General features: G+C 43.5%; 203 protein-coding genes and 2 pseudogenes (1 of these 205 cut by a window edge). 77 read left to right on the top strand and 128 right to left on the bottom strand.

What is annotated here, in order from left to right:
- A protein-coding gene (locus D6V41_RS10100; RefSeq protein ID WP_136251382.1) for an ATP-binding protein crosses the window boundary here: on the bottom strand, positions 1-2,181 show its 5' portion. It extends 111 nt beyond the left edge of the window; only the first 2,181 of its 2,292 coding nucleotides appear in the window; the start codon lies at positions 2,179-2,181; the stop codon falls past the left edge of the window.
- A 233-nt stretch (positions 2,182-2,414) separates the two neighbouring features.
- Here D6V41_RS10100 and D6V41_RS10095 point away from each other — a divergent pair, with 233 nt between their 5' ends.
- Positions 2,415-5,411 (top strand): sigma 54-interacting transcriptional regulator, encoded by a 2,997-nt coding sequence (locus D6V41_RS10095; protein WP_136251381.1) that lies wholly within the window; start codon positions 2,415-2,417, stop codon positions 5,409-5,411.
- Between the two features lie 17 nt (positions 5,412-5,428).
- Here the strand turns inward: D6V41_RS10095 and D6V41_RS10090 are convergent, their stop codons facing one another.
- Both D6V41_RS10090 and D6V41_RS10085 read right to left on the bottom strand, forming a co-directional pair.
- The gene (locus D6V41_RS10090; RefSeq protein ID WP_136251380.1) at positions 5,429-8,689 is read right to left on the bottom strand and encodes a ligand-binding sensor domain-containing protein; all 3,261 of its coding nucleotides are present in this window, start codon (positions 8,687-8,689) and stop codon (positions 5,429-5,431) included.
- 142 nt (positions 8,690-8,831) lie between these two features.
- On the bottom strand, positions 8,832-10,589 hold the full coding sequence (locus D6V41_RS10085; protein ID WP_136251379.1) for a S8 family peptidase: 1,758 nt from the start codon (positions 10,587-10,589) through the stop codon (positions 8,832-8,834).
- Between the two features lie 321 nt (positions 10,590-10,910).
- Between D6V41_RS10085 and D6V41_RS10080 the strand changes: the two genes are divergently transcribed.
- The gene (locus D6V41_RS10080) at positions 10,911-11,729 is read left to right on the top strand and encodes a PDZ domain-containing protein (RefSeq protein WP_136251378.1); all 819 of its coding nucleotides are present in this window, start codon (positions 10,911-10,913) and stop codon (positions 11,727-11,729) included.
- A gap of 77 nt (positions 11,730-11,806) precedes the next feature.
- Here the strand turns inward: D6V41_RS10080 and rpsQ are convergent, their stop codons facing one another.
- Genes rpsQ through rpsJ form a run of 11 tightly spaced genes read right to left on the bottom strand, consistent with a single transcriptional unit; the run spans position 11,807 to position 16,773 of the window.
- A complete protein-coding gene (gene rpsQ / locus D6V41_RS10075; protein WP_136251377.1) occupies positions 11,807-12,064 on the bottom strand; it encodes a 30S ribosomal protein S17 in 258 nt (85 codons plus the stop codon).
- Positions 12,064-12,270: a 50S ribosomal protein L29 gene (gene rpmC, locus D6V41_RS10070; protein WP_136251376.1), complete on the bottom strand. Its 207-nt coding sequence runs from the start codon at positions 12,268-12,270 to the stop codon at positions 12,064-12,066. The genes rpsQ and rpmC overlap by 1 nt, the downstream gene beginning before the upstream one ends.
- Complete coding sequence (rplP, locus tag D6V41_RS10065) at positions 12,270-12,683, bottom strand: 50S ribosomal protein L16 (RefSeq protein WP_136251375.1); 414 nt, start codon at positions 12,681-12,683, stop codon at positions 12,270-12,272. Before rplP ends, rpmC begins: the two co-directional genes overlap by 1 nt.
- A gap of 2 nt (positions 12,684-12,685) precedes the next feature.
- The gene (gene rpsC, locus D6V41_RS10060; protein WP_136251374.1) at positions 12,686-13,390 is read right to left on the bottom strand and encodes a 30S ribosomal protein S3; all 705 of its coding nucleotides are present in this window, start codon (positions 13,388-13,390) and stop codon (positions 12,686-12,688) included.
- A 9-nt stretch (positions 13,391-13,399) separates the two neighbouring features.
- A complete protein-coding gene (gene rplV, locus D6V41_RS10055) occupies positions 13,400-13,732 on the bottom strand; it encodes a 50S ribosomal protein L22 (protein WP_136251373.1) in 333 nt (110 codons plus the stop codon).
- Between the two features lie 10 nt (positions 13,733-13,742).
- Positions 13,743-14,018 (bottom strand): 30S ribosomal protein S19, encoded by a 276-nt coding sequence (gene rpsS, locus D6V41_RS10050; RefSeq protein ID WP_136251372.1) that lies wholly within the window; start codon positions 14,016-14,018, stop codon positions 13,743-13,745.
- Positions 14,019-14,033: 15 nt separating this feature from the next.
- Entirely contained in the window at positions 14,034-14,858 is an 825-nt protein-coding gene (gene rplB, locus D6V41_RS10045) for a 50S ribosomal protein L2 (RefSeq protein WP_136251371.1), read from the bottom strand.
- A gap of 11 nt (positions 14,859-14,869) precedes the next feature.
- Positions 14,870-15,169, bottom strand: a complete 300-nt coding sequence (rplW, locus tag D6V41_RS10040; RefSeq protein WP_136251370.1) for a 50S ribosomal protein L23 — start codon at positions 15,167-15,169, stop codon at positions 14,870-14,872.
- Positions 15,166-15,771, bottom strand: coding sequence for a 50S ribosomal protein L4 (gene rplD, locus D6V41_RS10035; protein WP_136251369.1), 606 nt, complete (start codon positions 15,769-15,771; stop codon positions 15,166-15,168). The genes rplW and rplD overlap by 4 nt, the downstream gene beginning before the upstream one ends.
- A gap of 17 nt (positions 15,772-15,788) precedes the next feature.
- Complete coding sequence (gene rplC, locus D6V41_RS10030; RefSeq protein ID WP_136251571.1) at positions 15,789-16,427, bottom strand: 50S ribosomal protein L3; 639 nt, start codon at positions 16,425-16,427, stop codon at positions 15,789-15,791.
- A 34-nt stretch (positions 16,428-16,461) separates the two neighbouring features.
- Positions 16,462-16,773, bottom strand: a complete 312-nt coding sequence (gene rpsJ / locus D6V41_RS10025; protein WP_010179497.1) for a 30S ribosomal protein S10 — start codon at positions 16,771-16,773, stop codon at positions 16,462-16,464.
- Between the two features lie 530 nt (positions 16,774-17,303).
- Between rpsJ and D6V41_RS10020 the strand changes: the two genes are divergently transcribed.
- On the top strand, positions 17,304-19,451 hold the full coding sequence (locus D6V41_RS10020) for an ATPase, T2SS/T4P/T4SS family (protein WP_421907805.1): 2,148 nt from the start codon (positions 17,304-17,306) through the stop codon (positions 19,449-19,451).
- Here the strand turns inward: D6V41_RS10020 and D6V41_RS10015 are convergent.
- Complete coding sequence (locus D6V41_RS10015) at positions 19,448-21,274, bottom strand: helix-turn-helix domain-containing protein (RefSeq protein ID WP_136251367.1); 1,827 nt, start codon at positions 21,272-21,274, stop codon at positions 19,448-19,450. The two genes, D6V41_RS10020 and D6V41_RS10015, sit on opposite strands and share 4 nt — an antisense overlap.
- A 151-nt stretch (positions 21,275-21,425) precedes the next feature.
- Positions 21,426-21,992: an HAD family hydrolase gene (locus D6V41_RS10010; protein WP_136251366.1), complete on the bottom strand. Its 567-nt coding sequence runs from the start codon at positions 21,990-21,992 to the stop codon at positions 21,426-21,428.
- 172 nt (positions 21,993-22,164) lie between these two features.
- Here D6V41_RS10010 and D6V41_RS10005 point away from each other — a divergent pair, with 172 nt between their 5' ends.
- Both D6V41_RS10005 and D6V41_RS10000 read left to right on the top strand, forming a co-directional pair.
- Entirely contained in the window at positions 22,165-22,449 is a 285-nt protein-coding gene (locus tag D6V41_RS10005; protein ID WP_136251365.1) for a YebG family protein, read from the top strand.
- Between the two features lie 39 nt (positions 22,450-22,488).
- Positions 22,489-23,346, top strand: coding sequence for an MBL fold metallo-hydrolase (locus tag D6V41_RS10000; RefSeq protein ID WP_136251364.1), 858 nt, complete (start codon positions 22,489-22,491; stop codon positions 23,344-23,346).
- An 18-nt stretch (positions 23,347-23,364) separates the two neighbouring features.
- Here D6V41_RS10000 and tldD read toward each other — a convergent pair whose 3' ends face one another.
- The 24 genes from tldD to D6V41_RS09880 all read right to left on the bottom strand — a co-directional run bounded on the left by tldD (position 23,365) and on the right by D6V41_RS09880 (position 52,491).
- A complete protein-coding gene (tldD, locus tag D6V41_RS09995; protein WP_136251363.1) occupies positions 23,365-24,843 on the bottom strand; it encodes a metalloprotease TldD in 1,479 nt (492 codons plus the stop codon).
- Positions 24,836-25,738: a carbon-nitrogen hydrolase family protein gene (locus D6V41_RS09990; RefSeq protein WP_241664510.1), complete on the bottom strand. Its 903-nt coding sequence runs from the start codon at positions 25,736-25,738 to the stop codon at positions 24,836-24,838. The genes tldD and D6V41_RS09990 overlap by 8 nt, the downstream gene beginning before the upstream one ends.
- Positions 25,680-29,555 (bottom strand): YhdP family protein, encoded by a 3,876-nt coding sequence (locus D6V41_RS09985; RefSeq protein ID WP_136251362.1) that lies wholly within the window; start codon positions 29,553-29,555, stop codon positions 25,680-25,682. Before D6V41_RS09985 ends, D6V41_RS09990 begins: the two co-directional genes overlap by 59 nt.
- Positions 29,552-31,018 carry a ribonuclease G gene (gene rng, locus D6V41_RS09980; protein ID WP_136251569.1) on the bottom strand — a complete coding sequence of 489 codons (1,467 nt, stop codon included), beginning with the start codon at positions 31,016-31,018 and terminating at the stop codon, positions 29,552-29,554. Before rng ends, D6V41_RS09985 begins: the two co-directional genes overlap by 4 nt.
- A gap of 5 nt (positions 31,019-31,023) precedes the next feature.
- Positions 31,024-31,584 (bottom strand): Maf family protein, encoded by a 561-nt coding sequence (locus D6V41_RS09975; RefSeq protein WP_136251361.1) that lies wholly within the window; start codon positions 31,582-31,584, stop codon positions 31,024-31,026.
- Positions 31,584-32,060, bottom strand: a complete 477-nt coding sequence (mreD, locus tag D6V41_RS09970; protein WP_136251360.1) for a rod shape-determining protein MreD — start codon at positions 32,058-32,060, stop codon at positions 31,584-31,586. Before mreD ends, D6V41_RS09975 begins: the two co-directional genes overlap by 1 nt.
- The gene (mreC, locus tag D6V41_RS09965; RefSeq protein WP_136251359.1) at positions 32,050-32,964 is read right to left on the bottom strand and encodes a rod shape-determining protein MreC; all 915 of its coding nucleotides are present in this window, start codon (positions 32,962-32,964) and stop codon (positions 32,050-32,052) included. Before mreC ends, mreD begins: the two co-directional genes overlap by 11 nt.
- A 27-nt stretch (positions 32,965-32,991) precedes the next feature.
- A complete protein-coding gene (locus D6V41_RS09960) occupies positions 32,992-34,035 on the bottom strand; it encodes a rod shape-determining protein (RefSeq protein ID WP_136251358.1) in 1,044 nt (347 codons plus the stop codon).
- 224 nt (positions 34,036-34,259) lie between these two features.
- Positions 34,260-39,320, bottom strand: coding sequence for a laminin G domain-containing protein (locus tag D6V41_RS09955; protein WP_136251357.1), 5,061 nt, complete (start codon positions 39,318-39,320; stop codon positions 34,260-34,262).
- A gap of 3 nt (positions 39,321-39,323) precedes the next feature.
- Entirely contained in the window at positions 39,324-39,806 is a 483-nt protein-coding gene (locus tag D6V41_RS09950; RefSeq protein WP_168711009.1) for a type II secretory pathway component, read from the bottom strand.
- Positions 39,796-40,659, bottom strand: a complete 864-nt coding sequence (locus D6V41_RS09945; protein ID WP_241664509.1) for a PulJ/GspJ family protein — start codon at positions 40,657-40,659, stop codon at positions 39,796-39,798. Before D6V41_RS09945 ends, D6V41_RS09950 begins: the two co-directional genes overlap by 11 nt.
- Before the next feature lie 17 nt (positions 40,660-40,676).
- Positions 40,677-41,297, bottom strand: a complete 621-nt coding sequence (locus tag D6V41_RS09940; protein WP_136251354.1) for a type IV pilus modification PilV family protein — start codon at positions 41,295-41,297, stop codon at positions 40,677-40,679.
- A complete protein-coding gene (locus D6V41_RS18460; RefSeq protein ID WP_136251353.1) occupies positions 41,287-41,844 on the bottom strand; it encodes a type II secretion system protein in 558 nt (185 codons plus the stop codon). The genes D6V41_RS09940 and D6V41_RS18460 overlap by 11 nt, the downstream gene beginning before the upstream one ends.
- A 36-nt stretch (positions 41,845-41,880) precedes the next feature.
- On the bottom strand, positions 41,881-42,408 hold the full coding sequence (locus tag D6V41_RS18455; RefSeq protein WP_136251352.1) for a type II secretion system protein: 528 nt from the start codon (positions 42,406-42,408) through the stop codon (positions 41,881-41,883).
- A gap of 208 nt (positions 42,409-42,616) precedes the next feature.
- Positions 42,617-43,081, bottom strand: coding sequence for a hypothetical protein (locus D6V41_RS09925; RefSeq protein WP_136251351.1), 465 nt, complete (start codon positions 43,079-43,081; stop codon positions 42,617-42,619).
- Positions 43,081-44,313 (bottom strand): type II secretion system F family protein, encoded by a 1,233-nt coding sequence (locus D6V41_RS09920; RefSeq protein WP_277750971.1) that lies wholly within the window; start codon positions 44,311-44,313, stop codon positions 43,081-43,083. The genes D6V41_RS09925 and D6V41_RS09920 overlap by 1 nt, the downstream gene beginning before the upstream one ends.
- Complete coding sequence (locus D6V41_RS09915) at positions 44,313-46,094, bottom strand: GspE/PulE family protein (protein WP_136251350.1); 1,782 nt, start codon at positions 46,092-46,094, stop codon at positions 44,313-44,315. Before D6V41_RS09915 ends, D6V41_RS09920 begins: the two co-directional genes overlap by 1 nt.
- Positions 46,091-47,263: a tetratricopeptide repeat protein gene (locus D6V41_RS09910; RefSeq protein ID WP_136251349.1), complete on the bottom strand. Its 1,173-nt coding sequence runs from the start codon at positions 47,261-47,263 to the stop codon at positions 46,091-46,093. The genes D6V41_RS09915 and D6V41_RS09910 overlap by 4 nt, the downstream gene beginning before the upstream one ends.
- On the bottom strand, positions 47,260-48,138 hold the full coding sequence (locus tag D6V41_RS09905; RefSeq protein WP_136251348.1) for an ExeA family protein: 879 nt from the start codon (positions 48,136-48,138) through the stop codon (positions 47,260-47,262). The genes D6V41_RS09910 and D6V41_RS09905 overlap by 4 nt, the downstream gene beginning before the upstream one ends.
- Before the next feature lie 4 nt (positions 48,139-48,142).
- Complete coding sequence (gene mshL / locus D6V41_RS09900; RefSeq protein ID WP_136251347.1) at positions 48,143-49,840, bottom strand: pilus (MSHA type) biogenesis protein MshL; 1,698 nt, start codon at positions 49,838-49,840, stop codon at positions 48,143-48,145.
- Complete coding sequence (locus D6V41_RS09895; RefSeq protein WP_136251346.1) at positions 49,837-50,196, bottom strand: hypothetical protein; 360 nt, start codon at positions 50,194-50,196, stop codon at positions 49,837-49,839. Before D6V41_RS09895 ends, mshL begins: the two co-directional genes overlap by 4 nt.
- On the bottom strand, positions 50,186-50,863 hold the full coding sequence (locus D6V41_RS09890; protein WP_136251345.1) for a hypothetical protein: 678 nt from the start codon (positions 50,861-50,863) through the stop codon (positions 50,186-50,188). Before D6V41_RS09890 ends, D6V41_RS09895 begins: the two co-directional genes overlap by 11 nt.
- 16 nt (positions 50,864-50,879) lie before the next feature.
- Positions 50,880-51,539 (bottom strand): PilN domain-containing protein, encoded by a 660-nt coding sequence (locus D6V41_RS09885; protein WP_136251344.1) that lies wholly within the window; start codon positions 51,537-51,539, stop codon positions 50,880-50,882.
- On the bottom strand, positions 51,523-52,491 hold the full coding sequence (locus D6V41_RS09880) for a biogenesis protein MshI (RefSeq protein WP_136251343.1): 969 nt from the start codon (positions 52,489-52,491) through the stop codon (positions 51,523-51,525). The genes D6V41_RS09885 and D6V41_RS09880 overlap by 17 nt, the downstream gene beginning before the upstream one ends.
- A gap of 500 nt (positions 52,492-52,991) precedes the next feature.
- Here D6V41_RS09880 and D6V41_RS09875 point away from each other — a divergent pair, with 500 nt between their 5' ends.
- Together D6V41_RS09875 and D6V41_RS09870 are read left to right on the top strand one after the other, a co-directional pair.
- Positions 52,992-54,176, top strand: a complete 1,185-nt coding sequence (locus tag D6V41_RS09875; protein WP_136251342.1) for an energy transducer TonB — start codon at positions 52,992-52,994, stop codon at positions 54,174-54,176.
- 11 nt (positions 54,177-54,187) lie between these two features.
- Positions 54,188-54,484 carry a hypothetical protein gene (locus D6V41_RS09870; RefSeq protein WP_136251341.1) on the top strand — a complete coding sequence of 99 codons (297 nt, stop codon included), beginning with the start codon at positions 54,188-54,190 and terminating at the stop codon, positions 54,482-54,484.
- A 128-nt stretch (positions 54,485-54,612) separates the two neighbouring features.
- Here the strand turns inward: D6V41_RS09870 and D6V41_RS09865 are convergent.
- The 4 genes and pseudogenes from D6V41_RS09865 to D6V41_RS09850 all read right to left on the bottom strand — a co-directional run bounded on the left by D6V41_RS09865 (position 54,613) and on the right by D6V41_RS09850 (position 57,432).
- Positions 54,613-54,930, bottom strand: a pseudogene (locus D6V41_RS09865) (CcdB family protein).
- On the bottom strand, positions 54,930-55,175 hold the full coding sequence (locus tag D6V41_RS09860) for a type II toxin-antitoxin system CcdA family antitoxin (RefSeq protein WP_136251340.1): 246 nt from the start codon (positions 55,173-55,175) through the stop codon (positions 54,930-54,932). The pseudogene D6V41_RS09865 and the gene D6V41_RS09860 overlap by 1 nt, the downstream one beginning before the upstream one ends.
- A gap of 244 nt (positions 55,176-55,419) precedes the next feature.
- Positions 55,420-55,944 carry a single-stranded DNA-binding protein gene (locus tag D6V41_RS09855; RefSeq protein WP_136251339.1) on the bottom strand — a complete coding sequence of 175 codons (525 nt, stop codon included), beginning with the start codon at positions 55,942-55,944 and terminating at the stop codon, positions 55,420-55,422.
- Between the two features lie 84 nt (positions 55,945-56,028).
- The gene (locus D6V41_RS09850; RefSeq protein ID WP_136251338.1) at positions 56,029-57,432 is read right to left on the bottom strand and encodes an MFS transporter; all 1,404 of its coding nucleotides are present in this window, start codon (positions 57,430-57,432) and stop codon (positions 56,029-56,031) included.
- 267 nt (positions 57,433-57,699) lie between these two features.
- Between D6V41_RS09850 and uvrA the strand changes: the two genes are divergently transcribed.
- From uvrA to D6V41_RS09835, 3 genes are all read left to right on the top strand, one after another.
- Positions 57,700-60,540 (top strand): excinuclease ABC subunit UvrA, encoded by a 2,841-nt coding sequence (gene uvrA, locus D6V41_RS09845; RefSeq protein WP_136251337.1) that lies wholly within the window; start codon positions 57,700-57,702, stop codon positions 60,538-60,540.
- A 74-nt stretch (positions 60,541-60,614) separates the two neighbouring features.
- Positions 60,615-61,019, top strand: coding sequence for an acyl-CoA thioesterase (locus D6V41_RS09840; RefSeq protein WP_136251567.1), 405 nt, complete (start codon positions 60,615-60,617; stop codon positions 61,017-61,019).
- A 91-nt stretch (positions 61,020-61,110) separates the two neighbouring features.
- The gene (locus D6V41_RS09835; RefSeq protein ID WP_136251336.1) at positions 61,111-61,821 is read left to right on the top strand and encodes a 2OG-Fe(II) oxygenase; all 711 of its coding nucleotides are present in this window, start codon (positions 61,111-61,113) and stop codon (positions 61,819-61,821) included.
- Between the two features lie 2 nt (positions 61,822-61,823).
- On the opposite strand, the gene D6V41_RS09830 is transcribed toward D6V41_RS09835, so the two are convergent.
- Positions 61,824-63,980 (bottom strand): carbohydrate binding domain-containing protein, encoded by a 2,157-nt coding sequence (locus tag D6V41_RS09830; protein ID WP_136251335.1) that lies wholly within the window; start codon positions 63,978-63,980, stop codon positions 61,824-61,826.
- Between the two features lie 427 nt (positions 63,981-64,407).
- On the opposite strand from D6V41_RS09830, the gene D6V41_RS09825 reads away from it, so the two are divergent.
- The 3 genes from D6V41_RS09825 (at position 64,408) to D6V41_RS09815 (ending at position 68,204) form a co-directional block, all read left to right on the top strand.
- Positions 64,408-64,674 (top strand): hypothetical protein, encoded by a 267-nt coding sequence (locus tag D6V41_RS09825; RefSeq protein WP_136251334.1) that lies wholly within the window; start codon positions 64,408-64,410, stop codon positions 64,672-64,674.
- 94 nt (positions 64,675-64,768) lie between these two features.
- Positions 64,769-65,239 (top strand): hypothetical protein, encoded by a 471-nt coding sequence (locus D6V41_RS09820; protein WP_136251333.1) that lies wholly within the window; start codon positions 64,769-64,771, stop codon positions 65,237-65,239.
- A 142-nt stretch (positions 65,240-65,381) separates the two neighbouring features.
- Positions 65,382-68,204, top strand: a complete 2,823-nt coding sequence (locus D6V41_RS09815; protein WP_136251332.1) for a Kelch repeat-containing protein — start codon at positions 65,382-65,384, stop codon at positions 68,202-68,204.
- Positions 68,205-68,291: 87 nt separating this feature from the next.
- On the opposite strand, the gene D6V41_RS09810 is transcribed toward D6V41_RS09815, so the two are convergent.
- The 5 genes from D6V41_RS09810 to D6V41_RS09790 form a co-directional block, all read right to left on the bottom strand.
- Entirely contained in the window at positions 68,292-69,923 is a 1,632-nt protein-coding gene (locus tag D6V41_RS09810) for a methyl-accepting chemotaxis protein (RefSeq protein ID WP_136251331.1), read from the bottom strand.
- 70 nt (positions 69,924-69,993) lie between these two features.
- The gene (locus D6V41_RS09805; protein WP_136251566.1) at positions 69,994-70,422 is read right to left on the bottom strand and encodes a DUF3299 domain-containing protein; all 429 of its coding nucleotides are present in this window, start codon (positions 70,420-70,422) and stop codon (positions 69,994-69,996) included.
- Positions 70,423-70,601: 179 nt separating this feature from the next.
- Complete coding sequence (gene ppa, locus D6V41_RS09800) at positions 70,602-71,138, bottom strand: inorganic diphosphatase (RefSeq protein WP_136251330.1); 537 nt, start codon at positions 71,136-71,138, stop codon at positions 70,602-70,604.
- Positions 71,139-71,329: 191 nt separating this feature from the next.
- On the bottom strand, positions 71,330-71,983 hold the full coding sequence (locus D6V41_RS09795; RefSeq protein ID WP_136251329.1) for an HAD family hydrolase: 654 nt from the start codon (positions 71,981-71,983) through the stop codon (positions 71,330-71,332).
- Positions 71,984-72,019: 36 nt separating this feature from the next.
- Positions 72,020-73,018: a class 1 fructose-bisphosphatase gene (locus tag D6V41_RS09790; RefSeq protein WP_136251328.1), complete on the bottom strand. Its 999-nt coding sequence runs from the start codon at positions 73,016-73,018 to the stop codon at positions 72,020-72,022.
- Between the two features lie 372 nt (positions 73,019-73,390).
- On the opposite strand from D6V41_RS09790, the gene mpl reads away from it, so the two are divergent.
- Genes mpl through D6V41_RS09775 form a run of 3 tightly spaced genes read left to right on the top strand, consistent with a single transcriptional unit; the run spans position 73,391 to position 76,248 of the window.
- Complete coding sequence (mpl, locus tag D6V41_RS09785; protein ID WP_136251327.1) at positions 73,391-74,776, top strand: UDP-N-acetylmuramate:L-alanyl-gamma-D-glutamyl-meso-diaminopimelate ligase; 1,386 nt, start codon at positions 73,391-73,393, stop codon at positions 74,774-74,776.
- On the top strand, positions 74,763-75,410 hold the full coding sequence (locus D6V41_RS09780) for a flavin prenyltransferase UbiX (protein WP_136251326.1): 648 nt from the start codon (positions 74,763-74,765) through the stop codon (positions 75,408-75,410). Before mpl ends, D6V41_RS09780 begins: the two co-directional genes overlap by 14 nt.
- A gap of 40 nt (positions 75,411-75,450) precedes the next feature.
- Positions 75,451-76,248: a S1/P1 nuclease gene (locus tag D6V41_RS09775; protein ID WP_136251325.1), complete on the top strand. Its 798-nt coding sequence runs from the start codon at positions 75,451-75,453 to the stop codon at positions 76,246-76,248.
- A gap of 63 nt (positions 76,249-76,311) precedes the next feature.
- On the opposite strand, the gene rraA is transcribed toward D6V41_RS09775, so the two are convergent.
- Positions 76,312-76,806: a ribonuclease E activity regulator RraA gene (gene rraA, locus D6V41_RS09770; protein WP_136251565.1), complete on the bottom strand. Its 495-nt coding sequence runs from the start codon at positions 76,804-76,806 to the stop codon at positions 76,312-76,314.
- Between the two features lie 218 nt (positions 76,807-77,024).
- On the opposite strand from rraA, the gene D6V41_RS09765 reads away from it, so the two are divergent.
- The 13 genes from D6V41_RS09765 (at position 77,025) to D6V41_RS09705 (ending at position 87,992) form a co-directional block, all read left to right on the top strand.
- Entirely contained in the window at positions 77,025-77,546 is a 522-nt protein-coding gene (locus tag D6V41_RS09765) for a phosphatase PAP2 family protein (protein WP_136251324.1), read from the top strand.
- 6 nt (positions 77,547-77,552) lie between these two features.
- Positions 77,553-78,653, top strand: coding sequence for an MJ1255/VC2487 family glycosyltransferase (locus D6V41_RS09760; protein ID WP_136251323.1), 1,101 nt, complete (start codon positions 77,553-77,555; stop codon positions 78,651-78,653).
- A gap of 168 nt (positions 78,654-78,821) precedes the next feature.
- Positions 78,822-79,328 (top strand): hypothetical protein, encoded by a 507-nt coding sequence (locus tag D6V41_RS09755; RefSeq protein ID WP_136251322.1) that lies wholly within the window; start codon positions 78,822-78,824, stop codon positions 79,326-79,328.
- 100 nt (positions 79,329-79,428) lie between these two features.
- Entirely contained in the window at positions 79,429-80,514 is a 1,086-nt protein-coding gene (locus D6V41_RS09750; RefSeq protein WP_136251321.1) for a tetratricopeptide repeat protein, read from the top strand.
- Positions 80,515-80,602: 88 nt separating this feature from the next.
- Complete coding sequence (lptM, locus tag D6V41_RS09745) at positions 80,603-80,767, top strand: LPS translocon maturation chaperone LptM (protein WP_136251320.1); 165 nt, start codon at positions 80,603-80,605, stop codon at positions 80,765-80,767.
- On the top strand, positions 80,767-82,014 hold the full coding sequence (gene lysA / locus D6V41_RS09740) for a diaminopimelate decarboxylase (RefSeq protein WP_136251319.1): 1,248 nt from the start codon (positions 80,767-80,769) through the stop codon (positions 82,012-82,014). Before lptM ends, lysA begins: the two co-directional genes overlap by 1 nt.
- A 39-nt stretch (positions 82,015-82,053) precedes the next feature.
- Positions 82,054-82,881, top strand: coding sequence for a diaminopimelate epimerase (dapF, locus tag D6V41_RS09735; protein WP_136251564.1), 828 nt, complete (start codon positions 82,054-82,056; stop codon positions 82,879-82,881).
- Positions 82,878-83,636, top strand: coding sequence for a DUF484 family protein (locus D6V41_RS09730; protein ID WP_136251318.1), 759 nt, complete (start codon positions 82,878-82,880; stop codon positions 83,634-83,636). Before dapF ends, D6V41_RS09730 begins: the two co-directional genes overlap by 4 nt.
- 21 nt (positions 83,637-83,657) lie before the next feature.
- Positions 83,658-84,593, top strand: coding sequence for a tyrosine recombinase XerC (locus D6V41_RS09725; RefSeq protein ID WP_136251317.1), 936 nt, complete (start codon positions 83,658-83,660; stop codon positions 84,591-84,593).
- Positions 84,590-85,318 carry an HAD-IA family hydrolase gene (locus tag D6V41_RS09720; protein ID WP_136251316.1) on the top strand — a complete coding sequence of 243 codons (729 nt, stop codon included), beginning with the start codon at positions 84,590-84,592 and terminating at the stop codon, positions 85,316-85,318. The genes D6V41_RS09725 and D6V41_RS09720 overlap by 4 nt, the downstream gene beginning before the upstream one ends.
- Positions 85,319-85,334: 16 nt before the next feature.
- On the top strand, positions 85,335-86,336 hold the full coding sequence (locus D6V41_RS09715; protein WP_136251315.1) for an endonuclease/exonuclease/phosphatase family protein: 1,002 nt from the start codon (positions 85,335-85,337) through the stop codon (positions 86,334-86,336).
- A 71-nt stretch (positions 86,337-86,407) separates the two neighbouring features.
- Positions 86,408-87,256 carry a glutathione-dependent disulfide-bond oxidoreductase gene (gene yghU, locus D6V41_RS09710; RefSeq protein ID WP_136251314.1) on the top strand — a complete coding sequence of 283 codons (849 nt, stop codon included), beginning with the start codon at positions 86,408-86,410 and terminating at the stop codon, positions 87,254-87,256.
- Between the two features lie 187 nt (positions 87,257-87,443).
- Complete coding sequence (locus D6V41_RS09705) at positions 87,444-87,992, top strand: hypothetical protein (protein ID WP_136251313.1); 549 nt, start codon at positions 87,444-87,446, stop codon at positions 87,990-87,992.
- Between the two features lie 72 nt (positions 87,993-88,064).
- Here the strand turns inward: D6V41_RS09705 and cysE are convergent, their stop codons facing one another.
- Entirely contained in the window at positions 88,065-88,883 is an 819-nt protein-coding gene (gene cysE / locus D6V41_RS09700) for a serine O-acetyltransferase (RefSeq protein ID WP_136251312.1), read from the bottom strand.
- Positions 88,880-89,212, bottom strand: coding sequence for a hypothetical protein (locus D6V41_RS09695; RefSeq protein WP_136251311.1), 333 nt, complete (start codon positions 89,210-89,212; stop codon positions 88,880-88,882). Before D6V41_RS09695 ends, cysE begins: the two co-directional genes overlap by 4 nt.
- Positions 89,213-89,481: 269 nt before the next feature.
- Between D6V41_RS09695 and uvrD the strand changes: the two genes are divergently transcribed.
- The 4 genes from uvrD (at position 89,482) to D6V41_RS09675 (ending at position 97,098) form a co-directional block, all read left to right on the top strand.
- A complete protein-coding gene (gene uvrD / locus D6V41_RS09690; RefSeq protein WP_136251310.1) occupies positions 89,482-91,656 on the top strand; it encodes a DNA helicase II in 2,175 nt (724 codons plus the stop codon).
- A 199-nt stretch (positions 91,657-91,855) separates the two neighbouring features.
- Positions 91,856-92,956: an efflux RND transporter periplasmic adaptor subunit gene (locus tag D6V41_RS09685; RefSeq protein ID WP_136251309.1), complete on the top strand. Its 1,101-nt coding sequence runs from the start codon at positions 91,856-91,858 to the stop codon at positions 92,954-92,956.
- A gap of 131 nt (positions 92,957-93,087) precedes the next feature.
- Positions 93,088-96,159, top strand: a complete 3,072-nt coding sequence (locus D6V41_RS09680) for an efflux RND transporter permease subunit (RefSeq protein ID WP_136251563.1) — start codon at positions 93,088-93,090, stop codon at positions 96,157-96,159.
- A gap of 87 nt (positions 96,160-96,246) precedes the next feature.
- Entirely contained in the window at positions 96,247-97,098 is an 852-nt protein-coding gene (locus tag D6V41_RS09675) for a substrate-binding periplasmic protein (RefSeq protein WP_136251308.1), read from the top strand.
- A gap of 10 nt (positions 97,099-97,108) precedes the next feature.
- On the opposite strand, the gene rarD is transcribed toward D6V41_RS09675, so the two are convergent.
- Complete coding sequence (gene rarD / locus D6V41_RS09670) at positions 97,109-98,026, bottom strand: EamA family transporter RarD (protein ID WP_277750970.1); 918 nt, start codon at positions 98,024-98,026, stop codon at positions 97,109-97,111.
- A 307-nt stretch (positions 98,027-98,333) separates the two neighbouring features.
- On the opposite strand from rarD, the gene recQ reads away from it, so the two are divergent.
- A complete protein-coding gene (gene recQ / locus D6V41_RS09665) occupies positions 98,334-100,169 on the top strand; it encodes a DNA helicase RecQ (RefSeq protein WP_179952551.1) in 1,836 nt (611 codons plus the stop codon).
- Between the two features lie 30 nt (positions 100,170-100,199).
- On the opposite strand, the gene D6V41_RS09660 is transcribed toward recQ, so the two are convergent.
- Together D6V41_RS09660 and D6V41_RS09655 are read right to left on the bottom strand one after the other, a co-directional pair.
- Positions 100,200-100,892 carry a glutathione S-transferase gene (locus D6V41_RS09660; RefSeq protein WP_136251307.1) on the bottom strand — a complete coding sequence of 231 codons (693 nt, stop codon included), beginning with the start codon at positions 100,890-100,892 and terminating at the stop codon, positions 100,200-100,202.
- A gap of 175 nt (positions 100,893-101,067) precedes the next feature.
- Positions 101,068-101,457: a c-type cytochrome gene (locus D6V41_RS09655; protein WP_136251306.1), complete on the bottom strand. Its 390-nt coding sequence runs from the start codon at positions 101,455-101,457 to the stop codon at positions 101,068-101,070.
- A gap of 289 nt (positions 101,458-101,746) precedes the next feature.
- Between D6V41_RS09655 and D6V41_RS09650 the strand changes: the two genes are divergently transcribed.
- Positions 101,747-104,680: an EAL domain-containing protein gene (locus tag D6V41_RS09650; protein WP_241664507.1), complete on the top strand. Its 2,934-nt coding sequence runs from the start codon at positions 101,747-101,749 to the stop codon at positions 104,678-104,680.
- A 59-nt stretch (positions 104,681-104,739) separates the two neighbouring features.
- Positions 104,740-105,357 (top strand): GTP cyclohydrolase II, encoded by a 618-nt coding sequence (ribA, locus tag D6V41_RS09645; RefSeq protein ID WP_136251305.1) that lies wholly within the window; start codon positions 104,740-104,742, stop codon positions 105,355-105,357.
- 11 nt (positions 105,358-105,368) lie between these two features.
- On the opposite strand, the gene D6V41_RS09640 is transcribed toward ribA, so the two are convergent.
- From D6V41_RS09640 to D6V41_RS09625, 4 genes are all read right to left on the bottom strand, one after another.
- Positions 105,369-105,584, bottom strand: coding sequence for a hypothetical protein (locus tag D6V41_RS09640; protein WP_136251304.1), 216 nt, complete (start codon positions 105,582-105,584; stop codon positions 105,369-105,371).
- Between the two features lie 115 nt (positions 105,585-105,699).
- Complete coding sequence (locus tag D6V41_RS09635; protein WP_136251303.1) at positions 105,700-106,560, bottom strand: ATP-grasp domain-containing protein; 861 nt, start codon at positions 106,558-106,560, stop codon at positions 105,700-105,702.
- 163 nt (positions 106,561-106,723) lie between these two features.
- Complete coding sequence (feoB, locus tag D6V41_RS09630; protein ID WP_136251302.1) at positions 106,724-108,541, bottom strand: ferrous iron transporter B; 1,818 nt, start codon at positions 108,539-108,541, stop codon at positions 106,724-106,726.
- A gap of 41 nt (positions 108,542-108,582) precedes the next feature.
- Positions 108,583-108,813 (bottom strand): FeoA family protein, encoded by a 231-nt coding sequence (locus tag D6V41_RS09625; RefSeq protein ID WP_136251301.1) that lies wholly within the window; start codon positions 108,811-108,813, stop codon positions 108,583-108,585.
- A 259-nt stretch (positions 108,814-109,072) separates the two neighbouring features.
- On the opposite strand from D6V41_RS09625, the gene D6V41_RS09620 reads away from it, so the two are divergent.
- Positions 109,073-110,299 (top strand): carbohydrate porin, encoded by a 1,227-nt coding sequence (locus D6V41_RS09620; RefSeq protein WP_206663255.1) that lies wholly within the window; start codon positions 109,073-109,075, stop codon positions 110,297-110,299.
- An 87-nt stretch (positions 110,300-110,386) separates the two neighbouring features.
- On the opposite strand, the gene D6V41_RS09615 is transcribed toward D6V41_RS09620, so the two are convergent.
- The 11 genes from D6V41_RS09615 to D6V41_RS09565 all read right to left on the bottom strand — a co-directional run bounded on the left by D6V41_RS09615 (position 110,387) and on the right by D6V41_RS09565 (position 123,020).
- Positions 110,387-111,337: a vWA domain-containing protein gene (locus D6V41_RS09615; RefSeq protein WP_136251299.1), complete on the bottom strand. Its 951-nt coding sequence runs from the start codon at positions 111,335-111,337 to the stop codon at positions 110,387-110,389.
- A complete protein-coding gene (locus D6V41_RS09610) occupies positions 111,334-112,401 on the bottom strand; it encodes a vWA domain-containing protein (protein ID WP_136251298.1) in 1,068 nt (355 codons plus the stop codon). The genes D6V41_RS09615 and D6V41_RS09610 overlap by 4 nt, the downstream gene beginning before the upstream one ends.
- Positions 112,402-112,462: 61 nt before the next feature.
- Positions 112,463-113,386 (bottom strand): MotA/TolQ/ExbB proton channel family protein, encoded by a 924-nt coding sequence (locus D6V41_RS18340; protein WP_241664506.1) that lies wholly within the window; start codon positions 113,384-113,386, stop codon positions 112,463-112,465.
- Between the two features lie 15 nt (positions 113,387-113,401).
- Positions 113,402-113,557 (bottom strand): hypothetical protein, encoded by a 156-nt coding sequence (locus D6V41_RS18170; RefSeq protein WP_168711007.1) that lies wholly within the window; start codon positions 113,555-113,557, stop codon positions 113,402-113,404.
- Positions 113,558-113,606: 49 nt separating this feature from the next.
- A complete protein-coding gene (locus tag D6V41_RS09595; protein ID WP_136251297.1) occupies positions 113,607-115,625 on the bottom strand; it encodes a formylglycine-generating enzyme family protein in 2,019 nt (672 codons plus the stop codon).
- A gap of 45 nt (positions 115,626-115,670) precedes the next feature.
- The gene (locus D6V41_RS09590) at positions 115,671-117,119 is read right to left on the bottom strand and encodes a coiled-coil domain-containing protein (RefSeq protein ID WP_136251296.1); all 1,449 of its coding nucleotides are present in this window, start codon (positions 117,117-117,119) and stop codon (positions 115,671-115,673) included.
- Positions 117,120-117,134: 15 nt separating this feature from the next.
- Positions 117,135-118,487: a hypothetical protein gene (locus D6V41_RS09585; protein WP_241664505.1), complete on the bottom strand. Its 1,353-nt coding sequence runs from the start codon at positions 118,485-118,487 to the stop codon at positions 117,135-117,137.
- 34 nt (positions 118,488-118,521) lie between these two features.
- Positions 118,522-119,187, bottom strand: a complete 666-nt coding sequence (locus tag D6V41_RS09580; protein ID WP_136251295.1) for a hypothetical protein — start codon at positions 119,185-119,187, stop codon at positions 118,522-118,524.
- Positions 119,188-119,439: 252 nt separating this feature from the next.
- Positions 119,440-119,898, bottom strand: coding sequence for a pyridoxamine 5'-phosphate oxidase family protein (locus D6V41_RS09575; protein WP_168711006.1), 459 nt, complete (start codon positions 119,896-119,898; stop codon positions 119,440-119,442).
- A gap of 158 nt (positions 119,899-120,056) precedes the next feature.
- Positions 120,057-120,839 (bottom strand): PRC-barrel domain-containing protein, encoded by a 783-nt coding sequence (locus tag D6V41_RS09570; RefSeq protein ID WP_136251293.1) that lies wholly within the window; start codon positions 120,837-120,839, stop codon positions 120,057-120,059.
- 195 nt (positions 120,840-121,034) lie between these two features.
- Positions 121,035-123,020 carry a PQQ-dependent sugar dehydrogenase gene (locus D6V41_RS09565; RefSeq protein ID WP_136251292.1) on the bottom strand — a complete coding sequence of 662 codons (1,986 nt, stop codon included), beginning with the start codon at positions 123,018-123,020 and terminating at the stop codon, positions 121,035-121,037.
- Positions 123,021-123,254: 234 nt separating this feature from the next.
- On the opposite strand from D6V41_RS09565, the gene D6V41_RS18165 reads away from it, so the two are divergent.
- From D6V41_RS18165 to D6V41_RS09555, 3 genes are all read left to right on the top strand, one after another.
- On the top strand, positions 123,255-123,413 hold the full coding sequence (locus D6V41_RS18165; protein WP_168711005.1) for a hypothetical protein: 159 nt from the start codon (positions 123,255-123,257) through the stop codon (positions 123,411-123,413).
- Complete coding sequence (locus tag D6V41_RS09560) at positions 123,385-123,789, top strand: hypothetical protein (protein ID WP_136251291.1); 405 nt, start codon at positions 123,385-123,387, stop codon at positions 123,787-123,789. The genes D6V41_RS18165 and D6V41_RS09560 overlap by 29 nt, the downstream gene beginning before the upstream one ends.
- A 61-nt stretch (positions 123,790-123,850) precedes the next feature.
- Positions 123,851-124,237, top strand: coding sequence for a hypothetical protein (locus D6V41_RS09555; protein ID WP_136251290.1), 387 nt, complete (start codon positions 123,851-123,853; stop codon positions 124,235-124,237).
- 10 nt (positions 124,238-124,247) lie between these two features.
- Here D6V41_RS09555 and D6V41_RS09550 read toward each other — a convergent pair whose 3' ends face one another.
- Complete coding sequence (locus D6V41_RS09550; protein WP_136251289.1) at positions 124,248-124,847, bottom strand: PH domain-containing protein; 600 nt, start codon at positions 124,845-124,847, stop codon at positions 124,248-124,250.
- A 99-nt stretch (positions 124,848-124,946) separates the two neighbouring features.
- Complete coding sequence (locus tag D6V41_RS09545; RefSeq protein WP_136251288.1) at positions 124,947-125,390, bottom strand: tellurite resistance TerB family protein; 444 nt, start codon at positions 125,388-125,390, stop codon at positions 124,947-124,949.
- A gap of 289 nt (positions 125,391-125,679) precedes the next feature.
- Between D6V41_RS09545 and D6V41_RS09540 the strand changes: the two genes are divergently transcribed.
- Entirely contained in the window at positions 125,680-126,126 is a 447-nt protein-coding gene (locus tag D6V41_RS09540) for a hypothetical protein (RefSeq protein WP_136251287.1), read from the top strand.
- A 1,143-nt stretch (positions 126,127-127,269) separates the two neighbouring features.
- Here the strand turns inward: D6V41_RS09540 and D6V41_RS09535 are convergent.
- From D6V41_RS09535 to paaG, 11 genes are all read right to left on the bottom strand, one after another.
- Positions 127,270-129,357, bottom strand: coding sequence for a 3-hydroxyacyl-CoA dehydrogenase NAD-binding domain-containing protein (locus D6V41_RS09535; RefSeq protein ID WP_136251286.1), 2,088 nt, complete (start codon positions 129,355-129,357; stop codon positions 127,270-127,272).
- 21 nt (positions 129,358-129,378) lie between these two features.
- Positions 129,379-129,693: an EthD family reductase gene (locus tag D6V41_RS09530; RefSeq protein WP_168711004.1), complete on the bottom strand. Its 315-nt coding sequence runs from the start codon at positions 129,691-129,693 to the stop codon at positions 129,379-129,381.
- Between the two features lie 41 nt (positions 129,694-129,734).
- Positions 129,735-130,655: a phenylacetic acid degradation operon negative regulatory protein PaaX gene (gene paaX, locus D6V41_RS09525; RefSeq protein ID WP_168711003.1), complete on the bottom strand. Its 921-nt coding sequence runs from the start codon at positions 130,653-130,655 to the stop codon at positions 129,735-129,737.
- A 72-nt stretch (positions 130,656-130,727) separates the two neighbouring features.
- Positions 130,728-131,825 carry a 2Fe-2S iron-sulfur cluster-binding protein gene (locus D6V41_RS09520; RefSeq protein WP_136251283.1) on the bottom strand — a complete coding sequence of 366 codons (1,098 nt, stop codon included), beginning with the start codon at positions 131,823-131,825 and terminating at the stop codon, positions 130,728-130,730.
- A 22-nt stretch (positions 131,826-131,847) separates the two neighbouring features.
- Positions 131,848-132,390 carry a 1,2-phenylacetyl-CoA epoxidase subunit PaaD gene (gene paaD / locus D6V41_RS09515; protein ID WP_136251282.1) on the bottom strand — a complete coding sequence of 181 codons (543 nt, stop codon included), beginning with the start codon at positions 132,388-132,390 and terminating at the stop codon, positions 131,848-131,850.
- 4 nt (positions 132,391-132,394) lie between these two features.
- Complete coding sequence (paaC, locus tag D6V41_RS09510) at positions 132,395-133,171, bottom strand: 1,2-phenylacetyl-CoA epoxidase subunit PaaC (RefSeq protein WP_136251281.1); 777 nt, start codon at positions 133,169-133,171, stop codon at positions 132,395-132,397.
- Between the two features lie 10 nt (positions 133,172-133,181).
- Entirely contained in the window at positions 133,182-133,469 is a 288-nt protein-coding gene (gene paaB, locus D6V41_RS09505; RefSeq protein ID WP_136251280.1) for a 1,2-phenylacetyl-CoA epoxidase subunit PaaB, read from the bottom strand.
- Positions 133,470-133,481: 12 nt separating this feature from the next.
- Positions 133,482-134,435, bottom strand: a complete 954-nt coding sequence (paaA, locus tag D6V41_RS09500) for a 1,2-phenylacetyl-CoA epoxidase subunit PaaA (RefSeq protein ID WP_136251279.1) — start codon at positions 134,433-134,435, stop codon at positions 133,482-133,484.
- Between the two features lie 135 nt (positions 134,436-134,570).
- Positions 134,571-135,773, bottom strand: coding sequence for a 3-oxoadipyl-CoA thiolase (gene pcaF, locus D6V41_RS09495; protein ID WP_136251278.1), 1,203 nt, complete (start codon positions 135,771-135,773; stop codon positions 134,571-134,573).
- Positions 135,774-135,786: 13 nt separating this feature from the next.
- On the bottom strand, positions 135,787-136,221 hold the full coding sequence (gene paaI, locus D6V41_RS09490; protein ID WP_136251277.1) for a hydroxyphenylacetyl-CoA thioesterase PaaI: 435 nt from the start codon (positions 136,219-136,221) through the stop codon (positions 135,787-135,789).
- A gap of 1 nt (position 136,222) precedes the next feature.
- On the bottom strand, positions 136,223-137,014 hold the full coding sequence (paaG, locus tag D6V41_RS09485) for a 2-(1,2-epoxy-1,2-dihydrophenyl)acetyl-CoA isomerase PaaG (RefSeq protein WP_136251276.1): 792 nt from the start codon (positions 137,012-137,014) through the stop codon (positions 136,223-136,225).
- Positions 137,015-137,105: 91 nt separating this feature from the next.
- Here paaG and D6V41_RS09480 point away from each other — a divergent pair, with 91 nt between their 5' ends.
- On the top strand, positions 137,106-137,699 hold the full coding sequence (locus D6V41_RS09480) for a transferase hexapeptide repeat family protein (RefSeq protein WP_136251275.1): 594 nt from the start codon (positions 137,106-137,108) through the stop codon (positions 137,697-137,699).
- 6 nt (positions 137,700-137,705) lie between these two features.
- Here D6V41_RS09480 and paaZ read toward each other — a convergent pair whose 3' ends face one another.
- Positions 137,706-139,754 (bottom strand): phenylacetic acid degradation bifunctional protein PaaZ, encoded by a 2,049-nt coding sequence (gene paaZ / locus D6V41_RS09475; RefSeq protein WP_136251274.1) that lies wholly within the window; start codon positions 139,752-139,754, stop codon positions 137,706-137,708.
- A 187-nt stretch (positions 139,755-139,941) separates the two neighbouring features.
- On the opposite strand from paaZ, the gene paaK reads away from it, so the two are divergent.
- The 5 genes from paaK (at position 139,942) to D6V41_RS09450 (ending at position 146,909) form a co-directional block, all read left to right on the top strand.
- Positions 139,942-141,237, top strand: coding sequence for a phenylacetate--CoA ligase PaaK (paaK, locus tag D6V41_RS09470; RefSeq protein ID WP_136251273.1), 1,296 nt, complete (start codon positions 139,942-139,944; stop codon positions 141,235-141,237).
- 173 nt (positions 141,238-141,410) lie between these two features.
- Positions 141,411-143,861, top strand: coding sequence for a TonB-dependent receptor (locus D6V41_RS09465; protein ID WP_136251272.1), 2,451 nt, complete (start codon positions 141,411-141,413; stop codon positions 143,859-143,861).
- A gap of 20 nt (positions 143,862-143,881) precedes the next feature.
- Positions 143,882-144,910, top strand: a complete 1,029-nt coding sequence (locus D6V41_RS09460) for a carbon-nitrogen hydrolase family protein (protein WP_136251271.1) — start codon at positions 143,882-143,884, stop codon at positions 144,908-144,910.
- Positions 144,903-145,904: a phenylacetaldoxime dehydratase family protein gene (locus D6V41_RS09455; RefSeq protein ID WP_168711002.1), complete on the top strand. Its 1,002-nt coding sequence runs from the start codon at positions 144,903-144,905 to the stop codon at positions 145,902-145,904. Before D6V41_RS09460 ends, D6V41_RS09455 begins: the two co-directional genes overlap by 8 nt.
- A gap of 24 nt (positions 145,905-145,928) precedes the next feature.
- Positions 145,929-146,909 carry an AraC-like ligand-binding domain-containing protein gene (locus D6V41_RS09450; protein WP_168711001.1) on the top strand — a complete coding sequence of 327 codons (981 nt, stop codon included), beginning with the start codon at positions 145,929-145,931 and terminating at the stop codon, positions 146,907-146,909.
- 75 nt (positions 146,910-146,984) lie between these two features.
- Here the strand turns inward: D6V41_RS09450 and D6V41_RS09445 are convergent, their stop codons facing one another.
- Entirely contained in the window at positions 146,985-147,323 is a 339-nt protein-coding gene (locus tag D6V41_RS09445; protein WP_179952550.1) for a hypothetical protein, read from the bottom strand.
- On the opposite strand from D6V41_RS09445, the gene D6V41_RS09440 reads away from it, so the two are divergent.
- Both D6V41_RS09440 and D6V41_RS09435 read left to right on the top strand, forming a co-directional pair.
- The gene (locus D6V41_RS09440; protein ID WP_136251268.1) at positions 147,318-147,527 is read left to right on the top strand and encodes a hypothetical protein; all 210 of its coding nucleotides are present in this window, start codon (positions 147,318-147,320) and stop codon (positions 147,525-147,527) included. The genes D6V41_RS09445 and D6V41_RS09440 overlap by 6 nt on opposite strands.
- A gap of 256 nt (positions 147,528-147,783) precedes the next feature.
- Positions 147,784-149,214: pseudogene (locus D6V41_RS09435) on the top strand (IS1182 family transposase).
- Between the two features lie 429 nt (positions 149,215-149,643).
- Here D6V41_RS09435 and D6V41_RS09430 read toward each other — a convergent pair.
- From D6V41_RS09430 to D6V41_RS09420, 3 genes are all read right to left on the bottom strand, one after another.
- Positions 149,644-150,354, bottom strand: coding sequence for a hypothetical protein (locus D6V41_RS09430; RefSeq protein WP_136251267.1), 711 nt, complete (start codon positions 150,352-150,354; stop codon positions 149,644-149,646).
- Between the two features lie 178 nt (positions 150,355-150,532).
- Positions 150,533-151,750 (bottom strand): BaiN/RdsA family NAD(P)/FAD-dependent oxidoreductase, encoded by a 1,218-nt coding sequence (locus tag D6V41_RS09425; protein ID WP_136251558.1) that lies wholly within the window; start codon positions 151,748-151,750, stop codon positions 150,533-150,535.
- Positions 151,751-151,870: 120 nt separating this feature from the next.
- Positions 151,871-154,603 (bottom strand): DUF2339 domain-containing protein, encoded by a 2,733-nt coding sequence (locus D6V41_RS09420; protein WP_136251266.1) that lies wholly within the window; start codon positions 154,601-154,603, stop codon positions 151,871-151,873.
- Between the two features lie 161 nt (positions 154,604-154,764).
- Here D6V41_RS09420 and D6V41_RS09415 point away from each other — a divergent pair, with 161 nt between their 5' ends.
- Complete coding sequence (locus tag D6V41_RS09415) at positions 154,765-155,934, top strand: M14 family metallopeptidase (protein WP_136251265.1); 1,170 nt, start codon at positions 154,765-154,767, stop codon at positions 155,932-155,934.
- 26 nt (positions 155,935-155,960) lie between these two features.
- Here the strand turns inward: D6V41_RS09415 and nei are convergent, their stop codons facing one another.
- From nei to recG, 5 genes are all read right to left on the bottom strand, one after another.
- On the bottom strand, positions 155,961-156,803 hold the full coding sequence (gene nei / locus D6V41_RS09410) for an endonuclease VIII (RefSeq protein WP_136251264.1): 843 nt from the start codon (positions 156,801-156,803) through the stop codon (positions 155,961-155,963).
- Between the two features lie 5 nt (positions 156,804-156,808).
- Complete coding sequence (locus D6V41_RS09405) at positions 156,809-157,282, bottom strand: peroxiredoxin (protein ID WP_136251263.1); 474 nt, start codon at positions 157,280-157,282, stop codon at positions 156,809-156,811.
- 56 nt (positions 157,283-157,338) lie between these two features.
- Complete coding sequence (locus D6V41_RS09400; protein ID WP_241664504.1) at positions 157,339-158,181, bottom strand: class I SAM-dependent methyltransferase; 843 nt, start codon at positions 158,179-158,181, stop codon at positions 157,339-157,341.
- Positions 158,175-159,173 (bottom strand): 2-hydroxyacid dehydrogenase, encoded by a 999-nt coding sequence (locus tag D6V41_RS09395; protein ID WP_136251261.1) that lies wholly within the window; start codon positions 159,171-159,173, stop codon positions 158,175-158,177. The genes D6V41_RS09400 and D6V41_RS09395 overlap by 7 nt, the downstream gene beginning before the upstream one ends.
- Positions 159,174-159,275: 102 nt before the next feature.
- Entirely contained in the window at positions 159,276-161,351 is a 2,076-nt protein-coding gene (gene recG / locus D6V41_RS09390; protein WP_136251260.1) for an ATP-dependent DNA helicase RecG, read from the bottom strand.
- Between the two features lie 224 nt (positions 161,352-161,575).
- On the opposite strand from recG, the gene D6V41_RS09385 reads away from it, so the two are divergent.
- Positions 161,576-161,875, top strand: a complete 300-nt coding sequence (locus tag D6V41_RS09385; protein WP_136251259.1) for a hypothetical protein — start codon at positions 161,576-161,578, stop codon at positions 161,873-161,875.
- A 51-nt stretch (positions 161,876-161,926) separates the two neighbouring features.
- On the opposite strand, the gene D6V41_RS09380 is transcribed toward D6V41_RS09385, so the two are convergent.
- Positions 161,927-162,838 carry a LysR family transcriptional regulator gene (locus tag D6V41_RS09380; protein WP_136251258.1) on the bottom strand — a complete coding sequence of 304 codons (912 nt, stop codon included), beginning with the start codon at positions 162,836-162,838 and terminating at the stop codon, positions 161,927-161,929.
- Between the two features lie 248 nt (positions 162,839-163,086).
- On the opposite strand from D6V41_RS09380, the gene D6V41_RS09375 reads away from it, so the two are divergent.
- A complete protein-coding gene (locus D6V41_RS09375) occupies positions 163,087-164,529 on the top strand; it encodes an NADP-dependent isocitrate dehydrogenase (RefSeq protein ID WP_136251257.1) in 1,443 nt (480 codons plus the stop codon).
- A 483-nt stretch (positions 164,530-165,012) separates the two neighbouring features.
- On the opposite strand, the gene D6V41_RS09370 is transcribed toward D6V41_RS09375, so the two are convergent.
- Positions 165,013-165,651 carry a peroxiredoxin-like family protein gene (locus tag D6V41_RS09370; RefSeq protein WP_136251256.1) on the bottom strand — a complete coding sequence of 213 codons (639 nt, stop codon included), beginning with the start codon at positions 165,649-165,651 and terminating at the stop codon, positions 165,013-165,015.
- A gap of 576 nt (positions 165,652-166,227) precedes the next feature.
- On the opposite strand from D6V41_RS09370, the gene D6V41_RS09365 reads away from it, so the two are divergent.
- The gene (locus tag D6V41_RS09365; protein ID WP_136251255.1) at positions 166,228-167,331 is read left to right on the top strand and encodes an SIR2 family protein; all 1,104 of its coding nucleotides are present in this window, start codon (positions 166,228-166,230) and stop codon (positions 167,329-167,331) included.
- A 46-nt stretch (positions 167,332-167,377) separates the two neighbouring features.
- Here the strand turns inward: D6V41_RS09365 and ltrA are convergent, their stop codons facing one another.
- On the bottom strand, positions 167,378-168,727 hold the full coding sequence (ltrA, locus tag D6V41_RS09360; RefSeq protein ID WP_136251254.1) for a group II intron reverse transcriptase/maturase: 1,350 nt from the start codon (positions 168,725-168,727) through the stop codon (positions 167,378-167,380).
- A gap of 10 nt (positions 168,728-168,737) precedes the next feature.
- The gene (locus D6V41_RS09355; RefSeq protein WP_136251253.1) at positions 168,738-168,938 is read right to left on the bottom strand and encodes a hypothetical protein; all 201 of its coding nucleotides are present in this window, start codon (positions 168,936-168,938) and stop codon (positions 168,738-168,740) included.
- A gap of 381 nt (positions 168,939-169,319) precedes the next feature.
- Here D6V41_RS09355 and D6V41_RS09350 point away from each other — a divergent pair, with 381 nt between their 5' ends.
- Positions 169,320-170,492: a hypothetical protein gene (locus tag D6V41_RS09350; protein WP_136251252.1), complete on the top strand. Its 1,173-nt coding sequence runs from the start codon at positions 169,320-169,322 to the stop codon at positions 170,490-170,492.
- A 298-nt stretch (positions 170,493-170,790) separates the two neighbouring features.
- Positions 170,791-171,765, top strand: coding sequence for a virulence RhuM family protein/type II toxin-antitoxin system death-on-curing family toxin (locus tag D6V41_RS09345; RefSeq protein ID WP_136251251.1), 975 nt, complete (start codon positions 170,791-170,793; stop codon positions 171,763-171,765).
- Positions 171,766-171,992: 227 nt separating this feature from the next.
- Here D6V41_RS09345 and trmH read toward each other — a convergent pair whose 3' ends face one another.
- From trmH to gmk, 5 genes are all read right to left on the bottom strand, one after another.
- On the bottom strand, positions 171,993-172,673 hold the full coding sequence (trmH, locus tag D6V41_RS09340) for a tRNA (guanosine(18)-2'-O)-methyltransferase TrmH (RefSeq protein ID WP_136251250.1): 681 nt from the start codon (positions 172,671-172,673) through the stop codon (positions 171,993-171,995).
- Positions 172,674-172,699: 26 nt separating this feature from the next.
- Complete coding sequence (locus D6V41_RS09335) at positions 172,700-173,086, bottom strand: RidA family protein (RefSeq protein ID WP_136251249.1); 387 nt, start codon at positions 173,084-173,086, stop codon at positions 172,700-172,702.
- Positions 173,087-173,121: 35 nt separating this feature from the next.
- On the bottom strand, positions 173,122-175,233 hold the full coding sequence (gene spoT, locus D6V41_RS09330; protein WP_136251248.1) for a bifunctional GTP diphosphokinase/guanosine-3',5'-bis pyrophosphate 3'-pyrophosphohydrolase: 2,112 nt from the start codon (positions 175,231-175,233) through the stop codon (positions 173,122-173,124).
- A 173-nt stretch (positions 175,234-175,406) separates the two neighbouring features.
- The gene (gene rpoZ / locus D6V41_RS09325; protein WP_136251247.1) at positions 175,407-175,679 is read right to left on the bottom strand and encodes a DNA-directed RNA polymerase subunit omega; all 273 of its coding nucleotides are present in this window, start codon (positions 175,677-175,679) and stop codon (positions 175,407-175,409) included.
- A gap of 246 nt (positions 175,680-175,925) precedes the next feature.
- On the bottom strand, positions 175,926-176,564 hold the full coding sequence (gene gmk / locus D6V41_RS09320; RefSeq protein ID WP_136251246.1) for a guanylate kinase: 639 nt from the start codon (positions 176,562-176,564) through the stop codon (positions 175,926-175,928).
- 106 nt (positions 176,565-176,670) lie between these two features.
- On the opposite strand from gmk, the gene cyaY reads away from it, so the two are divergent.
- From cyaY to D6V41_RS09300, 4 genes are all read left to right on the top strand, one after another.
- The gene (cyaY, locus tag D6V41_RS09315; RefSeq protein WP_136251245.1) at positions 176,671-176,997 is read left to right on the top strand and encodes an iron donor protein CyaY; all 327 of its coding nucleotides are present in this window, start codon (positions 176,671-176,673) and stop codon (positions 176,995-176,997) included.
- A 36-nt stretch (positions 176,998-177,033) separates the two neighbouring features.
- A complete protein-coding gene (locus D6V41_RS09310) occupies positions 177,034-177,705 on the top strand; it encodes an alpha/beta hydrolase (protein WP_136251244.1) in 672 nt (223 codons plus the stop codon).
- Positions 177,706-177,787: 82 nt separating this feature from the next.
- The gene (hemC, locus tag D6V41_RS09305; RefSeq protein WP_136251243.1) at positions 177,788-178,723 is read left to right on the top strand and encodes a hydroxymethylbilane synthase; all 936 of its coding nucleotides are present in this window, start codon (positions 177,788-177,790) and stop codon (positions 178,721-178,723) included.
- A gap of 11 nt (positions 178,724-178,734) precedes the next feature.
- A complete protein-coding gene (locus tag D6V41_RS09300) occupies positions 178,735-179,517 on the top strand; it encodes a uroporphyrinogen-III synthase (RefSeq protein WP_136251242.1) in 783 nt (260 codons plus the stop codon).
- A 40-nt stretch (positions 179,518-179,557) separates the two neighbouring features.
- Here the strand turns inward: D6V41_RS09300 and D6V41_RS09295 are convergent, their stop codons facing one another.
- Positions 179,558-180,604 carry a hypothetical protein gene (locus D6V41_RS09295; RefSeq protein WP_136251241.1) on the bottom strand — a complete coding sequence of 349 codons (1,047 nt, stop codon included), beginning with the start codon at positions 180,602-180,604 and terminating at the stop codon, positions 179,558-179,560.
- Between the two features lie 129 nt (positions 180,605-180,733).
- Positions 180,734-181,048, bottom strand: coding sequence for a hypothetical protein (locus D6V41_RS09290; protein WP_136251240.1), 315 nt, complete (start codon positions 181,046-181,048; stop codon positions 180,734-180,736).
- Between the two features lie 585 nt (positions 181,049-181,633).
- Here D6V41_RS09290 and D6V41_RS09280 point away from each other — a divergent pair.
- The 4 genes from D6V41_RS09280 (at position 181,634) to D6V41_RS09265 (ending at position 187,740) form a co-directional block, all read left to right on the top strand.
- Positions 181,634-183,661 carry a TonB-dependent receptor plug domain-containing protein gene (locus D6V41_RS09280; protein ID WP_168711000.1) on the top strand — a complete coding sequence of 676 codons (2,028 nt, stop codon included), beginning with the start codon at positions 181,634-181,636 and terminating at the stop codon, positions 183,659-183,661.
- Between the two features lie 227 nt (positions 183,662-183,888).
- The gene (locus D6V41_RS09275) at positions 183,889-185,001 is read left to right on the top strand and encodes a mechanosensitive ion channel family protein (RefSeq protein ID WP_241664503.1); all 1,113 of its coding nucleotides are present in this window, start codon (positions 183,889-183,891) and stop codon (positions 184,999-185,001) included.
- Positions 185,002-185,326: 325 nt separating this feature from the next.
- Complete coding sequence (locus D6V41_RS09270; protein ID WP_136251237.1) at positions 185,327-186,520, top strand: uroporphyrinogen-III C-methyltransferase; 1,194 nt, start codon at positions 185,327-185,329, stop codon at positions 186,518-186,520.
- Positions 186,517-187,740: a heme biosynthesis HemY N-terminal domain-containing protein gene (locus tag D6V41_RS09265; RefSeq protein ID WP_136251236.1), complete on the top strand. Its 1,224-nt coding sequence runs from the start codon at positions 186,517-186,519 to the stop codon at positions 187,738-187,740. Before D6V41_RS09270 ends, D6V41_RS09265 begins: the two co-directional genes overlap by 4 nt.
- A 59-nt stretch (positions 187,741-187,799) precedes the next feature.
- On the opposite strand, the gene nosR is transcribed toward D6V41_RS09265, so the two are convergent.
- The 4 genes from nosR to D6V41_RS09245 are packed head-to-tail and all read right to left on the bottom strand — an operon-like array spanning position 187,800 to position 192,134.
- Complete coding sequence (nosR, locus tag D6V41_RS09260; RefSeq protein ID WP_136251235.1) at positions 187,800-189,059, bottom strand: response regulator c-di-GMP phosphodiesterase, NosR family; 1,260 nt, start codon at positions 189,057-189,059, stop codon at positions 187,800-187,802.
- A complete protein-coding gene (locus D6V41_RS09255) occupies positions 189,060-190,721 on the bottom strand; it encodes a sensor histidine kinase (protein ID WP_136251234.1) in 1,662 nt (553 codons plus the stop codon). It abuts the gene before it with no gap.
- Positions 190,702-191,580 (bottom strand): phosphate/phosphite/phosphonate ABC transporter substrate-binding protein, encoded by an 879-nt coding sequence (locus D6V41_RS09250; RefSeq protein WP_241664502.1) that lies wholly within the window; start codon positions 191,578-191,580, stop codon positions 190,702-190,704. The genes D6V41_RS09255 and D6V41_RS09250 overlap by 20 nt, the downstream gene beginning before the upstream one ends.
- Positions 191,577-192,134, bottom strand: coding sequence for a helix-turn-helix domain-containing protein (locus tag D6V41_RS09245; protein ID WP_136251233.1), 558 nt, complete (start codon positions 192,132-192,134; stop codon positions 191,577-191,579). The genes D6V41_RS09250 and D6V41_RS09245 overlap by 4 nt, the downstream gene beginning before the upstream one ends.
- Positions 192,135-192,427: 293 nt before the next feature.
- Between D6V41_RS09245 and D6V41_RS09240 the strand changes: the two genes are divergently transcribed.
- Positions 192,428-195,358 (top strand): EAL domain-containing protein, encoded by a 2,931-nt coding sequence (locus D6V41_RS09240; RefSeq protein ID WP_168710999.1) that lies wholly within the window; start codon positions 192,428-192,430, stop codon positions 195,356-195,358.
- Between the two features lie 57 nt (positions 195,359-195,415).
- Here D6V41_RS09240 and prpF read toward each other — a convergent pair whose 3' ends face one another.
- The 6 genes from prpF to arfB all read right to left on the bottom strand — a co-directional run bounded on the left by prpF (position 195,416) and on the right by arfB (position 202,646).
- The gene (gene prpF / locus D6V41_RS09235) at positions 195,416-196,594 is read right to left on the bottom strand and encodes a 2-methylaconitate cis-trans isomerase PrpF (protein WP_136251231.1); all 1,179 of its coding nucleotides are present in this window, start codon (positions 196,592-196,594) and stop codon (positions 195,416-195,418) included.
- A gap of 4 nt (positions 196,595-196,598) precedes the next feature.
- On the bottom strand, positions 196,599-199,184 hold the full coding sequence (acnD, locus tag D6V41_RS09230; protein WP_136251230.1) for a Fe/S-dependent 2-methylisocitrate dehydratase AcnD: 2,586 nt from the start codon (positions 199,182-199,184) through the stop codon (positions 196,599-196,601).
- A gap of 85 nt (positions 199,185-199,269) precedes the next feature.
- Positions 199,270-200,391, bottom strand: coding sequence for a bifunctional 2-methylcitrate synthase/citrate synthase (prpC, locus tag D6V41_RS09225; protein ID WP_136251229.1), 1,122 nt, complete (start codon positions 200,389-200,391; stop codon positions 199,270-199,272).
- Positions 200,392-200,490: 99 nt separating this feature from the next.
- Positions 200,491-201,378: a methylisocitrate lyase gene (gene prpB / locus D6V41_RS09220; RefSeq protein WP_136251228.1), complete on the bottom strand. Its 888-nt coding sequence runs from the start codon at positions 201,376-201,378 to the stop codon at positions 200,491-200,493.
- Positions 201,375-202,064 (bottom strand): GntR family transcriptional regulator, encoded by a 690-nt coding sequence (locus D6V41_RS09215; RefSeq protein ID WP_136251227.1) that lies wholly within the window; start codon positions 202,062-202,064, stop codon positions 201,375-201,377. Before D6V41_RS09215 ends, prpB begins: the two co-directional genes overlap by 4 nt.
- Before the next feature lie 168 nt (positions 202,065-202,232).
- Positions 202,233-202,646 carry an alternative ribosome rescue aminoacyl-tRNA hydrolase ArfB gene (gene arfB, locus D6V41_RS09210; protein WP_136251226.1) on the bottom strand — a complete coding sequence of 138 codons (414 nt, stop codon included), beginning with the start codon at positions 202,644-202,646 and terminating at the stop codon, positions 202,233-202,235.
- A 158-nt stretch (positions 202,647-202,804) separates the two neighbouring features.
- Between arfB and D6V41_RS09205 the strand changes: the two genes are divergently transcribed.
- The 4 genes from D6V41_RS09205 to fghA all read left to right on the top strand — a co-directional run bounded on the left by D6V41_RS09205 (position 202,805) and on the right by fghA (position 206,440).
- On the top strand, positions 202,805-203,488 hold the full coding sequence (locus D6V41_RS09205; protein WP_136251225.1) for a DUF4097 family beta strand repeat-containing protein: 684 nt from the start codon (positions 202,805-202,807) through the stop codon (positions 203,486-203,488).
- A 361-nt stretch (positions 203,489-203,849) separates the two neighbouring features.
- Positions 203,850-204,356 carry a hypothetical protein gene (locus tag D6V41_RS09200; RefSeq protein ID WP_136251224.1) on the top strand — a complete coding sequence of 169 codons (507 nt, stop codon included), beginning with the start codon at positions 203,850-203,852 and terminating at the stop codon, positions 204,354-204,356.
- Positions 204,357-204,426: 70 nt separating this feature from the next.
- Positions 204,427-205,551 (top strand): S-(hydroxymethyl)glutathione dehydrogenase/class III alcohol dehydrogenase, encoded by a 1,125-nt coding sequence (locus tag D6V41_RS09195; RefSeq protein WP_136251223.1) that lies wholly within the window; start codon positions 204,427-204,429, stop codon positions 205,549-205,551.
- A gap of 34 nt (positions 205,552-205,585) precedes the next feature.
- Positions 205,586-206,440: an S-formylglutathione hydrolase gene (gene fghA, locus D6V41_RS09190; RefSeq protein ID WP_136251222.1), complete on the top strand. Its 855-nt coding sequence runs from the start codon at positions 205,586-205,588 to the stop codon at positions 206,438-206,440.
- A gap of 17 nt (positions 206,441-206,457) precedes the next feature.
- Here the strand turns inward: fghA and D6V41_RS09185 are convergent, their stop codons facing one another.
- The 5 genes from D6V41_RS09185 to D6V41_RS09165 all read right to left on the bottom strand — a co-directional run bounded on the left by D6V41_RS09185 (position 206,458) and on the right by D6V41_RS09165 (position 211,091).
- Positions 206,458-207,267: an alpha/beta hydrolase gene (locus tag D6V41_RS09185; RefSeq protein WP_136251221.1), complete on the bottom strand. Its 810-nt coding sequence runs from the start codon at positions 207,265-207,267 to the stop codon at positions 206,458-206,460.
- Between the two features lie 20 nt (positions 207,268-207,287).
- Positions 207,288-208,253: a cache domain-containing protein gene (locus tag D6V41_RS09180; protein WP_136251220.1), complete on the bottom strand. Its 966-nt coding sequence runs from the start codon at positions 208,251-208,253 to the stop codon at positions 207,288-207,290.
- Between the two features lie 167 nt (positions 208,254-208,420).
- Positions 208,421-208,630: a cold-shock protein gene (locus tag D6V41_RS09175; RefSeq protein ID WP_136251219.1), complete on the bottom strand. Its 210-nt coding sequence runs from the start codon at positions 208,628-208,630 to the stop codon at positions 208,421-208,423.
- A gap of 275 nt (positions 208,631-208,905) precedes the next feature.
- Positions 208,906-210,768: a lipoprotein N-acyltransferase Lnb domain-containing protein gene (locus tag D6V41_RS09170; RefSeq protein ID WP_136251218.1), complete on the bottom strand. Its 1,863-nt coding sequence runs from the start codon at positions 210,766-210,768 to the stop codon at positions 208,906-208,908.
- Positions 210,729-211,091, bottom strand: coding sequence for an adenosine deaminase (locus D6V41_RS09165; RefSeq protein ID WP_136251217.1), 363 nt, complete (start codon positions 211,089-211,091; stop codon positions 210,729-210,731). Before D6V41_RS09165 ends, D6V41_RS09170 begins: the two co-directional genes overlap by 40 nt.
- A 175-nt stretch (positions 211,092-211,266) precedes the next feature.
- On the opposite strand from D6V41_RS09165, the gene D6V41_RS09160 reads away from it, so the two are divergent.
- From D6V41_RS09160 to htpX, 5 genes are all read left to right on the top strand, one after another.
- Complete coding sequence (locus tag D6V41_RS09160) at positions 211,267-211,503, top strand: MbcA/ParS/Xre antitoxin family protein (protein WP_136251216.1); 237 nt, start codon at positions 211,267-211,269, stop codon at positions 211,501-211,503.
- A complete protein-coding gene (locus tag D6V41_RS09155; RefSeq protein WP_136251215.1) occupies positions 211,500-212,660 on the top strand; it encodes an iron-containing alcohol dehydrogenase in 1,161 nt (386 codons plus the stop codon). The genes D6V41_RS09160 and D6V41_RS09155 overlap by 4 nt, the downstream gene beginning before the upstream one ends.
- A gap of 49 nt (positions 212,661-212,709) precedes the next feature.
- Positions 212,710-213,159 carry an acyl-CoA thioesterase gene (locus D6V41_RS09150; RefSeq protein ID WP_136251214.1) on the top strand — a complete coding sequence of 150 codons (450 nt, stop codon included), beginning with the start codon at positions 212,710-212,712 and terminating at the stop codon, positions 213,157-213,159.
- 170 nt (positions 213,160-213,329) lie between these two features.
- Positions 213,330-214,607 carry an O-acetylhomoserine aminocarboxypropyltransferase/cysteine synthase family protein gene (locus D6V41_RS09145; RefSeq protein ID WP_136251213.1) on the top strand — a complete coding sequence of 426 codons (1,278 nt, stop codon included), beginning with the start codon at positions 213,330-213,332 and terminating at the stop codon, positions 214,605-214,607.
- Between the two features lie 62 nt (positions 214,608-214,669).
- Positions 214,670-215,542 (top strand): protease HtpX, encoded by an 873-nt coding sequence (gene htpX, locus D6V41_RS09140; protein ID WP_136251212.1) that lies wholly within the window; start codon positions 214,670-214,672, stop codon positions 215,540-215,542.
- Positions 215,543-215,575: 33 nt separating this feature from the next.
- Here htpX and D6V41_RS09135 read toward each other — a convergent pair whose 3' ends face one another.
- From D6V41_RS09135 to D6V41_RS09125, 3 genes are all read right to left on the bottom strand, one after another.
- Positions 215,576-216,406, bottom strand: a complete 831-nt coding sequence (locus D6V41_RS09135) for an AraC family transcriptional regulator (RefSeq protein ID WP_136251211.1) — start codon at positions 216,404-216,406, stop codon at positions 215,576-215,578.
- Positions 216,407-216,522: 116 nt separating this feature from the next.
- Positions 216,523-217,617, bottom strand: a complete 1,095-nt coding sequence (locus tag D6V41_RS09130; RefSeq protein ID WP_136251210.1) for a Gfo/Idh/MocA family protein — start codon at positions 217,615-217,617, stop codon at positions 216,523-216,525.
- Between the two features lie 15 nt (positions 217,618-217,632).
- Positions 217,633-219,930, bottom strand: a complete 2,298-nt coding sequence (locus D6V41_RS09125; protein ID WP_136251209.1) for an ammonia-forming cytochrome c nitrite reductase subunit c552 — start codon at positions 219,928-219,930, stop codon at positions 217,633-217,635.
- A gap of 138 nt (positions 219,931-220,068) precedes the next feature.
- On the opposite strand from D6V41_RS09125, the gene D6V41_RS09120 reads away from it, so the two are divergent.
- The gene (locus D6V41_RS09120; protein ID WP_136251208.1) at positions 220,069-221,262 is read left to right on the top strand and encodes a hypothetical protein; all 1,194 of its coding nucleotides are present in this window, start codon (positions 220,069-220,071) and stop codon (positions 221,260-221,262) included.
- A 47-nt stretch (positions 221,263-221,309) separates the two neighbouring features.
- Here D6V41_RS09120 and D6V41_RS09115 read toward each other — a convergent pair whose 3' ends face one another.
- Positions 221,310-222,485, bottom strand: coding sequence for a cupin domain-containing protein (locus D6V41_RS09115; protein ID WP_241664501.1), 1,176 nt, complete (start codon positions 222,483-222,485; stop codon positions 221,310-221,312).
- 8 nt (positions 222,486-222,493) lie between these two features.
- On the bottom strand, positions 222,494-223,291 hold the full coding sequence (locus D6V41_RS09110) for a ThuA domain-containing protein (RefSeq protein WP_136251207.1): 798 nt from the start codon (positions 223,289-223,291) through the stop codon (positions 222,494-222,496).
- 433 nt (positions 223,292-223,724) lie between these two features.
- Here D6V41_RS09110 and D6V41_RS09105 point away from each other — a divergent pair, with 433 nt between their 5' ends.
- From D6V41_RS09105 to D6V41_RS09095, 3 genes are all read left to right on the top strand, one after another.
- Entirely contained in the window at positions 223,725-225,803 is a 2,079-nt protein-coding gene (locus D6V41_RS09105) for a S9 family peptidase (RefSeq protein WP_179952549.1), read from the top strand.
- A gap of 144 nt (positions 225,804-225,947) precedes the next feature.
- The gene (locus tag D6V41_RS09100) at positions 225,948-226,511 is read left to right on the top strand and encodes a lipid-binding SYLF domain-containing protein (protein WP_136251554.1); all 564 of its coding nucleotides are present in this window, start codon (positions 225,948-225,950) and stop codon (positions 226,509-226,511) included.
- Between the two features lie 131 nt (positions 226,512-226,642).
- Complete coding sequence (locus D6V41_RS09095) at positions 226,643-226,867, top strand: addiction module antidote protein (RefSeq protein WP_136251205.1); 225 nt, start codon at positions 226,643-226,645, stop codon at positions 226,865-226,867.
- 371 nt (positions 226,868-227,238) lie between these two features.
- On the opposite strand, the gene D6V41_RS09090 is transcribed toward D6V41_RS09095, so the two are convergent.
- The 3 genes from D6V41_RS09090 to D6V41_RS09080 form a co-directional block, all read right to left on the bottom strand.
- On the bottom strand, positions 227,239-227,979 hold the full coding sequence (locus D6V41_RS09090; RefSeq protein WP_136251204.1) for a hypothetical protein: 741 nt from the start codon (positions 227,977-227,979) through the stop codon (positions 227,239-227,241).
- Between the two features lie 425 nt (positions 227,980-228,404).
- Positions 228,405-228,860 (bottom strand): GNAT family N-acetyltransferase, encoded by a 456-nt coding sequence (locus D6V41_RS09085; protein ID WP_136251203.1) that lies wholly within the window; start codon positions 228,858-228,860, stop codon positions 228,405-228,407.
- A 688-nt stretch (positions 228,861-229,548) separates the two neighbouring features.
- On the bottom strand, positions 229,549-230,259 hold the full coding sequence (locus D6V41_RS09080; protein ID WP_136251202.1) for a hypothetical protein: 711 nt from the start codon (positions 230,257-230,259) through the stop codon (positions 229,549-229,551).
- Between the last annotated feature and the right edge of the window lie 427 nt (positions 230,260-230,686).

Raw genomic sequence — 230,686 nt, 5'->3', positions numbered from 1 at the left:
CGCAGTTGCCGCAATAACAGTTAGATTGCGCAGTTTTTCATCTTGATGATGCTTAATAAGACGCGTCGCCTCATAGCCATCCATAACAGGCATTTGACAATCCATAATTACGGCATCAAAGTCTGGCCCTTCTTCCAATATTTCAATCGCTTGTTTTCCATTTTCAGCAAGACTGACTTTTGCGTTAGCCGCTTTAAGCATTTCTGTACAAATAATCTGATTAATATGGTTATCTTCTACAATCAAAAAGTGCCTACCCGCCAGCACTTGCGTTTTATCCAGTTTGTTGGGCGTTTGCTGATGTAAAAGCGCTTGATAAAATGCTTGAGGCTCAAAGTCATTTTCAGCAAACTTGTCAAAGCACAGTGCCAATTCATGATCTATTTCACTCACTTCATCAAGTTTTGTAAATCCTTCCGTATGCAAGGTGTTCAGGCAGGACTGTGTGGCAAACAACTTTTGATTACTGGTAGTCACACGCAGCACCGAATGCAACAACAAACTGGCTTTGCTTGGCGCAAGCGGAAAGTCCAAGATAAAAATTGATATAAGTGCTCGGTCGTTTTTTATCGTTTGAATTAAGGCATGAGGAGTGTTTTCAACGACAATTTTACCCGGCGCCTGTTGTGCAAGCGTTGTCATTATCTCATACATTTTTTCATTTGGAGTGAAAAAAATTGCTGGCTGAAAGCTCACGCCAACGGGTGGCTGAGCATCATGATGGAACTCGCCTAAAGGCAGTGAAAACCAAAACTCGCTTCCGATCCCTGCCTGACTGTTAACGCCTAACTCCCCCCCCATCATCTCAACTAATTGTTTGCTGATACTGAGACCTAATCCAGTACCGCCAAATTCGCGTGAAAAGGTATTATCAACTTGCTGGAACTCAATAAAAAGCAGCGAAAGGTCTTTTTCGCTTATGCCAATGCCGCTGTCTTTAACCAAAAATAGCACATGGTGCTTATCTTTAAGGCTGATGTTAACCTCAATCCTTCCCGAGCTTGTGAATTTTACGGCGTTGCTACAAAGATTGTTTAGAATTTGCTCAAGGCGAAAAGGGTCAAAGGTAAAGTAATTTGGAACATCGTCAGCAATGTGCAATTCAAACGCAATGCCTTTCTTTTGTGCGGCCACTTTATGGATGTAAAGCGCTTCTTCTACCTTATTCCTTATAGACTCAAGCGTGCTGTTTACGACAAGCTTGTTAGCTTCCAGTTTGCTGTAGTCCAAAATCTGATTGACCAAATAATGCAAGCTCTGCGCACTTTGCAAAATCATGCGCGTATATTCCTGTTGCTTCTCGCTGAGTTGAGAAGCACTTAACAATTCTGTCAGCCCAATGACACCGTTAATGGGTGTTCGAAGTTCATGACTCATAGTAGCTAAAAATGCGCTTTTAGCCCGCATCGCCTGATTCGCCTGGATGGCAGCTTGTCTCATATGCGTGATGTCTTGAAACGCGCCTTTAAGTTCAACCGGATTGCCATCAATTAATTGCGCATATCCTACGGCTCTTACCCAAATTTCACGCTTTTTTGCCGTAATAAATGGCAATTCCAGGTCGAAAGGTTCACCAGATAGTAAACATTGCTCAACAGTTTTATTGATTACTGCCCTTGCACTTGGAGCGTAATAGGTAACGGCCTCTTCAACGCTGATTGGATAGCCAATAGGTAAATCGTGAATGTTGTAGACTTCATCAGACCAGGTTAATGAATTAGATTCGATGTCCAGGGAGTAGAAGCCTAAATTTGCAATTTTTGCGATCGTTTCAAGTATCTCACTGTTTTCTCTTAACTGAGACTCAAGACGATATTGGTGCGTGATATCTTCTACATAGACAGCGAATCCATGTATGTCTTTGCCATTAAATTGCGGATGAATTGTAAAATGAAAGCTGTACACCAAGTCGGTCTTTACTTTTATTTTTAAGTCTTCACTTGCCGCTTGACCATGCTCAAGCGCTTGTTGGATCCGCGACCAGTTTTTACGATTGACTATTTTTGAAGCGATATCAAAAAATGACTGTGATACGTTTACATGAAGACGCTCACAAAACATATGTTTGGCTTGCTCGTTTACCCAAGCAATATTGGCATGTTTATCTAACAAAACAATAGCGTTGGTAGCATATCGCGTGGCTTGAATAAACTGTTGATTTTCAACTTTATTTAATTGCAAGAGCGTTTGCCACCTCGCCTTTTATATCTATACAAAACAGTAAAACAAAGCTTTTTTACTGTAAAGGTAAATTCTTAACAATTTTTATTAAACGAAGCCCGCTTAACGTAATCGCGCGGTATTAGCGAGAAAGATGGTGACTATTTATTCATTTTTTCAGGTAGTTAGCCGATACAAAGGCATCAATGAAATTATTGTGAACTACCAATATACGTTTTTTCGCCTAAATAATCATGAAATTATCCGACAGTGCACGTGCCCAATTGCTTACTAGTTTGCGACTAATGACGCAGAGCGTGTATGTACAAATTGTGGATAAGATAAAAGGTAATCAAACCCGATTTCAAAGCGGAGAGCTAAACAGTCAACTACAATTGCATCTGCAAGCGCCGTCGCAAGAGTTTATTTCTGCTATTGAAATGCGCTATGGCAATTTTGAGTTTACCTTTTCAGCTTTCTCATCATCGCATTTCAGTATTCACCTAAAAGACACGGGTGATTTAGACGCTGGTCGCTCAGACGACGATCAGCGAAAGCGCGTTATCATTCATGATGAGAAGCAACGTATCTTGGCGTTTGACTTGTTAAGTGATAGTGCTTTTCCAGATTGGCTTACATCCCTGATTCAAACTGAATATTCCGAATCTCACTCTCGCCCGCAACGACTATTTTTAAATCATTGCATTAGCATATTCAACAGCTTCAAAATATTTGACCAACTCCGACTGTTAACGGTTGATAGTTTAACGAAACTGCAAAGTCGAAGTGCTTTACAAAGCGCAATTGATGAAAACGTGAGTATTTCAGGCGTCATCTTATGTATGTTTCACTGTAGAGACTTCCAAATTGTCAATCGTAAATTTGGCCAGGCTAAAGGTGATCAAGTCCTAAATGAAATTGCAGGTATTATCAATCAATACACACGAGCAGGCGATCTGGCTTGCCGTTTCGGTGGTGCCCTCTTTGGTATTGCAAGCCAGGCAAACAGCGTTGACGATGGTTTAAAACTCGCACAAAAGCTTCAAAACGAGTTACACAATCGCCCCTATCTTAAAAACGCTATTCGCCTGTCGTTCAATGTTGGCGTTGCGTTTGTCGAGAAAGACGAAAATCTTGACGAAGACAGCACCGCATCGAGCATTTTGATCAACCGTGCAGAACAAGCGCTAAAAGCAGCGCAAACCTCAGATAAACCCAGCATCGTTCATTGGGAAGCGGATAAATTCAAATATGATGAACAAGAGTTCAATTATATTGGTGGTATCTTTACCCCTGATAATGTGACGAATTATCGTAATATGCTCTTGCTTTGGGATATTTCCTCTATCATCGCAGATGAATATGAGTTTTCGAGGCTGCTTCGAAATGTGGTAGAGCGACTGGCATACACCTTTGAATTTCAACAAGCAGGCATAGTATCTTTAGATACTGATATAAACGTAGAACATGCTTACACTGTGACAGACTTGGCAGACGTTAGTGAAATAAAATTTAACGATTTGGATAAAAAACATGCCATAAAAGAAGCTGCCGAGCAAGCAATAGACATTGGTCAACACGCAGAAATTCAAATCGATAATCAGCAACTCCTTGTGGTTCCCTTAGGTTCAGAAATTAATGCCTGCCTTTTTATCATGGGTCAAAAAACAGCTTTCGATTTAACCCACGATTCTGTCATGTTGTTTGCCGGGTTTGCGAGACAAATTGGTAAAGCCTTAAAAAGAAGTCAACTTGAAGATGAGCTAAATAGAAATTTAGAAGCCCAAAATGCTCAACTGGAGCGAGAGCTACAGGTATTAAAAACGGGCCTGCAATCCAGTGCCTTGGTTTATCGCTCTAAAACGATGCAAGCTATTGTGGATAAGACCCAGCGGGCCGCTCAAACCGATACAACTATTTTGGTTACAGGTGAAAGCGGAACCGGAAAAGAAAAACTGATCCACGCTATCCACAATTTAAGTCCGCGCAGCAAAAAACCGCTTATCATCGTCGATTGTGGCTCTATTCCTGAAACACTTATCGAGTCTGAGTTATTCGGTTACGTAAAAGGTGCATTCACTGGCGCTCAAAGCCAGAGTATCGGAAAAATTCAGGCGGCTGATGGCGGAATTCTGGTATTGGATGAAATTGGCGAATTACCGCTTTCGATGCAACCCAAGTTGCTGCGGTTTGTACAGGAAAAACACTTTACCCCGGTAGGTGGCAACAAGTCGATTGACGTAGATGTTAAAATTGTTGCGGTTACTAATCGTGATTTGGCACTTGAGGTGCAAAAAGGAAAATTCAGACAGGATTTATACTATCGCTTAAACGTTGTTACGATACACAATCCACCTTTACGCGAGCGCTTGGATGACATTGCGTTGCTCAGCCAGCATTTTCTGACCAAGTTTGCAAACCAGTTCAGCACCACGCGCAAGCTTATTAGCAATGACACAATTTTGCAGATGCAGGCGTACTCATGGCCTGGCAATATTCGCGAGTTAGAAAATAAGCTGATGCAGGCTAGCCTGATGTGCCAAGGCGAGGAAATAGTATTCAGCGATTTGAATATAGTAAAAACTAATGATCCCTCGTTGCCAAAGGTAAGCCAAACTGCTCAAAGTCATGCAACTACGATTTATCTCAATGGGCAACAAACTGGCACTGAAGATGCGATTGACATCTCTTTTGATGATAGTGGCGCTGTAAGTCAGTCACCCGAAATGGCTGACCACTTCGAGCAGGGTGAGGTTTACGAATCGTTGGCAACTGAATCAGCCAATGCTGCATCAACGGTTTTGAACGGCACCATAAGTGAAGATGACTGGCACATTGATATTCATCGCGTACTCGGGCGTTTGATTGATGAAGTCATGCGTTCTTCAACGTTTTACGAAGCAGATATTGGCAATTGGATTGAGCACCAACTTTTTAATCAAACTGCAAAACACTGCTCAACGAACAAGGCCATTGCCAATCGACTCCAAATCCCTGTGAGCACGGCCAGAAGGCGAGCGATTAAAGCGCAAACCTTTACTCCTGAAGCTGTGCCCACCACTTTTCAGGAGCTCAGCTCACTTTTAGAGTTTGTTGCTTCGGGAAAAGTGAAGATAGGGAATCCGCTTGATACGCTAAAGCGCAGTCTTCTTCGCACCATTCTTGAAAAACAACCTGCGAGCATGACGTATGCTGCAAATCTTTTAGGGGTAAGTGAGCCAACCTTATATAAATTAAAGCGCGACTTGTAAATAAAAGCCGCGCTCCTTTATTTTTTTGGTTGATGCTGGATTAAGTTGACGTGCTTGTCCTCAATCGCTTTATCAATATTCTGACTCAGTGAATTCATAATCGTGAACGGTACAAATTCTTTTGCCTGAACAATACCTGTCCACGTATTTCTGCCTGCGTCTTTTGATTTATAAAGGGCGTTATCAGCAATTAAATGCACTTGCTCCCAACTCAGAGAATCTGGACAGTAATAGCTGAAAGGATACGTTGAGAATCCGAGTGAACTGGACAGATGCATGCGTTGGGTAAGCCCGATATCAAAACCTTGCTTGGCGATGTTAGTGCGAATACGCTCGGCCAGTGATGCAACTTCTTCCAACTTGTTTATTTCCCCGATCACCAGAAATTCATCGCCGCCCCATCGAATAACAATATCATCGATGCGGCATACTTCTTGTAAAAGCGCAGCAACCTGACGAATCATTTTGTCACCCGCATCGTGTCCGTAAGTATCGTTGATGGGTTTAAATCCATCCAGATCGAACATCAAAAAGAATAATCGTGGTCCATTTTCGTGGTCAACTTGATTACGCTCCTGGGCTGCTATAAATCGCTCATAAACCTTACGTGATTTTTCTTGAATGATATCCGACAGGTAGCGTCGATTGTAAAGACCCGTTAATTGGTCGGTAATACTCGCTTTAAGTAGTTTTTCATTTGCTGCACTTAATTCTTGTGTGCGTTTATCTACTTCAACTTCAAGTGCTTGTCGATACCGTGTTTCTGTTTGCAGTTTGCTGTTGTACCAGCGGTAAATAAAATACAGAAGCAGGACGAGCAGCAATGTGTAAGCTGCATACGCATAACTGGACTCCCAAGGGGCTGGCAGCACAGAAAGCTTCACACTGGCTGGGCGCATGTTCCAAACGCCATCACTGTTTGAAGAAATAACTTCAAAGGTGTAGTCACCTGCAGGAAGATTTGTGTAAGTAGCGCGCGGAATGTCACGTACTTTTACCCAATCCTCATCAAAGCCGGTTAAACGATACTTGTATTGATTCTTTTCAGGTGCAGTAAAGTGGAGTGATACAAAATTAAATTCAATCAGGTAATCCGTATAATCCACGACCAAGGTCTGCTCTTCATTCAGCTCTTTTTGAATATTGCTTTCTTGGTCGAGGCGACGGAAGGTGGTAATGACTGTTGTAGGAACAAGATTATTCAGCCTAACATCTTCCGGTCTAAATCCGGTCACACCGTTGGGACCGCCAAACATCAGCTTTCCGTTTGTTAATCGTGCATAAGATCCAGAGTTAAATTCTTTACTACGAAGCCCTTGAGCATGAGTAAAAGTTATGGTCTCCAAGGTACTGCGATTAAGTTTGGTCAAACCTCTGTTACTGCTTAACCACAAATTACCGCTATTATCTGGCAAAATCCCGAAAATAACATTGCTGGGCAAGCCATCTTCCATACCGATGCTGGTAAATTTCAATTGAGCGTTGTCTCTATCTGTAGCGCTTAAAAAGTTGATCCCGCTACCATGTGTTCCGACCCAAATATTTCGTTGCTCATCTTCGTAAATCACCCAAACCTGTTTTGCTCCCAAGCCTTCTTTTCCATTTGAGCTGGAAAGTACGCGATAGGCCGATTCGGTCTTGGGGTTAAAAATAGTGATGCCATTGTCCCAGGTCCCTAGCCAGAGATTGCCATCGTGTGCTTGCATAATGGACATCAGTTTATCACTTGAAAGAGAGTAAATATCGTCTATTTGACTGCGATAGGTTGTAAAATCATTGGTTTGCCTGTTGTATTTACTTAGTCCCCCGCCATAGGTGCTCAACCAAACCGTATCATCCTTGTCTACAAAAATAGACGTAACGCCATTTGCTTGAAGGCTTTTATCTTTATCTCCCAAACCAGACCTATAGCTCTCAAATTCTCCCGAACTTAAATTGATTCGTATTGCGCCAGATGCATTGGTACCCAGCCATAGCTCATTGTTTTTTACAATAGCTGACGACATCACTCGATATTGCGAAGCAGATTCTTTAGTCACGCCAGGCACATAGAATTTTTCAATTTGTTTGGTATCCAAATGTAGGATGTCTGCGCCGTCTCTGCTGGAGATAAACACACGTTTGTCATCAATTTGTGTTATTGAAGTAATATTGTTGCCTGATAGACTCTTCTTCTCTCGACCAGTCACCTCGTAGTGATCAAATTGAGTGGTTACTGTGTTCCATTTATTCAATCCTTTGAACGTTCCTACCCATAAAACTCCGCCATCGTCTTGAATGACACTTGTCACCATGTCGTCAGACAGGGAGGTATTATCGTCAGAATGGTGATTAAGACGGCCGAATACTCCTTCTTTATCAATATACGCCAAGCCATTTTCTGTACCGAACCAAAGGTTCCCGTGACTGTCCTGATGGATATCGATAGCGGAAACTTTATCCATTTGAGGGTATACAACCACATTATCTAAAGCGCTTTCAGTTTTAGGTTGAGTAAGATCTAGGGTAAAGGTCCCTAGATTAGAAGTGCCAATCCAGAGTCGTTGGGATGTGTCAATAAGAAGCGCTCGAATGTTGCCATTCTGTTTTTCGCCTCCAACAATAAAATCGTCAATAATACGCGTAAACTGTTCATTGACCGGATCGAAACGATATAGACCATCTTTATCGCTCCCTAGCCATAAGCCTCCTGCCATATCCTCTTCAACCTTGAAAAAATCGACCCCAATTCCGTCGAGGTTAGTTAAGTTATAAGGTTTAAAACGATCTTCTACTGGCAGATATTTATTTAGCCCCTTCCTCGTTGCAACCCACACATCTCCTGATTTACTGACGAAGACGTCGCGCACAACAAGGTCGTTTATACTTTTATCGCTTCCATCAGCTCGATAGTTTACGAAGGTATCCGTTGCCGTATTGAAACGACTTACACCCTCTCTTGTAGCTACCCATATTTGTCCACTATGATCTTCTGCGATAGCGTTTACAAATGGAGCAATTAGTGAATTGTCATTTTCAATATCCGTTGATTTTGTGTACTGAACAAATTTCCGGCCGTCATAGCGATTAAGACCTTCTTGAGTTCCAAGCCAGATAAATCCTTTAGAATCCTGATAAAGCGCCATAATTGACTGTTGGCTCAAGCCCTGCTCAACGTAAAAGTGTTCGAAGCGAACATTGTCAATTGCAGCAAATGAAGTTGACGGTAAAAACGTCAATATCAAGAGTGCTTTTATAAAATTCACAATTGGCTGAAAAATGTTCTTTAGTCTGTACACAGCATTTTATCCATTGAAATTCTGACGAGTTAAGTGACTTTCTCGTGACTGTAACGGCATTCTTTTGAAATTCTTTACTTTGAGAACATCCTTTCAAGCTTAAACAAAAAAGCCATCCGAAGATGGCTTAGTCAGCTTTTATTTATTGCCATTGAGACTCGTCCAGGTCAACCCCCATGGCCGGTGATGTTTCCGTTGTCCAATGCGCGCCTTTTAGTTCTACTGACTCTGTGGTCCAGTGTGCGCCTTTAAGTTCAACACTTTCCGTCGTCCAATGTGCTCCTTTAAGCTCGATACTTTCAGTTGTCCAATGAGCACCTTTAAGTTCAATACTTTCAGTTGTCCAGTGAGCGCCTTTAAGCTCAATACTTTCAGTTGTCCAATGTGCCCCCTCAATAACTACCGTCTCTGTAGTCCAATGGGCTCCCTCAAGTAACACAGTACCGTCAGCTAAGCTAATTTCGTATAGACCATCTTTTTTCTCAACTGGACCAAAGAAATGCTGTGTACCCGTTAAGTCTGCAACTACATCTAGGCCGTTATTTGCGCATCCTGTTGCGTTAGAGGTTACCGCTTCATAAGCGTTTACCATGCCATGACCTTGTACCAGTGGCGAGTAAATGCTATTGCTGCTGTTTTTAGCCAAACGAGTTGAAGAGATAATCTTACATTTTACGTCATCAGGGCGTATACCTGGGTGCGCTTGAATAATGAGTGCTGCAATACCTGCAACCACAGCCGATGATTGAGATGTACCTGAAATTTCGAAGTAATCAGCACCTTTGTCATTCTTTTTATGCGCTTTCTTGAAGAACTTGCTGTTCATTTTCACAGCGACTTCTGCACCTGGAGCGACAACTTCTGGCTTTACAAAGCCTTCGAAAGTTGGACCTTCCGCAGAGAATGAAGCGATGCGGTCGTCAGAAATATCGTAAGGCGTATCATTATGCGCGCTAGTACCCACTGTTATCACGTAGGGGTTGTTGCCTGGAACGGTAATCCCCATTTCGCGACCATTGTTACCTGCAGAGGTGACAACCGTAATCCCTTGATGCCAAAGCGCCATAACGGCTTGGTTTAATGGGTCATTGTAATAGCGTGCATTGACCTCAGCACCTAATGAAAGATTTACCACTTTGATACCGTAGGTGTAACGGTTCATTGAAATCCAGTTAAGTGCATCTAAAACGTGGGAGTAACTGCTGTTACCTTTATCATCAAAGGCTTTGATTGAGAGTAAAAATACATCTGGAGCAACGCCGTTAAAATCACCCGAACCGTCTCTCAAGCTACTCGCAATAATACCACTGATGTGTGACCCGTGACCGTTGTTATCATCATTATAATAATAGGTAGGCTGACCCTTGAATGTGTCATATTTAACAAGAGCACGTTTATTACCGTTACTATCGCGAAATAAATATTGTCCGATATCACCGCCCATATTAGCGCCACTATCGACAACAGCTACTGTCACGCCTTGGCCAGTAAAGCCTAAGTCATGTACATCGTTAGCGTTTATTTGCTTATTTATGTAAGTATCAATAGCATGTTTTTTAGTCTGCCCCTTATTCATAGTCGTAACCGTGCGGTCGTCTAAGATGCGCACGCCGCTCACTTTCTTTAACTCTTCGGCTTGTGAGGGCGTTAAGACTGCGCTGATTGCATTGATGATTGGGAACTGTTTGTTAACATCTCCACCAACAGTTTCAACCACGTCGACTAAACGCTCTGCATTTGATCCCTGAATAATGTATGACTGTTGGACTTGCTCTTGCGCGCCACCAGCGCCAAACATGTGGTCAGTAATAGTAGACATATCACCATTAACTGAACCTAAAGAAATAGTGCCTACTGTGATTGCTGCAACTAAGTAACTTAAACGACCTAAAGACTTCATAACTTTTACTCCATTTATCCAACAAGCATTATGCGGATTCGTAATTACTCGGTCGTTTGCACTTAGCGTGCCAAATTTTATTTTATTTTATCCCACTGTTTTTATTAGGCTTTTTTTATCATCTTATTTTGATTAATCATTGAATTAAATATTGAATCAATAGTTGAACCTTTATGTTCATTTTTTCGAAAAAGCATTCATTTTTTAACTCTTAGTGTTCATTTTTTAATTCATCTGTATATGAAATACCCAGAAAAATAGCCGCTTTTTACTTAGCTTTTATTTTGTGAGGTCGATAATACTGGTGATGAGGGAGAAAACATGAAAGAAAACGTAAGTACAGTCATTCTATTATTGTGTCTAATGGCTGCAGTAATATATTCTGTGATGTCACTTAATGAGGATGAGACAACTTATCTATCAAGTGCTGAAGACGATGTCGGTGCTCGTAATTTGTCACAAGCACGACAAGCACCGGCGAACTATGCCACAACAAATTCAACGTTTAGTGCCGGCAAACAATCAGCTCAATACAATAATGTGCCTGCAACAGAGGGGGTTTCAAGTCATATCTCGCTACCAATCTTTGTAAAAATGATCGGATCTCAACTACGCCCTCAAACCATTGCCTTGTTAGAACATAAAGGGATGGCAGATCAATTTGAGCCTGGTGACCTAATTTTTGGTTATGATATTCAAGTATTGGACATTCAAGAACGGTCTGTTTTGCTGGGCTTCGATAATAACACCTTCGAAATTTCGCTCACGGGCCCTAATTTGCTCGCTCAACCTGAACTTGAAACCTATGAGGATTTTCTTGCAATGACACCCGATGAAATTGGCACGCGACCACGGATTTTAGAGCACATTGTTCATCTTACTCACACCAATTTCATTGCGAACGGCATGATTGCTTCTCCGGGCATGAACCCGGAACTATTTGAACAGGCCGGTTTACAAGAGGATGATGTTATTACCAGCATAAACGGTAAGCGAGTGACGGTACCCGGTGAGCTTGAGGAATTATCTAAAACTATTCGTCATGCCAACACGCTTGTATTTCAGGTGATGCGAAAAGGACGATTAATTACGCTCTATCTAGATATACCAGGCGAGTCGCTTAATGTCACAAGAGACTAGATTCTGTTGATCTTAGGTAAGAAAAAAGGCGCTGTGCATTGCTGCAAGCGCCTTTTTTAATACAAGTGAAAAACGAATTACTTCGCTTTTTCAACCACGTCTACTAATTTCCAGGTTTTATTCTTGGAAAGAGGACGACATTCAGTGATAGTCACGATATCGCCTTCATTACACACGTTAGCTTCGTCATGAGCGTGCATTTTAGTTGAGCGTCTGATGAACTTTCCATAAATAGGATGTTTTACATAACGGTCAACCACAACAGTAATGGTTTTATCCATTTTGTTGCTAGACACACGTCCTTGAAGGGTACGGATTTTTTGCTCAGTCGCCATTAATTCGCTCCCGCTTCGGCTTTAGCCTTTTCAGTTAAAAGGGTTTTAACACGTGCGATGTTACGACGTACTGTCTTAAGTTGGTCAGTTTTTTCAAGTTGACCAGTAGAATGTTGCATGCGCAAATTAAATTGCTCTTTAAGCAAGTTTAATAGCTCTTCATTCAACTCTTCTACGCTTTTTTCTCTTAGTTCAGTCGCTTTCATTACATCACCGTCCGAGTTACAAAGGTTGTTTTAAACGGCAATTTAGCTGCAGCCAATTCAAAGGCTTCGCGCGCTAGAGACTCAGGAACACCTTCCATCTCATACAACACACGACCAGGCTGAATTTGGCAAACCCAATATTCAACGTTACCTTTACCTTTACCTTGACGAACCTCTAGAGGTTTCTCGGTAATTGGCTTGTCAGGGAAAACTCGTATCCAGATTTTACCTTGACGTTTAACATGACGAGTCATGGCTCGACGTGCCGCTTCGATTTGGCGAGCAGTCATGCGACCGCGGCCAATAGCTTTTAGGCCATAGGTGCCGAAGCTTACTTTGCTACCCGCAACAGCAAGACCACGGTTACGACCTTTATGCTGTTTACGAAATTTCGTACGCTTTGGTTGTAACATGATTAGCCCTCTCGCTTAGCGCTTCGGCCTTTCTTCTTCGGTGCTGGAGCATTATTTTGCTCTTGCTCAAGTGGTAAACCACCTAATACTTCACCTTTGAAGATCCAGACTTTTACGCCAATGATCCCGTAAGTAGTTAGCGCTTCAGAGGTTGCGTAATCGATATCAGCACGGAAAGTGTGCAAAGGTACACGACCTTCACGATACCACTCGCTACGTGCGATTTCAGCGCCACCTAAACGGCCACTTACTTCAACTTTAATTCCTAATGCACCCAAGCGCATTGCGTTTTGTACCGCACGCTTCATCGCGCGACGGAACATAACACGACGCTCTAACTGGCTAGAGATAGAATCTCCAACAAGCTGTGCATCAAGTTCAGGCTTACGTACTTCCGCAATGTTCACTTGCGCTGGTACACCAGCAAGCTTAGTGATGTGATTGCGAAGCTTTTCTACGTCTTCACCTTTTTTACCAATAACCACACCAGGACGAGCTGTGTGAATAGTCACACGAATGCTTTTCGCTGGGCGTTCGATAACAATCTTAGACAATGAAGCGTTTTTCAGCTCTTTAGTAAGATATTGACGAACTTTATGGTCGTTATATAAATTGTCGGCATATTCTGCAGTATTTGCGTACCAAGTTGATGTCCATGGCTTGCTGATACCCAGGCGTATACCGGTAGGATGAACCTTCTGTCCCATTATCTACTCCTAGTTATCCGCCACAACCACAGTGATGTGACTGCTACGCTTAAAAATACGATCAGCACGGCCTTTAGCACGTGGCTTAATACGCTTCATAGTTGGGCCTTCATCAACAAAGATTTTAGATACTGATAGTTCATCAATATCCGCACCTTCATTGTTTTCAGCATTGGCAATCGCTGACTCAAGAACTTTCTTGATAAGCGCTGCGCTTTTCTTAGGGCTGTACGTGAGTAGTTCTAATGCTTTCTCAACGTGCATTCCACGAATTTGATCTGCAACTAAGCGTGCTTTTTGAGCCGACGTGCGAGCAAAACGGTGTTTAGCTAATGCTTCCATTTCTATCTCCTTAACGTTTGGCTTTCTTATCCGCGACATGGCCGCGGTAAGTACGCGTAGGCGCAAATTCGCCCAACTTATGGCCTACCATTTCGTCACTGACATATACAGGAACGTGTTGGCGACCGTTATGGACCGCAATGGTCAACCCAATCATATCTGGGATGATCATCGAACGACGTGACCAGGTTTTAATTGGTTTTTTGTCGTTCGCTTCCACTGCAGCCTCTACCTTCTTCAGCAAGTGCAGGTCAATAAAAGGACCTTTCTTGAGAGAACGTGGCATGGTGAATCCTCGCTATTACTTGTTTCGACGACGTACGATAAGTTTATCAGTACGCTTGTTGCTTCGGGTTTTCTTACCTTTAGTAGGAATACCCCAAGGTGTTACTGGGTGGCGACCACCTGAAGTACGACCTTCACCACCACCGTGCGGGTGATCAACCGGGTTCATGGCAACACCACGAACAGTCGGACGAACGCCACGCCAGCGAGTAGCACCAGCCTTACCAAGTGAACGAAGCATATGCTCAGCATTACCCACTTCACCGATAGTTGCACGGCAATCAGCTAATACTTTACGTACCTCACCTGAACGTAAACGAAGTGTCACATAAGTGCCTTCACGTGCAAGGATTTGCGCATAGTTTCCGGCAGAACGTGCAATTTGCGCACCTTTGCCAGGCTTCATTTCAATCGCGTGTACTGTTGACCCTACCGGGATGTTACGCATAGGCATAGCATTTCCCGCTTTGATAGGTGCATCAGAACCAGATTGGATAGCATCGCCCGCTTGAACTCCTTTAGGAGCCAGGATGTAGCGACGCTCACCGTCTGCGTAAAGCACAAGTGCAATGTTTGCAGAGCGGTTTGGATCATATTCTAAACGCTCAATTTTGGCTGGAATGCCGTCTTTATTACGTTTAAAGTCAATAACACGGTAGTGTTGCTTGTGACCACCACCGATATGACGAACTGTGATACGACCGTTGTTGTTACGACCACCGCTTTTGTTGCTTTTTTCAAGCAACGGCGCGTATGGAGCACCTTTGTGTAGGTCAGGATTAACTACCTGAACAACGTGACGACGACCAGCAGAGGTAGGTTTAGCTTTCAATAATGGCATGTCTACTCTCCTTATTCACCGGCACCGACAAAGTCGATGTCTTGGCCTTCTTTAAGTGACACGTAAGCTTTTTTCCAGTCGCTACGCTTGCCAAAATGCTGGCCGTAACGCTTTTTCTTACCTGTGCAATTAACAGTGCGAACGTTGTCTACTTCAACTTCAAACAACAATTCAACTGCCGCTTTAATTTCAGCTTTGTTTGCATCTTTAACCACTTTAAAAACAAAAGTGTTTGATGTTTCAGCTGCAATGGTCGCTTTCTCGGAAACGTGAGGTGCAACTAGCACTTTCAATAAACGCTCTTGGTTCATGCTAAGGCCTCCTCAAGTGCTTTCACTGCATCGGCTGTCATTAACACTTTTTCAAAAGCGATTAAGCTGACAGGATCAATGCCTTGAACGTCACGTACGTCTACTTTATAAAGATTGCGTGAAGACAAGAACAAGTTCTCATCAACTTCATTCGTTACAATTAACACGTCGTTTAATTCTAATTCGTTTAGTTTACCAAGAAGTTCTTTCGTCTTTGGCGCATCTACACCAAACTTCTCAACAACCACTAAACGGTCTTGACGTACCAGTTCTGAAAGGATGCTTTTGATCGCACCACGGTACATCTTTTTATTTACTTTTTGCTCGAAGCTACGAGGCTTAGCGGCAAACGCGCGACCACCACCAACCCAAATTGGGCTGCGAATAGTGCCCGCACGAGCACGGCCTGTACCTTTTTGACGCCATGGCTTCTTACCACCACCGCGTACTTCTGAACGAGTCTTTTGCGCTTTAGTACCTTGACGAGCACCTGCACCATAAGCCACTACAACTTGGTGAACTAGAGCTTCGTTAAACTCACGTCCAAAAGTGGCGTCTGATACTTCAAGAGCGCTTTTCGCGTCTTTCAATGTTAATTCCATCAGTTCACTCCCAAACGTTAAGCTTTAACAGCTGGCTTGACGATAACGTCACTGCCAGTTGCGCCTGGTACGGCACCTTTGATTAATAAAAGGTTGTTTTCAGCATCAACACGAACGACTTCCAAAGACTGGGTAGTCACGCGCTTGTTACCAAGCTGACCGGCCATTTTCTTGCCTTTGAAGACTTTACCTGGTGATTGGTTTTGACCAATTGAACCAGGCGCTCTGTGCGATAGTGAGTTACCGTGCGTCATGCGCTGTGAACTGAAGTTCCAACGTTTGATCGCGCCAGCAAAACCTTTACCTTTTGATGTGCCCACTACGTCCACTTTCTTGGTATCGGCGAAGACTTCAACAGTGATTTCACTGCCCACTTCGATATCGCTACCTTCTCCGTCTTCTAAACGGAACTCCCATAAACCGCGGCCAGCTTCAACGCCTGCTTTTGCAAAGTGACCAGCGGCCGCTTTGTTGACGCGATTTGCTTTCTTGGTGCCAGCGGTAACTTGAAGTGCACGGTAACCGTCTACTTCTGAAGTACGTAACTGAGTCACACGGTTTGGGGTCGCTTCAATAACAGTCACAGGGATTGAAACGCCATCTTCAGTGAAGATGCGAGTCATGCCCACTTTACGACCGATAAGACCAATCGACATTGTCATTACCCTCTTTTATCTAGCTCTAGCAGCGTTAGCCCAGACTAATCTGAACATCAACGCCGGCGGCCAAGTCCAATCTCATTAACGCGTCAACTGTTTTATCAGTTGGTTCAATGATGTCTACTAAACGCTTGTGTGTGCGGATTTCGTACTGGTCACGCGCGTCTTTGTTTACGTGCGGAGAAATCAACACAGTGTAACGCTCTTTGCGGGTAGGAAGTGGAATTGGACCACTTACCTGAGCACCAGTGCGCTTAGCTGTTTCAACGATTTCCGCTGTAGACTGATCGATCAACTTGTGATCAAACGCTTTTAAACGAATACGAATTCTTTGATTTGGCATCGATTAAGCTCCAATCGAAAGAACAAAAAAATTCATCTTTTCACGCCTGTTTCTTTCTTATAAAAGAGTGGCTGAAAAGATGTGCGTAAACCGATGACCCCCAATCGGGGTCCTGTTCATATATTAGCGTGCGCTAAGCGCATGGTATTATCTAAAGGAGTGACACTTTATATAAAGGCACTGATTGACCTAGAAAAACACCCACTAATCTTTTGCCAAGGCAACCAGAAATACCTATTGGAATTACTCGTTGCGTTAGACAGTGGGCGCGAATTATACACAGATGCCTACACTTAGCAAGTCCTTTTCGCGAATTTAAAATGCTACGGGGAATGCTGGTCATAGATATTGGAAGTGTATACAGAGATTTATTGCCAAGACACTTAAGGTATCGATACTATTCGCCGATACCCCTTTTAGAAACCTTGAAAATCATTTGAACGGAACCGCGACTTTTTATGTTTGACAGCGCCCCCAATTCGCCTAATTTACAAGCATTGCAGGCACAGCTTAAAGAGCATCCTAATCTTATGGCCGCTTACGAAAAGCTGGAACCCATCATCCTGCAAGTGTTTGATGCGACGCGTATGTCCCTGTTTCAAAAGCGCGCGCAACAGCAAGATTTGGTAGCGCGCTTTAAAACCGGAGCAGAAACCAAAGAAATAAAAGTACCGATTAGTCCTGCGTCAATCGCAGGTTACGTTGCAATGTCTCAACAGCCGCTGATAATCAACGATCCCTACGATGATATGCAGTTGCTGAATATTCACCAGCGATTGCGCTTTGATAAAAAGTTCGATAAAGCGAGTCAATTCAAAACTGAAAACATTTTATGTATCCCGGTAATGAATGCGGGCGTGATGATGGGCGTAATGCAGATCATCAATAAAAAGGGCGGAGATTTTGGACATGGCGATTTAGAAACAGCCATGGAAATTGCCGACATGCTTGGCGATAAGTTCAGGTATGAATTAGGGGGCACTAAAAGTCCTTTTGACTATTTGGTTTTACGCGGTCAAATAAGTGAAACTGAAATTGAAGAAGTTACCAAACTTGGTGATGTCAAACAGATAGTAAACCGGCTTACCTCAGAGCATCGGATAAGTGAAGCTGAAATTGGTAGTGCCTTGTCAGTGCACTATCAAGTGCCATTCATAGACTACTTGCCTGATAACTACCATATGTATCAGGGCAACAGTAAATTAAATCTGTCTTACTTAAAGCGTAACTTTGTTGCCGTCATCGCTGATGCACACGAAAATGCGATTGTATTGATGGCCGAGCCAAATAATGCGGCGCTTTTAATGGAAATCGAAAGTGCTTTAGGCATAGACAGCTACGAAATTGCTGTAGGCTTGCCTAATCACATTCTGAAATACCTGGGAGAGAATGTTGGCGGCTCCGGTCCAGGGGATATGGACGAAATCCTGGACGAAATCGGCACAAGCGGCGAGGAAGACGAAGACGTTGGCGATGACTTAGCAGAAGATGCACCTGCGGTTGTTCGCTTGGTCAGTCGTATACTGCATGATGCTAAGCGTTTAAATGCCTCTGACATTCATATCGACCCTGAAAAGGGCGCTCCCACGAGGGTGCGCATGCGAGTAGATGGTGTTGTAAGAGATATTAATCAGGTACCTGCCTCTCACCACAATGCGGTTATTGCTCGCATAAAAATTATGTCGAGCCTTAATATCGCCGAAAAACGGATCCCTCAAGACGGGAAGCTTGCATTTAAAATGTCGGGGCAACCGGTAGAAGTCCGCGTAGCGACCATTCCAACTGTGGCAGGTGAAGGCGTAGTAATGCGTATTTTGGCGACTGGCGGCGCAATGCCTATTGAAAAAATGAACCTGTCGCCTCGCAACATGAACATGATTGAAAGCATGATCAAAAAACCGCACGGGATAATGTTAGTCGTAGGCCCTACTGGTTCTGGTAAAACTACCACCTTGCACGCAATTCTTGGCTACTTGAACACGCCGGAAAAGAAGATATGGACAGCAGAAGATCCGGTAGAAATTACTCAAGCTGGGCTTCAGCAGGTACAAGTGAGTCCTAAGATTGGTTTTACCTTTGCAAACGCACTGAGAGCTTTCTTGCGAGCTGATCCCGATATTATTCTCATCGGTGAGATGCGGGATAAAGAAACGGCACACGCTGGTATTGAAGCGTCGCTCACTGGTCACTTGGTGTTATCAACGCTGCACACAAACTCAGCGCCAGAGACGATTACCCGCTTGCTGGATTTGGGACTCGACCCAGTTAACTTTTCTGATGCCTGTGTCGGTATTCTTGCACAACGTCTGATCAGAACGCTTTGCCCCAGTTGCAAGGAGAGCTATGAAGCGAGTGAAGATGATGTCGCATTTTTAAAACGCCAGTACGGTGAAGAATATTTTGATGAACTTGGCTTGGGCAGCAGTATTATGCTCCAACGGGCAAAGGGCTGTGACAATTGCGGCGATACTGGATACAAAGGAAGAACCGGCGTTCACGAATTGCTGGGTATGACCCACGAATTGCGAGCTTTGGTGTATAAGGAAGCGGCTGTATCAGAAATGAAAGCGCAAGCGATGAAAGACGGTATGCGTACATTAACGCAAGATGCGATATTGAAGGTCATAAAAGGCGATACAGACATTGCGCAGGTACAAATTTTAGGTGGTCATGACTAGGATGCCTTATTAAGCTCTGACGGCGGATAACCGAACTCTTGTTTGAAGCACTGGCTAAAATAGGAAACGGACGAAAACCCAACACTGTAGGTGACTTCTGTGACAGAGGCGCCGTTATGCAAGAGGTTTTGAGCACGATCCAAGCGATAGCGCCTTAGATAGGTATTAAAGTTATCGCCAATATACTTGATCATTCGTCGTTGTAAGGTTTTGCTACTGATAAATAAGCGGTCTGCCGCTATCTGCTGAGTAAACGACTCATCCTCAAAACACGATTCAACCAGCGATTGGATCTGCGCTTTAAACTTGTCTTGTTCGCTAAGATTGGCTTGATGTTGATGAGTAAGTACTGTGTACTCTTTATTTCCTTCCGCTACCGATTCATCATTGGTTAAATCCTGAGACGCTTGTCCATTATGACTGTTAATTTGCTTGACGTGACTGAAGTTTCGCAGCAGGTTTTCAATCACTTTTGATAACTCATGCAAGTCGAGCGGCTTTTCAACCACCGCATTTACTCCTTTTGCATAAGCTTTCGCTCGTATCGTGCTGTTTGAAAACGCCGTAATCATAATTATTGGTGTTTTAGCTAAGGCGCGATGTTCCCGCATAAATTGAGCAAGCTGTAAACTCAGTGCATCTTGCCAACTAAAATCCGCTATGACCATATCCAGCTTGTTCTCAAAAAGCTGTTTAAGGGCAATATCAAAAGAACGGCATGTTATCAGCGCATAACGTTCTTGAAGATATTGCGATAGCGAGCTTGACACGTGATCAAAGCGACTCACAAATAAAACCTTTTTTCGCTGCGTTCTTCGCTCCTTAGTTAAGCCTGTTACTGGTCTGCGCTTGATGAAAAGCGGATAAGGATTAGCTTTTATCAACTGAGCGGGAAATTTCAGGCTGATTTTCGTTCCCTTATTTAACCGAGAATAAATGCTAAGGCATCCCCCATGAGCATCGGCAAGTTGAGACACCGCGTGCAAATTTATTTGTGTTTGAGCATCAGAAATACGTCGTGACATTAAGCTTAGACGGTTTTCCATTAAACGATTGCTTTGAGGGACATGCTGCATTGGTATGCCTACGCCCGTGTCACTTACTTCAAAATGTACGTGGGTATTTTCGACACTGCATTTTACTTCAATGACCGTCTCTTCAGGATTGTGCTTTATAGCATTTAAAATCAACTCTCTGAGTAGCTTATCTAACAGACCAAGAGGCAAAGACATCTGACCATGAGATAGTTCGTACAAGTGAATGATTTTATTCTGCTGTCTGGCAAAATCCATAAGCACAGGCAATGTATCGCTAATTACCTGTGATGAATTGATACAACGCTTTCGACTAACTTGAACAACAGAATTTTGAACAGTACGATTCTGCACCGCATGAAATAATGAGCCACTGGAATCAGCATTTTTCTGAGTCGGCGCTTGAGAAATAGTCGCAAGTGATTCAAGGGATAAGGAAAGCGCATCCAGTTCACGCAGGCTATCTCTTAGAGGGCTTTGGAACACGTTTGAGTAAGCTTTCTTGTCTTTTAAAACATATTGGGTGTTAATTAATCGCTCTTTAATATTAGAAACGTGTGAAGCCAATAGTTCAATTTGTTGCGGGGAGCACTTAATGTGTAAATTATCTGCATCCTCATCTCTGGCGGCATTACTGTTATATAATTCGCCGTCTTTCAAAGGCTCTTTTGCAATATGCTTTTTTAAATAAAGCACAAAATTAGCTACTATAGAAAAGATAACTACTATCGCAGATATCGTAAGCTCAAGAGCGTTTAGCTCAACTGCAAAGCGATGTATATCGTCCACTGAATGATGTCCTTACCACTACTTCCATCCAAAACCTGATCAAATTTTATACGTGGTATGACCTCTTAAACATTCGAAAATAATTTATGTTTCTTAAACTGAACTTAACTATCTGCTTATCAAGGCATCTCTACTTATGAGACATCATAATTTACAAAGGTTTATCAACCTTGGTTAAACAATCTTTGTATGAGCCTGCCTGCTCATTGTAAGTAAATAACCAAGCTTGCATATCCGCGTTATGAGCAGCTTGTATGTCGTATTTATAATCACCAATGTACGCAATATCTTGTGTGGGCACTTGCCATTGATAAGCGATTTTTAAAAGCGCTTGAGGGTGCGGTTTGGGAAGCGCATCTTCTCTGGTTAATACCAAATCAATTGGAATAAGATTGTTTCGTAGCTTAATTCGCGTCGCATCAAGGCAATTACGCGTTACAATCGCCAAAGGTAGTTCGTGCTGAATGGCTTGCTGAATAAACTCATTTGCGCCATTGATTAAGCGTGAAGTTTGCGCATCTTCAAGTTCATGACGAAGCACTACTTCGTTTGCCCAACGTTTTTCATTTTGGCAACTCAAGTCATTAATATGCAATAGAATATCGTCCTGTTCTGGACAGGCTAATTCAGCCTTGATGGCTTTAAAATCCAGATTGGCATGCACCAATGTATCATCTAAATCGAAAATAATGCCTTTTACCTGGCTGAAATCAAACAAAGTAAATGCGCTCCTGTAGAAATATTCATAAAGCAATTACGTTAATATTGACCCTACAGATTTCGACATGCATTGTTGTGTGCAGTCAGGTTTATTCACTTATATGTTTATTTATACAGTATATTGATTTATAGTAAATACTTGCCTAATAGCGAAATCCAAGGAGAACTGCATGGCAGTTATTACTCAGTACGTCGTCCAGCATAAAGGAGTCGATAAATTGGTTACTACAGACAAGAAAGAAGCCGACCAATACGACAAAATGCTAGGTATTGCGGACAATCTAAGCGCATATATCCAGCAAAAAGGTATTGAACTGGACGAAGCGCTGGCTGAAGAACTCAGTATTTTACTAGCTAAAAACAAAGATGCGGTGGCGAAATTACTGAAAGGAACCGATGCTGATACGCTGCTGGAAGCTGAGAAAGCAGAAGTGCTTGAAATGAAAAAGGCATAAAAACTGGTAGGATGAGAGCCTCCGCTTTATACTGCGTATATGAACAATGTCTCATCACAGCTTAAAGCAAGCGAAGGCGCTGGCGTGCTTTCGCCAGTTAATACTTCTAAAAAATCCTCATCACTTCATGACGATGGGCAAAGCTACCGTTTGCATCAAATCCAGGGTTATATTCAAAACATATTCTTAGTCGAATACAAGCATGGATGTATGTTGCTGGATGGCGCCTGCAAAGCAGATTTGAGCGTCGTCTCGAAGTATTTTGAGCAACGACTAAAGCGCCCGTTGAGCGACTTGAAAGTTGTGATGGTGACACACATGCACCCTGATCATGCCGGGTGTGCTCATCTTCTTCGAAAGCTTAGTGGCTGCAAAGTGATATGCGGATATTTTGATGAGCACTGGTATAAAGGAATAAAAGGCGCATTATCTCATCTAACTGATATTGCTTTATCACACTGGGTTGCTGGCAGATTAGGTATTAAACGTCGCCTGATTTGGTACCCACGCAAACTTAAGCCTGATCTCATGCTTCAAAATAAAGAAAACATACCCGGGTTTGAGGATTGGCATGTGATCAGTACTCCAGGTCACACTGCAATGGATATTTCAATTGTGCATAATAAAACCAAGCGAATGTACGTAGCGGATTTGATTGTAAAAGTAAAAGGAAAGCTATGCCCTCCCTTTCCCGTTTACTTTCCTCATCACTATAAGCAGTCTTTGCAAAAGCTATACGACTACCAGGGCTACGAGTTAATGATGGCGCATGTAAAAAACCGTGAATTGAAAGCAGGCGACATAAGAACCTTAATAAATAAGGCGCCTGATCGCCCACAACATAACAGCCAGGTAATTCTCGACAGAGCCAAACGTCTTGCCAGATTGCATAAATAATGCAGGAATTGCCTTCACTTATGCTGTACCGCCTACCGTCAGTTCATCAATTTTTAGCGTAGGTTGCCCAACGCCAACTGGAACTGACTGACCATCCTTACCACATACACCCACCCCGGCATCTAGGGCCAAATCATCACCAATCATTGAAATTTTTTGCATGGCTTCAGGTCCATTTCCAATCAAGGTAGCTCCCTTGATTGCCTGAGTAATTTTGCCTTTTTCGATGAGATAAGCCTCTGATGTGGAAAACACGAATTTACCCGATGTGATATCGACCTGCCCGCCGCCGAAGTTTGGCGCGTATATCCCTTTTTCAACCGACTCAATAATTTCCTGTGGATTGTACTGACCACCTAACATATAGGTATTGGTCATCCTGGGCATTGGCAAATGCGCATAAGATTCTCTGCGACCATTTCCAGTTGGTTTTACACCCATTAATTTTGCGTTCATTTTATCCTGCATGTAGCCAGATAAGATACCATCTTCGATAAGCACGTTATACTGACTAGGCGTACCTTCATCATCGATTGACAGCGAACCTCTTCGATCGGCTAAGGTTCCGTCATCAACCACAGTTACGCCTTTTGATGCGACCTGCTGACCAATACGCCCGCTAAATGTGGATGCACCCTTACGGTTAAAATCCCCTTCCAAGCCATGACCCACGGCTTCATGCAGCAAAACACCCGGCCATCCACTTCCTAACACTACCGGCATTGTACCTGCTGGCGCTGGCACGGCTTCAAGGTTAACTCGCGCCATATGTAATGCATCGTCGGCAAGCTTTTGATAACGCAAGCTTCCGTCCTCAAGTTCAGCTCCAAAGAAATCATAACTTCTGCGTCCACCGCATCCTGCCGCTCCTCGCTCACGCTTTCCATCTTTTTCCAAAAGAACGCTGCAATTGAGGCGGATTAATGGCCTTATATCCGTTGCGAATGTGCCATCTGTGGCCGCGACTAAAATTTCCTCATACACGCCAGTAAGACTCACTACCACTTGACTGACATTGGGTTCCTGCTCTCGTACATAAGCGTCTACACTGCGTAAAAGCGCTATTTTTTCATCATCATCCATGGCAATAAGCGGATTACTCGCTGAATAAAGTGCTTTATTATTCTGCTTAGAAAAATTCTGCGCGGTAAGTCCGTTTTGCGCATACTGAGAAGTGGTTTTGATTTGCTCTCGTTTTGGTGAGATGGAACGCGCTGCGACACACGCTTTTGTCAGCGCCTCAATATTAATTTCATCTGAATAAGCAAAGCCCGTTTTTTCATCAGCGATGGCTCTTACCCCAACACCGCGCTCGATATTGTAGCTACCATCTTTAATAATACCGTCCTCAAGCACCCAGGTTTCATGTTGGGAAGATTGAAAATAGAGATCGGCAAACGTGTTCTTGTGCATCATCATGCTATCGAGCAAGGCGCTTAGTTTCGATTGATCAAGGCCTGATTGATGAAGTAAGTTATCTACAACGTGTTTATTCAAATGTGTATCTCTCTTTTTTATGTGACTGTAGCGGCATACGTTTTCTTATCTTTTCAAGATTTTCATGGTCAAATTGAGCACTCGCAATCCCTTCACCGGTTTCAACTATAGATAATAATTCACCCCAGGGAGAATAAATACTCGTATTACCGAAAGTTTGACGATTATCTTCGTGCTCTCCCACCTGATTAGCCGCAATCACATAGGCTTGTAATTCAATACTTCTGGCTTTCAATAAAGCATGCCAATGTGCTTCTCCTGTGACTTTTGTAAAGGCACTTGGAACTGTGACAATATTCACACCTTGCATTGCACTGAACATTGCACTGAAACGCAGATCGTAGCAAACCGATAGGCCAACTTCACCCCACGGTGAAGAAAACTTTCCCAAATGCTCACCGGCTTTTGTATACTTCGATTCGCGATAAGACGCGGTATTGTCTTCTACATCGACATCAAACAAATGCATTTTATTATACTGTGCTATTCGCTCTCCTTTTGGCGAAAACGCTAAACTGGCTGCATGAAATTTTTCGGGGGTCTCATCACATAAAATGGGCATTGAGCCGGCAACGATATAAGCGTTGTATTTATTCGCCCATGTTTTTACATGCGATTGGATCGTGCTTTTTCCTGACTGACTGCTTTTTTCCAGTGACTCCGCATGTTCATATAGTACCTTGCCACTGCAGCCAAATTGAAAGGCACATTCTGGCAAAAGAATTAACGCGGGATGATTTCTTACAATTAAAGGCCGAGCTTCATCAATCAGACGCTCGATGCGAGCCAGATTATGATCTATCGATGTAGAACTGTTAAGTTGAATCGCGATTAAATCAACCATCATTCTGCTCAAGCGGTAACAAATCATCGACAGTTGGTGGAATAAATTCATCAACCATTTCGCTCTCCTCTGGAATACGTCGGGTTGGCAGTGCAACTTCGGTACTTTCTCTACCGGTTTCTATTAATACAGGTTCACTGATTGTGCCGGTTACGGAGTAGTTTACATTAGATATGACCTTAGCCGATGTTAGCACCTGATCAAGCGCCAGTGCAGCTAAGGCAGAAGGCGGACTTACTGTGAAAAAGTAAACCAATACGGGCAGATTCCCGGTGACGTTGGGCGTAAAGCTTACATTATAATTAAGCTGCTGCGAGACCAAGTCCGTGTAACCGTAAATTTCTATTTCTCCAGCAGCGCCATCAATTTTGGTATCGCGAGTATCTGCCTTTCCGTCTGTTATCTGTACACTTCCTCGCATGTCGTCGTAAAAGAAACCTTTGGCAAACACATCCCTAAAATCCAGGGAGAGCTTTCGAACTAACGAATTCAAGCTGAGCAAAGTAAAAATACGAGAGCCCTTGTCACTTACCTCCGTGAGGTATCCGTCTGACAGAGACCAATCAATGTGTCCATCCAGCTGCTTAAATCCAAAATCAATGGGTGAATCTTTCCATGTGAGCGCAAACTCCATGTTAGCGCCTGAGTCCTGGATGCCTGAATCTAAACCCAAGCTATCCAGAAAGGTCCCAAAATCTGAGCTTTGCAAATTTCCCGCCAGGAAAGTGTAATGATCACTGTGTCGCTGATACCATTGCCCAGAGGCACTCACGCTACCGCCATCTGCTTCAACCTTTAAACGAGAAATCTCCAGGCCATCATCGTTAGGCACAGCTTCAAGACTTACTCGCCCTAGATGAAAGTCGCCAAACTCACAATCGCGACAGCTAAAATCGATTCGCGGCAGTTTTTTAGGATCAAATTGCCGCTCAATAGCCGTTTTCTCTTTTTCAAAATCGACATCTGCAAGCTTGATGTAATCAGCATCAATGCTTATGCCTTTTGAGATCCACTGTTTGCTAATATCAACATTGCCTCGCATCTGATCAGAATCAATATCCAGTTCCCATTCTCCATCCAGCTGTTTGGCAGTCACATTTGCATCGGTAACTCGCGCACCGGCAAAAATGACTTGATCAGCCTGAGCAAATACACGCTCCGGTGCACTGAAAACTGAGCTTGATGATTTTTCGGTGTCGCCCACTAATAGTTTGACCACAGACATCCACTTCTGTGCCTCGACATACGGCAAGTTAGCGCTGATACTAAAGCCCACGCCCATCCCTACAAAGTCGGTTTGTCCAAGCGCCAGGTGCGCTCGCGAAAATTGTTTTTCTTTGTGAGGTAATACTCCTTCGAAGCTGATGTCTCTGCCTAATGATGCATTTACGGTTGACGCTATATTGTTGCCACTTGCTTCAACAAAGAGAGGGAGCTTATCCTCAACCGCCTTGTTAAAAGGGGGAGGTAAACTGGATGTCACCTGCATTAAGTCGCTATTGAGTGCGGCCGTGTAAAAATAGTCCTTTTCCCGAAGTGACACATCTATATCCAATATCCATTCGGCATTGCCTTGCACATATTGCTCCATCCCTACAGCATATTGTGTAAATAGAGGAGCCATTGACCAGTCACCAGAAAGCGCGATATCCAGCTCATAATTTTGAGCCTTTTGCGAGCCGACCAAATCAAGCGCTACGCTTTGCCCCATAAGCTCAGCGTTAAGTCCTTCGATGCTTAAAGCTTCATTGTCAAAACTTATTTTACCTTTCGCATTTTGAATATCTAAACCCAAGGCGGCTATCGTCACCTGGCTTTGAAGTAGATTTGCCTCACCCACTGCCCGGGTGCTGCCAGGATTGGACAAGGGAATATACAAACCCAGATTGGTACTAACTGGACCACTTACAATGACATCCTGAGACAGTATGCGTCCCAAAGAATCTTTTAGGCTGCTTTGTTGCATGAGCCTGGCAACCGCCTCACCGTTACTTTCGCCCAACGCGTGTATGCTAAGTGTAGCGTCACGACTTAATTTGGGAATTTCTGCTCGCAAATCAGTCAAATTAACAGATGCAAGCGTGCCTCGTTCTGCCCGCATGTCCAGACGATCATTCTCAAACAGTAAATTAATATCTAGCTCACGCAGCATCGGCCACGCGTCGGAGAATAGAAAATCAGCGTCCTTTACCGCAACGGATGCCTGAAAAATACCCGACTGATTTTCAAAAGGGAAATCCTGTGCGCTACCGTGCCACAGCAGGTGAGCGTTTTGCACCTCGCCTTCCCCAATAAAAGCATTGGCAAGATAATTTTTTGCTCCTGCGCTCATGAATTCATTCGGTAAAAGACTCGGCACTTGATTAAGGGGCAAACCATCAATATCCACCAACATGGAAAGCATCTGGTTTTTGCTGTTAAAGCCAAACTTTGGATGAATGTTAAGCGCGTCAATCTGTAGCTTTCCATCATCACTTATTACAGACCAGCTATCATCAAGACGCTGGACAAATACGGGTAAGTCGATATTGTAGACCCTTAGATCACGCTCAAGCACCGCATTGGCGCTTATCACCGCATCTTCGCTACTGAATTCAAAACGGCCACTATTTTCTTTCCAATAAGCGCTAATATTCAGCTGGGAAACACCTGGAATATTCTCGTACTCCTGCCAACTGGCACTTGCCTGTTCTGCAACTAAGTTAAGCCCTTTCAGACCAAAACTTACATGCAGATCATCAAACAAAAGCTTTAAGTTAATTGCATCAAGCAGTTTAGCCGCTGAGTTTGAGAAAAGGGCGCTCAATGGCAAAATATTGCTCATATCCACTGGCGCTGTATTGTTAAGATTTACCTGTCCGGCCAAATCCAGACAGCCTGTCCAGTCACTTGTCGTTAAAATCTGATTGTTCGAAATGGCCAGGTCTTTTATCGCGAAATGCCATTCATTTTCAAACGGCTGAGCAGCAAAGTCGGCGACTAGCTGCGTCTCGTTGGTTTGGTTTTCTGTATCGTCCGTGTTTCCGTCAGCCTTTGCGCTTCGCCAGGTGAACTGGCTTGGCGTGATTTGTCCACGAACTTTTGTAAATCTACCTTGCGAAATATCTGCCCATAGCGAAAAATTTCCTTTACTGGTCACTAAATCCCCATCAAATTGGGTAAATTCATTTAACCAGGGTGATATATCAAGTGCCTGTCCCTTGGCGTAAAGCAGGCCATTATAGCTATCAACATTTCCGTATAAGTCCAATACAAAGATGGCGGTATTCGATGCGAAGCCTTGCAAGCTCAATTCACCGAGGCCTTGATGACGGTTATCTGCATTTAGCCAGGTTAGTTGTTTGATGCGAATGGTGTTTTGGGCATTCTGATTGACCAACGTAAACGCACTATTGCTAACTGAAAAGTTGTCTAGTTGCTCCAAAAAAAGATTTTCCAGTGCAGACACAACAGGAAACTCAGACGAAGATGACTGGATCCTTTGCAAATCCAGAGTGGCATTAAGATCTGATAAACTCACGTTTCGAGACTGTAACTGAGCGCTGAATATAGAAGCCCAAAATTCGATAGCCAAGTACACATCGCCTACTTCAAGTGCAAGGGGCGACTGATCTCCCTGCTTTAAATGGACGTTTGAAAACTGAAGGCTCGGACCTGAGGATTGCCAGCTAGCTTTTACCTCTCCGATACTGAGCTCAAGTCCGTACTCGGTATTGACGTAATCTTCAATCACGTGCTTGCGGTCATTTAGCAAGGGCAGAGAGTAGCGTAAGAGGCTAATTAGAAGCGCAACCACCACCAATAACACTGCAACCAAGGTCCACAGTTTTCTTAAAATTAAGGTGGTATATTTGCTTGCTTTACTCACATCATTACCACGTCAAACTTGTCTTGATGATAAAGGTGTTCGGTATGGACATTTATTTGTTTTCCTACAAAAGCTTCAAGCTCTGCAAGCACGTGAGATTCTTCTCCCATTAATGCTTCGGCAACCGGAACAGAGGCATAAATAACAAATTTATCCGCGTTATAAGCACGATTAACACGCACAACTTCTCGCGTAATTTCAAAGCAAATGGTTTCAATCGTCTTAATTGAGCCTCGACCACGGCATGCAGGACACTCCCCGCATAGCTGATGCTCAAGGGATTCTCGTGTGCGCTTTCGTGTCATTTCGACTAAGCCGAGCTGGGTAAATCCATAAATGCTCGATTTTGCACGGTCTTTTGCCATTGCTTGCTCTAATGAATGTAAGACACGGCGCTGATGATCAGGTTCCATCATATCGATAAAGTCAATTAATATCATGCCGCCGAGGTTGCGCAAACGTAGCTGTCGTGCGATGGCTAAAGTAGCCTCAATATTGGTGTTAAAAATGGTTTCTTCCAGATTTCGATGTCCGACAAATGCACCGGTGTTAATATCGATTGTCGTCATCGCCTCAGTCTGATCGATAATAATATACCCACCAGATTTGAGATCTACTCTCCTTCCAAGCGCTCGCTGTAGCTCGTTCTCAACATCATACAAATCGAAAATAGGTAAGTCGCCCTGATAATATTCCAATTTATTTGACAGCTCGGGCACGTATTCCTTGGTAAAAGCTTTCAGCTCCTTAAATGTGAGGTTTGAATCTATGCGTATACGCTCAATTTCTGTTCCAACAAAGTCTCTTAACACGCGTCTTGCTACCGGTAAATCTTCATATAAGACATTCCATTTGCCTGCGGTTTTTCGAGACTCTATTTTTTTCCACAAGCGTCGCAAAAATTCGGCATCCTGACGCAGCTCTTTCGCATTTACACCTTCCGCTGCTGTTCGAAGAATAAACCCGCCGTTTTCATCGCACAAATCAGCGACGATACTCTTCAAGCGTTCGCGTTCTTTCTCGTCTTCAATTTTTTGTGACACGCCCACATGACTAACGCTAGGCATGAATACCAAATAGCGAGAAGGTAAGGTTATATCTGTGGTGAGTCTGGCACCTTTCGTGCCGAGGGGATCTTTTACAGCCTGAACAACAATATGCTGTCCTTCCCTTACTAACTCCCTTATGTCTTTTTTCTCAAATGTAGGGGGCGTAACTTCATCTTTCAGCTCATCGTAAACGGCAATATCAGAAGCGTGTAAAAATGCGGCTTTTTCTAAACCAATATCCACAAAAGCAGCTTGCATTCCGGGCAATACCCGACTGACTTTGCCTTTATAAATATTGCCAACAATTCCTTTTTTGGTATGGCGCTCTATATGAATTTCCTGAAGAATTCCGTTTTCAATAAGCGCGACTCGTGATTCCGACGGTGTGACATTTATCAACAGTTCTGCACTTATATCCATTAGATTACGCTCTTTACTAGTTGTTTTGTTTCATAAAGCGGTAAGCCTACCACTGAACTAAAACTACCTTGAATATGTTTAACAAATTGCTCTGCGAGCCCTTGAATGGCGTAGCCACCCGCTTTATCTTTTGGCTCACCTGTATTCCAGTAGTCGATTGCGTCCTGTTCGGATATCTCACAAAAGGTCACCCGCGTCTCGACAAGTACGGTTTTTTGTTGGCTGTCTGTTACGCAAGCAACCGCCGTCAGTACCCGGTGAGTTTTATCAGACAATAGACTCATCATGCGCATAAAATCGGCTTTGTCTTTTGGCTTTCCGAGCACTGCGTTATTAAACGCAATTACCGTATCTGAGCCAATCACCACGGCACTTCGATGCTTATTAAACACACATTTTGCTTTTTCCAGCGCCAGGCGAACGACAAGGGTTTCCGGCGCCTCATTATCTTTAGGAGTTTCATCAATATCAGCCGATTCCACAACAAAGTTCTTACAAATTCTTGCAAGAAGTTCCTGTCTGCGTGGTGAGGCCGAAGCAAGAACGACGGTTTTTTGCATCAAGCCACCTTGAATCGTCGACGAAATCTTCTAAGTAGCCAAAACAACCATGGCCATAAAAGCACAGATGTCACGCTCGGCCATAAATAAATAAAACGAAACTCAATACTCGTTAACCAAAACTGTAACCAATAAATGATGAGATGATAAATGAAAGATAAAATACCAATGGTTATGGCAAGCTGCAAAATAGACTGATTTCGCATACGTTGATAGTTAGTTGCCACAATAAAAATCGGCACCGCCAGTGCAAAACTGTGCACTCCCAGAGCCGTGCCATAAAGCAAATCCAGAATGACGCCTGTTACGCCAGCCACGCCAACGCTGACGCGATTCGGCAGCGCCATCGCCCAGTAACATAAAATAAGCAACAGCCAATCGGGTCGATACAAGTCTGCTTGCGCGGGCATCGGAATGATTTGTAAGACCAAGCCAACAATGATGCTGATGTAGATAAACGCGGGATTACCTCTCATTTTGGTTTTCCCCGCTTACATCGTTAATTTCGTCGCTGTTATTGGTACTTTGATTCAGTCCATTATTCTCTGCCGCCTCGTTGATTTCTTCAGGCCATAAAAGCAACAAATACTTAATTCGATCTAATTTTGCCAGTGGCTTTACACTAACTTGTGCAAATGGCTGACTCTCATCCCGGATAATTTCACTGACTTCAGCTACAGGGTAGCCTTCTACAAATACATTACCCAATCCAGATGATATGAGAATATCCCCTACTTTGATGTCGGTACTGTGCGGAACATGTTCAAGCGCAAGTTCATTTAACTGCCCCAAACCCGAAACAATCACGGTCACGTTGTTCCGGCTTATACGAGAGGGAATAGCATGCGTGACATCCGATATCAGCAGCACACGGGAATTTGTAGTCCCCACCTCCATCACCTGCCCCACAATGCCGCTTTCGTCTAATACTGATTGACCTTCAAAAACACCATCAATTGCTCCTTTGTTGATAACAATTTGATGGCTGTAAGGATTGTTGTCTACTGCCATAAGCTCAGCAATCATTTTGCGCACTTCTTGTTTGATAGGTGCATCGAGTAAACGACGGAGCTTTTTGTTTTCTTCTTCCAGAATGCGAAAACGCTGGAGTTGTGCGCTCATCAGCGTGATCCGCTCTGTCAGTGCTTCATTATCTTCTAAAAGTTGTTGTCTGGAAGTAAAGCGTGACGCACTCCAGCTTAGAACCGCGCCAGGCATATCCGCAATATACTGAAGAGGACTCACTAAAGACGTCAAGTAAGCCCTGAGGGTGCTGACACTTTCAACTTTTGTATCGACAAACATCGCCGCTACCGAAAAAATCAGCACAATGATAAAACGGGTGAGAAGCGAAAATCCTCGTGGGAATACTTCATTCATAACGAGCGGGTAACTCCATGCTACCCATTACTCAAAACTAAAGAGATCGCCACCGTGCAAATCGATCATGTCGAAAGCTTTACCGCCCCCACGAGCTACACAGGTGAGAGGATCATCAGCGATTACCACTGGAATGCCTGTTTCTTCCATTAACAGTCGATCCAAATCTTTAAGTAATGCACCACCGCCGGTTAATACCATTCCACGCTCTGAAATATCAGATGCAAGCTCTGGCGGAGATTGTTCAAGAGCAACCATAACCGCACTTACAATGCCAGACAAAGGCTCCTGCAGTGCTTCAAGGATTTCATTGCTATTGAGATTAAAACCTCGCGGCACACCCTCTGCCAGATTACGGCCACGCACTTCGATTTCTCTGACCTCTTCGCCTGGATAAGCTGCGCCAATTTCATGCTTAATCCGCTCAGCAGTTGCCTCGCCAATCAGAGAACCAAAGTTTCGGCGAATATAATTGATAATCGCTTCGTCGAACTTGTCTCCGCCTATGCGAACCGATGAAGAATACACCACGCCATTTAAAGAAATGATCGCCACTTCGGTGGTACCACCACCAATATCAACAACCATTGAACCTGTCGCTTCAGATACAGGTAAGCCAGACCCTATTGCGGCGGCCATCGGTTCATCAATCAAAAACACATCTCTAGCGCCCGCTCCAATGGCAGATTCTTTAATGGCGCGACGCTCTACTTGAGTTGAGCCACAGGGAACGCATACCAATACGCGAGGACTGGGACGCAAAAAGTTATTGTCGTGAACCTGCTTTATAAAATGCTGAAGCATTTTTTCGGTGACATAAAAATCGGCGATCACACCGTCTTTCATTGGGCGGATAGCCTTAATATTACCGGGCGTTCGGCCTAACATTTGTTTAGCTGCATGGCCCACAGCGGCCACGCTTTTTGGACCACCTGCTCGCTCCTGCCTAATGGCAACTACGGATGGTTCGTTAAGTACAATGCCTTGATCTTTCACATATATCAGCGTGTTAGCTGTGCCGAGGTCAATAGAAAGGTCGTTAGAAAACATACCTCGAAGCTTTTTGAACATGGAATGCCTTTTTTAAATAATAATCAGATTAAGTGATATAAGTTAACTTATATGTGCCGCTAAATCCCTAAAAACCAATGTTTTACTGCAAAAAAATCTATGCGTACACAGGACTTGACATAATTGCGTAACTTTACCAATGCGCCGCCTTTTGAGCAAGCGCGCATCGTGCATATTCTTACATAACAACGCGTATCCAGCGCGACTTTTTTATTGACGCGTTTTTAAAATGCTTCTCGCCAGTGAATTGTTTTATCATCACCTCTGTAAAGACCGAAGGCGATATTGGCTGAAGGGGTATCATTTTCATCAATATCGTTATCTCCATCCCAATCAATATTTAGATAGCGAGACCAATGATTTGCGGTATTTTGCACTTCAAGCGTCATGAACACGCTACCACTTAGTGCCGTTCCCGAGTCTATGACTGGCTGGAACACAAAATCGTTCAAGTCCGAATGACCATTTGTTAAAGCGTGTGTCGCTTCAATCCCTGCTATGAAGCTTGACAAGTCGCTTGGGCTTTGTGGGTCGTGTAAAATACTGATCCCTCCGCTACTTTGAGAAATAGCAAATTGTGTATGGGAATCGTCAGAATTAGTCACCCACGTTCCGCCTCGCAGATATTGAGTACGTGCTTGCACGCGCAGTGGGCGATTTTCTGCACCAAACGCGTTTTCTAAAAATAGTCTTCCGTAACGCATCTGGGTGCCGCTCACATTATTTATGACAAAGCCACTGCAGGGTCCGCTTAAGCTTGTTCTGTAACACACGCCATCGGTATCGGTAAAAAAGTCAGCGTCAAAACTGACACTAAGCTGCGCATCAAAGGGGCTGGTATCCGCACCGCCTGGATTAACCACCTTGGTGTAGCGAACACTTGGCTGCACCAAACGCATAACGGCTAAACCGTTGTAGTCATCTTTCTTTTGAATATCCAGGGCACTTGCTTTGGAAAGGGCCTCGACACCGCCCGAATAAGCAGATGTGTCCGTGTATGACACAAAACTGTTTACTCTGGCCATCTCAAAAGGCAAATTCCACAACTCATTCGCGTAATTTTTGGTGACCTGACCCAGTGCATTGTAGGCTGTTATTTGCAAAGTGGGTTCTTTTAAAGGCACAAAGCCAAAGGTTTGGCCCACATAGCTGAAATTCGTTGCCGCATCTGTTAAAAGCGGTTGAATAAGCGTCCCACTTGCGTTTTTTCGCTCTACCCGAAAATAGGCAGGAATCACAGGCCCTATAGTTAAGCTATCTGCCTCAATTTGTGAACCCAAATAATCCGCATCTCGCATCATGATCTGATAGGTTCCGGCTTCCTCAAAAAAGGCGTTTACACTTGATGCCTGACCATTATTAAAGTGGACATTGCTTGTCAGCGCATAGGCTTCATTAATACTCGTTTGCACTGAGGTGCCAATATCGAATATAAACGATGAGTCACTGCCAGAAGTGCTTGCCGGTACTACGCGTTTAGCCGCGAGCTGAAGCTGATTGGGTTTAAAGCCAACAAGTGTAGACCCCTTTGCGCCAATGGCCGTAATATCGAAAGAATATTTTTCACCGGCAACAGGTTTTACTGGCGCACTGGTGCTTAAACGCAAGCGCTGCGGGATCATCTTGATTTGCGTTGGACTGCTTTGTACCTGTACACCACCAATATTGGCTTGAGCGCTAATATTTAACATACCCACATCCGCGTAAGAAAAACCGGCAAAACTCGCTTCTCCATTTTCGTCAAAGCTTAGTTCTATTTGACCGGAATGCACCGAAGCGCTTCCTCTGGGAATGCCTGCAAAATCCGCGTTGCAGCTTGCGGGGGCGTATGTTTCAGCGCCGGTGTTTGTGCATTCGTAACTGATATCAATGGATTGAGTTGAAGAGACTAAGGCATCACAACTGTCACCACTTTGTCCTATCGCTCGAATACCAAGCGCAGCCAACGGGGATTCTGCAATAAATGGTGTACTGGAGAATTCCGTTTGTCCGCTACCTGTGTGAAAAAATTCCAGGCCAGCCAGGTCATATTCAATGGTGCAATCAGGGTCACAAATCACCGGTGCAACCGGGTTTTGACCACTACTGCCAATAGTCAGCGTGCCGGTGCCGTTATAAACCAATTGCACCTGAGTAGAGCCTGTAAATGTCACCTCGCTTTGTGCCCAGGCGCCTGCCGGAAATAACTGTAAGGTGCTAGGATCAGTAGCCAGTTCATTGCAACTTGCATCAGCACAGGCTTTAAGCGTAACAGAAGGCGTACCGCAGGCCATGGCTTCTTCAGGATGTTCAATCACATAGCTAAATGTTGCCTGACAGGACTGTGCACTTGCCATATCTGCTTGAGCTTGTGCTTTAGTGACCATTTCCCGATAAACGCGAATCTCATCAAAATAGCCGTTTGCACTGTTTCCTGTCATATCTACCACAAGATAGGTGCTTTTGTTATCACCAAAGGTCAAAGTGCCGTAAGGGGCAATATTTCCGTAATCGTTATTCCAACCCCGGGTAAACTCCGTCGTACCGTTAAGTATTAGCGTCATTCGATGCGTATCGTAGTTCCAGCTTAAGGCAATATGCACCCATTCATCCGCCGCAAAACGAGGAGAATTAAAAGTCAACTGCACGTCTCTGTCGTTCACATCTTCTGCACCAAAAGCTAACTTGCCATCTGTCCGAATGGCTAAATAAAAATATTTATTGCCGCGAGTTGCATCAAAAATTTGTTGTCGCCCTACGCTTCCCCAATCTACGGTTGAGCGATACCAGAAAGACACTCCACCCTGATTGCCTAATTCATCTATGTCGATTTTTGTGTCAAAATTTTTGAATTGATCGTTAGAGCGGTCGCTTGGAACAAGTAGCGCATTGCACTGTTTGTTGTTATTGGGAATTTGTATGCGTAAATCCGGATGCAGTTCGCCGGTAAATCCATTCCCGGTCAAATCTTCGATAAAATCGCCCGTAATTCCCTCTGAGTCAAAGCTATAGTGAGCCACCAGAGAAGAACAGGATGCGCAAGCGTAGTCACTATCATTAAACCAGTTCACGACATCAGCATCAGAGGGCTGATTCTGATAAATTTTAATGTCGTCGATTTCGCCCTTTAAAAAGTTATTCAGTTGGCTGGATATATCACCATTGCCATTGTAACCGCGAGAGCTTGCGCCAAATATCAGATCACGCAAATTGTTTGTCCAACCAATGGTATAGTCAGGTATGTGTTGGATTTCAGAGCCGTTTAAATAAAGCTTTAAGCCCTCGTTACCAAAGCTGTAAACCAAATGATTCCAAGTGTTTTCTGAGACTCTTACCGTGCCAGAATTAAACGCGCTTTCGCTTGCACCCTGTTGCCTACCTCTGATTCTGCCTTCGCTATCTAGGCGTATTTCAACATCTGCGCCACCCTCATTACCGTTGTAATCTTTTGACATTAATGCCATGCCGCTAAGCTGCCAGGTTCCGCCATCATAGGGCGTGCTTTCAAAATTAAGATCAGGTACTTTAAACCAAAATGACACTGCGCCGGCATCCATCTCAAAAGCGTTTTTGTGCACAACTCTTACCGCCGCCTGCGCGCCGTCAAATGCCAAGCCCTGACAAAATCGGCTTGCAACGTTCACGCTGACATTATTGATAACCGAAGCGTCGTAGCCACTAACCACATCTACAACTTTGTTTGCCTCTACACTGCAAACGTCAGATGAATAATGTGACAGCAAAACGGGTTCATTGGAGCAATTAAAACAGCTTTGCGAGGATAAGCTATTAAGCCTGTCTATTTGAGCTGCATTTAATTGAACGTTGAATAGTTTGAATTCATCGATGCTGCCTTTAAAAAAATCGCGCAATTGTGAGCCTCTATCGCCATTTGAAGATAAGCGAAAATTTCTGGCGCTTGCCCCTAGCGCCATATCCAGTCCATTGGGCTGTAAACGCGAAGCGGTATTGGAAGCATCCGAACCCTCTAGTTGAGCGTCGACAAATAGAAAAATTCCGTCAGGCCCCCAAGTCACCACAACATGATGCCATTGGTTCTCCTGGATAAGCGCACGGCTGGTAAAATCCGAGTTTGTCTGACTGCGATAAATAAGCTGTAAAGCGCCAGCATCTGTCATTAAAAGGCTCAATCGGTCTAATATGGACTCATTTGTGTCTTTTGACAAAATACCCTGCTTGCCTTCATGCGAGCGGCTCGAATAATCCAAATCCTCTGACTTCATCCAAAAGGAAATTGCGCCTTGCTGCAAATCGAATAGACCACTGTCCTGAATATCAATAAAAGTGTGACTCCCATCGAATTTCGCGCCCTGGCAGTATTGCGCAGCGTAGTCTATTTCTATTCCATTCCAGGCGTCTGCATGATTGCTGCGTATTGAATCCAGAATTCCCTTGTTACGTTGAGGCTTAAGGCACATATCCATCGTATAGTGGAGAATAGGTGAGGGTAAAAGTGCATTTTGCCCGCAGGCCCCGCTAAAATTTGCCTGTTCGATATCAGCCGCTCGATAAACAACCTTCGCACCTGAATCAAAGACGATGGTTTTAGCATTTACAGCGCCAAATACGCGAGAATTCTTTCCAAGCGTGAATGTGTCAAGTATATAAAAAAATCCGCGTAAAGTCGAAGCCGCCTGCACATCAAAGCGCTGTGAGCTAATAAAAACAAACTGCACGGAATCGCCCCCGGCATTCATTGATATCGCCCCACTCGCGGTAAAATCATTTACATACACAATGACTTTGTCGGTGCCGCTCACATCAAAAGAAGCACCATCAGCCATGCTTAGTGTATTAAAAAAGTATGTGCCGGATGAAAGTATTATTTTGGCGTTTGCAGCCATATTTAATTGGTTGACCCTAACTATGCCATCTCTGCCCTGTACGCTAAGCATTGCGTTAGATTGCAGGGTCAAATTGTCGAGATCAACCTGATTCATGGTAGCGCTTTGATTGATGGCAACCGTCTCATCCGTGCTTTGCATAGAGCGTTGAAAACTGGGCAGGTTTAACGAATCAGTATTGGTACCACTGGATATGCATGCACCTTCGGTGTCACAACTATCCGCGTGATTGCCTCCTAAAATGCCGATATCAAGCACACCGTCACTGCCGAGGACCTGACCGTTTGTACCAAAATTTACGGTACCTGATGCCGAAAAACTGGCGATTGGGTCCGGAAAAAAGTCAAGGCATTGTGTCGCCCAAGCGCTGACATTAAACAAAAGCAAGGCCGTTAACAAAGCGCTTGCTATAGTGCGTCTACAGAGAAGTGATCTCAGCATTGCTTACAGCTCCTCTTGCATTGCATCAACGTAAAGTGTGCGACTGACTATGCCTGCACCTGTATCGCACAAGCCGGTGCTTGAATAGCGATAGTAACGATGAGTTTCACTATTAAAGGAGATTTCCTGTGAACGACAGCTGGCGCTAAAGCTACAGTTCTTGAATCCATTTATATTCGAGAATGAAGCAGTAATTGTGATATTGGTATTGCATGACTGGCTACTCGCGCCCGCTGGAAAGCTGTTTGCAATAAGTGATTCGATACCTGCATGAGCTGCTTGTTGCGCCCTAAGGCCGTACACCTCAGAAATGACTGCACGATTAGATCCTGAAATAAGCGTAATCATCGTCCCGGCGAGCAAAGTCAAAACAACTAACACAAATAAGGCCATCACGATCATACTGCCTGACTGATTTTTATTTCTTGCTACAGCACTTTTTTGCACCATAGCGCATGATTTTTGTATCTGAGGTTTATGGGACATTTGGCGCATGCACCTCTTTTAAAAAACTGATTTGTTCATCGCCGCGTGAAAAAATAAAACGAGCCTGAGTGTAGGCATTGCGACGCAAGCTATTGTCAAACAGTCGAAAAGGATCTTGAACGCCAGGCGTCAACGATGGATTGCTTGAAAGAAGGTTGGCAACCCCCTCTGCCATCAACACTCCACCGCTCTCAAATAAGGTTTGAATAGGATTAATGGGCGAAGTATGTCGATAAACCCCATTATCTCTTACGCAGTAACTAATAGCAGAATCGGCAATATACAATCGCCTTGAAGGTGAATCGGTATAAAAGCCATCGCTCACACTGAGTTGCACAACACCATCGCTGTCGCCACCTGTAGCGCAATTATTATCATCGTCGGTACAGTTTAAAATCGCGCGCTGCCTTATATCATCAGGGTTCGCTGGTAGAACATGCCCGTATACGTGATCGGCGGTAAGCGGAAATACAATGGCCACGTCGTTCGCGTCGGGGGTATACGACACCCCTTGCAAATCATTATGCATCTCAATTAAATCAACTGTGGTCGCACTTTCATTAACAAGTGGAATATTCAGGTAGTAGGTATTCCAATTGATGGGCACAAATTCCAGGCAATGCACACTGGCATTGCCTTTTATTCGCACAGAATTTGGAACAGCATCTGCCAACTCCCGGCTAAAGCGCTCAATAAAAAAGCTGCCGTCTCTGAGCAAAGATTCTCTTTCGGTCATATCAAGATAAGCCGACATTGCGCTTCTGACAAAACCTGAAATACCTATGCCGACAACGGCGAGTATCATGATAACCAGCACCAGCTCAACCAATGTAAAACCTTTAGTTGATTTCATTTGATTGCCCTGGCGCATCAATAATTCTCCCTGAACATAGAAAACCAGAGTGATTCCCCGGCAGGTGTATCAATGCGAATTTGAATCAGTTTTTTCGTACCAATAAGTGTTGCTGAATCAAGGTTGCCGTCTTGGTCTGCATCATCATCATTAACGCCATCTGCATTATCGTCGTAAAACACGCTGACATGCGCAGAAAAACCCTCGTATACATCCACACCCGCAAAACTGGCGCTAGTACCTAATGAACTGGCAATATCAGAGCCACTTGTGCTAAAGCCATGAAAATCATCAACATCATCAAAACTGCTTCGGTTCTCTCCAATATCAGGCCCTAAGGCTCCGCTTGTTGTGCAGGCAACACTCAGTCCACACGCTTGCGATTCTGCCAGTGAATAGGCATTTTCATCAAACGCTTTTGCATGAATTTCATTGCTTAAAGACTGAGCGAGCGTGACTGCGCGTGTTTGCCAAATTGGATCAATCCCTCGCTTTAATTGCGGAATAAAAACATTGGCAAGCGCTACCATGGCAATGGCAAACAGTAAAATACCGATAATCAGTTCGATTAATGTAAAACCGCACTGGTGACGCTTTGTTAGCGTCAATCTAGCCCAAAGCGAAGACTTAACATTCATGCACGTATCCCTCGCTGAGCACACAAATGGAAGCGCTTTCATCGCCCACAAAAGAGATTCGGCAGGAGCTGGCACAGCTACCAAGATTTGTTCGCGGCTGTCCTAATGCATTAAAGCGCAAATAAGTGATCGCAAGACCAGAATCGGTAGCAATTAACTCTACGCCCTTATCGGCAAGTTCACCTGCGTCACTTCGTAAATATTTTGGACTTAAAAAATCAATGCTTGCTGCGCAAGTCGCGCTTTGATTTCCAGGCTGATAATTATTACTGGCAGGACCAAATGCAGAATTGCTTCCTGTATTAAACAGGATTTGGTAACAAAACCCGGGGCGAGTATCATGCATCGCCTGAATTTGCATAGTACGAAGTGCGGTTTGCAAGCGCTGCTGAAAGGCATATTCTGCGTATTCATCGGATGAAAAAACGCGTGGAGCAGCAGTTACCGCGAGAATACCCAAAATGATAACCACAGTAATAAGCTCAACAAGGGTAAATCCTCGTTGAGCCTTATAGATAAGCTTTACATGGCTTACTGTGGGATGCATCTTTCATTTATTACCGAAGGTTGTTGTGGTACTAACTTAACAACCGGTAGTGACAACATTCACAGTTGGCACTTGACCAACACCCGCTGCATTTATATATTCGGCATAGCAGGCAACAGTGGCTGCGTCCCTTTCAAATCGTAGTCTAAACGCCGCAGGATTTGTTCCCGATGCGGCGATTGCTTCGAGGGTAAATTCATCGTCGTTAATGTCTACAAAACTATCTATACCGGGAACGGTAGTGCTGCCTGAGGTGCTGCTTGAAATACCAGAATAGGCTGCTGCATCCGGATAGCCAAAGTGGGTTTGCACCTCAACACCAGCAACACTGACAAAAGAGTTGGCGGTGTCTGAATTATCTACTTTTTGCACGCCCTTAATTGCAGCTTTGGCAAATACCAACTGCGAAGATCCTTGCAGTGCGCCTTTAACGCCTTGCAAAGCACCTGCACGTGCATCCGATTGGATATCAATAAAGCGTGGTGCCGCCGTTACGGCAAGTATGCCTAAAATAACGATTACAATGACAAGCTCAATCAATGTAAAACCGCGTTGTTTGTTCATGGTATTTTCCTCTGTGCACTCTGTTGCATTAGTTGTTACGAAAACCTGTAGTAGCTCAACATAAGCGACGTGCTCAAAACCGTTGCCTATATCGTTTGTTAACGGCTGTTGCTGTCGAATCTTTACTGTTTGCGTCATTTAATGATGACAAACATCAATTTCCTCTCGAAAACGCTTGTCACGCGTTGCCTTTCTCTGTCAAGGTCCTTCAATCGTTTTCAACCTGGGCAGTTTGTATGTTGTAGGCGAATCCTTGATTGGCAATAATAAATCGGCAAACAGCAGACTGCTGTCCGAGCGCATCGCGGCTCTGTTTGTCTGTTTTGCCAAGCGAGACCAATCCAGTCAAAGAATCGTCTTGAATAAACCAGTTTAAAAATTCAAGGCAGTTTTCCTGACTGACGCTGAAAACAGGGCGACCGTCTGCATTGACAGGAATTTTGACGGATTTGCTCGCATGGCCAGGTTTATAAAGAATCGCTTCTGGACGCCCTTCGTTTTGCCACTGCCAATAGATTTGCTCAAGACCAATACTGACTTTATGCTTCAATCCTTTCGCGCTAACTTGTTGCCATTGTGGTTCACTGACGAAGATATGTTTAACGGTGAGCCCAATAATCGCTACAACAACGAGCACGGTGACAAGCACATGCCACATTTTAAGCGAATACATTAGTTTATCGCTCCCATCATGTCCCACATGGGTGTAAAAATACCCAGCGCCAGTATCAAAACCATCACTGCAACAATCGCGATTAAAATTGGCTCTATCTTCGAGGTCAGGCTTTTGATGTCGTACTCTGTTTCTCGTTCGTAAAAATCTGCCACTTCTGCTAATAAGTCGTCCACTCGTCCCGTCTCTTCACCCACATGAATCATCTGGAGTACTAAAGGTGTAAATAGCCCACTCCCACTTGCCACCCGACTTAAACTTTCGCCTTTTTCAATGCGCTTTCGCATATTGGTGATCGCCAGCTTCATATGGGCATTACCTACTGCATCAGCAACCAGCGATAAGGCGTTAGTTAAGGGAATGCCCGCGTGAAGCATTAGCGCAAAACTGCGTGAAAACCGGCCAAGCAAAGAACGTTCGAGTATGTCCCCAACTATCGGTAGTTTAAATTTCCAATGGTCCCACGTTAAACGTCCGTCTTGCGTATTCACGTATTTTTTTGTGATGAAAAAACATAACAAAACACCACCCACCAACAGGTACCACTGATGGACAAAAAAGTCAGACATACCCAGTAGAAAGCGAGTCATAAGCGGCAACTCAGTATTAAACTTCTCAAACATGCCGGCGAATACGGGAATGACGAATATGTTCATAACGACTAGCGCAACAGCCAGCGCAAAAACAACGAATAGCGGATAGCGTGTGGCAGATTTTATTTGCTTTTTCGTCTCTTGTTCACGCTCTAAGTAAATCGAAAGCTGAAGAAAAGAGGCATCCAATTGCCCAGTGTTTTCGCCCACATGCACAATACTGACAAAAAGCTCTGAAAATATCTTAGGGTGTCGGCTCATGGCTGAGGATAAGTTTCTGCCTTTTTCAAGCTGCTCTATAATATCGGTGAGCGCGGACTTAAGGCGCAAAGAACGGGTATTGCTAAGTCCTGTTACCGCACGAATAATGGGAATACCCGCTTTACTTAGGGAATACATTTGCCGACAAAAAATAATCAAGTCTTCCGTTGCGACTTTTGGCGTCAAAAAATGGATTGAGTCTTTATCCGATTTTTTTGATTCGTGTTTGGGAGTAGCATCGTCTAAGGCATGGATCGTAATTGGCGTAATGCTTCGCGATAATAGCGTTTTGGCAGCACTTTGCTCATCGGGCGCCTCTAGCATACCCTGCGTTATGTCACCACCAATAGCTTTGCCGGTATATACGAAACGTTGCACTACCTGGCATCCTCAAGGCTAAGTTTAACCTGCGTATTTGCCTGCTCGTGTGAGTGGGTATGCACTGATGCCGGCTTTTGTTGAGTATCCGAAACCAGCTCCACCAGCTTCATTACTTCATCCAGAGATGTAATACCAGCAAGCGCATAATCCAGCGCCGCCAAAGCCAGTGGTTTGTATGTCGGATTCGCTTTAGCCTGCTGAGAAAACTCAGCAGTATCTCCCTCTTTTAATGCAGTCATCATGGCTTCGTTCATTTCAAGCAATTCGAAAACGCCCAGCCTGCCTTTATAACCTGTATAGTTGCATGACTGGCAGCCGCCCGCATATTTGAAGTCTCTGTAAGTGAATTCTTCGTCAATCTGCGATAGCCATACTTTATGTTCACTGCTTGGCGGCGCATCGGTCGTACAACGTTCACAGAGCTTTCTGACCAGTCGCTGCGCAACAATTCCTTTTAGTGAGCTTGCCACCAAGTAACCGGGAGCGCCCATGTCAATTAAACGGATCGCACTGCTGATGGCATCGTTAGTGTGCAAAGTTGAAAGAACCAAGTGCCCGGTTAATGCGCCTCTCAAGCCGATTTCGACGGTTTCTTGATCACGCATCTCCCCTACCATTAAGATGTCGGGGTCCTGGCGAAGTGTGGTTCTCAAAACGCTTGCAAAACTCAGATTGATTTTGGGGTTTACCTGCACCTGATTTATTCGAGGCAAGCGATATTCAACAGGGTCTTCTACAGTAATAATCTTACTTTCTGGCTTATTTAATTCATTTAGCGAGCCATAAAGCGTCGTTGTTTTACCCGAGCCTGTTGGACCGGTAACGAGTATCATACCGTGCGGTCGAGAAAGTAACTGTCTGAATCGCTTGACGATAGCATCTGGCATACCGGTTTGTTCCAGCGACAGAATCCCCTGTGACTGGTCCAGAAGTCGCAGTACAACCGATTCGCCATATTGAATAGGCATGGTCGACACTCGCACATCGATATCGCGATTTTTGACTTTAACCTGCGTACGACCATCTTGCGGTAAGCGCTTTTCTGAAATGTCCAAACCTGACATCAGTTTTAAACGCAGAACAAGTGCAGCGGCTATATTACTTTGCGGAATAATGTTTTCCTGTAATACACCGTCTACCCGCTGACGAATGCGCAACTGATTTTCTTCAGGTTCGATATGAATATCTGAAGCTTTTGCAATAACGGCATCTTCAAAGATTGACTGTAATAGCTTGGCGACCAGATTGTCCTGATCATCGTCAAGGCCAGTGCCTAATTGAAATTCGACGTCATCGGTATATTCATCAGCTAGCTCGGTTGCAAAGGTCGCAATCTCTTCGGTTTTCCGATAAAAATTCTCATACGCGGCAAAAAGCTGCGATTCGCTCACTACTGCCAACTCAATAGGTTTCGGCAGCTTTGCGGTAAGTTCATCGACCGCGTTGATATCAGCAGGGTCGGTCATTGCAACGAGCAGTCGCTCTCCCTTGTCGTCAATGACCAAAGCCCGGTAACGTCGCGCCTGGATCTCTGGAAGTAGCCTCACTGCATTTTGATTTACGCGGTAGTCGTTTATATCTATCGCGGGAACATTTAGGTGCTTAGACAATAACTGGAGCAATTGCTCTTCTGTTACCATGCCCATTGCAATAAGCGTTGCACCTAATTTTCGTCCGCTCTGGCGTTGCTCAGCCAGTGCACTTTGTAACTGCTTATCATCAATGAGCTTGTTTTGAACCAGAAGATCCCCTAAGCGGACTTTAGCTCTTTGCGTCATGAGGAGTGACTCCTTAAAACATCTATTCGTTGTTCAACAAAGTCAAGTACCTGAATAGGAAGTTGATTCAGTGCTTTTACTTGTTGATAGGCGTCAAGTGCACCTTCAGAAAAGCTAAGCTTGTCCTGACTCACGCCAAGACCAAGCCACCATTTTGCGTTTTCAGGTTCTCTTGCAACGAGTAAACGATAGTCATGAAGGGCCTTTTCATAGTCACTCAAGCGCTCAGCCAAAGCTGCTCGAAAGCTTAATAGCTCTACATCAGCCAGATTCTCATGAGGATAGGTACGAAGCGCATCATAGGCACTTTGATAATCCCCCACTTTAAAGCTTAATCGCGCTAACATGACGTAGAATGATGAATCTGACGCATTTAAGGCAATGCCGCTTTGCAGTACCTGTTTGGCACGCTCAAATAATTGCTCAGAAAAGAGTAAAGAAGCCAGTTGTTTGCGTTCTTTTGCTTGCGATGGAAAATCTCGAATGAGCTGTTCCAGTGAAGCAATTGCCGCACCTGTATTATCATTGGCAAGCGCCAGTCGCGCTTTTTCGCGCAAAGATGCCACTGTTTGACCCACACCACTACTAGGTGAAAATGAAAAGCTGGCCGGCTCAATTGAATCAGTCTCCGACGCTTTATTATCTTTGGATTGAGACCTTGCAAGCGACAGGCTTTCAGCGCCCTCTTTCAGATAAATTTGTGATGTATCCGCTTGTGCAATGCTCGTTTTTTCAGGTATTTTTGGATTTGAATCAGGTCCCTCAGTAGCCTCTTTTTTTGTCATGAGCGCCGTTTGCTCTTTAGCCTGCCCTTGAGCCTGCGTTTGCAAGATATCTGGCGCTTTTTCCTCCAGTTTAGCTTTGAGGACAGCCGTATCAGAGTTTGAAGAATACCTATTCTCTTTTATTGATTTGTCGTTTAAGTCCTCATCAGGCGGCGCTGGTACAGCGAGCTTGGCACTTGTATTGACAAAAGGACTGGATGTTTTCTTCTCTTCACCAGGAAGCAGATTTGCAAATAAAATACCGGCAGAAACCAAACATGCAGCACCTACTACCAACCATGCCTGGGATTTTTTCTCAATTGATGGCGGAATGTAATCTGCGCTTATCGTAGCTTTTGCCTGGCGCGACTCCAGATCCTGCAGCATTTTATTTACGACACTCATGCACCCACCTCTAGCGGTAGCCATTTTCTCAGCCACTGATGAAAACCACCGGCTTTGGGAACAGCAAAAGCGGCTTCGGTATCGCGTGCTGCATATTCTATGTGAGCTTGATTTACTTGCCTTTCACCCTCACCGTATGCAAGCATCAATGCCTTATGGCACAGGATATTAACAATGCGCGGGGTGCCTTTACTGGCAATTTGCAAAGATTGACAGGTCGCTAAATTAAACAGTTCGCCATCTTTGTGACCGGCAACACGCAGCCGATGACGAGTGTACTGCAGGATTTGGTCGGTATTCATTTGCTGCAAGTTGTATGAAAAGGTGATCCGTTGACGTAATTGGCGCAATTTAGGCTGAGCAATTTTGTCATTGAGCTCAGGCTGACCAAATAGCACAACTTGCATTAGCTTTTGCGATTCGGTTTCAAGATTGGTCATCAATCTTAGCGCTTCAATACTTTCATCGGGTAGCGCCTGCGATTCATCAATGATCAAAACGGCCGATTTATTTTGTTTACGAATTTCAATCAAACGCTTTTGAATGCGCTGAGTAAACTCTTGCTGATCGCCTGACTCGCTTAACTCCACGTTAAGTTCTGCTGCCACCGCTTTACGCAATTCAGACGGAGACAAGTAAGGGTTTGGGATATAGGCCGACACATAGCTTTGATCAAGTTCATTAAGCAACTTACGACAAATAAGCGTTTTACCTGTGCCTACTTCTCCTGTCACTTTTATAAAGCCTTCGCCAGAAGCGAGCGCCGTGCGAAGCACATTTATTGCCTCTTTATGACTTGGCAGGCCAAAGAAGAACTGCGTATTTGGCGTTAAAGTAAAAGGAAGTTCGCGTAGTCCAAAGTGATACAAATACATTTGCTTACTCCACGTACAGCCAATCTGCCATTGTCGCTCGACTTTTTTCAAGCTCTTGCGCCCAGGTGTTTTTCTCAACCACGGTGGGTTTGAGTAAGATAATCAGCTCCTTTTTCACTTCACGCTCACGCTTGTTTTTAAACAGATTTCCTAAACCCGGAATGTCTCCTAAAAGCGGCGTTTTACTTTCGACTGTACTTTTCACGGTTTGCATCAATCCGCCAATCACAACCACTTCACCAGAATGCGCCCGGATAATCGTGTCTGATTCACGGATAGTGCTTTGTGCAAGCGGTAAAATGATCTGCTCTTCATTTAGCGTTACAATTTTCTCCTGTTCTTGTGTTTCAATTACGGATGGATGAATATGCAGCAAAATGCTTCCCGTTTTATCGATTTGCGGGGTCACATCAAGCGCAATACCGGAAAAGAATGGTGTTAACTCAATATCAGGAACAACGGACGTTGCATTGGCGGTTATCGTATTTTGGCTGGATATGTCGGTAACAAAATACTCATCGTCGCCCACTTTAATAACGGCTTTTTGATTATTGATTGCGGTGACTCTGGGGCTAGACAATACCTGCACATTACCTTGTGTGGAGAGTAAATCCACCACACCAGAAAAGTCTTCATTCAAAAAAGCCAGGGAGGTAACTCCTCCTAGTGCCGCAGAAATGGCGTTACCTACTGTGCCAGCCGTATTTGAAAATGTTATATCGGTGCTACCCACATTTGAAATAATCTGATTCCAGTTAATGCCTTGCTGATACTCATCTGCAAGCTCCACCTCTAAAATACGTGCCTCAATAACAACTTGGCGCGTCAGGTTTTGTTCGGTATCTGTCAAAAAGTTTCGAATAGTTTTTAGTTCTTCCGGATAAGCTTTCACTGTGACCAGGCCGGCCTGAGGAGAAACTAAAATCGTTCTGCCGGATTGACCATCGTCGTCCAACATGGCGCGCAAGGAGTCTTCAAGATTTTCCCAGAAATTGGTTTCGCTACGAGTGCTAATGCTTGTGCCGTTGCTCACACCGCCGTTGCCAAATCCACCGCCTAAATTGCCACCAAACTGCCCGCCACCGTTTACATTGTTAAAACCCTGGCCACCGATTCCGTTTAAGCCATTGTTATTATTGTTACCGCCTTGTGCAACGCCACCTGAAATGATGCTGGTTTGCGTGTTTCCATCACGCTGCATCAAAAGATAATTCACCGAAAACGTTTCAGTTCGCATACCCTGCGGCATAACCCGGTAAATCGTGCCCTTTTTCTCAACATGGTAGCCGTATAAATCAGACACCAAACCGAAAATACTGTCTAAAGTCACCTGCTTTAAATCCAGCGATATTTTCCCATCAACTTCTGGATGGATTGCTACCGAATAGGGCGTATCGCGAACCAAACCGGCAAAAAAGTTAGCGGCATCAACAGCACGCGCATTGATGTCGTACTTTTCTTCTTCAATTAACGCTTTACCAGTTGCTGCCTGTAAGGGGTTCATCAGTGTTTGTGCAACTGAATCTGGCAAGCTGTCTAACCTTGCGTCAGGTGCAGAAAACGCTGCTATTTCAGCCTTTGAATTTGCAAGCTCTTGCGCAAGATGTTGTTCGACATGCGAGTGCTCGGTACTTGAGCAAGCAAACAGAAAAGCGCTGGTCAATACACCTGAAATTCGTAGACACGTGTTTGTATACCTCATTTCACCACCTGCTTTTTCATCATCGCGCCTTTAAGTGCACTGAAGTCATGCACACCAAGCTCAATATTGTTGTCGCTTGCTCCAAGCTCTTGTAGTTTTATGCTTTCATCCAAAATGCTGACCACTCGCATCCCCGCAATTTCGTCACCTTGCTTAACAATTTCGCCATTGAGCACGGCGTAGCGCTGGGCATTGCGATTGAAAACTGCCGTTAACACAAACTTGCTGCCGTCCTGTTTCAGTGGCGTTAATTGTTGCGCCATCACATTCGGCGGTCGCGTTGGGTCTTGTTGTTGGGCTAAGGCAAAACTATGAATACCTAGAACCTGAATAAATATCATTGCTTTAGTTAACACCGATGAATGCCTCGCTTGTGCTTAATGTGAATACTTCTAATTCTGTGGTTGCCAGTGGATGGGAATCCACATCATAATTCAGATAGCGCCAGTACAATTTCCACTTCAGGGTTTCTGCGTCAGCAAAAAAATCCCGGGTAGCAAAATAGCTCCCTTGAAAGGTAATTCGTATGCCTTGACGATAAAGTTGCGGCTTTGCCTTATCGCCAGACTGCTGATGTTGCGTTTGAAGATGGGCATTTGATGAGTCAAAAACTGGCGTGGGCGCAATAGACTCCATTTTGACAAGCTTCAGATCTTTCGCTTGTTCAAACAGTTGCTCTAACAGTATTGGCATTGCCTGTGGAGACACGAGTTGCCCCAGTTCATTATCAAAACTGGATTCGATATAAGCCAGTTGCGCCTTTAGATCAGCAATTTGCTGCTTAGTGTTGGCGTCTGGATCTTGTTTGATTTCTGCCGAAAGCATGTGCCTGGTTTGTTTGAGCATGTCAAGCTGGGCATGTTTCGTATCGACGTTAGCCTGCGCCGATTTTACATTCTTATACATTGGCTCAATGAATAGCAGCGATAATACAAATACAATCAGGGATGGCGTGGCGATAAATATCAATCGCTTTTCACTAAACGCCAGGGCTTCAAATTTTTCAATGAATTGTGCGCTCATGGAAGCTTTCTTTGCTTTAGTCGGAGCCATTGTTTCCTCCCTCTTGCGCCACTAGAACATCTGAACTTTGTTCATTAGCGCTGTCTGCGCTTTCATTTCGTTTTTTGCTGGTCAAGGTGAAATGCAGCGCTTCATCCTCTCGCGCCAAAACGGCATCGTTAAATTCTCGGCCTTTAAAAAAGCTTGTGTTGCTTAATTTACCTATCCACTGTGTCATTGCCGAAGGCTTGGCTAAACTGCCTGAAATGCTTAAATTCTCCTCATCCACAGTAAATGAGGTGAGCCACAAATGATTGGAATTAGCAGAGGCTAAAGCATCAAAAAGACTTGAAAACGACTTTTGCTTCAGGCCGGACAAATCTTTCACTCGCAGCAACAGACTTTCTTGTGCTGAAAGCTCGTTTTGCAACTGATTGAGCCGTGCGCCAAGCAAAGGGTCGCCCGTACGTGTTTGGATCGCATGAGTAAAGTCATCAATGCTTTGCTGCTCTTGCGCAATTTGCGTGGCAACTTCCTGGGCCTGAGATTCTACTTTACTGTGCCAATAGAAAAGCCCGCCGTAGACGCCGCTCATTATGAGCGTGACAACTATTGAAATACCCAGTAGATGGCGTCCAGTGATCCATTCAAACTTCGGCTTAAATTCTGCTGAGTAGAGGTTAATGTTGGATTTCATCACGCACCTCTTCAACGTCTTTTTGTATTTGACTTTGATTTACTTTTGAATAAGCAGCGCCTAAACAGCTAAAGCTGGCCATTTTAAAATGCAAATCATTTGCGCACTGCATATTCGGTCGCATCAAGTCGCAAGGCAGGCCCATTGTTTCGGCAATGTAATTGCAAATGTGAGCCATGTGGGGGGTATCGAGTTTTATAAGAATGCGTTTGACGGGCGCTTGGCGAAGCTGACTTTCGTAGTAATCCATTGAGCGCTGGATCTGCACGGTCAGCGAATCACAAATCCCCATATCCAGTTCCGCTTTGGTGAAACTGGCAATATTTTCAAAGCCTTTTAAACGGCGGCTAAAATATAACTGCTTGTTTTTGATAATGTTTAGAACAACATCTTCACCATGCTCTTGTACAAGGCTGATGCAGGCATCGCTACTGTCGTCGAGTAAATGAGTGGTGGCAAGTTCTTCTACTGTAATACTTTCAAGCACCAACTCTGCTTCGTAAATAGCTCGGCTAAGTTTTTCCACTTCTTTTCGGGCAATCGCGACTACCATGACTTTGTTTTGCCCGGCAACCTGCACGGGTAAATCAGCATAGTCGTACACCATTTCAGTATTAGTCCCCAGTACCTCTTGCAAGGGCCACTTTAGCGCTGGGAGGATGTCTTCATCAGACACATCCGGACGATCTACCTGATGGACTTTGTACCAATGAGAAGTCAGTGTGAAAAAACAAGGGGTACCTTGTAACTTGTGAGTCCTAACATATTCAGCGAGGCTTTGCGCCCAGGATTTGTGGGTAAAGCTTGCGTCAAGGACCCATTCAAGCCCACTTGTGCCTTTTTTCAGAGCACAGAGCAAAACTTGTTCGGCCGTAAAGGCGATACCTACTGAATAATATTCAGATGGCTTTCGAAACTTTTGTTTAAGATATTGTTTCCAACTAATGCGCATAGTGTCCAATTCTTTATGAGTTTTTTGACGTTTTGACTTTTCAGAGCTGATCAGGCTCTTGTCAAAAAAGCGTCGTTATCCAGTCTAGATATATAAAAATTATGTCGTACGCTTTGTTTTATCAGTGTTTTTTCTGGCGCAGTCTGCATGTCTTCGAGTACTGGTTCGCAATTAAGCAAGTCTTTTGCCAATGTGTTTCTGATGAAATCAAGGGATATTGCTTTTGTCCTAATCTTTATATCGGCAATGTTTAATGAAAGTTAAAACGTGGAATGAATGTGTGTTTTTCGGAAACGTTTTTTATGAAGCGCTGCAATGCTTCTGAAATTGCGCGCCGAGAAGCAGGAAGCATTCACCAGCCTTTTTGCAAGACTTTACAATAGTGTTCCTGTGTCGTAGTTTTATAGCGTTTCAAACTCTTATGGAAAACACACTTTTGCGCGTCAAAATGACAAAGCCAAAACAGTTACGTGCAGGTGTACAATAAAAAAGGATCGCATATGACATGTCAAAACCTGTTTACTAAAAAGCGCTGTCGCGTTCGTAAAATCTTAGTCGCAATATCTGCCTGTTTAAGTCTCAGTGCATTTTCTAGCGCGCAAACCATTCCAGAAAATGAACTGCCCTGCGATGAAGTTGAAGCAAAAGCACTAGAATCTCAGGATACCTTTAGTAACAAGGAAAGAAGTAACGCGGAAATTGCGAAGCGCATTACCGCCTTTACGCCTGCTAAACCGGTTAAAAGGATTCATCCTAATTATCCACCAGCGGCAGCAAGGAAAGGTGCAGAGGGTTGGGTTTTACTAAGTTTTGTTACCGACGAAAAAGGGCGTGTATCTGAAATTGAAGTTGAAGATTCTAGTGGTCATCGAGGGTTTAAGAAAGAAGCTATCAAGGCAATGAAAAAATGGCAATATTCACCAGCCATGAAAGATGGCAAACCCACACAGCAGTGCCACCAACAGATAAGGTTAGAGTTCGCCATAGGCGGAGCACAAGGCGCTTCCAAAAAATTTGTTAGTGCTTATCAGGAGTTTGAAAAAGCGCTTGGCGAAAAGGATATCGAAACGGCGCGAGAAAGATTAGAGGCTTTGCACAATCGCGACAACCTAAACCGATACGAAAATGCATTTTTATGGAGTGCGGATGCACGTTTCGCCCAGCAAATAGCTGATGAGGAACGCGAGCTAGTTAGTATTTCTAGAGCCATTCACAGTAGCGGTGACTTATCGGGAAATGTCGAATATCTCAGTACTGAATATGTTGACTACCTCTATCAAAGGCAGTTTGAACTGCAAGTCAAAACCTTAGAACTTGCAAATGCGCTTGCTACCTACGACAAAATTGCAGAACGAAATAACGCGGATGCGCTACTAGCCCCTTTGGAGACGTATAAGGAAAAAGTAGAAGCAGTAATTGCGTCAGAAGAGAGCATTGTCATTCCAGGTGAATTAGATGAAGATGGTCGAAAATATCACACACTGGCAAGAAACCGCTTTGGTTTTACTGATATACGCGGTGAGTTGGATGTAGTGGAAGTGCGCTGCGATACCCGTTATGAGGTGTATACGGTTGCCGAAGATACAGTGTGGACAATCCCTGAAAGTTGGGGGCAATGCAGGCTGTTAATGAAAGGTAGTGAATTAACAGCGTTTTCAATTGTCGAACTACCTAAGCAAGTTTGAGCGAGTAACGAATGTTAGTGAAAAATGTTAGCAAGCCTATTCTTACAAGCGGAATGAGTCTGATAGCAATTTGTTTGTTATCAGGCTGTGCCCTGATTGTTGATTCAGATGATGGAGACGCCAGGTTGAGTGTTCCTTGTGCTACCATCGAAGATGGTGATGTTGAAAGCAAGTGCACAACTGCAAAGGCCATAGAAGCGGCTAATCGACGTGACGCTCACGAGGAATTTACTCAGCAAACCCTTCCTATCCATGAACGGGAGGACATTATTAATCAAGAAATACATGATAGATCACAAAATCATTAGCGATCGTTTTTTACAAATAGAGTGCTAAAAAACACACTTTGCTATTTGCGCTTTGCCATTTTGCTTAGAAGCTGGCAACTGCGACTCATGACGTATCATCGAATAAAGTATTTACAATAAGCGGTTGTTTAGATCCCAGTAATTGCAAAGTCTATTGCATTGATAATGTGGTGCCTTTGCAGCTCTACTGTTCCTAATGGCTTTTTTAAATAGTGTTTGGGCATGGATGTTAGTTGTGGAGTGACGAGTAAATATTGCTCGCCGTTATACTCGATAAATGGAGTTAAACGCGTCATGGCTTGATTGAATAGAATTTACTTGTTGCCCAAGGGTATTACTAGCCTCGATTCCAAGTCATCAATTATAGAATGTTGTATATCGACAATATAAGGGAAAGCTTCTCTTGTCTTATGAGATGGATTTTTATAGATGTCGAATTGAGCCATTAAAAATTTCGATATTCGTCACTGAAACAACCATTTTCTTCGATATACTGATTGTATGCCGTTATGGCATTTTTGTTCTCAGCTTTCCATCTTTCACTTTCAATCGCTTTTAATTTTTCATTTAGCGCCTGTTCAAGCGTCGCAGAAAGATTAACATTTAAGCTTTTTGAGCGTTTAAGCAAGTCGCTATTGATGGATAAATTAGTGGCTTTTTTTGGGGCATAAATATCATAATGATAGCTCATAGATACCTCCTCACTGTGCAAAGCATATAATGCGCACTTGGATGCGCATAGTCAAGTGTGAAGCATGAACCCTGCCGAAATAAACCTAAGTTCTATTTTCGTTCAAAACCCATTCTGTTTTTCTCTGTAATTAAGCACAGTGAGGCACTATATTTTGATTCAAAAAAAACCCGCAAAATAAGCGGGTTATTTTATGAACAGCGTTAATTAGTCTGATCTTTATAAAAAGTTTCTTAATTATGAGCTAAAAGGGTATATCATCATCAAAATCAAAGTCTGGCTCAGCCATTTTCGGCGGCTGTTGTGGCGCTTGTTGAGGACGATTCTGGCCACCCTGGTTTGGTGGGGGCTGCTGATACCCACCCTGACTGCCTGAGCTCTGCTGTGGTCGCTGCTGATATCCGCCTTGATTACTTTGCGCACCATCGTTGCGTCCACCGCCCAACATCTGCATTTGATCAACAATAATTTCGGTGGTGTATTTATCGTTGCCTTGCTGGTCCTGCCATTTACGCGTTTGCAGTTTGCCCTCCACATAAATTTGCGAACCTTTTTTAAGGTACTCACCGGCAATTTCAGCCAAACGGCGATACATCGTTAAACGATGCCATTCTGTACGTTCTTGTTGTTGCCCCTGCTGATCTTTCCAACTTTCACTTGTCGCCAAGCTCAAATTAGCAACCGCATTCCCGTTTGGCATGTAACGAACTTCAGGGTCATTGCCCAGGTTGCCCACTAAAATTACTTTGTTTACACCTCGTGAGGCCATTATTTTCCCCTCTCTAAACCTATTCTTTTAATATATCTTTGCCGCGTAGTTGCACTTGAAGCTTGCAAATTGACCCGCTCGCTCTTATTCAGCTTCCTGCTCGGCTGCTATAAGCGCTTTCGCCTGTGGCAAACTAAATTGTTTGGCATCAACTTTTAAATAAAACGCTGAAGCTACGGCATCGGCTGTGACTTCTTTTACACCAGGCAAGACAGCCAATTGTGCTTTAATTGCCAAAATATCATCAGTATTTTGATTATCGTCTATGGTAAGTGTAACGCGTTTTACCCGTTCAACGCTAGCCAAACCTTTTGTGATTAACGCGCAGATAAATATCAATACCAAGCACATTATAAAGCTTGTTTTCACCTCAAAATAACTGTTCAAAAGGCCTGATAATACGCCACCTAAAAACGCACCAAAAAACTGATGGCTCGCGTAAATCCCCATTGCGCTGCCTTTTTGACCGGCTGGCGATATGGAGGAAACCATTGCTGGCATTTTTGCCTCCATAAAATTAAAACCGCCAAAAAAGAGAATGCCAGCAAGGCTAATTAACCAATAAGAAGGTTCTGCAACAATAAGCATAAAAAACGCCACGGCTATGGTGAGCAGGGCAAGCCTGAATAACAAAGAGACATTCAGCGATTTGCTTAGTTGCATAAACACAAGTAACACTAAAATAGACACAAATAATACAAGTGCATACAAAATATAGTGCTCTTCAAGCGGTACCTTTATATCAAGAAGCATTACAGGAATTTGCACAAAAAAGCAGGTAATTAAAAGGTGCACAATCAGTACAGAGACATTGAGACGCCAAAGAGCGCTATGAGAAAATAGCTTGCCAATATGCTCCAGTTTAGGCAACGAGTCACCCGTTGCCTTTGCTTGAAGCGTATTAACTGAGGTGGATTGTTCGACTAATATCACTCCCCATTTAACCGCAGCGATGCACATCAGGCTGAGTGCTGCCGTCATCAAAAAAATACCATTAAGGCCAATGCTGGCAGCCAGTAGTGGACCGGTCAACAAAGCAATATAAAACGAAAATCCAATGCTAACGCCAATAATTGCCATGACCTTAGTTCGCTGAGACTCACGCGTCACATCGCTGGCTAATGCCATTATGGCGCCTGCTATGGCGCCAGAGCCTTGCAGTATCCGGCCAATCGTCAGCACAAGCATGGAGTCTGCAAAACCGGCGAGTAAACTTCCCGCACAAAACAGGCACAATCCAAGATAAATAACGGGTTTTCTGCCCCACTTATCAGACAAAACCCCAAAAGGAATTTGAAGTAAGGCTTGCGTTAAACCATAACCACCTACTGCAAAGCCAACTAACAAAGGAGAATAGTCATCAAATGCTGTCGCCGCAACGGCAATTACGGGGATCACCATAAACAAGCCAAGCATACGCATCACATAGACTGCGGCAAGGCTTATAGCGGCTCGTTTTTCTAAAGTAGTTAAGGCATTATCTGACATGAATGATTTTGTACTTTGCTCAAATTTGCGTATCAATAAATTGCTAAAGAATAAATTTGCTTTCTTGCATGCATCTGCTAATAAATTCTGGCGCGCAGTGTACTTGTTTTGTTTCTATTTTAGTAGGGCAATTGCGCCCCCCTTTATTTGCGAAGGATGATCTACTCATAGTCAATTGCGTAACAAAGCGTCTCATCTTGATTAATTTTGTGGCATAATTACTCGTTTAACGCCAATGCGTATTTTCGCTTAGCAACATAAGGTCCTATGGATAAAATAGAAGTTCGCGGTGCCCGCACTCACAATCTTAAAAATATCAATATTGAATTGCCTCGAGACAAGTTGGTCGTTATTACCGGCCTCTCTGGTTCTGGTAAGTCATCACTAGCCTTCGATACCCTATATGCTGAAGGCCAACGACGTTATGTTGAAAGCTTATCCGCTTACGCCAGACAATTTCTATCTATGATGGAAAAGCCCGATGTGGATCACATTGAGGGATTGTCTCCTGCCATTTCGATAGAGCAAAAGTCGACGTCTCACAATCCGCGCTCTACCGTTGGCACCATTACCGAAATATACGACTACTTGCGATTGTTGTTTGCGCGAGTAGGCACACCAAAATGCCCGGATCACGATGTTGCGCTTGATGCACAAACCATATCTCAAATGGTGGATAAAGTGCTCGAAATGCCGGAAGGCACGAAATTGATGCTACTTGCTCCTGTGGTACAAGAGCGAAAAGGTGAACACGTCAAAACACTTGAAGGCCTTGCAGCTCAAGGATTTATTCGCGCGCGCATTGATGGCGAAGTGTGCGATTTGTCAGATCCGCCCGAACTTGATCTTCGCAAAAAACACAGCATTGAAGTGGTGGTAGATCGTTTTAAAGTGCGCGACGATTTACAGCTTCGCCTGGCGGAATCGTTTGAAACGGCGCTTAATCTTTCGTCTGGCAACGCCAAAATCGCTTTTATGGATGAGCCTGATAAAGAAGAAGTGGTATTTTCTGCAAACTTTGCCTGCCCTCACTGTGGTTACAGTATTAGTGAACTTGAACCGAGAATATTTTCGTTCAACAACCCTGCTGGTGCCTGTCAAACCTGTGATGGCTTGGGCACAAGACAGTTTTTTGACCCTCACCGGGTTGTCAGTAACGACGAGTTAAGCTTGTCAGGCGGTGCGATCCGGGGCTGGGATAAGCGAAGCTACTACTATTTCCAGATGTTGCAATCCGTTGCTGATCATTACGGATTTTCATTGCAAACCCCCTTTGCTAAGCTCGATGAAAAAGCAAAAGAAATCGTATTGCATGGCTCAAAAGGTGAATCGGTTAAATTCCGCTATATCAACGAGCGCGGCGACATTATGGAGCGCAAGCATCCTTTTGAAGGCATCATTCCAAATATGGAGCGTCGCTACCGGGAAACCGAATCAAACACCGTACGCGAGGAGCTTGGTAAATACCTCTCTCATCAAAATTGTAGTGCATGCTCTGGCACGCGCTTGCGACTGGAAGCTCGCAATGTTTTTATCAACGATACCAATTTGCCGAGTATTACGAGTCGTAGCATCTCAGACGCCCTTGCCTTTTTTGCGAATCTTGATTTAAGCGGGCAGAAAGCAAAAATTGCTGACAAAATTTTAAAAGAAATCAATGATCGCCTACAGTTTTTGGTCAACGTTGGTCTTAATTATTTGTCTATGGAACGCAGTGCCGATACCTTATCGGGCGGTGAAGCGCAGCGAATTCGACTAGCCAGTCAAATCGGCGCTGGGTTGGTCGGCGTGATGTACGTGTTAGACGAGCCCAGTATTGGCCTGCACCAACGCGATAATGAGCGCTTACTTAATACCTTACGACACCTTCGCGATTTAGGTAATACTGTGATTGTGGTTGAGCATGACGAAGATGCCATTCGCGAGGCTGACTACATTGTTGATATTGGCCCGGGGGCCGGTGTCCATGGAGGACAGATTATTGCTCAGGGTTCTTTGGATGACATCAAAAATTGCGAAGCGTCTTTAACCGGCAAATATTTATCGGGTGTTGAAAAAATTGATATTCCTGCCAAACGCACTTCAACAAAAGGCAGGAAGTGGATTGAATTAACAGGCGCAACGGGTAATAACCTTCAAGCCGTTGATCTGCGCATTCCAACTGGGCTTATGACTTGCGTGACGGGCGTCTCAGGCTCAGGTAAATCCACTCTGATAAACGATACTTTTTACAAAATTGCGCAAAGAGAGCTAAATCGTGCCACAGTAAACGAACCTGCTGCGCACAAGGCATGTACAGGACTTGAGCATTTAGACAAAGTGGTCGACATTGATCAAAGCCCCATCGGTAGAACTCCCCGCTCAAATCCGGCAACTTACGCAGGAATATTTACGCCTATAAGAGAAATTTTCGCAGGCACACAAGAAGCGCGTTCTCGCGGTTATAAACCAGGGCGGTTTAGTTTTAATGTAAAAGGTGGTCGCTGTGAAGCATGTCAGGGCGATGGCGTCATCAAAGTAGAGATGCACTTTTTACCAGACGTATACGTGCCCTGCGATGTATGTGCAGGTAAACGCTACAATCGGGAAACGCTTGAAATACGCTTCAAAAACAAAAATATTCACGAAGTATTGGAAATGACAGTAGAGGATGCGCGTGAATTTTTTGATGCCATCCCTGCTATTTCGCGCAAACTCCAGACTTTAATGGACGTTGGATTATCCTATATCCGGCTGGGGCAATCTGCGACAACGCTTTCAGGCGGGGAAGCCCAGCGCGTAAAACTGGCGAAAGAGTTATCAAAACGCGATACTGGCCAAACGCTTTATATTCTGGATGAGCCGACAACGGGCCTGCATTTTCATGACATCAAACAGCTGCTTGCGGTGTTACATCGCTTAAGAGACCACGGCAATACTGTGGTGGTAATTGAGCATAATTTGGACGTGATCAAAACGGCAGACTGGATTGTTGATCTTGGGCCGGAGGGTGGTTCTGGGGGCGGAAGAATTATTGCTCAGGGTACGCCAGAGGATATTTGCAAAGTGAAAGAATCTCATACCGGGCATTTTTTAAAGCCAATGCTTGACGCAGCAAAAGCAAAGTAATACTTAATTGAGACTTAGGATTTAAGTGAGCGCCCATGAGCAATAGCGAACAACATAATCAAAAAACACCAAAAATGCTGGAAGAAAGCTTTGCCGTCCGTTTTTATGAAACGGATGCCCTAAAGCATGTGAGTAATACGGTGTTGGTTGGCTGGTTTGAGGCTGCTCGCTTTCCTATTTTTAAGCTCTTTACACCTGATCTCGATTTAGACAATTGGCCGCTTATTTTAGCCAATTACAGCGTTGATTTTTTGCAGCAAATTTACATGGGTTCTGATGTAACTGTTAAAACCGGCGTTAGTCGCATCGGCAATAGTTCGTTTGTGGTCTACCAAGAGCTTTGGCAGGATGCAAAGCTTAAAGCCACAGGCAGCACGACGATGGTGCACTTTGATTATAAAACCCAGCGTTCTGCGCCTATTTCTGCACAAATACGTGACAAATTATCGGCCATGCTTGTGGAAACTCAGTCTGAGTAATATTTCATCTTGTGTGAATATCGACCAAGCTTGAAAAGAGAGATAAAATAACGCATGGTATAAAGCAAAAACTAACAGCGTTGTTTGCTTTATGTCCAAAGTGTCTACTTCCGATTTTGTTCGCATCATTGATGATGCGCTTCCCCAAGAACTATGTCAGCGTTTTGTTGAAACGATAGACGCCAGCAACCATTTGCAGCCGGGTCATACCGGCAGTGGTGTAGACAAAAGCATGAAAAATTCCATGGACGTATCTATTCAGCGTCATGACGAGTTTGCTCCCATTCGCAACCAGGTGTTTGAAGCCACCACTAAGCACATTATTGAGTATTTCAAAGACTTTTATTTTGCACTGATAGGCCCTATTGCTTTAACCCTCAAGGATCCCAAATCTGGTCAACCCGTTAAGTTGTCTGCGGATAATTTTGAGCAGTTGGCCTTACCAAATCTTAGCAATTTAGTGCAATACCTGTTTCGCTTGGGCGAAATTAATGCACAGCGCTACAAAGCAGGAGAAGGTGGCTACCCTTACTGGCATTCGGAAATTTACCCCCAGCAAGGCAGTGTTGAGGCTTTGCATCGCAATTTGTTGTTCATGTTCTACCTGAACGATGTCGAGCAAGGAGGTGAAACCGAGTTTTTCTACCAAAAAAAGAAAATCACACCTAAAGCGGGCCGAATGGTGATTGCACCCGCGGGCTTTACACACACTCATCGTGGCAATGTGCCTGTATCAAACGACAAGTACATTTTGACCTCCTGGGTGCTGTTTAATCCGGCAGAGCATATTTTTCGGTCGTAAGTTTACGGTACAACACTAATATTACTAACAAAATCGAAGTCGAAGCGATCAGTCCAACCTGATTCTCTCGGCGTTATGTAAGCTGTCACTCTATAATTATCGCCAACAAGTGCATTTTCACTTAAAACCGCTTGAATGCTAATTTCCCCCTTTCCTCGCGGAATATTAATTCGCTGAAACGCTTCTGTGCTCCATCCATTATCTAAATTTTGTGCAGAAAGTGATATCGACCGCTGTGTCGTAGCATCATATGTAATTGTCGCAGTAATGGACTCCCCTGGCTTGAATTGCGACTTCATAAGTTCAATGCTAATAATTTCATCCGTGCCAATAATTTGAATCGGTGGAAGTCCTGTACCTAATGTCACACCATCCCACCATAATTTGCCAAATGCATCTATTTGCGAATAATTCGGCGGGCTTGTCCAAGAAGCGTACATACTGCCAATAATGCCATCGATACCCTCTGCAGCATTTTTCCAAAGCTCAAAATTTTGCTCTACATCCGAGTCGTAAAATGCACCTATTATTTGTTCAAAGCCTAAGTCTGCAAAAAACTTGAGCGAGGATGCAGCTTTACTTTCAATCTTGGGCGTACCCCACCAATTTACGATGATGACTTTGTTTGGATCCAGCGTTTCCCAGGCTCCTTCTAAGGTGTCGCTTATTTGATAGTAATCTCGCACTGCATTATGATTAGGGTCCACCATATCGCTCCAAAAATAATGCTTCGCATTGGGAGCAACATCAAATAAATCGGCGTAAGCACGCTCAATACTGGCGGCAAGCGCCTCACCAGAATTGTCGAACGCTTTATCGCTTGGCTCCCAGCCTCCCGTTCGAATTTCATCATAATTTAATAGAAAGCCAGTGGGACTAAATTCATCTTGCAGGGTTTGATGAATTTTTCGCATGCGAGCAAACATTTCTTCATTATTCCATGTACATGATACCTGCCCTCTTGCGGTTACCATCGCATGATATCCAGACAAATAAACAACATCACCAGTCTCGATTGATGTTTGATTTGAGGTCTGTATAAGCGGAGCGACAGAATAAGTGTCAAACTTGCCCGCATAACCCGAGATTCCGAGTTGAGGGTCGATAATTGGCTCAACTTCTTCATTCAATGAAAGTAGCGTTCCATCATCTCGTGATAGTGAAACGGGTAGATCATCACGATTCACCCAATTTAAAGTAGGTGTATCTTCTATCGTTACGTCGTCCCACCAAACGCTGCCCGCTGAACCGTTATACAAACCAAGAAAGAGATTCACACTTGTCGAATCTAGACTATTAAATGCAATTCGAATTTGCGTCCATGGCATTGTTCTATCTTCGACATCCTTAAAATATTGTCGGCCACCGTCACCTTTTTCAACTGACAGATACTGATTGCTCAGGTTACGCTCCAGATTGTTATTGTCGCGTAAAATTACTGCCAGCCGGCCAGTAACATTTTCTGTTTTCATCCAAAAGCTCAGCGTGTATTGATGAAAGGGTTTTACGTCAAAAACATGGTTAATACGCGACAGGTTTCCGCCCATCCCGTCGGCTCTCAATGAGGCCTCACCAGAGTACTTAACATTTAAATCGATGAATGTACGTTCGCCAACCGCATCTTGAAATCCCCAACCAGTAGGACGATTATCTGAATATAATTCAAATCCTCCATTTACGACATTCGCTGTTGATATGGGAATGAGTGACGAATCTTGCGCTTTAAGTGGCTGGTTTACGACAGGATAAGCGGTAGTTAAATTTGTATTTGACGCAATTACAGTACCGCAATACCCTAAAGTAATAGTATTGAGAATGATCTCCATATCCCTATCTTTTACACCTTGTATAAAAGTACGGGTGTTTTCCAGCCAGCTCGAGCCAATCCCTTCTCCAAGACCAAATGTATTCAATTTTGAATCCGCATATTTAACAACTGTTGCGCCATTTTCTTTCGCTTTGTCAACCACTTGCAAAAGCGCTTCGGGTGAATCGACCGCCATATTTGCTTTAATTTGCAAGACATTTTCCTGTGCACTAGTTAAGTTACTTGAACAAAACAGGGTTGCCATCAGAACTAGCCTTAAAATGCTCTGAGTTATCTTAAGCCGTTTTATTGGTATGGCCTTATCCCATTCTGTTGATGTGATGTTATTCATGTTTTTCTCATTCATAAATGACCATACTTGTTTAATACTGCGTTACATTGCATGGTTGCCTGGGGTATAGAAATTAAAGCAAATGGCGAACCAATTTTTATGCTACTGAAATATATGAATTTATTATAGATTGCTTGATATCGATGCTCAGAAAATGTTGCATTTTTGATACATAAACTTTCTGCTTTTGCGTTTTGTTTAAATTCGTTGATTTTTGGCAGAATTTCCTAAGATATAGTGAATTCATTAATTTCGTCTCCTATAAATTCCTATATCATTCTGATTCTATTGATGTTTTTATTTGGCTTGTATTTTGCTAGTCTATTTTAATATTGCTTATTTTGACATATAAGTTTTAGTCATAACTTCATATAAGCGCTAACCTCATCAAACTGCTTGCGAGAAGCAGCACATAGGAAACACACTTATGGAACTGAATCTTTGGACATTTTTAACCCTCACAATTTTGGCGAGCTTGGGATTTTTATCTATTTTGATATTTCAAATAAACAAGCAGAAGATAAAGCAATTGGAAGTGGAAGCGATTAAAGCCGAAAAAGCCAACTTGGAAGCGATCGTTAACGACGCGCTTGACAAGAAGCTCGCTGCATTTAAAGGCCGATTGGAAGTTTTAGAAGCGGTAGTAACAGATAAGAATTATGAACTACACGAAAAAATCACGCGGCTGAAATAAGTCGCGCTATTTATCTATTACTTGTCACTTTTTATTTGCTTAGAACCTTCACAGTTGCTAATGTTAATTTGTTGTTAACATATGGATGAAAGCAATGAGTGAACAAGCATCGGTCAAATCTACTAGCGCAGCAACAGCACAGGTAAGCAGAACCCCTTGGTGGTTTTACTTAGTGGCGATATTGGCGATCCTTTGGAATTCAGGTGGCGTTATGGATTTCACGATGACGCACACGCAAAACGAAGCTTATATGGCTAACTTTACCGCCGAGCAGCAGGCGTATTTTTTCAGTTTTCCGCTTTGGGCCAACATCGCCTGGGCCTTTGGTGTTTTTGGTGCCTTTGTAGGTTCGCTTTTATTGTTATTCAGAACGCGATTTGCTTTTCATGCCTTTTTGCTATCGTTGCTGGGAATGATTTTATCTTTTGCTTATCAGTTTGTATCCGACGCACCTGATGATCTTTACACACCTGCTACTATGGGCTTTACCCTTGCAATCTGGATTGTAGCCCTGCTGCTTCTTTGGTATAGCAAACGCATGACCAAAAAAGGCTTGCTAAAATAATTGACCGTATCTACTTAGTCACCGTGCTATCAGTCAGAAAACGAAGAACGCCGTTTTGATGCAAACGCGCGCTTAAAATATCCTATTGTCAAGAATAAGAATACAGTAGCCTTGTAAAAATAGTGTTAACAAGGAGAAGGCTGTGCCTCATCTATTAATGCCCGACCATCTTTTATCAAAGCGCTTTTACGCAGCTATAAATAATCTAAACGTAAAACTCGTTCGCCTTATCTCTGCTATAGGCCTGATAGTGGTTGTGGGCGCTTGCAGTCAAGCCAATGAAGGCTGGGAGTCTATCCAAAGCAATCATCAAGTGCGTCACGAAGCCGGTATGCTCGAGCATCATAATAAGATCGTACTACTTGGGGGCAGAGGTGAAAGAGCGATAGAGGTTTTTGATACCGAATCTCAAAACTGGACTGCGCAAATCACTCCATCACTGGAAATGCATCACTTTCAACCTGTCAGTCTAAACGGTGAGATTTTTATCGTTGGCGCTTTGACTGGCCCTTGGCCAGAAGAGGACGCTATCGAAAAAGTATTTCGCTACAACACCGAAACCCAGACTATGACTGCCTCGCACATTATTCCTGATGATCGCGCCCGCGGTGCAGGCGGTTTAGTTGCCTACCAGGGTGAGCTATATCTCTTAGGAGGCCTGACTAACGGCCATATGGGAGGGAGCGTTCCGTGGTTTGACAAGTATGACCCTCAAAGCGGTAAATGGACGGCCTTACCGGACGCACCCAGAGCGCGTGATCATTTTCAGGCAATAGTGGTTGACCACAAACTCTATGCGATAGGCGGAAGGCAGACATCTCATGCAACGGGCGAAGGGATGTCACTGACTCAAGCGCAAGTCGATGTGTATGATTTTAAAACCCATTCATGGTCTATTTCGCCGGAGTCGGCGAATTTATCGGTACCGCGAGCAGGTAATTCAGCCATTGCTGTAGGCGATAAAATCGTCATTGCAGGAGGTGAATCGCCTGTTCAACAAAAAGCGCATAGTGAAGTTGATATTTTAGATATCCAAAACAATAATTGGCAATCAGGTCCCGCTTTACTTGATGGACGCCATGGAACCGGTTTTGCTGTGGTCAATGAGCATTTATATATTGTATCAGGCAGCGGTAATGCAGGCGGTGAACCAGAGCTTGATACGATGGAGAAAATCTCGCTTAATGCCTTGAACCTTGAACAAAACAGTCAGGCAAGCAAGCTTATCTCTTTTGGGCAAGCCATTGAGGTAGATGTAAAGGGTCCTGAAGTTTCTGAAACCGACGAAATCAATCCCTTTACTGATTATCTCATGCAAACGGAGTTTCGGCACGAAAGCGGCACTGAGGTGCTTGTTCAAGGCTTTTTTGCAGCCGACGGCAAAGCTGCTCATACCAGCGCAGATAAAGGTGAGATTTGGCGTACGATTTTTACACCGCAGTCAAAGGGCAAGTGGCAATATAACAGCAAACTGTATCAGGCCAAAGATGTGGTGTTTGCACATAAAGACCAAGTTGCATTGATGCAAGCTATCGCACAAACGAGCGGCAGTGTTGAGGTAGGCGAGCCATTTCCAGGTGCTGATTTTTTTGACAGAAACGGACAGGTTTCACTCAACAAGGGCTATTTTTACTTTCCATTTACGCAGCAGCATTGGATAAAAACCGGCGCCAACAGTCCTGAAAACTTTTTGGCGTATCATGAGATGGATAGCACTTACCGTGCGTCGCAACAAGCCCGTGAAGGTGAAGCTAAAGCACCAGATTTTATTCATGAATTTAGCCCTCACGTTCAAGACTATCAGTCTGGCGATCCGCTTTGGCAAACAAATAAGGGCAAAGGCATCATTGGCGCAATTAATTATCTCGCTTCGCAAGGAATGCAGTCTCAATATTTTTTAACCATGAATATTAATGGAGATGGTCAGGATGTTTGGCCCTATATTGATCATCAAACCCTTGATCGCTTCGATGTAAGTAAACTTGCGCAGTGGGATATCGTATTTTCGCATTTAAATGACCGAAACATGCTTATTCACATGGTCACCCAAGAGACTGAAAACGAGCTCTTTTTAGATAAAGGCAATACCGAGCGTTTGAGAAAGCTATATTATCGCGAGCTGATTGCGCGCTTTGGCTATCACAATGGCCTTATTTGGAACTTAGGCGAAGAAAATGGTCCTTCTGACTGGTCCCCAGAAGGTCAAAGCTCTGAGCAACGCATCGCAATGGCCGCCTATTTTGAGCAAAACGACCCGCACAACAATCCCATTTTTATACACACCATGCCAAGCCCACACGATAAAGATAACATTCTTCCACCGCTCTACAAAAGCGCCATTGAAGGCATGTCTTTTCAAATAGACAATCGCTTACAGGCGTTTGACGAGATCGCTAAATGGCGGAAATTGTCGGCTGAAAATGGCGCAAATAAAGGACATGGCTGGGCCATTACCATGGATGAAATTGGCATGTGGCACACAGGAGCCAAAATAGATGCTGACGACCCCACACACGACTCACTTCGACGCTACGCGCTTTGGGGTACATTAATGGCAGGTGCAACCGGTGTAGAATGGTATTTTGGCGCGCATCAGCCGCACAACGATTTATCTTCCGAAGATTTTCGCCAGCGTGAAAACTTGTGGAAGCAAACAAAAATCGCCGCCGACTTTTTTAACGCGCTCCCATTAACCAGCCTTAAACCGGTTGTCGCTGCCAACGGACTTTTTGAGGCCACCGGAGATGGTTTTCATCTTGTTTATTACGGCGCTGAGCAGCTTAATAATGCAGAAATAAACTTGTCATTACCGATGGGTAGCTTCAGTATGACATGGCTTGACCCAATAACGGGCGAGGAAGTTGAAGGAAACGAGTTAGTTACTGATGGGAAAAATGGTGTATCCATTAAGGTGCCAGAATCAATAATCAAGCAAGACGCCGTTCTTTATTTACGCGGTAAATAAAGGCACATCGCTTATTCACCTGAGTTACAAGAAAAAGCCCGCATACGCGGGCATCTTCAACATGGTAGGCCTTTAGATGGGCTCTTGTTAATACTTAAACTGACGCATAATGCGACTAAAATCTTCAGACAATTGCTCTAGCTCATGGCTTACGTGAGTCAGTTTTTCGGAGCTTGATGCCGTGTCTTCTGTACGTTTGTTAATATCATCTACGTTGGAGCTAATCGACATAGCCACGGTTTGCTGTTCACCAGTGGATTTTGCGATTTGATCATTCATTTGGGTAATGCGTGCAATCGTTTGCGTGATTGCTCCTAAGCTGTTCCCCGCTTTGTTTGCTTCGTCCACACTTAAGGATGCTTGCTCAGTGCCTTTTGCCATAACGTTTACGGCTGAGCGGGCTGCACCTTGCAACTGCTCAATGGTTGCTTGAATTTCTTCCGTAGATTTTTGTGTACGTGATGCAAGCGTTCTTACTTCATCTGCAACCACCGCAAAGCCTCTGCCTTGCTCGCCCGCACGAGCAGCCTCAATGGCAGCATTAAGTGCAAGCAGGTTGGTTTGTTCTGCAATGCCTTTGATCACATCCAGCACCACACCCACCTGATTTGAATCTTGTTCGAGTTTTTTGATTACAACGGCTGTTTCATCTACTCGCGTTGCCAGGCTTTGAATGCTCGAAACGGTTTGATTAACGACTCGCTGACCTTCGTCTGCCGCGCCCGACGCCTCAGTGGCTGCGCTGGCTGCTTCATTAGCACTTGCAGCAACTGCATTAACGCTAAGTGTCATTTCATCCACCGCCGCTTTTGCATCTGATGCAGACATCTGCTGCGCTGAGATAGTATTTCGCGCATCGCCTGATACTTGATGCAGATTACTTGCTAAGGTCGCTAAAGGTTGACTTGCATTACCAATATCACGGACTACATTTTGTAGCTTCTCTACAAACTGATTGAACCAGTAAACCAAGTCGCCAATTTCATCTTTATTGGTAGTGCGAATTCTAACCGTTAAATCGCCGTCTTCTTGTGCAATATCTTTTAGCGAATTCACCACGTTTAATATGCTGCCACGCAAATTGCGCACAATGGGAACCGCTACTGCCAGCAATACCACCGCCGTAATCAGTCCCATGAAGATACCCACCTGACTTAAACGCTTTGCAGCAACGTTAGAAGTTTCGATGGCATTTTCAAAGCCGGCTAATTGCTCATCGCTAAACGCTTTCAAAGAGCCGGTTGCTGCCTCAAACGCAGCATTCATATCAGCCGTTAGTTCAGCCAGTTTTGAAAAGTCAGCGGTATTGTTCACCATCGACTCGCTCACATCATAAGCTACTGCAAAGTAACGATTAAAGTCAGTCAGAATGGGCGAAACGCTTGCCGCCATATTTTCGTTTAAGGCCTTAATTGTATTTAAGTTATCAATGGTAACGTTTGCTTCTTCCTGCGCTTTGACTAAAGCTTCTTCATCCCCTGTTGTCACCGCCGCACTAAGACTGGATTTCACATTTTCCATGTTAACCAGTGCATTACGTGACGCTAATAAGGCTGGAAATTGAATTTCGCGAGCGTCTTCAAGTAATTTGACGTTTGTACTTGCCGTATTGGCCGTAAAACCAACAAACACTACAAAACTAAGGATTGCCATCGATGGTATAGCAAACAGTTTTTGCGCTATTGTTAGCCTAGCTAAAAAGCCAGTTAAAAAATTCATAATTCACCCACATAAATATTGCCAAATTGTCTGGTCTGACCATGAGTGAATTGAGATAAACTTTTATGTTTTACCCTTCAAATGCACTCACAGACATACCTGATAAACGATAACCCACCGAAGCAATATCTCCTTTCCAACCCTCTGTAGACAAGGTTCCTGTTACCCAAATGGCATCGTATAGGTTATCTATCGGCACGCCTTCGGAAAATTTTACATAACCAATTTGATTTGATGGTGGAGGGGGCACATGCACACATGCACCGAAGTAAGGAACGAGCAGAAATTCAGTAATGTTGTCAGCGTCGCCCTCAAGCGGCACCACAAAACCGGGGATTTTAACCAACTCACCGTTTAACTCCTCTCTCAAGGGTGCATTGGGCTGTGCTTGCGTCATATTACCATCGTGATTGGTCATGGGAGCAGGCGGTATAACAAAGCCTTTCGGTACTAAATCTTCCCAATACAGCTCTTGTGGTTCATCAGCAAACCCATTCATGCTAGGGAAAAAGGATAGGACGACGAAGAAAATTAGAAATAAAGCGTGTCTCAAAATACACCTCTGTTTATCGGAGTAAAAAAGCGTCAGCTAAATAATAAAAAGCTCGCAGAGCGAGCTTTTTATTATACAGATTTTCACCCAGATTAGCTTGCTTTAAGCTAAAGCCGGTTTGAGATTTACTCAGCGCCCTTCTCATATCGCTGTGCGCTGGATACAATTTCGGCTTTTGCAGCATCAATGCCAGCCCAACCATCAATTTTCACCCACTTGCCTTTTTCAAGATCTTTATAGTGAGAGAAGAAATGCTCAACCTGATCTTTTATTAAGGCTGGCACATCATCAATATCTTGAACGTCGTTATAAGATTGAGAAAGTTTTGCCACTGGAACAGCAATGACCTTGGCATCCTGTCCTGACTCATCCGTCATATTCAGCACACCAACCGGACGACATTTGATCACCGAACCTGCAAGCAGTGGATGCGGAGTCATTACAAGCACGTCAACCGGATCACCATCATCAGAAAGCGTATTATTAACGTAGCCGTAATTTAAAGGATATTGCATGCATGTGCCCATGAAGCGATCAACAAATAAGGCACCAGTATCTTTATCTACTTCGTATTTAATGGGTGATGAAAAAGCGGGAATTTCTATAATGACAAAAATTTCATCAGGCAGGTTACTACCCGCAGGGACATTGTTTAAGCTCATGATGCTTCCTTTATAATGGATAAATTATGGTTAAAATATTGCGCGCAAGTATAGTGAATATTTGTTTGGCATCCAACTATTTCAGACATTCAGCGTCGATATGCTCGTAGCCTATGAACTTTTTGCACTTAAGTAAAACCTTTGCGACAAATGTCTTAAGCTGTGTGCGCCATTGCGTTATATGCAGAGACTTAAAAAAGCAAGGATTTAGCCTGCTGAAAGTTTTCGACCGTTGCAAAACATCGTGATTTTATCGCAGGCTCAATAGGCACCAAATCTTCAATGCCGATGACTTTGCAGCCAGCATCCAGCGCGGCCAAAAGCCCCACATTGGAATCTTCAAACACGATAGTATGAGAAGGTTCCACCTCAAGTATTGAGCATGCAAGCAGATAGGGCTCCGGATGCGGTTTAGGCTGCTTTACATCATCCACGGTCACCACTGCCTGAAAGTCAGACAAATAGCCTGATTGCTTGAAGGTAAGCTCGGTTCCGAAACGGTTTGCAGAAGTCACTAATGCCAGCGGATATTGCTCGGTTTTGATGTGACTGAAAAAGGATTCAAAGCCCGTCTTAAACGCAATACCTTGTTCAAACTGACGCAGCATCCGCTTTCTGAGTGACACAAAAAATTCATCCCATGGAAAATCACTATCAAACATGGTTTTTGCCATCGCAAAACAGTCTTGAGTAGGGACACCGACAAACTGTTGATAGTGAGATTCACTAAAATCGATACCAAACTCTTTGGTAGTCGTCATCCAAGCTGTTTTGTTAGCCTGTTCGCTGTCAAATATTGTTCCGTCTTTATCAAATAAAATTGCGTCAATGCGCGTTTTAGACATAAGCGGCTATATTCCCCTTCTGGCCGTAGCTTGAGACTAACTTGCTACGGCTTTTTTATTTTTATCTTTGGAATAATACGCTAAACAGGCCTCTATTTCTTCTTTTGAGCCAAGCAATGTGGGCACACGCTGATGAATTTCGTGCGGCATTACTTCCATAATCCGGCCCTCACCGGTAGACGCCAGGCCACCTGCCTGTTCTATCAAAAATGCCATAGGATTGGCTTCATACAATAATCGCAGCTTTCCTGGAATTTTAGGGTTTCGCTTATCGAAGGGATACATAAAAATTCCCCCTCTGCACAGAACGCGATGAATATCGCCCACCATCGCAGCGACCCAGCGCATATTGTAATCTTTCTTACGCGGCCCTTCTGAACCAGCAATTAAATCAGACACGTATTGTTGAATGGGCGCTTCCCAATGCCTTTGGTTAGATGTATTGATTGCGAACTCGCTGGTTTGCTCGGGAATTTGCACATTTGCATTAGTCACCAAAAATCCGCCATGAGTTTTATCTAAGGTATAAAGATGCGTACCACGCCCGGTTGTCATTGCAAGCATGGTAGATGGCCCGTATAACACATAACCGGCTGCAACCATTTGTGTACCGGGTTGTAAAAATGCGGACGGATCATCAGGTTTCATCCACTGCGGCGCATGGGCGATAGAAAATATGGTGCCAATGAGGCTATTAATTTCGGTATTAGATGAGCCATCAAGTGGATCGAAGCTTACCAGGTAATTTCCTTCCGGGTTGCAGGGAACCACATTTTCTTCTTCTTCAGATGAAATTGCTTTCACATAGCCCGATTCACGCAAGGTATCTTTTAAAATTTGATTCGAAATAACGTCTAGCTTTTTTTGCGTCTCTCCCTGTACGTTTTCACTCAAGGTAGAGCCCAATACGCCTGCCAAAGCTCCTTGGCTAACACGAAACGATATTTCTTTGCAGCCTGCAAGCAGCGTTCTTATTAATAAAATAAGCTCAAGTGGAGCTCCGTCTTGTTGTAGCTGAGAATTGAGGCGTTTCATTAAACCTGCGTTCCTTTTTGATGAGGCGCTTTATGGTAATTATTATTGCGCGAGTGTGATGTTGGTTATTTATTTGCATCATGCATGTAAAGTCGAGAATAGAAATCCTTTGAAGTCTAACTGCATACGTATGCACAAATTCATTGTACAGCGAATAGTGAATGAATGAAAAGCGACAAATGTCTTAATCCCTCATTTTTTTAGGTAATTTTGTAACTGCGAAAGAAAAAATCTGAACTTTTTGTGCGAAGTAAGTGCAAAGTTTGAAGAAAAGTGTGCTGATGCCTATCAAATATTATCCCTTTGCATCGCATCTGTTACACTATCGACCTCATCATTCAGCATAAATTATATTAACGGCAAAACAATTCTATGCACGTACATATTTTAGGAATTTGCGGTACCTTTATGGGTGGCATTGCGGCCATCGCCAAAAGTTTAGGGTATAAGGTGACCGGCTCTGATCGCAATGTCTATCCGCCTATGAGCACACAACTAGAGCAACTTGGGATAGCGCTTTCAGAAGGATATGATGTATCCCAATTTGAACCGGTTCCCGATATGGTGATCATTGGAAATGCAATGGCTCGCGGTAATCCCGCGGTGGAGTACGTGCTTGACAGAAATCTTCCGTACACCAGTGGCCCACAGTGGTTATTGGATCATTTGTTAAAAGACCGCTGGGTATTAGCTGTAGCAGGCACTCACGGTAAAACCAGTACAAGCTCTATGTTGGCATGGATATTAGAAGATGCGGGTTTACATCCGGGCTTCCTGATAGGGGGCGTTCCCGAAAACTTTGGTATTTCTGCCCGCATTGGTGAGACGCCATTTTTTGTTATTGAAGCAGATGAGTACGACAGCGCATTTTTTGACAAGCGCTCCAAATTCGTACATTACAGACCAAGAACACTTGTTCTCAATAATCTTGAATTTGACCATGCGGATATCTTTGAAGATTTAGATGCAATCAAAAAGCAGTTTCATCATTTGGTAAGAACAGTCCCCTCAAATGGCCTTGTACTTTCAAAAGCCGCTGAAGCGAATATGGAAGCCGTTTTAGAAAAAGGCTGCTGGTCTGAAAAACAGTTCATTGGCAGTGCGCACAAAGCCATTTGGCAGGCAGACCCCATACGCTCGGATTGCAGCAGCTTTCATGTGGTGCACAAAGGAAAGCCGGTCGGTACGGTAAGTTGGGCTTTAATTGGTGAGCACAATATGCATAATGCACTGATGGCTATTGCAGCTGCCCATCATGCTGGCGTGAGCATTGACGATGCAATCAAAGCACTAGCCAGCTTTAAAAACGTAAAAAGACGAATGGAAATTAAGGGCTTGGCAAAGGGCGTAACGGTTTATGACGATTTTGCCCATCACCCCACCGCCATCAAAACCACCATTGACGGTTTGCGTAAGAAAGTGGGCAATCAAAAAATCATAGCCGTATTAGAACCAAGATCCAATACCATGCGTATGGGCATTCATAAAAATCAATTAGCGCAATCATGGCAAGTAGCAGATGAGGTGCATTTGCTTGAGCCAGCAAGTTTAGATTGGTCTTTGCAACAACTGGTCGATAACTCAAAGGTTCCAGTGCATCTTTACAAAAAAACCGATGACATTATTGCTAATTTAAGCAAAAGCTTACAGGCAGGCGACCACGTGTTAATCATGAGTAATGGCGGCTTTGACTCCATCCATAAAAAACTGCTACATGCTTTAGAAGCAAGCGCAAATAAGGAAGATGTTCATGGATAAATCCATTACGCTGGCAATTACTGGTGCCTCGGGAGCGCCATACGCGCTTAAACTAATCAAAGAATTAGTCAAAGCCGACTATCATCTGTATTTGCTTATGTCTTCAGCAGCACGCGTTGTATTTGCCACTGAAGAAGACATGAAAGTGCCAGCAAAGCCAGAACAGGCAAGCGCTTATTTTACAGAATATTCAGGTGCGAAAACCGGGCAAATTCGCGTATGCGGTAAAGAAGAATGGTTTTCTCCAGTGGCATCAGGCTCGGCCGCGCCCAAGCAGATGATCATATGCCCCTGCTCCACCGGCACACTATCTTCTCTTGCGGTTGGCGCCTGCGATAACTTAATTGAGCGAGCCGCCGATGTGGTCATAAAAGAAAAAGGCCAGTTAATTGTTGTACCCCGCGAAATGCCTTTATCAAGTTTGCATCTTAAAAACATGCTGACTCTTGCTGACTTAGGCGTGACTATTATGCCTGCTGCTCCCGGCTTTTATCATAATCCGAAAACGATAGATGACTTGATTGATTTTGTAGTGGCTCGCATATTAGACCATATTGGCGTTGATCAGGGCTTAATCCAAAGATGGGGCTATGATCATGCAAGAGCCCCAAAACCTGATGAGACTCAAGACTAGTTATTTAAGCCATATTACTAACTAATAGGAAAATAATTGAATGAAAATGCTCAAAACTGCGATGTCGACTTTTGGCTGTTTATGCCTGCTTACAAGCAGTCAATTCGCGCATGCCTGGGGGCAAACTGGCCATCGAGTAACAGGCAAAATTGCTGAGAATTATCTGTCAGATCAGGCAAAAGCGGCAATTGAGGAGATCCTCTTAAATGAAAGCCTGGCGGAAGCCTCTACCTACCCAGATGAAATGCGCTCCAATCCTGATCACTTCTGGCAAAAAGTGGCTGGCCCCTATCATTATGTAACGGTGCCGCCTGGTAAAACTTACGCAGAAGTAGGTGCGCCTGAACAGGGGGACTCCGTTTCAGCGCTCGAATCGTTCACGTCAACGCTTCGCGATCCAAAAGCGTCTATTGAAGATAAGCGACTGGCTCTGCGTTTTGCTATTCACATTATTGGCGACTTACATCAGCCGCTCCATGCTGGGAACGGAAAAGATCGCGGTGGCAATGACGTAAAGCTTGAGTTTTTCAGAGAAGAATCAAATCTTCATCGCGTATGGGATTCGGGGCTGCTTGACCAACGAGATTTATCCTATACCGAGTGGAGTGATTGGCTTGGCAGTAAAATTACGCCTGAACAGGCTGAAGCGTGGATGACTACCGATCCCTTGGTTTATATTGCCGAAAGCGTTGCAATCAGAGATAAAATTTATCCTGAAGAAGACAGTCTGTCATGGCAGTATCTTTATGACCACATTGATACCGCGACCCTGCGCTTACAACAAGGCGGTGTGCGAATAGCCGCCTACTTGAACGAAGTGTTCACTCAATATAAATAAACGCTGCACTTTACACCTTATTGGCAAGTCATAATAAGATGGCTTGCCTAACAGGCATGAGCATTAATCGTCCATTTCGATATCAAGCGGCTCTGGGGATAAAATGATCCCGGTGCCGTCTGCGTATATGAAATCTTCAGGCAAAAATGTGACGCCAGCAAAATTCACGGCAATGTCTAAATCACCAATCTCACGACTATCGGCCGCAACTGGAATAGAGTTAATTGCGTGAATACCAATATCAAACTCTTCAAGTAAATCCACATCGCGAACCGCACCATAACAAACGATACCTTCCCATCCATTTTCAACTGCCAACTGAACGTTTTCCGCATCAACTAGAGCACGCCGTGTGGATCCGCCACCGTCAATTAATAAGACTTTTCCAATCCCATTAGTTGCCAGTACTTTATCGACCAAACCTCTGTCTTCGAAACACTTTATCGTACTGATTTCGCCAGCATAAGAAAATGCACCACCGTAATTCGTAAACACAGGCTCAACCACATCAATGCGGTCGGCGTATAAATCACAAAGTTCAGAAGTATTGATTTCCATAGTAGTAAACAACATCGATAGATAAACACTCCATCACCCTAGTGCAAAACGCATAGAGAGTAAACTAATCAGACTGATTTTATTTAAAATAGCTAAGTAAAGCGTTTAAATCGAAGCTGGAGAGGGATATTGTCATAATCTTTTCGCATAAGTGTCACGATTGCTTCATACTTTAACCTTAAGGTGAGGTCCATTGAAAAAAGCGCAGGAATCCATAAATGAGACGCCTTGCCTACCTGGACCAACAAGTTTTTCAATGGATCACCAAGCACCTTTGCTGCCCTGACCAATTCAGCGTAAAAGTGTTCAAATGGATTTCTCGTAGCGGAGACGGCTATTTATACATTTTAGTTGCGACGCTCTTGTATTTTTATGACCCAGAACACGGGGCACTATTTTTTTACACCGCCCTTTTAGCTTACAGCATCGAAATCCCTCTTTATGTAGTGCTCAAGCACTTGTTTAAGCGCAAACGGCCATGCGACTTACTTTATAACCTGAAATCGCATATTGTGCCTGCCGACAAATTTAGTTTGCCCTCGGGGCACACAGCAGCAGCATTCCTGATGGCGACCATCGTTGCGCAGTATTATCCTACTCTCACATTGTTTGTATTCGTTTGGGCTAGTCTGATTGGTATTTCGCGCATTGTCCTGCGCGTGCATTTTCCTTTAGATGTAATAATCGGCGCAAGTTTGGGCCTTTGTATGGCGATTAGCGCCATGGTAATACTTGGATAAAATCTCATGAAAATTTTGTACGGTGTACAAGGGACGGGAAACGGTCATATTACGCGCGCAAGACATATGGCGCATGCCTTAGCAAAACGCTCAGATCTTCAAGTTGATTATTTGTTTAGTGGTCGAGCATCGAATAATTATTTTGACATGGAAGTATTCAACGGATATCAAAGCCGACGCGGACTCACTTTCATTACCGAAAATGGACGAATAAATCGTTGTAAAACACTCACGCAAAACAATGTGTATCAGTTTATTACCGAGTTCAGATCGCTGGTGCTAGACAATTACGATCTTGTGATTAATGACTTTGAGCCAGTATCGGCATGGGCAGCAAAGTTATCTGGCGTCCCCTCTCTTTCAGTGAGCCATCAGGCTGCATTTTTACAAAATGTACCAAAACACAAACAAGGCTTAACGGATAAAATAATTACTAAACACTTTGCACCAACGCAGTACTCACTGGGCACACATTGGTATCATTTTGGTCATCAAATTATTCCACCTTTTGTGACGGATGTGACACACGCAGCTGAAGCCTCTAAAAAGCCATCAGTGACAACGTTATCGGGAAATCCATTCACGCTTGTCTATCTGCCGTTTGAAACACTCACTACCATTCAGGAGCAATTGCAAATACCAAGTGAACAAGCGTTTATCTGCTATCACCCTGATATCTCCAAACAGGTAAAAGACAAGAATATTCTTTGGTGCCCTTTGTCGACAAGCACTTTCAAGCAAGATCTTCATCGTTGTGCCGGCGTTATTGCAAATAGCGGATTTGAACTTTCAACTGAATGTTTGACTTTGGGAAAAGCGCTTTTGCTAAAACCGCTCAAAGGCCAATATGAGCAGTTATCCAATGCTTATACACTCAAGAAGCTGGATTTGTGCGAGGTGATGCACAGTGTTAATGCTGAAGAAATTGATGAATGGCTACAACATCGAAAGGGTACTCGAATTTCCTATCCCGGTGATTGTCAGAAGTTCGTTGATTGGATTGCGCAAGGAAATTGGCATAAGCACCAGCAGATTTGCAAAACACTCTGGGAGCAAGTGAAGTTTCCAGATGCAGTTAAGGCCAAATTGGCAACGTTGCACGCGTAATTCAGTATATTTTATCTCAAACATGACAAAGTCGCCTGAATTGGGCTATAGTAAAAATCTATATGCATTATCAATTGCAGTAGGCTAATTTCCTCGACCCATTTTCTCATTTAGGGTAAGTATTACCAAGGTTGCAGTTTAGTCATAAATTGATCGAAAGGATTTTTTATGTCTAACCACTCGCAATGGAACCCTGAGTGTATTCGTCAACGCTTCGAAATTGTGAAAACCGAAGTCATTGAAGCGAACACTCGCACCCGAAAGACAATACTGGTCTTACTCATCAGTATTCTCTTGCTCTTTGTTGGTGTTTTTTTATACAAGCTTTTTGTAGAAAAAGACGCAGGCTACGCCACGATTGGCACTTTTGTTGGCATCTTTTTTCTGTTTTTTGCCATTATTTACATAACGATTAACGCGTCTGAAAAGTGTGTTTCCAAACTTAGTATCTGTTTATTAACGATTGACGACCGGCATCAGTTTTTTCGCGCGCTTGAGCAAGTATCTTGTGGTGGGGCTGCTATCGAACATTTTATGCAGTTTACCGATAAAGCCACCAATATTATTAATGCAGTAAATCCTAATGGAAATGGCGGACAGGCTGCGCCGCAAAACCTTTCTGAGCAAAACACAGCCCGTCACCCATCGCAGGGAGCGCAAAATCATGCAAAGTGATGTTGAAGAGGCCATTGAAAATTTAAAAGACAACCAAAAGAAGGCCAAACTAGCCATTGGAGTGTAGTTAAGTGCCATTGTTTTGGTAGGCCTTTTGTTTTTGTATGGGGCGAGTGAGTATCAGGAAGATCAACAGCGACTTGAGGCTTTGCAAGACGAACTTGAGGTAATTAAACAGGATTCCGGCAGGCTGACTCAGGAGCTGGTTGCCTTTAAAGAGCAGGCGAGAGAAGATCAGATTCGCTCACAAGCCATGTTTAATGAGATAAGCAGCTTAAAAGAATCCATAGAGCGACTAAGCTACACTAACAGTGACGATCAAAAAGCCCTGTTCGTTGTAGAGAAATTTTTGAAAAATGTCCCTTTGACGATGGAAGAAAAGCAAATCAAGCAAAATGCATATTCTTTAGGTGCGCAAGACGATGAAGCCTCAGCCGAAATATTACTTCTGCGCGGGATCAAGAGTTTTGAAGAGAAAGATTTTGACCAAGCAAGTGCCTACTTTGAGCAGGTTCTCGAAGAAGATGAACAACAAGGCATCGCATTATGGGGATTAGGTCGAATTCTCTTTGCCAAGCGCGAGTTTGCTGAAGCCAAAAGTGCGTATAGTGAGGCCTTAGAACAAGCTCAACGGAGCATCAAAGCAGGTATATTGGTAGACAGAGGTTTAACCTGGGTTCGTTTACATAGCGATGAAAATCCTTCGCTTGACCAAGCACTGAATGACTACAATGACGCAATTTCTCTGGGAAATAATTTTCCTTCGGTGTATCGAAGACGTGGCCTCATTCATTTGAGATTAGGCGCGATAAATCAGGCAAAAGCAGATTTTGAACGCGCAGTATCTTCTTCCTCAAACGACCAGGAACTTGCTTCCGCCATTGAAAATAAAGCGCTCGTTTCACTGCATGAGAATCAGTGGGAAGAAGCAATTGGCCACTCAAAATTAGTATTGCGCGTTTATCCCAAAAGCGAATGGAACTGGGCCATTCGAACGATTGCTGCCAGTAAGGCGGGGTATCCCGATGTTATGATCTGTTCACTATCACAATGGTTTGCAAATGGCGGTAATAAGCTATCGTCTCTGCGTTATTACCTATCATCAGATACATGGACCTTTTTCACGCAACTAGTGGATAAACATCAAAATAACGCCGCTTCACTTTGTGAAGAAAGCTTGAGCTAAATTGCGCTGAGAACCGCAATTTCATTTGCATTTTTGGTCGTTGCAGTGCAATGTTAGCGCATTAGCGTTTTAATTGTTGAAGTACCCTATGACGTCGCAAAAAAAATGCGTACTCACAGCATGTCTAGTCATGTTGCTAAGTGCGTGTGGTCAGCGTGGACCTTTGTATCTTCCTGAAGAGCCACCTGCAAATCAAACACAAGAAGCTTCCGATACCGCTGACTCCGAACAAAATTTGCAAGGAGAGCAGTAATGGATTTTTTTCAATACAAAAACAAGCGATTGTTTGCTGAAGATGTCGCCGTAGAAGATATCGCCATGCAATATGGCACCCCCTGTTATGTGTATTCAAGAGCCACACTTGAGCGTCATTTTCAGGCTTTTGATGATGCAGTAAGTGCTCACAAGCATCTTATTTGTTATGCAGTAAAAGCCAACTCAAATTTGGGTGTGCTGTCAGTATTGGCAAAACTGGGATCGGGCTTTGATATTGTTTCGGGTGGTGAGCTGGAACGAGTTCTGGCGGCGGGTGGAGAAGCGAAAAAGGTCGTGTTTTCTGGCGTAGGTAAAACCGAAGATGAGATCCGTTTTGCACTTGAGCAAGGAATCAAATGCTTTAATGTAGAATCAATTCCGGAGCTCGAGCGTATCAACAGCGTGGCAAGTGCCATGGACGTAATGGCGCCGATTTCTTTGAGAATTAACCCGGATGTGGACGCAAAAACCCACCCATATATTTCAACCGGACTAAAAGCCAATAAGTTTGGCATTGCGCATGAAGACGCTCTGGCAAGCTATCAAAAAGCGAATGCCTTATCTCATCTGCTCATAAAAGGTATGGATTGCCATATTGGTTCTCAGTTAACAGAGATTGCACCATTTGTGGATGCCCTAGAGCGCCTTTTATCATTGATTGATCAGTTAGCGGAACTTGATATTCACATAGAACATCTTGATGTTGGCGGTGGACTGGGTGTGACTTATAACAACGAAAACCCACCCCATCCGAAAGCTTATGCACAAGCAATGGCCGAGAAAATGGTTGGTCGTGAGCATTTGACCCTCATACTTGAACCTGGACGTGCCATTGCTGCAAACGCGGGTATTTTGGTGACAAAAGTAGAATTTTTAAAGCAAGGCGAAGAAAAGAATTTTGCAATTGTTGATGCTGCGATGAATGACCTGCTAAGACCGGCACTGTACGGCGCATGGCAAAAAATCGAGCCGGTCAATGTGAGAGAAGAATTGCCTCAGACCTATGATGTGGTTGGCCCCGTATGCGAAACGGGTGATTTTTTAGGTAAAGATCGCAATTTGGCTATTCAGGCAGGCGACTTACTGGCAGTAAAAAGTGCGGGTGCGTATGGTTTTGTGATGGCCAGCAATTACAACAGCCGATGCCGCCCAGCTGAAATAATGGTAGATAAAGACAAAAGTATTCTTGTGCGCGCAAGAGAAAAGCTCAGCGACCTGTACAAAGATGAATTTGTGGTGACGTAAATGATGCACTCGCCAGCAAACAAACAACAAAAAAGGCCAATGTTGCATTTCTCTAAAATGCACGGCCTTGGCAATGATTTTATGGTGGTCGATGCGGTCACCCAGAATGTCTTTTTTTCTAAAGAAAAAATCCAGCAATTGGCGGACCGTAACTTTGGTGTTGGCTTTGACCAGTTACTAATTGTTGAGCCCCCCTACGACCCAGACCAAGACTTTCACTACCGGATTTTTAACGCCGATGGCAGTGAAGTGTCTCAATGCGGAAATGGTGCTCGTTGTTTTGCACGATTTGTTAAAAATAAAGGCTTGGTAAACAAAAATAAAATTGTGGTAAGCACAAAGTCTGGCCGTATGGTCTTATATATTGAAAAAGAGGGACAAGTTACAGTCAATATGGGTAAGCCAATCTTTGAGCCTGCCGAAGTACCTTTTAAAGCCAATAAACAGGAAAATACCTATATCATTAGAGATAACCATACCACTTACTTTTGCGGCGTGGTGTCAATGGGAAACCCGCATTGCGTGCTCGAAGTCGACAGTGTTGAGACAGCCGAAGTCGCTAAGATTGGCGCATTTTTAGGCCAGCATGAACGTTTTCCAGAAGGTGTTAACGTCGGATTTATGCAGATTGTTGATGATTCACACATTAAATTGCGAGTATATGAACGCGGCGCAGGAGAGACACTTGCTTGCGGCAGTGGTGCATGTGCTGCGGTCGCAATAGGACAAATGCAGGGAAAATTAAAACAAGAAGTGGACGTTGAGCTACCCGGTGGTAAACTTAGCATTAAGTGGCAAGGCGGTGACACGATGCTTAAAATGACCGGCCCTGCCGAACATATATACGATGGACAAATACCTTTATGACACACTCCTTATCGCCTCAGGCTGAAGATATTTGCAAAGCCGATGCAGCGAATGAACAGACTCAAAAAAATCACGAAACAGCGCCGATACAAGCGAAAGACATCGTTGCTTATTTACAGCAAAACCCTGATTTTTTCCTTCAGCATCCGCAGGTATTAAGCGAACTACAAGTACACCATCAGAATAAAGGCGTCGTTTCGCTTACTCAACTACAAATTGAACAATACCGCGACAAAATCAAAAGCCAAAAGAAACAACTTGAACAACTCATTCATAACGCCAAACGCAATGAGACAATTTACACTACCTATGCAGACGTGAATCTGGCAATTGCGAAAAGCAGCAGCATCCAAGAGCTAAATTCCATTTTAAGCACACAGCTTTGTAAAGCCTTGGGTTTGAGTCAGGCAGTGCTTTATCCTTTTAACGACGCAATAGATTCGCCGTATAAACTGCCAGAGTTGCAACAGCGGGCATTACTGGATAAGCGTCTCAATAAGCAGCCTTTTTATTTTGGGCGTTTGAATCAGCATGAAAAGCAAGTCTTGTTTTCCATGAATGAAGACGCACAGAAAAGTGTTGAATCGGTCGCTTTAATTGTAATCGGCACTGACAAAGATAATGTGCAGGAAAAGCCGATTGCACTCTTGGCCATCGCAAGCGAAAATCCATTGCACTTTTCGCCAGATATGGACACAACCCTATTAGCCTACTTACAGGCGTTTTTAACTCATCAACTTAAGCAATTTGCGTAAACACAAGCTCATGGGAATACTATGAGTGACGCTAATCCATCAAAAACCAAAGCTCAGGATGATGTGTTACTCAGTCAGTATCTTCATGAGTGTGAAGTACAAAGACAGCTTTCAGCGCATACTGTTAAAAATTATGAACGTCAATTGCTCGACATCAAATCTCGATTGCAACTGGACAATTGGCGACATCTTAGCACCGAAGACTGCAAAAAGGTGCTGCATATTGGTCATAAACGAGGCCTGTCATCACGCAGTATAAATTTGCAACTAACGGTACTTCGAAACTTTTGTCAATTTCTGGTCAAGCTTGGCTATTTACAACACAACCCTGCTAAAAGCGTTCATTCAGTTAAGCAAAATAAACCGCTACCCAAGCAGTTAAATGTTGACGAAATGAACGCGCTTTTATCGTTTGAGCGTGATGATTTTATTGGCTTGCGAGACAAAGCAATTTTTGAGTTAATTTACGGCTGCGGCTTGCGTTTATCGGAAGTAACCGGCTTAGATCTTGAAGACCTTCTGGAAGAAAGTCAGTCGGGAATGTCAGTAAAAGTTACCGGCAAAGGTAATAAGCAGCGGATCATCCCCATAGGCCGAAAGGCATCAAAAGCACTGGAAGATTACTTAAATATTCGTGATGAGTACGCCCCACCTGGCGCGCAGGAAGACGCACAGGCGCTTTTTATTTCTAAACAAAAACGTCGGCTTTCTAATCGACAGTTGGCCAAGCGATTAGATCATTGGGCTAAACATCAGACACTTTACCAACAAATCAGCCCCCACACCTTGCGCCATTCTTTTGCTACACACGTATTGGAATCGAGCAAAGATTTAAGAGGGGTTCAAGAGCTTTTAGGCCATGCTAATTTGTCTACGACTCAGGTGTATACCCACCTTAATTTTCAACATCTTTCAGAAATCTATGACAAGGCGCATCCGAGGGCTAAAAAGAAGTGATTATTTACAAACCGTTTGGAGAAATTAAGGCCTTAACTTTCGATTTGGATGATACCTTATACGATAACTGGCCATATATACTTGAAGCGGAGCAACATTTACGTACGCACATCGCGCAACATTATCCTCATGCAAAGCATTACTCCCCCAAGGACTGGTTGGGATTTAAGCAAGCGGCACTTGCCGAATCACCTGAGCTAAAGCACGATATGGGCGCCTTGCGCACAATAACCCTAACTAAAGCCTTTTTAGCTGCAGGCTTAGGAAGCGATATCATTCCAGACGCCGTCGCCGATTGCTTTGATACCTTTTATCACAAACGCAGCGACTTCACAGTAGACAAAAACATTTGCAAAACCTTGAAGAAGTTATCGAAACGTGTACCTCTCGTTGCTATCACAAACGGAAATGTAAATCTTAAGCAAATTGGTATCGAACAATATTTTACGCACGCACTTCACGCCAGTAAGACACGCAGAATGAAGCCTTATCCCGACATGTTTAAAGAAGCAATATCGCTTTTAGACTTACCTGCCAAATACATTATGCATGTAGGGGATAATTTGCAAAAGGATGTCTGGGGAGCCACGCAAGCAGGTATGATATCAGCGTGGTTTACGTTTGATAGAAAGCGTGAACTTAGCAGCGAAGTAACGCAAGTTCTGCCGCACATAGAGCTTCATGCCTTATCTCAACTTATGACTATACTAAAACAACAAAAATAAATAAGGGTTAACAAGCATGGATGTCGATTTACTGAATGCAGTATCACATGGTGCCGTTGCTATTGCCGTTACAATGAGCTTCGTTTGCCTTATTGTGACTGTGCTTTCAATTTTACCGTTTGATCATTGGTTGTTTCGGGCGTGGGAATTCCCTCGCCTTCAGATCAGCATTATTTGTATCGTAAACATTCTGGTCCTGATGAGCCTGAATGCCTCATATTTTGAGGCGGTGTCTACATTGTGTGTTGTTTTAAATGCCCTCGTTCTGCTTTTTCAGGGCCACTGGATATTGCCTTACACCCCCTTTTACAAAAGCGAAATCCGTCGCAGTAAATCTCCTAAAGTGCAGTTAAGCGTGCTTACCTCAAATGTGTTGATGCATAATCGACAGGCTTTTAAATTAATCGAACTAGTGAATAAACACCAACCGGATATTTTAATTACTCTAGAGTCTGATATTTGGTGGCAGCAGCAGCTTGATGATGGGCTAGACGATTATCCTCATCGCGTACCTGTGCCTCTCGACAATCTTTATGGCATGCATTTGTACAGCAAACACCCCTTATCCAACGTGGATGTGCTTTACCGCATAAAAAACGACATACCCTCAATCACCTGTAATATCGAAATTGATGAACAATCCATAAGGGCGTTTTTTGTGCATCCTGAGCCGCCGAGTCCAACTGAAGCTGAAACCGCAAAACCCAGAGACAAAGAGCTTTTACTTTACGCAAAAGAGGCTGCGCTATCTAAGCAACCATTGATCGTTACCGGCGATTTGAACGATGTTGCGTGGTCGCCAACGACACAGGCCTTTAGAGAAAAAAGTGGCTTGTTGGACCCGCGTATCGGTCGTGGTTTCTTTAATACCTTTCATGCGCAACATATTTGGGCAAGATGGCCGCTGGATCACATTTTTGTAAGTGAGCATTTTTCACTGGTCGAAATGAAGCGGCTACCGAGCATAGGCTCCGATCATTTTCCACTATTTACCAAACTTGCAATTGATGAAGCCTAATTCTCCTTCTAAGCTTAGTCATTAAAACAGGGCAAATATCGTAAATATAAAAACGCAGCAGGAGTAAATTTATGTCTGATAAAAGTTATACCCCGCCTAAAATATGGAAGTGGGATCCGAACAACGGCGGAAAATTTGCAAACATCAACCGACCTGAAGCGGGAGCAAGACACGAGCAAGAGTTACCGGTTGGAGAGCATCCTTTTCAACTGTACTCGCTTGCAACGCCAAACGGCCAAAAAGTGACTATCATGTTTGAAGAACTCTTGGAAGCGGGGATTCAAGAGGCGGAATACGACGCTTGGTTAATTGATATCCAGGAAGGACAGCAGTTTTCAAGCGGGTTTGTGGGTGTTAATCCAAATTCTAAAATCCCGGCGCTTATGGATTTTTCAAGCGATGTGCCCCTGCGCATTTTTGAATCAGGTTCAATCTTGATCCATTTGGCCGAAAAATTTGACGCTTTTTTACCCAAACAAGGGCACGATAGAACAGAGACGCTCAACTGGCTGATGTGGCAAATGGGAAGCGCTCCCTTTTTAGGCGGTGGTTTTGGTCACTTTTACGCTTATGCGCCTGAGAAATACGAATACCCAATCAACCGCTACGCCATGGAAGTGAAGCGACAGCTCGATGTACTTGATAAACAGCTTGAAAACAACGAGTACATTGCAGGCGCACATTATTCCATTGCCGATATGGCGATTTGGCCCTGGTATGGCCTACTGGCACACGGAAGCTTATATGACGCTGGTGAATTTTTACAAGTACAGGATTACAAACACTTGCAGCGATGGACCAAGCAAATTCTTGAGCGACCCGCCGTTAAGCGCGGAAGACTGGTGAATAAAGTCTGGGGCGATGATGAAAAACAGCTTAAGGAGAGACACAGTAGCGAGGATTTTAAGGGTTTAGTATAAGTACTATCCTGCGTCTCCATCTTCCAGTACATTTTGCTGCATGGAGTCGCAGGGCATATCGCATGTTGATAAATAATCTAATTATTTAAGCAGAAATTGAGATAGATGCGTGTAGAAAATTAAAATAGTATATTTATTGAACAATAATAGTGTGCTATTTTCCATTATCGAACTTGAGGGCTTAAACATGAATATACGGTTAATTAAAAATAGTCTTTATATCATTTCTACTTTGTTCTTATTCGGCTGCGCTTCTCAACCGCAGGGTGAGCTGTTTTCGAATAAAGACTTGCAGGCTGATTCAAAGAGCGCAAAAATCGTGATTTACAACAATCAGTTTTTTGGTTCGGCCAACTCATTTCTTTTATCTGACGGGCAGCGAGATCTCGCCGTTTTATCTTATAAGTCTTACACTGAATTTGACACAGAACCGGGCACACTGGAGCTTTTCGCTGATTTGAGACAGTCACCCCCTTACTTTCTCAACTACCCTTTTGATGCTATAAATTCAATTTCGGCCGCTTTGACTGCTGCAGAGGCATCTAATGCTAACAATAAAGTCGAGATGAATCGTTTTGCCTCCTTAAACGTCGAAGCAGGAAAACGTTATTTTTATCGACTTGAAGTGGATACAAACGGATTCACCACACCAAAGCCCAAACTAATTCAAGTCGAAGAAGCTGAGGCCTTGGGTGAATTACAAAAAACCAACAAAGCTTTATTGCCAAGCAGCTAGCTTATTTTGCAGGGCGACCTAAGGTGTTTATCAGAAGTTGGTGGATAATTTGATAAATGAACTAGTGTTTGATTAATCATTTTTTTCACCATCTTCCAGTACATTTTGATGCATGGAGTCGCAGGGCATATCGCAATTGGGTTTACCGACTACCTTTGCAGGAACGCCAACAACTGTTACACAATCGGGTACATCGTTCAGTACAACACTGCCAGCGCCTACTTTGGAGCGATAACCTACTGTGATATTACCCAAAATTTTCGCGCCTGATCCAATCATCACACCCGCTCGGATTTTGGGGTGCCTATCGCCCGACTCACTTCCTGTTCCGCCTAGCGTAACTTCTTGCAAAATAGACACGTTATCTTCCACGACCGCCGTTTCACCAATGACGATACCGGTGGCGTGATCAAACATCACGCCTTTCCCAATTTTTGCCGCGGGGTGAATATCAACAGAAAATACTTCCGAGTTACGCGACTGTAAAAATATCGCGAGTTCTTTGCGTCCATTTTGCCACAGGTAATGCGCCAGACGATGCACCTGAAGTGCTTGAAAGCCTTTAAAATAAGTGAGTACAGGTAAGTATTTATCTACAGCCGGATCTCGCTGGACAATGGCTTGCGCGTCTAGCATTGCTGCCTCAACCATTTCAGGATTAAGCAAATATGCCTCATCAAAGATTTCGCTTACGGTAATGGCAGGCATCACATCGTCGCTGATTTTATTGGATAAAATAAAGCTTAATGACGTTTCTAAATTGTGGTGGCTGAGTACGCATGCATGTAAATAACTTGCCAGCAAAGGTTCACGTCTTGAGACCTGCTTTGCTTCTTTTTTTAGTGTTAACCAAAAAGCCTGGGCATCAGGATGAATTTTTGTATCAATCATGAAGGCGTGCTCTCTTCGTGTTTTGTGATAATAAACGTCAGCGGACGACTTTTGCTTAATTTACCGCCACTGATTGTTACTTTATCTGCTTTCATGGCCTGCTGGATTTCTCGATTGACCTTATGCATCAAGATAATGCGCGCCAGTACAATTAGCGCAGCAATAGGCAGCAAAAAGTTGGCATAGGGCTCAAAGGCCGCAAGCGCAGGCACAAAACTTACTGCCATTATCACGAGTAATACTGCAAGCAATGCGTACATCGAATAAGGTTTAAATATAATAGTGATATTGTCTGAGTTTTCATCTCGAGTATAAAACCAGTCTTTCAAAATATGCTGTCCTGTCTTTGTTCTGTTTCAGGGCGGGATCAGTCTGAATGCCAAGTGATAAACCCTTTTATACGCATAACCATGCTCAGTATCGTTATAACTCAATATATTCAGAATAATTTTGCCAATACTTATCTTTAATTCGCTGTATAAATAAACAGCTTTACGGCAAAAAACTTGATACACTTTACTGCTATATGGCGCTTGCATAGATAGTTTAAATGCCTTGCTGCTATTTTTACACTAAATAAAAACGAAAGGTTTACTGAATGGATGTTTCTCGACTATTAGACCAGCTTAATGACAAACAACGCGAGGCCGTTGCTGCACCTAATGGGAACATGCTCGTTCTTGCCGGGGCAGGCAGCGGAAAAACGCGCGTATTAGTTCATCGTATTGCCTGGTTAATGGAAGTAGAAGCCATCACACCATTTAGTATATTGGCGGTAACATTTACCAACAAAGCCGCGCGCGAAATGCGCGGGCGAGTTGAGCACTTGATGAAAGCGCCGATGAACGCGATGTGGATTGGAACTTTTCACGGTTTGGCGCATCGCTTGTTGCGCCTGCATTATGAAGAAGCTGGCCTGCCGCAAAATTTTAGTATTCTTGATTCAGACGACCAGTATCGCCTCGTCAAGCGCTTGTTAAAAGCAATGAATATTGATGAAAAGCATTATCCGCCCAAACAAGTGCAGTGGTTTATAAACGGCAACAAGGATGAAGGGCTTCGAGCCGCCCATGTTGAGACATTTAATGACCCAACTCAACAAAAAATGAAAGAGATTTACACCGCTTATGAAGATACCTGCAAACGCTCTGGTCTGGTCGATTTTGCTGAGCTATTGCTTTTGGCCTTTGAAGTGCTTCGCGACAACAACGCTCTGCGCCATCACTATCAAAAACGATTTCGCGCAATTTTGGTGGATGAGTTTCAGGATACCAACAACATTCAATACGCCTGGCTTAAATTGCTCAAAAGCCCTGAAAACAGCATGATGATTGTTGGCGATGATGACCAGAGTATCTATGGATGGCGCGGCGCTAATGTGGAAAACATTTCGCACTTTTTAAAAGACTACCCTTCCGCTAAAACCATTCGCCTTGAGCAAAACTATCGCTCCACCAGCAATATTTTAAAAGCAGCCAATGCAGTTATCGCCAATAATCAGGGGCGATTAGGCAAAGACTTGTGGACTGACGGAAGCGAGGGGAACAAAATCGCATTGTATGCCGGCTTTAATGAAACCGACGAAGCGCGCTTTATTGTCTCTCGCATCAAGCAATTCTTTGATGATGGTAATGCACTAAAAGACTGCGCGATTTTATATCGAAATAACGCCCAGTCTCGCGTACTTGAAGAAGCGCTCTTGCACGAGGGTTTGGCTTACCGCATTTACGGTGGTTTACGCTTTTTTGAACGTCAGGAAATCAAAGATGCGCTCGCGTACATGCGTTTGGTTAACAACGTGATAGATGATGCAGCCTTTGAACGCGTGGTTAATACCCCTGCCCGCGGTTTGGGAGAAAAAACCCTTGCCAATATTCGAAGCTATGCGCGCGAAAACAATAAGTCCATGTGGGATGCCAGCAAGGCAATGATCGAAGGCAAACGGCTGAGTGGAAGAGCGCTCAATGCATTGGATAGTTTTGTTGAAATGATCAACAAGCTTACGCAACGCACGGCTGAACTCCCTTTAGAGAAAAAGGCAGACGAAATTATTAAAGGGTCTGGACTCTATGCGATGTATCAGGCTGAAAAAGGCGAAAAAGCACAGGCGCGAGTAGAGAACTTGCAAGAGCTCGTGACGGCCTGTAAGCAGTTTGAAATGCCAGACGATACTGAAGAAGAAATGACGCCTTTGGCCGCCTTTTTGGCGCATGCCTCACTTGAGGCTGGCGAAGCACAAGCCGATGCCAATCAAGATGCGGTACAAATGATGACCATTCATACTGCAAAAGGGCTGGAATTTCCGCTGGTGGTCCTTGCCGGAGTTGAGGAAGGCATGTTCCCAAGCAATATGAGCAACGACGAACCAGGGCGCTTGGAAGAAGAGCGTCGACTCGCTTATGTAGGAATGACCAGAGCAATGCAACAGCTTGTCATCACTTACGCTGAAACGCGTCGTCTCTATGGACAAGATAAGTATCATACGGCATCTCGCTTTATCCGTGAGATACCTAACGAGTACATTGAAGAGATTCGCTTGCGGTCGCAAATAGCACAACCGGTACATAATCGCTTTAGTCAAGCAAGCTCGCATGAAGCTTTTGTGGATAGCGGGTTTACTTTAGGTCAGCGCGTTGCGCATAAAAAATTTGGTGAAGGCACAGTGCTTAATTACGAAGGCGCTGGCGATCATGCTCGCGTGCAGGTAAATTTTGATGATTTTGGCAGTAAGTGGCTGGTGTTAGCTTATGCCAAGCTGCAAAAAGTTGGCTGAATTAATTTTTCGTCATCTTTGTATCTTTTTATGAATAAACAGGACAATCTGTAATCAAATTATCGCAATCAACTGTATAATTTGTCATTGGTTTAACGATTAAGTCTTAATACACGATTGTGCGTGGTTGATTTGCCTGCTGACTGCAGCTAGCTCAGGCTAACGACATGCATTAAAAATGATTGCTTAAGGAAAGTTTATGACGCAGTTGAAGCGTTGGTTAATCACGCTCTTATTCCTTTTTGCCATAGTGGCGATTCTCGGTTTTGTGAAATTTACCCAAATAAAAGCAGCGATTGCCTTTGGCGAATCGTTTCCTGAAGCAAGTGAAACCGTGCAAATCATCGAAGTATTTCAAAGTAGCTGGCAGCCCAATTTACAGGTAATGGGAGAAATAAAAGCCATACGATCAGTTGAGTTACGCAACGAGTTTGAAGGTATGATTACCGAAGTTGGCTTTGAGTCGGGCGCCAGCGTAAAACAGGGCGATGTGCTCATTCAGCTTAATATCGCGCCTGAACTTGCCGAACTTGACGCAATTAATGCTGAAATCGAACTGGCAAAGTTAGATGTTAAACGCTTAAGTGACTTGCTAAAGCTAAATGCGTCTTCAAAAGATCAATTTGATCGCGCTAATTCGTTACTTGCGGTCAATCGCGCAAGAGCCAGAGCCCTTGAAGCCACGATAGATCGTAAAACCATTCGAGCTCCCTTTGATGGCGTAGCAGGCATCCACGATTGGGAAGTGGGCACTTACATTGCTGCAAATACACTTATTACAAGTATAGTGGGTGATTTATCAAAAGTCTGGGTGGATTTTGCTGTACCACAATGGAATAGCAATATTAAGCTGGGAAGCACGGTGAAAATCGCTATGCCTGAGTTACTATCAGACACGCTTTTGGCAAGCGTCACCGCTATGAATCAGCAAATTAACAGTACATCGCGCAGTATGCAGGTAAGAGCCAGTCTTGAAAATCCACAGCAAGGCCTCAAACCTGGCGCTTTTGTTAGCGTATTGTTGCCAATTGATAGTGAACAAACGGTTTATCCTGTTCCAAATGAAGCTTTGCGCTTTGACACCTTTGGCAGCTATGTATACAAGCTCGAAAAGGACGAGAAGGGTGACTGGCGCGCAAAACGCCAGGCAGTAAGCTTTGCTGCCAGAGAGTTAGACACCGCAATGGTGACATCTGGCATTGAAAGTGGCGATGTGATTGCGACCGTTGGCTCTGCCAAACTAAGTGAGGGGCTTTTGGTGTATGCCGCACCGGCTCAGTCTGGGCAGGATTCTGAATAATGGCGAACACATCATCCTCCAGTCCTGACTCAAACAGCAGGCCTGAAAAGGCCAACAGGCAGCATCAGCCTCACTTACAAAAACTGGATGAAAGTGAATCCAGTTCGCGTTTGATCAATACCCCCTCGGTGATGGACATTTTCTCGAAACGCCCTATTTTAGCTGTGGTCTTATCCCTTGCCATCGTACTGATTGGCATACGTGCGTTTTTAAGTATCCCTGTATTACAGTTTCCGCAAATCAGTAGCGCTTCGATTCAAATTACTACGCCTTACGTAGGCGCTTCCGCCGAAACGATACAGGGATTTATCACAGAGCCTATTGAACGCGCCGCCTCTTCGGTGCCAGGCGTTGACTATGTAGATTCCAATACTACACCGGGCTTGAGCACGGTGACGGTGTGGCTGCGTTTAAATGAAGATAGCTCGGCAGCACTGGCAGAGCTTTCAGCCCGCATAGACCAAATTCGCTTTGAGTTGCCCGAAGGCGCAGAAGACCCGGCAATCCAGGTAGTAAGAGCCGACCGCCCGTTTGCCATTTTCTACCTCACCGTCAATTACGATGAAGAAGAAGCGGATATGTCGCGATTAGAAGTTACGGATTATTTATCGCGCAATGTATCGCCAACACTTGCTTCTATTCCAGGCGTTCAGCGGATTGGATTGGAGGGGAGCAGAAATCCCGCTATGCGCATTTGGCTGGACCCTAAAAAAATGGCGGCTTTTGATGTAGCGGCAGATGATGTATCTGATGCCCTTCGCGCGAATAATCTTATCGCGACCTTCGGCAATAGCGAAAACGACAGACAGCGCATTGCCTTGCTCACCGACACTAATTTAACAAATGTGGAAGAGTTTAAACGCTTAGTGGTGCGCGAAGTTGATGGTGTGCAAATTCGTATTCAGGACATTGCCGAGGTTAATCTGGACGAAGAAGAAGGTGTGGTGACTGCCCGCCTGGATAAAGACGTAGTGCTTTATATATCGGTTTGGCCGCTACCAGGCGCGAATGAAATTGAAATAGGCGATCGATTGTACGTAATGATTGATGAAATCAATCAAACCATGCCCAAAGGTTTAAGCATTACAGATGGCTATGACGGCACCATTTATATGCGTGATGCCTTGCGCGAAATCTTTATTACGCTAGTCGAAACAGTAATACTGGTTGGCATTGTGGTACTCGCTATGATGGGCTCATTTCGGACCGCCTTAGTGCCATTGGTGACTATACCCATCTCTATTCTGGGCGCGATTGCGGCGATATCCTTAGCTGGTTTTTCTTTAAATCTGCTGACAATTTTAGCCATCGTGCTATCCGTAGGACTAGTAGTGGATGATGCGATTGTTGTGGTGGAAAACGTTGCCCGCTATATGCGTTCTGGCATGGGCCGCATGCAGGCGGCGCTTGCCAGCTCTCGTCAGTTGTTGTCTCCAATAATCAGTATGACGGTGACTCTTGCTGCCGTTTATGCGCCTATTGGCCTTTTATCGGGTTTAACCGGTGCATTGTTTAAAGAATTCGCGTTTACGCTGGCTATCGCCGTACTAATATCCGGCGTGGTCGCTGTAACGCTTTCGCCGATCATGAGTGCCTATGCCTGCCCGGAAGGTGGCAAAGAGGGCAAAGTGACTCGCAAAGTCAATGCTATCTTTGAATACTTGCAGGAAAAATACGGCAAGGTGCTTTTAAAAACCATCGAATATCGAAGACAAGTCTTGTTTTCAGCCGTTTTTCTATCGCTTTTAAGCGTGCCTTTTTACCTGCTATCCTTAAAAGAGCTTGCCCCCACTGAAGACCAGTCTGGTATATCTGTGATTGTTGAATCAGCCCCTGATGCTTCCATCGATTACACCTTAAAGCATATGGATGATGTAGTTGATACGATGAAACAGTTAGAGGGTGCAAAGTTTATGTGGCAGATCATGAATCCCTCAGGCGGATTTTCCGGTGTTGATTTTGTACCTGTGAATGAGCGCAGTCAGAATGTACAAGACATGTATTGGCAAGCCTTTGGCCAACTGAGTCAAGTGCCGGGAGTCAAAGCATTTCCTGTTCTTGATTCTGCACTTCCTACTGCGGGTAATTTTTCTGTAGAGCTTGTGGTACAAAGTACCGATAACTACGTGCAAATGAAAGAGTATGCCGATGAGCTAGTGGCAAAAGCACTTGCAAGCGGAAAGTTTTTGTTTGCCAATACAGATTTGAAAATTGACTTGCCGCAAGCCAGATTCGTTTTAAATCGTGAACAAATTGCTGACTTGGGAATGGACCTGTCGTCTGTCAGTCGACAACTTTCTACCTTATTGTCGGGTAATTTTGTCAATCGTTATAATCAGGATGGTCGCGCCTACCGCGTGATCCCCATGCTCGACGAGCAGCAGCGCTTAAATCCCGATGCTATTTTGGATTTACAAATACGCGCGCCTTCTGGCGATATGATCCCCATTCGTTCCATTGCTCGCCTTGAGACTGAAACGGCGCCTCGCGTGCTGGCGAAATTTCAGCAAAAAAATGCCTTTAGAATTTTTGCTGAAGTCGTACCGGGAACCACAAAAGAAGGGGGACTATCCACCCTCGAAGACATTGCAGCTGAAATCCTGCCCCCTACTTACACCATCGACTATGCAGGCGAGTCTCGACAAATCCGCCTTGAGGGTAATACCCTTGAAGGCGTTTTATTAGTGGCATTAGTCTTTGTTTATTTAGTCTTGGCGGTTCAGTTCAATAGCTTGCGCGATCCCTTAGTGGTTTTATTAGGTTCCGTCCCGCTAGCACTGGCTGGCGCAATGATGTTTTCATTTTTAGACTTCACCACCATCAACATTTATTCGCAGGTCGGGTTTATTACGCTCGTCGGGCTGATTGCAAAAAATGGCATTTTAATTGTTGAGTTTGCCAATCATATGCAACGGCAAGGCCTTGAAAAACTGGCTGCGGTGCAGTCTGCTGCAAAAACCCGCCTGCGTCCGGTACTAATGACAACAGGTGCTACAGTGCTAGGGCACTTTCCACTGGTGCTGGTTACCGGCCCTGGTGCCGAAGCGCGCAATAGCATTGGTATAATCCTGGTAGCCGGCATGCTGGTGGGTACAGTGTTTACACTTTTGGTTTTGCCGAGTGTTTACATGACGCTAGCATCTGATCACAGCAAGGATGAAGATAAAGAAGCCCTTGCTAATGCTCCCTTGATGAGCCAATAAAATTTCAGGAAGAAACCATACGAAAGTTGGATTTTTTAAGCGCCGAGATCTATATTGAAAAGATAGGGCTTTATGAGCAGTATTTAAATGAAAAACGGGCACTTCGTGAAGAACACCTCTCTTTTTAATGGAAGCTTGCTGTTTTTAATGAGCCTGTGTACCTTTTTAGTGGATGCGGCAGAAAGTAAAAAGTTAGCACTTCATATCTATACAGAAAACCTTCCTCCTTACAACTTCAAAAACGAAGAAAAAATCACTGGCATCAATATTGAAGCCACAAGAGCGCTATGTGAAATCGCAGATATTAAGTGCACCTTTGAACTCTTGCCCTGGAACAGAGCCTATCGAAACGCATTAGATAATCCAAACAGCGGTATTGTTTCGACTTCTCGGTTAGTCAAACGAGAAACGCTTTTCAAGTGGATTGGTCCTCTTGCCTCGGCTAATGCCTGCTTTTTCAAATTGGCTGAACGGCAAGATATTATTGTTTCAAAGCCAAGCGATTTACTTAACTACAAAATTGGAATGGCAAAAGATTTGGCCTTTAAAGATTATCTGGTCAACTTAGGCTTTATTCCTGGTCAGAATTTGATTTTATATACGCGACCCTTTGGGAACTTACGCGCATTTAAACAAGGCAGAATCGACTTGATTGTAGGCTCAGTAAACAGTCTTCCTTTTCAACTCAGCGAAGGTGATATTGATATGCAAGCGCTTAGTCCTGTTTTTCCTGTTCCCGATAGTACTGTAAATGGCAATTTTCTGGCCTTGAATATAAACACCACAGATGAAATCTATTTAGCCCTTGAAAGAGCAATACAAGATTTTACAAGCTCAGGGCAGTTAGAACGAATACGCGCTGAATTTCAGTCCGATCACGCTCTATTAGAGGATAAAAAAGCCCTTAACGCAATGCAAAAAACCTGTCTTAGCTATTGAAAAAGGCGTCTTAAACAGGTCGTTGAGCCTGACGTTTTATTTTCCGCTCTTTACGCATACGATTAACTGAGTCGTAAGTGTACATCGCTAATGCGCTCCAAACCAAGGCAAAAGTCAGTAGCCTTGCTTCACTCATAGGTTCATCATAAACAAGGATGGCAAGCAAAAACATCAAACTCGGACCGATGTATTGAAACATGCCCAAAGTCGAATACTTTATCCGCCTGGCTGCAGCGGTAAAGCATAGAAGGGGCGCTGTAGTGAGCACACCGGCAAATAACAACAATGCGTTTAAAGATAGGCTGTTTTGACTTAAGTTAGCGGTATCGCTGGCAAAAAATAACCAGTAAATAAGCGCAGCAGGGAGCATCATCGATGTTTCAATGAACAAACCTGGCATGGAATCAACAGCCACTTGTTTTCGCAATAACCCGTAGATACTAAAACTGCTTGCCAAGGTAAGTGCAATCCAGGGCAGCTGTCCGTATGAAATCACCAGTAGCCCCACTCCAATCATGGCAATCGCCACCGCAAGCTGCTGTACGCGATTTAAGCGTTCACCTAAAAATAATCGCCCTAAAAAGACATTGATAAGCGGATTTATGTAGTACCCCAAACTTGCTTCCAACAAATGATCGTTATTAACTGCCCAAATAAATAAAAGCCAATTGCCTGCTAGCAGGATACCCGCGACAAAAAGCGTCAATATGACGCGAGGTGAACGTAGCGCACTTTGCACCTTACCAATTGATTTAAGACCAACAATAAGTAATACCAGCACAAGCACCGACCAGACAACGCGATGCATCAAAATTTCTGCCGCGGGAATAAAAGTCAGCGCTTTAAAATAAATAGGTGCAATACCCCACATCGTATAGGCAGCAATGGCAAACAATACGCCGGCTCGGGTTTGTTGATTATCGCTCAACGAAAGGCTCCATCGAAATTCATCTGATACAAAACGGTATCTTTTAAAAAAACAGCTAAGCAAATTAACCATGTGATGCTGTAAACTGCACGTTAACTGCACGTTAACTGCCAAGTTTCAGGTAGCGCGGATTGTGAAGCAAAGGCTGATTATAAGCAAATGAAAGAATGCGATAGCATATATGGATAGCAAGTAAGGTCTCTTCTTAAAATTCTTGTAAACTGATCTCGCGGACACCATGATTTTCAGCTTCTAAAACGGTACACTAGAACACGCTCTTACAACATTTACTAAAAAAAGAAAAAACGTGCACGCAGCCAGTACCGCCATCCCCGAAATTAATACAGCGCTTTACAAGCAAGCTTTAAATGTTCTTAAGCAGAGCTTTGGCTACGATAGCTTTCGCGAAGGACAGTGGGAGGTGCTTGAGCAAGCGCTAATCGGGAATGACAGCTTAATTTTATTGCCCACTGGCGGCGGTAAATCCTTGTGTTATCAAGTTCCTGCTTTAGTGTTAGATGGTCTTACGCTTGTAATTTCGCCGCTTATTTCATTAATGCAGGACCAAGTGCAACAACTCAAAGAACAAGGGGTAAGCGCGGCGTATTTAAATTCGTCTTTAACACCAGAAGTCGCGGCAGCAACAATAGCGAAACTGAAGTCGGGCGAAATTGATTTACTTTACCTTGCTCCCGAACGGGCCTTACAACCTTATTTTTTAAATCAGCTTCGTCAACTGAATATATCGCTCATAGCGATTGATGAAGCGCACTGCGTCAGCCATTGGGGCCATGACTTTCGACAGGACTATCGTAACCTTGGTCAGTTGAAGCACGTTTTTCCTGATGTTCCGATGATGGCGCTCACGGCCACCGCTGATTTGGCCACACAGCAGGATATTCAATATCAACTCAACATGCCCGATGCCTTTGTTTACAAGGGAGGCTTTGATCGCCCAAATATTAAATATAATCTTTTAAGAAAGTATAAGGGTTATGAGCAGGTTTTAGCGTTTGTTCGTCAGCAAGGAAATAACAGCGGAATTGTATATTGTGGAAGTCGGAAAAAGGTCGACGAATTAAGCGCAAAGTTGCGAATGGCCGGTATTCGATGTGATGCCTATCATGCAGGCCGCGAGTCTGAAATGCGCGAATTGGTGCAAAACCAGTTTCTTAAAGACAAGCTTCAGGTTGTAGTTGCCACAGTTGCTTTTGGCATGGGGATCAATAAATCGAACGTTCGCTTTGTTGTGCATCACGATGTCCCGCGTTCAGTCGAAGCCTTTTATCAAGAGACAGGGCGAGCTGGACGCGATGGATTGCCTGCTGAAGCTTTATTGCTCTATGATGAACGTGACGGCGCCAGAATTAAAAAGTGGATTGCAGATGGCAGTTCACCAGAACGCTTTGCGGTTGAGATGCAAAAGTTCGAGGCCATGGAAGCATTTGCCGAAGCGCAAACCTGTCGACGCCAGGTGTTACTGAATTATTTCGCTGACTATCGTGATACGCCGTGTGGAAATTGCGATATTTGCCTCGACCCGCCCAAGATGTTTGATGCCAGCGTTGATGCTCAAAAAGTGCTTTCCTGCATATATCGACTTAAACTGGATACAGGAGCGCAGCACGTTATTGATGTTTTACGTGGCTTAAAGCATAAGAGAATTCTTGAACACGGGCATGACAGACTCTCTACTTACGGGATTGGGAAATCGCAAAGCGAAAATTACTGGCACAACATTATTCAGCAATTAATCCACGTTGGTCTTATTCGAATTGATATGACGCGAAACGGAATTTTATGCCTCACCTCTTCAGCACGCGGCGTGTTAAAAGGTGAGAGGCGGCTTGAACTGGCTGTACCTAAGTTTTCAGTTACGCAGAGCAAAAAAGATAAATATGTCCCAAGTAACGTTGACTCAAAACTCTTTGAGAAATTAAAAGCGCTACGAAAGCGCATATCAGAAGAAGTGGATATGCCGGCATTCATTATTTTCAGCGATGCCAGTTTAGCTGATATGACACGAATACAACCTACAACACCCAGCGCGTTTTTAAGTGTAACTGGCGTAGGAGAGAAGAAATTAGAATCGTATGGTGACGCATTCATTAGCTTAATTAAAGAATATCAGGCATCACGTTAGTAAGCGCACGCGTACCTGAAAAACTCTATTTTATAAGCTCGCTTCCGCAGCAGCCATTTTTTCCATCGCCTTTCGATAAGATGGCATTGCGTGCAATCTTGCCACATAGGCTGTCATATTCGGAAAAGAAGAGAGCTTTCCACTTTTTTCCAAAGCTTCCAAGCCAAAACTCATTTGCACGTCTGCTACCGTCGGCTCGTCGCCCACAAAAAACGTCTTGCCTTCAAGATGGGATTCTACAAATTTAAGGTTGCGCTTAATGACTTTGTCAAAGTAGGCATCCATAATGGCATCAATGATCTTATTGGCAATAAACTTAACAAAAAAGGGTTTTGCTTTGGCTCGAGCTTTATTTAATACCATCGCAGTAACAAGAGGAGGTAAAAAGCTTCCTTCACTGTAATGTGACCAGAACTGTACCTTTAAGTGTTTATCTTCGTCATGCAAACAAAGCAAACGCTCTTTTGCCGATACAGCATCCGCCTGTTTACCTGCTTTAGTCAGCACAAATTCACAGATTGCACCAGATTCGGCTATGGTCTCGTCGTTGAATGAAACTAGCGGTGCTGAGCCCAAAGGATGTAGTTTTTTAAATGATTCTGGCGCAAGGCTGGTTTTCGGGTCGCGCTTATAAGCTTTAATGTCGTAATCGGCTCCCATCAACTCAAAAAGCCAAACAATGCGCTGAGAACGTGAATCTTGTAAATGGTGAAGCGTAAACATGTATTCTTCCAACTAGTGAGGTGTTACTTGCTTACTATTAATGCGTAGTTTTGGTTTGCTTTTTGCAACTTTTTGCAAAATATATAGAAAAGTACATAGAAAAGTTTATAGAAAAGCATATAAAAAAGTTTCGGCTTGTATTACATAAAATATAATCAACTGTCAGTAAATTGTATTACTGAGCAGCATCTGCGCCCCGCGGGTCCATATTTGCGTAATAGGCAGCAAGATCAGCAATGTCTTCATCAGAAAGCTTGCGGGCGTGCGGAGTCATCGCCATATTAACCCGTTCGCCTGAACGATATGCCTTCAGTGAGAGGACAAGGTACTGCTCTTTTTGACCGGCCAAATTAGGATAGATGGGCACAATTGAAATCCCGTTTCGTCCGTGACACTGCGCGCATATTGCCGATTTTTCTTCACCGGCTTCAATGTTGCCAGACGCCGCTCCCTGACTACAGCCACCTAAAAACAGCAAGGCAATTAAACCCAAGATTGACAGACTTAAGGCTTTTACTGTTTTTTTCACATAAATGACGTTCAAAAGAAAACTAGTACAGCCCATGTTCACCCCCAAAGCGTATTGATGATTGTGATACCTTACTCATTCGCCACTAAGCATATCATAGCTTTCGGCTTGAGTATCACTCGTAAAGCTTCCATGGCGTTGTCGTGCTCATTACAAACAAGGATTGCTTCACTCTGTTTAAGTTAGTTATTCCACTATTCATTGCCATACGGTATGTTTTTTCGTTCAGGCGTCATGATAGTGTTATAAGTCCATGAATTTCTGCTATTATCCAAAAGTTGCTACGCAAGACATACCGTCAACCTCGGAAGTAAAGACTGATTGAATGACGATTAACCTAGCTTTATATCGCATTGCTATCTTGGCATTTTCATCAAAATGCTCAGCAAATGTGTTTAAATATCTGCCGTTTGCTGGCCTTATGCTCGCTGTCTGGGCGATGCTGGTGTTTGATGCCAATGCGCAAACTGAGCAAGCAAAGGTTGATGTCGCATTTGAGGAAGTGTTAAATCTAACCCAAAAAGCGGAATTTCTTATCACGGATGAAACGCGTTTGTTATCAGACGTCTTAAAAGAGCAAGAGTGGCAAACGCACAAGGAAATTGTGGATATTCCCTCTGGAAAATCACTTTGGCTGAGATTTTCAGTGAGCAACCCCTCAGATAGTAATAAATTGCTCACCTTAGTTGCTGGAAATACCTTTATCGACAGAGCAGAGGCTTATCTGCTTGATGAACAGTTAAGGATAGTGCAATCCTCGCGTTTACAGGAAGACGGGATCAGCACTGCCAGTTTTAGCCGCAATGGCTTTAAGATGTCATTTAATTCACGAAGTGCAAGCACGCTCACTGTCTATCTGCAAATACAGGATGATGGCTTATCTGTTATACCCATCGAATTATGGCAGTCTGAAGCTTACACCGCGCAGGCTAGCATCAGACTGATATTGCTGGGCGCCATGAGTGGCGGTCTCTCACTTTTGGCCACTTATTTTTTGCTGACTTATATTTTGCGTAATGCGCCGTCTCGCTTTTGGTTTTGTGTGTTTGCAACGGCCGCTATGACCACAATGCTTTCTACTGAAGGCATTCTCCCGATGCTATTTAGAGTGCCGGCCTTTGCAGCAGAGCTAACCGCAATCAGCCTGACGATCATGCTGTTTGCCGCCATTAAAATTACACGGATTGTGTTTGAACCGGTTTCTGACATATGGCTACGAGCCCATTATGTCATGTTGCTGTTTCCCTTAATCGGCATTTTTATTTTTAATGACTTTTACCAGCTAATCTCTCTCATTCTATTTTCTTGCGTCTTTTTTGCCAGCAAAATACTGGCAACGCTGGTCTATCGAAAAGGCCTGGACCTTCGAAGTGCGGTTATTTATTTTCTAGGGTGGATTGCGCTCGGCCTGGTTGGTTTAATAGAACTTTATACGCTTTTAAACAACACCAGTCACTTATCTTACTCAGCACCCTATCCTTTTATTTTCAGTTGTTTGGGTGTCATGCTGATTGGGGTCGCCATTATTAGTCGAGAGCAGTCCATTCAGGCCTTAAAGTCTCGTAATCAAATGGAAAAAATTGCGCAGCTACAAGAATACAATGACTTGTTTCAGCACGCCGCCGAGGGATTATACACAGCAGAGCCTAAAGGAGAGCTTATCCACGTAAACCCTGCTATTTGTGCTTTGTTTGGCTATGAAAACAGCGATCAGTTTTTAAAGAACGTACAGCGCTTATCCGATCTGTTCGTCAATTCGAAGGACGCTGATTTGTTGTTGGGTGAACTAAGTATTCAACAGACGGTGTTAGGCAAAGAGGTTAAAGGCAAACGACAGGATGAGACCGAGTTTTGGTTTAGCATTTCCTGTCAGTTAAAAAAGGTTGACGGAAAACTGCTTCAATTTGGTTCTTTGTTTGATATTACAGAACGACGCTTGCATCAAATTAATCTGCAGTATCTTAATTCCCATGATCAGCTCACCGGTCTGTATAATCGACGCTACTTTCTGCAACTAATGAACGAGCGAATTCAGCAGTTTGAACAAACACCTCAGAATTTTGCCCTGGTGTTTATAGACGTAGATCAGTTTAAGCTGATAAATGACACTTGCGGCCACTCAGCCGGTGACATATTCATTAAAGAATTATCGCATGAGCTTTTTGATGTCGTGTCTGACAAGTATCCTTTTGCTCGCTTAAGTGCCGACCAATTTGGCTTGCTTATTGAGTATGATGATGAAACGCAGTTAAGTGACTTGTCTGTCAGAATTCTTGAAAAAGTCCGAGCTTTTGAGTTTAAGTGGGATAAGCACCGTTTTCGGCAAAGCGTCAGTATCGGCATTGCCCGATATGAAAGTGACATCCCAAGCCCAGAGGAATTATTAAGTTATGCCGATACCGCCTGTCTGATTGCAAAAGAAAACGGTCGTGACAAAATTCACATTTATTCGCCTGATATGGGTATGGATTCAAGTTATAAGCGGGATTTATACTGGATAAATGAAGTTAAAAGCGCTCTTAAAGACGAATCCTTTGAGTTGTTTTATCAACATTATCGCCCGCTTAACTCAACAGATGAAAAAGACTACTATGAAATTCTGGTGCGCATGCGAACGAGTGACAACGCACTCATTGCGCCAGAATTTTTTATGCCATCTGCAGAAAAAGCAAACATCAGCCATAAAATCGATAAAGTCGTCATCGAAAGCTATTTTTCCTGGCTGAATTCTCATACTGAGTATCTTGAGCAATTGGGTAAAGTGAATATCAATCTATCGGGCTTTTCTTTATCTGATGAGGATTTTCGTTACTTTTTACTAAACGCGTTTGAAAAATATCTCATCCCCCATGAAAAGGTGTGTTTTGAAGTTACCGAAACCATGGCGATAATCCGAATCAAAGATGCAATTGAGTTCATGAAAGAATTTAAGAAACTTGGCTGTACCTTTGCGTTAGATGATTTTGGAACCGGATTTTCAAGCTATAGCTATTTAAAGCATCTTCCCGTGGATTATTTGAAAATTGACGGTAACTTTATCCGAGATATATTGCACGACAAGATTGATCTTGCCATGGTAACGTCAATACGTGACGTTGCAGACGCCATGAAAATTAAAACGGTGGCTGAGTTTGTTGAAAGCAAGGACATCATGGTCCAAATCGGCAAACTGGGCGTAGACTTTGCGCAGGGTTTTTATATCGCCAAGCCTCATTCTCTGGCACAATATCGCCCTTATTCCGACCTATTAAAAACCTGAGCATTGAAAAGATTAAAAGTGCCCCAAATTAGGAAGTTCCTGAAGTTTAGTTGATGATCATGACCATAAGCACATCGCCTTATCAATTTGTAAGCAAAGCCAAGTTACCTACCCGATATGGGGATTTTGAAATTCACGGTTTTGTGGAAACCGCAACACAGCAAGAGCATGTGGCTTTATCGTACGGCGATTGGGATAAAGATAGTGTCGTTCCAATTCGTATTCATAGCGAATGTTTGACTGGAGATGCGCTGTTTAGCACGAGATGTGATTGTGGCTTTCAGCTTGAGCGCGCCTTGGAAAATATCGTTGCACACGGTTCTGGCGTGCTGCTCTATTTAAGACAGGAAGGACGAGGCATCGGTTTATTAAATAAAATTAAAGCGTACGCCCTACAAGATAAAGGATTCGATACTGTAGAAGCCAATCAGCATCTCGGCTTTGATGCAGATTTGCGTGATTATAGTATTTGCAAATTAATGCTCGAGACTTTGGGAGTCAATCAAGTTGAGTTGATGACAAATAACCCTAAAAAAGTCGTCGCATTAGAAGGCATGGGTATCAAAGTCGTCTCGCGCAAACCCATTGACCACGGAGTGACCAAAGACAACAAGCATTACCTGATGACGAAAACATCCAAGCTTGGCCACGCTTTTGACCCCGACAAACTAAAATAAATCAGCCAGTATTATTCATCCATGGGCTGTTCAAGAGTCATGGAGATGACTTTCATGCTACAACCTAGAGATATCGCGCTTAATATGGCCATAGTAAGTGCCACGCCAGACTTGTCGTGGGGAAGCAAGTATGCGCCAATGACCACTGAAACGAGTAACAGGGTTGAAAGCACCATGAATGCGAAATAGTTCGTGATGTTAAGCTTGCCCCGGATAATAAAAAACATTCTACATTTGCCTTTAAGGTTGACGCTCTGAATAAAAAGGGGTTTAGTAGCTAAACACACCTGATTTCTCACCTAATGTCTTTATATCGACCATTTGATGCCCTGCATGAGACGTTTACGCATAATATTTGTGTATAGTATCTGCGAAGCGCTTGGCAGAATCTGTATCCATGTTGAAATAGAGCGAAGGCTCGATTAATTCAACCTCAATAATTGCCAAACCGCGCGCCGTTTCGAGCATATCAACTCTTGCGTAAAGTGCATTGTATGGAAGTGCGGCCATTGTGTTTTGTCCCATTTCCAGCATAGCCTCAGAAACTTGCACCGCCTTGATTTGGCCACCATGCTCCTCCTGAACCCGAAAATCACCCTCAGCAGGCTTTTTACAAATAGCGTGGCTGAAGGTACCCGCAAAATAAAAAAGTGAGTATTCACCATTTTCTAAAATTGAGGTTTCAAATGCCTGGATCATAAATGGCTTATGTTTAAATTGCGATTCAAAAGTTGAGATAAGCGGCTGGTCGTTTTGTGAAAAACGGTAGGTAAAGTCGGCATTAGCACTTACTAAGGGCTTAATAATGAGTTCTGGCGTTTGAAAGTATTCAAACGCTTGATTGATACATGCCAAGTCAAAAGTGTTGTGCCACAAAGTGGGAAGTATAGACACGCCTTGCATTTGTAAGTCTCGCAAATAGGCCTTGGAAAGGTTCCATCGCATCAGGGCAAGGGGATTTTCCAGTCTTGCAGATGACGCCTCTATTTTTTCAAGGCATGCTAAAAACGCTTCAGGGTCATCTTGATAGTCCCAAGTGCTGCGCACTATAACCAAATCAAATTGATTAAAGTCGATGTATTTGTTTTTCCACGATACGTCTTCCACAGCCCAGCCAAGCCTGCGGAGAAAAGGTTTAACTAAATCGTCGTAAACAAAGAAGTTTTCAAGATTATCAGTGCTTAAAAAGGCACACCGCGGCATCAATACATACTCAGCTTTAACAGAAGGCTACAGAATCAGCTTACAGATTAAAGAATTTTAGCGTTCTCGTAAACGCCTCATGGTATTTACCCTTCTTTTTACCTTTCTTTTTACCTTTCTTTTTGCCCTTCTTTTTACCTTTCTTTTTATGGTACTTGTTAAACTATGCGAGAATGGTATATATGGATACGCTTACTACGTAAGCCAATAGTCCATAGGCAACAAATACCCCCCATGAATAGCGATTTTTAGCGGTTTCACCTTTAAGGGTTGCCACTGTGGCGACACATTGAAGCGCTATGACGTAGAAAGCCAGCAAGGCTATGCCTGATGCAAGCGAAAAGCCATCTGCCTGGATTTGCTCTGCAAGACCTGCTGTATTTTCTTCTGCATCTGCTATATTGAACATCGTGCCCAGCACGCCAACAAACACTTCTCTGGCGAGGAAAGACACCAAGATTGCAACCGCATAACGCCAATCAATTCCCATGGGTTCAAACACAGGCTCGATAAATCGGCCAATGCTTGCCAGGTAAGATTCTTGCAAATTTCCATTCGACGGAAAATAACCCAAGCCCCATATGACAACCGAAACAACGAAAATGATGGGCGCTGCCCGTTTTATAAAGTATACGCCGCTGTTGAGCGTCTTGTAAGCAAGCGGTCGCCAGTGCGGCAAACGATAGGTGGGTAATTCCAGAATAAAGGGCAGATCGGATTTATTTTCATCTTGATTGATGTAAATGTTAAGTACTTTACTCACAATAAGCGCAGTGATAATGCCGCCAAAATACAGCACAAAAAATATCGCTCCCTGTAAATTCACCCAGCCACCCAGGTAGCTTGTATCTGGCACAAACACCGCGATTAAAAGCGCATAAACAGGCAATCGAGCCGAGCATGACATTAAAGGCACAGTCATCATCGTGATCAAGCGTTTACGCGGCGATTCGATTGTTCGTGCGGCCATAATGGCAGGTATTGCACAGGCGTGGCCGGATAAATAGGGAATAAAACTGCGTCCAGACAATCCGAATAAACTTAAAGGTTTATGACAAATCAGCGCGGCTCTTGCCAGATATCCACTGTCTTCAAGTATGCCAATAATCAGTGTTAGCACCATTATCTGCGGCACAAAAACCAGGAAGGCACCTACGCCTCCAAATAAAGCATCATTCACAAAATCGTTAAATACGCCTTCTGGTAAAAGTGATGAGACACCCGCGGCCAAAAATCCAATACCTGCTTCGACAGCATCCATAAGGGGTGCCGCCCAGGTGAAAATAGCCTGAAAAAGAAAAAACATGATAGCGGCGAAGGCGACGGCACCCAATACACTATTTAGCAAAAAGTTATCGAGTTTGGTCTGCCTTTTTAGAACAAGATCTTGTTTGATCCCAAATTCTTCAGCGAGTTGTTTTGCAGCCTTGACGTAAGATAAGTCATGAAGCTCAGTTGTTTGCACGCTTGCACTTTGAGGGTTTGCAGCATGTTCTTTTAGCGCTTTGGTAAATTCACTTATTCCAATGAGCGTTTTGGCTGAAATCGCATAAACCGGTGAGCCCAATTTTGCTGACAAAGCCTTAACGTCGTACTCAAAACCAAATCGAGCGACTTCATCCATCATATTGAGTGCAAACACACAGCCTTTACCGTGTTCTTTTGCCAAAGCCTGAACTTGTAAGGCGAACACCATACTTCGTTCAAGTTTGGTTGCATCCAAATTACACACTAATAAGCTGGTGTCTGGTGACTTGACTGCCTGTTGCAGTTGATCAACAGCAATGCTCTCATCCTGGGAAATAGACTTAAGCGAATAGGTTCCGGGGAAATCGACCAACTCGAATTGATCAAATTTACCCGACTTAAGTTCTACTGTAACGCCCGGAAAATTTGCGACACGTTGACGCAAGCCAGTGAGCTGATTAAATAAAAGGCTTTTTCCGGAATTGGGTTTCCCCACAAGAATGATTTTTTGCATACTGCTCATTGCGTGATGATTAGCTTGAGATTTTAAACGCCTTACGCAGCGTTTACCTGCACTTGTTCTGCCAGTGCTTTGTCCACGGAGTAAATGCAATCCTGCAGTTGAATGACTAAAGGGCCTTTAAAGGGAGTGCGCTTCATACACTGCACAATTTGTCCTTCTACAAAGCCCATCTCTTCGAGGCGCTGCCTGAGGTCTGATGATATATTTTGATTTAAACCGCTAATTTGTGCGCGGCTTTGCTTGGGTAAATCCCAAATCGTCATCGCGTTTCTCCTCACACATTGCAAAATTGCACTGCTTCTTTTTTAAGATAGTAATCATAACGCTCAACGAACGAAAATGCGAACAATTATCACTTAATCTTTGATGTAAATCAGTAATCATTTTCATGCATTATTTAGCGCATATTTATCTTCGTTCATTATTTGTGCTGAAGGTCATTTAATTGCTGGCATAATGCTATAATAGAAAACTATCAATCTGATTTAATTTGATTTAATTTATTAAAATTGAGACGTTTTGTTGTTTAATACGATTACCCGCACTAAAAGAAATGCTGAAAAGCATGCTTTGCTCGCTGCATTGTTTGAAAAAACGAGTAAAGGCCTGTTGTTATACCTATCATGTATAGGCGTGATTCACGCTCAGTCGTTGAATGCGCAATACGACATCGACCTGTTGAAAAACACTTCCGGCGGCAAAGCCCGCGCCACAGAATACGTAGACTTGTTAAGCTTAAGTGTTGATGACAACTTTACTTTTAGCGAGGACACGTCAATCAGTTATTATGCGAGTGCCATCTACAGCAACGGGCATAGTTTTTCACAAGATATTGTTGGCGATGATCATATCGTGTCTAACCTAGAGGGTGGGGCTCGGTTTACCAAATTGGCTGAAGTATGGATAGACCTACAATACAAAAACAGTGCGCTCTTATTTGGCTTATATGATATTAACGCTGAATTTGACGTGCTTGAAAGCGCGAATCTTTTTATCAACAGTGGACACGGCATTGGCAACGATATTGGTCTAACTGGCGCAAACGGCCCTTCGATATATCCTTTTTATAGCCTTGCCCTGCGCTACAAATATCAAATAAATGCGCATCATCAATTTTTAATCGCCATGATGGATGGCTTTCCCGGCGATCCGGAATCCCCAAATGCAGTCGACATTGATTTGGACTTAGAACAAGGTGTGTTTACGATAGCTGAATGGCAATACACTATTGACAATGTTCGGTGGCTCTTTGGCGCATGGCAGTATTCAAAATCACAAGTAATTGACCAATCTGAACGTGCTGATCGTAAAAGCGGAAATTTTGGTCTGTATTTGAGGCATGAACGTTTGCTCATCAGCCCTGACACCCTTAACGCTTTAAATAGTTTGAAAGTACATGGCTTTTTTCGCTTAGGATTAAGCGATGACAAATTTAACAAATATGATAGCTTTGCCAGTGCAGGACTGGTCTTTTCGAATTTTAGCGCTCAACGTCCGAACGATAGTTTTGGTTTAGCATTTGCCTATACTGGTCTTGGCGACAGATTTACTAACATGGAAGGGCTTTTAGATAATGAAGGCTTACCTGCTCAATTTGCCAACGGTGAACTTAACCTTGAACTAAGCTACCAGGCGCCGGTAAACAAATACATTACCTTACAGCCCATGTTGCAATACGTGGTAGAACCTTCTGGGTTTGAACAGGAAAATGCGCTAATAACTGGCTTGCGCCTTTCCTTAAGTTTTTAAACTCCATGGGCTTGTTGTTACTGAAACTTAGTTTTTCAGACGTTTTAATTGTGTTTTTCTATTGTACGTTTCTTATTGGGCGTTTTTTTATTGGGCGATGAAGGTCCCATTATTCTGCTGGCTAACCTCTCGCATTAACGTGGAAAATTTGACTAAATCAGCCGTCAGTTGCCCCTGTGATCGGGTAAAGCCGATGGCATGAATACGTGCTATTTTTTTACCTTGATTATTTGTATTCAGTTGATTGATACGTGCCAGGGTTTCATCATAAGAGCCGCCGGAATAGTCGTCTCCCAGTACATAAAGAGCAAGAGAATTAAAACGTGGCCCATACAACCGTAGCGCGGTTTCGATCCCTTCAACCGGTGAGCTGTTTGAGGAGCCTCCCCAATTTCGCATTGCTGCCAACATGGCGCGACGGGTACCCGGCGTATCACTTCGCCACTGCCCTCGGGTGGTATTAACCAAAAACTCGCCATTGTCCGATATAATTTGAAAGCCTTTCACTTGCGGATGATTGTTTAGCACTTCATCCATGGTTTGCAGCACTTTTTGCCACATGGCCTTCATACTGCCAGAGGTATCTACGATAAAAATGACGTAGTCAGCATCAACCGGTATACCGCCTACTTCGTCACTGCGCTCCTCGGTATCGTTTACTGAAATCGCAGCACGTTCCCGCTGTTCTTTCACCTGCTCCAGACCGCTCGCTTTATCGCTTAATGAAGCGACATCACGTTGCGCTCGAGCTACGCGTGCTTCCAGATTTTCAGCTTCAGCAGCATTACTTGCGCTTTGAGCCTGTGCTTTTGCAATTAAAGTATCTTGTTCAGCAATTGCGCTTTGCAAATTTGATACGCGTGCTTCAGCTCGTGTTAATGACTGAATAAGACTAGATATCTGGCTTACATCATTAAAATCTCCGTCCTCGCCATTTTTAGCCAGCAGAATTAACATCACCACTGCGCCAAAGGCGCATGAAATCACATCTAAAAACGACAAGCTGAAGACTTCCACCGGCGCTCGTTTACTTTTCATGGCCAGGTACCTGCTGGTGAAATGAAGGTTCCACGTGTACTGTCTGCCCAGCTCCAATAAAGGGCAGGAGCTGCGGGATCGCCTTCTAGCGGGAGTAAAATAATGTTTGTTGTTGCACTGGTGAAAGGGTTGAAGCGCATGGTGTGACCGAACACACTCACACGACACTCGCCGCTAATGGTTGCCTGTTTGGATTGAATAGGTCGACAACTTCGGCTTTCATTAAAGCCCGAATTTGCGTTAACGTAAGTGGGTAAACCATCAGTGATAATATAAAGACTACTGGCATCAGGCATCACCTGACGCAGTGCGGCAAGTCCCTGTTGCAAATTAGTGCCCTCAGTGGGGATTAGCGCCATCGACTGACTCACAATTTCACTCAGTTGCGCCGCATTATTTTGATTATTTACTGCTTGCCCCAGTACTTTGTGGGTATCGTTATAAGCCACAACTGAAACCTGGCTGTTTTGAGGCAAGCGCGCCAATAGCCAATTTAAAATGCTAAGTGTACGCTGCCATTTAGGGCCTGTTTGTTTTTGGGCGTCGCTACCGACTTTGGCTTTTATCACATCAATTAAACGTTCATGCGTCATTGATGCGCTCATATCCAGCAATATCCCTATGCGCTTACCTTCTACTTTCAACCCAATGAGATAATTTTCTTCACCTGCGCCCTGTATCGCGATCGGGTCATCTGCCACCAGAGGCCCTGCTGCTGCAATGGCATCTTCCAGATCTGCGACTACGGCAATCTCGTCTTTTAACGCGCGAGTGATAGCCTCTTGTTGCACTTTGAGCGCCTGAAGGCGGCTCTGTATTTCTTCAAGTGTTGCAGTCTCTTGCGCCAAGGTTTGCTGTTTTTGCGTCAAGCTTTGTTCAAGTGAGTCTGACTGATTCAAAGTCGCGGCAAGTTCTTCTTTTAGACGATTCACTTCATCAACAGGAATATCTGTATTGGCGCTAAATTTTACCAATATGAGGATTAAAATAACCGCGCCAAGGCCGCAAGCCATTACGTCTAAGAAAGCTAAATTAAATCCTTGTTCGCGGCGCGCCTTCAGCATAATGAAGTACCTAAAAAATACCTAAAAAAATTAAAATCCGCATAATTAGCTGTTGCGTCCATTAATCATGAAGACGAGTAAGTAAATGCTTTTCACAGTTTTTGCGCGTATTGATCACCATTTCGTCCTGCCGATTGTTCAGCACATGCAACAAATACATCAGCACAATAGAGATAAGTAAAGATACAAGTGTAGAGTTAAAAGCCACACCCAACTTATCAACCATGCCAGATATATCCCCTTGAACCGCCTCTTCTGCTTTTGCCAGTGCCGAACCAATCCCCCTTACCGTGCCAATAAAGCCAATGCTTGGAATGGCCCAAATGAAGTAGCGTATCATGCTGTTTCCTGACTCTAGCTGCGCAGCAAGCGTTTCTACACTATCAGAAATAGCCTGACTCGCGTGTTGCACGTTTTGGGTGTTTTTATAACGTCTGAGGCAGTTGATCCATGTTGCCATGGAAGAATTCTCTGCATAGCGACTACTTTCGAGCTCTTTCAGCGCTTTTGCGACATCTATTTTTTCGGCTTCGTCTTCTGCTGTCGGCGCGTTTGATATATCAACACTAGCGGTGGTGCTTTCATTGACATTTAGAGGGTCTGTATCTGCTATTGAAGGTAAAGCATCGTGTTTACTTTGATTGCCAGTTGGTGAAGCATGATTGGGCGTAAGCGCGGCCAGGTAATCCATGGTAAACAAAGGCTCTTCTTTTAACACAATACGCTGGTATTTATAAATAATTAAAAACGCACAAAAAAACCCGATAGTAACGCTCGCTTGTTGTTCAAAATCTTTGAAAATGACCCACAAGTTTGTTGTCGCACCGCTTCCTTGTGCAGCGATTGCCGCCTCAGCAAAGGGGCGAACCAAACCTTGGTAAGAAAAATGAACAATGACAACAATACCCAAAAATACCGCAAGTGATATTACCGGTGAGGGATTCATGTTAGAGCTCGCTGTGCTGCTTGATGTACTATGGCTCATGGCCTATTCCTTTATTTAGATATCGCTGGGAAAGGTGGCTGGAGAATCCAGGCTTATCTTTGCTGGTGCGCTTTGACTATTCATCAGCGCTTGAGCGCCTACACTTAGCCCCAGCGCTACCACCATGATGAGCGCGAGCACACCTAACTGTCGTTTATTTGGACTTTTCATGCGTTTTTCCTGTTTCATTTCTACTTAGCGCCCGTAAATTACCTTTCGCTTAATCATAACGCGCAATTCTGAAACCAATCGTAGGTTTGGCTGATTCACCGACTTCTCTATATGCTGCCCGCAGTTCACGTAATCGTCCGCTTGTATAATTTCCACCTTTCACCACATACTGTGAACCTCTTATCGCTCCCATGTAGTCAGTTTGCGTATTGACCATATCGGGCAAGGCTGTTGTGTAATAATCATTTACCCATTCGCTGACATTGCCCGCCAAATCGTATAGTCCCAAGCGATCGGCTTTAAAACTGCCTACTTCTGCCACACCTGCTTGTTTATCGTCGTAATTATCGAGCTTGATTAATTCCTTACTGCTTTGATCAGCAAAATTTCCGGCATTTGTCGGTATGCGAGTTTGGTCGCCCCAAACGTACACCGTCGAGCGTGCACGGCGGGCCTTTTTAGCCAACCATTCCCATTCTGCCTCCGTCGGTAAGCGATAGCCGCGAGATGAGCGGTCATAACCTACGACTCGCCCTTGCTGAACAATATAAAAGGGTAATAGCGCCTCTTGCTCACTCAACCAATTACAAAATAACGCGGCCTGCTCCCAGGTAACATTTGTTTTTGGTAAGGCGCTGTTGCTTGATTTTCCTTCAAAGGTAGCAAATTGCGCTTCGGTAATTTCATGTGCCGATACCCAAAAATCTCGACTAAAATCCACAGACACCTGATGCTCGTTGCGTCTTCGCCCGGTTTCATTTGGTGGTGAACCCATAACATAGGCATCGGGAGAAAATTTCAGCAAGTTAATGCCAAGTTGAGTCGCGACTAATGGTCGACCCTCCGCGCGTCGGGCATCAAACTCACTTAACAAATTTACCGCAACGTTCAGCTTACGTGCACTTGTTGGCTGGATGGACTGAGTAACACTGCGAAAACCGGCTTTTGAAAATTGTAACTGGGTTGATTTAGCAGGCAGTGAGAGTGTGTGAGTCTCAGGTCCAACAATACCAAAGGATTTACCGTCAATGCTTAAATCCGCCGAGGTATTAACATTGATTTCCACCTCACCAAGCTCGGGCTTAAGCGCAATATTAATTTGCTTGTTCTCGCCCGGGGCAAGTACTACATTTTCAGTATATGGAAAATAACCGGGCAAGCGATACTCTATAAGATGGCTTCGCTTGGCATCAACTGAATGTTGCCCATAAGACTTTTCAATATTATTAATTAACAGCACGCCTGAATCTGGTTTGGCAGTAATATCTAAGAAAGCCTGCACCGGTTTTAATTGATAGTTGCGAGTCAGGTCGGGCCTTGCCTCAGTGATCTCAAAGCGTTCTGTCACGCTTTCATAATCTTTTAAATTAAGAGTGAGTTGGTACTCACCACCAAATAGATCGGCAAAGCTCGGCGTACTTGCTTTAATTTCTTGAGAATTCTGTGATGCAGATGTAACAGGCGTGATAGATATTGCCGCCCCCAGCGGCTCAGAATTGACAGCAATGCTTCCCTTTATGCTTTGTAACTGTGGCATGAGTCTAATCGTTTTAGCGCGCTCAGCGACAAAATTCGTAGTCCATGGCATGAAATAAGGATTCTCAACGCTTAATTCATATTCGCCAGGAGCAATTTTGTAATCAAGGTCCTTTCCAACCTGAACGAGTTCATTATTGATGTACCAGCTTGTCTCTCCTGCTATGTCAAGTTCGGCCAATACGTGAGCAGGAGAAGGTTCAAGTATCACTTCAATTGTGCTTGGACTTGAGTCGTTAATTGTGAGCGAACTTGTCTCAAACGTGGCTGCACTTACATCAATTGACGCCTCAGATCCGACGATAAAGATTTGTGAATTACTCGCCCAGGCAATTCCCGATCTTACACTGACATGGGCATTGTCTGATGCTTCATCGGGGCCAATTATAAGTGAATACCCTTTGACCAAAAACAGCCAGAATAGCACTGAGCCTACCACCAAAAGCGTAGCGACAGCGCCAAGTACATAAATACCTGCGCCCTTTCGCTGCGCACGTTTGATTTGTTCGTCAATCCCTGCTCTATCTGTCATTGTAGTGTTTCTTTTATTAATGATTTAAACGTGTCAGTACGCTTTTTAAATTGTTTCATCACAAACGAGGGTAATCGTATTCGGGTATGCCTCACCCACTTCCAAATTGACTCGTTTTGAGCGATACCCTTGTCTGGAACCTTCAAACGTGTAGGTGCCAGGCGTCAATTGGATTTCTTTTTCTTCAACCTCTCCCACTACGCCAACGCCTATGACCTTAATAAATGTTTGCCCGTCCGATTTAACCGTCACAGGAAGCGAAACACTATATTGATCGATATAAGTCGCCAGCGTTCGCGCATGTCCTGCTAAGGCTTGTGATTCAGAAAGCAACAATAGAGATTGTTCAAGGGTAGTTTGAGCAGCTTGCCGAATGTTCACATCTGCAATCCTTTCGGGCTGTGAAGTAAAACGTAAAATAGACTGTTGAGCTCGCAAAATTGCATTCGCCTGATCAGCTGAGCGTTTAAGTTGCGCATCTTGAGAAAAGCTTTCCAAACCTCGCTTCGCCGTTTGCAATACAGCCTGCCATGCATCCTGCGCTTTTAAATCCTCAATCTGTTTATGTAAGCTGTCTAAACTTTGTAGCGATACCAGGCGATTTAAGCGAGCAGACAGTACTTCAATACCTTTTGCATTTGCCTGAATGGCTCTTGCCTGCTGAATATAGGTTTGCGCAGCGTTAATATCTTGTGCGTTTAATGCAGTTTCTGCGCGGCCTAGCGCAAGAGAGAGCCGCCGCTCGGTCAGTTGATTGGCAGCCTGACTTAAAGGCGCTTTAAATTCGTCCCGCGTTGGATCGGCTTGCAGTATTTGCTGCATAATAGCCACCTGCTTTTCCAGATTATTTTCCAGTCGAGCAACTTCTAAATCGGCTATTAAGGTGGCAACGGTATCGTAAGCGGCCAGTTGTGAACGAAGCTCATCACTGTCTGGATGTTTGTTTTTGATTTTGTCAGCTTGTGATAACGCTAATCTTGATTCCTGTATTCGGTCTTCTAAATAGTAAGTACTTGCTTCTTGTAATTTATCTGAGTAAGCGGTGTGCCAGTCATTGATAAGGTCGGCAGCCTCGGCTCGGGCTTGATTTAATTTGCCAAGCGCCTGTACAAATGCAGCATTGGCGAAAAGCGCTAAGGCTCGCTCTTTGTCTGTGCTTATTTGCTTCACTCGCTTAGGTGCAAAATTTTGAATATCTTCCAGCGCTAGCGTTTGCATATATTGCTGTTCAAATTGACTTAATGCGTCTTTAAAACTGTCGCGCGCTAAATTTTGCTCTTCACTGCTAAAATCAGCCGTAATCTCGGCATCGACTTTCACTTTTACGCTACCTTGCTTACCGCTATCCGTCGCTCGCTCAAACGCGAGAAAGGCAGCGATTGCAACGGCCAGTAAAAGTAAAACGCCTAAACCAATAAACAAACGGCGAATACGCACAGCTCGGGCTTTTTGCTGCTGCTGAATAAACGCATCGGGAGAGGATTGCATACTCATGGAGTCAGTCTGCGTTTATAATTGCGTATCAGGCGTACGCTCAAGCTCAAAGATTTTCCGTAAATGCGTTTTCCACTGTAAATATTGTTCCTGAGCAGTTCCTTGAAGCTCTATCGTTTGGTCTTCAAACTCCATTTCTGTTGGTCCCACGCTTAAATCCACCGCCTGGCCCTTTTCTTCAATGACGGCGCTGTGTACCTTCATAGCAGAATTGGATTTAAAGGCTTCGTTGATTGCGGCCACTGCGCCTACGCCCGCAACCACGGCCCCAATGCCCTGACCAACACCACCACTTCCAGAACCACTTCTGCTTGCATCACGACTTTTTTCGGAACTTTTGGCAGCTAAAATAGCGGCCAGGATACCTAATCCGATACCCAACGCGGCGCTTGCATTACGCTTGATTGCGGCATCTCTGGCGGCTTGTATTTCGGGTAAGGTTTCTTCTTGCCAGGTTTGGTATGAAGGCTCTACTTCTGCCTCAAACTCTTCATAATTATTCTGCAACCTGTCTACGAATAGAAGCTCTTGCGCGCGTAATTCCTTAATACGCTGTAGCATTGGATCTGATTCGTCGGGCATGCCGGTAAGCTCAAATTTATAGTATCGCTGACCATTTTTTCGTTTAATATCGCTTTCGATATAACGAGCAAAGGCATCGGGCGAATAATATTGCGCATAGCGCATTAAAGACATATTTTTAATTTGTTGTTTCTCGTCTTCGCTTAACTCGGAAAGCAGAGAAACAACATAGTCACTGGCTTGATCAAAAACAGGTTGGTATGGGTTTTTACCCTGATTTCTCTGGTCTCTGAAGAAGTTGGTAGACACTTCATGGGCAAAATCTTTTGTTCCCCAAATCTCACCACTGCTATCAGCCACCGTGATAGTCAATCCGACAACTTCGCTATCAGAGTGATTAATCGTACCTATAACGAATAGATCAGAAGGGGTGCTCAAGTCAGGTACCACTGAAACAGAACCGAACACTTTTTTACTCTGCAAAGCATTTTTCGTTTCTACTGCAAATAACTTTGCCTCTGTACGACGCAATTGCGGCCAAATTCCCTCATCATCCAGCTCTTCATAGTCAATTTCGCCGCTTCGACTATCTATTGGAAAACCAGGGTCAAAAATAGGTACGGCTACATCCAAAAAGACTTCTGCATTCATTAACTTTTCATTTTCTGAGTCAGAAATTGGATTTACCGGTATTGATGGGCCAACCAAAAGTGGTGAATCGGAGCGCCCTGTCGTTTGACAAGCCGTTAACACCATAAGGCCATACGCGATCAAAAATGCCTTTACAGCCAAGTGTTTTAGCCAAAATCGATAGCCTTGTTTTTCAAAACGCTTGCTTACATGCATGCCTTCACTTCTCCATTGGCGCTAACAAATGCCATTATCCTGCACATTTGTAATCTTCATATTGTTTTTTTAAGCCCTCTAGCGATGCACCAGAGGCACTTTGAATTTCGTTATACAGCAAAGTACAAATAATACTATCATTGTCTTTTGGCGCAATCACGCCACGTGGTTTAGGCGTTGAAGTGCTACTTTGGGAATTTACAGCTCTTGAACCTGCCTGTGAGTCTTGCGCTTGACCTAATTGATTTTGATCATCACCAGACACACCGCCCGCATCACCCGTACCACTTTGACCAGCACCGCCTTGTCCATCAGCGCCCTGTCCACCGCCGGCTTCAGATGCATTACTTGTCACCGCGCTCATGCAAACCGAGTATTGATCAATCGATTCGCTGAGCGAGTTGTCCATGCGAGCTATACGTTCCTCTCGCGTCAGTAGCGCTTCATCCAGTTCATCAATGGTCACTTGGGTACAATCATAGGCTTCGGTCGAGACCGAATTGTTCGACGTAGATGTCCTTGCCTCAGTCGCAGTCACTTGAGATGCGCTTGGCCTTGCTGTGGCCTTACTAACAGGGCCAAATGCTACTGTTACCCCCATCAACAATGCATAAATGTGGGGGCCGAAGTATTTTTTAAAGGCTTGATATTCGCAACTGCTCTTGCAAGCAAATTTCAATCGTTGAATTATATTTCTCATCACCCATTCTTATGCACAAAGTGTCGCGCAATCTACCAATTCGTTCTTTCGTTAATTATTAGAGTAGTTTAGCACAAGCAAGTTCACGCAAATTAAATGGTGATAATTTATTTCACATTAATCATTTCACATTTATCGATAGTCCGTTCGCTGTGATCCCTTAAGCCTGCTGAGCATAAAAAAGCACCTCCTACAAACCGTAGAGAGGTGCAAATTGTGAACACATTTTTAAATTGGGAGAGATGACTTAATTTATACGATGGTGTGACGACCTACTTCATCTTCACTTACCTTAGCCCCAATCGCCATTTTTAACTTGGCTGCCGTGGAGGGGTCTTTTTCCCATATTTCCAGACTTTCCACATCAAAACGTAAAACTTCAAGGTTCTCATCTAACATGCCATCTTTATACCAGGCACTTATTGATGGAGTGAAATGATGCTGGATCGTTTTTTTATCTGTCTCTGTTTCCAATTTGCCTGAAAAACAGCCAAATAATTTATGATCTTGTGAAACAAACTGTGCCATCGCTTTGCCGCCGCCAGCAATACGATTATCTTTTGTTGTAAAAATCCAAAATTGTGACTGGTTCTCTTCTTCCAGGCACACATGCATGGGTTCGCTATGATCAGCATTTCGATTGAGCCCTACCATCATGTTAGGGCTTTCAAATATTTTCTTGAAAAGCTCTGTTTGTAATGAAGTTGCCATATTAATATCTCCTGCACTGCCTTTAACTTCTCGATATGTGCTTACCATGTATCAAAGGCTGTGCCAAAGCAAAGTTCGCAAAATCCTTGCTCTGCAGGGAGATATCGTTAATGCGCTTTGTTTGAACCAGGAAAAAATTACAGGCAATATAGCCAATATTACCGCGTGTTATCGCAAGCAATTTTTACCTGGCTTATGTATTCCTTGCTGTTGATTTGAGATTCGTCATATTCTGGTATCTGTTCAATGTCTTGCACTTCGATGTCACAAAATACAGCCTGATCTTTCCAACTGAAGGATTGAATGAATTCGCTGGGCAAGAGTACCTTTCGTCCTCCAGGCAACCAATTGCGAGTATCAATGACCAGAAATTCAATTTTCCAGGTATCTGTATTAAGGACAAAATCGTGAACATGCCCTTTCATTCCATCTTTTTCAACAATATCGTAGTGCTGGATTTCATCAATAGAGCGTAGATTTGGTTTACCGCTTTCCTCTTTATCTTGGATTTGCTCAAGATCGTCCATATCTTCGTTTTCTTTTTCGCGATTGGCCTTTGTATCCATTGGGTTAAGTGCAGTCGGATCATAAAAATCTCCCCAAAGCCCCATCCCGTTCCAGTAATAGCCATATCCGAAATAGTCAAAGAACACTTGCTCAAATTCTCTGGATATGGGCAGATGATCTTCAATCTCCGGGCCGTTTAGCACGTCATCTTTTTTCATCGCAACGTGTAAAACCTTATCTGTAATATCAAATACTTTAATACCCACAGGCGTTATTAACACTTTTTTGGAAAGAGGCATCCAACGCTTGGTGTCAACGCTTAGATAACGAACTGTAAATTGCGCATCGTCAAATAAAATATCTTTCACATAACCGATATCGCCGTCAGTGGCGTCTACGCTAAATTTCAGTAAATGGTTAACAGTGGTATACATTGTTGCCTCCCTTAAAGTGTCCATGTCAGAGAATTAATGAACAAAGATAAACACGCTCCGCTATCAATACAGTTAAGACATGAATTATCGAAAATACAAATTTCGATTTTGAAAATTTTCAATCAGAATATGATTTACTTAACCCTAATCAGCAGACAATTGCAAGGTTATCCATTTGAGAAACAGGGTGTCGACTTATTGAAAATTTGTCACAACGTTCGTCATTTTCCAAATGACGCCGTTGGACTTGCTCATGATATAGAGCTCTCCTAATGGGTCTTGAGCTATTCGAATATCGGCTCGTTGCTGGCCAACAAGTTCAGATATACTGGTTTTTTCACCGTTTATGACTACATCCAAACTAAAAATATCCGATGCATCGACGGCCTCAAATGGCTGATGAATTAAATCGGATGTTTCTACTGCAAATATACGTCCGTGCACAATATCGCCAAATACGTATTTATTTTGCAGAGCAGGTACTTTTGTTCCTGAATACTCGTAACCTCCAACAATTGCCAATAGTTCATCATGGTCCATTTCAAGTGCAGGATTACGAAAATTGTCTTGTTTGAAAGCTTGACGATCCTGAGCGTATTTATAAACCTTTTTCTGATCCCCATTAATATCAAAGATAAAGCTACCCTCATAGCGAGGCCATCCGTAGTTTGCGCCTGCCTCAACGATATTCAACTCTTCAATATTCCAATGGCCTATGTCGGCTAATATCAGTTCACCCGACGATAGCCATGAGAAAACATTAGGGTTTCGAAAACCAGACGCATAAATCTCACCCAGGGTCGATTCTGTCAGGCCCTGATTTGCATAAGGATTGCTATTGGGAATGCCGTATTGACCATTTTTGCTATTGTCACCTTTCGGGTCGATCCTCAAAAGCTTTCCCCAAATTTTATCTTCACCGACAAAAAGTTCCGGCTTTTTGTAGTAACTTGCGCTACCGTCACCCACGCCTATATATAAGAGACCATAGTCTTCGTCTGATGGTGTGGCGAATGGATTAAAACTTATCATTTGTATCGCATGAGATGTGCCGAAAACATGCATGCGCATTAGTTCGCGTTGCGAAGTCGGCTCTATCCTTGTCATAGAGGGATTGAACTTCCACTCACTTAGCACCCAATGAAAACTCACTTGTTCGCCTTCTGGTAAGGCAAAATCAACTTTCTTTTCAGACGGAAACTCTGCATGCGCTGTATATATCAGTCCATCAGACAGCACATTCGGACTAAAGGTAAAACTGGCTAAACCTGTAGCAAAACCGGGTTCACTTGCCAGCAGCGGAATGTGTTCTCGCAAATCAAGTAACACGCGAGTGGAATAGGGAAAATTTTGCTTGTCTATTCTATCGGGTGTAGGTACCAGCTCGTAAATTATCCCGCGAATATCATTAACAAACAGTCGTTGATTAACATGAATTTCTGAAGCGTTTCCAGCCACTAAAAACCCTTCCAACTTATTTATTTTTGCCGCTGGCGGGGAGCTCATGGTGGCAGGTACTATTGCGAAAGGTGAAATTTGAAGAGCAAAATCTGCCTTTGTCGAACTCGCTATGATGGGATCCTCAAGCGCAGTATTTTCGAGCTTTTCCAGAGTATGCTGGCTGGCTTGCTTTTCCGCTTTACTGATCGCAGTCACCTCAGATGCAGATATTTGGTTTGCACGAATGTAAGCAATAAGCGCTTTCAACTCGATTGCATTAAAAGAGAATGCTGGCATAACACCAGCGTTGGATTCAGTGACTTTAATAGCGCGTTCATCACCAGAAGCCGCTAAGGCAACTGAGTTACTGATAAATGACACCAACCAATTATCACTGACGTTTTCTGGAATATTACCTAATTTAGGACCAATGGCATCTTGTTCAAAGAGATGACAGGCGGCGCATTGCGACTTGAAAATCTGCTCACCTTTGCTGAGAGGAGTACTTGCTTGCACCTTTATATTTGCTTGCAACATGGCGCTTTCCTCTGAATCGGCTTGCTCAGCCGAGAGCGCATAAGAGACGAATAAAAAGCTGATGCTTAACGATAAAAGGCTCAGCATTTGTTTAATTAAATGCCTTTTCTTTTCAGCGCGTTGGGTATTAGCGCATTGGGTATCAGCGCATTGGGTATTAGCGAGTTGAGTCTCAACAAAAAATAGCAACGTAGGCATCGTCATTGATGATGTCTCTTTATCTTTTTATTATTCACTGTTTACCGTGTAAAAGTGCGTCTTTACTACGCTAGCGCAAATTGTTAGACATTGCTTTTCATAAATTTTCCAAAAACCTTATTTTTTAGCGTTTGCTCGCGCCTAAGACAAATGTTAAGAGCATTTTCAAATTTTCTGCTGATACGAGGCTGATGATTAACGCCATTGTGAAAACGAAAATATTAGGCTTTAAGCGAATTAATGAAAAACTTCGTATACACTGTTAGTAAGCTCAAGCGTGGTTACGCTACCGTTGATTCAAGCTTTGATTACGGAGCCATAGCTGAACTTGCTAATCGTTCAATGGTCAATTACATACCAGGAAGGCCTTATGAAAAAGCACATAAAAAAGCAGACTGACTCAACATTTTTATTTTGCACCGGCCTTGCTGCCACAGTCGTTCTTTCTGGTTGCATCAGCAAAAATGTAGAGATGACTGAAAATCAGCAAAGAATGCAGCGCTGTGACCAGTATATTGATATGGCGAGAGAGCAATGTTTGCGCGGCGAGAACGTCACGATTGATGATTATCAGGAAGAATACAGAGCTTTTGAAAAAGATGTGCGTGATAAGCAAAAAGCAGAAGAAGAGCTACAACGAATAAAGGCAGAAAAAGAAGAGAAAGAAAAAGAGCAAAAGCTAAAAGAAGCATTAAAAGATGTGAATAAAAACGCTGAAGAAGCGCGAGAAAAGAAAATCGAGCAGCAAATTCAACAAATTGAAGATGGATCCTGAAGTACAACGCTCTAAATAAGTATTGGCGGGAATTGTTTAAATTATTGAAACAGGTAACTATATGATCAAACGGGTGTTTGTGTATCTTGTAATGGCTTTTGGCTTGTTCGCCTGCTCTACGCTTCCGAGCCCTAAACAGGAAGAAGCGGCGGATTATGGTCCTTACCCAAACGACTATGAAACTATCGCAAAGAATTATCTAAAAACTGAACTGCGCGATCCTGCTACGATTCAATTTGGCGAAGTTTCAAAACCCGAAAAAAAATGGATTGGTGATAAATTTACCGGCGTCAAATACGGTTATCTTGTTTGCGTACAGGTCAATTCAAAAAACCTGCTAGGCAAAATGACCGGATTTCGCTCCGACGCCGTGCTTATTCGCGATGGCGTAGTGATTGATTATGTGGATGAGGGTGAGTTATTTAGCGGCATGAAATTGTGTAACTAAACTTTCAAAACTAGGGCGTCTTATGCGTATCTTTGGCGTCAATTAGCGTTTCTAAAAGCGCTTCAATACGATGTAAGCTTTGGGCAATCGCCTTAATACTGTTTGCCTGCTCGAGATTATTCACTGTTTCGCGATACGTTTCTTTATTTGAATCGTGTGTTTTTTTCGACTCAGACAGTCGCTCTTTTTGTGCAAGGATTGCTTCTCGAAAATCTGCCGCATTAACAATTCCAAGTAGGGAAACCAGCGCCCCTTGCCCTGACTGACCTGCCGTTTCAAAGCTTAGACGGTAGATGCCCAAACTTCGCATAAGTGGCCCCTGCACCATTGCTACATCAGTGATTTTGTCTAATGGAATGGATTTTTCGACCCGAATGAAAACGCCGCGTTTTACCACTAATTTTCGAGTCTGTAACTCGGCATGCATCGCTTTAAGTAATCGGCTTGAAAACAACCAGGCAAGCACAACAATAACGGGAATAAAAGGGATGCCTGCAAGTGAAGCCAGTCCGATAACACATGAAATAACAACCCAGTAGGTCTTTACCTTTGGATCGAACTGCGCAACTTTTAGAACCTGGTCATTTGCCTGATTTAGCGTATTGTTCATTTTACGTCCTTTGTAAAAAACGGTGAAGCATCCTTATCCTGTCATTAATTTTTTTAATTTTCAAAGTAATTAAATCTGATTATGTTTAGTTATTTTAAGTTATGGCGCTTGCTCCAACTTTGCCTGAATAAAGTCACTGTGCCTGACGTATAATAAATCAGCGGTTTTTCGAATAACATCGTCTTCGAATCGGTCCAATTCACCATCGGCGTAAGCAACTTTCCACATCAAACGTATGACATTGACGCGCTGCTCATAATCGTATTGCTCTTTTATCAAAGAGGTAAACGGATACACCGATGTGGTGTCTGCTTCGTTCTCTTCTACTTGTGCTATGAGCGCCTGAAGTTGCGTTTCGCTCAAGTTAAATTTACTTTGAAGCAGCGAAGCTACCTTATCTTTCTCTTCTTGTGTTTTCTCAAAATCAGCTCGGGTGACTTCAATTAACAGTGCTGCGCAGGCCCGTTGTAACTGCTGCTCACTACTTTCGTTTTCTTTTATGTCTAATTCTTGCTTAAAGAAGGTTTTTAACTTGTTTAGCATTCAATACCTTTAATTTCGCTCGTTTTCGTCAGATAGACAGGACACGTTTATAAAGTAATAAGACGAAGAATAAGCAAGAATGGTTCATAATCTTAACGCTTTGGCGAAAATATAAGCGCTAGAGTCGCTTATGGCACAAATCCGTTCATACTTTTCCGTTTAGTGCCGACACATTTGTTAAGACGCTTTTTCCGACTCAAGCAGTGACTGGAAACTCTTCAGTCATGCAAGTCAAGGCGTTCACATTCCGTTTACTAACAGAACTACAATGAATTGAGAATTAATAGGCATGTCGAAAGTCACTACTAAAAACGTTAAGCACTTAAACGATATCTTTTCTGATAACGTGGTACGCTGCGCGGCTTTGGTAAAAAACGTGTCTTTACCTATGCGCACATCATCAAATGCAAACCGTAATGCAGCGCTTTCGCTTACTCACGAGTATAGCCAAGAGTTTTATGTTGTCGTTGACATTGAAGCCATTAATATAGGACCTGCAAAACTCACTCAGTCTCAGGTACAAGTGGTAATTGATACTGACTCAGAGCTTGAAAGCAGCGGTATTTATAAAAGCTTGCATAAAGCCAAGGAAGATGGCGTTTACGTGATTTTCGATGCGGTTTATCTGGCAGTAGATGCAAACCGTGCTGTACTTCAAGGCGCCAGAGCTGAAATTACTAACCTTAAATGTGACGCGTATTTGCGATTGCTTGCTTCCAGTTCTAGCTTGCGTTGAGTTTGTTGGAAATATCTGATGAAAGTTAAAAAACTTTGCCATGTTTTAAATAAACATTGCCAAGTTTAATTTTAAATATCGTTCAACTGGATATACTTATCTGTATTGGTCGACTTTTTTTGGCCACGGGTTTAAACTTTTTTTCGGAACAATCGTATCATAATTCACTTAAAGCTGATGATTTTTGAAAGGAAAGCCCAATGTCAGCTTCACGTATTCTCAAAGTCATATCTGGTTTCGTCTCGTGAATGGTCGCTATCCGAACAAGCCGTATATATAATGTTAGTTGAACGTAAATTTAATCTGGCGAAAGGAAAACAGTCCGCGAAAAACGTGATGCTATTTAAGATCGAGATGGGGCAAAGTAGTAAGCTAGGGAGATGAAGCACAATTACTAAGGGTTAGGGACTCGGTTTGTTCTTAAATTGGGGTTTTGCGCCCATCCCCCCGAAATCGGCATCAGTTTACCTAGCGAAATAATTGAAGTGTTTTCTAAACCGGCCGTTCACCAACAAGTCGCATCGGTCTGAAAAAGACACAGACTAATGGAGTGGTCCCATGGAACGTATAATTTCAAGCGTAGTTTCAGACAATCCCTCGTAGGTGTATTTAGTATCATCTGGATGAATGCTTTTGTAAAAAGGGTGTTGGGGCTAAGAAAAGTGAGCGAAGTTAACGCAAATCCCAAGGTAAAATTTGCTTGGTTCGACAGTTCTCTGCAAGCAAATCTAATATTATACGGCGAAGCGACAATTGAAGCTGACATACAACTCAGAAAAAATACTGGAAGCCTGGATGGAAGTTGTTCTTCCCAAATGGTCCAGCGTCGGATGAGTACACCTTTATCTGCGTTAAGCCGGTCAAAATCGAAATTATGAGTTTTTCTGACAACATCATCCCCTAACCATTTGGACTGAAACCGCTTCTTTTAAAGAAATCTGGAGATGCATGGGCTATTTGTTAGGTTGATTCAGGAGATTTGGTATCGTGCTTCTGAATCTATTTATGTTTCCTAATCTCCTTTCTAGGGGGATTACACATCGACTTTCAGGCCAATCTGTTTACTGTTGAGGATCTGGATATCTAAATACTCAGGCTGACACAGAATTCTGAACACTCTTGATCTTTATAAATTAGAAGAGGCTACACATCTGAGAAGCTTTTGCCGGTTTGAGCAAGTTCAATCAACAACTCACTGGGTTTCCACCAGTCTTTACCTGTCTCGTCATATAGGCTTTGGATTGTTGACAGTACACTCCTGAGACCAAGCATATCTGCGTAAAACATTGGCCCCCCCATATAGCGCGGGAAACCATAGCCGTTTAACCAGATAACATCTATGTCACCCGATCGTTGGGCAATGCCCTCTTCAAGAATTTTCGATCCTTCATTGATAAGTGCATAAATCAACCGAGTTTGGATACTTTCTTGGCTTACTTCACGTTGAGGTACTTCAAGTGATAGCGCTTCCTGGCGAAATAGTGCTAAGGCAACAGGATCGTCAGATTGAATTCCGAAATCATCATATTGATAAAATCCAGCTTTGGTCTTTTGTCCCAGCCGCCCGCTCTCTACCAGTAGGTTTGCCGCTTGAAAATACAGAGGATCGTCTGGTAAATCAGGGTTCTCTTTGCGAGCTTTGTAGGCAATATCGATACCAGACATATCATTCACCGTCAATGGGCCCATAGCCATGCCCCAGGCAATCATCGCTTTATCTATTTGACTAGGTGTCGCACCTTCTAATAGTAACAAGTTCGCTTCACGACCGTAACAAGAATACATCCTGTTGCCCACAAAACCGTAGCACATGCCAACAACAGTGGATATTTTGCCAATACGCTTCGCTAACGCCACAGCAGACACAAGCGTTGCTTCATCAGTTTCTTTACAGCGCACTATTTCAAGTAACTTCATAATGTTGGCAGGACTGAAAAAATGCATGCCTAACACTTGGTTTGCACGGCAAGTTGACTCGGCAATTTCATCAATATTTAGATATGAAGTATTGCTGGCAATGATGGCCTCGGGTTTGCACACAGTATCTAGTTTGCTGAAAATACTCCGTTTGACATCCATACTTTCGAAGGCTGCTTCAACTACTAAATCAATTTCACTTAAGTCTTGATAATCACACGTCGTGGTGATCAGGTTGAGTCGCGCATTCATTTGAACTTGTGAGATCCGCCCCCCTTTGACCATTTTTCCATAGCGCTGTGTAATGCCCGCCAATCCGCGTTCTAAGTTTTGCGTTGTCGTTTCTACTAACGTTACGGGAAAGCCACTATCAACAAAACTCATTGCAATGCCACCGCCCATTGTACCTGCACCAATGATTGCTATTTTTTCTATCATTTTAGGCTTCTTTACATGAGGAGAATGAGTAACTCTAGCTGCCGCTTTTTCAGCAAAAAATGCGTGGCGCATCGCCCCTGATTGAGAAGATTCACGACACTCCAGAAAGTAAGCGCGCTCTTTTTCTAATCCTTGCCCAAATGATAAACTCAATGTGTTTTCAATAGAGTCTATTGCCCGTTGCGGGGCTAGTTGTCCTCGAGAACGTTTGGCTAATTTAGCGCGATACTGATCAAATATAATTTTGTCAGACGCGCTCATCTTCACGTCCAGTAATGGCGTGGCAACTAAGGGTTTGTGAAACGCAACTTGCTGAGCAAACGAAATAGCGTGATTTAAAAGATCTGCTTCAATAATTTTGTTTGCAACTCCTTTGGCTTGTGGCGATTCTACAGTAACATGTTTACCTGACGTTATTAGCTCTAAGGCTGTTTCAATTCCGCATACCCTCGGCAATAACTGCGTGCCTCCGGCTCCTGGAATTAAACCCAATTTGACCTCTGGTAGTCCTATTTTCGTCCCTGTTAACGCAATACGATAGTGACATGAAAGAGCCGTTTCAAATCCTCCGCCCAATACTGTGCCAAATAATGCTGCAACAATGGGCTTTGAACTATTTTGTAGCTCTTTTAGTAAGTCGGGAAGATAGGGCCGCATTGGTGGTTTGCCAAACTCAGAAATATCCGCACCTGCAATAAAGGTTTTGCCACTACATTGAATCACAATGGCTTCAATTTCTTTATCGGATATCGCTTTTCGAAGCGTTTCTAATAGTCCTTGCCTAACTGCTTGGGATAAGGCGTTAACGGGGGGATTATTAATGGTGAGCAACCCAATGTTTGCCCGTTGTTCAAGAGAAACTGCAGGTGAATGCATGCTTGTGGCCTTAAAATTGAGTTAAAGAGTGGAGAACTTACTAACTTGAAGTATTGGTTTGGCATTGGTGAAGTTTTCCACGTCATTCATGATTTCTTCACCTGATTCCTCTATTGCATTCATAAATTCTTTGGTCGATTCAAACGTTAAATAGCCAATGGCTAGATAAGGTGCTTTATGGGGGCCATTCAGCGCTTTGGCTTCATCCAACTCAATGCCTTTTAAGCCAAAAGGCGTATATTTTTCCCTAACTAATTCTAGGTGAAACGCACGGTAGTAGTTACTATCGAATTCGATTCCTGGCTTATTTGGATACATTATCGCTATTCTGATCATAGTTATCTCTGTGTTATCGAATAGGCCAAGAGACATATTCGCTATTTCAAACCTCCAAGACGATTGAAGAACTTTGACGCTGCGGATGGCAGGGTACCGTGAGCGTTATAGAGGTTCTCTTCTGTATAACGCAACGATGGTTTCACCAGCATTTTGTAAAGCCTTTTCAATAAATCTCGAGCTTCATATCCGACCCAGCCATTAGGCAGTAACTCGTCAGGCAAATCAGGGTCGCGTAATTGTATTCGTCGATAATCATGTATAAGTATCGAACGGAGCATAAAACCCTCTTCTGGACTAAGAGCTTCTATGTCTATCGTACTGTGCAAAGAGCGATAAAATTCGAGGAAATTTTGATAAAAACCTTCTAGCTCAGTCATATTCCATTTCTCATTCACCAATCCTTTTATGACATCTTTTGAATGCAAGTCTTCCAATGTTGCGGAAAACACGACCACATCTTTAGTTAATTTTTGTTCAACTAATGTCTCATCCAAAGAACGTCTGTCAGATGTCGGGTGTGCATAAAAGCCATTTGTTAAGGTGTTGAAACCCTGCCAAATTAAGCTCTTTTTGAACTCGTCACGTTGCTCTTCTGGCACGGATACAGGAAGCACTAGTAACCAACTTCCATCCCACTCTGGTGGCTCATCTATATAGATCCTTCTTGCTACCCGCTCTGAATGGCGGCGTGCAGTTTCTGTATAACAATAATAGCTTTTACGCCCAATTTTATTTACCTCTAGCCAATTGCTCTGCACCAATCTATACACGGATGTGCGCACCGAACGCTCATTGAATCCCAATGGCGCCATCGCTTCTATGAGACTGCCTAGCCATATCCAATTCCCATGTTGAGATACAAGATCACCAAACAGAGTGCTTGTTATTGATGTACAACTGATGTTGTTGTCCTTAATATGCTCGATCAGAGTATTTTGTAGATTCTTAAATTTTTGCACTTTAAATTTGCCGAAGTGAATTAAGCTGCTTTCAAGTGTACCAAAGTCTCATATTCTGGTTGTCTCTATTGACTACCTCTGGTCATAATCAACCCCGACTTCTTCACTGATAGGATGTGCTTGACAGGTCAATATATAACCCGCTTCTACTTCGTGAGGCTCTAAGCCGTGACTAATGTCCATGTCTACTTTGCCCTTAACCAATCTGGCTTTGCATGTCGAACAGACACCAGCCTTGCATGAGTACGGCAGCTCCATCCCATTTTCTATACCTGCATCAAGTATATTTTCACCTACAGTTGCCAGCTCGAATTTGATTGAGCGTCCATCAAAGGTGAGCGTAACGTTGCTGGTATTTTGCTCTCCAAAGCTTTTTACTCTGGCTTTTGCTTTGTCCATAATTCTTTGTGAATCTTCTGCTGAACTGGTAAAAAGCTCATAGTGAACTTGACTGTCTTTTAAGCCCTCAAGTCGAAAACCACGTGATACCTCTGACATGAGCGATTCGGGGCCACAAATAAATGCTTCATCAGTATTGCTAATATTGATGAGCTTAAGCTTTTGTAGTTGATACCCTTTTTTATTATCGATGCGCCCGGAAAGTAAATCAGAATCTTGGTCTTCTTGGCTCATAATGTTTATCCATTTCATGCGTTGCATGTACCGGTTTTTTAAGAAACAGAGCTCTTTTTTGAACATCATGGTATTACTTTGTTTGTTGCCGTAAATCAAAGTCACCTGACTATTGGGTTCACAAGCCAATACAGATTTAATGATAGAAAGCATAGGTGTAATACCGCTACCTACTGCGATACACATGTAATTTTTACTCTGCTGCGAAGATATTTCGGTCGTAAAATTACCTTGTGGTGGCATAACCGCAACTTCGTCACCCGCCTTGAAGTGGTCGTTGGCGTAGTTCGATAGTTTGCCGCCTTCGACACGCTTTATTGCAACTCGTAAGGTGTTGTCAGCGACACCGGAACAAATCGAGTAGGCGCGACGCACTTCTTCATTATTTACCGTTGCTTTCAAAGTAAGAAATTGACCGTGAGTGAACACAAATTTATCTTTTAATATTGGTGGTACATTAAAGGTGATACATACCGCCGAATCGGTTTCTGGCACTACACTCTTTATAGTCAGTGGATAAAACTGTGGCTCTTTCATGGTGTCTCCAGAGATGAATTGCTTATAGGCTTTTAAAAAAGTCAAAAGGCTCTTGGCAGTCTTGGCACTTAAACAAAGCTTTACATGCTGTAGAACCAAACTCACTAATGACTAGAGTATTAGTAGATGCGCAGTGCGGGCATTTCACACCCTCAGTTGGGGTGAATTGTTTAATACAACCAGAAGGAGCATCAATCGGCGGCGCTATGCCGTATTCACGAAGTTTGTCTTGCCCCGCTTTTGTCATATTCTCTGTAGTCCAAGCCGGTGATAACGACACATTCACTTCAACGTCGAGGTATCCATTTGACTGCAAATGAGTAATGATGTCTTCTTTGATTGTATCCATTGCGGGACAACCCGAATAAGTTGGTGTAATGGTTACAAGCACTTTGCTCGCTTTCATCACCACATTAGTCAAAATACCAATATCCCAAATAGAAAGTACTGGAATTTCAGGATCAGCTATTTCGTCAAGTAATGTCCATATGTGAGGATAGTCTGAAGAATCGCGCTGCACTTGACGCTCGTGACGAAGATAAGGGACGGTAGTTATGATTTGCATGTGATTACCACTTAGCGCCAGGGTAACGTATATGTACACTTTGCATTACGCAAAGTAGATGTCCAAGGTGCTCAGTATGGTGTCCCGCACGTCCACCCCGCACTGCCCATTCTGCTTCTGGCACTTCAAGAGTTGCTGTATTCAACGTTTCAGTAATTTCCGCCAACCACTGTTCTTTCAGGTTAGCTGTATCCACTGCGATGCCTTGTGCAATCAAACGTTTTTCTAGCTCATCAGGCTCGAACATCTCATGCACGTAACCCCACAAGTCAGCCAATGCTTTTTGCATGCGCTGGTGACTTTCTTCCGTGCCATCGCCTAAGCGGATACTCCAGTCTTTACTGCGTCGCAAATGATAGCGAGTCTCTTTAACAGCTTTACTTGCAATTGCAGCGAGATGTTCATTTGCTGATGTTTGCAATTGCGGCAGAAATAGTGAGTTAAATACATCGATAAATAGCTGGCGCACGATAGTGAAAGCGAAATCCCCTTTCGGAAGCTCATTTAACAAATAATTACTAAAATCACGCTCATTGCGTAAATAGGCAAAATCGTCTTCGGTTTTTCCTTCGCCAGTCAATTCGGCTGCATAGGTATAATACATGCGTGCTCGACCTATGTAGTCAAGAGCTACATTACCTAACGCGATATCTTCCTCTAAAAATGGTCCATTGCTAGCCCACTCAGAAATACGATGACCAAGTATGAGCGAGTCATCGCCCAATCGAGTAGCGTACTCTATTAGGTCGGCTTGTGAATTATCCTTGTTGCTAATATTCATACTCGCTCGCCTACATGTTGCCCACTTCTTTTGGAAGTGGGTAATAAGTTGCATGTCGATAGGGTTTGTCTTCTGAGGGGTCGAAGAAACCTTCGTTGTCGTCTTCTTGTGAAGCAATAACATCACTTGATTTTACTACCCAAATACTTACTCCTTCACTGCGCCGGGTATAACAATCTCTCGCATAATCTAGCGCATGCTGCGAGTCTTCAGCATGTAAGCTACCTACATGTTTGTGATCTAAACCACGCTTAGAGCGCACAAATACTTCAAATAATTCTAAGTTTTCTAATGGCATAATAATAATTCCTTACGCTATTGCTTGCGCTGCGCGCAGAACGACCTTAGCGGTGTAGGCGTTCTGAGCATCTCGCACCCAGGCACCTTCTTCATGAGCTTTTACGTGGTGCTCAATGCGCTGGCGATTGCAGTGACCGTTCCCATTAATTACGTTATAGAACTCTTCCCAATCAATTTCGCTACTGTCGTAGTGCCCACGCTCTTCGTTCCATTTCAAGGCTTTGTCTGGGTGTTCTAACCCTAAAAATTCAATCTGTGGAACAGTTTGGTCGATGAATTTTTGACGTAAATCATCATTAGTTTCGCGCTTGATTTTCCATTTCATGGATTTTTCAGAATGTGCGGATTCTGAGTCATGGGGACCAAACATCATCAGAGACGGCCAGTAAAATCTATTGAGGGAGTCCTGAGCCATTTTCTTTTGTTCAATCGTACCTTTCGCCAACTCCAACATGATTTGATAACCCTGACGTTGGTGAAAGCTTTCCTCTTTACAGATACGGATCATGCTTCGAGCGTACGGACCATAAGAGGTGCGCTGCAATGAAACTTGATTGCAAATCGCTGCGCCATCAACTAGCCAACCAATCGCACCAATATCACCCCATGTTTGCGTGGGATAGTTAAAAATGGACGCATACTTTGCTTTCCCAACTTGTAAGGCTTCTATCATTTCTGCCCTACTTATACCTAATGTTTCCGCTGCGCTATATAAATACAAACCGTGCCCTGCTTCGTCCTGAACTTTCGAAAGTAACACTGCTTTGCGGCGAAGGGATGGTGCACGGGTTATCCAATTACCTTCAGGTTGCTCACCAATAACTTCTGAATGGGCATGTTGAGAAATTTGTCGAATTAAGTTTTTGCGATACGCTTCCGGCATCCAATCTTTAGGTTCAATTTTCAACTCATTATCAATCTTATTTTGAAATGCAGTCTCAAGGCTAAGTTCATTCTGGCTCATAAGGTTCACCTAGTAATTAATCGGCGTATAATTTTATGATACGTATAAAATTATTTAAGTCAATATAATGTATCATAAAAATGACAATTAGAGATATGCTGTCAACAAACGGTTAACAATCTCGGAAACTTGTGGTTAAACGCGTTCTATTATCATCGCAATACCTTGCCCTACGCCGACACACATGGTGCACAATGCAAAGCGACCATTAGTTCTGTGAAGTTGATGCATAGCAGTCATTACTAAACGTGCTCCACTTGCACCAAGGGGATGACCCAATGCGATAGCTCCACCGTTTGGATTCACGTTAGGTGCATCGTCGGCTATACCAAGATCGCGCAATACTGCTAAACCTTGTGAGGCAAATGCTTCATTCAATTCAATGACATCCATATCCTCAACTTTCAGACCCGCCTTGCGTAGTGCTTTTTGCGACGCGGGGGAGGGGCCAAAACCCATTATTCTGGGCTCAATTCCGGCGGTTGCCATACTAACAACACGCGCCTTAGGCACCAGAGAATAGGACGCAGCAACGCTTTCAGAGGCGAGTAGTAGTGCGACAGCGCCGTCATTAACACCCGATGCATTGCCAGCAGTTACAGTGCCATTAGCCCGAAACGGAGTGCCTAGTTTGGCTAGCGATTCAAGGGATGTTTGTCGTGGATGTTCATCTTTGGTAAAAATAAGTGGAGCTTGTTTTCTGCGTGGTATCGACACGGGAATAATCTCAGCATCAAATATCCCTTTAGACTGCGCGACTGCGGCTTTTTGCTGACTACGCAGCGCGAACGCGTCTTGGTCTTCTCGGCTGATATTAAATTGCTCGGCGACGTTTTCAGCAGTTTCGGGCATTGAGTCGACGCCAAACTCTGCCTTCATTAGTTTGTTGATAAAACGCCAGCCGATGGTGGTATCAAACATTTCTGCTTGGCGGCTGAATGCAGATTCGGCCTTACCCATTACGAACGGTGCACGAGACATAGATTCAACTCCACCAGCAATGGCTAGTCCAATATCACCGCTTTCAATTCCACGCGCTGCGCATCCAATAGCGTCCATGCCTGAGCCGCATAAACGATTAATGGTTGTACCTGGCACACTAACGGGTAGTCCCGACAGCAGTGCACTCATGCGCGCCACATTGCGATTATCCTCGCCCGCTTGATTTGCACAACCATAGTAAATTTCATCAACGGCCTGCCAATCCACCTGCACATTTCTTTGTTGTAGTGCTTTCAGCGGAATAGCACCTAAGTCATCAGTTCGAATCGAGGATAAAGCCCCTGCGTAACGGCCGAAAGGAGTTCGTATCCCATCACAAATATAAGCATTTTTCATTGGCATTACCTCTTTAGTCTGTTGGCAACAATTTACGGTTGATACGTGCTGAATTGCCCTTAAACAGTGCAATCAGTTCATTGTTTTGGTTGGTTATTTGAACATGGTAGATACCAGTCCGTTTACCTTGATAGCAGACCGTCGCTGTCGCCTTTAAAACATCACCTTCAAACGCTGGGCGAATAAAATCGATAGTGCAGTTGGCGGCAACTGCGGCTTCATTGTATGAATTGCAGGCAAATGCAAAGGCGGAGTCGGCAAGAGAAAACAACTGCCCACCATGGCAGGTTTGATGACCATTCAACATTACCGATGTGATACACATTGAAACGATTGATTGCCCTTCGGCTACCTTAACAATGCTCATGCCCATGCTTTGTGTTGCAGCGTCATTGTAAAACATATGGTCAGCACATTTTTGGGCTAATTCGTCAGACATATTTGTCATCTTATCGACCTCGAAAAGTAGGCACTCGTTTAGCCATGAATGCGGCTACCCCTTCTTTGTAGTCATCACTTTTTCCAAGTTCACGCATGGCATCTTTTTCTAGCTCAAGCTGCAAATGCAATGAGTTTGACAAAGAATCGTTTAACAACTTTTTTATTCTGCTTAGCCCTTTAGTTGGCTGAGTTGCCAAATGCTCCGCTATAGTAATTGCTTGCGGCATTAGTTTTTCATTGTCTATGCATTGCCAGATCATGCCCCACTTTTCAGCCTGCTCTGCACTCAGTTTTTCTCCAAGCAAGGCTAAGGCTTTGGCTCTTGGTAGGCTTAACGCCCTCGGTAAATTCCAGGTACCACCAGAGTCAGGTACTAATCCAATTCTGCTAAAGGACTGAATAAAGCTAGCGCTTCGAGCGGCCAAAACGATATCGCATGCCAATGCAATACTGGCACCCGCGCCCGCAGCGACGCCATTGACCGCGCAAATTACCGGTTTCTCTAAGGAGGTAATGGTTCTAATAAGGGGGTTGTAATAATTCTCTACGGATTCACCTAAATCTGGGGCTGCTTGCCCAGCACTGACGCTTCGGTCATTTAGGTCTTGCCCTGCACAAAAACCACGCCCAGCGCCAGTTAACAGAAGGCAACGAATGTCCCCGTCTTCACGCACAGCTTTTAGCGCCTGCTTCACTTCTAGATGCATTTCAATAGTGAAACTATTTAGTGAATCAGGACGATTAAGCGTCAGAACTGCTACGCTGTTATTGACTGAATATTCGATGGTTTTGAAATTCATTTTTAGTTACTCTCGCTTTTAGTTTAGATAATTCGTGTCGTCAGCTGGGCAATGCTCTAGTTCGTTGCACGAATTCGATTAGAGGAAAACTATGCCCGTTTATGCAATTGAAAATCTCGTTCCAGTGATTGACCCATCGTCCTATGTTCACGCAACAGCGGTGCTTATTGGTGATGTCATAATTGGCGCTAATTGTTACGTCGGACCTAACGCTGCACTGCGAGGAGACTTTGGTCGAATCATTCTTGAGCAGGGCTGCAATGTGCAGGATAACTGTGTGATACATAGCTTTCCCGAACAAGATTGTGTGGTTGAACAAGATGGACATATCGGTCACGGTGCGGTATTGCATGGCTGCCGAATTGGCAGAAATGCGTTGGTTGGCATGAACGCTGTCATAATGGACAAAGCTGTCATCGGTAGTGAATCTTTGGTAGCAGCAACGACCTTTGTAAAAAGTGGCTTCGAATGTCCGCCAAAAAGTTTGGTAGTCGGCAGCCCAGCGTCGGTGAAACGAACCTTGTCTGAAAAAGAAATAGCGTGGAAAACTAAAGGCACCCATGAGTACCAAATTTTGACCCAACGTTGCCATGACAGCATGCGAGAAGTTCAACCTCTGCATGCTGTACAGCCCGCACGCCCGCGCTTTAACGCTAGCCATCACAAACCGAAAGACGAAGCCTAAGTTTCCTCAGGCTTCCTTCCTTTCGACCAATGTCATGATGTCATAAAGAGCAACGATTTCTTGATCTTGGTTGTACACTTGTACATCCCACACCACAACGCCGGTCGCCTTGTCCTCTTCTGGGCGTTTGCTCTTCTTGGATTTCTGGCTGACCGTGATCTTGACCTGAATGGTATCGCCTATTCCTACGGGCGAAACAAAACGCAGATTTTCTAAACCATAGTTAGCTAATACTGGACCTACTGAAGGCTCTACAAACATCCCTGCGGCAGCAGATATGATGAAATAGCCATGGGCAACGCGCTTGCCAAACAAAGAGTCTTTTGCCGCTATCTCATCAAAATGTGCATAGAAGTGATCGCCTGAAATACACCCAAAATTGACAACGTCGGCTTCAGTAACAGTGCGTCTATGCGTCGTTAAGCTCTCTCCAATTTGCAATTCTTCAAAGTATTTTTTGAACGGATGTTTGTCATCGCTATAGGTTTTAGCGCCGGCAGTATATTCTTTAGTAATTGCCATCAATGTAGATGGTGAACCTTGAATAGCCGTGCGCTGCATGTAGTGCTTTATAGCACGAATACCACCAAGCTCTTCCCCACCCCCTGCGCGACCAGGACCTCCGTGAACTAGTTGCGCTAACGGTGAACCATGGCCGGTAGATTCTTTAGCGCACTCGCGGTTAAAGACCAACATGCGCCCATGATAAGCAGCGGAGTTAAGAATAACCTTAGCCGCTTCTTGATCGTCAAACGTTGCGATAGAGCCGGCTAAGCTACCCTTGCCTAAATTAGCGATATAAATCGCATCTTCCAATGTATCATATGGCATTAGCGTACATACCGGCCCGAACGCTTCTATTTCATGAGGAGTAGTACTGGTTTTTGGCGTGTTACATAACAGTATCGTGGGCGGGTAGAACGCACCGGTTTGTGCATTCGCACCAACAACTGAGAACTCAACATCGTTGCCACCAAGGACAACTTCACACTCTTGGCAAAGGAGTGAAACATTGCGCTTTACATCTTCACGTTGAGCCAATCCCACAAGTGAGCCCATTCTAACACCCTCTGCGTTTGGGTCTCCTATTGTTACCTTAGCTAACCGTGCTTTTACGGCATGGATCACGTCATCAATCATGTGAGCTGGCACGATAGCGCGTCGAATAGCCGTACATTTTTGACCAGCTTTCGTAGTAATTTCTCGAACTAACTCTTTGATAAATAGATCAAACTCAGGATCGTCTTGAGCAACACTAAGCCCCAAGATGCTACAGTTCAATGAATCCGCTTCCATGTTAAATGGAATGCTATTCTTTATAATGTTTGGATGCGTTTTTAGTTTGCGACCTGTGGTTGCTGAGCCTGTGAAAGTTACAGTGTCTTGCTCGCTAAGTTGATCAAGCAGATCACCGATACCACCACATATGAGTTGAATCGCTCCATCAGGAAGAATACCTGCCTCGACAATTTCTTTTACCATTGCTTCGGTTAGATATGACGATACCGTTGCTGGCTTAACAATGACTGGTACGCCTGCAATTAGACTGGGTGCTATCTTTTCTAACATGCCCCAACAAGGGAAGTTAAACGCATTGATATGTACTGATACACCTAGTTTTGAGGTTAGAACGTGTCTACCAACGAAGTTCCCTTTGCGTGAAAGGACTTCTGTCTTTCCCTCAACCAAAAAGGTTTCGTTTGCCAACTCCCGTCTCGCCATACTGGAATAGCTAAGCATCGTGCCTATTCCGCCTTCAATATCTACCCATCCGTCTGCCTGGGTAGCCCCCGTCCATGCAGAGACGTCATATAGATTTTGCTTTTTAGACAACAAATGAAGGCCTATAGCCTTAAGCGCTTCTGCTCTTTGATGAACTGTCATCGCACGTAATGCTGGACCTCCCACTTCACGCCCGTAATTGGCAACTTTAGCAAAATTAATGCCGTCGGAGCCAACATTACAAATAACGTCGCTGGTAACTGCATTTAGTACTTGTATTCCTTCGGATTCTCCTGCGATCCAATTACCATAAACAAAACTTTTAGCTTTCATATTTTAGACACCTCTGATTACCTAAATGTATTCGCTTGTTAAGCAAAAGTTAACATTTATGATACAGATATGTTGCAATATGGCAAATTATTGTATTATATTCAGCTTCAAGTTAAGTGTATATATCTGCTTTTAGATAATAAATTCACAAGATTATTTTGATACGCAAATATTACTGGAGAAATAAATGTCAGTGTCTAAAGTGGGATTGCATGCAATTGAGAACGCAAGTATTGATGAATTACGTGGATTGCAGCTAGAGAGATTGAAGCACACATTGAATCACGTTTATAAAAATTCACCAGTATACAAAGCTAAGTTTGATGCTCACGGTGTTCACCCTGATGACCTCAAGCAACTTTCAGATCTCAGTAAATTCCCAACTACTACCAAAGCCGATTTACGTGACAACTATCCTTTTGGCATGTTTAGTAAGCCAATGGAAGACGTAGTTCGGATTCATGCATCTAGCGGCACAACCGGTAAACCAACGGTTGTAGGTTACACCCAAAACGACATCGATACGTGGGCAGACGTGGTAGCTCGTTCAATTTATGCTGCTGGAGGGCGCTCTACTGATATCGTGCATATTTCATATGGCTATGGTTTATTTACGGGTGGCTTAGGTGCACATTACGGAGCGGAACGACTAGGCTGCACTGTAATTCCCATGAGTGGTGGGCAAACCGCTAAACAAGTACAACTAATTGCCGACTTCAATCCTGACATTATCATGGTTACACCATCTTATATGCTTAACATTGCTGATGAGCTATCCCGGCAACAAGTTGATGTAGATAAATTGAAGTTGCGCACTGGAATATTTGGTGCTGAGCCTTGGACTGAAGCGATGCGTCATCAAATGGAATCCTCTTTGGGTATAGATGCGGTTGATATTTATGGTTTGTCTGAAGTCATAGGACCAGGTGTTGCGCAAGAATGCATTGAAACCAGAGACGGACTCACTATATGGGAAGACCATTTCTATCCAGAAATTATTGACCCAGTCACCGGCGAAGTGCTTCCTGATGGCCAAGAAGGCGAGTTGGTATTTACCAACCTTTCAAAAGAAGCGATGCCGGTGATTCGATATCGCACCCGCGATTTGACTAGACTATTGCCAGGCACTGGAAGAGTCATGCGCAGAATGGAGAAAATCACTGGTCGAAGTGACGACATGATGATTATTCGTGGTGTAAACGTTTTTCCAAGTCAAATCGAGGAACTTATCTGTAAAGTAGATGGCCTTGCACCTCACTACCAAATTGAACTGACTAAGCATGGCAATTTAGACAGTGTCACAGTTTATGCCGAAAGTGTTACAGCAATCTCACTTGAAGCACAACGCACTTTAGAAAAAGAGCTTCTGATACAAATAAAAACTTTTGCGGGTATTTCATCTTCAGTCGTTGTGACGCCGCCGAATAGTATTGAACGCTCCGAAGGCAAAGCAATACGCGTACTAGATAATAGAAATAAATAGGGTATTACTGCATTTATCGCTGGCTGTGGTGAATTGAAATCGAATAATTAGCTTTTTCAATATGCAATTACACTTTCAGATAATCGGTTGTGCACTATCAGTCATGGTAAGCACTGTCACCTTGGTTGTAATGTAAATGCCATAAACACACTTCCAACTGAGATTTAAGTGCTATGAGAACACCGGCAAATTCAAACACATCCAACCCGGCAGCAAAATACAGCTATTTAACCCTTTGTATCTTCACAGGCTTACTGAACATCAATGCTGCCGCGGCGCAAGAAAATTTAGACGAACAAGAAACGCAGGCTTCAAAAGAAACAAAAATCCTTGACGTAATTCAAGTGACTGCCAGAAAACGCGCTGAGAACGCCACTGATGTTCCTATGTCCATCAATGCTTTTTCTGCCAGCACGCTTGAGGCAGCAGGCATTAATAATGCCTCCGACTTGGTGCAGATAACTCCTGGCCTCACTTATGCTAAATCCCCGACCAATACACCGATATTTACAATACGTGGGGTCGGATTTAATACTAGTAACTTGTCATCGACTGCAACGGTAGGTCTATACGTCGATGAAATGGCTTATGCATATCCATATATGGCAAATGGCGCTCTGTTCGATATGCAGCGAGTAGAAGTACTAAAAGGTCCTCAAGGAACGTTGTATGGTCGTAATACTACCGGTGGACTTGTTAATTTTATCACTAACAAGCCGACCGATGAACTTACAGCAGAAGTCTCAGCTGAGTTCGGAAGCTTTGATACAACGAACTTTAGTGGAACATTAAATCTACCGATAAGTGACACTGTAGCAGTGCGTTTTGCAACTCGTATTGAAAAGCGAGGTGAAGGTTATCAACGAAGCTTATCCAGGCCGGGTGACACCTTGGGAGAGAAAGACACATCCGCTTTTAGAGCCAGTTTGGCTTGGCACCCCAACAGCGACTTGGAGATTGATCTCTCCGCCAACTATTGGCGAGACAAATCGGATACCGTGGCTGGTCAAATCGTTGGTATAAGCCCGGATCAACCAGACTTTCTATCTCCTCAATTGGCAGCTGTCGACCTTAATACAGATTGGGATAGTCGAACGGCTGAATGGGATGCATTCGATAGTAGTGATTCAGATAAGAAAGCATTCGCATCAGACTCTGATTTCTTAGGATTAACTGCCAGAGTGGAATACACCATAAACGACGAACTAACCTTTACGAGTTTGACTGGCCACAATTCGATTACTCGTAAAGATGTTAATGACCTAGACGGCACGAGTATAGAAATATTTTATTTAGACTCGGATGGAGAAATCGACTCATTTTCCCAAGAATTTAGGATTGACGGCGAATTTGACGGCTGGGATCTACTAGTTGGTGTTTATTACTCCAAAGACGATATCATTGACAACCAGCTCGGTTCATACGACACATCGTCACAAAATCTGCTTTTGCGATTCCTAACTCAAAATCTATTTGATCCAACCAACCAGTTTTATTCCGCCGAGCAGTATGCCGGTGGTTTTCGGTTCTTTCGTTTAAACCTAACTTCTGAGAACACGTCGAAATCCATATTTGGTAAGGTTGACGTCGATTTAACAGATGATTTGCAACTGTCTTTAGGGCTTCGCTACACCGAGGATAAACTCGAGTCGGTGTCATGTTCTGCAGACTACAATGGAAATACGCTTCCAATCTGGAATACGGCAGTATGGGCGATTGGTGGAAACAACCTTGCACTTGGCCCTGGCCCTGTTGTTGAGAATGGCTGTATAACGCTCACGCCAGATTTTTCTGCCATTGCAGATCCTCAAAGAGTGCCTTTAGAAGAGGATAATCTTTCCGGTCGAATAAGCCTGAGTTACAACGTCAGTAGTGATTGGTTAGCTTACTCAAGTATTAGCCGTGGATTTAAATCGGGAGCTTGGCCGGTAATCACTGCAGCGAGTTCTGATCAATTAAACGCTGCAACTCAAGAAAAAGTTATTGCTTATGAGTTGGGCTCAAATATAAGGCTGCTTAGCGGGGCGGGCCAGTTAAACTCTTCGGTGTTTTATTATGACTATGAAGATAAACAACTGCTATCGGAAGTAGAGGACTTAGTTTTTCAAACGCTCCCGCGTTTGGTAAATATCCCTAAATCTAAAGTGTACGGCGCAGAACTTGATTTTGCGATTCAACTTACTGACAACTTCCTTACTAGGCTTGGCGCTTCTTACACCAAAACTGAAGTTGACGAATACACGGGGTTCAACCGCAGAGGTGAACCAACCGACTTCGCAGGTGCTAATTTTGCCTACACGCCAGAATGGCAGCTAACCGGCACTTTCAACTATAACCTCCCATTAAATAATGGCTACTCATTAGATAGTAATCTAAGCATAAGTTATCGTAGCGACGCTAGCGCAGCTATTGGACCTGAACCAGATTTTGAGGTTGATAGCTATGCTCTGGTAAACGCAACGGTAAATCTTCTACCTGATAGTGAAAACTGGTCTGTCGGTTTGTATGCCACTAATCTCTTGGATGAATACTACTGGACCTCAGTTGATATCCAAACAGACTCAATTTATCGAATTGCTGGCATGCCGAGAGAATTCGGGCTTCGTCTTAAATATGAATTTTAGTCTTTGATGGGAGCAATATTATGAAAAATAAAGTTATAAAAGCCGCTGTTGTGCAGGCCGCCCCAGTGTTTATGGACTTGAATGCATCGATAGACAAAGCAATCGAAATTATACAGACTGCCGCTAAAAACAAGGCGAACATAGTCGCGTTCGGCGAATGTTGGTTTCCTGGTTATCCTTGGTGGTGCTGGTTAGCGCCAGTTGCTCACAATGTACAATACTTTCAGAAATATCATGAAAATTGTCTGGTTCGAGATAGCGACGAATATTATAGACTGGCGAAAGCAGCAGCAGATAATGAAATTTTCATCTCTTTTGGTGCAAGTGAAAGAGATCATGGCTCCTTGTATATCTCGCAGTTTTTAATTGATGATGTTGGCCAACTAATAAGCGCAAGAAGAAAGTTAAAGCCAACACACATGGAGCGCACCATCTTTGGGGATGGCGATGGAAGCGATTTGCTTGTCAGTGATACTGAGCTGGGTCGCATTGGACAGTTAGCATGTTGGGAGCATCTACAGCCACTTAGCAAATATGCGCTGTATAGTATGCATGAACAGATTCATATTGCAGCATGGCCATCTTTCTCGATTTATCCGGGAAATGCTAATGCATTGGGTCCGGAGGTTAATAATGCAGCGTCCCAGATTTATGCTGTCGAGGGGCAATGTTTTGTATTAGCGCCGTGCGGACTAATAACACCAGAATGGTATGACATGCTCGTTACCAATGATGCACAAGCTGCTTTAATAGGCTTAGGTGGCGGATATGCGCAAATCTACGGGCCAGACGGCAGTGCTTTATGCAAGCCATTGGCTCATACAGAGGAGGGTATCTTGTTTGCTGATCTAGACTTAGGTTTAATAAGCATTGCTAAATCGTTTGCAGATCCTGTCGGACACTATTCTCGACCCGATGTCACTCAGCTATTACTGAACAATGACTCAAAGAGGCCGATTGTTAAAATGGACGCAACGCCTGAGAATATTCATTTCAATAATGTTTTGTCTAATGACAAGCCAGCAGAAAGAGAATCAATTGATGAATAAGCAAAATATGCCAACAGGGTGGGAGCCTCCAGCGCCTGCATGGAAAGCGCTATGGAAAGTATCAGATCAGCAAGCCTATAGCTCACTCACTGCTGGCTATTTCGGCATTCAAGGTAATGACCATAGCCTGCTAAGCGTGTGGGCACAGGATGCATTTACCTCGCAGCATGCACCTAAATTGCTAGAACGGGCAAGATACATTGATCAACATGGACTCACCAATTTCGTATTCATTGCGTATTGGGAGGCGGGCGAGTATCAAAAATGGTGGCAAGATCATTCGTTATGGTGGCAGCAAGACGCCATTGTTGATCATGGCATTGGCTTATGGCGAGAAATTATCCAAATGCCTTATGAGCGTTTTGAGACTTTGCACTCTTCACAGAAAACGCATGGTGTTAGTAAGATCGCTGAGAATATAGAAGGCCCGATTCAAAATCATGGTTATGCCGGTAGCGCTAGAGACCGCATACCTATTTCGGCTTCCGATAATTTGAAAAGTAAGGTCACTATTTCTGAGCTCCTGAGCAAAAAGGTGTCTAACAAAGGTAAGCGAGTGCAGATCAATCCTCCTGGGAATATGTGTGTTATTCGTTCGGGACAAAATTGGAGTAATTGTGTAGGCGAGCAGAAAGACTACTACTTAAATGAATTGCAACCGGCCCTGCTAGCTGGTATGAATTATCTGCGTGAAAACCCAATCGAGAGTACCTGCTACGTTATGCGATTTATGACATCGTGCGATGAGCAATGGAATGAGGTCGAAGAGACATTTGGTCTAGGCTATGGAATTGATATATACACCTTTGAGACTTGGGCAAAAAGCCACCCTACGCATATTGACATATTCTCTAAATTTATAAGCATGGCTGAAACCTTTGGTGAAAAGCTTTCGCTTCAGTTGTGGCATGAGGTTATCGTTTTAGCAGAAGCTGGTTGCGAGTGTGAATATATTAATTGTCACTCAGAAACTGGCCTTATGCGCTATGGTTAAACTTCAGAAGTGGAGGAATCAAAATTGGATGGGCTGATCAATGTTGGTTATCAAAAAAGCACTAGTACTTTGTCTGAAAAAGATAAGTTTGAGTATTACCACGATTCAATATGTAGCGAATACGTCAATTTAGACTGTAAGTCGCAAAGTAAGTCTAATTTCTTTGGTGAAATTCATGGCGGTGTAGGCAATGAAGCGTTGCGTATATCAGAGGTGCTTGCTGATGCTCAAGTAGTCACACGCTCAAAAAGCCAAATCGCCAAAAGTATTGATGCACATTTTTTAATAAGCCTCCAAGTATCATCCCAGTGTGTGCTGCGCCAAAGCGGAAAAGAGGCAGTGTTGCAGCCTGGTTCTTTTGCACTATACGACAGCACACAACCTTACACGTTAAGTTTTTCAGAGCGTTTTCATCAACTGGTATTACAAATACCGCACGATGTTCTGACTCAATACATTGCTTCCCCACACAACTACACTGCTATGTCAATATCAGCTAATCAGGGCATAGGTTCGGTGTTGAGGGATTTCATTTGTTCTATGATCAAGCAAATCAATCATACTCAGCAAATGCCTGATGAACTTTATAATAATCTTATCAATATGCTCGCGTTAGCCTTCAGTTCTAGTCTAATTACCAATCAACTAAATAACGAAATAGATACGTCACAGTGCTTACGACAGCGCATACTGAACTTTATTGATAACAACCTTTGCTCATCTGAGCTTAACTGCAATTTTATTGCAGAGTCACAAGGTATTTCTAAACGCTACCTATATCGAATATTTCAAGACGAAGAAACCTCACTAAATACCTTGATCTATAATCTAAGATTGAAGAAAAGCGCTGAGATCCTTCGAAATCCTACTTATCTTCAAAAGTCTATCGAGTGGGTGGCTTATTCTATGGGTTTCGTGAGCGCATCTCATTTTTCGCGTTCGTTTAAGAAGTGCTATAAGATGTCTCCAAATGACTATAGGAACTTTTGGATTCCCAAACTATAAAGCCCTTATATACAAAGGGCTTCATTGATGTTATATACAAAAATCTACATTAACTAATTTGTATCTTTATACGATTCAGAACGGAATATCATCATCAAAATCAAAGTCTGGCTCTGCCATTGGTGGTGGCTTGTTACCGGCTTGTTGATTGTTTTGTGGACGTTGCTGGTTCGCATTAGGATTCGGTGCGCTTTGATAGCCGCCCTGTGGCGCGCCTTGCTGCCCGCCTTGATTGGGTTGCTGTCCTTGAGGTCGCTGCTGATAACCGCCACCTTGAGAAGCACCTTGTCCTTCATTGCGGCCACCTAGCAAGATAAAATCGCTGCTGGGTTTACAAACTCTGGTGGTCTGTCCGGCGATAAACTCAATACACTTGTAGATATTTCCGTCTTTGCCGCTCAACACGGTATGCATTGGGTTAATCTAGGTTTGCTAACAGGTATATCAAAATCGACAGACAGTGATGATGGCCTGAATCGACTTGGTAGTTATTTAGGAGCAATGGCTTATTCGCCCGTGGATAAGGACGGAAACTCAGCACTTTCCGATGGTGATGCAGCGACCGCATTTTATCTTGGCAAACGAGTGGCGAATGTCGCTCACTCTATAGCCTCATAGATTCCTTTGTAGTGGTGATAGGTGTGAAATTTAAAACCTAATGTTGCGATCGCACTATTCAAGCGTGTCGCAACAGCTCTTGCTCTGATTAAGTAAATGAAGGTCCGTTGTTTGTCCAGACTGTGTGAAAACTCTGTTTTGATCATCTTTTGGTCTAAGTAGCCTTTTCATATGATCAATCCGTCTAGTTGAACAGCCTCAACAGCTATGATGTGAACTAAAATTTATAGTAGAACAAATAAACAAGTGCGTTGCTATGTCTCACCATATTCAAGGCCAAGGACGACACCAAGTAACGCTTTTCCCTGAAGCATTGGACGATTTCGTCACCGAAGATAATCCCGTTTGTGTTATCGATGTGTTCGTTAATGAAACCGATTTGGATAAGCTGGGGTTTGAACGTGTTCAGGCCAAGTGCACGGGGCGACCCGGTTATCATCCTGCGACGTTGCTCAAGCTCTACATTTACGGTTATCTGAATCGCATCCAGTCATCACGCAGGCTAGAAAAAGAGTCGCATCGAAATGTGGAGTTAATGTGGTTACTTGAGCGCTTGACGCCAGACTTTAAAACCATCGCAGATTTTAGAAAAGACAACGGCAAAGCGATTAAAAATGTGTGTCGACAGTTTGTCGAACTATGCCGTCAGATGAACATGTTTTCCGAATCACTGATTGCCATTGATGGCAGTAAGTTCAAAGCAGTTAACAATAAATCAAAGAACTACACGCCGAGCAAAGTGAAATTCCACATCACGCGCGTCGAAAAAAGCATCCAAGAATATCTCGACAATCTGGACACGACAGACAGAGAGCATCCCCCATCCGACGAAAAAATCTCGTCGCCCAAACTTGAATGGTTAACGAAGCGTTCAGCCGAATTACAAGAAATGTAGAAAACGGTTCAGGCCCACCCAGACAAGCAAATGTCACTGACTGACTCAGACTCTCGATTGATGAAATTGCACCATATGAACAGGCAGGTTTGCAACAACGTACAAAGCGCAGTGGATAGTTAGCATCACCTGATAGTGAGCCATGACATCGTACAATCGACTGATAGAAGATACTTAACACTTGTGGCTAAACAAGTTCAGCAAGCACTGAATAAAAAAGACATCACTGTCATTTCAGACAAAGGGTATTTTAGTCACTTGGATATCAAAGCGCTTCAAGACAGCGGCGCTAAAGCCCTTGTACCACAAACAGATACCTCAGGCTCGAAAGCTAAAGGTATCTTCAATAAATCGCTGTTCAAATACGACAAAGAAAAAGACGTCTACATTTGTCCTGCAAACAACGAATTACCCTATCGCTCGGATTCAATGGAAAAGGGCATACAGCTAAAAGTCTACGTGGATCATATTGCATGTTGAGACTGTTCTATTCGAAGTCAGTGTACAACCGCACCCTATGAGCCAAGGAAAATGCAGCGCTGGATACACGAAGAGATGATTGATGATATGCAGGCCAGATTAAATGCAGCACCTGAAACAGCGATAACACGAAAGCAAACCGTCGAGCATCCCTTTGGCACCATAAAAATGTGGATGGGTTCGACGCACTTCATAATGCGGCGGATGGATAACGTCAAAACAGAGATGAGTTTGCATGTGCTGGCTTACAACCTTAGGCGAATGATATCGATACTCGGTGTACCGACCCTAATAGCAGCGTTAAAGGCGTAATCGCTCTTTTAACTCGTCAATATTACCCCAAGAGCCAAATTCATCATCCAAATAGGCCTCAAGGACATCATAAAGCTTGTCCAGATAAAAATACGATCCCAACTGGTGCTTTAAATTAAAAAAAACTACGGGCGGCAGAAAAAGTAGTTTGTCGAGCTGTTTTCACGCAGTCTGTGTCTGGTCCTGCCTGTCAGATTTGGAAATTCACAAGGAGTATTAGGTGAAAATGATCTACACACTTTGAAGAACTTCAATGGTGCCTTTCTGACCTGCCCATTTGTGCCTTATTGCGCGCATTCTTTCACATACTTAAGATAAAGAGATTCGATATATCCAATCAATTAGCCATTTCTGAAAATCGCAAAGAAATTTAGATTTTCAACCCTAGAATGCAAATAGCCATTGTTTAAACAAGCTGGTTGGTCACAGTCACCGTAAGGATTTGCGATTTTGCGCAAGCCTTAACTTATGCTTTCGAACGAGCTCAGCTGTTTTTTCAAGTAAAAGTCTGTTTTTTTCTTCTGAAAAAGCGGGTTTGTCATTTCTTAAATAGAAATACTGAGCTCTGTTTCTTTCGTCAATAAATACTTCTGATGAAAAGCCCCGACCATCAATGTGACACTTAGCACAATAGCCTGTGAAAGCTGACATTAAATTATCCAAAAAATTTGCTCGCTTCCCGCAACAGTTATGCCATAGCTGTGACACATGGTGCAACCTAGTTTTGTGCACAGAACACTCAGCGGTATGAAGCCAATCTGTTTTGAAGTACGAGTATCCTACAGACCGCAATTGCAATTTTACGCATTCAATGCAATAACGAAGTTGCGTCCTATTTCCTGAATCACGATTCGACTTTTCGACGTTTTCATTATGTAAAACCAGCTTAGCAAGTTGGACTCTAACTTTCGAATCTGCACCTAAATATGGTGCATTAGTATCTATAATTTCAGCTAATTGGGAGATATCAATATCTCTTATACATGCTCGTTGTTTGTTGTTCAAAGTTGGAAGCCCATAAACTACTCCCCCAGGGCTAACCACGCCCTGAAGATCTCTAGGCTTATTCAGTACACCAAAAAGAATCATCCTACGAATAATGAAGCTATGAATAGACTCATCACTATTAATGGGTGCCACTCGTCAATACCCCTTCAAAATTTGATCCGAAAACATGATTCTATACAACTGGAAGCGTACAGCTCTAAAAATTATTGATTGAGCTTTCATGACCCAAAACATAGCACTTGGCAAACTTTAAAAAGCAACTTGGCATACTTTTTTTTCACTTGGCAATGTTTATTTGTATTTCCCAATATCAAACCACCTGCCCCGCCACCCAGGCACTTGACCACGCCCATTGAAAGTTATAACCGCCAAGCCAACCTGTTACATCCACCACTTCACCAATAAAATACAAACCTTTTTGATGCTTGGCTTCCATGGTTTTTGATGACAAATAGTCAGTATCCACACCGCCTAAGGTGACCTCTGCCGTGCGATAGCCTTCAGTACCATTTGGCTTGATTTGCCAGTGCTGAAATGTACTTAAACATTGCGTAAGCTGATTTCCCTGATACTGCTTTAAGGCCTTGTTTGGGATCTTTAAGTAATCAATGGCGGTTTGCACAAATCGTTTGGGATACAATTTGGCTAAGGCGCTAGAAAGCAACTGATCTGGCGAGGATTGGCGCTCATGCTCCAAAATGGGGTATAAATCACCGTTTGGATACAAATTAAAGGCAACGTTTTGTCCGGGCTCCCAGTAGCTTGAAATTTGTAATACTGCTGGCCCGCTCAAACCACGATGCGTGAACAGCATACTCTCATTAAAACTCGCGTCGGCAACAGATGCAGACGCATCTACTGACACACCGCTTAATTCACTAAGCACATTTTTATCATGCTCGTGCAGGGTAAACGGTACAAGGGCCGCACGGGTTGGAACAATGGGTATATTAAACTGCTCGGCAATCCGATAACCAAAAGGTGTTGCCCCTAGCTTGGGCATGCTTAAGCCACCGGTGGCGATAACGAGGGAAGGCGTAACATACCTGCCTTTTGCGGTTTGTATTACATACCAGCCTTTATCATTTTCATTTGTTGCTGCATCTTCGATGCGAGGTTGGTAGCTGACATCTGCGATTTCGCAACGATTGGTCACAATTACGCCTGCTTTTTTGCACTCTTGCAAAAGCATATCAACAATATCTTTTGCGCTATTATCACAAAATAACTGGCCGAGCGTTTTCTCATGGTAGGCTATCCCGTACTTTTCGACCAAGGCGATAAAGTCCCACTGCGTGTATCTGGCAAGTGCCGATTTGCAAAAATGTGGATTTTGCGACAGAAACTGTTCGGGTGAGGCGTACATATTGGTAAAATTGCAGCGGCCGCCGCCAGACATGAGAATTTTGCCGCCCAGACGTTTTGCATGGTCAATGACTTCGACACTTTTTCCGCGCTTACCCGCTTCGGCCGCGCAGAACAGACCGGCTGCACCTGCTCCGAGGATGATGACATCGCGTTTAATCACGCTCATTTTCTACTTCTTGAATCTTCACTTTTCATGACGCAATGATACGTGTTTTACGCACGTTTTTCTGCTAAAACCTGCCGATAATAAACAATGCTTTAAGTGAAAATACATTGAGGCTCAGGTTACAGGTTCACAAGGTTTTTCCAGGCGTTTAAAACGCTGAAATAACCAGCCAATACCAACCAGGGAGAGACCTAAGCCAATAAACGAGAGCGCTCTATACAAGCCCTCAAGATTTGCCATATCAATCACAAATGCTTTTAAAATAACAAGCGCTAATATGGCAAAACCCAATTGATTGAGTCGATGTAAGTGCTTACTTTGCGCTATTACAATACATATAATAGCGATTAATAGATATATCACTGAATAAGTGTATAGTTCAGCTTGGCTCACCGCATATAAATACAATGAAGTGCCCTCTTCAAAAAACAAGCGAATGGCTGCATTTAGGTAGCTTACGTAAAAAAGACCCGCCACAATCAAAGCAGGCTTAGACGTATCTTTGTTAAAAAACTGCATTTTGACATTAAAAAGCAAGACTAACGCAGGAATAAACCACAATATTAGTAACCAATTGACGATAGGGTTTGTTCCCACTTCTTGGTTTGAGATAAACGGATTGTTAAGAAGGCTCGAAAATAAGTGGGTATAAATAGCACCAAGCACTAAGCCAACTGCGAAGAAACGATAAAGCGCTTTTTGTGTAGTTAATTGGCTCCGCCAAAAATACACCGTTGCCAGTATTAGATAATTCATTCCAAGCAATGCACTTTGCTGAAAGCTCAAGTTGTCAAAGTCAGGATATTCACCTATCAATAAATAACTGCTTTCAGTAGTGACAAAAAGTGCCAATAGATGCAATAGCGCGCCATCAAACCATGCCGCCAAATTTTTATTGTGTGCATTGGAGCGAGTATGTTTACGAGCAAACAAAAGCAATATAAAGCTTAATGGATAGATAACAATCGACCAGTGCAGTCCAAAAAGGGTCTCGCCCGCATAATCAGGTAGCCATGGTGCAAACGTTAAGCGCACCATGACGCCAATAACAGCAATTTTAAATAGCCACGGCGGCAATTGTAAACGATATTTCGCGCCCAGTGATGCCATCAGGGTAATTTGCGCGGCAAGAGCCAGTGTTAAGGTGCTAGCGGATAAAAGCATCGTTAAAATAAGCGCGAGGGCACCATTGGCAAGCAATAAATAGCTGACTTTGTGGACAAGTTCACTGTTATGCGAGAGAGATTGCCCGGTATCTGAGGTGGCTGTTGCGCTTCGCATAGCCATCAGCACAAAGCCTGTCGCAATTATTCCTAATTCAATGGCAAAAACAGGATATAAAAATACCGCAGCCTCTGGCGCTGACAGTGCATAGGCAATAGCAAAAAGGCTTAGTGGCGCAAGCACCAATAAAAGCGAATACGCATGACGTTGGCTAAAGCTTTTTTGCATAAACAGGGCATAAACAATGAGTACTAACGAAAGCGCCTGAATAAAAATAAACCCGCCACTGAAAGGGAACAAATTATCACTGTAATCAAAGGTGACCGGCATTTTTAAAAATACGAATATGGCAAGGGCAAGCGACAAAAACGGCCAGGTATCTAATGCGCTATGCCTTAAAGGCATTACGAGCAAAAGTGTGCTATATGCCGCAAACGCATAAAGCAGTTCTGGCGAAAAACCTGATAGCGTCGCGTATACTACAAGTCCAAGCAGAGGCAGAAGTACACCAAGTTGCTCTTTTCGCGGTATCAACATTTCTTTGGTCGTAAATGGCTGTCTAACACATTCTTTTAAGGACCAACCCAGTAGATCAAACAACGCAAAAACATAAATTGAGAAAAGACCAAAGACCGTCAGAATCCCAATGTTTGCATACTCTGAAACTAAGTAAGGTGTGGACGAAGCTTTAAGATCACCAAGGATGAAAGGTAGATCAGTGGATATAGAGATAGCCACGGCATACCACACAAAGTGCCCAAAGGCGCTTAAGTACCACACCCAAATTCGCCGTACTTGCTGGTAAATCCAAATACTAGAGAAAGAAACCGCCGCAACATACAAAAGCAACGCAAGCACATTGTTTGAGCCCGTAGAAACAATCGCTGGCACTGCGTAGGCACCAATAATACCAATGCCCGCGAGGATCGGGCCCAGCCGGATTGACAAGCCCGCACCCGCTAAGGAGATACTGGCAAGGATGGCAAATGCAAGTCCTGGCGATAAAAACGCATAATAATCAAAGGCAACAAGCGTCATTGCGTAGCACGTAATAATGCCGCCGCTTGCAAGAGCTGCGCTTATTACAGGCGTATTAATTTGGTATTTTTCAGGATTTCGATATAAATATTCAGCAACAATGATTAGGCTCAAACCGAAAACAGCACCTAGCCCAATGCGCAGACCCGGAGGAAACAGCCCAGCTTCAATGCTGTACTTTGCTAAAAAAACACCTCCTAATGCAAGCACCAGAGCGCCAAGCCATAATAGTCCATTCCCCATCAAGAAGCGCTCTAGTGAAAAGCGTTCATCTGCCTGCTTAGATGCCGGAATATTTTCTGGCTTTATTTTAGGATTTTCGGTGTTTTTTTGTTGATGGACTGGTTCAGGCTGGACTGGTTCGCGCTGGACTGGTTTATGCTGAACTGGCGGTTCGCGATGCAGACTATCGGCACTACCTTGCCTGAGAGCCGAGATATTTCGCGCTTGTTGGTCTACTGCCTCTTTCAACTGACTGATTTGGCGCTTTAGCGCGCTAATTTGACTTAAATTAACAAAGCCTAAAATTGCGCCTGCAATCATTGCGATTATCAGTAGCGCACCAAAAACAACCAAGCCATCCATGCAATATTCCCAATATTCTTAATCACGCGCTCATACTATCCAAGATATTTTCTTGAAAGTCCATCGCAGTTCATCAACAATACAAAAATCACCCTCAGTTCTACCGCTTCAAATTTGGCCGTAATATCTTATCTATTCACTAACGCAGGTAACTAGCAGGCATGGCAGAGCATCATTTATCTCATCAAAATTTCCCGACCCTTGAAAAAACGCACATAGCGGTTGCTCAGAACGCATCAGGAAGAAGCCTGAATGTGCCTATATATCGACTCAAAGGGCACTCAAACGATAGCTCGAAAGCCTTAAAAGTCTATATACAAAGCTCTATTCATGGAGCTGAAGTACAAGGGAATGTCGTGATTTATCATTTGCTACAGTCGCTTTTAAAGTTACCCATATGCGGGGAGGTACTACTTGTCCCAAATTGCAATCCTGTTGGCACTAACATAAAAGCAGGCGAGTATACCCTTGGCAGATTTGACCCAGTTAATGGTACTAACTGGAACCGGGGCTACTATTATGATGAAAACGAGGTCGTGAAATTTGCTCACAGCGTAGAAGAAAGTCAGAGTCCTCAAATGATTAAGCAAGCGTTTCGTGCGCAGTATAAAGAAAAAATCCAAGCAAAATTGAATCAAGAATGGGGACTTGGGCTGGCACAGCAGCTCAATCTTAAACTTCAACAGTTGGCTTTTGATGCGGATATTGTGCTGGATTTACACAACGGACCTGTATCGTCCCGTCATATCTATATCCCTGAGTACGCCAAAGAAGCCGCTTATTTATTTTCCTTTGCTCATAATATATTTATTCCCAACGTTTTTGCCGGCGCGCTGGATGAGGCGACCTTCTGCCCTTGGTGGACCTTGGGTGATGCTCTACAGTCTAAAGGGTTTTCTGCGGCAGATTTTGGGGTGGAGGCGTTTACAGTTGAGATGGGAAGTCAGGAAGTTATCGATTTTGCAGAAGGTAAAAAAGATGCTGATAACATTCTTAGCTACTTGCAGGCGAGAGGATTATTCGCCGAAAATGATAATTTTGAGCACACAAACAAACAAGCGATTGAACGATTTGGCGTCTCTTTGGCCGATTATAAGACCTTGTTCACCGATTTTGGCGGCATGGTTGAGTATTGTGCAAAACCCGGGCATCCATTAAAGAAAGGCGATTTAATGGCAAGAGTGCTCAATATAGATGAACTGGACTCAACAAACGCCGTCTTTGAGCTCAAAGCACCCTGCGATTTGATCCCAATTTTGCACTTTCCATCAGCGTCGGTGTTAAGCGGTACACAATTGTATAAATGCTTTACAAATTATAAAAAACTTTAGCGCCTAGCACCTTACCCAGTAAGTACTTACTTCTTTCTTTGTTCACTATTTATAGACTGACAATTCTCACACCAATAAATTCGCCGGCCATTTCTCTGCGCTTTTAAAATAGGATTTACACACTCTCTGCAAGGCTGTGACTCTCGATTAAACACCATAAAACGAGCGCCTTCATAATTAGTTTTATTCTTTGCCAAGTGCCTGCGAATATCATCGGGTACAGTATGGCCGCGCGTTTTATAGGCTCGCTGTCCGATTATGAGCGTTTGTTTTGCCAGTAAATCCAGTTGGGAGTCATTTAACAACTTAGGTTTAAGGTCAGGGTGAACACGGGCGGCAAATAAAATTTCGCTTCGCAAATAATTGCCGATCCCTGCAATAAAATGTTGATCCAAATAAAGCGCACTGAGTGTGCGATTAATGAAACGTCTATCTTGCAATCGAAGTTTTATATCCTGCCATTGTACATTTTTATCCAGAATATCCGGGCCAATGCGTTTTAAAAATGGATGCTCACAAAGCGCTTCAAAGGGATGCACTTCTATATCTGATGCGCTGTACAATAGCGCGCTTTCAGTTTCAGTATGAAGCGCTAATCTCAGTGAGCGTTTTGTTTTGGGCAAGGTGCCACGCTTTGCTGTTTTCCAAACCCCATAGAGCTGGTTATGTGAGTAGACGCTTAAACCGTTGTTAAAGTGGATCAGCATGGCTTTGCCCCGCGTCTCCACCTCTCGTACTCTCTGTCCTTTCAACTGACTGACATAAGGTGCTAAACGATCAAGGCCGACTATTACATCCTCTATCAGCTTCCCTTCAATGACTTTAGCGATGCTGTCCGCAGCGCGCCTTATTTCAGGGCCCTCAGGCATTATTCTTACAACATCGCCAGCATGGTTTCTGCATCTGAGACTTCAAAGCGCCCGGCATCTTCTACATTTAACGCTTTCACCGTTGCATCTTCAATAAGCATACTGAATCGTTGCGAGCGCACACCACCAAAACTGTCGGTGTCCATATCAAGGCCCATGGCTTTGCAGAATGCGCCGTTACCATCTGCAAGCATGATAATGTGTTCTGCATTTGAGGCCTTACCCCATGCATCCATTACAAAGGCATCGTTTACCGATAAGCAGATAATCTCCTCTACGCCTTTCGCCTTTATCTTGTCGGCAAGTGCAACATATCCGGGAAGGTGAGCTTGTGAGCAGGTTGGTGTAAACGCCCCTGGTACCGCAAAAAGCACAACTTTTTTACCGGCAAATAAGTCTTTCGTAGTAGGATTTTTCATATCTCCATCATCAAGCATGCTGAATTTCGCTTCCGGGAGTTTATCACCAACTTTTATCATCGTTTTTCCTTTACTGTTATTAATAAATGACGTGGCAAACGCAGTGTCTGATAGCACTAAGACAGAACATATACGTCAAAGCGATGCTTTTTCGATCGTATTTCAGTAGACGGTTTTAGTTTTTGTTCACAGGCTAAAGGGGCAGCACTGTTAGGTCGTTTTACCACCACTCTCTTATTCGCAGATTGTAAAGCCAATGTGAGCACTCGCTCACTATCTGTATCTTCGCCTAAAAGTCTTTGAAAGGCCTGCATTTCTTTTTTTACTAAGGCAGATTTTTTTCTGTGTGGAAACATAGGGTCCAAATATATAACATCAAACTTATCTTGAGTTTCATCCTCACTTAAGGCCCTAAGAGACAAAAAGTGATAGGCGTCTTCTTTTATGAGACGAAGCCGTTGACTTAATGGATCTGCACTTTGCTCAAATCGAAATAAGGCATCTTCTAATAGCGAAGCAATGTGGACGCTGCGCTCTAGCATAGTGACATCCGCGCCAGCGCACGCCATTACAAAGCTATCGGTTCCCATTCCGGCGGTGCAATCAAGCACGCGAAGCAGCGCATCACTACTTTTTTGTTTATTTATTCCAACTGCTTTGACAATGGCTTCTGCTTTGCCTCCACCGTGCTGTTTGCGATATTGAAGCGCACTGGAGCTAAAGTCGATACAAATGTCTGACCACTGCGATTCGCTTGTTAAGCGCAACGCGAGCCCTTTTTCACTGAAGACCAATTGCCATTGTGCTGTGGTAAAATTGCGAGCTGCATTTTGCGGATTCGCTTTATAAACCTCAAAGCCCGTCTTCTTGGCAAGCGCTAACGCTCGCTCATGTGCGCTAATACTGCCAATATCCTCAATTAAGATAACGGTTTTAAGATCGCTTGCGGTATTTAGCACAAAAAGCAGCTCTCGTTTCGCTCGTCTTTATTAAAATTCAGCAGATTATTAATGCTGGTTTCTGCAATCTCTTCAAGTGCCTCTTGGGTAAAAAAGCCCTGATGCCCCGTGATCAAAACATTGGGAAAGGTCAACAGACGCTGAAACACATCATCATCGATGATTTCACTCGAACGATTTTTGAAAAACAGGTCTTCTTCTTGCTCATACACATCCAAGCCCAAATAACCGATTTTTTTACTCTTAATGCCTTTAATTACGGCTTTTGTATCAATCAATTTACCGCGAGAGGTGTTGATAATCATCACTCCCTCTTTCATTTTTTCGATGCGCTCATCATTGATAAGATGCTCGGTTTCAGGGGTTAAAGGGCAATGCAAGGTGATGATATCACTTTGTGTAACCAATGATTCTAAGGAGGTATATTGTGCATTGGTCTGTTTTATCTGCTCACTCTCTTCAATATCGTAGCAAAGAATATCGCAACCAAAGCCTTGTAAAATGTTAACGACCGACTGACCGATTTTGCCTGTACCGATAACACCAACTTTTTTATGATGCAAGGTAAAGCCTAAGAGCCCGTTTAAATCAAAGTTACTTTCTTTAACACGGTTATAAGCTTTATGCAGCTTGCGATTTAGTGACATCATCAGTGCTATAGTGTGCTCGGCAACCGCTTGAGGTGAGTAGGCTGGCACGCGCGATACGCTCATTCCCTGCTCTTTGGCGTATTCAACATCAACATTGTTATACCCTGCGCAGCGCAGCGCTACATGCTTAATGCCAAAGCTTATTAGCTGATCAATAACCGAGCGATCAAGATGATCATTCACAAACACTAATATTGCATCGGCGTCTTTGGCTAAAATGGCGGTTTGATCCGTTAGTTTCGCTTCCTGAAAATCAAAGTCGATGTCAGCACTTATCGCGCGAATGTGCGCAATAAAAAATTCCTTGTCATAAGTTTGGCTACTGAACACTGTTACGCGCATGTCTTAACCCTGAGGCTAGAGGTGAATAAACAAAGATTGTAGCCACTTGCGTGCATTGTTCAAGCAAAGTCCGACTTATCTTTTGACTTACGCTGAGTTGATTTAAGCATTACTATAATCATCGCGATAGGGTAGCCAGCGGTCGATGAGCTTTAAAGCGTTATTGCGGTGCTTGTACCACACGGTTTCCGCAAGCGGTTTTATATCCTCAACCATATGAGCGTCCCTGACCAAATCGGCGATTTTAAGGTCTGCTACCCCGGTTTGCTTGGTGCCTAACAGCTCGCCAGGCCCACGGATTTCCAAATCTTTCTCGGCGATATAAAACCCGTCATTTGACTCGCGCAACACCGCAAGGCGCTTGCTTGCCGTTTTTGAAAGCGGAGTGGAATACATCAGCACGCAATGACTTTCGATTGAGCCGCGCCCCACTCGTCCTCTTAACTGATGAAGTTGCGCAAGACCTAAACGCTCCGGATTTTCAATAATCATTAAACTGGCGTTTGGTACATCCACCCCTACTTCAATAACCGTGGTGGCTACCAAGAGATCAATTTCGCCAGATTTAAAAGCATCCATTATTGCCTGTTTTTCTTGCGATTTGAGCCGACCATGCACTAAGCCCACCCGCAAATCAGGTAAGGCGGTACGAAGACCCACTGCCGTGTCTTCAGCCGCCTGACACTGCAAGACTTCTGACTCTTCAATCAGAGTGCATACCCAGTAAATTTGCCGCTTATCGACGAGGGCGGATTGGCGAACCCTGTCAATTATGTCGCTTCGGCGTGTATCGGGCAAAACCACTGTTTTTACAGGCGTGCGCCCTGGCGGTAGCTCATCTATAATGCTTGTATCAAGGTCCGCATAGGCCGTCATAGCGAGTGTGCGCGGTATTGGCGTAGCTGTCATGATAAGCTGATGGGGATACTTGCCTTGCGCCTCACCTTTCTTACGAAGCGCGAGTCGCTGATGAACACCAAAGCGGTGCTGCTCATCTACAATCACCATCGCCAGATTTTTATATTCAACAGCGCTTTGAAAGATAGCATGCGTGCCCAATAACATTTGAATATTACCGGCTTTTAGTTGTTCGAGTGTATCGCTTCTCGCCTTTCCTTTAAGCTTTCCCGCCAGCCAGCCAACGCTTATTCCCAACGGACCTAACCAAGCTGAAAAATTGTTTGCATGCTGCTCTGCAAGCAATTCGGTAGGTGCCATAAGCGCAACCTGATAACCTGCACTTATTACCGACAAGGCAGCCAATGCGGCAACAAGCGTTTTACCCGAACCAACATCGCCCTGAACCAAGCGCATCATTGGCTCGCCTGAGGCAAGATTTTTCTCAATTTCGCTTACCACACGCAGCTGCGCCTGGGTGGGCGAAAACGGCAAGGTGGATAAAAATTTTTGAGTAAGCGCATCATCTTTTGTCACGCTAAATCCTGGATCTTGTTTTGCCTGGCCTCGTACTTTTAACATGCTCAAATGATGCGCTAACAATTCTTCAATGATTAAACGCTTTTGCGCGGGATGCTGGCCTTCTGCTAACTGATCAAGTGCGACATCTGGCGGCGGACGATGCACCAAATTTAAGGCATCTTTCAGCTGAAGCTGATTAGGATATAAATTAGCGGGCAAATAATCGGGCAAAGCGCCCTTTTCAAGCTGCGCGAGTGCTTGAGCACTTAATTTGCGTAGGGTAAGCTGATTCACTCCTTCGGTTGTTGGATAAACCGGCGTTAGAGAATCCTCCATTCCAGCGCTGGAACCATCTGTAACGGTTTTGTATTCAGGGTGCGCCATTTCAAAGCCCGCTGGACCTGCTCGCACCTCACCAAAAGCGCGAATAGTCGTACCTGTGCCAAATCCCTTCAACTGCGCGGCAGAAAAGTGAAAAAAACGCAAATTTATGCTACCGGTGCCGTCGCTTATTCTTACCACCAGCATGCGCTTTCGACCATATTTAATATCTGCGCTTTGTACCTCTCCTTGCACACAAACATGCAGATAGGCATGAAGATCGGCGATAGGATAGAGTCTTGTCCTATCTTCATAGCGTAAAGGCAAATGAAAAATCACGTCTTGCAGCGTTCGAAGGCCCAGTTTTTCGAGCTTTTCAGCAACTTTTGCACCCACTCCTTTAAGCGTGGTTACTGGTGTATCAATGAGTGACTGCATCTAACTGAATTCAATGTGGTTTTAGCTAGGTTTTAGCGAATAACACATAGATTAACAAACAAATTGCAACATGACACCTGTTCCAAAGCGCAGAATGATGCTTTTACAGCGAGACACAATTTTGTCTTTGCCAGTACTTGCCATGAGCCAAGCCTTTATCAATTTCAAATATGTCCGATAATAGATGATTAGCGATTTTATTTAACCAGCCCTTAGGAGACTTTATGCAAAGAATGATTTATACCGGCAGTGCGCTGCCCGACAATCTGGCCATAGTCGAAAGCTTTAACATGATCCAGTTTACCGGCACTGTCGAAATCTCTGAGCGCGGCATTGTGGTGGGTATGTTTGAGCGTAAGCGTGCAGATTATCAAGATATCATTAACCACTTTGCCGCCCAGGCGCCAAGCGATGCGAATGCGATTATTAATGTGCAAGTATCTAGCGCCACGCAGGCCTTTGGCGATGTGACCTATCTTTACCTGACATATATCGGCACACCTGTAACGCTGGCAGAATGCTAATTAATTAAGCTCAATTCTGTCATCAAATGGTTAATGACAAGAGTTTAGCGCTTAGCGCAAGCGCATTTCAACATGCTGTTTAAATGCTATTGCAGCCGGTGAAAGATGCTTTCCTTTTGGGTAAACCCAATACCACGAGTTTGCGATTGGAAAGCCATCAACCGGCAACTCAACTAAATTGCCAGGCGCCATGTGATTGAGCGCATGCTGGCTTACAATAGCAATGCCAAGGCCTGCCATCACCGATTCTTTAATTGCTTCATTACTGGCAATTGTAACCATCTTATTCATGGGCAATTGATGCTGAGTAAAGTGTTTCTCGATAGCATAGCGCGTGCCTGAGCCCATTTCACGCATCAATAAACGTTCCTCTTTCAGCAAGTCCCACTGGATGGATTTGCGATGCGCTAGCGGGTGGTCTTTTTTTGCAATAACCGTAAGTGGATTTTTTGTCAGTAACTGCGCCTCGATATCGAGCTCTCGCGGTGGATTACTGAACACATATATGTCATCCGCGTTGCGTTTCAATCGTTCAATAATTTCCGCTCGATTACCTACCTGAAATTCTGGCTCAATGTCTTTATACATCTGGCAAAATTCACCTAAGTAGGTTGGAATCAGATATTTGGCGGTAGTGACGACGCTAATTCGCAATTGACCCAAAGATAGCCCTTCTCTTTTTGCAAGGCGCATTTCCAAACTGTCCATGACATTGAATAATTCACGCGTCGCCTCAAGCACATCTTTGCCCACATCGGTAAGAAATAGTCGTTTACCTACCTGCTCAAATAGCGTGACTTTAAGTGCTTCAGCTAATTTAGCGATTTGCGTTGATACGGTAGGTTGCGCCAGATGCAGGTGTTTTGCCGCTTTAGTCACGCTTGCATCTTCGGCAACGCGCATAAAAATTTCAAGCTGTCTGAATGTAGTTTGACGGGTGTGGAAGCGGCGTTGCCAGCTCATAGGGATCTTCCTTTTTTATATTTTGAGTAAGTTGAAACAAACAGCGGTTTTAAGCACCGCTTTAACAAATCATCTATTATTAACTATACATATACCTATATAAATCTATTATTACTAATGAAAATAATCAATACAATGCGCTTAAACAATCACAAGCCGGTTATGACACTTGATTTGCCGCGCTCAGACGTGCAAAAACCGAAGTAACAAGGCAAACAACAAAAACTGTAATAAACGACGGAGTAAATATGTCTCAGACCCCTACCCCAATCACAATTGCTTACGGTGATGGAATTGGCCCTTCAATTATGGAAGCCACACTTAAAATGCTAGATGCAGCTGGTGCTAACATCGCCACCGAAACCATTGAGATAGGCGAAAAAGTTTATTTAAGTGGACAAAGCAATGGCATTGAAGCATCTGCATGGGAATCGTTGCGCCGAACAAAAGTTTTTCTAAAAGCCCCAATCACTACGCCACAGGGCGGTGGTTATAAAAGTTTAAATGTCAGCATGCGAAAAGCCCTCGGACTATTTGCTAACGTACGTCCTTGTGTGGCTTATTCACCTTTTGTACGCACCAAGCACCCTGAAATGGACTTGGTTATTGTGCGCGAAAATGAAGAAGACTTGTATGCCGGCATAGAGCATCGTCAAACTGAGGAGGTCTATCAATGCTTAAAACTCATTACTCGCCCTGGGTGTGAGCGCATTGTTAGATATGCATTTGAGTATGCCAAACAGCAGGGGCGCAAACGGGTTACCTGTTTTGTTAAAGACAACATTATGAAACTTACCGACGGGTTGTTTCATAGCGTATTTAAAGAAATTGCCGCAGAATATCCCGATATTCAACACGACAGCATGATAGTGGATATTGGTGCAGCGCGCGTTGCCGATACCCCTGAAAATTTTGATGTTATTGTGATGCCCAACCTGTATGGAGATATCATTTCTGATGTGGCTGCCCAAATAGCAGGTTCAGTAGGCATGGCAGGTTCAGCAAATATTGGTGATCAATGTGCAATGTTCGAGGCCATTCATGGTTCAGCACCCGACTTGGCAAATCAAGATGTCGCAAATCCTTCAGGTTTGTTACACGGTGCAATCCAAATGCTTAATCATATCGGGCAGTCTGATGTGGCTGAGAAAATTCATCATGCCTGGCTGGTAACGCTTGAAGAAGGTTTGCACACGGCAGATATTTTTAAAGAAGGCATGAGCAAAGCGAAACTTGGCACTCAGGCATTTGCTGATGCTGTGATAAGCAAATTAGGGCAGTCTCCTAAACAATTACCTGCGCCAAATTATAGTTCGAGTCAGCCACTTAAGCTACCAGTGGTCGGGCATAAAGCGCCAAGTAAGAAGCAACTGGTTGGAATGGATGTATTTTTGCAATGGCAAAATGGCGCACCCGCAGAGCTTGGCGAAGCGCTCGCAAAAACAGGCAGAAAGTCCCTGAGTTTGAAGCTGATTACCAATCGTGGTGTAAAAGTCTGGCCACAAGGCTTTGAAGAAACTTACTGCGTTGATCATTGGCGCTGCCGCTTTATGACCAGTGAAGATGAAATTGATTTTGCCGAGCTTTTGGCCTTACAGATCCGCCTTCATGATGCCGGGTTCGACGTGATCAAAACTGAAAATCTATACAATTTTGATGGCGAACCGGGATATGCTGCCGTGCACGGCTGAGAGTCTTAAAATCAGGCCATTACTTGGGTAATGGCCTCGTATTTTTAGGTTTCTTTCTGACTTTATACTCTATCTGGCATTTACTGAATTTTCAGTACATGCTAGCTTTATAATTACTCGTAGCTATAAGTCGTGTAATTAAATGGAATTATCCCTCTCTTTTTATCTATTCATTGCGCTACTTTTTATCTATGCAGGTAGTCAAGATGCAATCAAATCTACTCAAACTCGGTCATTAGAATGCCGTAGCAATCACCAAAAGAGTGCTCTAAGCTATGCACTGCTTTACAGTTTTTTGCTCTGCAATAGTTACTTGTTTAGCGTAGATATAATTATCTTCTTCATCTTACCAATAATGCACCCCTTAACTTTTTTTGCATGCAGTAAGTGGCCACATCGAGAATCCGCTACAAGCATAAGCCAGCAATCTGTTTAACAGTCTTAACTAAATCTGCAAGCTTATGCGGCTCGTGGCACTGATAATTATTTATCGTTTTGCTTTAGCAGTTTCGCTGCGCTAAGCACCAATTCTGCTGATGGACGCGTTTTAAAGTCTGGATTTACATAGTTAAATACAATCTTACCAGAGGTATCCGTGATAAAGATGGCAGGTGCCGGCAACACTGCTTGATCGGTTTCATCAGCGCTTAATTCGATTTGCATTTTGGTTTTGTATCGCTCGCGAGTATCGTTTGGCACATAAAAACCAATGCCAAAACCGCGGATCGCATTAAGCTGAGCATCCGAAATTAGTGTGGCAGCAAATTCGGTCTCCAATTTCTGAGATTGAAGCTTTTCAGGCGTTTCAGGCGAAATCGCTAAAATCTGATAGCCCTCTTCAATAAGTGCAGATTCTATGCTTTTTAATTCGGCCAACTGACGAGAACAGTATGGACACCAGCCACCACGATAAAACACAATCACGCTTGGCTTTTGCATGATTAATGCGGGCAAGCTTAGTGGGCTACCATCAGCAGTTTTTACCTTTGCATTAGGCACTGTCATGCCGTTGAGAAGTGGCGTGACATTTTCTGCTTTATCCGCAATGGTGCTTCTATCGAGTGCTGAAACGGGAGCCACAACTATATTCAGTAAAAACAGAGTAGCCAGTATTCTTAACATGATTTATTCCTTAACTTATATTCCGAACTTACAGACCGAGTCTTTGCCTGTTTCCTTTCGTTGCCAAAAAAATTTATAAGGGCTATTTGCAATCTAGGGTTGGATATTGCTAAATGTAATTGAACAGCCAAAAGTATCAGTTGGTTGGAAGCCAATATTCGGGGATTTGCGAAATGGTACTAATGAGACAAAGGGGAAGTTGACTCCTTTTTTATTTAATAGCACTCGAGATGTTCAATTAACCTCACCTTAAAAAAGCACAAGTGGTCCATGGAGCAATATTGGCAAGTGTTTAGAAGTTGTTTTGACCTTGTGATTACTATGCATGTATCTTAAATCCGTAATTACTAAATCGACTTCTTATTAAGTGTCTGTTTTTAATTACTAAATAAATAACGTAGGAGTGGGGTTACGATGCATGCATAATAATCCAAGAAAAACTGCTGCGATTTATGGTTAAAAAGATTGTAAGCTGTTGATATCAAATAATTATAAGGCCGTGGCGTAATGAACGAGTGTTGTTGTTACTATGCGACCTTCATAATAAGTTGTTAGCTGAGAGGATAGTTCAAGAGAATGGAAGTGTTACCGGTACAAAATGACAAGCCCTCGACCGTGTTCATATTTGGTGCTGGTGCTTCTTATGCTGATGGCGTTCCATTGCAGGCGGATATACTGCCTCAGATAATTAGGGATACAGACCCTCAGCTTAAAAATTCAGATACAGCAAAGCGCCTTCGTAGGTTTCTTACTGAGCATTTTGCTCAAGGGGAGCAAGAGCCCTCCCTTGAAGAAGTGTTCGGTTTCATTGAGTTCTTTATCAAGAATGAGATCTCGTTATCTCGAGAGTGGGGAGTAAAAGAGCTTCTGGAGATAAAGGCAGATTTCACCAAAGTCGTACACTATCTTATCAGCAAAAATACGAAGAGAAGCGAGCTATTCGGAAAGTTTTGGCGAAAGATCGCTAAAATAGATCCAGAGGTTGGTGTCATCACAACAAACTACGACACTCTAGCCGACGAGGCTTTTGATTCAATATACCCTGAATGTTTAATTGACTACTGTCTTGACTTTGTGAATTTTAGACATCCAGAAGCAGGGGTGCCGTTTGATTGGTGGATTGACCCGAAAAAGCCCACCGAAAACTTTAATTATAAAAACGTCACTAGACTTAAACTAATCAAATTGCACGGTAGTCTAAATTGGAAGTACTGCACATGCTGCGGACAAATAGCACTTACACCTTGGCAGCACGAGTTCAATCTCAAGCTCAACTCTTTTAGGTCATTTATGGATGCCCAGGTGACAGAGTGCCCCTTTGATGGTAATCGACTCTCTTCTTTACTTCAAATGCCAACGCATATCAAAAGCAACCATAACTTTATCTTCAGCAAGCTTTATGATGAGGCATCCTATTTAGTAGGTAACGCTAAACAATTAGTTTTTATTGGATATTCGTTTCCTGAGGCAGATGTTCATATCCGTGCGTTGATAAGACGTTGTTTTTCGGACGATGGAAAAATTATTGTTATCAATAAAAGCCGAGCCAAAGATCTCAAGCACAGGTATGAAGGGTTGGCAAAAAATGTCGATTACCATGAATATACTTTTGAGCGCTTTGTAAAATCTAAAGTTTTCGATGAGCTGCTTTCAGCTAATCGGGTAGCCGGAGGTATCTAGCCTCCAGCCCCCACAACACCCTGCATGCGGCTCCGCACAGGGCGTTTCATTTAGGGTAGTGAAGCGCAACCCATCCATCACGTAGTGAATAAAGCCCTTCGGATTTTAGGTAATCAAGTGATAATGCTTGATTGATCCCCGGAGATTTTGCACTACGCCATGGCCCTTTGCTGGTGATACCACACGCTACCGCAGCTTGAACATGCACGCCCAGTCTCATTAAGTTTCGTACCTTAGTGCGTGGTTTTCGCCACTGACGCCAGTAAGCCATTCTCACTCTGCGCCGGATCCAGTGATCCAGTTCTACACAGCGCTGATATCCACTGGCGATACCAAAGTAATTTATCCAGCCTCGTAAATACTGACTGAGTTTAAAGAGTTGGTATTGCATCGATACGCCCCAGTTGCGGTTCGTTAATCGTCGAACCTGTTGCTTAAACTTCATCAGGGTCTTAGGATGCCATTGAATGCGGCCTGCCTTGAAGGTAAATCCAAGGAATTTGCTTTCACTGGTTTTAACGACGTGGCTTTTGGTTGTATTAACAACTAACTTCAAGCGGTGGCGCAGGAATCTGCTGATACTGTTGAGCACGCGTTCACCCGAACGGGGCGTCTTTACCAGTATGGTAAAATCGTCCGCATATCGTGCAAATTCGTGACCCCGTTTCTCAAGCTCTTTGTCCAATGGGTCTAGCATGATGTTTGCCAACAGCGGCGATAATGGCCCGCCCTGAGGAACACCTTCTCGACTCTTACTATAAAACTGGTTATCCCCTTTGGTTTTGCAGAGAATCCCAGCTCGTAAGTATCGTTTAATCAGTTTAAGCAGTCGCTTATCCTTCACTTTGTAGCCAAGGTAGGTCATGAGTAAATCGTGATTAACGCGGTCAAAGAACTTAGACAGATCAACATCTACGGCAAAACGGCGTCCCGTTTTGATAATGCTGTTTACCTGCTTCACTGCTTGTTGCCCATTTCGATGTGGCCTGAACCCAAAACTATTATCTGAGAAGGTTGGGTCGAAAATAGGCGTAAGGACTTGGGCAATCGCTTGTTGGATAACACGGTCAACGATAGTTGGGATCCCTAATTGACGTTTTCCGCCATCAGGTTTGTCAATCTCAACGCGTTTCACCGGTGAAGGTTGGTATTGGCCTGAGCGAAGCGCAGTCATAACACGTTTCCAGTTTCCGGCGTTTGCCCAAGCGGGGAAGTCATCAATGGTCATGCCATCAATGCCAGCGGCCCCTTTGTTGGCTCGAACCTGCTTCCATGCCGACACAAGATTGGAAGGCTGGAGAAAAAGTTCGAGTAGATCTGCGCTAAAGGCTGGCTGCTCATCAGTACGCTGAGTCACGTCACTACCGGACGGCATTCGTGTGTTCAAGTCTGACAAGGCTCCTCCTTTATTCTAAATGTTCCGGCCTTGGCCGTGTCCCAGCCATTACGCTGGGCATTTGGCTACTATGCCGTCTGCTGACTTCTGCTCTATCACCGCCACAGTTACCTGTAACAGCGCTATCGGTTTGCATCGAATTCGCTCGCAGTGGATGATGCGTTTCCTCTGCGCCAAGGCACTTGTATACCAGAGCCTTACTGGTATTCACCGATCGCTCTTAGAGCAGATCTCCCCAGATAAGAGCATGGACTGTCTCTGCACTGCTGCATCATTTACGGTGGCCGTTAGATCACATGGTTTCGTTGTCTTGTGCCAACTCACCTTCAGCCTACGCCTCATATGATGTTCTTGTCCATCAGCTCGCAGATTTGCTAGCGGCTTCCTCCAGACTATCTCTCACGATTTAGCCCTTGCCATTCGCTAGTAGTTCGCGTTGAATAACAGTGTGTTAAACAACGGTGATCTTCCTACAGAGGACTTTCACCTCATTAGTTCATGCCCATGCTGGGCGTACACAAGGCGCTGCAGGGGACGGCTCGCTTCGCGAGTCGCTCCTGAGCTTAGCGTTAGCTTTCAAAACAGGATTAAGATGAAGACATCAACTTTACATACATTAATGGTCGCTAAGTCCATTTATCGTGAAACCAAATACTTAGCTAATTCAGGTGATAAGCATGCCTGTACTGCAGGAATAATTCTTTTGCAGGACTTCGTTGAGTTAGTTGTGTTGGCAGCTTTAGACGAGTTAGACATTGATGAGCAGAGAGCGTTGGAATCTAAATCTTTTGACGAATTACTTGGGGAACTGAAGAAACAGAAAATTCCAATCATAAAGTCTGGCACTATTAAAGCACTAAACAAGCAAAGGGTAATTTCTAAACATTATGGGCAATTAGCGGAGCCCGCTTCCGTTGTGAATTATTTCAATGTTGCTGTAACTTTCGTCGACTCTTTACTAGAAAAGGTTGTAGGTGCCAAGTTAAGTGAAATATTTCTTACCGACATCTTAAAGGACGGGGAAGCTAAAGATATGATTAAAGAGTCTATTTCGCTATCGGAGCAAGAAAAGTACCTTGATGCTCTAATTGGTCTGCGCAAAGCATTTTTCACTTCATATGAATACGAATATTGTGTTTATGCATTTCGTGATCGAGATGAGAATGACAATGGGTTGCTGGGCTCACTTAGTCTGGGCGCCTCGGGAGGAATGAAGGCTCATTATTGGACGAGGAACAAGCAATGGATTGCTAAGAATGTAAGTAAGCCAATCGACTACATTCAAATCAACAATGATCAATTAAAGACCGACTGTATGGAGATAGGTGCTAGTACCGTAGATATCGAAAATTTTCGACGACTAACTCCTGAAGTTGTTAGAACTGAAAAAGATCAATGGCATTTTGAGTACTCAAGCACCTTTATTGCCAATGAGCTTAATATTGAAAATTTCAATTATTGCCTAGATTTGCTCATTGATTTTCTACTAAAAAAACAAGAGATGGATTCAAGTAGAAGATATCCTAAAATAGAAAAGTCGATACCAGCGCCGCCTATATATATAGATAAGCCCGTGTTTAAAGAGCCTTCTCTCGATTCAGAACAAGTTGGGGTGGTCGAAGAGAATTATTACTATAACGTAGATAGAATAGTCTCCGGCTTTGATCCATCAGAAAGATACCTTTATGTACACCTATACCCACAAGAAGAAAAATCAATTTTTGAAGGACACATATGGGGTTACTTACTTATAGAAGAAAGCTAACAGGTCAATCAACTTCGCACCTTCGGCGCCGGACGCATCAAAGCTGCGCCGGTTATTTTCTAAACCAGACCAAGTTGACGATAAAAAGTTTTGTAATTTTTAAAAATACTCAGAGTCCGCTATGCGAACACAGCGTAAGTTCAGATTGTTCTTTCTTGGAACGATTATCCAATAATTTGTACATAAGGTTTGTAAAACGTACCTTCGCAACATGATTTTCCACCTCAAAGGACAGTGGACTTACAGTACAATAAACTACACACTGAGTTGGCAAGTCAAAAGAATAGAGAGATAGAAAGTGAACGAAGTTGAGGTTTATCAAAGTGATGACGGAAGCATTAACCTAGACGTCTCTGTTAATGAAGACTCAGTATGGCTTACTCAGACTCAATTAATTGAGTTGTTTGACCGTGATCAATCTGTTATTTCGAGGCATACAAACAATGTGTTCAAAGAAGGCGAATTAGAAAAAGAAAGCAATATGCAAAAAATGCATATTGCTAATTCAGATAAGCCCGTAAACCTCTATTCGCTCGATGTCATTATTTCAGTTGGCTACCGTGTGAAGTCAAAACAAGGTGTCAAGTTTCGCCAGTGGGCAACCAAAACTCTCAAACAGCACTTATTGAGAGGCTACACACTAAATGAAGACCGTCTAAGTAAGAATGCCGCTGAACTGGAAAGTGCGCTAAAGCTTGTTAAACGCGCTGCTAGTCTACCAAGAAACAGCGAATTTGGAGCTGGCCTAGTTGACATTATAGGTAAATACACATCTACCTTTTTATGGCTACAACAATACGATGAAGGTATGCTCACCGAGCCGAAAGGTTCTCCAGGTGGTACGCTCTCAGCGCTCTCTGATATAAAGCTTGCAATTGGTGAGCTTAAGCGTCAATTAATGGAAAAGGGCGAAGCGACAGAGCTGTTTGCTAGTGAGCGTGAAAACGGTTTAAGCTCAATTTGGGGGAATTTAGAACAGACGGTGTTCGGAGAGCCAGCCTATCCAACGGTAGAGTCAAAAGCGGCACATTTGCTCTACTTTGTTGTCAAAAATCACCCATTCAGTGATGGCAATAAACGAACTGCTGCTTTCTTGTTTGTAGATTTTCTCAACCGTAATAATCGACTATACAACAGCGCTTTTGAGCCAGTAATTAACGATACCGGCCTAGCAGCAACGACGTTGCTAGTTGCGGAGTCAGACCCAAACGAAAAAGATACAATCATTAGATTAATTGAAAACCTTTTAGCGACAAGGGAATCAAATGAATGACCGCCTGTTGTTTAAACCGGGCTAAATTTCAAGCACATCGCGCTTTTTAAGTTTGTAAAGTCTGAGATGCCGCAATGCGAACAAACCAGAAGTTTAATTTGATTAAGACTACAAAAAATCCAACCCGATTTTGCACAAAACAGACATATTGCAACGACACTTAAAATTGCTATTTCCAGCCTCATAATGCAAATTGCCTTTATAAGTTAAGCTTATTCTGATCTAGTTTATGTAGAATATTGAAGGGCTTGCCACCAGGAATCTGGTGCATCGATGCAGCCGTTTTCATCCACCCTCGGATACTCAAGGCCCCGGCGTTTCACCTCTTTATGCAGTACCGGAAAGCCACCCTCAAATAGAATTTTCTGGGCTTCTTGTTCAGACAAGCGGTTAGAGGCATACATACTGGCGGCTTCTCTTTGCCTTTGCGCCTCATACAGAATAATTGCGGCCGCGACAGACACATTGAGTGACTGCACCATGCCTACCATGGGCACAATAATGGATTGATCTGCCAGCGCAACAGCTTCATCGGTAGCGCCGTGTTTTTCCTGACCCAATATAATAGTGGTTGGCTTGGTATAATCGATTTGCCTAAAATCCACCGCCGTATCGTCAAGATGGGTCACCAGAACCTGCATACCCTGATTTTTAAGGTGCGTGATTGCTGCTTCAGTACTTTTATGGGTATGTGTTTTTACCCATATTTGTGCGCCCATAGCGGTGCCTTTCCGCATTGCTCGATTATGCTCCCATACGGCGTGAATTTTGTGTACACCTACGGCATCAGCACTTCTCACTATGGCGCTTACATTGTGTGGCTTGTGAACTTCCTCAAGCAATAGACTTAAATCAGGCTGACGCAAGCGCAGTATTTCACGTATTTTCTGGTGACGCTCAAAAGTCATGCATTGATTCATTGAAACACACGCCCTTATTCAGGCAGCACCATTACACCGTCTATCTCAATCTGAGCACCCTTGGGCAAGGCGCTGACCTGCACAGCGGCTCTAGCCGGGTATGGCTGTTTAAAATAACGCGCCATTACTTCATTTACCTTGGCGAATTCACCTAGATCTGTCAGATAAATATTGATTTTAACAAGATTGCTCATGGTGCCACCGGCCGCTTTCACAACCGCCTGAATATTTTCAAACACTTGCACAGCTTGCGCTTCAAACTCTTCAGACACCATCGCCATAGTGCTTGGAACCAGTGGTATCTGACCCGACAAATAGACTGTGCTGCATGATTTTACCGCTTGGCTATAGGTACCAATCGCTTCGGGGGCATTGGTGGTTTGGATCACAGATTTAGACATAGAAAATTCCTTGAAATTTAGCGTAAGCCGAAGGCTTACCGAGGTTTGTACTGACTATGACGAGAAATATTTTGCAATTCAGGCAAGGCGCGAATTTTGCGCATTATATTGGCAAGGTGCAAGCGATTTTGAGTGGTTAGCTCTACATCTATCACGTAATGATTATCTTCTCTATCTTCAGTTTGTAAATTAATGATACTGGAGTTGCAGGACGCAATGGCTGCAGTAAGCGCAGCAAGTGTGCCTTGACGATTAATAAGCTCAAGTCTTAGTGAAGCTTTAAACTCACCTTGAGGGTCGTCATCCCAAAGCATAGGCAAGACACGGTTTGGTTCTTCTCTGCTGAGCTTGCGAATATTCGTGCAGCCGGTTTGATGAATGACCACCCCTCTGCCAGGGCTTAGAATGGCGACAATTTCATCATCAGGAATGGGATGACAGCATCGCGAAAAATGGACCATAAGCCCTTCAGTGCCTTTAATCGCTACTTTGCTTTTCTTCTCAGGAATTTCGGTATTTTCACCCACTAAACGCCTTGCAATCATGGCGCTGATTTCATTTCCCATCCCTATATTGGCAAGCAATTCCTCAAAGCTTTGATACTTGGTTTCTTCAACCACACGATCAATATCGGATTGAGGGATCTCATCTAATTTTATTGTACCAAGCGCATGCCGGAGCAAGCGATTTCCCATGTTGGTGGCATCATGCGCATGTTGGCGTTTCAGATAATGACGGATATTGGAACGAGCTCGAGCGCTCACCACAAAATTAAGCCAGTTGGCATTAGGTTTAGCGCGCGGCGAGGTGATAATTTCGACGCTTTGGCCATTTTCAAGCGGTTTGTGTAAAGGATAGTTTCGATGCTCTACTCTCGCGCCGACACAGGTGTTGCCTACATCAGAGTGCACAGCATAGGCAAAATCAACCGCCGTGGCACCCGTAGGCAGTTCAATAATTTTCCCTTTTGGCGTGAATACGTATATTTCATCCGGGAACAGGTCGGATTTAACGCTTTCGATAAATTCAACTGACGTAGATGAGCGCTGTTGCAATTCCACCAACGACTGCACCCATTGATTCGCCCGTAACTGAGCAGTGGTTCCCTTATCATCTGTTTCTTTATACAACCAGTGCGCAGCTACCCCTTTATCCGCCATATGGTCCATATCTTCTGTACGAATTTGTACTTCAACCGGAATGCCGTGGGGGCCTTTTAAAGAGGTGTGTAGGGATTGATAGCCATTACTGCGTGGTATAGCAATATAGTCTTTAAAGCGATTCTCAATCGGTTTATAAAGGCCGTGAATTGCACCAAGTACACGATAGCAATTATCTACCGTATCAACGATGACGCGAAATCCGTAAATATCCATCACTTCGGTAAAAGACAATTCTTTATTTTTCATTTTACGATAAATGGAATACAGGTGTTTTTCTCGCCCGACGACGCGCCCCTGAATATCAAAATCTGCCAGGCGTTGTTCTAATTCTTTTCGGGTTTTTTCGATTACTTCTTTACGATTTCCCCGAGCTTGCGTGACTGCAGATTTGAGCGCCCGATGGCGCATGGGATGCATGGCTTGAAAGCCCAAATTCTCAAGCTCATTTTTGATATCGTGTATACCCAAACGATGCGCCAGTGGCGCGTAGATTTCAATTGTTTCAAGGGCAATGCGCCGGCGTTTGTCAGGTCTAAGAGCGCCAAGGGTTCGCATATTATGGGTTCGGTCTGCCAGCTTGATTAAGATCACGCGAATGTCTTGCACCATTGCCATCAGCATTTTGCGAAAGTTTTCAGCTTGCGCTTCTTGCTTGCTACCAAATTTAAGTTTATCTAATTTACTTACGCCTTCGACTAATTCAGCTACTGTTTCACCAAAGGCAAGGGATAAGTCTTCTTTTGAGTATTCAGTATCTTCTATAACATCGTGCAGAAGCGCTGCCATCAGCGTTTCGTAGTCTAAGCGCATATCAGCAAGAATACCGCTAACCGCAACAGGATGGGTAATGTATGGGTCGCCAGACGAGCGTGTCTGGCCTTCGTGAGCGTCACGCGCAAGCACGTAAGCTGCCTGCACCATATCAACCTGCTCTGGCGTTAAATACGCGCTTATTTTTGCTTTTAAACCTTCAAACAGATACACAAAATGTCTTTTATTCTTATAAAGTTAAACGTAAGCCTATGCTTAGGCCATAGCTGATTTGTCAAAGCTTAAGAATACGTTTATTTTGCCAACATGCAAACGCAAAAAACGCCGAACCAGTCGACGTTTTTTCATATTTCTTTACAGCAGGGTTTTAGCGGTGCTGTTTTTGCTTAGCTGTTCGCTAAAATACTTGCTACAGAGGCGAATTCGGCCGCTTCTTGTTCGCGCTGGTCTTGCAAGTCAGTTGCTTCGACTGTTTCTGCATTAACCAAGCCCTGCTCAATCTCGCGTAAAGCAACAACAGTAGGCTTGTCGTTTCCCATCTCCACGAGAGGATCTTTTCCTTCAGTGGCGATTTGACGCGCTCGACGAGCCGCAACCAAAACCAAGTCAAAGCGGTTGCCGATTTTATCTACTGCATCTTCTACTGTTACACGTGCCATGAAATGCTCCGTTATTTATGAATTCGTTATTTAATACACTATTAGTCTAAGAAATAGCTACTTTAAAAAATAGTTACTTGAAGTAATAGTCGAATGAGCTTGGTTTTACACACTTTTTAAACACCAATGCCCAAAAAGGGCGTGGATTATATAGCAAAAATCTTAAAACGCATAGCATTAATAAACTTAAATGCCAAATATATCATCGTGAATATTTACATTGCCTCAACCGTTGCCTCTGCCGCATTATGCTAGTAACTGCGTGAGCAAATCGCCGTGACGCTGGGTTTGTTTTAGCGTTTTTAAAGATGTTGCGTTTACTATACTCGTTAACTCGGCAAGTGCCGTATCAAAATCATCATTTACAATCAGATAATCAAACTCATTGTAATGCGACATTTCTGAAACGGCTTGCTGCATACGCTTATCAATCACGGCCTGCGCGTCCTTTCCTCTGCCAACTAAACGCTCACGCAAGGCCTCTATCGACGGTGGTAAAATAAAAATACTACTCACTTCTGGGTTTAGCGCCTTGATTTGACGCGCCCCTTGCCAATCAATATCTAAAAATACGTCAACGCCTTGCTTGAGTTTATCGCTAATAGCTGCAATAGAGGTTCCATAATAATTATCAAATACCTTGGCATATTCGTAAAAGGCTTGTTGCGCGATGAGTGACTCAAATTTCTCTACATCAACAAAATGATAATGCTGCCCATCAATTTCACCCTCTCTGGGCGCACGAGTGGTATGAGAAACCGAAAGTTGCGCTTGATTAATTAGAGAATGACGTTGAGATTGCGCTAAAAGTGCGGATATGAGGCTAGATTTACCTGCTCCAGACGGTGCAGCAACAATAAATAGATTTCCAAGAACGTTTAGCATAAATCGATCTTATTCGCTTTAGTGTGGTAGTAAAAGAGCGCGCTATGATAACATAGCGATTCGAACATGCGGACGTAAAATATCATTTCACTATAGGACTCATATCATGAAAGATGCGGTTTACCATCAGCTTGTTGATGATTTGTTGCTTCAAATCGAGGAATCTCTCGACGACCTGGACATCGATGTTGATTATGAAAGTGCTGAAGGCATATTAACAATCATATTGCCCGATCAGTCTAAGATCATACTCAATAAACAACCGCCATTACATCAGCTATGGGTCGCCACTAAATTCAATGGCCATCACTTCAACTACACGGACGGAACCTGGATTGACGAGCGCACAGGCGCAGAGTTTTATCGCTTTTTGGATGAAGCAATGAGCCGACAGGCAGGCACCCAGGTTGAACTTAAGCTTCAGCAGAACTAAGACAGCGAATAAGCAAGCAATAGATAAGGAAAACATATGAGTGAACAAATGCTTGATTGCGTGATTCAAGAGGCAAACGGCACGCACAAGGCAAGCGTTATCTGGTTGCATGGTTTAGGGGATTCTGGTCATGGATTTGCACCAATCGCGCCTGAGTTGAAATTGCCAGACGAACTCGGAATAAAATTTATCTTTCCCCATGCGCCTGTTCGACCAGTTACCATAAATAATGGTATGCAAATGCGCGCTTGGTATGACATTAAGTCGATGGACATGGAAAGCAGAGCAGACGTGGATGGCGTGAAGGAATCAGCTGAGCAGGTAAAAGCTCTCATCGAGCATGAAATATCACAAGGCATTTCATCTTCTAAAATACTGCTGGCAGGATTTTCTCAGGGAGGCGTCATTGCCCTGCATCTAGGCACACGCTTTGACCAGCCTTTAGCAGGCATTGTGGCGCTTTCAACCTACATGTGCGAACCGGCCACTTTGCAGGATGAGAAACACGATGCCAATCAGCATGTCCCCATTCTATTTTGTCATGGTCAGCAGGATGAGGTTGTTCCCTTGTTTTTGGGACGAAGTGCTTACCAAACGCTGAAAGAGAATGATTATTCTGTAGAATGGAAAGAATACGTAATGCAGCACAACGTTTGTATGCCGGAAATAAAGGATATATCTCGTTTTATACAGGCACACTTAGCTTAATCGCAGGGTGAAATGCGCATATAGTCAAAATCGAGTATTCGGAAAATACGCCGGAGCTACATAAACATTTATTGGAAACACCATGTCAAAATCTGATCGCGTGGTAAAAATCGCCACTCGTAAAAGCGCGCTTGCCATGTGGCAGGCAAATTACGTGAAAGACAAGCTTGAGCAACATCATCCGCAGCTAACGGTCAAACTTGTCCCCATGTCTACGCAAGGGGATAGAATTTTGGATACGCCCTTAGCTAAAATTGGCGGAAAGGGTTTATTTATCAAAGAGCTTGAAGTAGCCATGCAAGAGGGTAAAGCCGATTTGGCAGTGCACTCGATGAAGGATGTGCCTGTGCAGTTTCCGCAGGAGTTTGGTTTGCATGCTATTTGCCCACGTGAAAATCCATTTGACGCCTTTGTATCCAATCAATTTGCGAGTTTAGATGTTCTTCCTCATGGCTCCGTTGTGGGCACCTCCAGTTTACGCAGACAAGCGCAATTACGCGCAATTAGGCCTGACTTACAGATTAAGGACTTACGGGGGAATGTAAACACGCGCTTAGGAAAGCTTGACGACGGCCAGTACAATGCCATTATTCTGGCGGCAGCAGGGCTTATTCGACTTAACATGCAAGCGCGTATCGCACAGGAGCTATCACCAGAGCAGTCATTGCCGGCAGTGGGGCAAGGTGCAGTTGGGATTGAGTGTCGTAATGATGATGCTGAATTAATTCAATTACTACAGGCATTGAATGATCAGGAAACCGCATGGCGAGTCAACGCAGAGCGCGCAATGAATGCGCGACTTGAAGGAGGCTGTCAGGTACCCATAGGGAGCTTTGCCACTTTAGAAGGTGAAACGCTTCACTTGCGCGGTTTAGTTGCAAGCCCAGACGGAAAGCAAGTGCTTAAAGCTCAAAGTAGCGGGGATGTTGACGAAGCAAAAGAAATTGGCTGTAATGTTGCTGAATCGTTACTCAAACAAGGCGCAGGCGACATACTAGCCGCACTGCATGTATCTTAAGTCCAAGCCTTATGTTGCTTATTACGCGTCCAGAGCCAAAGGCAAGCGAAACTCAGCAAGCGCTTTTAAATGCAGGCTTCAACTCGATTAAACAAGCGCTTATTCAAATAATACCCTTGAATGTACCCGTTTTCGACAATGCGTTTAATTCAGCGCGTGAAACGCAATTTAAGGGCTTTGATCTTATTATTATTACCAGCACTTACACCCTTGATTGGGTTAAAACCAATGCGGATTCACTTATCTGTGACACTACCCAATTTTTGTGCGTGGGCAAAAGCTGCGCAGAGCATCTCAAAGCCGTGCTTTTTAAAGAAAAGGGAATGTCACTAAGTGACTTAGCTTCGCGCATTTTCATTGCTTCACCTGAAAATTCAGAAGGCATTATCGCTCACCCTTGTTTTAAAGGTTTATCGAGTAAGCGCGTGGCCTTGATAAAAGGCAAAGGCGGGCGAGGCGAAATCGAAGCTGCGCTTAAAGCGAAAAAAAGCGAATTAAGCGTATATTCTGTTTATAAACGCGTCAGCACACTAAATACGGATGACACGCGCCCGTTGAGCAGTGAGGAGCTCGCATCTATTCGCTGTATTATTATTACCAGCGTCGACATCGCTAAGGTAGCGCTGGATTATTTACCAAGCGCTGTCCTTAAGCGCTGCAACTTTATAGTGGCAAGTCAACGCATAGGCGAATTTCTCAACGCGCAAGGCTTTACTAACATCCATGTTTCCGAGGGCGCTTCTTCACAAGCGATTGTAAACGCCGCTACACGTTTACAAGACTTGGGTGTTTAATTAAATGAAGAGCTTAGCATCTTCTGTAGTACTTCCTTGCCTACACATTTGTATCAGGTACTTGCGCGATAATATCGTCTGCCAAATCTGGAGAAGATTTTTTTAATTTGTCCAAAATAGCGCGGTGTTGCTCTGTAAAATTTACCCCATCTTTTTTAAGAAGAGAACTTATAAACTTAGGCGCATTCTTGCTGTGTTGTTCTGCCGTAAGCAAAGCAATTGCAAGCGTGTCGACCTTAATTTCTTTTTTAAATTCGGAAACATTCTGAACTCTTGCCAATAGGAAATCGAAGCTTTCAGGGGGCAATTTATTCATAAGTGCCAAATCCAACATAGACATTTGCAGAAATTGCTCCGAAGAATATGAGACTCCGTAATTTTCGAGTTTTATCATTTCGTCAATTTGACCATTTGCTATTAGACTTAGTGTAGCAGGGACAGATACCTCTGCCCCCTGCCCTAAGTAATATTCTATTTCCTGCATCGGTGCGCCATACATTAACAATAAATTAGTGGCAATATTCAGCGAATCTGGTAACTCATTTGAGTACTCTGCAATAAGCAAATGCATTTTGGTCCAATCTTTTTGAATCAACAAAGTTGTAAATTCTTTTCCAAAGGCCTCAGCAATGGCTTTAGTTTCCATTGAATCAATATTGGGTTGCATTTTTGCTAATGCAGCAGAGTGAATTACTGAAGTAAACTGCTGTACCATATTTAGTTCACTGTCAACAGGTAAGTAAAAAGCTGACTCTGCAGACTCAGGACTATTGCCCTCAAGTTTTTTTTGGACAAATCTGGTTTTGTCAGAATCTGCCGACGTAAGAAACATCGATTTATCAACATTTTCAGTACTCCTCGTTATTGCAGTTTCAAAATCACTTTTATTCACACCTTTTGCATCGCTTAAATCTGCGTTTCGGAAATACGAGGTATAAATTGAAACGACCAATAAAAACAAAACTAAAAAAGACGACACTCCAAGCGCATATTTGGGTGGCTTTTTACCATCGGGCATATGCTTCTCAACCATGTATCGGTATAGCGCGTGAAACAACACACATCCGAATAATACTAATCCAAACATTTCGTATCTAAATACGAGGTGTGGAGGTTTTTCTACAATCCCTATAAGTAAGAAAAGGATTAAAGGGAGTATAAAAAAGAAAAAGGCATTCCGTTTAGTGGTTACTATTAAATATTTCATAACTAATCCTCAATCTGGGCAATCCATATCCCTATTATCTCTTTCGTTTTCACATCTTGATAATTCACTTTCCAGAAGTCCACCGTTTATAGTAGAACCAACACCGATTAGGACAGCTCCTGTTCCTCCTGCCCAAACAGTTGATAGCCCGAGAGCAAGAATCCCTATTTCAGTGACTGTAGCTACTGTTATGCGACCAACATCACACCATAATTTTTGATGGTTGCTTTCTCTAAGGCACTGCTTTCTTTCTGGTGAATCTTCATATCTAAAATGCGTTCGAACGCCATAATTAACAAATCCCCCACCAATCCCTATATCCATACCTCCACCAAGATTACCAGATGTAAATCCTGCATGATAAACAGGTGTTGAAGATACTAATCCCGTTGGGGTGGAATAGTCATTGACAATAAAATAAGCGTTTACTGGATTAGAGAAAGATGCCGAGAGAAAAACAAGTAAGGTTGTAAAAACTTTCAGTTTTATTGAAAGCGATTTCCCTGCTGCTGATTGCTGATTGCTGATTGCTGATTGCTGATTGCTGATTGCTGATTGCTGATTGCTGATTCATATTCAATATCCTTATGAAATTAATTGACTTTAATTTTAAATAAAGTGAATACTTCCTACAATTCACATTATAAAATTTAGACAGGATTTACCTTTTGTCAACATTTTTGCCAACATTTTTTACACGCATCTAACCAATAATCACTCTTAGCAAACGTGTAAGTTTAACGCATGTTTTTATGAGACTTCCGTAAAGCAAGTAAATACCTTAAATTATGCTGTGTTAATATCTCGCCAGCTCAAATAAGCCGATGTTCTAATTAGCGGATAATCTAAGTGGTATCAACAAATCAATGTTTTAAAAAGGTAATTAGCTTAGCGACTTGCTGCTGCGTTTTGCTAATTTTAAGTAGCAGCGTTAACAGCGCTGAAGAAAGTTGTGAAGACGGCGTGTGCACCAGTCGTTATGAAAGGTCTTTTTTTAATGCCTATGCCCCCATTACCGCACTGGATTTAATTGAAAATTTGCCTGGCTTTTCATTAGATAACGGCAATCAATCTTCTAGAGGATTTTCCGGTGCTGCCGGTAATATTTTAATTGATGGTGTAAGAATATCATCAAAATCAGAGTCACCAAGTGACCAACTTGGTGCCATCCCGGCGCAAAGCGTATTGGCCATTGAAGTGTTGCGAGGCAACCTGGCTAAATTTGATTTACCGAATCAAAGCGTAGTTGCAAATATCATTCGACGTGACGACATGGCAGGCGCTGGTACTGCAGAGCTATCGTTGCGACAGTTTCAGCCAAGTAGTCGCATTAAACCGCAGCTTGAGCTTAACTACTCATCAAGCATCAGCAAGCTTGAATACACTGCCAATCTACTATTGGCAGAATACGAAAATATTATTGACCGCACCGAAGAACTCACTAACACGCAAGGTGAACTTATTGAATTTAGAGATGAGCGTTTTAGAGAAGAGGGCGATGAGTATGCAATATCGCTTAATGCCAACATTGAGCTTTGGCAGACCCAACTCAATACCAATCTTACCTACGACAATTTTGATGAAAACGGTGGATTGAATTCTTTTCGTACGCCTATTAAAGCAGGTGAAAACCTGCCCTTCAATGCGTTTTTTCTGGATATAGATGTCGGTGACTCGTATGAGATTGCTTTTGATGCAGAGCATGAATTGACGCAACATATTGATGCCAAGCTTATTGCCATAAACGCCTCATCTGACTATTTGGGTCAAGGAGGATTGACACGCACCTTTGCGAACGGGTCCAGTTTAGAGGATTCAGCATTTACTATCACCGAAGATCAAAGTGAAAATATCATGAGGCTTGAAGTAGACTACACAGGTTTTGAATCTAATCGCATGCAATTTAGCTTGGAAGGAACGGTTAACGAGCTAAAAAGCAATTTTGCGCTATTAAGCAATGAAAATGGTGTATTGGTGCCTCAAGACGTAGCAGGTGCTGTTACAACGGTTAAAGAAGAACGGATTGATGTACAAGTCACCAATTCTTTTTCACTTTCAGACTATGCTATAGAAGCATCGATTGCTGCGGAGGATTCCACCATTACTCAAACGGGAGGTTTTGAAGCCTCTCGTTCGTTTTTTTACCTTAAGCCGAATGTAACTGTGAGTCGAACCTTCGCTAACGATGGTCAGTTGCAAGTGAGACTTTTTCGCACAATAGGCCAATTGAACTTTGGCGATTTCACAAGCAGCGTCAATTTGGGAGACGATCAGCTTGTGCTGGGCAATCCTGAACTTGAACCTGAAAAAGTGATAACTTTTGATATACGCTACGAACAAAGATTTTCAGGTGTTGGTGCAATTAATCTTACCGTCTTTCACGACGAGATTAGCGATGTAGAAGACCTCGTTCCCCTTCAAAACAATCTGGAAGTTGCAGGTAACATTGGCGATGGAAGTCGAACGGGCATTAGAGGTAATTTCACGCTGCCGACTGATTTTGTTGGTATCGTTGACGGTCGTATTGACGCCCGTTTTGAGTTTCAGGACTCAGATGTAGAAGATCCGCTTACATCCGAGCGCAGGATCATGTCCGATTTTGAACAATGGGAATACAACGTAGAATTTCGTCAAGATCTTAATCAATACAATTTTGCCTGGGGATTAAGTTATTTCGCCGATGATTTTCGAGAACAATATGGTCTTGATGAGTTCAGCGCGTTTGGTAATGAATACAGTTGGTCTTTATTTACTGAAAAACGCTTTGGTGAGGGTATGAAACTGCGTCTTGATGTTCAAAACTTCAATAGAGGCGGCGAAGCGCGCATTCGACAGGTGTTCGCAGGCCGACGAGGATTTTCTGATTTACTATTTCAAGAATTGCGGGATACCGAATACGCGAGGCGGATCTTTTTAACACTTAGCAAAACGTTTTGATTTATTCAGTGCACGCTTGGCTAAAAAGTACTTTTTTGGTGCAATACCGAATGAGTATGTGCACACATTATTGCTCTTTATTGTTAACGCGATATTTATCTAACCATATTTCAAGCACTTAAATTTATCATAGGACCTAATCAGAAAGGTGTAATACTTGCAACTCATCTTGCAACTTAAAGAAAGCTCTACAAACACGCCAATAAGTTTGCACGGGGTCTATTGTTTTGACTGTATTAGAGAATATCTTTCACTGGATGAATCAATGGGTACCTATCTGGGCGATGGGCCCATTGTTTTTTCTAATTTTCTTTATCCCGTTATGGTTAGTAAAGCGCATTTTGTTTGTATATTTGCGCGATTGGAATCATCCGACTAATTATAATTGGTCTGGAATTGCGGTACGCGCAGCAAAGCGCCCTTTAAGTTTCGTTGTAGTTGCGATCAGTTTGATGTTTACAACAAAATTGATCCAACTTTACGAAGAAATCGCGAATACCTGGGTTACTCAACTGCAAATTTTGGCGCAGCTTTTTTTGATTATTGCGCTATTAATCTATGGCGACCATTTTGCTCGAATGAGTATAACGCGCCTGAGCATTAAAGGCAGCGGACTGAAAAGTAGCGGTACACTACTAAGAGGCATGCTCCGCGCGGTCATTATAGTTGTTGGACTGTTGCTTATATTAAGTACTGTTGGCATTTCAATTACGCCGTTGATTGCATCGTTAGGGATTGGTTCGCTGGCGGTTGCATTGGCACTCCAGCCTACTCTGGAAAACTTTTTCTCAGGTCTTCAAATGCTGGCGGATAAGCCCATCCGGGTGGGTGACTACATTGAACTTGACTCCGGCGAGCAGGGATTTGTTGAAAAAATAGGATGGCGTTCGACATGGATTAAAATGCTGCCAAACAATGTCATTATTATGCCCAACAGCGTATTGGCTCAATCCAAAATCATCAATTATTATTACCCCGAAAAACAGCTCTCAGTACCGGTCGATGTAGGTGTTCATTACAGTTCGGATTTAGAGCACGTTGAACGAGTCACACTGGAGGTAGCAAAAGAAATTCTTAAAAGCCACAAATGGGGTATCGCAGATTATGACACCTTTGTCATTTTTACCGGCTTTGACAACTCGAGTATTAATTTGACGGTTATGCTAAGAGCTCAAGAATACTTCAATCGATTTTTTATTCGCTCTGAATTTATAAAGGCCTTACATAAACGCTATGCCGAAGAAGGGATTGTAATCCCTTATCCAATCCGCGCTTTGAACTTAGATCAGGAAGGGAGTGACAACAGCTTAACGTCTATCCTCCGTGATAAACGAGAATGACAGCGAAGGGTCCTCTTTTCATATTGCTGATCAGTAACTTTGTAAGGTCAGAAGCAAACGTAAAAAGCTCAAAATTTGTCTGAAGAGGCGTTTATTTCTTCCCTACATTTTATTATCCAACGTATCGAGTTTGATAAACTAGTGCTAAACTATTACATTAATTTGGCGCAGCGCTCACATTCAGCAAGTCAGTTTTGCGTATCGCCGTAGGCCAAACCTTTTGAATAATATTGAATAATAAAAACAAAACAAAAATCGCCTCCAGCGCCTTGCCTCATAAACAAACCAGCAAGCGCTTCAAAATTTTGATAAATGGGAGTCTTGGATGACTGACGCTAACCGCTCTAATTCACTAACCGTGTCTACCAATAAACAAGACACCAAAGAAGACACAAAAAAAGACGCAAAATTCACCACAGAAAACAGCCCATCCGACGAAACTTCACAAAAAGACAAATCCGCAAAAACGGGCGGGTTATGGTTTCTATCAATTATCAATTTACTACTGATACTCCTTATCATTGGAAGTGCGTACTGGTATTACACCCAAGTGCTTCAAAACGAAGACGACGGATTACTTGAGCTTTCTGAAAATCTTGAAAACCAGACACAGCAACTACAAAATCAAATTCGCACAAATAATCAGGCACTTACTCAACTTGAAGCAAGTGTTAGCGATAAAAATAACGCATTATCAGCGTCTGTAGACAATTTGTTAGCGCAAGTACTTGAATATCAGGAAATTAACGATGCCTTAAAGCGCCAAATTAACGAGCTATCTGGCCGTCGTCCGTCTGACTGGTTGCTTGCCGAGGCAAATTATCTCGTGAACCTTGCAGGTCGAAAGCTTTATCTTGAGCAGGATTTGCGTACCGCAGTAACGCTTTTACAAGAAGCTGACGCACGTTTAGACGACTTAAATGACCCTTCTCTATTACCTATACGTGCATTGATTGCGAGTGATATTCAAGCTTTGCAACAGGTTAATCCTGTCTCAACAACGTCGTTGGCATTGGCTATTTCCGGTTTACTGCCTCAAGTGTCACAACTGCCGCTTGAGTTATTGGCGCTTCCTGAAAAATCAGAGGATGAAACAACAGAACTGTCCAATGACATCAGTGACTGGCAAGATAATTTAAAGAAAGTGTGGCGTGATATTGTGGGGGATTTCATGACGGTGAGACGCCTCGATGAACCTCTTGAGCCTTTTTTAGCACAAAGCCAACAGTGGCTAATTGAGCAACAGCTTAAATTTGCGCTTACCCAGGCTAAAACGGCTGCGTTAAATGAACACTTCACGCTTTATCAAACGTCCTTACAACGAGCAATGGCGCTTATTATCGAGCACTATCAGATTGATACACCTGAAGTAACTCAGTTCATGAAAGCATTACAACAGCTTCAGGAAACGAATTTTGAACGCGATTACCCCAGCAAATTAAATGCAGTTGATGCCCTCGGCGATGCAATTGAGCGACGGATTGAGCGACAGTTCAACAATCGGGATAACGCGCTATGATCAAGTTTATTATTTTACTTGCCATCCTCTTTGTCGCTTTATTTTTTGGGCATACGCTAATCGGTGTCGAGGGCGCCATCATTATCAATGTCGCTGACTGGTATATCGAAATGTCGATTATCAGCGCACTTGTCATCATCATTTTTGCATTTATTGCCTATCTTATCCTCGCTTGGCTCATGAAACGGATTGTTCGAATGTTTGCAGGCTCGCATAACTGGTTTGGCAGTTATTCGAAACGTCAGCAAGAGCGAGCCTTTTTTAAAGGTTTACAAGCCTATCTTGTTGGCGATTTGGCAAATGCTCAAAAACAACTTGAAAAAAGTTTTGGCGGCGAATTTAAGGGCTGTAATTATATGCTAGCAGCCGATATTGATGCGCGAAATAACCGGGGTGAGCACATTGATACTCTGCTTGCACAAGCGCAAGTTGAGCAAGCCTCAACGAGTATGGCAACACTCAAACACGCACAACTGACTCTTGATAATGCGTATGATAATGCGCATAACAAACCGCAGGCCTTAAAATCTTCAGCAAACAAATGCATCGAGCTTCTAGATGAGCTTGACAGCAATACAAAAAAATCTGCCATCGCCGTAAAGTTGCGCCTGGAAGCATTAAGCTTATTAAAACGTTGGGATGAGATTAAAAACTGCATCGGTGAAAATAAAAAAGTCTTGGGTGATGAGTATATTCTATGGGCGGAGCGTGCGACCCATGGTGAATTTGCGGCCATTGCAAGTAAGCAGGGAGCTAACGGTTTGCGCGAAAAATGGCAGAACTTATCGCGTTCAGCGAAAAAAGACATTGCCAATCAAATCTGCTATGTCCAGCTCCTATTAGACCAAGGATTATCTGCTGAAGCAGAAACCTCATTGGTTGAGTTTGCCAAAAAACGCGAGCATGATGCGTTTTATGGCTTATTCAAACAGCTTAATCATGCCTCGCCTAATCTGGCGATTCGATTTATAGAAAGCCAGATCAAACAGCAGCCAAAAGAAGCTAAACTTTATTCCGTATTGGCACACTTAGCCTTTAACAGTCAAGATTTGTCCCTGGCTGAGCGCGCTATTAATAAAGCGCTAGAGCTCAGGCGTAAAGAAGAAGATTTACTGCTTTTAGCGGCAATACTTGAAAAGCAACATGCTTATGAGAAAGCGAATAAACTGTATCGAAGCATGTCGGCGAAGACCATCCACCCTGCCTCAAAAACTGCATAATCGCCTGAGCAAGCATATAGGGCTTGTTGCGCCAAGCCCTTTGCTAATTGATATAGATTCTATTTGCACTTCAAATAAAGCGTAAAATTAAAACGCTTTTCAAGAATTTTGAGTTTATTGATAGAGGACTCATCAAGCTTATGTCCCTCGGGCAGAATGAGAATATCTTTGTCGTTATACAAAGACTCTTTTAATATCATCCCGGGTTTTGCCTGATCGGTAGTGATGCCAGTGTTTGGGTCAGCATCCGCTACACTTGTTGCCACGCTTAATAGGGCGTCAACCACCTCTCGACTATAGCGTAAGCCGACAAAATGATTCAGCTTAGTAACAATGCTTTTATTGTCTGCCTTTTCATGCTCAATCAAACCCATCATATAGCGATGGTAATCGCGGGCTACTGCCAGAATTTGTGCACCAATTGGGATCTCATCTTGCTTCAAATGTCGCGGATAACCTTTTCCATTCACATATTCAAATTGGCACGAGACAATGTCCGCGACACTTTGTAAGGACTGGCTGGGTGAAAGTATGAGCATTGCCTGATTGCCTTGATTAAGATACTTATCCTGTAGTACCGGGCTCCAATCGCTAAAAGGCGTGTTGTGTACTTTTGAGTCAAGATCTAGCATACCGATTTGGTGTATCAGACCAGCGTAGCTAATATCCTGTACTTGTTTCTTTTCAAGCCCAAGCTTTAGCGCCGTCTTTTCAGCCAAAAGACTGACTTTTTTGGCCAAAGCACTATTGGTGCTTGGCACTGTGCTAAGAATGTTAAACACCACTTTTCTGATGGACTGCGCGCTTTGCTCGGCACGCTGCATCGCAGCTTTTATCTGGATCGTTCGCTGCTCAACGCGCCCCTCAAGAGACTGGTTTAAATCAATGAGTTGTTTGTTTTGCTTGGCGAGGCGCTTGTGCAAAACCTCTCGCTCGCGAATAAGACGATGTCTTTCAATACCCTGATTCACTGCGCCGATAAGATCTTCATTGTCCCAAGGCTTTTGCATAAAACGGTGCACTCTACCCTGATTCACTGCGGCAAGCGTGGTTTCAACATCAGCATAACCTGAAAGAACAATACGATAGGTCTCGGGATAGCGAGTGGCGACCTCGTGTAGAAAATCGGCGCCACTCATTTTTGGCATCTTCATGTCTGAAATCACGACATGAACAGGATGTTGCTCCATGAATTTAAGGGCTTTTTGTCCGTCATCCGCCAGGACCAGCTTGTATTTATCGTCATGAAAAATGCGTTTCATTGCCCTTAAAATACTGCTTTCATCATCGATGAACAATAAGGTTACTTTATCTGACATTTACGCAAACTCCTCTTCAGGTCCGATGGGGCAAAACTGAACCGGTAATAAAATTGTGAAAACCGTGCCCTTACCGGGCTTGCTGGATACACTGAGTTGGCCCCCATGCTCTTTTATAATATCGAACGAAATCGACAGGCCTAAGCCGGTACCTTCTCCTTCGGCTTTGGTCGTAAAGAAAGGGTCAAAAATTTTATCGATGTATTCCTGTGGAATACCTACGCCTGTATCTGCCACGGTTATTTTTACCCGCTTTTCTGTGCTGCTGGTTTTAATGATGACTTTGCCATTTTCAGAAATGGCCTGAGACGCATTGACCAATAAATTCGTCAGTACCTGATTGATTTTTCCAACATTAACGCAGGTTTGAGGTAACTTACCTAATACAAGTTGTATTTGCCCTTTTGCCTCAATTTGCTTCTTCGCCATTTTAACGGTGGTCTCTACACATCGATTTATGTCAAACAGCTGCTTTTTGTCTGAATCCACGCGCGAGAACACTGTCATATTTTGCACAATTTCAATAACACGATTCACTCCTTCTCGTACATCGCGAATCAAATCACTCGCGTCCTGAGAGACAAACGCTAAATTTTCAGTTTTCACCAGAGATTTAAGATCGGCTATCAGGGCATTCTTGGCGTCTACGTCCTGACAAATGATAAGTTTCGCGCAAAGCTCATACAGTGCGACAAACTGCTTGTTATACTGATTTAGAGAAGACACGTTACTTTTGATAAACCCGATAGGGTTATTGATTTCGTGAGCAAGCCCTGCAGCAAGCTGCCCCATCGAGGCCATTTTTTCAGTTTGAATAAGCTGTTGTTGCGCGAGCTTTAATTCATCAAAGGTAGATTGTAGCTGGGCGTTTTTACTTGCTAGCTGTTCGGTTCGCTGCTCTACAATCTCCTCCAGCTTATTATTAAACGCCTGTAGCTCATCTTGGTATAGTTTTGTTTGTAAGTTTTGGGCTTCCAGATTAGAGACAAGCAAGTTGAAGGCTTGCGCAACTTGTGCAATTTCGTCCTGCCCCTTAGTATCAAGCTTTGCGCGAGTAAAATCGCCGGTTTTTATGGCTTTTTGAATACGATTTGTTGCGCGTTTAAGCGTTTGCAGTTGCGATGTCAAATAGCTGCCTAAAAACCATGAAAATAGTCCGACAAGCAGCATTTCAGTCAGCGCAATACTCAATGTCCAGTTAGTAATCTTACTTAAGGCTTGTTGAAGTAAATCAATACTTATACCAATCTCAACGCGACCATAAACGCTTTCGCCTTCTTTGATTAAAGCGTAACTGTCGAATATGCCATCTGATACTTCACTTAAATGGCTATCTGCCTGAAAATCTCTAGATAGCAGTACTTGCTTTCCCATTTCAGCAAACACATTTCCATCAGCATCTAATACACGTGCATACTCAATATCTGGATTACGTAACACCTCATTTAAAAATGCATCTAACGAAGCTAAATCGTAAGATAAAACCGCGTCTTTCGTCATGGTGGCAAAAAGCGTGGCTGTGGTATCGGCGCGTTTTTGGAGCGTTGAATTTAGTGTATCGCTAAAAAATCGGGTGGCAACAACTATCAAAAGCAGCAGTAGAGCACCTTCAATTGCGGCTGTGCCGATTATGGTTTTACTTCTAAGGCTGAGCTGAAACATTAATATTTAAAGCTCGTATTGCATCCCAGTCGCTATCTTCGGCTGCGCTGAGTTTGGAAAAACCTAAGGGTTCTAACAGTGTTGCATCGTCTAAATCAGTAAGTGCATCGGCAATTGTACTTGCCACCGTATCGCTAAGGGTACTATTTACTGCAAAGGCGTGGGGCGTATAAGGATTACTGGTCCATAAAATTCTCAAATTGTCGCTGACTTCTGCCGGCGCACTATCAAGTGTGCGGACAATTCCACCACCTGCCGTAAAAAATCCTTTGGCCACATTTAAATAAACAGAATCATGGGAACGCACATATACCGGTTCTATCTCAATCTGTTTTTGTTTCAATACAGATTGAGGTATCAAGGTTGCCGCAAACGCCAATGGAGCGGGAAAAGCAATTTTTTGACCGGCTAGCTCCTCAAGCGTGGAAATCTTTGCATCTTTTTTTACTACGATAATGCCTTGAATGTGTTTATCGGCCTGTTTGGCAATCGCACGGTAAGACTGGTCAACTGAAAACATAGCGTAATGATATGGATTCATGTATGCAATATCATACTCACCCGCAGCCAGTCGTGCTTCAAAAATGGGGATACTCGGCGCAGTGGCAAAACGAATATCATAGCCGGTTTTATCACTAAGCGCTTGTATAAACGGCCCCCAAATAGACGCCAAGGTTTTTGCTGATTGCTGGGGAACAATGCCGAATATCAGCGGTTCCGATGTATGTTTTGTAATACCTTTATTTGGACTGTCCATCTGCATTGGCGTCTCGATTTGCATCCCTAAGGCATGAGCCTTACCTGCAGAAGCGGCAAATATCAGCACGACTAACATACAGGCAGAGACAATCGCGTTCATTGCGGAATAAGCCCCAGTTTTTCCAAGGCATGTGCAAAGCCATTAAATGCAATGGGTTTTGCTAGCACGAGCATGTTGGTAAATTGTTTGGCCGAATGAAAACGTTTGCTGGCACTAAATACAATGCAAGCTGGCGTTTGATCAAAGAGCTGTTGCATTAATTTATTACTTTCAATTGGGTTGATGCCATCTATGTCTGCGTCTAACACAACTAGCGTAGGACGTTGCGCAGCAATTTCAAGCCCGGCATTAAACGGATTGCCATGACAAACAGGAATAAAATCTGCGTCTATCACCATGCGTTTTACATGCTTGAGCAAATAGTCGTCGCTCGATAAAACGACACACTTGCGCTCGTTTTTTTCTGTAAGCTCACTGGGAACAGGAATGTCATTTGTTTTTAAAAACGTGAGCAAATCGTCTTGTGCGACACGATTGTTCCCTCTTCCAGGTAACTTAAATGCTTGTAATTTTCCTGCTTCAATCCAACGAATGACTGTACGTGAGGTGACGTCACAAATTTTTGCTACTTCACCGCTTGAGTATGATCTCATAGGCTACCGACTACTTGACTGGTAATACAGTGGATAATAGCAGACCTTCATAAAATAATGACATTTGCGACATATGGATTTTAATACCAAGGTATTTTTTCTATAAAAAAATGATTTAAAGAGATATTGATTGGCAAGCACTCGAATGACCGATAAAGAGCCGATCACCTGATGCTTGTAAAAGCAAGTGGTATGCATTATGTTGATACTTACCTAAGTTGATTAGGATTAGGTATGCTTATTTCAACAACCAATTCGCCTATTGCTTCTAAAGATGATTTGAGAGCGTGAAGTTGATTGGTTACATTAAATTACTACTGCTTACCAGCGTTGTTTTAGTAACAGCCCTTCTCTTTGTGCGCTCGAGCACACACCCACAAACCGCGCTTAATATTGACGATACCTTTTATAAAAGTAGCACTTCTGGGCATCTTTTTTACCTTCTCGACAGCGATAATCAATTTAGTGCAGAACAGGTAAGAACGTTTGATATGAGTCGATGGCAACAGGTCAATAAGCCTTCTTTGAACCTCGGCGTGCAACAAGGAAGCGTATGGTTTCAGTTTCGCTTGTCAAATACCTACAGCGAAGACCTTGAGTTGGTCTTGCTAAATAGCTATGCACCAACGGATAAGATCGAGCTATTCATGTTCGATATGCAGGATAATTTGTTGACTCGCGCTATTGGAGGCGATCGATTCGTTTTTGATGCTCGGGATGTGCCGCATGCCTCTCATGCGTTTGACCTTACCTTAAAGCCCGCTAGCGATTTTATAGTCTTGCTAAAAGTGGAGTCGGAAGGAAACATGATCGTGCCACTCACGGTATGGTCTGCTTCTGCATTTACCGATTATCAAATTTCGTTCTACCTGATTTTTGGCACACTCGTGGGTATTTTGTTTATTACAAGTGTTTATAACTGTTTTGTTTACCTGCAAACGCGCGAATCACTGTTTTTAAATTTTTCATTTTTTATCATCAGCGTTGCATTTCTAGTATTACATCAGTCAGGCATGGGACTGCAGTTTTTGTGGCCTGACTCACCTGGATTCAATCAGTTTGCAGCAGTATTAAGTATCTCCCTTGCATCACTGGGGCATATTGTTTTCTCTCAGCGATTTTTGAACCTATCAGGTATATGGAAAGGGCTTTGTATCGTTTTAGCTGGTTTCAGCATATTATTTTCCAGCTTATATTCATTTGTCGCTTACTCCACGCTCGTTAAATTTGGTCTGATAAATGGTGTTCTTTTACTGATCCTAAGTTTTACCTATGCAATTTTTAAGGCCTTGCAGGCGGATAAAAACGCACGAGTTTACCTACTAGCCTGGACACCATTTATTTTCGGTACGATCATTTCAGCGTCAATACGTTTTGATCTTATTGAGTATTCTGTTTTTACTGAGTTTGCCGGATTGTTTTGCGCAGTAATTACTATCGTGTGGTTGTCGATGGCCATCGCAGAACGAATTAATCGCGAAAAAAGTAGCCGGATACGAGCCCAGAAAAGTGCCATCGAAAACTTACAGCGATTTGAGAGCCTGTACGAAAATTCAGTAGAGGGACTCTATACCACCATGCCAAATGGAGAACTTATCAGCGCTAACCGCGCCTTGGTCAACATACTGGGCTTTAAAAACAAAGCCAGTCTCTTCGAGCAACATAGAGCGGGCATCCAATCCTTATATAAACATCCCCAACACCGTGAGGCACTGGTTAAAAAAGTCATCGCTCAAGGTTCAGTGGTTGACGAGGAAGTTGAGTTGCTGCGGGCAGACGGGCGCTCGTTTTGGGCATCGATATCCTTAAGGCTCACAAAGAATAACGAAGATGATATTGAACAAATAGAAGGGTCAATGATTGATGTGACCTCTCGTAAAGTGTCAGAAATGAAACTTGCCTATCTGGCTTCTCACGATCCGCTCACCAACTTGTTAAATCGCCGTGAATTCGAGTCTCAACTGAAAGAAGCGCTTGAGCAGAACCGTCTTTCTCAACTTGCCCTTTCCGTTTTATATATGGATTTGGATCAATTTAAAATTGTTAATGACACTTGCGGTCATACTGTTGGCGATAAATTACTTAAGCAGCTCACTGTCCTGATGACCAAAACCTTAGCAAACAGAGGAATACTTGCCCGCTTGGGTGGCGATGAATTTGGTCTTATCTTAAAGGGTGAACGCGCTAAAGAAGCTTATAATATTGCATCTGAACTACTTGACGCTGTCGGCAATTATATGTTCGCTCATCAAAATCGTGTATTTTCCCTTGGTATGAGTATTGGCATGGTCGAGGTCACTGCCGGGTTCAGCTCCATTGAAGACATCATGAGCTTTGCAGATACCGCATGCTATGCAGCAAAAGATGCAGGTCGAAACCGGATCCATGTCTATAGCTCTGATAACATAGAATTTGACAAGCACAGACGCGAAATGGAGCTGGCAACTGTGATCAATCAGGCGCTCGCCAATAACCACTTTCGATTACATCGCCAAAAAGTGGTGTTCAATAACGAAGAAAAAAGTCTGTGTGGTTACGAAATGCTATTACGGATGGAAAGTGCTGAAGGGGTCTTGGTATCTCCGGCAGACTTCATACCCGCAGCAGAGCGGTTTGGCTTAATGTCAAAGATTGACAAATGGGTGATAGCGCATACCTTTAATTGGCTTGCTCAAGATCTTGATAAACTGAACAAACTCATCACATGCTCAATCAATCTAAGTGGGCAATCCTTGGGTAACAAAGAACTTTGCACGCACTTACATGAATGCTTTGAGCGTTTTGGCATACCACATTCAAAGATAGCGTTTGAAATCACCGAAACACAAGCCATGGAAAACGTAGAGCAGACTATCGATTTTATTCAAACCTTTCAGTCGCTTGGCTGCAAGTTTTCACTGGATGATTTCGGTAGCGGTTTATCCTCATACGGTTATCTTAAAACACTGCCTATAGACAATGTCAAAATTGATGGTCGTTTTGTAAAAAGTATTGTTGATGATAGCGCCGACTTTGCGATGGTGGAGTCTATACATAAAGTGGCTCATGCCATGGGTAAAAAGACGATTGCCGAATACGTAGAGGATGAACATATTGTGAAACAGCTCCAGAAAATCGGCATTGATTATCTTCAAGGCTTTGGAATTCATCGACCTGAGGCGATTGACTACGACTATGTGATTGCATCTTCACAAGGTGACGCGGAAAATAAGCAAGCGACCTAAGCTTGTATCGCTTGCTTTAAAAAACGTGCCGTCTTGATTATCGAAGGAGCAACGCGTTTACTGAGATGGCGGAACCCGAACCCACCCTTCCATGAGCACGCGGGCGCTTCGACTCATGCCAACCTTTTCGACTCGCCACTGACCGTCGCTCTTTATCGCCTTTGCACTCACCTTTAGCGTACCGGATGGATGGCCGAAGGTGACTTCATCTCGCTCAACTGCACCCGCTGCAATATTAACTAAGGTTCCAGGAATGGCTGCTGCCGTCCCAATGGCTACCGCAGCGGTTCCCATCATAGCATGATGCAGTTTTCCCATAGAAAGCGCGCGAACATTTAGGTCAATACTGCTTTTGTCGATGCGTTTACCACTTGAGCTGAAATAACTTTCAGGTGGGGCGACAAAGGCAATTTTAGGCGTATGCTGGCGGTTTTCTGCTTCGCTTAAATTGTTAATGATCCCCATTTTAAGCGCAGCATGTGCTCGCAGTGTTTCAAAGCGTGTCAGAGCCTTCAAATCGCTATTGATTGCATCTTGAAGCTCAGAGCCGGTATAGCCAATATCCTTGGCATTTAAAAAAACGGTAGGAATACCCGCATTGATAAACGTCGCTTGAAACTCGCCAATGTCAGGCACAACGAAGGTATCAACCACATTCCCAGTTGGAAATATCGCGCCTTCGCCGTCGGCAGGATCAACAAACTCGACCTTGACTTCAGCCGCTGGAAAGGTGACGCCATCGAGTTCAAAGTCTCCCGTTTCCTGAACCTTTCCGTCAGTGACAGGAACATGGGCAATGATGGTTTTTTGAATATTCTCCTGCCATATTCGCACTTTAGCTATGCCATTATTCGGAACAAGCGTCTTGTCTACCAATCCATTCTCAATTGCAAAGGAACCAACTGCAGCGGTTAAATTGCCGCAGTTCCCGCTCCAGTCGATATAGGGCTTGTCAATAGCGACCTGTCCAAATAAATAATTGACGTCATGATCGGCTTTGTCACTTTTGCTCAAAATCACCGTTTTACTGGTACTTGAGGTCGCCCCGCCCATTCCGTCTGTATGCTTGGCGTAAGGATCCGGGCTTCCAATAACCCGCAATAAAAGCGCGTCGCGCGCCGCTCCGGCAAGCTGTGCGTTTTCCGGTAAATCCTTCAATGCGAAAAAGACACCTTTGCTCGTACCGCCTCGCATATAGGTGGCTTTAATTTTAATTTGCGGTGGATAGTGTGTCATATGGCTATACCGCATTTGCCAGAAAATCTTGCGCAAAGCGCTGAAGTACGCCACCTGCCTCATAGATACTAAGTTCTTCTGCCGTATCTAAACGACAAGTCACCGGCACAGTAAGCTGTTCACCAGTCGCTTGTGTGATGACAAGAGACAGCGTATTACCCGGTTTACGTTCGCCTAATACATCGTAAGTCTCGGTGCCATCGAGATTCAGCGTTTTGCGGGTAACGCCTGGCTTAAATTCAAGCGGAAGCACGCCCATACCAATCAGGTTTTGTCTGTGAATGCGCTCAAAACCTTCAGCTACAATCACTTCAACACCTGCAAGACGCACGCCTTTAGCTGCCCAATCCCGAGAGCTACCTTGGCCATAGTCAGCGCCCGCAATAATAATTAAAGGCTGTTTTCGTTGCATGTAGGTTTCAATGGCTTCCCACATGCGCATGACTTTGCCTTCAGGCTCTACTCTTGCAAATGAGCCCTGTTTGACTTTGCCGTTTTCAAGCACCATCTCATTTAAAAGCTTGGGATTGGCAAACGTTGCCCGTTGAGCCGTTAAATGATCTCCCCTGTGAGTTGCATAGGAGTTAAAATCCTCTTCAGGCAAACCCATCTTCGCCAGGTATTCACCCGCTGCGCTGCTTAACTGAATCGCATTAGATGGAGACAAATGATCGGTTGTAATATTATCCCCTAATATCGCAAGGGGACGCATACCGCTTAAGGTGCGCTCGCTTGCAAGCGCGCCCTCCCAATAAGGCGGTCTACGAATATAGGTAGACATTTCACGCCAATCGTAAAGCGGATTGAGGTTTGCCTCTTCGGTTTTTAGCTCAAACATGGGTTCATAGACTTTTCTGAACTGTTCGGGTTTAACCGCAGACTTTACAACAGCATCGATTTCTTCATCGCTTGGCCAAATATTCTTCAACAGAATAGGCTTGCCTGCCTCGTCAAAACCTAGCGGATCCTTTTCAATATCAAAACGAATACTTCCCGCTATTGCATAAGCAACGACAAGAGGTGGCGACGCCAAAAAAGCTTGATCGGCATGCGGGTGAATGCGTCCGTCAAAATTACGATTACCCGATAAAACTGCCGTTGAATAAAGCTTGCGGGCTTTAATTTCTTCTTCTATTTTTGGATCTAATCTGCCGCTCATGCCATTACAGGAGGTACAGGCAAATCCCACCACATCAAAACCTAAATTTTGTAATTCAGGGAGTAGTTGCGCCTCTTCCAAATACAACTTTACTGCTTTAGAGCCTGGTGCTAGAGACGTTTTGACCCATGGCTTTCTTGTTAAACCTAATTTATTGGCATTACGCGCAATTAAGCCTGCCGCAATCATATTTCTCGGATTGCTTGTATTTGTGCAGCTGGTAATCGCTGCAATGATCACGGCGCCATCCGGCATTTTATCAGGTTCAACTTCATATTTACCGGCAATACCCTTAGACACCAAGTCGCTCGTTGCAACTCGCGCATGTGGATTTGAAGGCCCGGCCATGTTGCGAACAACAGACGATAAATCAAAAGTAAGCACTCGCTCATAATTCGCTTCTGTCATGGCATCTGCCCAAAGACCGGTATGCTTGGCATAGTTTTCAACCAGTTTAACTTGCTCGTCGTCTCGACCGGTGAGCGTTAAGTACTCGATAGTTTGCTCATCAATGTAAAACATGGCGGCCGTTGCACCATATTCAGGGGTCATATTTGAAATGGTGGCTCTGTCACCCAATGTCAGATGCTTGGTTCCTTCCCCATAAAATTCAAGATAAGCAGACACCACGCGCTCTTTGCGCAAAAATTCAGTTAAGGCCAGCACAATATCAGTGGCGGTGATACCCGGCTGTGGTTTTCCTTTAAGCTCTACCCCCACAATATCAGGCAGGCGCATGTAGGAAGCGCGACCTAACATAACAGACTCGGCCTCCAGGCCACCTACGCCAAGCGCAATGACACCTAATGCGTCCACCATAGGAGTATGACTATCGGTACCCACTAAGGTATCTGGAAAAGCAACACCATCACGAGCGTGCACTACCGGCGACATGCGCTCCAGATTGATTTGGTGCAAGATACCGTTGCCCTGCGGGATCACGTCCACATTTTTAAAAGCGGTCTTGGTCCAGTTGATAAAATGAAAACGGTCTTCGTTGCGTCTATCTTCGATTTCGCGATTTTTTTCAAAGGCATTTTCTTCAAAACCTGCATGCTCAACAGCAAGAGAATGATCGACTACCAGTTGAGTTGGCACCACAGGATTGACTTTTGCGGGATCGCCGCCTTTTGCAGCAATAGCGTCTCGTAAACCAGCTAAATCCACCAAAGCAGTTTGCCCGAGAATGTCGTGACATACTACGCGCGCGGGATACCATGGAAAGTCGGTATCGCGACGTCGATAGATTAATTGCTCCAACGACTCTTTGAGCATGTCGGGCGGACAACGGCGTACGAGATTTTCTGCCAATACCTTTGAAGTATAAGGCAAGGTTTTATACGCCCCTTCTTCAATAGCATTAACGGCTTCCTCTGTATCAAAATAGTCCAGACGACTATTTGGCAGGGGTTTGCGATGTTCGTAGTTCATAATTGGCCTCTATAAATTCTATATGACATTAGGCGTGGTTTCCGGCTGATTACTAAGTCTTAAGGAGCACCTTAACTAAGTTTAGTTAACGCTCATTAATAGCGGGAACGTCACGAATGTCCTCACCCACATACTCAGCCGAAGGGCGAATAATGCGATTGTCTGCGCGCTGCTCCATAACGTGCGCTGCCCAACCCGTTAATCGGGACATCACAAAGATTGGCGTAAATAATGGCGTGGGTATCTTCATAAAATTGTAGGCAGAGGCATGAAAAAAGTCAGCATTACAGAAGAGTTTTTTCTCGCGCCACATTACCTCTTCACAACGCACGGACACAGGGTATAAAACCGTATCACCAACAGCTTTTGAAAGCTTTTCAGACCAGGCTTTGATGATTTCGTTACGCGGGTCGGATTCAGAATAAATCGCATGACCAAAGCCCATGATTTTTTCTTTTCGTGCAAGCTTGCCCATCATTTCCTGTTCGGCGTGCTCAGGTGAGGTAAAGCCTTCAATCATTTCCATTGCTGCTTCGTTTGCACCACCATGTAAAGGGCCACGTAACGAACCAATTGCCCCGGTAATACAAGAATGCATGTCAGATAGTGTAGATGCGCACACACGGGCGGTGAAAGTTGAAGCGTTAAACTCATGTTCAGCATAAAGGATAAGCGAAATATGCATCACTTGCTCAAACAACTCACTTGGTTTTTCGCCATGAAGCATATGTAAGAAATGCGCGCCGATTGAATCATCGTCAGTTTCAACATCGATGCGCAAGCCATCGTGACTGAAGCGGTACCAATAGCATATGATTGAAGGAAAGCAGGCCAGCATTCTGTCGGTGATATCTTGCTGTTGTTCAAAACTTAACTCTTGCTCCAGATTGCCAAGCATTGAACAGCCGGTGCGCAGCACATCCATGGGATGCGCATCTTTTGGAATACGCTCCAACACTTCTTTTAATGCATTTGGCAAGCCACGCAAGCCCTTAAGCTTGGTTTTGTAGGCATCAAGCTGAGCTTGAGTCGGCAAGTCGCCTTTTAAAATTAAATAGGCCACTTCTTCAAATTGACATTTTTCAGCCAGATCTTTTACATCGTAACCTCTGTAAGTTAGACCAGAGCCTGATTTACCTACCGTTGAAAGTGCTGTTTTACCAGCAACCTGACCGCGCAAGCCTGCGCCGCTTAATACCTTCGCCATATTTGACTCCTTAACATACTACTGCATTAAATTTACGTATTTGTATAACCCTGCAACTCAGAGCAAGTTTAAGGCTAAAATGCCGACTTGCTCGTTTTGCTATTTTTTAGTTTGAAAAAGCGCATCGAGTTTTTGTTCATACTCGTGGTAGCCTAAGTAGTCGTATAACTCCATGCGAGTTTGCATGGTATCGAGCACGGCTTTTTGATCACCTTTTTCAAGAATGCTCTTGTAAACAAGCTCTGCGGCCTTATTCATGGCTCTAAACGCGCTCAAGGGATACAGCACCATGGCCGCTCCCCACTCCCCAAGCTCTTTTTTGTTCCACAATTCTGTTTTGCCAAACTCAGTGATGTTAGCGAGTATCGGCACATCTAGCGCCTCAGAAAATGCGCGGTAGTGTTCTTGCGTTTGTATCGCTTCAGCAAAAATGCCATCTGCGCCAGCCTCTACATAAGCTTTAGCACGCTCAATAGCCTTTTCAAGGCCCTCCTGCGCGAAGGCATCGGTGCGCGCCATGATAAAAAAGTCAGGATCGCTTCGGGCGTCAACTGCCGCTTTGATGCGGTCGACCATTTCTTCAAGACTCACAATTTCTTTATTAGGACGATGGCCGCAACGCTTTTGTGCGACCTGGTCTTCCATATGAACCGCTGCCGCGCCCGCTTTTTCCATATCACGTATGGTTTTGGCAATATTGAATGCACCGCCCCAACCTGTATCAATATCGACTAATAAAGGAAGACTGGATGCTGAAGTAATGCGCTGGACATCTGCTATGACATCATTTAGCGAGGTCATGCCCAAATCGGGCAAGCCATAAGATGCATTAGCCACACCACCGCCAGAGAGATAAATCGCTTGATGCCCTAATTTTTCTGCCATGATGGCGCAATAGGCGTTGATAGTGCCTACGATCTGTAACGGTTTATTTGCCGCAAGGGCATCTCTGAAGCGTTTGCCGGGACTTTTTATATTTGAACTCATTTGATTTCCTCAGTATTCGTTGCTGCTGAACGATTTAATTTGGCTTCGATATTATTTTTCGAATAAAGAATGTGCCTACGCATCAATATTTCAGCAAGTTCGCCATCACGATTGGTGATTGCCTGCACAATTTGTTGATGTTCGGCAAATGCAGTAGTTACTCTTGGACCAGCCATCCCTAGTTGAACGCGATACATTCTGACTAAATGATAAATATTGTTTGTCAACATGCTAATAAGAGGCTGATTATGACTGCCAAGGACAACACGATAGTGAAAGTCGACATCTCCTGCTTCCTGATAGTAGGTTTCGCCCCCTTTGACTTCTTGCGAGTGGCTTCGCATCAGCGCATGTAAATCTTGAATTTCTGCATCACTCATATTAGTGGCAGCAAGTCTGGCGGCCATTCCTTCCAAGGCTTCGCGCACCTGATAAAGTTGAACAAGGCCTTCATGCGATAGCGTCACCACCCTTGCACCAATATTAGGCTTTCGTTCAACCAAGCTGGTGTTTGCCAGTCGGTTTATCGCCTCACGAATGACTGCTCGGCTTACACCGTATTTTGTCGACAACTCAGCTTCACTTAATTTTACGCCCGCTTTTACATGCCCAGCAACAATATCCGCCCTTAAGGCAGTAAATATCTTATCTGAAGATGTAATCACGGGTTCGAAAAATGGTGACATAAAGTAGAGCGCCTTTAAATATTGTCGACAATATAGGCCATAGCGCTTCAAGAATCAAGATAGAAAGGCATTGAGACTGGCCCTTTAATCAAGATTTACGTAAGACTTTGGTATGGGAGAAGAAATATTTACAGGCGTTTTATTCAGGGTGAATAGGGGACTAATCGCTTAATTTAGGTCAATTTTTCCACGCAGGTTTTTCTTCAGGCCTGTGCGCTTTTTTGCGTCTACACGCTTTCGTCTTGCTGAGAGACTGGGCCTGGTAGGTTTTCGCGGTTTTTTCTCTTCCATGACCATAAGTATTAAAGCCTTTAAGCGAGACAAAGCCTCTTCTTTATTGGCTTCCTGAGTACGATAAGTCTGTGCCTTTATTACTACTACACCTTCTTTGGTAATGCGCGAGTCAGACAAGCTTAGCAATCTGGTTTTATATTTTTCTGGCAAACTTGAAGCTGCGACATCAAAGCGTAAATGAATTGCGCTTGAAACTTTATTAACGTTTTGTCCGCCGTTACCCGACGCACGTATGGCGGTCATTCCGTATTCTGTATCATCAATGGATAGATTATCTGTAATATACATAGGTAGATTGAGCAACATTTGATAGTTAATAAAAGCAAAACAAGGATATCTCAAGCAAATGTTAGCATACAAAACACAACATTTTTTATCTGTGTAAACCTTTCGAAATACGCCAGCGACAAACGGTAAATAAACCAACGTTAAATTAAGGAAACGTAATGCGTTCAATTATCAAAACAACTGCTGTTAGATCAACCAGCCTCGTTATTTGCACTTTTTTACTTGCCAGTTGCGTTATTCATGTTGGCGCAAGCGATGCCTACTCGAAGAACGAGCAAGGTGAGGGGCGAAGCTACTCCGCCACCAATAAGAGCGTAAGAATAGATGAAGGGCTTTCAGTAAGCGATGTGTCAAGTGTGAACGGTTCAGTAACGCTCGAATCAGGCGTGCAGGCAGATGAGGTCAGTAGCGTCAATGGAAAAGTCACAATTGGTGACCGCGTCAATGTAGATAGCGTTGAAGTTGTAAATGGCAGAATTACCATCGGAAGCGATTTTTTGTCTGAAGATAGTGTTGAATCGGTAAACGGGCGTATCAGTATTGAAGAGAATAGCCGGGTAGGCAAAAACATTGAAACCGTCAATGGCGATATTGAGCTTGAGGGCGTCACGGTTGGGCGCGACATCATTACTGTTAACGGAGACATTTTGCTTAGCGATGGCTCTGTTGTTGAAGGTGACATTCGGTTTGAAGGTAAACCTAACAATAATTCTTATAGAAGCAAGCCGCCTGTTTTGCGCATAGACGCAAGTTCAACGGTCAAAGGACAAATCATTATTTATAAAGAAGTAGAGTTTGATTTTGCCGATGAAGAACTAGCCAGTAAAGTTGTAAGAAAGTGAATACGTCATCGTGGTCTATGCAACGGTCTCTTCAGAGCCAGATGCACGTTAATATTAAAAAATTAATAATATAAACCTAAAGGCTTAGTATTTGAAATCCTCTCAAATACTTCGCTTAATAATAAACAGTCACCATTATCTGTATGACTTAAATTAGGATGTGATGTTATTATAATACTGTTGTGTTTATTTGACTCTAAATTTAAAAATTACACTTGAGTTAAAATCTTTATCGACTTTTGGATAAAATAATTGCTTAAGTTTTATTCATCTCGACCGATATATTGAGAGCTATAGACCCGTTCCCCTGACTCGGTCTTTATTTACATAGCATATCCTCTTTACGGAAGCGAGGTAATGGATGCAACTTACGCAGCAACAGCAAACAGAAGAAATAAGACTACTTAAGCAACAATTGTATCGAGAACGAACTGCTCGTAAAAAAGCCGAAGAAATGCTTCGCGCTAAGTCCATTGCACTTCTGGATTCTAATCACTTTCTGGTGAATATGGCGGAGCGGCTCCAGTTCGCTCTACTAGCCGACAACCTTATTTTGTGGGAATACGTGCTTATAGAAGATCGCTTCTATCAATTTGAAAATTTTGAACAAGGGCACTCAAAAGTCGCCTTAGCCGCCAGTTATCAAGACGTACTTGCCGTGTATCATCGTGACGATCGCAATCGCGCAGACTCGCTTTGGTGGCAGTTTATTGAAGGCGAGGAAGAAACCTTTAAATTCGTCGCTAAGCGCTATTTCATTGAAAAGGATGAATATAGAAAAGTTAGCGTACATGGTAAGAAAGTGTATTCAAAACAAAGTGGTACTTTAGAGCGTATCGTTGGTCTTTTTAAAGACATTCACGAATAAAAAGAGATTTGAATCTTCGACGGTTTTCAACAACACTATGGGCATCAAAAACAAACCATAGTGAAACAAGATGTCAGCTCAAGCTATTCAATGTAAAGCCGCCGTCGCCTGGGGTCCTGATCAGGCGCTTAGTATCGAAACTGTCGAAGTTGCCCCACCAAAGGTAGGAGAAGTGCGCGTAAAGTTAATTGCCACAGGGGTTTGTCATACCGATGCCTATACGCTTTCAGGTGCCGACCCTGAAGGTGTTTTTCCCAGCATATTAGGCCATGAGGGCGGCGGTATCGTGGAATCTGTTGGTGAGGGAGTCACCAGTGTAAGCGTGGGCGACCATGTTATTCCACTTTACACACCCGAATGCGGCGAGTGTAAATTTTGTACATCCGGTAAAACCAATTTATGTCAGAAAATACGGGCAACGCAAGGTAAAGGCCTTATGCCTGACGGTACATCGCGCTTTACCTGCAACGGTGAAACCATTTATCACTACATGGGGACATCCACCTTTAGCGAATACACCGTACTTCCTGAAATTTCAGTCGCAAAAGTAAATCCTAAAGCGCCCTTAGAAGAAGTCTGTTTACTGGGCTGCGGTGTAACAACTGGCATGGGCGCTGTGATGAACACTGCAAAAGTCGAAGAAGGCGCGGTAGTTGCAATTTTTGGACTAGGCGGCATTGGGCTTTCAGCAATTATTGGTGCGGCGATGGCAAAGGCTTCTCGCATTATCGCCATTGATATCAACGAGCGTAAATTTGAGCTTGCGAAGCAATTAGGCGCAACTGATTGTATTAATCCACAGAATTTCGATAAGCCCATTCAGGAAGTCATTATTGATTTGACCGATGGGGGTGTCGATTACTCGTTTGAATGTATAGGTAATGTAAACGTCATGCGCAGTGCCTTGGAATGTTGTCATAAAGGTTGGGGAGAATCGATCATTATCGGGGTAGCGGGCGCAGGAGAAGAAATTTCTACTCGTCCTTTTCAACTGGTTACCGGTCGCGTGTGGCGTGGTACAGCGTTCGGTGGCGTAAAAGGACGTTCTGAGTTGCCCGATTACGTTGAGCGCTACCTGGCAGGCGAATTTAAACTGGATGATTTCATTACCCATACCATGGCCTTGGATGAGATCAACACTGCATTCGATTTAATGCATAAAGGCGAATCCATCCGCTCTGTAATACACTACTAAACAACTTATCAACTGATATCAGGAGCTTAAAAAAATGAGCTTAAGCAAAATCAGCGAGAACCAGTGCTTTGGTGGATTGCAACAGCGATTCTCTCATCCATCAAGTGCATGCTCTTGCGAGATGACATTTGCGATTTATTTGCCGCCAAATGCCAGTGAAAAACAAAAAGTACCTGTTATATATTGGTTATCAGGCTTAACCTGCACTGACGAAAATTTTATACAAAAAGCCGGGGCGCAGCGCGCTGCTTCAAGCTTGGGTGTTGCGATTGTTGCACCTGATACCAGCCCGCGTGGAGATGATGTTGCTGACGCTGAGCGCTACGACTTGGGTAAAGGTGCAGGCTTTTATCTCAATGCGACGCGAATACCCTGGGCAAAACACTATCAAATGTATGATTACATTGTGAAAGAATTACCTGAATTAATTGAAGCGAATTTTCCAGTTTCCAGTAAGCGAGCGATATCGGGTCATTCAATGGGAGGGCATGGCGCACTTACCATAGCGCTTAAAAACCCGCTATTTTACAGCAGCGTTTCGGCATTCTCACCTATTGCTAATCCAATCAACTGCGAATGGGGACAAACCGCCTTTAAAACCTACTTAGGTGACGAAACTGACCAATATTGCGCCTATGATGCCTGCGAGTTAATTTTATCAACTAAAAGCAGCGATTCTAAAAGACCTCCTATGTTGGTTGATCAAGGAAGTAGCGATGAGTTTTTAGAAAAACAACTTCAACCAGAGGCACTAGTCAATGCTGCTAAAGATGCTGATTACCCACTGAGCTTTAGAATGCAAAAAGGATACGACCATAGCTATTACTTTATAGCGAGTTTTATTGAGGATCATCTGCATTTTCATGCAGAGCACTTTTTCAATGAGTAGACAACTCAAATAACCATTTAATATGTAGCGTTTTCAGGTAGGTCTTTTAAGGCGTGCAACACAGCACGCCAAACTTCAAAACTAAAACCCATGCCCAGATGACAGCTGTTTACCTCGATATGTCTGACGTTTGGGCTGAGTTTATCCAGACTGGCACTATAGTGCACAATAGCATCGTTTTTGCTGTAAATGGCTGTAATCGGCACGCGTATCGGCTCTGCATCCAAGCACTTAATTTCTTCTGCAATCCAATCGACATCTACACCAAAGCGCCTGAATCGCCATGCCACAGCGGTATATTTAGGGCCGCCAACAACGGGCGAACCAAACGTAATAACCTGTTCAATACACTCTGGGATGGCCCTAGCCACCTCGCGAGCAATAAACCCACCTAAGCTCCAACCCAGCAGCACCAACTTTTGGTTAAGGCGCTGACTCAAGACTTTCGCATTTTTCATAGCTTGTGAACACAAAAACGCCACACCTAATTCATTTTTGTGTATTGGTTTGCCTCGCTTTTCAGCATCAGGGTGCCACTTGATGGTGATATCTTTTTCGCTGAAATTTCGGTAAAACCCTGCGTCATTTACGCCTAAGCCCCAATCGAATACTTTGTAATTATGCGCCTCAATATAACGATTCATGGGTTTGAAAAAACGACCGTCTACACCCAGCCCGGGTATGAGCATAATGGGCTTTTCAGTACCTGTGAGTGACGTGTCGATTTTTCGGACTCGAGGATGCAATAGACTTAACACATCTTTTACCACACCCAACTCTTTATAGAGATTGCGCTTTTTTGGCGGCTGAGGAAATTTGGCGTCCACAATCTGCCTTGGCTAAAATCTTATGTTACGCGGTCGTTTCGATGAAGGTAGCGCTCAACGATGTGAAAAACGACTCGAAATACAATAAATAAGATTATAGCGCTTATACCGACATAGAGGATGTAAGCAATATTGACTTCTTGTTGACGCGTGTCTAATGGCGTCAATACATATAAATTCCACCCTAGACTTTGAAGCTGCAATCGAGACACAAGTAAACTACCCTCTTGCCCTCGCACCACCACGCTTGGATCGTCTATACCTTCTGATTTACGGGTAAACTCGTTAAACCACTCCAGTTCAGAAAATGCTTTTATTCCTATCCGAGAGGTGCTGTCAACCGCTTGTGTTGGAGAAAGTGATTCAATAGAAGATAATACAATTTCACCTCGATTGTTCACAAAAATAAATTCGTGACCGTATTGAGCACTAAATTCGTTAAACGAGCTTAAAAAAGCATCTAAAGACTTCCCCAAGCCAGTAAAGCCCAGAAAATTACCTTCTTCGTCATACTCACGAACATCAATATACAAGTGAACATCTTCTCGTTTGCCTAAAACGGCTTGCACCTCTGAGTCAAATTCATCCCGTAAAGCAAAATACCAAATCACCTCCCCTTCGATTAAATCAAAAACGCGACCACTGGAATTAAACTGCTTACGCGATTCCTCGTGCGCCAAATAAAATTCATGTCCGAAAGTGTCTTCCAAAGACTTGAGAATAGGGATTACGGCATCTTCATCAGGAGAACTTGCTTTAAAGAAATCAGAAAAGGTTCCTAAATCGGAAATAACTTCCGCAGTATGAAGAGGATTTAGTAATTCCTGCTCTACCAGCGTAAAAATAGGTGAAATAGATTGATGGTGTTGCTGCGATTGCTCACCTGCCAAGTCTTTTATGGCAAAAAACCCGGAAAGTGCAATCATCAACACAATGATGGCTGCGAAAGCGGTGACTTTTTTTGTCGAAACGGTTGCTTGTGCCACTGCATTATTCCTTTTGCTAATTGGCTGAGCGAGTATAAAGTTAGACTACCTGTGGCATTGTTTTAAATCAACAATCTGTAGATTGTTTTTATGCACAAAAAAGGCAGTTCATTGAACTGCCTTAGCTAATTGTAATACAAGCCTAAACTTGCATTGTCGATGCCGAATTAAACAGCAACGATGTTTTCTGCTTGAGGGCCTTTTTGACCGTCAGTAACAGTAAACTCAACTTTTTGGCCTTCTGCTAAAGTTTTGAAACCGTCGCCAGAAATTGCGCTGAAGTGAGCAAACACGTCAGGGCCAGATTCTTGTGAGATAAAGCCAAAGCCTTTAGATTCGTTAAACCATTTAACGGTGCCAGTGGTTCTGTTAGACATAACATTTCCTGTAAAAATTTAATAATAAAATACAATCAATAAACATTATTGATTGAGGGTTGTAGCTGATATAGAGACTGAACTTAGATACTGCAGGAGGTGTTCTGTAAAACAAACCGCTTGATGTAAGACAAAGATTAGACTTCTCTCTAGCTAACGGCACGATACGCCCTATTTAATTGAATGTACAGTTTTATTTAAATAATTTAACGATAAGAGTGTCAGATTAAGCAAGAAACAATACCAAACGTGTTTTTTAATTGATAAGCAGGTAATTAAATCGCAAATATCGCTCTCATTCCAACTTGAAGAGGATTGTTTCTGACATTTGTTACCTGTGTCAATTCTAATGATATTGAGAAATCATCCTTTACAAAGTGCACCGCTGACAATTGTGTTTCAAACTGCCATTCTCGATGATTGAATCCATTGTATCTAAGTATCGTTTTGCCTATAAATTTTGTATCTCCCACGTAAAAATAGGCACCGAATTCAGGCTCAGCGATAGCATAAATACCTTCTCTTACTCCAGCAGATACCTTCGCTAAGCCATAGATGCCGGCTTTTGTACTAAATACTTTAGACAGCCCCAGGCCCCCTGAAACAATGCCTGTTACTTTAGCTATGCCATTTTGGTTAATCCGGCGTTCTGCCGAAATAGAAAAGGAGGAGGATAACCTGCGAAAATCAGCCTCAAAATCACTTATGGTCTGCATTTGGTAAAGCTTAAAATGGTCAAACAGCACGTCTCCATCTTGATCTAGACGAAACTGGAGATCGCTAAGAATAAGTGTATTTTCACCATAAAATTCCCTATTGTCGTCATAAAGGCTATTGTTCACCGGGAAAGCACGAAAAAAAACAGCGCCCTTCTCAATATTGTCATTGTAATCCAGCCCAATGTGAATCTGACCATCTTTTGGTGTTCGCAGAGGGTTTTTGAATTGACCAATATCGATAGACGTTTCCTTGTACATCTGATTTTCTTTGTCAAACTCTAGTCTGGGCACTTTAATATAAGTTTTGTCCTGTGAATCTAAAGACAGTTGATAATCATAATATGCACTCGCGAAATGATATTCGAATACTCGTTTTCTCTGAGACGTTGAATTAATCTGAGGCACTCTACCTGAAACAATATCATCTTTAATTCTTTTGGCATGATCAGAATCGATCAGTCGATTCAGAAGCTGTAGTCTCCACTCGATTGAACTTCTTAGTCGAGCGTCTGCGAGAAAGTGTGCTGAGTCTGCGGCTTTCAAAACATCAAGTGGAGTAAGCCACTGACCTTTGTGAGGGCTAATCGTTGGAGCGATAACGCCAAGAAGAGCTTGCGTAACGGTTGCACAATTATAAGTGTGAAAAAAATAGGCAGATTGGCTTTGACCAAATTCCCATATCGCATCGCGAAGCATTATTCGGTCAGCATCAGTGAGTATCAGTTGATATTCGTATACATTCCTTTGCTCATTGTTGACATAATGATCTACGAAAGGAGCATACGGTGCAATTTGAAAAATACCTTCCTTGCCACTGACTAAACTTTGCCACATTATTTTAGGAACATTGATACCTTCCAGTTCAGTAAAAAAGGTCACACCATGCTGAACGAGATGCCCATCGGAGTTAACTCCATCAGCTCTGAGCATTATGTGCCCCATCATTGAACTTGCTTGAGTGACATTTTCAGACGTATAAATAAGATGAAAGTTATCAACAGGAAAATTATTTACATAAGTTTCGTAAGCTACGCATTTACTTGGAAACAAATTTTTGAATTCTAATGATAATGTTTCTGCCAACAGCCTGGCACGAGCAGGATACCGGCAAGCTGCCTGGTCATTTGTTGTAAATAACTGATAGGTTAATTTAAGCTGCTCTAACGGGTTTGTATTATTATTAATATACAAATCCGTTTTTGTATTTAAGGGTTTCTCAGCGTTTAATTGTAATAAACTATGCCAGCGAGCTGATTTCGAGAGCTCATTCAAACGAGCATCAAGCTCAACTTCTTCGCTAGCAGCAAAACCGTTTAGTGATATTAAAATGAAAAGGGAAACGCACAGCGCTCCCCTACTTAGGCTTCTAGAAATCACTTCTACTGACAAGCGATTGTCACTGAATCCTGATATTTCCACATTTTCTCTGTACCATAATCGGTTGAAGAGCCAAACACCCCACCTGAAAGGATGTTTACAAAGAAGGCTGTTTCAACTTCTTTATTCAAGGCCGTCTGTGAGGTACAACTATCTGTTTCTGCAACAATGATCTTGTTCTTGTTTTCTTTTTTAACTTGAACAACACCAGGGACAGTGGCTGTTTGACCATCTATGATTACTTCAGCTTGTTGTCCATTTGATGTAGTGATATTGATAGATTGAGTTTCTTCAGTCAGGATGGTAGCACATCCTGATGTTAGTAGAGTGGTTGCGAGTACGCTTCCTAATATTACTTTTTTCATTCCTTTTCCTTTTTATTTAATACGTTATTTTTCTAAATAACCCGCAAAGAATACATCAATAAAGTGAACTCTGGTATATGCAAAGTCCAATTTTATTGACCTAAAAATGCATTAAATTTGTAACTATTTTTAAACGTAAACTTCTGAGCGGGTAAAACACACCCCTGAAAATAAGATGAAAGAAATAGACAATTTGATTGAGCACGCTAATTCAAAAAGTTCGCAACGGCTTTTAGATTATCTTGTAATGACAATGGGCGATGATGCTGAAACCATAAATGCATGGCTTAACACGCCTAAAAAAGCCCTAAAGAATCAGACGCCAAGCGAGCAATTGAATACCGAAGAAGGCTGCGAGCGAGTCATTGCGATGCTAAGAAAAATTTTAGAGCAAGATAGCCGTATAGGATGAGCAACATCAGCTTTGAATTTGCAACAACAAAACGTATTGTTTGCAAAGTAAATGCGATTAGCGCTATTACCACCTATTGTGCTGATCTAGCCATTTCCCGGCCGTTGATTGTTACCGACCATGGTATTCGAACGGCAGGCTTATTGGATAAACTGCTTGACGCTTTTGCGCGCTCCACCGATGTCGACGTAGGGATTTTCGATGGTGTTGAAGCAGACCCCACTGATACACAAGTACAGCAAGCCCTTGATGTCGCGCGTTCGCATCAATGTGATGGTGTAGTTGGCTTTGGCGGTGGCAGTAGCATGGACTGCGCAAAACTTGTTGCCGCTTTGTGCAATAGTACGCAAGCTTTACCGGATATCTACGGTATCGGCAATATTCACCACTCTCGATTGCCATTAATTCTTATCCCGACAACAGCAGGAACCGGTTCTGAAGTCACACCGATTTCCATTGTTACCACTGGGGCTAACACCAAGTCGGGAGTCGTATCGCCCGTTTTGCTCCCTGACATCGCCATTTTAGATGCTGAGCTTTGTATTGGCCTTCCGCCGCATGTGAGCGCCGCGACAGGTATCGATGCAATGGTGCACGCTATTGAAGCCTACACCAGCAAAATCAAGAAGAATATTTATTCTGATACACTTGCTAAACGTGCCTTACAGCTATTGAGTCAGAATATTGAAGCAGCATGTTTTGAAGGCACCAACTTAAAGGCGCGTGAAAACATGCTTTTGGGTGCGTGTATGGCTGGACAAGCTTTTGCCAACGCGCCTGTCGGCGGAGTACATGCGCTTGCTTATCCATTAGGCGGGCGCTTTCATATACCTCATGGTTTAAGCAATGCATTAGTTTTACCGCATGTTATGCGATTCAATTTAAGTCATGCTTCGCAGGCATACAGTGAGCTAGCCTCATGTGTTTCATTCAGCAACAGTGAGGACAAAAACGACGCGGCTCTAAAATTTATTCAATACTTTGAGTCGCTAATGAGCAAACTTAATTTGCCTAATACACTGTGTGACGTGGGTGTCACCAAGAGCGCATTGAACATGCTGGCAACAGATGCGATGTTGCAGACAAGGCTCTTAGTCAATAATCCTAAACCCATGACCAAAAATGATGCACTTGCGATCTATCAGGCAGCCTTTTAGAGTGTATTTATTTTGAAAACGTTGGCTAAAAAAAGGGATTGTATTTCCTATGAGTAAATCGCAAGCGCAGCAGCGCCACCATTTTACCCATTTTTTTGATATTACCACCCGCTGGAGTGATAACGATATTTATGGTCACGTGAACAACGTGATTTATTACAGCTATTTTGATTCACTCGTTAATCAATTCCTAATAAAGCATGGAGAGCTCGATATTCACAAGGGAGCGACCATTGGTTTGATGGTTAAAAGCCAATGTGAATATTTTACCAGCATTGCATTTCCTGATGAAATATACGGCGGCTTTAGAGTAGAACGCATTGGCAATAGCTCGGTGGATTATGCCCTTGCTATTTTCAAGAAAGGTAAGGATGAAGCCTGCGCACAGGGTTTGCTGACACATGTTTTTGTCGATAAAGACAGTCAAAAGCCTAAAAAAATCGACGGCAAGCTTCTAAACGCTTTACGCTCAGCGCTTATCGACTCTGATCCTCACTAGGATAGCTATCACTTTTTTCTCAAAAAAAACATAAGCTTGTTGCCTTATAGTAAGGCATCAGTACAGTGATTCTCCGCCAACTAAAAACTGTGAATGACTCAGATAAGACTGTCTACATTCATTCCGCTTTAAATAATAGATACACAACGCTTAAAACAAATGGAGAGAACATGAGACCGGAAACGATAGCACTACACGCAGGCTATGAAAGCGAGGCCACCACCAAAGCTGCCACCACCCCCATATATCAAACGACCTCTTTCACCTTTGATAACACGCAGCATGGCGCCGATCTCTTTAACCTGGCTGTGCCAGGCAATATTTACAGCCGCATCATGAATCCTACTAATGCGGTGCTTGAACAACGAATTGCTGAGTTAGAGGGTGGTATCGGTGCGCTTGCTGTGGCATCTGGCATGGCAGCTATCCGATATGCCATTGAGGCTATAGCTGAAGTAGGAAGCAATATCGTCAGCACCAGTCAGCTATATGGTGGAACCTATAATTTATTTGCACATACCTTTCCCCGTCAGGGGATTGAAACGCGTTTTGCCAAAGCGGACGATTTTGACAAAGTGGCCGCGCTGATAGACGAAAATACGCGTGCGCTTTACTGCGAATCCATTGGCAACCCGGCTGGCAATGTAGTCGATATTCAGCGATGGGCAGAAATCGCGCACAATGCAGGTGTGCCGCTTATCGTCGATAATACCGTAGCAACGCCCATTTTATGTCGAGCGTTTGACCATGGCGCGGATATCGTCATTCACTCCCTAACCAAATACATTGGCGGACACGGCACCACCATCGGCGGTATTATTGTTGATTCTGGCAAATTCGACTGGGTAGCAAACAAAGAGCGCTTCAAAATGTTGAATGAACCCGATCCGTCTTATCATGGTGTGGTTTATACCGAAGCATTGGGTCCTGCCGCGTACATCGCACGATGTCGGGTGGTTCCGCTTCGCAATACAGGCGCAAGTTTATCTGCTATGAGCGCCTTTCAGATCATGCAAGGACTGGAAACACTGGCATTAAGAATGGAGCGCCACTGTGAAAACGCAGAGAAGGTTGCAGCCTATTTACAAAAACATGATGCAGTAGAGTGGGTCAACTACGCTGCCCTGCCAGATAGTCCTTACTTTGAGACTTGTCAAAAAATCTGCGGTGGCAAGGCTGCGGGCATTATCAGTTTTGGCATTAAAGGCGGCATTGAAGCAGGTGCCAAATTTATTGATGCGCTCGCCTTAATATTACGATTGGTGAATATTGGAGATGCGAAATCTTTGGCATGTCATCCTGCGAGCACGACCCACCGACAATTAAATCCTGATGAACTAATTAGCGCTGGAGTGTCAGAAGATATGGTTCGTATTTCTGTAGGCATTGAACACATAGATGATATCATAGCAGATATTGACCAAGCGCTTAACGCTAGCCAGCTTTAATCTCTAAAACTGGTGGTCAATGCTAGCCGTGAAATAAATACATTTTAATTAAGAGAAAAAACATGAGAATTTTACTGTTTTTAGGTACGAATATCGCTATTTTAGCGCTATTGAGTCTAACGTTCAGTTTGTTTGGCTTTCAGGGCCTATTGGCAGAAAATGGGGTGGATCTGGATCTTCAGGCCTTGCTGATTTATTCGGCAGTAATTGGTTTTGCAGGTTCTTTCATATCGCTATTTCTATCAAAATGGTTAGCCAAGCGCAGTATGCGCGTACAGCTTATCGAGCAACCTCGCAATCCAACAGAGAGCTGGATAGTGCAAACAGTAAAACTGCAAGCTGAACGCGCGAATATCGGCATGCCAGAAGTAGGTATCTTTGACCATCCCTCACCTAATGCTTTCGCAACTGGCTGGAACAAAAATAATGCCTTGGTTGCTGTTAGTACAGGATTGCTTCAATCGATGAATAAGAACGAAGTTGAAGCTGTGTTAGCGCATGAAGTAAGCCATGTTGCAAATGGCGATATGGTTACAATGACGCTTATACAAGGGGTAGTGAACACCTTTGTGGTATTTTTGTCTCGCGTGATTGGGCATGTTGTAGATCGGGTTGTATTCAAGGTTGAAAGAGGCCACGGACCAGCGTTTTGGATTGTATCGATTATTGCCGAAATCATTTTAGGTATTTTAGCGATGACGATAGTGATGTGGTTCTCTCGCTACAGAGAGTTTCGGGCTGACGAAGGCGGCGCCAAACTCGCTGGTCGACAAAATATGATTGCTGCGCTTGAGCGCTTAAAACAAGGGCAGGATGCTCCAAAGATCCCTGACGAAATGGCGGCTTTTGCGATCAATGCAGGGAAAATTCACAAACTCTTTTCAAGCCATCCGCCTTTAGAAGATCGGATCCAGGCTTTGAAAAACATGTCTTAATTGACAAGAGTATCGGAGTAGCTGTATGACTGGCTACTCCGGTAAATGCTCCTGCTGCCAATGTTTAGGAGAAAGGCCGGTTTTCTTTCTAAAGGCCCTTGCCAGAGCTGAGCCATTTTCATAGCCAACCTTTTCTGCCACCGTACTTACAGCGTCTCCTTTTAGCAATTCGTTTTGCGCTACTGTCATACGCCAATTTGTCAGATATTCCCCCGGCGTCTCACCAACGACTTCACGAAACAAGTCTGCAAATTTTGATCGCGACATAAAGGCGAGTTCCGACATCGTTTCAAGGCTCCATGGATATTCTGGCTGTGCATGTATTTGCGTAATGACATTGCACAACTGCGGATGACTTAAACCAGCCAACATGCCGTGCTCCATTTCGTTGCTGGCCAAAACCTGTCTGAGCACTTGAATAATAAAAATATCACACAGTCGATCAATTAAGGGCAAGCGGCCGGGCTTATCGCTAAACGCTTCTTTGAACAGCCACTTGGCCGCTTTTTTCAAATCGGGATAGCGAGAAAGCTGGAATTTCATAAATCCGGGGAGAGCCGCTGCCAGTGGGTTAGCTGTAACATCCTGATACTCAATCGTCGCGCATACTAAATCCGCCCCTAAAACAGGGTCGGGTAAAATACGGTGCTTTCGTCCTGTTGGGAAAAATAATACGCTGGGCTGTCCCACTGCTTTTTTCTTCCCGTTTTCATCAACCAATGTTAGCGCGCCAGAGCGAAGGATGTGAATATGCCCCCGCTTCCCTTCCTTTTCATGAAATTCGCTTAAATTACACAGATTGCCACTGAAAAATACTTCAGCGTGCAGGTTAAAACGTTTAAGAATTTCGGATAATGAATCCACAAAGCCTCATTTGGACGAACGGTATTGTTTTAAAGACTACTTCATCCATTTTGTATAAGCAAATCTTGATCATATGCTTCGTCACTTATTTAAAGGGCCTTCAATATAAGTGCTATTTACAGCAGGATCCGTTTTCCATCTTGAGCAGCCGATCTAAAGGCTGCTTCAACCACATGAATGTCACGAAGTCCGTCTATGCCTGGCACTAAAACTGGGCTATCCTGCAAAATAGCAAGGGCATCATTATCCATTTGCAAAGTTTGCTGCATACCATTAATGGGAGGATAATTCTCTCCTGTGCTGGTAATGCCAGTCACGCCGGAATATTGAGACATTGGATCTAATTCGTACCAACCCGACTCGCATTCAATACGCGCCTTATTGAAAGATTTAACAATGCTTGTGCCACAGTCCGCCATTAGCCCATTTGGAAATTCGAGGGTGAAAAACGTAGTTTCGTCCACTTCTTTAAAAATATGAGGATGCGACTTTTCATGTGTCGCACTAATGGCAATGGGCTCTAGTTTAGTCAAATAGCGCGCACCATTTAACGGATATACCCCCATATCGTACATCGCACCACCGCCCATGTCTTTTTTCATACGCCAGTAGTCTTGTGGAAAGCCATTTCCGGCATATCCGGCGCGGGTATAAACCGACGTGAAATTGCCAAAGGGTTTACTGGTAGCATATTCACCAAAGCGCATTGTGTTAGGCTCATGCTGCATGCGGTAACCAATTGAAAGCTTTACCTTGTTTTTGTTGCACGTATCAATGATCCGCTGACACTCTTCAACGTTCATTGCCATCGGCTTTTCACACCATACATGCTTACCTGCATTTGCCGCTATTAAAGAGTATTTCATGTGTACGCCGGTAGGTGTAACGATATACATCACGTCTATATCAGGATTATTCGCCGCTTCGTGCATGGTCTCATATGAGTAAACGTTTTTATCTTCAATACCATAGCGCGCTTGCCATTTGGGAATTTTACTAGGCGTGCCAGTGACAATGCCTTTAAGTTCACAAAATTGCGTAGACTGAAGCGCTGGTGCAAGTAGGTTCTCGCTATAATTTCCAAGTCCAACCAATGCCACACCAACTTTCTTTTTTGGCGCAGCTGACAGAAGGTTTACCTGGCCAAGGGCTGATAAGGCAATAAGCGAAGAAGAGTATCGTAAAAACTGACGACGATTAAAATTTGCCATATTTTCCACTCCATTTTAGCCGCCCCATTTTTGAAGCAGGGCTTTTAACTGTTGGTTGTTTTGATAACGCGCTATATGCTTGCGCAAGTGTGCTTGCGCTTCACTTCGCTTGCCCATTCTCTCAAGCACTAAATAAAATAAATACGCAAACTGCGCATTCTCTGGCTCTAAGGTCAAGGCTGCCTGTATTTGCTCATAGGCTGCATCTATTGCCTGCTCACGCACGAAAAATAATGCGTATGCGTATCTGAAGGTGCCAGAATCTCCAATGTTCTCTAAACCTCGTTCAAACACTTCTTGCGCTTCTCGCGCTCTGCCCTGCTGTCGATAAAGCTCAGTAAGATTTATATAGGCTGGCGCAAAATATGGGTCAATGTAAATGGATAATTTATAGGCCTCTTCTTCTTTTTTTCGCACGTTTTCAGGCTTGAACTTGAGCGATAGTCCATTTTGAATTGTCTTTTGCGTCATTCCATGCGACATGGCTTGTGCCAAGCGCTGTGCGCTTATGCCCTGCTGCATTAAACCTTCGCCACGCCACGCGCCTTGCGACTGACTGATTTCAAGTTCATTGAAGGCGCTTTCGAATGCATCTTGCCAAGAGGGCGATACAGAAACATCTAACAAAGCATAAGCTGCTGCCACGCGTACGGCTTTAAAAGGATCATTTAGAAGTGGCGCAATAATACGCCCCCGCTCGTCTGTCGAAATGTTAAGCGATACTTGTGCAGCGGCTAAGCGCAGCAAAGCAGAATCATCGTCAACAAATGGCTGTAAAATGCCTGCATTTAATCGAGGCGCGTATTGCAACAACGACAAGGCACTGGCGCGTCTTATTTCGGCAACGCTTGTATCCATTGCCAGTTCAAGCGTCTGCTGTAAGTTCACATCCTGATTCTGAATACCATGCATCACATTCAAGAATAATTGTTCTGATGCTGATGGCCCAGTTCTGTCAGGGTGTAAGGTATTAATGGTCTCTAGTGCCCATTCTGCGCTTTTATCTTCATGGCACTGATTACAAGCATTAGGTACGCCTGCGCTTATGGTAAATTCTGGGCGCGGAATTTTAAAACTGTGGTCGCCTCTTGCATCCACGTTCATGTAAGTAGTCTTAGGCATATGGCAATCGACGCACATGCTTCCTTCTTTGCCTAGAGGGTGTCCATGATGCTTTGGCGTTTCAAATACTTGCGGAGAATGACACTGTAAACAAGTTCCATTGCCTTCGGCCTTAAGTTGATAAGAATGTGGGTCATGACAATCGATACAGGTAACGCCCTTCTGATGCATTTTGCTCTGCAAAAAAGAGCCCATCACATACACTTCTTCTTTAATTTGCCCGTCGGGAAAATATAAGGGAGGCATAATTAAATTTGGGGAAAAGCTATCTAAATACGCCGATGTGGAGTCAAAACCGTCCGTTAAAGGAGAGCGCAGGGAGTGACACGCGTAGCAAGTTTGTTCGTGAGCTTTTGCTTGCTTGCGCTCTTGACCAATCCAGGTTGCCACATCTTCATCGGGTAGTCTGCGCCAAAATCCCGTTTTATTCGCTTCATGTTCTACTGCAGTTGAGCCCGCGCGATGTTCCTTGTTATGAGCCTGGGTTTTATCATCGTGGCAAGCCAAACAACCTACGTTAATTTCTGTATAGGTGGTCGCAAAGCTTTGAGTATTAGGGTTGTAGTGACGCTTGAGTCCATCGGAATGGCAATCTGCGCACATGCCATTCCAGTTTTGTAAGGGTTGCTGCCAATGAAGGCGGTCGTTAAAAGGAATATCTTCATTTGGATAAAGATGCATCCAGCGCTGACCACCGTCTTCTTTTTCACGGGTATCCCAAGCGAAAGGCAATACTTGATAGTGTCCTTTGCCTGTCAGCACCAAATATTGCTGTAAAGGCTCAATTCCAAAGGTATAACGGACTTCATAAGTCTGTTCACTCCGGTCGTCTTTCACCTTGGCAAAGTAGCGTTCATCTATTATGAAGAATGTGGCTTCTTGTGAAAAGTGTTTGGCCTGCGTGTTACCAAAGTCTCCCAAAACAGTTTCGCTGTTAGCTACTTGCATGGCCTTTGCGTGATGAGACGCTGACCATGATAGATGTTGCGCTTGGTGGCAACTTTGGCAGTCTTTACTCGTATATTGAGTTAAGGACGCTTCTTGCGCGTTTGCCTGAGCTATTGCTTGCGAAAACACTGCGCAAATTACTAAAACAAAGCATGCCAAGGCAAGTGTCCGCATGGTGTTATTAGCTTTTTGTTGAAGATACGAGTCGTTGGTGAACACACGCACAAAAGTAAAAAACGTCATTTAAAGATATTTTCAAACATAAAAAAGAGCATGTTGCGTAAGCGCGCCTGATAAGTCAAATATAGATGAAGTTGCATGCGCGTAGCGTGTAGGCGATACTAAAGTCACATTAACGGAAAATTAAATATCACGCAAAGCATGACTGAAGAAAATAACGCATCAACACAGCACAATTATCAAGACGAGACGCTCGCGCCTAAAATCGAAACAAGAAACGAAAATAGCAGCGAGGTAAGCGCATCACCTTCGTCTATGAAAAAATATGTTATTGCAAGCGTCTGGCTGGTAGTCATCGCAGTGCTTATTTTGGTCGTTTTCAGGTCTCAGCAAGCACAAGAACAGCGCAATCAGGTCGAAGAAACGGTCAATTGGGATCCACGTTTAGCGTCATGCAATAAAATCGTTGATGCAAATCCGAATGAAGATTTCACGCGTTGCCTGGAAATGGCGGATGAGGGTTGGGTAGAAGCTGCACAGAAAATTGCATGGGCTTATAGTCGCGACGGAGAATATCAAAACTGGCAAGAGGCTTACAATTGGCTTGTATGGCTAAAAGACTATGACGAAAATGCTGAATTGCTAAGTTATATAGTGCTGTTTGAAATTGGCGAGTCGCAAGACGCCAAAATAAATGGTGAACGCGGTATTCGTCACATGGCGGTGACGAATCAACCGGCTGCAGCAGCCTATCTCGCCGCGATGTATTTTTTAGACTTAAACTATTTACCGCAACGTTCCAATACACTTTGGCTCTTGGAGCGAGCATTTAAACGCAGTAACTACTGGTTAATGCCAGAAGAACTGGCCACTATTTACAGTCAGGGATACTTGGGCGATAAAGCGCCTAAGCGTGCAAAATCTATTCTACTGGATGCCGCGCAAACTGATTTTCCGTTTAATGCAAATAACATTGCATGGCTTTTTGCAACGACTGCAGACCCTGAATTACAAGACCCTGAGCAGGCATTGCAGCTAGCACAGGAGGTTGTTGCTGATGAAGCGCACGCTAATAATTATGTCTATGTTGACACCTTAGCTGCTGCATATGCCGCCAAAGGTGACTTTACAAAAGCGGTAGAAACTCAGGAAAAAGCCTTAGCGCTAATAGAGCAAGCCTATATAGACGCCGATGCCCCTTCTGATGAATTAGAGGGATTTAAAGAGCGACTGGCCATGTTTAAAGCAGGCAAAGCGTATACCGCAGGCGAAATAGTGCGAAGCGGTCAGGCATTCTTTGATGAACTTAAGAAGAACATCGAGCAAGCGCTTATTGAAAGTTTATACAACGAGATTCAGGCACCGGAATTACCCACGCAAACAACAAACAACTAGCGTGTTAAGGTCCGAATAGCTTAACTTATATGCTTTATCGACCGAGCTTAGTTATCCAAACTCACATGGCCATCGTTTAGCAATTGCGTAAGCAGCAAAGCGTATTGGTCTAGCACATTATCAGATAGTAGTGGCTCAGTAAGGGGCAGGTGCTGTTTACCGTCTCTGATAAACGCCAATAACGCGTTTTTTATGGATGCTTTAATTTGATAGGCCTGCCCATCGACGAAGAACATGAAATCCGCATGATCATTTTTATCACTTGATTGCGATATTTCAGAGTAAATGGGCTTTACTCCCTCCATCCAAGCCAGAATGCCTGTTTGCTGCAAACTATCGAGTACTTCCTCAACGGTATAGGGGCATTGAGGGCGTCTATCTGGAAGATATTGTCTGGATATATATTGCATTAAAGCGATATCGGCCTGAGAGCTAAAAAGTAACTCCGTCATCTTCTGCTTTAAGCGAGACAATTCATCATGGGTGACTTCTGATGCGTTTTTGTTGCGCCTTAATTCAAGCGTGTCAGCATCGGTGTAGCGCATTTGCTCGCTTGCTAAAATATCTCCCTCATCAAGCAAGCCATTGAGCGCTTCTAAATTTGTTGGCGCACGAAAGCCAATAGAATAGTTCAAACAATCACTAAGGGCTTGACCATTGTGCGGATGAAGCGGCGGAATATAGACTGCATCACCGCAGTTTAACTCCACATCGATAACTGCCTCGAACGCCTCGATTTGTGTAAGCAGCGGATGAGGATGAAAGCTTTCATGTTGTGCCGGTAAACCAACTTGCCATCGCCGCCTTCCCTTGCCTTGCACAATAAACACATCATATTGATCAATGTGTGCGCCCACGCCCGCCCCGGGCGTTGAAAAGCTTACCATTACATCGTCCATGCGCCAAAAACCGAAACCTGTCACTGGTTCGATAAGCGTATCTAACTCCTTTACATAGCGTTCTACACCTTGTACTAGCAGACTCCAATCGCCAACGCACAGCGAGGTAAAATCTTCAATCGGCCCTCTGGTGACTTGCCATTTACTGTCTTTAAAAGACACGAGGCGGCTGTCAACTTCATCAAGTTGAGCAAGACCCGCCAAGTCATGCTCATCAATAGGGTCAATAAAATCTGGCGCGAAATTGCGAATTACGCAGGGCTTTTTTTGCCAGTAATGCTTAGCAAAATAGGAAAAGTCAAAGCCCTCAAGGATATAAGACACGTCTCAACTTATTTGGTCGCTTGCGCGCCATCTGACTCGATGCCTTTACCTGTTGCCGCCCAGTAAATACCACCGTACAAATGTTGCAAGAAAACATCATCTTCATATACGCCTGGAATATGTCCAAGCCCAGTATAAAACGAACGTCCACCATCAAATTCGTGATACCAGGCGATAGGATGAAACTCGCCCATGCCCTGAGTCTTTTTGGCCCCCCAATCTGCACTTGGGTCGTATGTCGATTCATCAATGGTGAGCAAGTAATTAAGCCCTTCCACATTGGCAGGTAAAAACCCGTAAAATTCATCAGTAAATAAATGGCGCTCATCAAAGCCCTTCATTCCCGGAAAGTTATTGTCTTGTTTAACCAGCACAGCCGTTTGATTGGCAGGATGAATTTCAAAATAGTGCCCTACCAGCTTGCCGTACCATGGCCAATCGTATTCAGTGTCAGACGCCGCATGCACACCAACAAAGCCTTTGCCACCCTGTATAAAACGCTCAAATACTTTTTGCTGTTCATCGTTAAAAATATCGCCTGTGGTATTAATAAACACCACCGCATCAAACTGCTTTAAATAGTCATCGGTGATAACACGATCTGCATTTTCTTCCCACTGCATGGCAAAGTCATGACGAGCAGCCAGCTTTCGCATGGCAGTGACCCCGTCATGAATCGAGCTATGATGCCACCCTGCCGTTTTCGTAAACAGTAACACATTAAACTGCTGTGCAGATGCCGTAACGAGGCCAGAAACAAGCAATAACAGGCTAGACAGAATAAGAACGTTTATTCTTTTTTTCATATTACCCTCAAGGCTTTCTTAAAAATTTACGTCGCCATTAGCGTCAGTATTTTCTTCAACACAAAAATGAAAATAGTGACGTTACTTTTTATTCGATAACGAATCATAGGATAAGGCGCTTATTAAGTCACTTACGCTTTTTAAAAGTGAGAAATAAATTTTAGTTGCTCTTAAGGCTCGAGCATCAGCAAGCGTCAGTGACAATATCGACACTGTACTGCGATACTGATTGCGCTCGCGCTGAAGCGAGTTCCTTATATTGAATATAGCAGCTTGAACATAGCAGACATTATCAGAAACACCGAAGCCCACGTGAACAAACGTGTAATCTGATAAATCGAAGTAGATTTTGCAATGCTTGGTTTTATGGTAGCTTAACATCATCAGGCAGGCTAAAAATATAAAAAGATAAACACGCTCTCTTATGAATAAAATGAAAGAAAACACACCATTGTTCTTTTTTAAAAATATGGCTTTAACGGCATCACTCATCTTGCTATTGCCGACATTCTTTGTTGCTCACGCAGAAGATGATGCCGATACACGCCCTTTGTTTAAGGCAGAGGATATATTTGAGCTTGAGGTAGCGGCTGACCCGCAAGTCTCGCCTGATGGCAATTCAATCATTTATGTCCGACGTTCAAACGACATTATGAGCGATAGTACCCGTTCAAGCATCTGGCTATTCGACCTAAAATCTCAAGAGCATCGACCTCTCTTGTCCTCTGGTAAAAACTATTATTCACCTCGCTGGTCGCCATCCGGAAATCGCATTGCTTATGTATCAAATGATGAAGGCAAGCCACAAATTTATGTTCGATGGATGGATAGCGGACAGACTGCGCTGGTGAGTAATATTAACGAGGCGCCATCCTCCCTGATATGGGCGCCAAATGGGGATCATCTGGCGTTTACAATGAGTGTAGCGTCTGACGAAAAACCCTTTAGCGTTAGCATGCCAGATAAACCCGACGGCGCGCAGTGGTCGGAAAATTTTCAATATGTGACCAAGGCGAGATATCAAGCGGACGGAAAGGGTATTTTAGATCCTGCATACACCCACATTTTTGTTTTGCCATCTGAGGGAGGCACGGCCAGACAGCTAAGCTCCGGAAATTTTCATCATAGTGGTCCTTTAAGCTGGGCTAAGGACAGTCAAAGCATCTTTTTTTCTGCTAATCGAAGCGATAATTGGGAGTATGAGCCTGGCGAATCAGATCTATTTTCCGTTGATTTACAAGGTCAAATCACGCAAATTACTCAAATGCCAGGCGCAGAAGAAAGCCCTGTCGTTTCTCCTGGCGGGAAACAAATAGCCTATTCGAAACGAGATGATAAGAAGCTTGCTTATCGCAATCGCTATTTGCATGTGATAGACATCGATGGCAGCAATGATAAAAACCTGACTGCCAACATCGATAATTCTGTTTCTAATTTTCATTGGAAAGATAACGATGAAATCTACTTTCAACAGACGGTCCGCGGTCTAACACAAGTCGATTTAATTTCAACAACAGGCAAGCTCACGACTGTGGCGACGGGATTAAGTGGCGAGTCTCTAGGCAGGCCTTATACCAGCGGCACCTACGATTACGCAGATGGTGTTTTAGCGTATACCAAAGGACGCACCGACCGACCGGCGGATATATTTGTTAATAATGGCAAAAAAGAAACTCAACTGAGCTTTCTAAATGAAGATGCTTTAGGTCATATCGTATTTGGTGAGGTGAGAGAAATAACTTACTCTTCAAGTATCGATGGCGAAACCATTCACGGATGGTACATCTTGCCTCCAAATTTCGATGCAAGTAAGCGTTACCCAATGATAATTGAAATACATGGGGGGCCGCATCTGGCGTATGGGCCCGTATTTTCTGCGGAATTGCAGCGCATGGCAGCGGAGGGTTACATCGTATTTTACAATAATCATCGCGGGAGCACGGGATATGGAGAACGTTTTGCTCTGCTTTTACAAAATAAATATTCTTCAAAATACGACTTTTCTGATCATATGTCGGGTATTGATACTTTGATAGAGATGGGGCTTGTTGATCCTGAGCAGCTTTATATTACCGGCGGTTCGGCTGGCGGGATCGCTGCTGCCTACGCGATTGGATTAACAGACCGATTTAAGGCCGCGGTGGTGGCAAAACCTGTGATCAATTGGATCTCAAAAGTACTCACTGCTGACTCAGGTCTTTATCAAATTCCTTATCAGTTTCCGGGCATGCCCTGGGAAGAATTTGAGCACTATTGGGAACGCTCACCTCTCTCGCTGGTTGGTAAGGTCAATACACCCACCTTGCTAATTACGGGCGTTGAGGACAAACGAACCCCAATGTCTGAAACCGAACAATTTTATCAGGCTTTGAAGCTTCGCAAGGTCGATACTGTTCTGGTAAAAGTGCCCGGTTCGTCACATGGTATTGCCTCTCGACCGTCCAGGATGATTGGCAAGATTGAAAATATTATCGCCTGGTTTGAAAAATACCGTGTGGGAGAACAGGAATAAACGCAAGTGAGCTTTGTGGTCAGTATGCTTGTTGCTTTGCTTAATAAAACCAAAATAGAGCAACTAAAGTGACAAAATGAGAGTCATACGACAAACAACAATATGGTTTTTCTGCAAAAAGGACGACAAATGAATACGATTACGATGAAATTTATCTCGGTAGCAACAGGCATTTTTTTATTATTTAGCCTAGCAGGCTGCGCATCTATGGGTTCAGGAAGCAACGCCGAAAAGCGACAAGTGATCCTTGAAATGCAGCAAGACGCGCTTGCTAAACTTTACGCAAGAAAGCCTGCTGCCAAGGCGGAAATTGCCGCCTCCCCAGGTTATGCAGTGTTCTCCAACGCGAACGTCAATCTTTTTTTAGTCTCGGCTGGCACTGGCTATGGCGTAGTTCAAAATAATGCCACAGGTAAAAAAACCTACATGAATATGGCTGAAGGCGGCGTAGGCTTAGGATTAGGTGCAAAAGACTATCGAATTGTGATGGTCTTTCACAACGCCAAGGCGATGGATCGTTTTATTGAACAAGGCTGGACCTTTGGTGGAAATGCCGACGCGGCCGCAAAAGCGGGAGAAAAGGGTAAATCCATTGAAGGGGAAGCCTACTACGGAGACGTCTCAGTTTACACCATGACAGAAAGCGGCCTCGCCCTGCAAGCGACTGTCAAAGGCACAAAGTTTTGGAAAGATAAAGAACTTAATTAGGCTATTTGCATTCTAGGGTTGGAAACAGGAGCTTTAAGTACCGTAGCAATGTATCTGTATTGCGCAAAAGCTGGTTGGTTTTTTAGACATCTCAATTAAATTAAACTTCTGGAAGGTAGAGGTATAATTCAATGAAGACAAAACCATTTAATCCATTCGATTACATGGAAACTCAAGAAGAAATTAACGAATTTTTAGTTGATTGCTTCAATGATTACGACCCAAAAGTATTCATCGGGGCACTAAATCACTTAGTAAAAAAGCATGGCGTTGCAGATATTGCTGAATCAATTGGTGTGAATCGAGAAAGTTTGTACAGATCATTCAATGGTAAAGTAAGCCCACGCTGGGATTAAGTTAACAAGTAATGAAAGTTTTGAACGTTGATATTACGCATGCTGCTTGGGGAGTTTGTTGCAAGCTCTACATTTCAATTTTAGAAAGGACTATTGCCCTATATATCCTTTAGCTGTAATGGCCTTTAGCTGGATTGTTCGCATTGCGGACTTTACGGTTTCTTAACAAATTGAAAAAAGATTGTTGAGATTAGGGCCGGTTTAGACAAGGAGTGATAGGTCGCTAGTATCGGTTTTTAGCTGTTTGACTGACCCTAAATGCCACTAGCTGCCATTTAGCTTGTGGATGAATTGGACTTTTTGGTAACAGAAGATAGAGAGGAGTTTTGGGCAGTATTCAGGCCCCCTTGCGGACTCAATACTATTGAAGTTTATACATCCTCCCTTCCTCGTTTCAAACATATAAGAATTGTAGTTATAAACAGGATTAAATAAATCATAGCAGGGCTATTCACTTGCATAATACGTTCATAACTTAGTGTTGTAATATCGCCTCGAATTTGCAATTGGTCCCGAGAGGCTCGCTCAAGAAAGAAAAAACCGAACAAACCCGCATCATAATCGGTAAATTCGACGGTATTCGGGATGCTGAAACTATCGTAAACGCTTGCAGAGTTGTCTATCAGTGTAACATTTGTGCCGGCAAACCATTTATCTGATGAAAACTGCTGACTTGACTGAAATAAATCAATTGTGCGCCCAACCGACATTCTATCATCTACAATTGAAACGCTGTTACCAAAAGAGTTAGACACTGGGGGAAGTTCGTTTCTAGGGATATTAAGACCTGCTAACTGTAGAGAGAAATCGCTTAATAAATTGCGAAAGATTGCTTGTCTTAAATCATCTCCAGCAAGCACAAAGTCGCTGTTCGAATCAATAATAAAAGAACCGGAGAAAGTATCGTCAATTGAAATTAAATTACCTTCGAAAAAATCAGAACTATTTACATTGATGATATCAAAATTACAATCACTCTGTTCCGGAGTCGTACAGTCTCCGATAAACATGTTGTTAATCGCACCTGCATATGACATGCGCAACAATTCTGCCCTTGCGTCATGTGTTATTAACAACAACAATATCAGTGCGAGCGCAGCTATATTTAACATGTGAAAATCCTTTTATTGTGGTCTCTATGTGTATGCAATAATATATTATTAATCAGGACTTTGCACTACCCCTTGGCCGGATACCTTTGGGTTTTTATTGATGTTTGCTAGAAGAAGTTATGAAAATGGCGACCGTTAATAAATAACATTCTATGGACTACTTCACGACTATCCGAATGTCCGTTATTCACTCATTGCAATCATTCAAACGAAATATTCCTGAACGGCTGTAATACGTACTTTGCCGCCCCATAGCTAGTGTTGAAAGGCGCTAATAGACAAATAGCGGACATTCGCAGGAAAGTCGATCTTTAATCATTTCTCGTGGGTCAATTGGCCCATGGTCTTGTAAAGATATCGTTTGATCTTGCGTGGCTTCTTGTACAAACACAGAAAGGATTAAAAAGTTTTATCATTGATTTTAGTTAAACTGAATTTTGTTTTTCGCACTGCATATATAAAAACTTATCTGTCTGGTCATAAACGCTAAAACCTAAAAGCTCATAAAAAGTTTTTGCAGAACTAGAACGATGCACTCTCAACCGAACAGGTAGACCACGTCTATGCGCTCTCAAAAGCACGTCAACAAGCAATCTCTTTCCTACTCCATTCCCTTGAAACTCTGGAAGAATAAAAACCCATTGAATCCAATACTCTAATTTTCTTTCCTCGACGTAAAATAGGCCACAGTCTTGATCATCAATTTTGACTATTTTTGTAATTGGGTGATTCGCAAATTCGTGAAGTTCAGCTAGCATTTCGGTTTTATGCCAAATTAAGAACGTTCTTTCGACAGTAGGACGCATAGTTTGCTCGACCACCTCGTACATAAATTTCAGGTCAGCCGGTTTAGCTTGTCGAAGGTGAATGTGAGAAATCATGCTTTAAGTGCCAAAATATAGACTAACGGACAATAATCTACCTAAATATCTTAAAACAGTCTAACCTCCCGCGATGAAACTTAAAGCTAATTTGAGAAACATTTAACAAAACTAGGCGAAGACTTTTCTGCAAATACTATTGTTCTGATACGATTTTTGACAATCCAAAATATGTACACAAGAGCCGGTCACACTTGAAACCTAAGCGTCGGCTTTCCGTAGGATTCTTCTGCTCAATAATTTTCAATTCTAGCAACGTTGAACAAAACGGAAATTTCACACCGATGTGAAACTTGCTTTTCCAGATTCGTTTTGCAAAGAATTTATTTAAACGAGCATGCTATTCCGAGATCGCATTCACTTCGTGAGCCAAACCATTGAGGAAACCGCTAATTTTTTCAAAACATATTAAATATTGGTCAGGGTGCTATACTAAAAAGCGCCATCAATCTGATTTAATTTAGGAAGTTTTGTTGCTCAACACTATTATAAAAACAGGTAATAAAATTATCGGTGATTTACACTTTGCCCCGCTATTAAAAGTGACGATGGTATTGTATGACTCATTGCTCAAGATTTTAATGGAAGTCTATCTTGCTTGGTTTCGGATGATTGAATTTGACCAAGAACAAAAAGTCCCGCGGCTTTTTCGCGCGGGAGTATGTGAGTGGTTTTTGTTGGTTTGAATTCAACGCTTTCTCGCAGTTAAAAATACGACTCCAAGTAGCATTAGTGCGAAAACTGATGCCGGTGCAGATACCGGTTGAATATCCCTCACTAAAGCATGCCCATATCGATAGGGTACCTCGAAAATCTGGTCTGCAGAAATATAAATAATGTCTTCGAAAGTGTCTTCGCGAACATATCCGTCCATCACACTGAAATATTGCGCGGCGTCATAAGTAACGCCGGCCGATTCAATATTAAATGCGATATCACCAAAGACTATCGATATTGATGCGAATTTCTCAGTTCGTATTTCGCCGCCAAAAAGATCAGCGAACACATCAAATTCATGGGTAATTAGGTTCTCAAGTAGTTGATAGTCACTGTAATCAACTGTGTTAAATCCATACCGGCTTCCTGCGTAATAATATCGGCTGGAGGGGGTGAAGAATGGAAAGAAATCCGTCGCGAGTTTATGGATTTCATCAAATGAAGCGTATCGCCACCCTACCAACTCATTACCTTGAGTCAGTTTCGTCTCCATCTCATATCTACCTATTCCTTTAAACTCCGCCCAATTCATCCATTCTAATTGATTATCCGTGTCGCTTACCGTCTCATACCCTTCGCTATTCGTTTTTATGTATGCTGCCGTCGCTTGTGCTTGTATAAGATAAATGATAACCGCGAATAAAAATTTCTTCATGCCACTCTCAAGTTGTTGTTTTTTCAAACTATATCTCATGCCTAATCTTAAATCTATAATTATTCATTTTGCCTGACGATAAAAATGCTTAGCATTATGGTAAAGGAAAGAAAAAGAAAAAAGAAACACAATACTTAGAGTGAAGCAATGATATATGTTAAAAATAACTAGAGATAAATATAAGATTATTGCGTGTTATTGTGAGATTTGTGGTTGTGCAGTCAGTTGGCTATGTCGCTTTTCCTTTTTATTCTGAAACATGCGATTTGTACTGTATTTAGTTGTTATTAAAACGCTTTAGTGTCTTTTCGTTAAGTGTAAGTAGAGCGCATGGTTAACTATTTCGGTGCTAACTATTGTTAGCCAATTTCTAATTTTGCTTTTGAATTGCGAGTGTTTAATTTCTTTTAAGGTAGGTGTAGTGTAGTGACAGAATAAACCCGTAAACCTTTTT

This window comes from Ningiella ruwaisensis, from assembly GCF_004798935.1.
GTDB classification, from domain to species: Bacteria; Pseudomonadota; Gammaproteobacteria; order Enterobacterales; family Alteromonadaceae; genus Glaciecola; species Glaciecola ruwaisensis.
Note: the sequence above shows the minus strand (reverse complement) of the source record. Positions and strands in the feature narration are given on the sequence as shown.

Bases quoted from the DNA above. Each gene is read 5' to 3' on its own strand.
- D6V41_RS09755 (WP_136251322.1), top strand. From the start codon at position 78,822: ATGTCTAACCACTCGCAATGGAACCCTGAGTGTATTCGTCAACGCTTC.
- D6V41_RS09420 (WP_136251266.1), bottom strand. From the start codon at position 154,603: ATGGATGGCTTGGTTGTTTTTGGTGCGCTACTGATAATCGCAATGATT.
- rpsS (WP_136251372.1), bottom strand. From the start codon at position 14,018: ATGCCACGTTCTCTCAAGAAAGGTCCTTTTATTGACCTGCACTTGCTG.
- D6V41_RS18170 (WP_168711007.1), bottom strand. From the start codon at position 113,557: ATGAAAAGTCCAAATAAACGACAGTTAGGTGTGCTCGCGCTCATCATG.
- D6V41_RS09635 (WP_136251303.1), bottom strand. From the start codon at position 106,560: ATGCCGCGGTGTGCCTTTTTAAGCACTGATAATCTTGAAAACTTCTTT.
- D6V41_RS09105 (WP_179952549.1), top strand. From the start codon at position 223,725: ATGAAAGAAAACACACCATTGTTCTTTTTTAAAAATATGGCTTTAACG.
- D6V41_RS09810 (WP_136251331.1), bottom strand. From the start codon at position 69,923: ATGAATTTTTTAACTGGCTTTTTAGCTAGGCTAACAATAGCGCAAAAA.
- feoB (WP_136251302.1), bottom strand. From the start codon at position 108,541: ATGCAAAAAATCATTCTTGTGGGGAAACCCAATTCCGGAAAAAGCCTT.
- D6V41_RS09880 (WP_136251343.1), bottom strand. From the start codon at position 52,491: ATGCGCATTAGTTGGAAACAATATCTTAAACAAAAGTTTCGAAAGCCA.
- D6V41_RS09650 (WP_241664507.1), top strand. From the start codon at position 101,747: ATGACGATTAACCTAGCTTTATATCGCATTGCTATCTTGGCATTTTCA.
- D6V41_RS09535 (WP_136251286.1), bottom strand. From the start codon at position 129,357: ATGCATTCACCTGCAGTTTCTCTTGAACAACGGGCAAACATTGGGTTG.
- D6V41_RS09540 (WP_136251287.1), top strand. From the start codon at position 125,680: ATGTCGAAAGTCACTACTAAAAACGTTAAGCACTTAAACGATATCTTT.
- D6V41_RS09295 (WP_136251241.1), bottom strand. From the start codon at position 180,604: ATGTTTGGATTAGTATTATTCGGATGTGTGTTGTTTCACGCGCTATAC.
- D6V41_RS09310 (WP_136251244.1), top strand. From the start codon at position 177,034: ATGAGTGAACAAATGCTTGATTGCGTGATTCAAGAGGCAAACGGCACG.
- D6V41_RS09975 (WP_136251361.1), bottom strand. From the start codon at position 31,584: ATGCAAAAAACCGTCGTTCTTGCTTCGGCCTCACCACGCAGACAGGAA.
- rplC (WP_136251571.1), bottom strand. From the start codon at position 16,427: ATGTCGATTGGTCTTATCGGTCGTAAAGTGGGCATGACTCGCATCTTC.
- gmk (WP_136251246.1), bottom strand. From the start codon at position 176,564: ATGCTAAACGTTCTTGGAAATCTATTTATTGTTGCTGCACCGTCTGGA.
- D6V41_RS09660 (WP_136251307.1), bottom strand. From the start codon at position 100,892: ATGTTTACGCTTCACCATTTACAAGATTCACGTTCTCAGCGCATTGTT.
- paaK (WP_136251273.1), top strand. From the start codon at position 139,942: ATGTCAGTGTCTAAAGTGGGATTGCATGCAATTGAGAACGCAAGTATT.
- D6V41_RS10000 (WP_136251364.1), top strand. From the start codon at position 22,489: ATGAACAATGTCTCATCACAGCTTAAAGCAAGCGAAGGCGCTGGCGTG.
- D6V41_RS09590 (WP_136251296.1), bottom strand. From the start codon at position 117,119: ATGAGTATGCAATCCTCTCCCGATGCGTTTATTCAGCAGCAGCAAAAA.
- D6V41_RS09570 (WP_136251293.1), bottom strand. From the start codon at position 120,839: ATGTATACCACTGTTAACCATTTACTGAAATTTAGCGTAGACGCCACT.
- D6V41_RS09250 (WP_241664502.1), bottom strand. From the start codon at position 191,580: ATGAACGCGATTGTCTCTGCCTGTATGTTAGTCGTGCTGATATTTGCC.
- yghU (WP_136251314.1), top strand. From the start codon at position 86,408: ATGTCTGATAAAAGTTATACCCCGCCTAAAATATGGAAGTGGGATCCG.
- D6V41_RS09640 (WP_136251304.1), bottom strand. From the start codon at position 105,584: ATGTTTTTTATTATCCGGGGCAAGCTTAACATCACGAACTATTTCGCA.
- D6V41_RS09885 (WP_136251344.1), bottom strand. From the start codon at position 51,539: ATGAAATCCAACATTAACCTCTACTCAGCAGAATTTAAGCCGAAGTTT.
- D6V41_RS09705 (WP_136251313.1), top strand. From the start codon at position 87,444: ATGAATATACGGTTAATTAAAAATAGTCTTTATATCATTTCTACTTTG.
- rpsJ (WP_010179497.1), bottom strand. From the start codon at position 16,773: ATGCCAAATCAAAGAATTCGTATTCGTTTAAAAGCGTTTGATCACAAG.
- ppa (WP_136251330.1), bottom strand. From the start codon at position 71,138: ATGAGCTTAAACAATGTCCCTGCGGGTAGTAACCTGCCTGATGAAATT.
- rpmC (WP_136251376.1), bottom strand. From the start codon at position 12,270: ATGAAAGCGACTGAACTAAGAGAAAAAAGCGTAGAAGAGTTGAATGAA.
- D6V41_RS09145 (WP_136251213.1), top strand. From the start codon at position 213,330: ATGAGACCGGAAACGATAGCACTACACGCAGGCTATGAAAGCGAGGCC.
- D6V41_RS09395 (WP_136251261.1), bottom strand. From the start codon at position 159,173: ATGCGCGTAACAGTGTTCAGTAGCCAAACTTATGACAAGGAATTTTTT.
- D6V41_RS09375 (WP_136251257.1), top strand. From the start codon at position 163,087: ATGTCTCAGACCCCTACCCCAATCACAATTGCTTACGGTGATGGAATT.
- D6V41_RS09730 (WP_136251318.1), top strand. From the start codon at position 82,878: ATGACACACTCCTTATCGCCTCAGGCTGAAGATATTTGCAAAGCCGAT.
- D6V41_RS09780 (WP_136251326.1), top strand. From the start codon at position 74,763: ATGTTCATGGATAAATCCATTACGCTGGCAATTACTGGTGCCTCGGGA.
- D6V41_RS09550 (WP_136251289.1), bottom strand. From the start codon at position 124,847: ATGAACAATACGCTAAATCAGGCAAATGACCAGGTTCTAAAAGTTGCG.
- D6V41_RS09685 (WP_136251309.1), top strand. From the start codon at position 91,856: ATGACGCAGTTGAAGCGTTGGTTAATCACGCTCTTATTCCTTTTTGCC.
- D6V41_RS10020 (WP_421907805.1), top strand. From the start codon at position 17,304: ATGGCCGCTTACGAAAAGCTGGAACCCATCATCCTGCAAGTGTTTGAT.
- nei (WP_136251264.1), bottom strand. From the start codon at position 156,803: ATGCCTGAGGGCCCTGAAATAAGGCGCGCTGCGGACAGCATCGCTAAA.
- D6V41_RS09440 (WP_136251268.1), top strand. From the start codon at position 147,318: ATGCATTGGGTTAATCTAGGTTTGCTAACAGGTATATCAAAATCGACA.
- D6V41_RS09090 (WP_136251204.1), bottom strand. From the start codon at position 227,979: ATGTTAAATATAGCTGCGCTCGCACTGATATTGTTGTTGTTAATAACA.
- rplV (WP_136251373.1), bottom strand. From the start codon at position 13,732: ATGGAAGCATTAGCTAAACACCGTTTTGCTCGCACGTCGGCTCAAAAA.
- uvrD (WP_136251310.1), top strand. From the start codon at position 89,482: ATGGATGTTTCTCGACTATTAGACCAGCTTAATGACAAACAACGCGAG.
- D6V41_RS09825 (WP_136251334.1), top strand. From the start codon at position 64,408: ATGGAACTGAATCTTTGGACATTTTTAACCCTCACAATTTTGGCGAGC.
- D6V41_RS09875 (WP_136251342.1), top strand. From the start codon at position 52,992: ATGACATGTCAAAACCTGTTTACTAAAAAGCGCTGTCGCGTTCGTAAA.
- D6V41_RS09350 (WP_136251252.1), top strand. From the start codon at position 169,320: ATGAAGACATCAACTTTACATACATTAATGGTCGCTAAGTCCATTTAT.
- D6V41_RS09370 (WP_136251256.1), bottom strand. From the start codon at position 165,651: ATGTTAAGAATACTGGCTACTCTGTTTTTACTGAATATAGTTGTGGCT.
- mshL (WP_136251347.1), bottom strand. From the start codon at position 49,840: ATGAGGTATACAAACACGTGTCTACGAATTTCAGGTGTATTGACCAGC.
- D6V41_RS09405 (WP_136251263.1), bottom strand. From the start codon at position 157,282: ATGATAAAAGTTGGTGATAAACTCCCGGAAGCGAAATTCAGCATGCTT.
- D6V41_RS09335 (WP_136251249.1), bottom strand. From the start codon at position 173,086: ATGTCTAAATCTGTGATCCAAACCACCAATGCCCCCGAAGCGATTGGT.
- D6V41_RS09850 (WP_136251338.1), bottom strand. From the start codon at position 57,432: ATGTCAGATAATGCCTTAACTACTTTAGAAAAACGAGCCGCTATAAGC.
- D6V41_RS09820 (WP_136251333.1), top strand. From the start codon at position 64,769: ATGAGTGAACAAGCATCGGTCAAATCTACTAGCGCAGCAACAGCACAG.
- paaD (WP_136251282.1), bottom strand. From the start codon at position 132,390: ATGCAAATCATAACTACCGTCCCTTATCTTCGTCACGAGCGTCAAGTG.
- D6V41_RS09945 (WP_241664509.1), bottom strand. From the start codon at position 40,659: ATGAAATCAACTAAAGGTTTTACATTGGTTGAGCTGGTGCTGGTTATC.
- rplW (WP_136251370.1), bottom strand. From the start codon at position 15,169: ATGAACCAAGAGCGTTTATTGAAAGTGCTAGTTGCACCTCACGTTTCC.
- arfB (WP_136251226.1), bottom strand. From the start codon at position 202,646: ATGTATATTACAGATAATCTATCCATTGATGATACAGAATACGGAATG.
- D6V41_RS09130 (WP_136251210.1), bottom strand. From the start codon at position 217,617: ATGGCAAATTTTAATCGTCGTCAGTTTTTACGATACTCTTCTTCGCTT.
- mreC (WP_136251359.1), bottom strand. From the start codon at position 32,964: ATGAATGAAGTATTCCCACGAGGATTTTCGCTTCTCACCCGTTTTATC.
- D6V41_RS09155 (WP_136251215.1), top strand. From the start codon at position 211,500: ATGAGCAACATCAGCTTTGAATTTGCAACAACAAAACGTATTGTTTGC.
- paaI (WP_136251277.1), bottom strand. From the start codon at position 136,221: ATGACAAATATGTCTGACGAATTAGCCCAAAAATGTGCTGACCATATG.
- rplP (WP_136251375.1), bottom strand. From the start codon at position 12,683: ATGTTACAACCAAAGCGTACGAAATTTCGTAAACAGCATAAAGGTCGT.
- D6V41_RS09835 (WP_136251336.1), top strand. From the start codon at position 61,111: ATGTCCAAAGTGTCTACTTCCGATTTTGTTCGCATCATTGATGATGCG.
- D6V41_RS09790 (WP_136251328.1), bottom strand. From the start codon at position 73,018: ATGAAACGCCTCAATTCTCAGCTACAACAAGACGGAGCTCCACTTGAG.
- D6V41_RS09465 (WP_136251272.1), top strand. From the start codon at position 141,411: ATGAGAACACCGGCAAATTCAAACACATCCAACCCGGCAGCAAAATAC.
- D6V41_RS09165 (WP_136251217.1), bottom strand. From the start codon at position 211,091: ATGAAAAAAGTAATATTAGGAAGCGTACTCGCAACCACTCTACTAACA.
- D6V41_RS09890 (WP_136251345.1), bottom strand. From the start codon at position 50,863: ATGAGCGCACAATTCATTGAAAAATTTGAAGCCCTGGCGTTTAGTGAA.
- D6V41_RS09910 (WP_136251349.1), bottom strand. From the start codon at position 47,263: ATGAGTGTCGTAAATAAAATGCTGCAGGATCTGGAGTCGCGCCAGGCA.
- D6V41_RS09160 (WP_136251216.1), top strand. From the start codon at position 211,267: ATGAAAGAAATAGACAATTTGATTGAGCACGCTAATTCAAAAAGTTCG.
- cysE (WP_136251312.1), bottom strand. From the start codon at position 88,883: ATGATTGATACAAAAATTCATCCTGATGCCCAGGCTTTTTGGTTAACA.
- D6V41_RS09775 (WP_136251325.1), top strand. From the start codon at position 75,451: ATGAAAATGCTCAAAACTGCGATGTCGACTTTTGGCTGTTTATGCCTG.
- rpsC (WP_136251374.1), bottom strand. From the start codon at position 13,390: ATGGGACAGAAGGTTCATCCTACCGGTATACGCCTGGGTATCAGCAAG.
- D6V41_RS09860 (WP_136251340.1), bottom strand. From the start codon at position 55,175: ATGAGCTATCATTATGATATTTATGCCCCAAAAAAAGCCACTAATTTA.
- D6V41_RS09380 (WP_136251258.1), bottom strand. From the start codon at position 162,838: ATGAGCTGGCAACGCCGCTTCCACACCCGTCAAACTACATTCAGACAG.
- prpF (WP_136251231.1), bottom strand. From the start codon at position 196,594: ATGACACACTATCCACCGCAAATTAAAATTAAAGCCACCTATATGCGA.
- prpC (WP_136251229.1), bottom strand. From the start codon at position 200,391: ATGGCGAAGGTATTAAGCGGCGCAGGCTTGCGCGGTCAGGTTGCTGGT.
- paaZ (WP_136251274.1), bottom strand. From the start codon at position 139,754: ATGAAAGCTAAAAGTTTTGTTTATGGTAATTGGATCGCAGGAGAATCC.
- trmH (WP_136251250.1), bottom strand. From the start codon at position 172,673: ATGACTTTTGAGCGTCACCAGAAAATACGTGAAATACTGCGCTTGCGT.
- dapF (WP_136251564.1), top strand. From the start codon at position 82,054: ATGTTGCATTTCTCTAAAATGCACGGCCTTGGCAATGATTTTATGGTG.
- D6V41_RS09680 (WP_136251563.1), top strand. From the start codon at position 93,088: ATGGACATTTTCTCGAAACGCCCTATTTTAGCTGTGGTCTTATCCCTT.
- pcaF (WP_136251278.1), bottom strand. From the start codon at position 135,773: ATGAAAAATGCTTATATTTGTGATGGGATACGAACTCCTTTCGGCCGT.
- D6V41_RS09855 (WP_136251339.1), bottom strand. From the start codon at position 55,944: ATGGCCTCACGAGGTGTAAACAAAGTAATTTTAGTGGGCAACCTGGGC.
- D6V41_RS09585 (WP_241664505.1), bottom strand. From the start codon at position 118,487: ATGCATGTAAGCAAGCGTTTTGAAAAACAAGGCTATCGATTTTGGCTA.
- D6V41_RS09215 (WP_136251227.1), bottom strand. From the start codon at position 202,064: ATGTCACCATTTTTCGAACCCGTGATTACATCTTCAGATAAGATATTT.
- D6V41_RS09195 (WP_136251223.1), top strand. From the start codon at position 204,427: ATGTCAGCTCAAGCTATTCAATGTAAAGCCGCCGTCGCCTGGGGTCCT.
- D6V41_RS09925 (WP_136251351.1), bottom strand. From the start codon at position 43,081: ATGTATTCGCTTAAAATGTGGCATGTGCTTGTCACCGTGCTCGTTGTT.
- D6V41_RS09565 (WP_136251292.1), bottom strand. From the start codon at position 123,020: ATGACGATGCCTACGTTGCTATTTTTTGTTGAGACTCAACTCGCTAAT.
- D6V41_RS09560 (WP_136251291.1), top strand. From the start codon at position 123,385: ATGAAAAAGCACATAAAAAAGCAGACTGACTCAACATTTTTATTTTGC.
- htpX (WP_136251212.1), top strand. From the start codon at position 214,670: ATGAGAATTTTACTGTTTTTAGGTACGAATATCGCTATTTTAGCGCTA.
- D6V41_RS09795 (WP_136251329.1), bottom strand. From the start codon at position 71,983: ATGTCTAAAACGCGCATTGACGCAATTTTATTTGATAAAGACGGAACA.
- D6V41_RS09870 (WP_136251341.1), top strand. From the start codon at position 54,188: ATGTTAGTGAAAAATGTTAGCAAGCCTATTCTTACAAGCGGAATGAGT.
- paaB (WP_136251280.1), bottom strand. From the start codon at position 133,469: ATGCCATTAGAAAACTTAGAATTATTTGAAGTATTTGTGCGCTCTAAG.
- D6V41_RS09940 (WP_136251354.1), bottom strand. From the start codon at position 41,297: ATGAATGTTAAGTCTTCGCTTTGGGCTAGATTGACGCTAACAAAGCGT.
- D6V41_RS09110 (WP_136251207.1), bottom strand. From the start codon at position 223,291: ATGAAAAAAAGAATAAACGTTCTTATTCTGTCTAGCCTGTTATTGCTT.
- D6V41_RS09270 (WP_136251237.1), top strand. From the start codon at position 185,327: ATGACTGACGCTAACCGCTCTAATTCACTAACCGTGTCTACCAATAAA.
- D6V41_RS09955 (WP_136251357.1), bottom strand. From the start codon at position 39,320: ATGCTGAGATCACTTCTCTGTAGACGCACTATAGCAAGCGCTTTGTTA.
- D6V41_RS09830 (WP_136251335.1), bottom strand. From the start codon at position 63,980: ATGAATAACATCACATCAACAGAATGGGATAAGGCCATACCAATAAAA.
- mreD (WP_136251360.1), bottom strand. From the start codon at position 32,060: ATGAGAGGTAATCCCGCGTTTATCTACATCAGCATCATTGTTGGCTTG.
- D6V41_RS10085 (WP_136251379.1), bottom strand. From the start codon at position 10,589: ATGAAGTCTTTAGGTCGTTTAAGTTACTTAGTTGCAGCAATCACAGTA.
- D6V41_RS09655 (WP_136251306.1), bottom strand. From the start codon at position 101,457: ATGGGCTGTACTAGTTTTCTTTTGAACGTCATTTATGTGAAAAAAACA.
- D6V41_RS10080 (WP_136251378.1), top strand. From the start codon at position 10,911: ATGAAAGAAAACGTAAGTACAGTCATTCTATTATTGTGTCTAATGGCT.
- D6V41_RS18340 (WP_241664506.1), bottom strand. From the start codon at position 113,386: ATGAGCCATAGTACATCAAGCAGCACAGCGAGCTCTAACATGAATCCC.
- prpB (WP_136251228.1), bottom strand. From the start codon at position 201,378: ATGAGTTCAAATATAAAAAGTCCCGGCAAACGCTTCAGAGATGCCCTT.
- D6V41_RS09125 (WP_136251209.1), bottom strand. From the start codon at position 219,930: ATGACGTTTTTTACTTTTGTGCGTGTGTTCACCAACGACTCGTATCTT.
- rpsQ (WP_136251377.1), bottom strand. From the start codon at position 12,064: ATGGCGACTGAGCAAAAAATCCGTACCCTTCAAGGACGTGTGTCTAGC.
- D6V41_RS09205 (WP_136251225.1), top strand. From the start codon at position 202,805: ATGCGTTCAATTATCAAAACAACTGCTGTTAGATCAACCAGCCTCGTT.
- paaA (WP_136251279.1), bottom strand. From the start codon at position 134,435: ATGAGCCAGAATGAACTTAGCCTTGAGACTGCATTTCAAAATAAGATT.
- D6V41_RS09300 (WP_136251242.1), top strand. From the start codon at position 178,735: ATGTTGCTTATTACGCGTCCAGAGCCAAAGGCAAGCGAAACTCAGCAA.
- paaG (WP_136251276.1), bottom strand. From the start codon at position 137,014: ATGAATTTCAAAACCATCGAATATTCAGTCAATAACAGCGTAGCAGTT.
- D6V41_RS09255 (WP_136251234.1), bottom strand. From the start codon at position 190,721: ATGTTTCAGCTCAGCCTTAGAAGTAAAACCATAATCGGCACAGCCGCA.
- D6V41_RS09840 (WP_136251567.1), top strand. From the start codon at position 60,615: ATGCTGGAAGAAAGCTTTGCCGTCCGTTTTTATGAAACGGATGCCCTA.
- D6V41_RS09530 (WP_168711004.1), bottom strand. From the start codon at position 129,693: ATGATCAGAATAGCGATAATGTATCCAAATAAGCCAGGAATCGAATTC.
- rplB (WP_136251371.1), bottom strand. From the start codon at position 14,858: ATGCCATTATTGAAAGCTAAACCTACCTCTGCTGGTCGTCGTCACGTT.
- uvrA (WP_136251337.1), top strand. From the start codon at position 57,700: ATGGATAAAATAGAAGTTCGCGGTGCCCGCACTCACAATCTTAAAAAT.
- D6V41_RS09915 (WP_136251350.1), bottom strand. From the start codon at position 46,094: ATGACGCAAAGAGCTAAAGTCCGCTTAGGGGATCTTCTGGTTCAAAAC.
- mpl (WP_136251327.1), top strand. From the start codon at position 73,391: ATGCACGTACATATTTTAGGAATTTGCGGTACCTTTATGGGTGGCATT.
- D6V41_RS09385 (WP_136251259.1), top strand. From the start codon at position 161,576: ATGCAAAGAATGATTTATACCGGCAGTGCGCTGCCCGACAATCTGGCC.
- D6V41_RS09095 (WP_136251205.1), top strand. From the start codon at position 226,643: ATGAAGACAAAACCATTTAATCCATTCGATTACATGGAAACTCAAGAA.
- D6V41_RS09595 (WP_136251297.1), bottom strand. From the start codon at position 115,625: ATGACAGATAGAGCAGGGATTGACGAACAAATCAAACGTGCGCAGCGA.
- D6V41_RS09200 (WP_136251224.1), top strand. From the start codon at position 203,850: ATGCAACTTACGCAGCAACAGCAAACAGAAGAAATAAGACTACTTAAG.
- rplD (WP_136251369.1), bottom strand. From the start codon at position 15,771: ATGGAATTAACATTGAAAGACGCGAAAAGCGCTCTTGAAGTATCAGAC.
- D6V41_RS09290 (WP_136251240.1), bottom strand. From the start codon at position 181,048: ATGGATATAGGGATTGGTGGGGGATTTGTTAATTATGGCGTTCGAACG.
- acnD (WP_136251230.1), bottom strand. From the start codon at position 199,184: ATGAACTACGAACATCGCAAACCCCTGCCAAATAGTCGTCTGGACTAT.
- D6V41_RS09085 (WP_136251203.1), bottom strand. From the start codon at position 228,860: ATGATTTCTCACATTCACCTTCGACAAGCTAAACCGGCTGACCTGAAA.
- nosR (WP_136251235.1), bottom strand. From the start codon at position 189,059: ATGTCAGATAAAGTAACCTTATTGTTCATCGATGATGAAAGCAGTATT.
- lptM (WP_136251320.1), top strand. From the start codon at position 80,603: ATGACGTCGCAAAAAAAATGCGTACTCACAGCATGTCTAGTCATGTTG.
- D6V41_RS10095 (WP_136251381.1), top strand. From the start codon at position 2,415: ATGAAATTATCCGACAGTGCACGTGCCCAATTGCTTACTAGTTTGCGA.
- rpoZ (WP_136251247.1), bottom strand. From the start codon at position 175,679: ATGGCACGTGTAACAGTAGAAGATGCAGTAGATAAAATCGGCAACCGC.
- D6V41_RS10005 (WP_136251365.1), top strand. From the start codon at position 22,165: ATGGCAGTTATTACTCAGTACGTCGTCCAGCATAAAGGAGTCGATAAA.
- D6V41_RS09445 (WP_179952550.1), bottom strand. From the start codon at position 147,323: ATGCATACCGTGTTGAGCGGCAAAGACGGAAATATCTACAAGTGTATT.
- D6V41_RS09100 (WP_136251554.1), top strand. From the start codon at position 225,948: ATGAAATTTATCTCGGTAGCAACAGGCATTTTTTTATTATTTAGCCTA.
- D6V41_RS09580 (WP_136251295.1), bottom strand. From the start codon at position 119,187: ATGAGAAATATAATTCAACGATTGAAATTTGCTTGCAAGAGCAGTTGC.
- D6V41_RS09715 (WP_136251315.1), top strand. From the start codon at position 85,335: ATGGATGTCGATTTACTGAATGCAGTATCACATGGTGCCGTTGCTATT.
- D6V41_RS09555 (WP_136251290.1), top strand. From the start codon at position 123,851: ATGATCAAACGGGTGTTTGTGTATCTTGTAATGGCTTTTGGCTTGTTC.
- D6V41_RS09545 (WP_136251288.1), bottom strand. From the start codon at position 125,390: ATGCTAAACAAGTTAAAAACCTTCTTTAAGCAAGAATTAGACATAAAA.
- D6V41_RS09175 (WP_136251219.1), bottom strand. From the start codon at position 208,630: ATGTCTAACAGAACCACTGGCACCGTTAAATGGTTTAACGAATCTAAA.
- D6V41_RS18165 (WP_168711005.1), top strand. From the start codon at position 123,255: ATGAAAAACTTCGTATACACTGTTAGTAAGCTCAAGCGTGGTTACGCT.
- D6V41_RS09120 (WP_136251208.1), top strand. From the start codon at position 220,069: ATGACTGAAGAAAATAACGCATCAACACAGCACAATTATCAAGACGAG.
- D6V41_RS09520 (WP_136251283.1), bottom strand. From the start codon at position 131,825: ATGAAAGAGCCACAGTTTTATCCACTGACTATAAAGAGTGTAGTGCCA.
- rraA (WP_136251565.1), bottom strand. From the start codon at position 76,806: ATGGAAATCAATACTTCTGAACTTTGTGATTTATACGCCGACCGCATT.
- D6V41_RS09615 (WP_136251299.1), bottom strand. From the start codon at position 111,337: ATGAAAAGTAAACGAGCGCCGGTGGAAGTCTTCAGCTTGTCGTTTTTA.
- hemC (WP_136251243.1), top strand. From the start codon at position 177,788: ATGTCAAAATCTGATCGCGTGGTAAAAATCGCCACTCGTAAAAGCGCG.
- D6V41_RS09365 (WP_136251255.1), top strand. From the start codon at position 166,228: ATGGAAGTGTTACCGGTACAAAATGACAAGCCCTCGACCGTGTTCATA.
- D6V41_RS09990 (WP_241664510.1), bottom strand. From the start codon at position 25,738: ATGAATTTATTCCACCAACTGTCGATGATTTGTTACCGCTTGAGCAGA.
- D6V41_RS09675 (WP_136251308.1), top strand. From the start codon at position 96,247: ATGAAAAACGGGCACTTCGTGAAGAACACCTCTCTTTTTAATGGAAGC.
- D6V41_RS09610 (WP_136251298.1), bottom strand. From the start codon at position 112,401: ATGCTGAAGGCGCGCCGCGAACAAGGATTTAATTTAGCTTTCTTAGAC.
- D6V41_RS18455 (WP_136251352.1), bottom strand. From the start codon at position 42,408: ATGAACAAACAACGCGGTTTTACATTGATTGAGCTTGTCATTGTAATC.
- lysA (WP_136251319.1), top strand. From the start codon at position 80,767: ATGGATTTTTTTCAATACAAAAACAAGCGATTGTTTGCTGAAGATGTC.
- D6V41_RS09265 (WP_136251236.1), top strand. From the start codon at position 186,517: ATGATCAAGTTTATTATTTTACTTGCCATCCTCTTTGTCGCTTTATTT.
- D6V41_RS09905 (WP_136251348.1), bottom strand. From the start codon at position 48,138: ATGTATTTGTATCACTTTGGACTACGCGAACTTCCTTTTACTTTAACG.
- D6V41_RS09625 (WP_136251301.1), bottom strand. From the start codon at position 108,813: ATGACGATTTGGGATTTACCCAAGCAAAGCCGCGCACAAATTAGCGGT.
- D6V41_RS09760 (WP_136251323.1), top strand. From the start codon at position 77,553: ATGAAAATTTTGTACGGTGTACAAGGGACGGGAAACGGTCATATTACG.
- D6V41_RS09725 (WP_136251317.1), top strand. From the start codon at position 83,658: ATGAGTGACGCTAATCCATCAAAAACCAAAGCTCAGGATGATGTGTTA.
- D6V41_RS09575 (WP_168711006.1), bottom strand. From the start codon at position 119,898: ATGGCAACTTCATTACAAACAGAGCTTTTCAAGAAAATATTTGAAAGC.
- paaC (WP_136251281.1), bottom strand. From the start codon at position 133,171: ATGAATATTAGCAACAAGGATAATTCACAAGCCGACCTAATAGAGTAC.
- D6V41_RS18460 (WP_136251353.1), bottom strand. From the start codon at position 41,844: ATGCATCCCACAGTAAGCCATGTAAAGCTTATCTATAAGGCTCAACGA.
- D6V41_RS09480 (WP_136251275.1), top strand. From the start codon at position 137,106: ATGCCCGTTTATGCAATTGAAAATCTCGTTCCAGTGATTGACCCATCG.
- cyaY (WP_136251245.1), top strand. From the start codon at position 176,671: ATGAAAGATGCGGTTTACCATCAGCTTGTTGATGATTTGTTGCTTCAA.
- D6V41_RS09415 (WP_136251265.1), top strand. From the start codon at position 154,765: ATGGCAGAGCATCATTTATCTCATCAAAATTTCCCGACCCTTGAAAAA.
- D6V41_RS09805 (WP_136251566.1), bottom strand. From the start codon at position 70,422: ATGAATGGGTTTGCTGATGAACCACAAGAGCTGTATTGGGAAGATTTA.
- D6V41_RS09455 (WP_168711002.1), top strand. From the start codon at position 144,903: ATGAATAAGCAAAATATGCCAACAGGGTGGGAGCCTCCAGCGCCTGCA.
- D6V41_RS09960 (WP_136251358.1), bottom strand. From the start codon at position 34,035: ATGTTCAAAAAGCTTCGAGGTATGTTTTCTAACGACCTTTCTATTGAC.
- fghA (WP_136251222.1), top strand. From the start codon at position 205,586: ATGAGCTTAAGCAAAATCAGCGAGAACCAGTGCTTTGGTGGATTGCAA.
- D6V41_RS09245 (WP_136251233.1), bottom strand. From the start codon at position 192,134: ATGAGATCATACTCAAGCGGTGAAGTAGCAAAAATTTGTGACGTCACC.
- ribA (WP_136251305.1), top strand. From the start codon at position 104,740: ATGACCATAAGCACATCGCCTTATCAATTTGTAAGCAAAGCCAAGTTA.
- D6V41_RS09150 (WP_136251214.1), top strand. From the start codon at position 212,710: ATGAGTAAATCGCAAGCGCAGCAGCGCCACCATTTTACCCATTTTTTT.
- D6V41_RS09460 (WP_136251271.1), top strand. From the start codon at position 143,882: ATGAAAAATAAAGTTATAAAAGCCGCTGTTGTGCAGGCCGCCCCAGTG.
- D6V41_RS09765 (WP_136251324.1), top strand. From the start codon at position 77,025: ATGAGACGCCTTGCCTACCTGGACCAACAAGTTTTTCAATGGATCACC.
- recG (WP_136251260.1), bottom strand. From the start codon at position 161,351: ATGCAGTCACTCATTGATACACCAGTAACCACGCTTAAAGGAGTGGGT.
- D6V41_RS09950 (WP_168711009.1), bottom strand. From the start codon at position 39,806: ATGTCCCATAAACCTCAGATACAAAAATCATGCGCTATGGTGCAAAAA.